Origin of the sequence: Streptomyces sp. CG 926, assembly GCF_003148825.1 — a bacterium.
Taxonomy (GTDB): domain Bacteria; phylum Actinomycetota; class Actinomycetes; order Streptomycetales; family Streptomycetaceae; genus Streptomyces.
The window spans coordinates 572,524-803,209 of the sequence record NZ_QGGZ01000001.1 but is presented as its reverse complement, the minus strand read 5'-3'; the positions used below and the strand labels follow the sequence as shown (position 1 = coordinate 803,209).

182 protein-coding genes, 1 tRNA gene, 2 pseudogenes and 1 riboswitch (2 of these 186 running past the window's edge) are annotated in these 230,686 nt (G+C 72.2%); of the genes and pseudogenes, 111 read left to right on the top strand and 74 right to left on the bottom strand.

What is annotated here, in order from left to right; genetic code table 11:
• Together BCL76_RS03310 and BCL76_RS03305 are read left to right on the top strand one after the other, a co-directional pair.
• Nucleotides 1–1,242 carry the 3' portion of a phosphocholine-specific phospholipase C gene (locus tag BCL76_RS03310; RefSeq protein ID WP_109777948.1) on the top strand. The gene continues 819 nt to the left of window position 1, outside the view, so only the last 1,242 of its 2,061 coding nucleotides appear in the window; the start codon falls outside the window, past its left edge; it ends in the stop codon at nucleotides 1,240–1,242.
• Nucleotides 1,243–1,444: 202 nt separating this feature from the next.
• Nucleotides 1,445–2,200 carry an alpha/beta fold hydrolase gene (locus tag BCL76_RS03305; RefSeq protein ID WP_109777946.1) on the top strand — a complete coding sequence of 252 codons (756 nt, stop codon included), beginning with the start codon at nucleotides 1,445–1,447 and terminating at the stop codon, nucleotides 2,198–2,200.
• Nucleotides 2,201–2,272: 72 nt separating this feature from the next.
• Here the strand turns inward: BCL76_RS03305 and BCL76_RS03300 are convergent.
• Nucleotides 2,273–2,345: transfer RNA gene (locus BCL76_RS03300), tRNA-His, on the bottom strand.
• A gap of 449 nt (nucleotides 2,346–2,794) precedes the next feature.
• Between BCL76_RS03300 and BCL76_RS03295 the strand changes: the two genes are divergently transcribed.
• Nucleotides 2,795–3,919 (top strand): aminopeptidase P family protein, encoded by a 1,125-nt coding sequence (locus BCL76_RS03295; protein WP_109777945.1) that lies wholly within the window; start codon nucleotides 2,795–2,797, stop codon nucleotides 3,917–3,919.
• 3 nt (nucleotides 3,920–3,922) lie between these two features.
• Here BCL76_RS03295 and treZ read toward each other — a convergent pair whose 3' ends face one another.
• The gene (gene treZ, locus BCL76_RS03290) at nucleotides 3,923–5,680 is read right to left on the bottom strand and encodes a malto-oligosyltrehalose trehalohydrolase (RefSeq protein WP_109777942.1); all 1,758 of its coding nucleotides are present in this window, start codon (nucleotides 5,678–5,680) and stop codon (nucleotides 3,923–3,925) included.
• A gap of 110 nt (nucleotides 5,681–5,790) precedes the next feature.
• Here treZ and BCL76_RS03285 point away from each other — a divergent pair, with 110 nt between their 5' ends.
• Complete coding sequence (locus BCL76_RS03285; RefSeq protein ID WP_109777940.1) at nucleotides 5,791–6,354, top strand: DUF1707 and FHA domain-containing protein; 564 nt, start codon at nucleotides 5,791–5,793, stop codon at nucleotides 6,352–6,354.
• 81 nt (nucleotides 6,355–6,435) lie between these two features.
• Nucleotides 6,436–6,933 carry a GNAT family N-acetyltransferase gene (locus BCL76_RS03280; RefSeq protein ID WP_109778322.1) on the top strand — a complete coding sequence of 166 codons (498 nt, stop codon included), beginning with the start codon at nucleotides 6,436–6,438 and terminating at the stop codon, nucleotides 6,931–6,933.
• Here BCL76_RS03280 and BCL76_RS03275 read toward each other — a convergent pair.
• The gene (locus BCL76_RS03275) at nucleotides 6,923–8,038 is read right to left on the bottom strand and encodes a MerR family transcriptional regulator (protein ID WP_181382415.1); all 1,116 of its coding nucleotides are present in this window, start codon (nucleotides 8,036–8,038) and stop codon (nucleotides 6,923–6,925) included. The genes BCL76_RS03280 and BCL76_RS03275 overlap by 11 nt on opposite strands.
• Nucleotides 8,039–8,271: 233 nt before the next feature.
• Here BCL76_RS03275 and BCL76_RS03270 point away from each other — a divergent pair, with 233 nt between their 5' ends.
• A complete protein-coding gene (locus BCL76_RS03270; RefSeq protein ID WP_109777936.1) occupies nucleotides 8,272–9,123 on the top strand; it encodes a 2OG-Fe(II) oxygenase in 852 nt (283 codons plus the stop codon).
• Nucleotides 9,124–9,130: 7 nt separating this feature from the next.
• On the opposite strand, the gene BCL76_RS03265 is transcribed toward BCL76_RS03270, so the two are convergent.
• Together BCL76_RS03265 and lpdA are read right to left on the bottom strand one after the other, a co-directional pair.
• Nucleotides 9,131–10,426 carry a M14 family zinc carboxypeptidase gene (locus tag BCL76_RS03265; RefSeq protein ID WP_109778321.1) on the bottom strand — a complete coding sequence of 432 codons (1,296 nt, stop codon included), beginning with the start codon at nucleotides 10,424–10,426 and terminating at the stop codon, nucleotides 9,131–9,133.
• Between the two features lie 139 nt (nucleotides 10,427–10,565).
• On the bottom strand, nucleotides 10,566–11,978 hold the full coding sequence (gene lpdA, locus BCL76_RS03260) for a dihydrolipoyl dehydrogenase (protein ID WP_109777934.1): 1,413 nt from the start codon (nucleotides 11,976–11,978) through the stop codon (nucleotides 10,566–10,568).
• Between the two features lie 83 nt (nucleotides 11,979–12,061).
• Between lpdA and BCL76_RS03255 the strand changes: the two genes are divergently transcribed.
• Nucleotides 12,062–12,970 (top strand): LysR family transcriptional regulator, encoded by a 909-nt coding sequence (locus BCL76_RS03255; RefSeq protein ID WP_109777932.1) that lies wholly within the window; start codon nucleotides 12,062–12,064, stop codon nucleotides 12,968–12,970.
• A gap of 25 nt (nucleotides 12,971–12,995) precedes the next feature.
• On the opposite strand, the gene treY is transcribed toward BCL76_RS03255, so the two are convergent.
• Complete coding sequence (gene treY / locus BCL76_RS03250; protein WP_109777930.1) at nucleotides 12,996–15,275, bottom strand: malto-oligosyltrehalose synthase; 2,280 nt, start codon at nucleotides 15,273–15,275, stop codon at nucleotides 12,996–12,998.
• Between the two features lie 145 nt (nucleotides 15,276–15,420).
• Between treY and BCL76_RS03245 the strand changes: the two genes are divergently transcribed.
• Nucleotides 15,421–16,671, top strand: coding sequence for an MFS transporter (locus tag BCL76_RS03245; RefSeq protein ID WP_258309261.1), 1,251 nt, complete (start codon nucleotides 15,421–15,423; stop codon nucleotides 16,669–16,671).
• On the opposite strand, the gene glgX is transcribed toward BCL76_RS03245, so the two are convergent.
• Nucleotides 16,656–18,770, bottom strand: coding sequence for a glycogen debranching protein GlgX (glgX, locus tag BCL76_RS03240; RefSeq protein WP_109777927.1), 2,115 nt, complete (start codon nucleotides 18,768–18,770; stop codon nucleotides 16,656–16,658). The two genes, BCL76_RS03245 and glgX, sit on opposite strands and share 16 nt — an antisense overlap.
• Before the next feature lie 286 nt (nucleotides 18,771–19,056).
• Here glgX and BCL76_RS03235 point away from each other — a divergent pair, with 286 nt between their 5' ends.
• On the top strand, nucleotides 19,057–20,334 hold the full coding sequence (locus tag BCL76_RS03235) for an SAV2148 family HEPN domain-containing protein (RefSeq protein ID WP_109777925.1): 1,278 nt from the start codon (nucleotides 19,057–19,059) through the stop codon (nucleotides 20,332–20,334).
• A gap of 120 nt (nucleotides 20,335–20,454) precedes the next feature.
• Nucleotides 20,455–21,210 (top strand): 3'-5' exonuclease, encoded by a 756-nt coding sequence (locus tag BCL76_RS03230; RefSeq protein WP_109777923.1) that lies wholly within the window; start codon nucleotides 20,455–20,457, stop codon nucleotides 21,208–21,210.
• 25 nt (nucleotides 21,211–21,235) lie between these two features.
• On the opposite strand, the gene BCL76_RS03225 is transcribed toward BCL76_RS03230, so the two are convergent.
• A complete protein-coding gene (locus BCL76_RS03225) occupies nucleotides 21,236–22,099 on the bottom strand; it encodes a phosphotransferase enzyme family protein (protein ID WP_109777921.1) in 864 nt (287 codons plus the stop codon).
• Between the two features lie 84 nt (nucleotides 22,100–22,183).
• Between BCL76_RS03225 and BCL76_RS03220 the strand changes: the two genes are divergently transcribed.
• The 8 genes from BCL76_RS03220 to BCL76_RS03185 all read left to right on the top strand — a co-directional run bounded on the left by BCL76_RS03220 (nucleotide 22,184) and on the right by BCL76_RS03185 (nucleotide 33,593).
• Nucleotides 22,184–24,424 carry an FUSC family protein gene (locus BCL76_RS03220; RefSeq protein WP_109777920.1) on the top strand — a complete coding sequence of 747 codons (2,241 nt, stop codon included), beginning with the start codon at nucleotides 22,184–22,186 and terminating at the stop codon, nucleotides 24,422–24,424.
• A 50-nt stretch (nucleotides 24,425–24,474) separates the two neighbouring features.
• Nucleotides 24,475–25,677, top strand: a complete 1,203-nt coding sequence (gene mgt, locus BCL76_RS03215; protein WP_109777919.1) for a macrolide-inactivating glycosyltransferase — start codon at nucleotides 24,475–24,477, stop codon at nucleotides 25,675–25,677.
• A 20-nt stretch (nucleotides 25,678–25,697) separates the two neighbouring features.
• Nucleotides 25,698–26,288, top strand: a complete 591-nt coding sequence (locus BCL76_RS03210; RefSeq protein WP_109777918.1) for a DUF1697 domain-containing protein — start codon at nucleotides 25,698–25,700, stop codon at nucleotides 26,286–26,288.
• A gap of 122 nt (nucleotides 26,289–26,410) precedes the next feature.
• Entirely contained in the window at nucleotides 26,411–27,412 is a 1,002-nt protein-coding gene (locus BCL76_RS03205; RefSeq protein WP_109777917.1) for a ketopantoate reductase family protein, read from the top strand.
• Nucleotides 27,413–27,776: 364 nt separating this feature from the next.
• Complete coding sequence (locus tag BCL76_RS03200) at nucleotides 27,777–28,604, top strand: FAD binding domain-containing protein (protein WP_109777916.1); 828 nt, start codon at nucleotides 27,777–27,779, stop codon at nucleotides 28,602–28,604.
• Complete coding sequence (locus tag BCL76_RS03195; protein WP_109777914.1) at nucleotides 28,601–31,330, top strand: molybdopterin-dependent oxidoreductase; 2,730 nt, start codon at nucleotides 28,601–28,603, stop codon at nucleotides 31,328–31,330. The genes BCL76_RS03200 and BCL76_RS03195 overlap by 4 nt, the downstream gene beginning before the upstream one ends.
• On the top strand, nucleotides 31,327–32,301 hold the full coding sequence (locus BCL76_RS03190) for an antibiotic biosynthesis monooxygenase (RefSeq protein ID WP_109777912.1): 975 nt from the start codon (nucleotides 31,327–31,329) through the stop codon (nucleotides 32,299–32,301). The genes BCL76_RS03195 and BCL76_RS03190 overlap by 4 nt, the downstream gene beginning before the upstream one ends.
• Nucleotides 32,302–32,426: 125 nt before the next feature.
• Complete coding sequence (locus BCL76_RS03185) at nucleotides 32,427–33,593, top strand: low temperature requirement protein A (RefSeq protein ID WP_109777910.1); 1,167 nt, start codon at nucleotides 32,427–32,429, stop codon at nucleotides 33,591–33,593.
• On the opposite strand, the gene BCL76_RS03180 is transcribed toward BCL76_RS03185, so the two are convergent.
• From BCL76_RS03180 to BCL76_RS03120, 14 genes are all read right to left on the bottom strand, one after another.
• Nucleotides 33,590–34,345, bottom strand: coding sequence for a sirohydrochlorin chelatase (locus BCL76_RS03180; protein WP_109777908.1), 756 nt, complete (start codon nucleotides 34,343–34,345; stop codon nucleotides 33,590–33,592). The genes BCL76_RS03185 and BCL76_RS03180 overlap by 4 nt on opposite strands.
• Nucleotides 34,346–34,350: 5 nt before the next feature.
• Nucleotides 34,351–35,247, bottom strand: a complete 897-nt coding sequence (locus BCL76_RS03175) for an ABC transporter permease (RefSeq protein ID WP_109777907.1) — start codon at nucleotides 35,245–35,247, stop codon at nucleotides 34,351–34,353.
• Nucleotides 35,234–36,028, bottom strand: a complete 795-nt coding sequence (locus BCL76_RS03170; protein ID WP_109777904.1) for an ABC transporter ATP-binding protein — start codon at nucleotides 36,026–36,028, stop codon at nucleotides 35,234–35,236. The genes BCL76_RS03175 and BCL76_RS03170 overlap by 14 nt, the downstream gene beginning before the upstream one ends.
• A gap of 34 nt (nucleotides 36,029–36,062) precedes the next feature.
• On the bottom strand, nucleotides 36,063–37,196 hold the full coding sequence (locus tag BCL76_RS03165; protein ID WP_109777902.1) for an ABC transporter substrate-binding protein: 1,134 nt from the start codon (nucleotides 37,194–37,196) through the stop codon (nucleotides 36,063–36,065).
• Between the two features lie 215 nt (nucleotides 37,197–37,411).
• Nucleotides 37,412–38,761, bottom strand: coding sequence for a sulfate adenylyltransferase subunit 1 (locus BCL76_RS03160; RefSeq protein WP_109777900.1), 1,350 nt, complete (start codon nucleotides 38,759–38,761; stop codon nucleotides 37,412–37,414).
• A gap of 2 nt (nucleotides 38,762–38,763) precedes the next feature.
• The gene (gene cysD / locus BCL76_RS03155; RefSeq protein ID WP_109777897.1) at nucleotides 38,764–39,702 is read right to left on the bottom strand and encodes a sulfate adenylyltransferase subunit CysD; all 939 of its coding nucleotides are present in this window, start codon (nucleotides 39,700–39,702) and stop codon (nucleotides 38,764–38,766) included.
• Nucleotides 39,699–40,244: an adenylyl-sulfate kinase gene (cysC, locus tag BCL76_RS03150; protein WP_109777894.1), complete on the bottom strand. Its 546-nt coding sequence runs from the start codon at nucleotides 40,242–40,244 to the stop codon at nucleotides 39,699–39,701. The genes cysD and cysC overlap by 4 nt, the downstream gene beginning before the upstream one ends.
• A gap of 35 nt (nucleotides 40,245–40,279) precedes the next feature.
• Nucleotides 40,280–40,993 (bottom strand): phosphoadenylyl-sulfate reductase, encoded by a 714-nt coding sequence (locus BCL76_RS03145; protein WP_109777893.1) that lies wholly within the window; start codon nucleotides 40,991–40,993, stop codon nucleotides 40,280–40,282.
• Nucleotides 40,990–41,178 (bottom strand): hypothetical protein, encoded by a 189-nt coding sequence (locus BCL76_RS39575; RefSeq protein ID WP_109777892.1) that lies wholly within the window; start codon nucleotides 41,176–41,178, stop codon nucleotides 40,990–40,992. Before BCL76_RS39575 ends, BCL76_RS03145 begins: the two co-directional genes overlap by 4 nt.
• Complete coding sequence (locus BCL76_RS03135) at nucleotides 41,175–42,881, bottom strand: nitrite/sulfite reductase (RefSeq protein ID WP_109777891.1); 1,707 nt, start codon at nucleotides 42,879–42,881, stop codon at nucleotides 41,175–41,177. The genes BCL76_RS39575 and BCL76_RS03135 overlap by 4 nt, the downstream gene beginning before the upstream one ends.
• Nucleotides 42,882–43,097: 216 nt before the next feature.
• Nucleotides 43,098–43,181 (bottom strand): putative leader peptide, encoded by an 84-nt coding sequence (locus tag BCL76_RS40460; protein WP_312847410.1) that lies wholly within the window; start codon nucleotides 43,179–43,181, stop codon nucleotides 43,098–43,100.
• Between the two features lie 300 nt (nucleotides 43,182–43,481).
• A complete protein-coding gene (locus BCL76_RS03130; protein ID WP_109777889.1) occupies nucleotides 43,482–44,045 on the bottom strand; it encodes a GNAT family N-acetyltransferase in 564 nt (187 codons plus the stop codon).
• Nucleotides 44,046–44,050: 5 nt separating this feature from the next.
• Nucleotides 44,051–45,319 (bottom strand): GAF domain-containing protein, encoded by a 1,269-nt coding sequence (locus BCL76_RS03125; protein ID WP_109778320.1) that lies wholly within the window; start codon nucleotides 45,317–45,319, stop codon nucleotides 44,051–44,053.
• A 359-nt stretch (nucleotides 45,320–45,678) separates the two neighbouring features.
• Nucleotides 45,679–47,322, bottom strand: a complete 1,644-nt coding sequence (locus BCL76_RS03120) for an acyl-CoA dehydrogenase family protein (protein ID WP_109777887.1) — start codon at nucleotides 47,320–47,322, stop codon at nucleotides 45,679–45,681.
• Between the two features lie 17 nt (nucleotides 47,323–47,339).
• Here BCL76_RS03120 and BCL76_RS03115 point away from each other — a divergent pair, with 17 nt between their 5' ends.
• Entirely contained in the window at nucleotides 47,340–48,455 is a 1,116-nt protein-coding gene (locus tag BCL76_RS03115; protein ID WP_030766626.1) for a YihY/virulence factor BrkB family protein, read from the top strand.
• 85 nt (nucleotides 48,456–48,540) lie between these two features.
• Here the strand turns inward: BCL76_RS03115 and BCL76_RS03110 are convergent, their stop codons facing one another.
• Nucleotides 48,541–49,371 carry a class I SAM-dependent methyltransferase gene (locus BCL76_RS03110; RefSeq protein WP_109777884.1) on the bottom strand — a complete coding sequence of 277 codons (831 nt, stop codon included), beginning with the start codon at nucleotides 49,369–49,371 and terminating at the stop codon, nucleotides 48,541–48,543.
• Between the two features lie 184 nt (nucleotides 49,372–49,555).
• On the opposite strand from BCL76_RS03110, the gene BCL76_RS03105 reads away from it, so the two are divergent.
• On the top strand, nucleotides 49,556–50,305 hold the full coding sequence (locus BCL76_RS03105; protein WP_109777882.1) for a helix-turn-helix domain-containing protein: 750 nt from the start codon (nucleotides 49,556–49,558) through the stop codon (nucleotides 50,303–50,305).
• Here the strand turns inward: BCL76_RS03105 and BCL76_RS03100 are convergent.
• Nucleotides 50,236–50,637, bottom strand: coding sequence for a VOC family protein (locus BCL76_RS03100; RefSeq protein WP_109777880.1), 402 nt, complete (start codon nucleotides 50,635–50,637; stop codon nucleotides 50,236–50,238). The two genes, BCL76_RS03105 and BCL76_RS03100, sit on opposite strands and share 70 nt — an antisense overlap.
• 121 nt (nucleotides 50,638–50,758) lie before the next feature.
• Between BCL76_RS03100 and BCL76_RS38435 the strand changes: the two genes are divergently transcribed.
• A complete protein-coding gene (locus tag BCL76_RS38435; RefSeq protein WP_146228307.1) occupies nucleotides 50,759–51,220 on the top strand; it encodes a hypothetical protein in 462 nt (153 codons plus the stop codon).
• Here the strand turns inward: BCL76_RS38435 and BCL76_RS03095 are convergent.
• Nucleotides 51,133–51,582 carry a hypothetical protein gene (locus BCL76_RS03095; RefSeq protein WP_258309259.1) on the bottom strand — a complete coding sequence of 150 codons (450 nt, stop codon included), beginning with the start codon at nucleotides 51,580–51,582 and terminating at the stop codon, nucleotides 51,133–51,135. The genes BCL76_RS38435 and BCL76_RS03095 overlap by 88 nt on opposite strands.
• A 176-nt stretch (nucleotides 51,583–51,758) precedes the next feature.
• Here BCL76_RS03095 and BCL76_RS03090 point away from each other — a divergent pair, with 176 nt between their 5' ends.
• The 4 genes from BCL76_RS03090 (at nucleotide 51,759) to rsgA (ending at nucleotide 55,900) form a co-directional block, all read left to right on the top strand.
• Nucleotides 51,759–53,036, top strand: coding sequence for a sensor histidine kinase (locus tag BCL76_RS03090; protein WP_109777878.1), 1,278 nt, complete (start codon nucleotides 51,759–51,761; stop codon nucleotides 53,034–53,036).
• Nucleotides 53,024–53,680 carry a response regulator transcription factor gene (locus BCL76_RS03085; protein WP_258309258.1) on the top strand — a complete coding sequence of 219 codons (657 nt, stop codon included), beginning with the start codon at nucleotides 53,024–53,026 and terminating at the stop codon, nucleotides 53,678–53,680. Before BCL76_RS03090 ends, BCL76_RS03085 begins: the two co-directional genes overlap by 13 nt.
• Complete coding sequence (locus BCL76_RS03080; protein WP_109777874.1) at nucleotides 53,677–54,531, top strand: hypothetical protein; 855 nt, start codon at nucleotides 53,677–53,679, stop codon at nucleotides 54,529–54,531. The genes BCL76_RS03085 and BCL76_RS03080 overlap by 4 nt, the downstream gene beginning before the upstream one ends.
• Before the next feature lie 253 nt (nucleotides 54,532–54,784).
• A complete protein-coding gene (gene rsgA / locus BCL76_RS03075) occupies nucleotides 54,785–55,900 on the top strand; it encodes a ribosome small subunit-dependent GTPase A (RefSeq protein ID WP_258309257.1) in 1,116 nt (371 codons plus the stop codon).
• A 437-nt stretch (nucleotides 55,901–56,337) separates the two neighbouring features.
• Here rsgA and BCL76_RS03070 read toward each other — a convergent pair whose 3' ends face one another.
• Nucleotides 56,338–56,709, bottom strand: coding sequence for a PPOX class F420-dependent oxidoreductase (locus BCL76_RS03070; protein ID WP_030766598.1), 372 nt, complete (start codon nucleotides 56,707–56,709; stop codon nucleotides 56,338–56,340).
• An 82-nt stretch (nucleotides 56,710–56,791) separates the two neighbouring features.
• A complete protein-coding gene (locus BCL76_RS03065) occupies nucleotides 56,792–58,195 on the bottom strand; it encodes a hypothetical protein (RefSeq protein WP_109777869.1) in 1,404 nt (467 codons plus the stop codon).
• 178 nt (nucleotides 58,196–58,373) lie between these two features.
• On the opposite strand from BCL76_RS03065, the gene BCL76_RS38430 reads away from it, so the two are divergent.
• Nucleotides 58,374–58,571 (top strand): hypothetical protein, encoded by a 198-nt coding sequence (locus tag BCL76_RS38430; protein ID WP_146228306.1) that lies wholly within the window; start codon nucleotides 58,374–58,376, stop codon nucleotides 58,569–58,571.
• 5 nt (nucleotides 58,572–58,576) lie between these two features.
• Here the strand turns inward: BCL76_RS38430 and BCL76_RS03060 are convergent, their stop codons facing one another.
• From BCL76_RS03060 to BCL76_RS03050, 3 genes are all read right to left on the bottom strand, one after another.
• Nucleotides 58,577–59,083, bottom strand: coding sequence for an AraC family ligand binding domain-containing protein (locus tag BCL76_RS03060; RefSeq protein WP_109777867.1), 507 nt, complete (start codon nucleotides 59,081–59,083; stop codon nucleotides 58,577–58,579).
• 84 nt (nucleotides 59,084–59,167) lie between these two features.
• Nucleotides 59,168–59,650 carry a DUF456 domain-containing protein gene (locus BCL76_RS03055; RefSeq protein WP_109777865.1) on the bottom strand — a complete coding sequence of 161 codons (483 nt, stop codon included), beginning with the start codon at nucleotides 59,648–59,650 and terminating at the stop codon, nucleotides 59,168–59,170.
• A 24-nt stretch (nucleotides 59,651–59,674) separates the two neighbouring features.
• Nucleotides 59,675–60,652, bottom strand: a complete 978-nt coding sequence (locus tag BCL76_RS03050) for a helix-turn-helix domain-containing protein (protein ID WP_109777863.1) — start codon at nucleotides 60,650–60,652, stop codon at nucleotides 59,675–59,677.
• Between the two features lie 198 nt (nucleotides 60,653–60,850).
• Here BCL76_RS03050 and BCL76_RS03045 point away from each other — a divergent pair, with 198 nt between their 5' ends.
• Complete coding sequence (locus tag BCL76_RS03045; RefSeq protein ID WP_109777862.1) at nucleotides 60,851–64,621, top strand: S8 family peptidase; 3,771 nt, start codon at nucleotides 60,851–60,853, stop codon at nucleotides 64,619–64,621.
• A gap of 102 nt (nucleotides 64,622–64,723) precedes the next feature.
• Nucleotides 64,724–66,199: a protein phosphatase 2C domain-containing protein gene (locus tag BCL76_RS03040; RefSeq protein ID WP_109777860.1), complete on the top strand. Its 1,476-nt coding sequence runs from the start codon at nucleotides 64,724–64,726 to the stop codon at nucleotides 66,197–66,199.
• 179 nt (nucleotides 66,200–66,378) lie between these two features.
• On the opposite strand, the gene BCL76_RS03035 is transcribed toward BCL76_RS03040, so the two are convergent.
• On the bottom strand, nucleotides 66,379–66,588 hold the full coding sequence (locus BCL76_RS03035; protein WP_375137873.1) for a hypothetical protein: 210 nt from the start codon (nucleotides 66,586–66,588) through the stop codon (nucleotides 66,379–66,381).
• Nucleotides 66,589–67,384: 796 nt separating this feature from the next.
• On the opposite strand from BCL76_RS03035, the gene BCL76_RS03030 reads away from it, so the two are divergent.
• On the top strand, nucleotides 67,385–67,828 hold the full coding sequence (locus tag BCL76_RS03030) for an ATP-binding protein (protein WP_258309256.1): 444 nt from the start codon (nucleotides 67,385–67,387) through the stop codon (nucleotides 67,826–67,828).
• A gap of 43 nt (nucleotides 67,829–67,871) precedes the next feature.
• Here BCL76_RS03030 and BCL76_RS03025 read toward each other — a convergent pair whose 3' ends face one another.
• Together BCL76_RS03025 and BCL76_RS03020 are read right to left on the bottom strand one after the other, a co-directional pair.
• Complete coding sequence (locus BCL76_RS03025; protein WP_030766569.1) at nucleotides 67,872–68,930, bottom strand: DUF2637 domain-containing protein; 1,059 nt, start codon at nucleotides 68,928–68,930, stop codon at nucleotides 67,872–67,874.
• A 207-nt stretch (nucleotides 68,931–69,137) separates the two neighbouring features.
• Nucleotides 69,138–69,998: a (2Fe-2S)-binding protein gene (locus tag BCL76_RS03020; protein WP_109777855.1), complete on the bottom strand. Its 861-nt coding sequence runs from the start codon at nucleotides 69,996–69,998 to the stop codon at nucleotides 69,138–69,140.
• Between the two features lie 137 nt (nucleotides 69,999–70,135).
• Between BCL76_RS03020 and BCL76_RS03015 the strand changes: the two genes are divergently transcribed.
• Nucleotides 70,136–70,801, top strand: a complete 666-nt coding sequence (locus tag BCL76_RS03015; RefSeq protein ID WP_258309255.1) for a GntR family transcriptional regulator — start codon at nucleotides 70,136–70,138, stop codon at nucleotides 70,799–70,801.
• A 66-nt stretch (nucleotides 70,802–70,867) separates the two neighbouring features.
• On the opposite strand, the gene BCL76_RS03010 is transcribed toward BCL76_RS03015, so the two are convergent.
• Nucleotides 70,868–71,653 (bottom strand): hypothetical protein, encoded by a 786-nt coding sequence (locus BCL76_RS03010; protein ID WP_181382436.1) that lies wholly within the window; start codon nucleotides 71,651–71,653, stop codon nucleotides 70,868–70,870.
• 180 nt (nucleotides 71,654–71,833) lie between these two features.
• Nucleotides 71,834–73,513, bottom strand: a complete 1,680-nt coding sequence (locus BCL76_RS03005) for a helix-turn-helix domain-containing protein (RefSeq protein WP_109777846.1) — start codon at nucleotides 73,511–73,513, stop codon at nucleotides 71,834–71,836.
• Between the two features lie 253 nt (nucleotides 73,514–73,766).
• Here BCL76_RS03005 and BCL76_RS03000 point away from each other — a divergent pair, with 253 nt between their 5' ends.
• The 6 genes from BCL76_RS03000 (at nucleotide 73,767) to BCL76_RS02975 (ending at nucleotide 82,129) form a co-directional block, all read left to right on the top strand.
• Entirely contained in the window at nucleotides 73,767–74,663 is an 897-nt protein-coding gene (locus tag BCL76_RS03000; protein ID WP_109777844.1) for an FAD binding domain-containing protein, read from the top strand.
• Nucleotides 74,664–74,665: 2 nt separating this feature from the next.
• The gene (locus BCL76_RS02995; protein ID WP_109777842.1) at nucleotides 74,666–75,271 is read left to right on the top strand and encodes a (2Fe-2S)-binding protein; all 606 of its coding nucleotides are present in this window, start codon (nucleotides 74,666–74,668) and stop codon (nucleotides 75,269–75,271) included.
• 2 nt (nucleotides 75,272–75,273) lie between these two features.
• A complete protein-coding gene (pucD, locus tag BCL76_RS02990) occupies nucleotides 75,274–77,676 on the top strand; it encodes a xanthine dehydrogenase subunit D (protein ID WP_109777839.1) in 2,403 nt (800 codons plus the stop codon).
• A 320-nt stretch (nucleotides 77,677–77,996) separates the two neighbouring features.
• Complete coding sequence (locus tag BCL76_RS02985) at nucleotides 77,997–79,460, top strand: NCS2 family permease (protein ID WP_109777837.1); 1,464 nt, start codon at nucleotides 77,997–77,999, stop codon at nucleotides 79,458–79,460.
• Nucleotides 79,461–79,562: 102 nt separating this feature from the next.
• Nucleotides 79,563–80,714 (top strand): XdhC family protein, encoded by a 1,152-nt coding sequence (locus tag BCL76_RS02980; protein WP_109777835.1) that lies wholly within the window; start codon nucleotides 79,563–79,565, stop codon nucleotides 80,712–80,714.
• 158 nt (nucleotides 80,715–80,872) lie between these two features.
• A complete protein-coding gene (locus BCL76_RS02975) occupies nucleotides 80,873–82,129 on the top strand; it encodes a YncE family protein (protein WP_109777833.1) in 1,257 nt (418 codons plus the stop codon).
• A 72-nt stretch (nucleotides 82,130–82,201) separates the two neighbouring features.
• Here BCL76_RS02975 and BCL76_RS02970 read toward each other — a convergent pair whose 3' ends face one another.
• The gene (locus BCL76_RS02970) at nucleotides 82,202–82,669 is read right to left on the bottom strand and encodes an OsmC family protein (protein ID WP_109777831.1); all 468 of its coding nucleotides are present in this window, start codon (nucleotides 82,667–82,669) and stop codon (nucleotides 82,202–82,204) included.
• Nucleotides 82,670–82,939: 270 nt separating this feature from the next.
• Between BCL76_RS02970 and BCL76_RS02965 the strand changes: the two genes are divergently transcribed.
• On the top strand, nucleotides 82,940–84,172 hold the full coding sequence (locus BCL76_RS02965; RefSeq protein ID WP_109777829.1) for a GNAT family N-acetyltransferase: 1,233 nt from the start codon (nucleotides 82,940–82,942) through the stop codon (nucleotides 84,170–84,172).
• 55 nt (nucleotides 84,173–84,227) lie between these two features.
• Here the strand turns inward: BCL76_RS02965 and BCL76_RS02960 are convergent, their stop codons facing one another.
• The 3 genes from BCL76_RS02960 to BCL76_RS02950 all read right to left on the bottom strand — a co-directional run bounded on the left by BCL76_RS02960 (nucleotide 84,228) and on the right by BCL76_RS02950 (nucleotide 93,240).
• Nucleotides 84,228–86,444 carry a terpene synthase family protein gene (locus BCL76_RS02960; protein ID WP_109777827.1) on the bottom strand — a complete coding sequence of 739 codons (2,217 nt, stop codon included), beginning with the start codon at nucleotides 86,442–86,444 and terminating at the stop codon, nucleotides 84,228–84,230.
• 185 nt (nucleotides 86,445–86,629) lie between these two features.
• Nucleotides 86,630–88,639, bottom strand: a complete 2,010-nt coding sequence (locus BCL76_RS02955; protein ID WP_109777825.1) for an ABC transporter ATP-binding protein — start codon at nucleotides 88,637–88,639, stop codon at nucleotides 86,630–86,632.
• Between the two features lie 332 nt (nucleotides 88,640–88,971).
• Nucleotides 88,972–93,240 (bottom strand): ricin-type beta-trefoil lectin domain protein, encoded by a 4,269-nt coding sequence (locus tag BCL76_RS02950; RefSeq protein WP_109777823.1) that lies wholly within the window; start codon nucleotides 93,238–93,240, stop codon nucleotides 88,972–88,974.
• A 473-nt stretch (nucleotides 93,241–93,713) separates the two neighbouring features.
• Between BCL76_RS02950 and BCL76_RS02945 the strand changes: the two genes are divergently transcribed.
• From BCL76_RS02945 to BCL76_RS02930, 4 genes are all read left to right on the top strand, one after another.
• On the top strand, nucleotides 93,714–100,949 hold the full coding sequence (locus BCL76_RS02945; protein ID WP_109777821.1) for a polymorphic toxin-type HINT domain-containing protein: 7,236 nt from the start codon (nucleotides 93,714–93,716) through the stop codon (nucleotides 100,947–100,949).
• Nucleotides 100,946–101,422, top strand: a complete 477-nt coding sequence (locus BCL76_RS02940; protein ID WP_109777819.1) for a hypothetical protein — start codon at nucleotides 100,946–100,948, stop codon at nucleotides 101,420–101,422. The genes BCL76_RS02945 and BCL76_RS02940 overlap by 4 nt, the downstream gene beginning before the upstream one ends.
• Nucleotides 101,423–101,784: 362 nt before the next feature.
• Nucleotides 101,785–102,816 carry a DUF3710 domain-containing protein gene (locus BCL76_RS02935; protein ID WP_146228304.1) on the top strand — a complete coding sequence of 344 codons (1,032 nt, stop codon included), beginning with the start codon at nucleotides 101,785–101,787 and terminating at the stop codon, nucleotides 102,814–102,816.
• Nucleotides 102,817–102,942: 126 nt separating this feature from the next.
• Nucleotides 102,943–103,164, top strand: a complete 222-nt coding sequence (locus BCL76_RS02930) for a hypothetical protein (RefSeq protein ID WP_030390548.1) — start codon at nucleotides 102,943–102,945, stop codon at nucleotides 103,162–103,164.
• Nucleotides 103,165–103,273: 109 nt separating this feature from the next.
• Here the strand turns inward: BCL76_RS02930 and cobN are convergent, their stop codons facing one another.
• Entirely contained in the window at nucleotides 103,274–106,891 is a 3,618-nt protein-coding gene (gene cobN, locus BCL76_RS02925) for a cobaltochelatase subunit CobN (protein WP_109777814.1), read from the bottom strand.
• Between the two features lie 55 nt (nucleotides 106,892–106,946).
• Nucleotides 106,947–107,051, bottom strand: a riboswitch (cobalamin riboswitch).
• 570 nt (nucleotides 107,052–107,621) lie between these two features.
• Between cobN and BCL76_RS02915 the strand changes: the two genes are divergently transcribed.
• Genes BCL76_RS02915 through BCL76_RS02905 form a run of 3 tightly spaced genes read left to right on the top strand, consistent with a single transcriptional unit; the run spans nucleotide 107,622 to nucleotide 111,117 of the window.
• Nucleotides 107,622–108,971 (top strand): cobalamin biosynthesis protein CobG, encoded by a 1,350-nt coding sequence (locus BCL76_RS02915; protein WP_109778317.1) that lies wholly within the window; start codon nucleotides 107,622–107,624, stop codon nucleotides 108,969–108,971.
• Nucleotides 108,968–109,615 (top strand): precorrin-8X methylmutase, encoded by a 648-nt coding sequence (locus tag BCL76_RS02910; RefSeq protein ID WP_109777808.1) that lies wholly within the window; start codon nucleotides 108,968–108,970, stop codon nucleotides 109,613–109,615. Before BCL76_RS02915 ends, BCL76_RS02910 begins: the two co-directional genes overlap by 4 nt.
• Nucleotides 109,612–111,117 (top strand): precorrin-2 C(20)-methyltransferase, encoded by a 1,506-nt coding sequence (locus tag BCL76_RS02905; protein ID WP_109777805.1) that lies wholly within the window; start codon nucleotides 109,612–109,614, stop codon nucleotides 111,115–111,117. The genes BCL76_RS02910 and BCL76_RS02905 overlap by 4 nt, the downstream gene beginning before the upstream one ends.
• A gap of 193 nt (nucleotides 111,118–111,310) precedes the next feature.
• Here the strand turns inward: BCL76_RS02905 and BCL76_RS02900 are convergent.
• The 4 genes and pseudogenes from BCL76_RS02900 to cbiE form a co-directional block, all read right to left on the bottom strand.
• Nucleotides 111,311–111,835: pseudogene (locus BCL76_RS02900) on the bottom strand (GNAT family N-acetyltransferase); the annotation flags it as partial.
• A 67-nt stretch (nucleotides 111,836–111,902) separates the two neighbouring features.
• The gene (locus BCL76_RS02895) at nucleotides 111,903–112,682 is read right to left on the bottom strand and encodes a cobalt-precorrin-6A reductase (protein WP_109777803.1); all 780 of its coding nucleotides are present in this window, start codon (nucleotides 112,680–112,682) and stop codon (nucleotides 111,903–111,905) included.
• Nucleotides 112,672–113,421 carry a precorrin-4 C(11)-methyltransferase gene (gene cobM, locus BCL76_RS02890; protein WP_109777801.1) on the bottom strand — a complete coding sequence of 250 codons (750 nt, stop codon included), beginning with the start codon at nucleotides 113,419–113,421 and terminating at the stop codon, nucleotides 112,672–112,674. Before cobM ends, BCL76_RS02895 begins: the two co-directional genes overlap by 11 nt.
• The gene (gene cbiE / locus BCL76_RS02885) at nucleotides 113,418–114,674 is read right to left on the bottom strand and encodes a precorrin-6y C5,15-methyltransferase (decarboxylating) subunit CbiE (protein ID WP_109777798.1); all 1,257 of its coding nucleotides are present in this window, start codon (nucleotides 114,672–114,674) and stop codon (nucleotides 113,418–113,420) included. Before cbiE ends, cobM begins: the two co-directional genes overlap by 4 nt.
• 189 nt (nucleotides 114,675–114,863) lie before the next feature.
• Here cbiE and BCL76_RS02880 point away from each other — a divergent pair, with 189 nt between their 5' ends.
• Nucleotides 114,864–115,811, top strand: a complete 948-nt coding sequence (locus BCL76_RS02880) for an oxidoreductase (RefSeq protein ID WP_109777796.1) — start codon at nucleotides 114,864–114,866, stop codon at nucleotides 115,809–115,811.
• A gap of 290 nt (nucleotides 115,812–116,101) precedes the next feature.
• Here BCL76_RS02880 and BCL76_RS02875 read toward each other — a convergent pair whose 3' ends face one another.
• Nucleotides 116,102–117,073: a trypsin-like serine peptidase gene (locus BCL76_RS02875; protein ID WP_109777793.1), complete on the bottom strand. Its 972-nt coding sequence runs from the start codon at nucleotides 117,071–117,073 to the stop codon at nucleotides 116,102–116,104.
• A gap of 228 nt (nucleotides 117,074–117,301) precedes the next feature.
• On the opposite strand from BCL76_RS02875, the gene BCL76_RS38775 reads away from it, so the two are divergent.
• Genes BCL76_RS38775 through BCL76_RS02855 form a run of 4 tightly spaced genes read left to right on the top strand, consistent with a single transcriptional unit; the run spans nucleotide 117,302 to nucleotide 125,448 of the window.
• Nucleotides 117,302–118,588, top strand: coding sequence for a hypothetical protein (locus BCL76_RS38775; protein ID WP_181382414.1), 1,287 nt, complete (start codon nucleotides 117,302–117,304; stop codon nucleotides 118,586–118,588).
• A complete protein-coding gene (locus tag BCL76_RS02865; protein ID WP_109777788.1) occupies nucleotides 118,585–120,669 on the top strand; it encodes a VMAP-C domain-containing protein in 2,085 nt (694 codons plus the stop codon). The genes BCL76_RS38775 and BCL76_RS02865 overlap by 4 nt, the downstream gene beginning before the upstream one ends.
• A gap of 31 nt (nucleotides 120,670–120,700) precedes the next feature.
• Nucleotides 120,701–121,861, top strand: coding sequence for an AAA family ATPase (locus BCL76_RS02860; RefSeq protein ID WP_109777786.1), 1,161 nt, complete (start codon nucleotides 120,701–120,703; stop codon nucleotides 121,859–121,861).
• Entirely contained in the window at nucleotides 121,858–125,448 is a 3,591-nt protein-coding gene (locus BCL76_RS02855; protein WP_109777784.1) for a pentapeptide repeat-containing protein, read from the top strand. Before BCL76_RS02860 ends, BCL76_RS02855 begins: the two co-directional genes overlap by 4 nt.
• Nucleotides 125,449–125,475: 27 nt before the next feature.
• Here the strand turns inward: BCL76_RS02855 and BCL76_RS02850 are convergent, their stop codons facing one another.
• A complete protein-coding gene (locus tag BCL76_RS02850; protein WP_258309254.1) occupies nucleotides 125,476–126,330 on the bottom strand; it encodes an ion transporter in 855 nt (284 codons plus the stop codon).
• A 569-nt stretch (nucleotides 126,331–126,899) separates the two neighbouring features.
• Here BCL76_RS02850 and BCL76_RS02845 point away from each other — a divergent pair.
• The 15 genes from BCL76_RS02845 to BCL76_RS02775 all read left to right on the top strand — a co-directional run bounded on the left by BCL76_RS02845 (nucleotide 126,900) and on the right by BCL76_RS02775 (nucleotide 145,336).
• Nucleotides 126,900–128,720, top strand: coding sequence for a DEAD/DEAH box helicase (locus tag BCL76_RS02845; RefSeq protein WP_258309253.1), 1,821 nt, complete (start codon nucleotides 126,900–126,902; stop codon nucleotides 128,718–128,720).
• Between the two features lie 2 nt (nucleotides 128,721–128,722).
• Nucleotides 128,723–129,283 (top strand): hypothetical protein, encoded by a 561-nt coding sequence (locus tag BCL76_RS02840; RefSeq protein WP_109777780.1) that lies wholly within the window; start codon nucleotides 128,723–128,725, stop codon nucleotides 129,281–129,283.
• Nucleotides 129,284–129,449: 166 nt separating this feature from the next.
• Complete coding sequence (locus BCL76_RS02835) at nucleotides 129,450–130,049, top strand: acyltransferase (RefSeq protein ID WP_030009433.1); 600 nt, start codon at nucleotides 129,450–129,452, stop codon at nucleotides 130,047–130,049.
• 433 nt (nucleotides 130,050–130,482) lie between these two features.
• Nucleotides 130,483–131,652, top strand: a complete 1,170-nt coding sequence (locus tag BCL76_RS02830) for a hypothetical protein (protein ID WP_109777778.1) — start codon at nucleotides 130,483–130,485, stop codon at nucleotides 131,650–131,652.
• Nucleotides 131,649–132,419 (top strand): WecB/TagA/CpsF family glycosyltransferase, encoded by a 771-nt coding sequence (locus BCL76_RS02825; protein WP_109777775.1) that lies wholly within the window; start codon nucleotides 131,649–131,651, stop codon nucleotides 132,417–132,419. The genes BCL76_RS02830 and BCL76_RS02825 overlap by 4 nt, the downstream gene beginning before the upstream one ends.
• A complete protein-coding gene (locus tag BCL76_RS02820) occupies nucleotides 132,419–133,675 on the top strand; it encodes a nucleotide sugar dehydrogenase (protein ID WP_109777772.1) in 1,257 nt (418 codons plus the stop codon). The genes BCL76_RS02825 and BCL76_RS02820 overlap by 1 nt, the downstream gene beginning before the upstream one ends.
• 4 nt (nucleotides 133,676–133,679) lie before the next feature.
• Entirely contained in the window at nucleotides 133,680–134,822 is a 1,143-nt protein-coding gene (wecB, locus tag BCL76_RS02815; protein WP_109777769.1) for a non-hydrolyzing UDP-N-acetylglucosamine 2-epimerase, read from the top strand.
• Between the two features lie 22 nt (nucleotides 134,823–134,844).
• Nucleotides 134,845–135,621 (top strand): chain length determinant protein, encoded by a 777-nt coding sequence (locus tag BCL76_RS02810; RefSeq protein ID WP_181382413.1) that lies wholly within the window; start codon nucleotides 134,845–134,847, stop codon nucleotides 135,619–135,621.
• Nucleotides 135,618–137,075, top strand: a complete 1,458-nt coding sequence (locus BCL76_RS02805) for an oligosaccharide flippase family protein (protein ID WP_258309251.1) — start codon at nucleotides 135,618–135,620, stop codon at nucleotides 137,073–137,075. Before BCL76_RS02810 ends, BCL76_RS02805 begins: the two co-directional genes overlap by 4 nt.
• A gap of 6 nt (nucleotides 137,076–137,081) precedes the next feature.
• A complete protein-coding gene (locus tag BCL76_RS02800) occupies nucleotides 137,082–138,152 on the top strand; it encodes a hypothetical protein (protein ID WP_109777767.1) in 1,071 nt (356 codons plus the stop codon).
• A 22-nt stretch (nucleotides 138,153–138,174) separates the two neighbouring features.
• The gene (locus tag BCL76_RS02795; protein ID WP_258309250.1) at nucleotides 138,175–138,984 is read left to right on the top strand and encodes a glycosyltransferase family 2 protein; all 810 of its coding nucleotides are present in this window, start codon (nucleotides 138,175–138,177) and stop codon (nucleotides 138,982–138,984) included.
• Between the two features lie 79 nt (nucleotides 138,985–139,063).
• On the top strand, nucleotides 139,064–140,254 hold the full coding sequence (locus BCL76_RS02790) for an AAA family ATPase (RefSeq protein ID WP_258309249.1): 1,191 nt from the start codon (nucleotides 139,064–139,066) through the stop codon (nucleotides 140,252–140,254).
• Nucleotides 140,251–140,745: a bpX5 domain-containing protein gene (locus BCL76_RS02785; RefSeq protein WP_109777764.1), complete on the top strand. Its 495-nt coding sequence runs from the start codon at nucleotides 140,251–140,253 to the stop codon at nucleotides 140,743–140,745. Before BCL76_RS02790 ends, BCL76_RS02785 begins: the two co-directional genes overlap by 4 nt.
• On the top strand, nucleotides 140,742–142,445 hold the full coding sequence (locus tag BCL76_RS02780) for a hypothetical protein (protein WP_109777761.1): 1,704 nt from the start codon (nucleotides 140,742–140,744) through the stop codon (nucleotides 142,443–142,445). Before BCL76_RS02785 ends, BCL76_RS02780 begins: the two co-directional genes overlap by 4 nt.
• Entirely contained in the window at nucleotides 142,442–145,336 is a 2,895-nt protein-coding gene (locus BCL76_RS02775) for a bpX6 domain-containing protein (protein WP_109777759.1), read from the top strand. Before BCL76_RS02780 ends, BCL76_RS02775 begins: the two co-directional genes overlap by 4 nt.
• 54 nt (nucleotides 145,337–145,390) lie before the next feature.
• Here BCL76_RS02775 and BCL76_RS02770 read toward each other — a convergent pair whose 3' ends face one another.
• Entirely contained in the window at nucleotides 145,391–146,365 is a 975-nt protein-coding gene (locus tag BCL76_RS02770; RefSeq protein ID WP_109777757.1) for a glycosyltransferase, read from the bottom strand.
• Complete coding sequence (locus tag BCL76_RS02765) at nucleotides 146,308–148,326, bottom strand: O-antigen ligase family protein (RefSeq protein ID WP_109778311.1); 2,019 nt, start codon at nucleotides 148,324–148,326, stop codon at nucleotides 146,308–146,310. Before BCL76_RS02765 ends, BCL76_RS02770 begins: the two co-directional genes overlap by 58 nt.
• An 80-nt stretch (nucleotides 148,327–148,406) precedes the next feature.
• Between BCL76_RS02765 and BCL76_RS02760 the strand changes: the two genes are divergently transcribed.
• Nucleotides 148,407–149,111: a Wzz/FepE/Etk N-terminal domain-containing protein gene (locus BCL76_RS02760; RefSeq protein WP_181382412.1), complete on the top strand. Its 705-nt coding sequence runs from the start codon at nucleotides 148,407–148,409 to the stop codon at nucleotides 149,109–149,111.
• Nucleotides 149,112–149,128: 17 nt separating this feature from the next.
• On the opposite strand, the gene BCL76_RS02755 is transcribed toward BCL76_RS02760, so the two are convergent.
• From BCL76_RS02755 to BCL76_RS02725, 7 genes are read right to left on the bottom strand one after another with little or no spacing between them, the layout of a single operon-like run.
• Nucleotides 149,129–150,178, bottom strand: coding sequence for a glycosyltransferase (locus BCL76_RS02755; RefSeq protein WP_109777754.1), 1,050 nt, complete (start codon nucleotides 150,176–150,178; stop codon nucleotides 149,129–149,131).
• Nucleotides 150,175–153,474 (bottom strand): DUF4082 domain-containing protein, encoded by a 3,300-nt coding sequence (locus BCL76_RS02750; protein ID WP_109777753.1) that lies wholly within the window; start codon nucleotides 153,472–153,474, stop codon nucleotides 150,175–150,177. Before BCL76_RS02750 ends, BCL76_RS02755 begins: the two co-directional genes overlap by 4 nt.
• A 32-nt stretch (nucleotides 153,475–153,506) precedes the next feature.
• Complete coding sequence (locus BCL76_RS02745) at nucleotides 153,507–154,622, bottom strand: DegT/DnrJ/EryC1/StrS family aminotransferase (protein WP_109777751.1); 1,116 nt, start codon at nucleotides 154,620–154,622, stop codon at nucleotides 153,507–153,509.
• The gene (locus BCL76_RS02740; RefSeq protein WP_109777750.1) at nucleotides 154,619–155,392 is read right to left on the bottom strand and encodes a NeuD/PglB/VioB family sugar acetyltransferase; all 774 of its coding nucleotides are present in this window, start codon (nucleotides 155,390–155,392) and stop codon (nucleotides 154,619–154,621) included. Before BCL76_RS02740 ends, BCL76_RS02745 begins: the two co-directional genes overlap by 4 nt.
• Nucleotides 155,389–156,567, bottom strand: a complete 1,179-nt coding sequence (locus BCL76_RS02735) for a DegT/DnrJ/EryC1/StrS family aminotransferase (protein WP_219933923.1) — start codon at nucleotides 156,565–156,567, stop codon at nucleotides 155,389–155,391. The genes BCL76_RS02740 and BCL76_RS02735 overlap by 4 nt, the downstream gene beginning before the upstream one ends.
• A complete protein-coding gene (locus BCL76_RS02730; RefSeq protein ID WP_109777747.1) occupies nucleotides 156,564–157,568 on the bottom strand; it encodes an NAD-dependent epimerase/dehydratase family protein in 1,005 nt (334 codons plus the stop codon). The genes BCL76_RS02735 and BCL76_RS02730 overlap by 4 nt, the downstream gene beginning before the upstream one ends.
• Before the next feature lie 59 nt (nucleotides 157,569–157,627).
• Complete coding sequence (locus BCL76_RS02725; protein ID WP_109777745.1) at nucleotides 157,628–158,737, bottom strand: Gfo/Idh/MocA family protein; 1,110 nt, start codon at nucleotides 158,735–158,737, stop codon at nucleotides 157,628–157,630.
• 371 nt (nucleotides 158,738–159,108) lie between these two features.
• Here BCL76_RS02725 and BCL76_RS02720 point away from each other — a divergent pair, with 371 nt between their 5' ends.
• The 3 genes from BCL76_RS02720 to BCL76_RS02710 all read left to right on the top strand — a co-directional run bounded on the left by BCL76_RS02720 (nucleotide 159,109) and on the right by BCL76_RS02710 (nucleotide 162,602).
• Nucleotides 159,109–160,044 (top strand): glycosyltransferase, encoded by a 936-nt coding sequence (locus BCL76_RS02720; RefSeq protein WP_109777742.1) that lies wholly within the window; start codon nucleotides 159,109–159,111, stop codon nucleotides 160,042–160,044.
• Nucleotides 160,045–160,173: 129 nt separating this feature from the next.
• A complete protein-coding gene (locus BCL76_RS02715) occupies nucleotides 160,174–161,586 on the top strand; it encodes an MFS transporter (protein ID WP_109777740.1) in 1,413 nt (470 codons plus the stop codon).
• Entirely contained in the window at nucleotides 161,583–162,602 is a 1,020-nt protein-coding gene (locus tag BCL76_RS02710; RefSeq protein WP_109777737.1) for a TolB family protein, read from the top strand. Before BCL76_RS02715 ends, BCL76_RS02710 begins: the two co-directional genes overlap by 4 nt.
• Before the next feature lie 21 nt (nucleotides 162,603–162,623).
• On the opposite strand, the gene BCL76_RS02705 is transcribed toward BCL76_RS02710, so the two are convergent.
• Nucleotides 162,624–163,484, bottom strand: a complete 861-nt coding sequence (locus tag BCL76_RS02705) for an alpha/beta hydrolase family protein (protein WP_109777735.1) — start codon at nucleotides 163,482–163,484, stop codon at nucleotides 162,624–162,626.
• Between the two features lie 171 nt (nucleotides 163,485–163,655).
• Between BCL76_RS02705 and BCL76_RS02700 the strand changes: the two genes are divergently transcribed.
• From BCL76_RS02700 to BCL76_RS02590, 24 genes are all read left to right on the top strand, one after another.
• Nucleotides 163,656–164,081: a hypothetical protein gene (locus BCL76_RS02700; RefSeq protein ID WP_109777733.1), complete on the top strand. Its 426-nt coding sequence runs from the start codon at nucleotides 163,656–163,658 to the stop codon at nucleotides 164,079–164,081.
• 63 nt (nucleotides 164,082–164,144) lie between these two features.
• On the top strand, nucleotides 164,145–164,678 hold the full coding sequence (locus BCL76_RS02695; RefSeq protein WP_109777731.1) for a hypothetical protein: 534 nt from the start codon (nucleotides 164,145–164,147) through the stop codon (nucleotides 164,676–164,678).
• A 188-nt stretch (nucleotides 164,679–164,866) separates the two neighbouring features.
• Entirely contained in the window at nucleotides 164,867–165,301 is a 435-nt protein-coding gene (locus BCL76_RS02690; RefSeq protein WP_258309248.1) for a hypothetical protein, read from the top strand.
• A 201-nt stretch (nucleotides 165,302–165,502) separates the two neighbouring features.
• The gene (locus BCL76_RS02685; protein WP_109777729.1) at nucleotides 165,503–167,245 is read left to right on the top strand and encodes a hydrogenase maturation protein; all 1,743 of its coding nucleotides are present in this window, start codon (nucleotides 165,503–165,505) and stop codon (nucleotides 167,243–167,245) included.
• A gap of 71 nt (nucleotides 167,246–167,316) precedes the next feature.
• Nucleotides 167,317–168,372: a hydrogenase expression protein HypE gene (locus BCL76_RS02680; protein WP_109777727.1), complete on the top strand. Its 1,056-nt coding sequence runs from the start codon at nucleotides 167,317–167,319 to the stop codon at nucleotides 168,370–168,372.
• Between the two features lie 91 nt (nucleotides 168,373–168,463).
• Entirely contained in the window at nucleotides 168,464–170,248 is a 1,785-nt protein-coding gene (locus tag BCL76_RS02675; RefSeq protein ID WP_030765281.1) for a nickel-dependent hydrogenase large subunit, read from the top strand.
• Nucleotides 170,245–170,781: a hypothetical protein gene (locus tag BCL76_RS02670; protein WP_109777725.1), complete on the top strand. Its 537-nt coding sequence runs from the start codon at nucleotides 170,245–170,247 to the stop codon at nucleotides 170,779–170,781. The genes BCL76_RS02675 and BCL76_RS02670 overlap by 4 nt, the downstream gene beginning before the upstream one ends.
• On the top strand, nucleotides 170,778–171,449 hold the full coding sequence (locus BCL76_RS02665; protein ID WP_258309246.1) for a DUF5947 family protein: 672 nt from the start codon (nucleotides 170,778–170,780) through the stop codon (nucleotides 171,447–171,449). The genes BCL76_RS02670 and BCL76_RS02665 overlap by 4 nt, the downstream gene beginning before the upstream one ends.
• Nucleotides 171,446–172,150: a DUF6084 family protein gene (locus tag BCL76_RS02660; RefSeq protein WP_109777722.1), complete on the top strand. Its 705-nt coding sequence runs from the start codon at nucleotides 171,446–171,448 to the stop codon at nucleotides 172,148–172,150. The genes BCL76_RS02665 and BCL76_RS02660 overlap by 4 nt, the downstream gene beginning before the upstream one ends.
• Entirely contained in the window at nucleotides 172,147–173,601 is a 1,455-nt protein-coding gene (locus BCL76_RS02655; RefSeq protein ID WP_109777720.1) for a hypothetical protein, read from the top strand. Before BCL76_RS02660 ends, BCL76_RS02655 begins: the two co-directional genes overlap by 4 nt.
• The gene (locus tag BCL76_RS02650) at nucleotides 173,598–174,167 is read left to right on the top strand and encodes a hydrogenase maturation protease (protein WP_109777718.1); all 570 of its coding nucleotides are present in this window, start codon (nucleotides 173,598–173,600) and stop codon (nucleotides 174,165–174,167) included. Before BCL76_RS02655 ends, BCL76_RS02650 begins: the two co-directional genes overlap by 4 nt.
• A 10-nt stretch (nucleotides 174,168–174,177) precedes the next feature.
• Entirely contained in the window at nucleotides 174,178–174,282 is a 105-nt protein-coding gene (locus BCL76_RS40455; RefSeq protein WP_375137872.1) for a DUF6893 family small protein, read from the top strand.
• Nucleotides 174,283–174,420: 138 nt separating this feature from the next.
• Entirely contained in the window at nucleotides 174,421–174,816 is a 396-nt protein-coding gene (locus BCL76_RS02645) for a hydrogenase maturation nickel metallochaperone HypA/HybF (RefSeq protein WP_109777715.1), read from the top strand.
• 3 nt (nucleotides 174,817–174,819) lie between these two features.
• Nucleotides 174,820–175,665, top strand: a complete 846-nt coding sequence (gene hypB, locus BCL76_RS02640; protein ID WP_109777713.1) for a hydrogenase nickel incorporation protein HypB — start codon at nucleotides 174,820–174,822, stop codon at nucleotides 175,663–175,665.
• Complete coding sequence (gene hypF, locus BCL76_RS02635) at nucleotides 175,665–177,989, top strand: carbamoyltransferase HypF (protein ID WP_109777710.1); 2,325 nt, start codon at nucleotides 175,665–175,667, stop codon at nucleotides 177,987–177,989. Before hypB ends, hypF begins: the two co-directional genes overlap by 1 nt.
• A gap of 78 nt (nucleotides 177,990–178,067) precedes the next feature.
• Nucleotides 178,068–178,451, top strand: coding sequence for a HypC/HybG/HupF family hydrogenase formation chaperone (locus BCL76_RS02630; RefSeq protein ID WP_258309245.1), 384 nt, complete (start codon nucleotides 178,068–178,070; stop codon nucleotides 178,449–178,451).
• The gene (gene hypD, locus BCL76_RS02625; RefSeq protein ID WP_109777708.1) at nucleotides 178,448–179,641 is read left to right on the top strand and encodes a hydrogenase formation protein HypD; all 1,194 of its coding nucleotides are present in this window, start codon (nucleotides 178,448–178,450) and stop codon (nucleotides 179,639–179,641) included. The genes BCL76_RS02630 and hypD overlap by 4 nt, the downstream gene beginning before the upstream one ends.
• Complete coding sequence (hypE, locus tag BCL76_RS02620; protein WP_109777705.1) at nucleotides 179,634–180,695, top strand: hydrogenase expression/formation protein HypE; 1,062 nt, start codon at nucleotides 179,634–179,636, stop codon at nucleotides 180,693–180,695. Before hypD ends, hypE begins: the two co-directional genes overlap by 8 nt.
• Nucleotides 180,696–180,979: 284 nt before the next feature.
• Nucleotides 180,980–181,222, top strand: a complete 243-nt coding sequence (locus tag BCL76_RS02615) for a hypothetical protein (protein ID WP_109777703.1) — start codon at nucleotides 180,980–180,982, stop codon at nucleotides 181,220–181,222.
• Between the two features lie 162 nt (nucleotides 181,223–181,384).
• Nucleotides 181,385–182,359, top strand: coding sequence for a sensor histidine kinase (locus tag BCL76_RS02610; protein WP_109777700.1), 975 nt, complete (start codon nucleotides 181,385–181,387; stop codon nucleotides 182,357–182,359).
• On the top strand, nucleotides 182,356–183,021 hold the full coding sequence (locus BCL76_RS02605) for a response regulator (RefSeq protein ID WP_030714905.1): 666 nt from the start codon (nucleotides 182,356–182,358) through the stop codon (nucleotides 183,019–183,021). The genes BCL76_RS02610 and BCL76_RS02605 overlap by 4 nt, the downstream gene beginning before the upstream one ends.
• 150 nt (nucleotides 183,022–183,171) lie before the next feature.
• Nucleotides 183,172–184,044, top strand: a complete 873-nt coding sequence (locus tag BCL76_RS02600; protein WP_109777698.1) for a peptidoglycan DD-metalloendopeptidase family protein — start codon at nucleotides 183,172–183,174, stop codon at nucleotides 184,042–184,044.
• 74 nt (nucleotides 184,045–184,118) lie between these two features.
• On the top strand, nucleotides 184,119–184,892 hold the full coding sequence (locus BCL76_RS02595) for an FHA domain-containing protein (protein ID WP_181382411.1): 774 nt from the start codon (nucleotides 184,119–184,121) through the stop codon (nucleotides 184,890–184,892).
• 62 nt (nucleotides 184,893–184,954) lie between these two features.
• Nucleotides 184,955–186,265: a serine/threonine-protein kinase gene (locus BCL76_RS02590; RefSeq protein WP_258309244.1), complete on the top strand. Its 1,311-nt coding sequence runs from the start codon at nucleotides 184,955–184,957 to the stop codon at nucleotides 186,263–186,265.
• Nucleotides 186,266–186,336: 71 nt separating this feature from the next.
• On the opposite strand, the gene BCL76_RS02585 is transcribed toward BCL76_RS02590, so the two are convergent.
• Nucleotides 186,337–188,169: a TerD family protein gene (locus tag BCL76_RS02585; RefSeq protein WP_109777697.1), complete on the bottom strand. Its 1,833-nt coding sequence runs from the start codon at nucleotides 188,167–188,169 to the stop codon at nucleotides 186,337–186,339.
• Nucleotides 188,170–188,697: 528 nt separating this feature from the next.
• On the opposite strand from BCL76_RS02585, the gene BCL76_RS02580 reads away from it, so the two are divergent.
• From BCL76_RS02580 to BCL76_RS02545, 8 genes are all read left to right on the top strand, one after another.
• The gene (locus tag BCL76_RS02580; RefSeq protein WP_109777695.1) at nucleotides 188,698–193,317 is read left to right on the top strand and encodes a HEAT repeat domain-containing protein; all 4,620 of its coding nucleotides are present in this window, start codon (nucleotides 188,698–188,700) and stop codon (nucleotides 193,315–193,317) included.
• A gap of 179 nt (nucleotides 193,318–193,496) precedes the next feature.
• Entirely contained in the window at nucleotides 193,497–193,898 is a 402-nt protein-coding gene (locus tag BCL76_RS02575) for a WXG100 family type VII secretion target (protein WP_109777693.1), read from the top strand.
• Nucleotides 193,899–193,908: 10 nt separating this feature from the next.
• Nucleotides 193,909–194,214 (top strand): WXG100 family type VII secretion target, encoded by a 306-nt coding sequence (locus BCL76_RS02570; RefSeq protein WP_109777691.1) that lies wholly within the window; start codon nucleotides 193,909–193,911, stop codon nucleotides 194,212–194,214.
• On the top strand, nucleotides 194,214–195,890 hold the full coding sequence (locus BCL76_RS02565) for an RNase A-like domain-containing protein (RefSeq protein ID WP_146228303.1): 1,677 nt from the start codon (nucleotides 194,214–194,216) through the stop codon (nucleotides 195,888–195,890). Before BCL76_RS02570 ends, BCL76_RS02565 begins: the two co-directional genes overlap by 1 nt.
• 37 nt (nucleotides 195,891–195,927) lie before the next feature.
• Entirely contained in the window at nucleotides 195,928–196,476 is a 549-nt protein-coding gene (locus tag BCL76_RS02560; protein ID WP_109777688.1) for a hypothetical protein, read from the top strand.
• 9 nt (nucleotides 196,477–196,485) lie between these two features.
• Nucleotides 196,486–196,785: an RNase A-like domain-containing protein gene (locus BCL76_RS02555; protein ID WP_030844105.1), complete on the top strand. Its 300-nt coding sequence runs from the start codon at nucleotides 196,486–196,488 to the stop codon at nucleotides 196,783–196,785.
• Nucleotides 196,786–196,795: 10 nt separating this feature from the next.
• Nucleotides 196,796–197,473 carry a contact-dependent growth inhibition system immunity protein gene (locus tag BCL76_RS02550; protein WP_109777686.1) on the top strand — a complete coding sequence of 226 codons (678 nt, stop codon included), beginning with the start codon at nucleotides 196,796–196,798 and terminating at the stop codon, nucleotides 197,471–197,473.
• A gap of 400 nt (nucleotides 197,474–197,873) precedes the next feature.
• Nucleotides 197,874–198,407 carry a hypothetical protein gene (locus BCL76_RS02545; RefSeq protein ID WP_109777684.1) on the top strand — a complete coding sequence of 178 codons (534 nt, stop codon included), beginning with the start codon at nucleotides 197,874–197,876 and terminating at the stop codon, nucleotides 198,405–198,407.
• A 7-nt stretch (nucleotides 198,408–198,414) separates the two neighbouring features.
• Here BCL76_RS02545 and BCL76_RS02540 read toward each other — a convergent pair whose 3' ends face one another.
• The 13 genes from BCL76_RS02540 to BCL76_RS02480 all read right to left on the bottom strand — a co-directional run bounded on the left by BCL76_RS02540 (nucleotide 198,415) and on the right by BCL76_RS02480 (nucleotide 212,960).
• On the bottom strand, nucleotides 198,415–199,656 hold the full coding sequence (locus BCL76_RS02540) for an erythromycin esterase family protein (protein ID WP_109777682.1): 1,242 nt from the start codon (nucleotides 199,654–199,656) through the stop codon (nucleotides 198,415–198,417).
• Nucleotides 199,657–199,715: 59 nt separating this feature from the next.
• Nucleotides 199,716–200,696, bottom strand: a complete 981-nt coding sequence (locus BCL76_RS02535) for an LLM class flavin-dependent oxidoreductase (RefSeq protein ID WP_109777680.1) — start codon at nucleotides 200,694–200,696, stop codon at nucleotides 199,716–199,718.
• Nucleotides 200,697–200,706: 10 nt separating this feature from the next.
• The gene (locus BCL76_RS02530) at nucleotides 200,707–202,491 is read right to left on the bottom strand and encodes an ABC transporter ATP-binding protein (protein WP_109777678.1); all 1,785 of its coding nucleotides are present in this window, start codon (nucleotides 202,489–202,491) and stop codon (nucleotides 200,707–200,709) included.
• Nucleotides 202,488–205,622 carry a lantibiotic dehydratase gene (locus tag BCL76_RS02525; protein ID WP_109777676.1) on the bottom strand — a complete coding sequence of 1,045 codons (3,135 nt, stop codon included), beginning with the start codon at nucleotides 205,620–205,622 and terminating at the stop codon, nucleotides 202,488–202,490. Before BCL76_RS02525 ends, BCL76_RS02530 begins: the two co-directional genes overlap by 4 nt.
• 5 nt (nucleotides 205,623–205,627) lie before the next feature.
• Nucleotides 205,628–206,926 carry a lanthionine synthetase C family protein gene (locus tag BCL76_RS02520; protein WP_258309243.1) on the bottom strand — a complete coding sequence of 433 codons (1,299 nt, stop codon included), beginning with the start codon at nucleotides 206,924–206,926 and terminating at the stop codon, nucleotides 205,628–205,630.
• A 140-nt stretch (nucleotides 206,927–207,066) separates the two neighbouring features.
• Nucleotides 207,067–207,252, bottom strand: a complete 186-nt coding sequence (locus BCL76_RS38770) for an FDLD family class I lanthipeptide (RefSeq protein WP_109777672.1) — start codon at nucleotides 207,250–207,252, stop codon at nucleotides 207,067–207,069.
• 157 nt (nucleotides 207,253–207,409) lie between these two features.
• Nucleotides 207,410–207,739 (bottom strand): response regulator transcription factor, encoded by a 330-nt coding sequence (locus tag BCL76_RS02510; protein ID WP_109777670.1) that lies wholly within the window; start codon nucleotides 207,737–207,739, stop codon nucleotides 207,410–207,412.
• Nucleotides 207,736–209,619 carry an ABC transporter ATP-binding protein gene (locus tag BCL76_RS02505; RefSeq protein WP_109777668.1) on the bottom strand — a complete coding sequence of 628 codons (1,884 nt, stop codon included), beginning with the start codon at nucleotides 209,617–209,619 and terminating at the stop codon, nucleotides 207,736–207,738. Before BCL76_RS02505 ends, BCL76_RS02510 begins: the two co-directional genes overlap by 4 nt.
• Complete coding sequence (locus tag BCL76_RS02500) at nucleotides 209,616–210,056, bottom strand: lasso peptide biosynthesis B2 protein (protein WP_109777665.1); 441 nt, start codon at nucleotides 210,054–210,056, stop codon at nucleotides 209,616–209,618. The genes BCL76_RS02505 and BCL76_RS02500 overlap by 4 nt, the downstream gene beginning before the upstream one ends.
• The gene (locus BCL76_RS02495) at nucleotides 210,053–210,304 is read right to left on the bottom strand and encodes a lasso peptide biosynthesis PqqD family chaperone (RefSeq protein WP_109777662.1); all 252 of its coding nucleotides are present in this window, start codon (nucleotides 210,302–210,304) and stop codon (nucleotides 210,053–210,055) included. The genes BCL76_RS02500 and BCL76_RS02495 overlap by 4 nt, the downstream gene beginning before the upstream one ends.
• A 10-nt stretch (nucleotides 210,305–210,314) precedes the next feature.
• Nucleotides 210,315–211,931 carry an asparagine synthase gene (locus BCL76_RS02490; RefSeq protein WP_181382410.1) on the bottom strand — a complete coding sequence of 539 codons (1,617 nt, stop codon included), beginning with the start codon at nucleotides 211,929–211,931 and terminating at the stop codon, nucleotides 210,315–210,317.
• Between the two features lie 181 nt (nucleotides 211,932–212,112).
• Nucleotides 212,113–212,232, bottom strand: a complete 120-nt coding sequence (locus BCL76_RS02485; RefSeq protein WP_107069644.1) for a keywimysin-related RiPP — start codon at nucleotides 212,230–212,232, stop codon at nucleotides 212,113–212,115.
• 260 nt (nucleotides 212,233–212,492) lie between these two features.
• Nucleotides 212,493–212,960, bottom strand: coding sequence for a GntR family transcriptional regulator (locus BCL76_RS02480; RefSeq protein ID WP_109778306.1), 468 nt, complete (start codon nucleotides 212,958–212,960; stop codon nucleotides 212,493–212,495).
• 319 nt (nucleotides 212,961–213,279) lie between these two features.
• Here BCL76_RS02480 and BCL76_RS02475 point away from each other — a divergent pair, with 319 nt between their 5' ends.
• The 6 genes from BCL76_RS02475 to BCL76_RS02450 all read left to right on the top strand — a co-directional run bounded on the left by BCL76_RS02475 (nucleotide 213,280) and on the right by BCL76_RS02450 (nucleotide 218,492).
• Complete coding sequence (locus tag BCL76_RS02475; protein ID WP_109777654.1) at nucleotides 213,280–213,753, top strand: helix-turn-helix domain-containing protein; 474 nt, start codon at nucleotides 213,280–213,282, stop codon at nucleotides 213,751–213,753.
• 62 nt (nucleotides 213,754–213,815) lie between these two features.
• The gene (locus BCL76_RS02470) at nucleotides 213,816–214,331 is read left to right on the top strand and encodes a hypothetical protein (RefSeq protein WP_109777652.1); all 516 of its coding nucleotides are present in this window, start codon (nucleotides 213,816–213,818) and stop codon (nucleotides 214,329–214,331) included.
• The gene (locus tag BCL76_RS02465; RefSeq protein ID WP_109777651.1) at nucleotides 214,328–215,473 is read left to right on the top strand and encodes an MAB_1171c family putative transporter; all 1,146 of its coding nucleotides are present in this window, start codon (nucleotides 214,328–214,330) and stop codon (nucleotides 215,471–215,473) included. The genes BCL76_RS02470 and BCL76_RS02465 overlap by 4 nt, the downstream gene beginning before the upstream one ends.
• Before the next feature lie 13 nt (nucleotides 215,474–215,486).
• On the top strand, nucleotides 215,487–215,849 hold the full coding sequence (locus BCL76_RS02460) for an imidazolonepropionase-like domain-containing protein (RefSeq protein ID WP_109777650.1): 363 nt from the start codon (nucleotides 215,487–215,489) through the stop codon (nucleotides 215,847–215,849).
• 241 nt (nucleotides 215,850–216,090) lie between these two features.
• On the top strand, nucleotides 216,091–217,515 hold the full coding sequence (locus tag BCL76_RS40285; protein ID WP_181382409.1) for a serine/threonine-protein kinase: 1,425 nt from the start codon (nucleotides 216,091–216,093) through the stop codon (nucleotides 217,513–217,515).
• A gap of 227 nt (nucleotides 217,516–217,742) precedes the next feature.
• Nucleotides 217,743–218,492 (top strand): tyrosine-type recombinase/integrase, encoded by a 750-nt coding sequence (locus tag BCL76_RS02450; RefSeq protein ID WP_258309242.1) that lies wholly within the window; start codon nucleotides 217,743–217,745, stop codon nucleotides 218,490–218,492.
• Here BCL76_RS02450 and BCL76_RS02445 read toward each other — a convergent pair.
• From BCL76_RS02445 to BCL76_RS02435, 3 genes and pseudogenes are all read right to left on the bottom strand, one after another.
• On the bottom strand, nucleotides 218,477–219,061 hold the full coding sequence (locus BCL76_RS02445; RefSeq protein ID WP_109777645.1) for a hypothetical protein: 585 nt from the start codon (nucleotides 219,059–219,061) through the stop codon (nucleotides 218,477–218,479). The two genes, BCL76_RS02450 and BCL76_RS02445, sit on opposite strands and share 16 nt — an antisense overlap.
• Before the next feature lie 81 nt (nucleotides 219,062–219,142).
• Nucleotides 219,143–219,673 carry an SMI1/KNR4 family protein gene (locus tag BCL76_RS02440; protein ID WP_181382408.1) on the bottom strand — a complete coding sequence of 177 codons (531 nt, stop codon included), beginning with the start codon at nucleotides 219,671–219,673 and terminating at the stop codon, nucleotides 219,143–219,145.
• A gap of 327 nt (nucleotides 219,674–220,000) precedes the next feature.
• Nucleotides 220,001–220,186: pseudogene (locus tag BCL76_RS02435) on the bottom strand (CorA family divalent cation transporter); the annotation flags it as partial.
• A 319-nt stretch (nucleotides 220,187–220,505) separates the two neighbouring features.
• Here BCL76_RS02435 and BCL76_RS02430 point away from each other — a divergent pair.
• The 4 genes from BCL76_RS02430 to BCL76_RS38760 all read left to right on the top strand — a co-directional run bounded on the left by BCL76_RS02430 (nucleotide 220,506) and on the right by BCL76_RS38760 (nucleotide 223,738).
• Nucleotides 220,506–221,114 carry a hypothetical protein gene (locus BCL76_RS02430; protein WP_109777643.1) on the top strand — a complete coding sequence of 203 codons (609 nt, stop codon included), beginning with the start codon at nucleotides 220,506–220,508 and terminating at the stop codon, nucleotides 221,112–221,114.
• On the top strand, nucleotides 221,108–222,535 hold the full coding sequence (locus BCL76_RS02425; protein WP_109777641.1) for a hypothetical protein: 1,428 nt from the start codon (nucleotides 221,108–221,110) through the stop codon (nucleotides 222,533–222,535). Before BCL76_RS02430 ends, BCL76_RS02425 begins: the two co-directional genes overlap by 7 nt.
• A gap of 301 nt (nucleotides 222,536–222,836) precedes the next feature.
• A complete protein-coding gene (locus BCL76_RS40450; protein ID WP_109777639.1) occupies nucleotides 222,837–223,046 on the top strand; it encodes a tetratricopeptide repeat protein in 210 nt (69 codons plus the stop codon).
• A 521-nt stretch (nucleotides 223,047–223,567) separates the two neighbouring features.
• Entirely contained in the window at nucleotides 223,568–223,738 is a 171-nt protein-coding gene (locus BCL76_RS38760; protein ID WP_181382406.1) for a hypothetical protein, read from the top strand.
• 91 nt (nucleotides 223,739–223,829) lie between these two features.
• Here the strand turns inward: BCL76_RS38760 and BCL76_RS02415 are convergent, their stop codons facing one another.
• Entirely contained in the window at nucleotides 223,830–229,145 is a 5,316-nt protein-coding gene (locus BCL76_RS02415; protein WP_146228301.1) for a sacsin N-terminal ATP-binding-like domain-containing protein, read from the bottom strand.
• A 982-nt stretch (nucleotides 229,146–230,127) separates the two neighbouring features.
• On the opposite strand from BCL76_RS02415, the gene BCL76_RS02410 reads away from it, so the two are divergent.
• Nucleotides 230,128–230,686: the 5' portion of a DNA-processing protein DprA gene (locus BCL76_RS02410; protein ID WP_258309241.1), read on the top strand. 335 nt of this gene lie beyond the right edge of the window; the window shows 559 of its 894 coding nt (coding positions 1–559); the start codon lies at nucleotides 230,128–230,130; its stop codon lies off the right edge, out of view.

The following is a 230,686-nucleotide window of genomic DNA, read 5'->3' as shown; positions in this document are numbered from 1 at the left end:
AACGTCAAGGCCGGCGACGGCTACTTCGACCGGCTGCGCGCGGACGTCGTGGGCGCCACCCTGCCCCAGGTCTCCTGGATCGCCGCGCCCGAGGCGTTCAGCGAGCACTCGAACTGGCCCACGAACTTCGGCGCCTGGTACATCTCGCAGGTCCTGGACGCGCTGACCGCGAACCCGGCGGTCTGGGCCAAGACCGCCCTGTTCATCACCTACGACGAGAACGACGGCTTCTTCGACCACGTGGTCCCGCCGTACCCGCCGACCTCCTCCGCCTGGGGCCTGTCCACGGCCGACGTGTCGAAGGACCTCTACGCCGGTGGCGGCGGCTACGCGGCCGGACCGTACGGGCTCGGCCCGCGCGTCCCGATGATCGTGGTCTCCCCCTGGAGCAAGGGCGGCTACGTCTGCTCCGAGACCTTCGACCACACCTCGGTCATCCGCTTCATGGAGAAGCGCTTCGGCGTGCAGGAGCCCAACATCTCCCCGTGGCGCCGCGCCGTCTGCGGCGACCTGACCTCGGCCTTCGACTTCACCCGGGCCGATGCCGCGCCCGCCGCGCTCCCGTCCACGGCCGGGTACGTCCCGCCGGACAAGGACCGCCACCCCTCCTACCACCCGACCCCGCCGGCCACCGGCACCCTGCCCCGGCAGGAGGCGGGCGCGAAGCCGACCCGCGCGCTCGGTTACAGCCCTTACGTGGACGGTGCCCGCACCACCTCCACCGGCAAGTTCACCCTCACCTTCGCCTCCGGACCGAGCCTGGGCGCCCACTTCCACAGCACCTCGGGCAACCGGACGGACGGCCCCTGGCCCTACACGGTCGAGGCGGGCAAGACCCTTGTCGACACCTGGTCCACCAGCAGCTCCACCGGCAACCAGATCAACCTCACGGTCTGGGGCCCGAACGGCTTCCTGCGCACTTGGAAGGGCCCGACGAAGAAGGCCGGCCCCGAGGTCACGGCCCGCCACCTGGCGGCCACCGGCAACCTGACCCTGACCCTGACCAACTCGGGGACGGCGGCCGTCAACCTCACGGTGACCAACACCTACGGAGGCGCGCCCCGGACCTTCCGGGTGGCGGCCGGCGGGACGGTCTCCCACACGGTGGACCTCGCCGCGAGCGCCCGCTGGTACGACGTGTCGGTCGTCTCCGACGCCGACACCACCTTCCTGCGCCGCTTCGCCGGACATGTGGAGACCGGCGCCCCGGGCGTCTCGGACCCGGCGATCAAGACCGTCTGATCCGGTCCTCCGGTGCGCGCAGCAGCCGCCGTTCCAGGACCGGGAGGTCCGCGGGACGGTGGCTGCGGGCGGTCGGCGGCGATCGGGGAGGCCGTGATGGCGATGCGCGCCGTGCGCGATGCCGGCTGCACGGTGTGATCGTAGATCCGGTGGGAAGAACGTACGGGTCCGTTTTCGTCGCCCCGTCACCGAGGGAGAACGCATGGCCATCGCCCACCGCAGGATCGGCACCGGACCCGTCCGCGTCATCGTGCTGCACGACTGGTTCGGCACCTCCGCGAACTGGGGTTCCGTACTGGACCACCTGGACCCCGAGGGCTTCAGCTACGTCTTCCTCGACTACCGCGGCTACGGCGACCGCCGCGACGTCCCCGGCCGCCACACCCTGGCCGAGATCGCCGACGACGTCCTGGAGCTGGCGGACCAGCTCGGCTGGGACACCTTCTCCCTCCTCGGCCACTCCATGGGCGGCAAGGCGGTCCAGCAGGTCCTCGTCCGCGCCCCCGAGCGGGTGGAGAAGCTGATCGGGCTCGCCCCGGTCCCGGCCGGGCCCTACGCCATGGACGACCCCACCCACGCCCTCTTCCACGGCGCCGCCACCGACCCCGAGAAGCGCCGCGCCATCCTCGACCTGGTCACGGGCAACCGGGTGAGCCGCCACTGGCTCGACCGGATGGTCGCGCACTCCCTCGCCGTCTGTCGCCCCGAGGCCTTCGCCGGCTACTTCGCGAGCTGGCAGCCGCTGGACCTGTCCGCCGCGGTGAAGGGCAACACCGTGCCGGTGCTCGTCCTCGTCGGGGAGTACGACCTCGCGATCACCCCGGATGTGATGCGGGACACCTGGCAGGCCTCGTACCCGGACTGCAGGGTCGTGACGGTCCCGGGCTCCGGCCACTACCCGCCGCACGAGACCCCCGTGGCCTTCGTCACCGAGGTGGAGGCCTTCCTGCGGATCTAGGCGGGCACCGGACCGGGCATACGAAAAATCCCGTGGGGCACGAGGAAACCTCGCGCCCCACGGGATCGACAGGGTGAGTGACGGGACTTGAACCCGCGGCCACCTGGACCACAACCAGGTGCTCTACCAACTGAGCTACACCCACCACGAAGGGCGGCGGACCACCCGTTCGATGTGCAAGCACAGCATAGCCGATCAGAAGGGTGGTCCCGCGACGCGATATCGGCCTCCGGCCCGGACGACAGGGTGTGTGCCGCGCCGACGCCGCAGGCTCGCGCGCCGCACGGACCCGCGGTCCGCCGGGCCCCGGACCTGCGCGCCCGCGTGGCAGTAGGTCGCGGCCGCACCCTCGTCGCGCCGGGCCGACGCGCCCCGCTCGCCGGGCCCCGGCGATGCCCCGGGGCGGGGGCCCGACGGACCGAGCGGCCTGCCGCGGATGCCTTCGGCGCGGGCGGACGGTGGCACCGCCGCGCGCGCCGTACGGCACGGCCCCCGCCGGGAGGTGGGCCGCCGCACGGTACGAGGCTTCCCTCGCCGGCAGGCGACCGGCGTGGCCACTGCCTTCGCCGCGCGGCTCACGGCAGGATCACCCGTATGACACGTGAACCCGCACCCTTCACGGCCGATGACTATGCCGCCCGGATGACCGCCGCCGCCCGGACCGCAGCCGACGCGGGCCTCGCCGGGCTGCTGATCTCCCCCGGCCCCGACCTCACGCACCTCACGGGGTACCGGCCCACCGCCGAGACCGAGCGGCTGACCCTGCTCGTGCTGGCCGCCGGGCAGGATCCGGTGCTCATCGTGCCCGCGCTGGAGGCCCCCGACGCGGAGCGGGCCCCGGGCGCCACCGCGCTGACCCTGCGGGACTGGGCCGACGGTAAGGACCCGTACGCCGTCACCGCCCCGCTGCTGGACTTCCGCGGCCGCTTCGGGGTGAGCGACAACACCTGGGCGCTGCACCTCCTGGGCCTCCAGCGGGAGCTGCCGAACAGCTCCTACGCGCCGCTCACCGACTGCCTGCCCATGCTCCGCGCCGTCAAGGACGAGCGGGAGCTGGAGCGCCTCGCCGCGGCGGGGGCCGCCGCCGACGCCGCCTACGCGCAGATCCTCCACCTCCCCTTCGCCGACCGCCGCGAGCTCGACGTCGCCGAGGACCTGGCCGGTCTGCTGCGCGCGCACGGCCACTCCCAGGTCGACTTCACGGTCGTCGGCTCCGGCCCCAACGGCGCCAACCCGCACCACGAGGCGGGCGACCGCGTCATCCGCCGCGGCGACATGGTGGTCCTCGACTTCGGCGGCCTGCGCTTCGGCTACGGCTCCGACATCTCCCGCACCGTGCACGTCGGTGAGCCCACCGCCGAGGAGCAGCGGGTCCACGACATCGTCCGCGAGGCCCAGCAGGCCGGGGTCGCCGCGGTGCGGCCGGGAGTCTCCTGCCAGGAGATCGACCGGGCCGCCCGCGCGGTGATCACCGAGTTCGGCTACGGGGACCGCTTCATCCACCGCACCGGCCACGGCATCGGCGTCACCACCCACGAGCCCCCGTACATGGTCGAGGGCGAGGAGCGACGCCTGGTCCCCGGCATGTGCTTCTCCGTGGAGCCGGGCGTCTACCTGCCGGGCCGTTTCGGGGTCCGCATCGAGGACATCGTGACCGTCACCGAGGACGGCGGACGCCGCCTCAACAACGCCCCGCGCGAGCTGGCCGTCGTGGAGTGAGCCTCACGGGGCCAGGACGACCGCCGTCTCGCCCGGTACGTGGATCCGCCCGTCGCGGCCCGGGTGTGCGACCGGCTCCCAGGCGGCCAGCACCCGCACCCCGTTGCGGCCCAGCGCGATGGTCACCGGGTCCGGGGAGAGGTTCACGGCCACCCGGACGTCGCCGCGTCGGAAGGTGAGCCAGCGCCGTTCCTCGTCATGGGCGACCCGCACCGCGGCCAGGTCCGGGTCACGCAGGTCGTGATGGGTGCGGCGCAGGGAGATCAGGGTGCGGTACCAGTCCAGCAGGCGGGCGTGGACCCCCTGTTCGGGCTCCGACCAGTCCAGGCGGGAGCGGTCCCGGGTGGCCGGGTCCTGCGGGTCCGGGATCTCCTCGGCCTTCCAGCCGTGCGCCGCGAACTCCCGACGGCGGCCGGACCGTACCGCCTCGGCGAGCTCCGGGTCGCGATGGTCGGTGAAGTACTGCCAGGGCGTCCTGGCGCCCCACTCCTCGCCCATGAACAGCATCGGCACGAACGGCCCGGTCAGGGCCACGGTCGCGGCGCACGCCAGCAGCCCGGGGGAGAGCGAGGCCGACAGCCGGTCGCCGAGCGCCCGGTTGCCGATCTGGTCGTGGGTCTGGGTGTAGCCGAGGAAGCGGTGGGCCGGGGTGCGGCGGTGGTCCACCGGGCGGCCGTGGGTGCGGCCGCGGAAGGCGGACCAGGTTCCGTCGTGGAAGAAGACCCGGGTCATGGTCTTGGCGAGGGCGGCGAGCGGTGCCACGGCGAAGTCGGCGTAGTACGCCTGGGATTCGCCCGTCAGCGCACAGTGCAGGGCGTGGTGGAAGTCGTCGTTCCACTGGGCGTGCAGGCCCAGGCCACCGGCGGCGCGCGGGGTGGTGGTGCGAGGGTCGCAGCGGTCGGACTCGGCGATCAGGAACAGCGGGCGGCCGGTGTCGGCGGCCAGTGCGTCGACGGCCGCGGACAGTTCCTCCAGGAAGGTCAGCGCCCGGTCGTCCGCCAGCGCGTGCACGGCGTCGAGCCGCAGTCCGTCGATCCCGTAGTCGCGCAGCCAGGCCAGCGCGCTGCCGAGCAGGTAGGCGCGTACCTCGTCGGAGCCGGCCGCGTCCAGGTTCACCGCGGAGCCCCACGGGGTGTGGTGGGTGTCGGTGAAGTACGGGCCGAAGGCGGGCAGGTGGTTGCCGGACGGGCCGAGGTGGTTGTGGACCACGTCCAGCACCACGCCCAGCCCCGCCTCGTGCGCGGCGGCCGTGAAGCGGGCCAGGCCCGCCGGGCCGCCGTACGGTTCGTGCACCGACCAGGGCGCGACCCCGTCGTACCCCCACCCGTGCCGGCCGGAGAACGAGCAGACCGGCATCAGCTCCACGTGCGTGACGCCGAGTGCGGTGAGGTGTCCGAGCCGGGCGGCGGCCGCGTCGAAGGTGCCCTCGGGGGTGAAGGTGCCGATGTGCAGCTCGTACAGGACCGCGTCCTGGAGGCGGGTCTGCGGCGCCGGCGCCGGCCGGGGGGCGAGGGCCTCCAGGTCGACCACCGCGGACAGGCCGTCGGGTCCGTCGGGCAGCCGCCGCCCGCGCGGGTCCGGCCGCGGGCCGGCGCTGTCGCCGTCGCCGTCGAGCAGGAATCCGTAGCGGCTCCCGTCGGCGGCCGGGGCTTCGACGGTCCACCAACCGTCCCGGTCCCGATCGCGTGCCATGTCGTACGTCGCCCCGTCGAGCAGCATGGCGACGTGCCCTGTCAGTGGTGCCCACACCTCGAACTGCACGGACGGTCCCCTCGTCGGCGGCGGTGCCCAGCATGCGTATCGTGCCCATCATTCCGGGCGTGGCGGGGGAGTTCTGGACACTCCGCCCCCGACGGGCCGACAATCACCCTGTGACGTCCAGTTTCGAGATTCCCGCCTTCCCCGCGCCGCGGCTGTCCGACGCCGAGCGTGACCGGGCGCTGGGCCAGCTCAGGGAGGGCGCGGCCCTCGGCAAGCTGTCCCACGACACCTTCCTGCGTCGGATGGAACTCGCCCTGGTCGCGCGCCGCTCCGAGGACCTGGCGGTGCTCACGGCCGACCTGCAGTCCCGGGACGCCGCCGAAAGCCCGTGGACCCGTCGGCTGTTCGGCTGGGTCGGCCGGGCCTCGGCCGTCTCGCTCGGCGTCCGGCGCGCCTGGAACGCGGAGCGCCTGCCCAAGCTGCTGCTGCCGCACCCGAGCGCGGCCGCCCTGCGGATCGGCCGCGACCCCGGCAACGGGCTGCGGCTCAGCCACGAGACGGTCTCCCGCGCCCATGCGGAGCTCAGCCTGCGCGGCGGGGCCTGGGTGCTCACGGACCTCGGCTCCACCAACGGGACCACGGTCAACGGGCGCCGGGTGACCGGCTCGGCCGTGGTCCGCGACGGGGACCAGGTCAGCTTCGGGAACATGACCTTCCGGCTCTCGTCGAGCTGAGGACGTCCACCGCCCGTCCACCCGTCCCCGGACGCGGCCCCGCCGGTCCGCCGTCGGGAGCCGACCCGCAGGATGGCGGTCATGGAACACACCGCCGTCACCACCGGCACCTCCGTCATCCGCCGCGCGCGCGTCGGGGATCTGCCCCGCCTGGTCGAACTCGTCCACGAGCACGTGGCGTACGAGAAGTCGACCCCGCGCCCGGACGACCTCGCCGAGCGCCTCGGCCCGCAACTGTTCGCCGAGGACGCCCGGCTGTGGGTACTGCTCGCCGAGACCCCGGACGGCGCGGTCGCCGGATACGCCGCCTGCTCGGCCGAGTTCGCCTTCTGGGACGCCCGGCACCACCTGCACATGGACTGCCTCTACCTGGCCGAGGGGGCGCGCGGTCACGGCCTCGGCGCCGCCCTGATGGACGGGGTGACGAGCCTGGCCCGCGCGCTCGGCCTCGACCAGGTCCAGTGGCAGACCCCCGACTGGAACGAGGGCGCGATCCGCTTCTACGACCGCCTCGGTGCCACCGGCAGGCCGAAACTGCGCTACGCCCTCGCGGTGGAGGCGACGCCGTTCACGCCGTGAGCAGACGAAGGCCCAGATCCGCCGCGTCGAGGTCGGTGAGGTCGCCGTTGCGTTCGGCCCACCGGCCGGAGGCGAGGTCGTCCCCCAGGCTTCGCACCGCCCGCCGCTCGGCCTGCGGCCCGACCCTCGTCCACACCGACATCGCACGGCGCACGTGATCCTCCAGATACGCCTCCGGCCGGCGCCAGTACGCCTCGAACAGGCCGTCGGCGCAGTCCCACGGGACGGGCACCGGTTCGGCGCGGGCGCCGATCGCGTCGGTCATCGCGGCGAGCGAGGGGAACCGCGCGAGGACACCGGCGAACTCGGGCAGGTAGTCGCGGGTGAGCCAGAAACGGTCCTGCCATCCGGGCTCGTCGGTGTCGAAGGTGAGCACCACCACGCGGCGGGCCACGCGCCGCATCTCGCGCAACCCCGCCATCGGGTCCCCCCAGTGGTGCACGGTGGAGACGGCCATCGCGACGTCGAAGGCCCCGTCCTCGAACGGCAGGCTCTCCGCCGCGGCGGCCACGCACGGCGCCGCACCGGCGGGCCGCTGCTCCCGCATGACCGCCGACGGCTCCACCGCGGTCACCTCCAGGTCGGCGGGCTCGTAGGAGCCGGTGCCGGCCCCCACGTTCAGCACCGTCCGGGCGTCCCCGAGCGCGCACCGGATCTGTGCGGCGATCCGCGGCTCGGTACGCCGTGTCGCCGGGTAGGCGCCGCCGATCGCGTCGTACAGCCGTGCGCCGAACACCTCCAGTTGCTCCTCCGGTGTCACCTTCAGTCCCTTCGCCCGTGCTTCCAGTTCCCTGTCGATGGCCGCCACCATGGCGTCGGCCCGGTCCCGCCGCTCCAGCAGCAGGCCGCGCAGTCGGCGCAGGTGCGCCGCCGCGTCGGTGGACGGGTCGCCGACCAGTTCCGCGACCTCCCGCAGTCCGAAGCCCAACCGCCGGTAGGCCAGTACCTCCCGTAGCCGCTCCATGTCGTCGGCCGAGTAGGCCCGGTAACCGGCCGCGGTCCGTGCCGAAGGCCGGACGAGCCCGATGTCGTCGTAGTGATGCAGCGTGCGGACGCTCACGTCGGCCAGTTCGGCCACGCGTCCCACGGTCCAGTGATCGTCCATGGCACCGACTGTGCGGCCTGACGCCACGTGAGGGTCAAGGCCGCACCCTCGGATCGGCGGTGGTGCCCTTCCGGGTCCGGTCCGGGTCCGGGTCCCGATGCCGGTCCGGGGCAGATTCCGCTTCCCGCCGGGCACGCCGCGTCGGACGGTCGGCGAAGGCGTGCACCGCGCACTTCCGTGCGCCCCCTTGTGCTCCTTCGGCGCGGGCGGCCGCCGTCGTACGGTTCCGGGCTATGAGCGGATACACGATGGAACCGGCCACGCCGATGGAAATCGGCCCCCGCGTACTGCCGCCCTCCGACCGATGGTCCCCCGCGCTCGCGCTGCCGGCCCCGGTCTGCCGTTTCGAGAACTTCCTGGGGGCGGAGCGTGCCGCCGCCCTGCTGGAATACGCGATAGCCCGGGAGGAGGACTTCAGGGCGGGGACCGTCCTGGACCCGCTGACCGGACAGGTGTCCCGCAAGGGGCGGGACTCGCTGGTCCTTCCCGTGACCAGCGAGGTGTTCAGCGCGCACCTGGCCGACTGCCTCCCGCTCGTCCAGGAGGTCCTCGGTCACCGGGCCGTGCTCGCCCAGTCGTTGACCGTCCTGACGGCGCACGGCGAGGGCGGCCACTTCGGCATCCACACGGACGCCTCACGGGTCCGGGACGTGAGTACGGCGCTGTCCGCCGTGTACTACCTGCACCGCACGCCGCGCGGCTTCGGCGGTGGCCAACTCCGCTTGTACGACACCGTGGTGGACGACGGGAGGGCGCGGCCGGGGGAGTCCTACCGCACGATCGAGCCCGAGCACGACACCATCGTCTTCTTCCCCGCCGGCGCCTTTCACGAGGTCGTGCCCTCCACCTGCCCGAGCGGGTGGTTCTCGGACCACCGGTTCACCCTCACGACGTGGATCTCCGGCGGGGAGCCCGTCATGGCCCCGGACGCCCACCGCCCCGACGTCTGGCGGTGGCTGGCGGACGCGGCCGAGGGCACCCGCCCCCTCCACGACGCCGCTCAGGACCACGACGGAGCCAGGCCGGTGGCCCTGCCGCCGCCCGGCCCCGACACCCGCCTGGGCCCGTCCGGGCACCGGACCTGAACCCCGCTCAGCCCGGTCGACCCGCCGCCACGAGACGGGCGTAGGCGGCCAGGACGATCCGGGACTGGTGCTCCACCTGGGTGGCCACCGGGACCCAGCGGGCCCCGAAACGGGACGCGAAGTCCTCGCACCACCCGGTCACCAGCCGGTCCAGCCCGGGCGCCGCCGGATGCCCCTGGGCGTGCAGCACCCGCAGCAGCATCGCGGCGGCACGCAGCGACAGCCGCCGCCCGAAGGCGTCGATGCTGACGACGTACGCCGCCGTGGCCTCGGCCGGAGCCCCGGCCGTCCACCCGGCCGCGACCTGGGGGATCAGCGCGAGCGTCCAGTCCACCGCGCGCAGCAGGGGAGCCGCGGCCGGGTCCTCGTACGGGCGCGGCTCCTGCGGTACGCGGGCCCTGCCCCGGACCCCGGCGACGAGCGCGGCGTCCGCGGTCAGCCGCTCGGCCAGCATCCGCAGGGCGCCGCGCGGGTCCGGGTGCGGGGTCGGATCGTCCACCAGGTCGGAGGCCCACATGGGGACTTCGACGATGGCGGTCGTGCCGGCGTAGCGGTGGGCGTGGTACCAGGTGCTCAGCCGGGTGTCCTCCGGGTGGAAGGCCCCGGCGGCCTCGCTGCCCGGCTGCGGGATCACGAAGATCCCCGGCCCGGGGGAGGGCCAGCCGGCCGCGTCCGAAGCCCCGTTCTCCACCGGGATGCGCAGGTCGGCGGCCGATTTCGCGAAGGGCTCGGCGAGACCGGGTATGTCCCGGGTGAGCTGCACCCAGGAACCGCCGAGGTCGGTGGCGTGCAGGGAGACCTGGAGGACGGGCCGTAGTTCGTCGATGAGCGCCAGCAGCGCCAGGGTCTCGGGCGGCAGCCGGTCCGGGGGCAGTAAGGACGGCGCCCACTCGGGCTGTTCGGGGCCGGGAGGCCGGAAGAAGTTCCGGTGGTAGTCCAGCAGCGAGTAGGGCCGGGGGGTGCGGTGCAGGTTCGCGCCGTCGGGGTCGGCGCAGAGCAGGAAGTGCCAGCCGCAGCCGGCCCGCGGGGCCGGGTCGTCGAGGAGGCGCCGGGCGAGCGAGAGGGCGGTGGCGCCGCCGACGGGCTCGTTGGCGTGTGCCCCGGCGACGACGAGGACGCTGCGTTCGGCGTCGCGCGGGGCGTCGCCGATCGCGGCGACGGACAGCACCCAGAGCGGCTGCCCGGCCCGGGAGGTGCCGGCTTGGCGGAGCCGGACCTCGTCGGGGTGTTCGTCCGTCAGAGCGCGGGCGGCGAGCCCGAGTTCCCGCGGTGTGGGGTAGCACATGTCACGGAGGAGAGTCACAAGGGATGCCATGCCCGCAGGGCCCGCCGCCTACTGCTCCCAGGGCTCCGCAGTTCCCCCGATCCGCGAGAAAACCCCTGGCCAAGGCCTGCCTCCCCGATCCGGTCGGGGCCCGCGCCGCCGACCGGATCGCCCCGGGCTACCGCTGGTGCAGGCCGCGGCCCGCCAGGCTGAGGAAGGCCTCCCCGACCGCCTCCGACAGCGTCGGGTGGGCGTGGATGTGCCGCGCCACATCGGCCGGCTCCGCGTCCCAGCCCACGATGAGCTGGCTCTCCGCGATCATCTCCGACACGTGCGGCCCCACCAGGTGCACGCCGAGCACCCGCCCGGCCCGCTCCGCGACCACCTTCACCATGCCGCCCTGCCCGTGCACCATGCCCTTGGCCACGGCGGTCAGCGGCATCGTGTTCACCACCACGTCGTACCCGGCCTCGCGCGCCTGCGCCTCGGTCGGTCCGACGGCGGCGGTCTGCGGCGCCGAGTAGGTCACCCGGGGCACCGCCGCGTAGTCCACCGGCGCGCTCGCCACCCCGGCCAGCGTCTCCGCCACCAGCAGGCCCTCCGCGAAGGAGGCGTGCGCCAGCCCGAGCGAGGGCGGCGGCAGCAGGTCGCCCACCACGTGGATCCCCGGGACGGCGGTCTCCAGCCGGGACCAATCGGCCGGAGCCACGAACCCCCGCTCGTCGGTGGCCGGACCGGCCGCCGCGAGGTCCAGGCCGTCGGTCACCGGGACCCGCCCGACCGCGACCAGCAGCCGCTCCGCCCCGATCTCCCGCAACTCCCCGCGCGCGGTGCGCACGGTGGCCCGCACGCCCCCGAAGGCGAGCCGCTCGGCCCCCTCCAGCCGGGCCCCGGTCAGCACGTCGATCCCGCGCCTGCGCAGCCCGCGCGCCAGATGCCGGGACACGTCCACGTCCTCCGACGGGACCAGCCGGTCCGCTGCCTCGACCAGGGTCACCTCGGCGCCCATGGAACGGTGGAACGACGCGTACTCCACCCCGATCGCCCCGCCGCCCAGTACCAGGACCGAAGCCGGCAGGCCGGGCGCGAACAGGGCGTCGTCACTGGTGACCACCGTGTGGCCGTCGGGCTCCAGGCCGGGCAGCGTACGCGGCCGGGACCCGGTGGCCAGCACGATGCCCCGGCCGGCGGTGAACTCCCGTCCGTCCTCGGTCCGTACCGAGCGCGGACCGGTCAACCGGGCTCCGCTGCGCACCACCCGTACCCCGGCGTGCTCCAAGTGGGCTTCCACACCCTTGTGGTTGCGGGCGACGATGTCGTCCCGGGTGGCGGTCAGGGCCGACCAGTCGATCGACTCCACGCGCGCCCGGACCCCCCAGCGCTCGCGCGCCTCGGCCACGCCGTCGACGAGTTCCGCCGCGTGCAGCATGGCCTTGCTGGGGATGCAGCCCCGGTGCAGGCAGGTCCCGCCGACCTTGTCGCGCTCCGCGAGCAGGACGCTCAGGCCCAGGGCCGAGGCGCGCAGGGCGGTGCTGTAGCCGCCCGTTCCGCCGCCGATCACGATCACATCCACTGTGCTGTCGTCGGTCATGTGGTCAGCCTGTCCCTCCCGTCGGGTCAAGTCCAAGGAAATGATCTTCTGAAGGTCATGAAGGATCTTTATGCTTCCCGGTCATGAGCCTGCGCCAGATGGAGTACTTCCTGGCCGTCGTGGAGGAGTCATCCTTCACCCGCGCCGCGGACGGTCTGCACGTCACGCAGCCCGCCCTGTCCCACCAGGTCAAGGCCCTGGAACGGTCCGTGGGCGGCGCGCTGTTGGAGCGGATGCCCCGCGGGGTCCGACTGACCCCGATGGGCCGCGCCTTCCTTCCGCACGCGCAACTCGCCGTCCGTAGCGCCCGGCAGGCCGAACGGGCCGCCCGCGCCGCCGCCGGGGTGGCGGGCGGTGAACTGCACATCGCCACCATGCACGCGCTGGCCGTCGGCCTGCTGCCCGACGTCGCCGCCCGCTGGCGGTCCCTGCACCCGGGGGTGTCCCTGGTGCTGCGGGAGTACGGCAGCACCGAGGCGCTGGAGGAGCAGCTGGAACGGGGCGTGGCCGATCTCGCGGTGGGCCCGGAGCCCGTGGGTTGGGCGGGGCCGCTGCTGCGCATCGACCGGGAGGAGCTGGTCGTCGTCGTCCCCTTCGGCGATCCGCTGGCCGGCCGCACGGCCGTCACCCTCACCGAACTGGCCCACCGCGACTGGATCCGCTGCGCGATGGAACCGCTGGTGGACGGAGTCCTCGTCCTCGACCGGGCGTGCGGGGCGCTCGGTTTCACCCCGCGCACGGTGCTGCGTACGGAACACACCTCGACGGCGGTACGGATGGCGGCCGCCGGGGTGGGCGTCGTCATGGCCCCGGCCCACATGGTCCGTGGCGCCGTCGGCGAGGACTGCGTACTGCTCTCCCTCGACCCGCCGTGGCACCGGCCGCTGGCCGTCTTCTCGCGGGTCCCGCTGACCGGCGCCGCGGCCGCCTTCGCGGAGCTGATCGGCGACCGGACCGCGCCGGGTCCGGGCCCGGGCCGACCGCCGCACTGAGCGGCGGTGGCCCGGCCCGGCCGGATCACCCGCGCAGCCAGACCCCCACCGGGTGGCCGTCGAGCAGGGCCGCCACCTCGGCCGAACCGCTGTGCGCCACGGTGCGGTCCCCGGACGGGGGGAGGGGGCCGGAGGACGCGAGGCGGGTCCAGGTGCCGGGAGGTAGGTGCAGGCGGGTGTCCCGCCAGCCGCCCGACGCGGCCAGCCGGTGGGACAGCCGGGTGGCCGCCACCAGCAGCCCGGGGCCCCGGGTGAAGGCCAGCAGATGATCGGCGGCCGGGCCCCGGGCCGGGATCGGCGCGTAGCCCCGGAACAGCTCCGGCCGGTCCCGGCGCAGCCGCAGCAGGGTGGCCGTGAGCCCGAGCTTCTCCTCGGCCGGGTCCTCGGGGGCGGACCCGTCGTCCAGCCGGGCCAGGGCCCGGCGGGGGAAGTGGGCCGGACGCCGGTTGTCGGGGTCCACCAGCGCCCGGTACTCCGTCTCCGCGCCCTGGTAGACCTCCGGGACCCCCGGCATCGCCAGGTGCAGCAGGGTCATGCCCAGCAGGTTCGCCCGAGCCGCCCCGGCCAGCTCCGCCGGGAGGTCGAGCGGGTCCCGGACGTACCCGGCCACGCCCGCCTCGTACGCCTCGTCCGGCTCGGTCCAGCTGGTGTGCAGGGCCGCCTCGCGGACCGCCTTCAGCAGGGCGTCGGCCAGCCGGGGCCCGGCCTCGGGGACCCGGCCGAGCCCCAGCGCGGTCTGCCGGGCCACCCAGGCCAGCTGGGGGTCGGGCCCCTCGGGGCACCCCATCAGCTCCGGCGCCTGGGACAGGGCCGCGATCCGGGCCCGGACGTCCGCGCTGCGTTTGGTGTCGTGCGTGGACAGGACGGTCCCGGCCGCGGGCCACTCCTTCGCCAGGGCGGCGCAGTACGCGTGGAACTCCGCGACCGACACGGCAGGCCGGCCCGGCTCCCCGCCGACCTCGGTGGCGGACAGGAGCGGGGCGTACCGGTAGAAGGCCCGGTCCTCCAGGGACTTGGCGCGCAGGGCCGCCGAGGTCTGGGCGAAGCGGGCGGCGAAGGCCGGATCCCGCAGCAGCAGCTCCCGTACGGCGGCCACCGCGCCGGGGCCGGCCGTCGCGGCCGCCTGTTCCAGGGCCTGTGGCGGCAGCTCCGGCTCGCCGGGGTACGGTCGGTAGACCGGAAAGGCGATCAGCAACTCCCGCACAGCGGGCGCCAGTTGCTGTCCGGCCAGCCGTTCCAGGGCGGTCAGCTCGGCGGCCAGGTCGCCGGTCAGCACCTCCCGCGCGGCCGCCCGGGCCGCCTCCGGCCAGTGCGGCAGCCCGGTGGTCTCCCCGTACCGGGCCGCCAGTTCCGCGGCGCCCTCGGGGTCGGTGAACACCCCGTCCACCCGGTGCAGGGCGTCGTAGCCGGTGGTCCCCGCCACCGGCCAGGCGGACGGCAGTCGCTCCTCGCGCGCCAGGATCTTCTCGACCACCACCCAGCAGTCCTCGCCCGCCGCCGCCCGCAGCCGTCGCAGGTACCCCTCCGGGTCCGCCAGCCCGTCCACGTGGTCGATCCGCAAGCCCTCCGCGACCCCGTCCCGGACCAGCTCCAGCACCTTCGCATGGGTGGCCGTGAACACGTCCGGGTCCTCCACCCGGACCCCGATCAGATCCGAAATGGTGAAGAAACGGCGGTAGTTGAGCGCGGTGCGGGCCTCGCGCCACCAAGCCGGCCGGTACCACTGCGCGGCGAGCAGCTCGGGCAGCGCCAGCCCCGAGGTCCCCTCCCGCAGCGGGAACTCCTGCTCCCCGTAGCGGAGCACGTCGCCGTCGGCCGTCAGCTCGCAGGTCTCCACCGGCCCGGCCAGCACCGGCAGCAGCACCTGACCGCCGCCCGCCTCCCAGTCGATGTCGAACCAGCGGGCGTACGGCGAGGCGGGGCCGTCCCGCAGCACCTCCCACAGGGGCCGGTTCAGTCGCAGCGGGGTCGGCACCGCCATGTGGTTGGGCACGATGTCGAGGACCAGGCCGAGGCCGTGCGCCCGGGCCGCCCCGGCCAGGGACCGCAGGCCCGGCTCGCCGCCGAGCTCGGCCCGCACGCGGGAGTGGTCGGTGACGTCGTAGCCGTGCGTCGAGCCGGGCGCCGCCTCCAGGACCGGGGAGAGGTGCAGGTGCGACACGCCGAGCGAGGCGATGTACGGCAGGGCCGCCTCGGCCGCTGCGAAGGGGAACTCGGGGCGCAGCTGGAGGCGGTAGGTCGACGTCGGGGTGACTGATGTCGGAACATCAGATTCCGATTCAGGGGTCGCGCGCGGCTGGCTCATGAGAACGTACGTACCCAACCTGACGGATTCCGTGCCATTACCCAATGCATCCGAGTGACTGCGTCGGGTTAGTGTCGATCAAGTGGTTGGAACCGTCAGCACCTATCGAAACGTCATCGCCCTGACCGGGCCCCTACTTCCCCTCGTGTCTTTCCTCGCCCGACTGCCCGTCGCGATGTCCCAGTTCGGCAGCTTCCTGCTGGTCGCCCGGACCAGCGATTCCCTCGCCGTCGCCGGCACGGTCGGCGGCGCGCTCTCCCTCGGACAGGTCCTCTTCGGCCCCGTACTCGGCCGACTCGCCGACCGGCACGGGCAGCGCCCCGTCGTCCTGGCCGCGGCCGCCGTCAACGCCGTGGCCACCGCCGCCCTCGTCGCCGGGGCGCTCACCCACCTGGCCACCGTCCCGCTCGCCGCGATCGGCGCCCTCACCGGCGCCTCCGTACCGCTGATCGGACCGCTCGCCCGCACCCGCTCGGTGGCCCTGGCCCACCGGGCGAAGTCCGACGAGAGCGTCGTCGGCGCCGTCCACGCGCTCGAAGGCACCCTGGACGAGGTCTCCTTCGTCTTCGGCCCCGCCCTCGTCGGACTCGCCGCGCTCCTCGCGCACCCGGCCGTCGCCCTCGTCGGCGCGGCCGGCCTCGTCGCCGTCTTCGGCACGATCTACGCCCTGCACCCGACCGCCGCCGTCACGGCCGGGTCCCCCGCACCCGACCGGGTCCCGGGGAGCCGGGTCCGCTCACCCGGCGTGGTCCACGCCGTACGGGGCTCCCTCGCCCTCCAGGGCGCCATGTTCGGCGCCTGCCAGGCGGGCATCACCGCGCTCACCATCCGCCTCGGCGTCCCGGACCAGGCCGCCGTCGTCTACTCCGCCATGGGCGTCGTCAGCGCGGTCGTCGGCATCTCGCTCGGCGCGCTGCCCGCCCGCTTCGGGCTGCGGCTGCGCTGGCGGGTGGCGACCGCGGCGGCGCTGGTGCTCTCCGTGCCGCTGCTGTTCACCGACAGCCTGTGGCCGCTGTACGTCGTCGTCACCGTGCTGGGTGCCGCCTACGCACCCCACCTGATCACCGCGTTCGCACTCACCGAGCGGGCGGTGGAGCCGGCCCGGCTCTCCACCGCGATGGCCGTCGCCGCCAGCTGCCTGGTGGCCGGGCAGGCCACGGCGCTCGTCGTCTGCGGGCGCCTCGCCGAGGCCCACGGGCCCGCCGGGGCCTTCGCCGTGGCCGTCGGGGCGGCCGCGCTCTGCCTGCTCCTCGCCCTCGTCACCGAGGTACCCGCCGCCCGGACGCACCCCACCGAGGTGCGCGTCCCGGGCCCGCGGACCGACGTGCGCCCGGCGCCGGACGGGAGCGGCGCCGCGACGCAGGACGCCGAAGCGGGCGCCTACGCAGGACGCTGAAGCACCACCAGGCACCGCCCCGTCAGCGCCACCCGGTCACCGGCCGCATACTGCGGCCCGGTGCCGGGTGGCAGTACGTCCGCCCGCGCCGTGTCCACCACCAGCCGCCACTGCGCGCCGTGCCCCGCGGGAACGGTGAAGTCCTGCGACTCCGCGCCCGCGTTGAACATCAACAGGAACGAGTCGTCGGTGATCCGCTCCCCACGGGTGCCCGGCTCGGAGATCGCCTCCCCGTTCAGGAAGACGGTCAGCGCCTTCGCGTGCTGCGCCTGCCAGTCCCGCGCCCGCATCTCCTCCCCGTGCGGGGTGAACCAGGCGATGTCGGACAGTTCGTCGTGCGTGCCTTCCACCGGCCGTCCGTGGAAGAACCGGCGCCGCCGGAAGACCGGATGGTCGCGGCGCAGCCACACCATCCGACGGGTGAACTCCAGCAGCGCCGGCGCCGGTTTGCCGGGCTCCGGCCAGCCCACCCACGCCAGCTCGTTGTCCTGGCAGTAGGCGTTGTTGTTGCCCTGCTGGGTACGCCCGAACTCGTCGCCGTGGCTGAGCATCGGCACCCCCTGCGACAGCATCAGGGTGGCCGTGAAGTTACGCATCTGGCGTTCGCGCAGCTCCAGGATCTCCGGATCCTCGGTCGGCCCCTCCACACCGCAGTTCCAGGAGCGGTTGTGGGTCTCGCCGTCCCGATTGCCCTCCCGATTGGCCTCGTTGTGCTTCTCGTCGTAGGAGACCAGGTCGTTCAGGGTGAAACCGTCGTGGCAGGTGGTGAAGTTGATCGACGCCAGCGGGCGCCGACCGTCGTCCTGGTACAGGTCCGAGGAGCCCGTCAGTCGCCCCGCGAACTCCGCGAGCGTGCGCGGTTGCCCGCGCCACAGGTCCCGCACGGTGTCCCGGTACTTGCCGTTCCACTCGGTCCACAGCGGCGGGAAGTTGCCCACCTGGTAGCCGCCCTCGCCCAGGTCCCAGGGCTCCGCGATCAACTTCACCTGGCTGACCACCGGATCCTGCTGGACCAGGTCGAAGAACGACGACAGCCGGTCCACCTCGTGGAACTGGCGGGCCAGGGTCGCCGCCAGGTCGAAGCGGAAGCCGTCCACATGCATCTCGGTGACCCAGTAGCGCAGCGAGTCCATGATCAGCTGGAGCACGTGCGGGGAACGCATCAGCAGCGAGTTGCCGGTGCCGGTGGTGTCCATGTAGTGGCGCGGATCGTCCGCCAGCCGGTAGTACGAGGCGTTGTCCAGCCCCCGGAAGGACAGCGTCGGGCCCAGATGGTTCCCCTCCGCGGTGTGGTTGTAGACCACGTCGAGGATCACCTCGATCCCGGCCTCGTGCAGGGCCCGGACCGCCGACTTGAACTCCAGCACCTGCTGACCGCGGTCACCCGAGGCGTAACCGTTGTGCGGGGCGAAGAAACCGATGGTGTTGTAGCCCCAGTAGTTGCTCAGCCCGTCGTTGACCAGCCGGTGGTCGTTGACGAACTGGTGGACCGGCATCAGCTCCAGCGCCGTCACCCCGAGCTTGGTGAGGTGGCCGATGACCGCCGGGTGCGCCAGCGCCCCGTAGGTGCCGCGCAGCTCCTCGGGGAGGTCCGGATGGTGCATGGTCAGCCCCTTGACGTGGGCCTCGTACAGCACGGTGTGGTGGTACTCGTGACGCGGCGGCCGGTCGTTGGCCCAGTCGAAGTACGGGTTCACCACCACCGAGCTCATCGTGTGCGGGGCGGAGTCCAGGTCGTTGCGCGAGTCCGGCCGGCCGAAGTGGTAGCCGTACACCGCCTCGTTCCAGCTGACCCGGCCGCTGATGGCCCGCGCGTACGGGTCCAGCAGCAGCTTCGCCGCGTTGCAGCGCCGCCCGCGCTCGGGCTCGTACGGCCCGTGCACACGGAATCCGTAGCGCTGGCCCGGCATGACGCCGGGCAGGTACGCGTGACGGACGAAGGCGTCCGTCTCGCGCAGCTCCACGGCGGATTCCGACCCGTCGTCGTGGAGGAGGCACAGCTCGATGCGTCGCGCCGCCTCCGAGTAGACCGCGAAATTGGTGCCGGCGCCGTCGTACGTGGCACCCAGCGGATACGCCTGTCCCGGCCAGACCTGCATAGATAACGACTCTTCCCTCATTGCCCGAAGATGTCCCGGCCGACCCGGCATGGACCACGTCCCTGCCAGATCTTCCCCGAAAGAGGGGCCGCAAGCGCGGACTTGGCAGGGGTCCTATTGGGTGACCCGCAGAGCTGATATGCGGGTCAACGGACTGTGTGCGCATCGGATAATGGGTCAACGGACGGTCGCGGTAAGGGCCGTCGGGCTGCACCGGGCCGCGCGCGCGGAGTACTCTTCCGTGATCACTGGAGACGGGCGTCCAGACGCAGAAGGCGGTGCACGGGTGAGCTCGGGAGGTCTGGAGCTGCCCCCTGGTGACAGCAGTCACGAGGGTGGCCCGGCGGACGCCCCAGGGGGTGTCCCCGGCGGGACACCCGCGGGGCTCCCGGCCGGGGCGGTCTCCCTGGCGGGCGGACCGGCCGAGGCCGGGGACGCGGGGACCGGCGTGGAGCTGGACTGGGGCACGGAGGCCTGGAGCGAGGTCCGGACCCGGGCACAGCGGGCCGGCCGTGCGTACATCTGGCTGAATCTCATCGAACAGCGCTTGCGCGCGGTGGTCGGGGCGGTGCTCCGGCCGATCTACGAACCGGTGCACGGCACCGACGACTGGGTCGTCGCGGCGGCCGGGCCGGCCGGGCAGGAATGGGTGCAGCGGGCCGTCGCCGTGCGCGAGGTCAGCCGGCGCAAGGGCTATCTGCTCGACCCGACCGACGACAACGTGCTGAGCTTCCTGACCTTGCCCCAGCTGCGCGAGCTGATGGTCCAGCACTGGCCGTGCTTCGAGCCGTACTTCGACGACCGGCGCGAGATCGAGCTGGCCCTGGACGAGCTGGAGGTCACCCGCAACGTCGTCTCCCGCAACCGGGCCCTGTCCCGGCCGGTGCTGGAGCAGGCCGAGCGGGCCTCGGCGCGCCTGCTGGAGGTGCTGGGCGGGGTCTCCGGCAGTCCCTCGGCGGAGCGGCTGCCGATCGACGCCGTCGAGGACCTGGTGGGCGACCGGTACGCGGACGTCATCTCGGTCCACCCCGACCGGGTACGGCTGCAGCGCCAGCTCCCGGCCGAGGACCTCTTCGGCGGCGCGCGGCGACTCGACGCCATCGGCATAGGGCTCAACCTGCTGGTCCAGAACTTCTCGGGCCGAAGACTCGTCCGGCTCACCGAGGCCGGTTGCCGGGTGCGGCTGCTGTTCCTGAACCCGGCGAGCAGCGCCGTGAAGCGGCGCGAGCGGGAACTGGGACTGCGCAAGGGCGAGCTGAGCCGCTCGGTCGAGATGAACATCCTGCACGTCCGCCGGGTCCGGGCGGGACTGCGGGACCCCTCCCGATTCGAGATCCACGTCTTCGACGAGACCCCGCGGTTCACCGCCTACCTGGTGGAGGGGCAGTCCTCGGGCATCGCGGTGGTCCAGTCCTACCTGCGGCGCGCACGCGGCATGGAGTCCCCGGTCCTGGTGTTGCGGGGCGGCGGGCGCGGGGTGCCGAAGGACGCGGACCACGGGCTGTTCACGACGTACCGGGAAGAGTTCGAGTCGATGTGGGAAGACTCCCGGCCGGTGTCCTGACACCGGGCCCGACGGCGCCGGCGCGCCCCGGCGGCCTGGCTGTCAGTGTCCCGTGGCAGGCTGAAACCCGTTGACCGAAGGTGTACGGGGGAGGGGCACGGGGTGGAGGACAGGCGCGGCATGGGGGACTGGCACGGCGGTGTGCTGATCGGATTCGACCTGGAGACGACCGGCACGGAGCCGGGGGAGTCGCGGATCGTGACGGCGGCCCTGGTCGAGGTGCGCGACGGTGCGGTGCGGGAGCGGCGCGGCTGGCTCGCGGATCCGGGGATACCGATCCCGGAAGGGGCGTCGGCGATCCACGGGATCAGCACGGAGCGCGCGGTCGCCGAGGGACGCCCGGTGCGGGAGGTCGCCGACGAGGTCGCCGAGGCTCTGGTCGGACACTGGCGCACGGGCGCGGTGGTGGTCGCGTACAACGCGGCTTTCGACCTGACCCTGCTGAGCGCCGAGCTGGCCCGGCACGGGCTGCCGTCGCTGGCCGACCGGCTGGGCGGGGCACAGACCGGCCCGGTGGTGGACCCGCTCACCATCGACCGAGCCGTGGACCGTTACCGGCGGGGCAAGCGGACCCTGGAGGCCGTCTGCGGGGTGTACGGGGTCACCCTCGACGATGCGCACGACGCCGGGGCGGACGCGCTGGCCGCGGTCCAGGTGGCACGCGCGATAGCCCAGCGGCACCCGGAGGTGGCCGGGCTCAGCCCGGCCGACCTGCACGAGCGACAGAGCACCTGGCACGCCCGCTGGGCCCGCGACTTCCAGTCGTACCTGCGCCGCCAGGGCACCCCGGACGCGGTGATCGACGAGGCCTGGCCGCTGCGCGGCCTGATCCCGGCCCAGGCCGGAGCGGTCCGCGGGATGTCCCCCCGACCCTGATCCGGCCCGATCCGAGGGGCACGCCCTAGAAGGAGTGCCACCGGGATTCCCGGTCGCCGTCCCTGAGGGAGGCCACGCGGCGGCGGAATTCGGCCTGTGCCTTCGGGTCGGCGGGGGCGTGTTGGGCGACCCAGGCGCAGGCGGCCGTCTCCCGGGCGCCGCGCAGGACCGCGCAGCCCTCCCAGTCGCGGACGTCCCACCCGTACGCCGCCACGAAGGCCTCGTACGCGTCGGCCGGCATGCCGTACCGGTCGCGGGAGAGCGCCATCACCACCAGGTCGTGCTCGCGCAGATCGGCCGAGACGGTCTCCAGGTCGACCAGGATCGGGCCGTCCGGGCCCACGTGGACATTGCGGGGGAGGGCGTCGCCGTGGATCGGGCCCGGGGGCAGCCGGGGGGACAGGGCCGCCAGCTCACCGGCGTAGGCGTCGCGGCGGGCCCGTAGATAGCCCGCGTCGGCCGGATCCACGGCGTCCCCCGCCAGCCGCAGCCAGCGTTCGACCCCGGACAGCAGGTCCCGCGCGGGCAGGACGAAGGGCGGCTCGGGCAGCGCGTGCACGAGACGCAGCAGCGCCGCGAGGTCCTTCGGCCCGGCGGGCCGCACCGCGTCCGGCAGCCGGTGCCACAGGGTCAGCGGATACCCGTCCACCAGCCGGGGCTTCGGCTCGGCCGCCCGGACCGCCGGGATCCCGGACGCGGCGAACCAGCCGGACACCGCGAGTTCCCGCTCGGCCCGCTCCAGCAGCGCCGCCTCCCGGCCCACCTTCACCACCAGGTCGCCGATGGCGAAGACCGCGTTCTCGCCGAGCGCGAGGAGCACGGCTCCGCCCGGTGTGCCCCTGGTCAGGCCCGCTGTCGCCAGTACCTCGCGTGCCCGCGCCTCGTCCATGCCGCCGATCCCGCCCCTCGTCGTGGTTCCGCTCCCGCCCGTCAGTATGTGGTGGCTTCCGGCAGGTGGCCTGATCCTGGAGTCATGTGCGCCGAACACGACGGACGCGCCGACCGGGGACCCTCGGTCGTGACGCGGCGCGCCCTGCGCACCACCCTCTCCGCGTGCACCTCGTTCTTCGTGTGCCTGTACGCGCTGGACCGGCCGGTGGCGGCGACGTACGCGCTGTTCGCCGCGGTGTCGATGGCGGCCCTCTCCCACATCCCCGGCACCGGACGCCAGCGGGCGGCGGTCATGGTCAGGGCGACGCCCACCGCATGGGTGCTGCTGACCATCGGCACCTATCTCGCGATCCGTACCTGGAGCGCCGTCGTCGGCATGCTCCTGATCGGCTTCTTCCTCGCCTTCGTGGCGGCCGCCGGGCCCCGCGCCGCGGGCGCCGCGCCCGGCCTGCAACTGCTCTACATCCTGCCGTGCTTCCCGCCCTACGCCCCCGACACCCTGCTGGAACGCCTCGGGGGAGCCACCCTCGGCCTTCTGCTCCTGGTCCTCGCCGAGATCTTCGTCCTGCCCGAGGCGCGCGGGCCGACCTACCGGCACCTGGCCGCCGGCGCGGCCGACACCGCCGCCCGCTGCGTCGCCGAGCTGGGCCGGGCTCCGTACACGCTGTCCGCCGCCTCCGCGGAGACGGCCACGGCGGCCGGCGGGTCGCTGCGGCCCTTCCGGGTCGGCGAGGCCGACCGTCCCGCCGGTCCGGGCCTGCGCGACCGGGCCCTGTCCCACATGGGCCTGGCCGCCCGCACGCTCCTCGCCCGCCTGGTGAACCTGCCCCCGCCACCCCCGCCCCCGAGCCCGGTGCCGATGGAGCAGGAGACCGAGGTGCTGACCGCCGTCGGCCGGGCCGTCACCGAGACCGCGGACCTGCTGGACGGCAGGGCCACCACCACCGAAGCGGCCGATGTCCTGCGGACCGTACGGGAGCGGGCCACCGCCTCGGCGGCGCGGGAGGCACCCACGACCGCCGCGCGGGGCCGTCGGCGGGCGGCGGTGCTGGAGGTGGCGGACGCGGCCGTGGCCCTGGCGACGGCCGCCGAGCTGGCGGTACGGGGTCGGCACGCGCGGCTGCCCGAAGACGTCGACTCGGGCCGGTTCTGGTACGCGGGCAAGCGCGCGCCGCGCCTGTGGTGGCACCGGCTGGCCGGACACGCCGGGCCACGCTCCGTGTACTTCCAGAACGCCGTCCGGATCAGCCTCGCGCTGGCGGCCGCCCGTACGGTCGCGGGGTTGGACTCGTTGCCCCACGGCTTCTGGGCGATGCTGGCCGTCCTCAGCCTGACCCGGACCACCGCCGCCCAGACCCGGGAGACGGTACGCGTGGCGATCACCGGCACCATGCTCGGCGCCTTGGCGACGGGATTGCTGCTGGCCCTGATCGGCGGCCACACCACCGTCTACGCGATCGCCCTGCCGTTCGTGATGCTCACCGCGTTCCGGGTGGGGCCGGTCCGGGGCGTGGGCTGGGCCCAGGGCATGTTCACCCTCGTGGTGGCCTTCGTCTTCGCCCAGCTGACGCCCGTGACCTGGCAGCTGGCCGAGGTCAGGATCCTGGACGTGATCATCGGCAGCCTGATCGGGGTGGTGTTCGGCGTGCTCGCCTGGCCGCGCGGGGCGCAGCGGGAGCTGCACCGGGCGGTCGCCCTGCTGCTGACGACGGAGGCCGAGACGGTCGAGCGCACCACGGCCGCCGTGCTGGAGGGAGGGCCGGGGCACGTCCCCGACGACCGACCGCTCCAGCACGCGCTGACCATGGCGGAGTCCGCGTTCGCGCAGCACCAGAGCGAGCCACGGACGACCGAGGAGCCGACCACGGACTGGCAGGCGGCCATGATGTCGGGCCACCACGTGCTGTGGGGCTCGCGGCGGCTGTTCGTCCGCGGCGGTCCGGCCGTCGGGCCGGCGAACAGTGTCCGGCTGGACCACCGGGCGGCCGGGGTGGTCACGCGGATGCGGGAGGCGGCCGAGTGGGCGGGAGCGGGGGCCGGAGAGGCTGCGGAGGCCGGGGATCCGCGGAGCGCGCCGCCCGGGCCCGCCGGACCCGCCGTGGACGGTCCGCCGGGGCTCTCCTCGCCGCGGTTCTTCGCCACGCTCGCCTGGCTCAACTCCCTCGACGTCGACGTCGACCGGATGACGGCCGCGGACCACCCGTCCGGCCCATCGGGTCCGAACGGCTCGTCGGGTGCCTCGGGGGCGGACGGCTCGGGTCCGTCGGCTGCGGACGGTTCAGCGGGTCCGTCGGGTCGGCCCGGCCCGTCGGGTCCTCCCTGAGCCGCCGAAATAAGTTGCACGAGACGTATCGTCTCGTTTACCGTTCGATCATGACCACAGCGAAGCCCGCCCACATCGCCATGTTCTCCATCGCCGCCCACGGGCACGTGAACCCGAGCATCGAGGTGATCCGCGAGCTCGTGGCCCGCGGTCACCGCGTCAGCTACGCCATCCCCGCCTCCTTCGCCGAGAAGGTCGCGGAGACCGGCGCCACGCCCGTGATCTACACCTCCACCCTTCCCACCGACGACGATCCTGAGGCCTGGGGAACCGAACTCATCGAGAACCTGGAACCGTTCCTGAGGGACGCCGTCCAGGCGCTCCCGCAGCTCGCCGCCGCCTTCGAGGGCGACGAGCCCGACCTCGTCCTGCACGACATCACCTCCTACCCCGCGCCCGTGCTCGCCCACCGATGGGGGATCCCCGCCGTCTCCTTCTCCCCGAACCTGGTCGCGTGGGAGGGGTACGAGGAGGAGGTCGCCGAGCCGTTGTTCGCCGAGCTGAAGGCCTCCGAGCGGGGACGGGCGTACTACGCCGCCTTCGCCGCCTGGCTCACGGAGAACGGCCTCGGCGACGACGTCGACCGCTTCCAGGGCCGCCCGCGGCGCAGCGTCGTCCTCATCCCCCGGGCGCTCCAGCCGCACGCCGACCGCGTCGACCGGTCCGTGTACACCTTCGTCGGTGCCTGCCAGGGCGATCGCAGCGCCACCCAGGGGACCTGGCGGCGGCCCGCGTCGGCCGAGGGCAAGAAGGTCGTACTCGTCTCGCTCGGCTCCACCTTCACCAACCAGCCGGCCTTCTACCGCGCCTGTATCGAGGCTTTCGCGGACCTGCCCGACTGGCATCTCGTCCTCCAGATCGGCACGTTCACCGACGAGGCGGACCTGGGTCCGGTCCCCGCCGGGGTGGAGGTCCACCGCTGGGTCCCGCAGCTGGACATCCTGCGCCAGGCCGATGCCTTCATCACCCACGCGGGCGCCGGCGGCAGCCAGGAGGGGCTCGCCACCGCCACCCCGATGGTCGCCGTCCCGCAGGCCGTCGACCAGTTCGGCAACGCCGACATGCTCGTCTCCCTCGGCGTGGCCCGACATGTCCCGATGGCGGACGCCGACGCCACCACCCTGCGCGAGGCGGTCCTCGAACTGGTCGCCGACCCCGAGGTCGCCGCCCGCGCCGAAGCCGTCCGCGCCGCGATGGCCTCCGAGGGCGGCACACGTCAGGCGGCCGACCTCGTCGAGGCCGAATTGTCGTAGGCGGGTTCTAGGGTGCGCCCATGACGAAGACGGTGACGAAGACGACGAAGACGACGAAGTCGACGACGCGCAGGTACGCGGCCCTGCTGCGCGGGATCAATGTCGGCGGGAACAAGAAGGTCCCGATGGCGGAGCTGCGTACGCTGCTGGACGGGCTCGGCCACGGCGACGTGCAGACGTACCTGCAGAGCGGCAACGCCGTCTTCAGCAGCGCGCGGCAGGATCCGAGCGCCCTCGCCCGGGAGCTGGAGGCGGCCATCGAGGGGCACTTCGGCTTCCCCGTGGCGTGCCTGGTGCTGGACGGCGCGTACCTGCGCGCCGTCGCCGAGGCCTGCCCGTTCCCGGCGGCGGAGCTTCAGGGCAAGCAACTGCACGTCACCTTCTGCTCCGCGCAGCCCGGGCCGGAACGCTTCGCCGCGCTCGACGAGGCGGCGTACCTCCCCGAGGAGTACCGGATCGGCGAGCGCGTCATCTACCTCCACGTCCCCGAGGGCCTGGGCCGCTCCAAGCTCGCCGAGGCCCTCGCCAAGCCCGCCGTGGTCAAGGGCCTCGACGTGACCACCCGCAACTGGAACACCGTGGCCAAGCTCGTGGAGCTGACCTCGGCCTGAGCTCGGCCGGACGAACCCGACCGGCCGGCGGAAGTACCCCGGGCAACGCGCGCCCCCGTCCGCACGGCAGTTCGTCTTGCCCCGACGCAGACCCCGGCGGCCGGATGTGCCAGGCTCGTGGCATGCGTTACATCATCATCGGCGCGGGCGCGGTCGGCGCCACCATCGGCGGACGGCTCGCGGAGGCGGGCGGCGAGGTGGTCCTCGTCGCCCGCGGCGCGCACGCGCAGGCCCTGCGGGCCGAGGGGCTGCGGCTCACGACGGCCGACGGGACCCGGGTCCACCGGCTGCCCGTGGTCACCGAACCGGACGAACTGGGTGAACTGCGCCCCGACGACGTGCTGTTGCTGTCGGTGAAGACCCAGGACGCCATCGCGGCGCTCGACGCGTGGGGCGACGCGGAGGTCGTGGGCGGCGGTACGGCCGCACAGCGCCTGCCGGTGCTGTGCGCGCAGAACGGCGTCGAGAGCGAGCGGCTGGCGCTACGGCGCTTCGCGCGCGTGTACGGGGTGTGCGTATGGCTGCCCGCCACCTTCCTGGAGCCGGGCGTGGTCTCGGCGCTGTGCGCGCCGCTGACCGGCATCCTGCACGTGGGCCGGGCGGCGGGCGGCACGGACGACCTGGCCCGGGCGGTCGCGGCGGACCTCGCCAAGGCCGGCTTCGGGGCGCCGGCGGCCCCGGACGTGATGCGCTGGAAGTACGCGAAGCTGCTGGGGAACCTGGGCAACGCGATCCAGGCGACCACCGGACCGGAGCCGGACCCGGCGAAGGCGGCGCTGTTGCTGCGGGCCGTCCGCGAGGGCAAGGCCGCCTTCCGGGCCGCGGGTGTCCCGTACGCCTCGGACGCCGAGCAGGCGCTGGCCCGCGACGGCAAGGTGGAGCAGCCGGCCGGCCTGCGGGGCGGCTCGTCCTGGCAGAGCCTGGCCCGCGGCACGGGCTCGGTGGAGGCGGACTATCTCAACGGGGAGATCTCCCTGCTGGGCCGGCTGCACGGGGTGCCGACACCGGTCAACGACGTGCTGCGGCACGCGGCGAACATCTTCGCCCGGGAGGGCCTGCCGCCGGGCGCGATGTCGATCGAGGACCTGACGGCCCTCGCGGACGAGGCGACGGCCCGCCTCTGACGGTTCCACCGCAGAACGCCCCCGCTGAGGCGTCGGCCGAGCGCCCCGGCCGAAGGCGCCCGCCGAGCGCCCCCATCGAGCGCGTCCGCCGAGCGCCCCTGCAGAACGCGCCCCCGCCAGACCCGGTGAGGCCCGCTGCCGGAGCGCGTCGCCGTTCGGCGGGCGGGGCAGGGACGGCCGGGGATACGCTGAAGAGGAGTCTCTCCGTCCGCCGGTCCTCGCCGCAGTGCTTCGACCGCAGCGGCCGTGTCCGGCCCGGACATCGACCCGGGCCCGGACCCGGGCTTCGCCCCGGGCCCCGAGCACACCGGTCGCCGGCGGGCGGTCCGTGACACGACCGCCGTCGTGAGGGGGATCGATCCCCGTGGACCTCAACACGATCACCGAAGTCGTCCGACGCCCGCCGGACCGGCCCGGCGCGGACTGGCGCGAGGGCGACGCCTGGCTCGCCGGCGGGACCTGGCTGTTCTCCGCGGAGCAACCGGACCTGCGCCGCCTCGTCGACCTGACCTCCTTGCGCTGGGCCCCCCTCGTGCCGGGCGACAAGGGCTTGGAGATCGGCGCGACCTGCACCGTCCGTGACCTCTACGCCTTCGCGCCCCCGGCCGACTGGACCGCGGCCCCGCTCATCGCGACGAGCTGCGAGGCGTTCCTCTCCTCGTTCAAGGTCTGGAACGCGGCGACCGTCGGAGGCAACATCTGCATGTCGCTGCCGGCCGGACCCATGATCACGTTGACGGTCGCGCTGGAGGCCCGGTACGAGCTGTGGGCCCCGAACGGGACGACACGCACCGTCGACGCCCTCGACTTCGTGACCGGAGACCACCGCAACGTCCTCACGCCCGGGGAGCTCCTGCGGCGCGTCGAGATTCCCGCGCACGCCCTGCGCAAACACGCCACGCACCGCCGGTTCACGCTCACCCGCCTCGGCCGCTCGACGGTGTTCCTCATCGGCACGCGCACCCCCGGGCGCGGCGACCTGAGGCTCACCGTCACCGCCGGCACCACCCGGCCCGTGCACATGGTGTTCGACACCATGCCCGACGCCCCGACCCTCCAGCAGAGCATCGACGTCATCCCCGCCGACCTCTGGTTCGACGATCCGAACGGTACTCCCGGCCACCGGCGCCATCTCACGAAGTACTACGCCGAAGAGATCCGCCGTGAACTCTCCGCAGGGGGTGCGTCATGACGTACCGGGTGAACGGCAACACCTTCGACGAGGAGCCGGCCCCCGGCCAGTGCCTGCGTACCTTCCTGCGCTCGCTCGGCCACCACGGTGTCAAGAAGGGCTGTGACGCCGGAGACTGCGGCGCCTGCACGGTATGGCTGGACGGCGCTCCCGTGCACAGCTGCATCACCCCCGCCTTCCGCGCGAACGGCCACGAGGTCACCACCATCGAGGGGCTGGGATCACCCGGCGGCCTGCACCCCGTGCAGCGGCAGTTCCGTGACGCCCCGGGATTCCAGTGCGGCTTCTGCACGGCAGGGATGATCATGACCTCGGCGACCTTCACCGAGGCCCAGAAGGCCGATCTGCCCCGGGCGCTGAAGGGCAACCTCTGTCGCTGCACCGGCTACCGGGCGATCGAGGACGCCGTGCGAGGCCTCGTCGGCGTGGAGAGCGCGGAGCCGGGGAAGGCGGTGGGAAGGAGCGTCGGCGCACCCGCGGCCGACGACGTGGTGACCGGTCGCGCCGAGTTCACGATGGACACCCGGATGGACGGCATGCTGCACCTCAAGGTGCTGCACTCGCCGCACGCCCACGCCCGGATCCTCTCGATCGACAAGAGCGCCGCCCTCGCGGTGCCCGGCGTGCAACGGGTCTACACCTGGAAGGACGTGCCGCGCAGGGCCTTCACCACGGCGATCCACACCGACCACCTCGTCGACCCCGACGACACCTACATCCTCGACGACACGGTGCGCTTCGCGGGCCAGCGCGTCGTCGCGGTCCTCGCCGACACGCCAGGGGCCGCCGAGGAGGGCTGCCGAAGGGTCGCCGTCGAGTACGAGGTGCTGCCCGCGGTGTTCGACCCCGAGGCGGCCATGGCCGACGGGGCCCCGCAGATCCACGGCGCGGACGACCCCTTCGTCCGCGACCCCGTCCGCAACATCCTCCTCGAAATCCATTCGCACATCGGCGACGTCGACGCCGGGTTCGCCGAGGCCGACGTCATCCACGAAGCCACGTACTCCTCACCGCGCGTGCAGCACGCGCACCTGGAGACCCATGGCTCGATCGCCTGGATGGAGGACGGACGCCTCAACGTCCGCACCAGCTCGCAGTCACCCTCCATCGCCAAGGTCAAGCTCGCCCACCTGTTCGCGCTGCGTCCCGACCAGCTCCGGGTGTTCTGCAAACGCGTGGGCGGCGGGTTCGGCGGCAAACAGGAGGTCATCTCGGAGGATCTGGCCGCGCTCGGCGCGCTGGACACCGGCCGGCCCGTGTGCTTCGAGTACACGCGCGAGGAGGAGTTCACCACGGCCTCGCCGCGGCACCCGATGACGCTCACCGTCAAGCTGGGCGCGAAGGCGGACGGCACCCTCACGGCATTCCAGGTCCGCAACGTGTCCGACACGGGCGCCTACGGGAACCACGGCGGCGAAACGCTGTTCGCGGGCGGCGCGGCCGTCATGATCTACCGCTGCCCCAACAAGAAGTACGACGCGTACTCCGTCTACACCAACACCGTGCCGAGCGGGGCACTGCGCGGCTACGGGATGACGCAGCCGGCCTTCGCCGTGGAATCGGCCATGCACGAACTGGCCCTCGCCCTGCACATGGACCCGTTCGAACTGCGCCGCCGCAACATCGTGCGGCCGGGCGACCCGCTCGTGGCCATGCACGACGGTCCCGACGACGTGATGTTCACCGAGGACGGCCTCGCGAAGTGCGTCGACCTGGTGGACCGAGCCCTGGCCCGGACGGCGGACCAGGACCCGCACCTCGGCCCCGACTGGCTCGTCGGGGCGGGCGTCGCGGCCTCCCTGCACGAGACCGCGCCCCCGACCGAACACATCTCCGAGGCCTGGGTGACGCTGGGCGACGACCTCATGTACGAGGTCGCCGTCGGCACGGTCGAGTTCGGCGAGGGCACCTCGACCGCCCACGTCCAGATCGCGGCCCAGCAGTTGGGCACCACCACGTCGAGGATCCGCCTGGTGCAGTCCGACACCGACCGCACGGGATTCGACACCGGGGCCTTCGCCAGCGCGGGCCTGTTCGTGTCCGGCAACGCGGTCCTGCGGGCGGCGGGCGCCGTGCGCGACCGCATCGTGGAGTTCGCCGCCGCCCGGACGGGCATCCACCCCGTCATGTGCTCGATGGACGACGACGGCGTCGTCTGCGGGGACCACCGCGTCTCGCTGGCCGAACTCGTCGCGTCGGCGCGGGCGCGCGGCATCCGCTTCACCGCCGCCCGCAAGGCCTACGGATCGCCGCGCAGTGCCGTCTCCAACGCGCACGGGTTCCGGATCGCGGTCCACCGGGTGACCGGTGAGATCCGTGTCCTGCACAGCGTCCAGGCGGTCGACGCCGGTGTCCTGATCAACCCCGCCCAGGTCCGCGGACAGGTGGAGGGCGCCGTCGCCCAGGGAATCGGTTTCGTGCTGACCGAGAACTTCCGGATCGACGAGAACGGGGTCATGGTCAATCCGAACCTCCGCAACTACCGCATCCCCACCTACGCAGACGTCCCGCGCACCGAGGTCCTCCTGGTGGACTCGGCCGACTCCGTCGGCCCGATGCGCTCGAAGGGCATGGCCGAATGCAGCATCAACCCGGTGGCCCCCGCCCTCGCCAACGCCCTGCAGGACGCGACGGGGATCCGCTACCGGTCGTTGCCGCTGACACCCGACCGGATCTACAGCCGGCTCGGCGAGAAGCAGCCGCTCCCGAAGGCCTCAAGCACATGAACACCGAGAACAGCCACGCAGCGGACGCCGAGGCCACGGCGATCATCGCGCAGAAGGTGCTGCCGGGCCGGGAGCGGGAGTACGAGGAGTGGCAGCAGGGCGTCAACACCGCCGCCTCCGCCTACGACGGGTACCTCGGCGTCGAGGTCGCCCCGCCCACCTCCCTCCAGCCCGAGTGGGTCATCGTCTACCGCTTCGACTCGGTACCCCACCTGCAGGCGTGGATCAACAGCTCCACCCGGCAGCAGCTCCTGGAGGTAGGGGACCGCTACCTCGACGGACCCGGAACCCAACAGGTGGTGAGCGGCCACACCCCCTCGCAGGACGCGTCGGTGACCGTCGTCATCACCCACCGCGTGCACCCGGAGCACGTCGAGGACTTCCTCGCGTGGCAGCGCCGCATGGCCGAGGAGGAGAGCAGGTTCGAGGGCTTCCGCGGCAGCGAGTTCTTCCCGCCCGTCGACGGCCTCCAGGACGAGTGGACCACCTTGTACCGCTTCGACAACGCCCAGCATCTCGACGCCTGGCTGACGTCGGACCGCAGGCGCAAGGTCCTCGCCGAGGGGAAGGACTACGACTTCGACCTGCGCACCGTCGACAACTCCTTCGGCAGCTGGTTCGCCTTCGAGGAGAACGGCCGGGAAGGACCCCCACCGTCGGTCACCAAGACCGCCGTCGCCGTCTGGGTCGGTCTCTATCCGACCGTCGTCCTGCTGGCGCTCGCCACGTCCCCGCTGGGGATGCCCCTGTGGCTCGGACTGCTCGTGGGCAACCTGCTGTCGAGCTTCGTCATGAGCTTCGTGACCATGCCCTACTACGTGAACCCGCTGCTCGGAAGGTGGTTGCGCCCGACGCCGGACGAACCGGCGACCAAGGCCAACCTCATCGGCGTCGGCATCGTCGTCGCCCTGCTCGCCTTCTGGGTGCTGGTCTTCTACCTGGTGACCACCCAGATCTGGCACCTGCCCTGACTCCGGCGCCGCTTGGCCCATCCGGATGACCCGGCGGTGCGCCGGTGCCGGCAGGAGCGGGGGCACGGGCAGGCTCGGGGCTCGTACCCGAACACCTCGGCCCAGAGCCCGGACGGACGGCCCCGATGAGCGCGATGGACGCGGCGGCGGCGCCGCGCGAGCGGGAGAGCCGCCACGCCGCCTGGCTGGAGCTGTTCTTCGACCTCGTCTTCGTGGCCTTCGCCGCCCAGCTCTCGCACGAGCTGCACGGCGACCCGGGGCTACGGGACTTCGCCGTGTTCCTCGGGCTCTTCTTCCCGCCGTGGTGGATGTGGATCAACCTCACGGTCTCGGCGAACCTCTTCGAGGACGACGGGGCCCACCGCCGGCTCCTGATGCTCTTCGCCATGCTCTGCCTGGCCGCCATGGCCGCCGCCGTCCCCGAGGCCGACAGCACCCGCGGCGCCGTGTATGCCCTCGGGTACGCGGGCACCCGGCTGGTCCTCCTCGGACTGTGGTGGCCCGCCACCCGCTTCCCCGCGCCGGACCGGGTCCCCCGCTGGCGGCCACTGAGTTACTGCCTGCTGTCCGGGCTGCTGTGGGCGGCCTCCGCGGCCGTCCCCTCGCCCTGGCGGTACGCGATGTGGGCGGTCCTGATCGCCGCCGAGATGGTCCTGCTGCTCACCGCCCGGGGTCGTGGTGTCCCCGGACGGCTCGACACCGGGCACCTCGTGGAGCGGGTCGGGCTGTTCGTCATCATCGTGCTCGGCGAGTCCGTGCTGGGCCTGGTGACCTCGATGGACGACGCGTGGACCGTCCGGGCCGCGGTGGTCGCGGTGCTCGGGTTCGTCCTGCTGGCCGCGCTGTGGTGGTCGTACTTCGACTTCGGCTCGACGACGGCGGAGCTGATGCTCGGCTCGGCCGAAGGCATGCGGGCGTACCTGCTGGCCCGTGACGTCGGCGGGTTCCTGCACTACTTCGTGACCGCGGGGATCCTCTGCATGGCGGCCGGACTGGCCACCGCGGTCGAGGAATCGGGCCACGCCCACCTCGCCCGGGGCGCGGTATGGGCGCTGGCCGGCGGCCTGGCCCTCTACCACGCGGCCCATGCCGTCATCGCCCTGCGCTTCGGCCGGAGCCCCGCGGCCGTCGCGGTCTGGGCCGTGCCCGGCATCGCGATCCCGGTCCTGGTGGCGATGGCCTCGGACGCCCTCGCGCCCTGGCTGGTGGTGCTGCTGCTCGCCGCCGAGGCGATCGCCCACCTGCTCTACGCCCGCACCCTGTCGGCCCGCCGCCGCAAGGCGACCGCCTAGGCCGACAGGGCCGGCAGGCGGGCGGGCGTCGTCGCGGCCGCGTCGAAGCGGCGCAGTATCAGGCGGGCCAGTTCCGGGGCCGCGCCCAGGACGTCGGCGACGACGTCCGCGCCCGCGGCCTCGGCGCCGGCCGTGATCCGGTCCGGGAGACGGCCCGGGGCGATGACGTACGGGGCCACCGCCACCCGTTCGAAGCCCTCGGCGCGCAGGGCCCGTACGGCATCCTCCGTACGGGGCAGAGCGGCGGAGGCGAACGCAGGCCGCACGGCACACCAACCGGTGCGCCGCCACTCCCGCGCGGTTTCAGCGATCACTGCGATCGCCTCCGGGTCCGTGGAGCCGGCGGCCGCGAGCACCACGGCGGTGGTGGCGCGGTCCGCCGGGGTGAGGCCGGCTTCGCGGAGCCGGCGTTCGAGGGCGGTCAGCAGGAGCGGGGACGGCCCGAGGACGTCCGCCACCCGCACCGACAGCCCCGGCAGGCGCGAGGTCGACTCGGCGAGCGCCGCCGGGATGTCGGACTTCGCGTGGAAGGCGCGGGTCAGCAGCAGCGGGAGCGCCACGACCTCCCGTACGCCGGACAGGTAGAGCGAGGACAGGGCCTGCCCCACCGTCGGGGTGTTGAAGTCGAGGAAGGCCGTCTCCACGCGCAGCCCCGACCGCAGCGCCCGCACCCGCTCGGTGAGGGCGTGCACGGTCGCCGCGTGCCGCGGGTCGCGGCTGCCGTGGGCGATGACCACAAGGGCGCGGGACATGGCGATCAGCTCTTCGCCAGCAGACCGCGGCTGCGCAGCACCCACCGCTCGACCGGGCTGAAGATCAGCAGGTCGATGGCGATGCCGACCACCAGGATCAGGATGATCGCGAGGAACACGCCCGGCAGGTCGATGTTGTTGCGGCCGTTCTCCAGCAACTGGCCCAGGCCCAGGCCCAGGTCCGGCGAGGAGGCGATGATCTCCGCGGCCATCAGCGAGCGCCAGGAGAAGGCCCAGCCCTGCTTCAGACCGGCCAGGTAGCCGGGCAGCGCGGCCGGCATGACGATGTGCCGGGCCCCGGCGAGACCGGTGGCACCCAGGGTGCGGCCGGCCCGCAGGTACAGCGGCGGGATCTGGTCGATGCCGGAGACGAGGCCGTTGGCGATGGACGGGACGGCGCCCAACAGGATCACCGTGAACATCATCGCGTCGTTCAGGCCGAACCACAGGACGGCCGGCGGCACCCAGGCCACCGACGGCAGCGACTGCAGGCCCTGCAGGATCGGGCCGATCGCGGCGCGGACGAACTTCACCCGGGCGACGAGCAGACCGAGCGGGGTACCGATGGCCAGAGCCAGCAGGAAGCCGAGCAGACCGCGGGAGACGCTGGTCCAGATGACCTCCAGCAGCGTGCCCTTGAGCCACATGTCGGACAGGCTGTCCCACACCGCGGACAGCGCGGGGAGCTTGGTCTCCTCGGTGACGTGCGTCGCGACGAGGACCTGCCAGACCAGGAGCACCAGGCTCACGGCCAGGACCGGCGGGAAGACCTTCTTGACGAGGATCTCGCGGATCGGGGTGCGGTGCGTCTGGACCGCGTCGAGGGCGTCGAGGCCCGCCTCCAGGCCGGCCAGGTCGTCGCTCTTGCCCGTGGCCTTCGAAGTGATGTCAGTGCTGGCCATGGCGGCGGATCTCCCCACGCAGGTGTTCAGTGATCTCCAGGGACAGTTCCGCGACGTCCGCGTCCTCGATGCGGCGCGGCTGAGGGATGTCCACGGTCCATTCCTTCGCGACCCGGCCGGGCCGGGAGGAGAGCAGGACCACGCGCTGGGCGAGACGGACGGCCTCGCGCACGTTGTGGGTGACGAAGAGGACGGACAGGCCGGTCTCTTCCCAGATGCGGGTGAGTTCGCCGTGCAGGACGTCCCGGGTGATGGCGTCGAGGGCCGCGAACGGCTCGTCCATCAGCAGCAGTCGGCTGTCCTGGGCGAGCGCCCGGGCCAGCGCCACGCGCTGGCGCATACCGCCCGACAGCTCGTGCACGCGCTTGCCGTACGAGCCGCCGAGTCGGACCAGCTCCAGCAGCCGCTCGGCCTCCGGGCGGCGCTCGGCCTTGGCCACCCCGCGCAGGCGCAGGGCGAGTTCGATGTTCTTGCCCGCGGTCAGCCACGGGAAGAGGGCGTGCTCCTGGAACATCAGCGCCGGACGGCCGCCGGGGGTCTCCATGGACCCCGCGGACGGCTTGTCCAGACCCGCGACCAGGTTCAGCAGCGTGGACTTCCCACACCCCGAGGCACCCAGGATGGTGACGAACTCGCCGGGAGCGACATCGAGACTGATGTCGTCCAGGACGAGCTGCGATCCGGCCGGGCCGGAGAAGGACTTCGAGACGTGCTCGATGCGGGCAGCGTGCGACTGCTCCCGGGTGGAGCCCTCGGCAGCCTTGGCGAACGTGGTGGCCATGGTCGTCACCTCCTGGGTTTGCTGGATTGCGGGATTACTTGGCGCCGAGACCGGCGTCGGAGACCTCGGGCTTGCCGGCGGCCTTCAGCACCTTGTTCAGGAGCGTGAGGTCATAGATGCCGGCCAGCTCGGGCTGCTCGATGAGCTTGGCCTTGACCGCCCACTCCGACTGCGTCTTCAGCGTCGAGGCCAGCGGGTCGTCGGTGATGGCGATGCTGGGCCATGCCGGGTCGATGATCTTCGCGTCGAGCGCCTTGCCGCTGTCCGCCTCCAGCTTGGCGTTGGCGGAGGCCTTCGCCTTGTCCTGGTTGGCGTGGATCCAGTCGTTGGTCTTCACCGTGCCGCGCAGTACGGCCTCGACCACGTCGGGGTGCTCCTTCAGGAACTTCTGCGACACGATGATGTTCGTGATGACGAACTTCTTGTCGGGCCACAGGGCGGTCTCGTCGAGGAGGACGGAGCCGCCGTCGGAGACGAGCTTGGAGGCCGTGGGCTCCGGCACCCAGGCGCCGTCGATCGAGCCCTGCTTGAAGGCGTCCGGGGTCACCTTGTTGTCCGTGCGGACGACGGAGACGTCACCCTTGCCGGACTCGGGGTCGACCTTCCAGCCCTTCTCCGCGATCCAGTTGAGGAACGCGACGTCCTGCGTGTTCCCCTTCTGCGGAGTGGCGATCTTCTTGCCCTTGAGGTCGTCCAGGGTCTTGATCTTGTCCGGGTTCACGACGAGCTTGACGCCGCCGGAGGCGGAACCGGAGATGATGCGGAGGTTCGAGCCCTTGGACTTCACGTAGGCGTTGATCGACGGCGAGGGGCCGATGAAGCCGATGTCGAGAGAGCCGCCGTTGAGGGCTTCGATCTCGGACGGGCCGGCGTTGAAGGACTGTGGCTTGATCTTGGTGCCGTTCAGTTCCTTCTCGATCAGGCCTTCCTGGAGGCCGACCAGCGCGGTGGCGTGCGTCAGGTTGGGGAAGTACCCGATACGGACCTCGGAGGCGGAGAGCTTCTTGCCGGAGTCGGCCGCGTCGGCGGCCTTCGGCTCGTCCTTCTTGGCCTCGGAGCCGTAGCCGCAGGAGGCGAGCGCACCGATCAGGAGCGGCAGAGCGGCAGCGGCGACGACACTGCGGCGGAGCGTGGTACGGGGCTTACGGGTGCTGGCGGTGGCAGGCACGGGAGGACTTCCTCTCGTGACGGCGTCATCTCATGACGCACGTCTTCGTTTGTGGAACGAGGTCGGGTACGGCTCGTGGGGGGTGTGGGCGCGCATGCGGTGCGCGTACGTCATCGCGCACATCGCGCCACCCCTCCCTGGCCGCTGCCGAGGACGCCGCTGCCTACGCGGCCGCCCTCCTTCGCGAAGGTCGAGTAGATGTCGGGAAGCATGAGTTAGAAGTCCCAACCTTCCTCGTCGGCCCGGACGGTCGTCTCGGCGCGGGAGGCGAAGGACTCGCCCGCCATGCCGGCCGCCAGGGTGGTTCCGTCGGCCGGGTCGATCAGGAGGAAGGACCCGGTGCGGCGCGAGTCGGCGTACGCGTCGAGCGCGAGCGGCTCGGCGGTACGGACGACGACACGGCCGATGTCGTTCGCCACCAGCTGTCCGGGGTTCGGGTGCTGGGACAGGTCGTCCAGGGTCAGCCGCGAGGGGATCTCCTTGACGATCGCCTTGACCGTGCGCGTCGTGTGCTTGATCAGCACCCGGGCGCCCACGGCCAGCGGCTGGTCGGCCACGTGGCAGACCGTCGCCTCGACGTCCTGCGTGGTGGCCGGGGCGCTCGCGGACGGCGCGATCAGGTCGCCGCGCGAGATGTCGATGTCGTCCTTCAGCCGCAGGGTCACCGACTGCGGGGCCCAGGCGATGTCCACGCTCTCGCCGAGCGCGTCGATGCCCTCGATGACCGAGGTCCGGCCGGACGGCAGGACGGTCACGGCCTCGCCGACGCGCAGCACGCCGGAGGCGATCTGGCCCGCGTAGCCGCGGTAGTCGGGGTGCTCGGCGGACTGCGGACGGATCACGTACTGCACCGGGAAACGCGCCGGGCAGGCCGTCAGGTCGTGGCTGACCGGGACGGTCTCCAGGTGCTCCAGGACCGTCGGGCCGCCGTACCAGTCCATGTTCGCGGACGGCTCCACCACGTTGTCGCCGGCCAGGGCCGAGATCGGGATCGCGGTGATCTCCGGGACGCCCAGGTCCGAGGCGTACGCGGTGAACTCCTCGGCGATGGCCGCGAAGACGGACTCCTGGTAGCCCACCAGGTCCATCTTGTTCACGGCCAGGACCACGTGCGGGACGCGCAGCAGCGCGGCGACCGCCGCGTGCCGGCGGGTCTGCTCGATCACACCGTTGCGGGCGTCGACCAGGACCACGGCCAGGTCGGCGGTGGAGGCTCCGGTGACCATGTTCCGGGTGTACTGCACGTGCCCCGGGGTGTCCGCGAGGATGAACCGGCGGCGCGCGGTGGCGAAGTACCGGTACGCGACGTCGATGGTGATGCCCTGCTCACGCTCGGCCCGCAGGCCGTCGGTCAGCAGCGCGAGGTCGGGGGCGTCCTGGCCGCGCTGGGCCGAGACGGCCTCGACGGCCTCCATCTGGTCGGTCAGGACCGACTTGGAGTCGTGCAGCAGCCGGCCCACCAGGGTGGACTTGCCGTCGTCGACGGAGCCGGCGGTCGCGAAGCGCAGCAGTGTGGTCGCCGCGAGGTCGTCGAGTCCGACGACCTGATCGGTGGTGCTGGTCATGTCTAGAAGTACCCTTCGCGCTTGCGGTCTTCCATCGCGGCCTCGGACATCTTGTCGTCGGCGCGGGTGGCGCCCCGCTCGGTGAGGCGGGAGACGGCGATCTCGGCGATCACGGCGTCCAGCGTGACGGCGTCGGAGTCGACGGCGCCGGTGCAGGACATGTCACCGACGGTCCGGTAGCGGATGAGCCGCGTCTCGGGCGTCTCGCTCTCCTTCGGGCCGCCCCACTCGCCGGCCGTCAGCCACATGCCGTTGCGCAGGAACACCTCGCGCTCGTGGGCGAAGTAGATCTCCGGCAGCTCGATGCCCTCGCGGGCGATGTACTGCCAGACGTCCAGCTCGGTCCAGTTCGAGAGCGGGAAGACCCGCACGTGCTCGCCCGGGGCGTGGCGGCCGTTGTAGAGCTGCCACAGCTCGGGGCGCTGGCGGCGCGGGTCCCACTGGGAGAACTCGTCGCGCAGGCTGAACACCCGCTCCTTGGCGCGGGCCTTCTCCTCGTCGCGGCGGCCGCCGCCGAAGACGGCGTCGAACTTCAGGCTCTGGATCGCCTCGGTCAACGGCACGGTCTGCAGCGGGTTGCGGGTGCCGTCCGGGCGCTCGCGCAGCTTGCCTGCGTCGATGTAGTCCTGGACGGACGCCACGTGCAGGCGCAGGCCGTGCTTCTCGACCGTACGGTCGCGGTACTCCAGCACCTCGGGGAAGTTGTGACCCGTGTCGACGTGCAGCAGCGTGAACGGCACCGGCGCCGGCGCGAACGCCTTCAGCGCCAGGTGCAGCATGACGATGGAGTCCTTGCCGCCGGAGAACAGGATCACCGGCTTCTCGAACTCGCCGGCCACCTCACGGAAGATGTGCACGGCCTCGGACTCGAGGGCGTCGAGGTGCGACAGCGCGTAGGGCGCATCCGTCTCGTCGTGGACGTGTGCGACGGTCGTCGTCATGCCAGACCCCTCTCGGTGAGCAGCGCGTGCAGGGCCGAAGCCGACTCCAGCACGGTCTGCGTGTGCGACTCGATCCGCAGGTCCGGGGAGTCCGGCGCCTCGTACGGGTCGTCGACCCCGGTCAGACCGGAGATCTCGCCCGCCGCCTGCTTGGCGTACAGGCCCTTGACGTCACGCTCCGAGCAGACCTCGACCGGGGTGGCCACGTGGACCTCCAGGTACGAGGTGCCCTCGGCGGCGTGCCGCTTGCGGACGGCCTCACGGCTGTCCGCGAACGGCGCGATCACCGGCACCAGGGCCTTGACCCCGTTGCTCGCGAGGAGCTCGGCGACGAAGCCGATCCGCTGCACGTTGGTGTGGCGGTCCTCGCGGGTGAAGCCCAGCCCCGCGGAGAGGAACTCGCGGATCTCGTCCCCGTCGAGCACCTCCACCCGGTGGCCCTCGCCGCGCAGCCGCTCGGCCAGCGCGTAGGCGATCGTGGTCTTGCCCGCGCTCGGCAGCCCGGTCAGCCACACGGTGGCGCCCTGGTCGCTCACGCTCATCTGCTCTGTCTCCGTAAGTTCTTCGCCGGTCGTCATCAGCCGTGCAGTCCGCACTCGGTCTTGCCCCGCCCGGCCCACCGGCCGGCCCGCGCGTCCTCGCCCTCGGCGACGCGCCGGGTGCAGGGGGCGCAGCCGACGGAGGCGTAACCGTCCATCAGCAGCGGGTTGGTGAGCACGCCGTGCTCGGCGACGTACGCGTCCACGTCGTCCTGGGTCCAGCGGGCGATCGGGGAGACCTTGACCTTCTGCCGCTTCTCGTCCCAGCCGACCACCGGGGTGTTCGCCCGGGTCGGGGACTCGTCGCGGCGCAGGCCCGTCGCCCACGCGGTGTACGCCGTCAGGCCCTCTTCCAGCGGCTTGACCTTGCGCAGCGCGCAGCACAGGTCGGGGTCCCGGTCGTGCAGCTTCGGCCCGTACTCGGCGTCCTGCTCGGCGACGCTCTGACGCGGGGTCAGCGTGATGACGTTGACGTCCATCACGGCCTCGACCGCGTCACGGGTGCCGATGGTCTCCTCGAAGTGGTAGCCCGTGTCGAGGAAGACCACGTCCACACCGGGGAGGACCCGCGAGGCCAGGTGGGCGACGACCGCGTCCTCCATGGAGGAGGTCACGGCGAAGGTCTTGCCGAAGGTGTCGACCGCCCAGCGCAGGATGTCCGACGCCGAGGCGTCCTCCAGGTCCCGGCCGGCCTGCTCGGCCAGCGCCTTGAGCTCCCCGGCCGTGAGACGTACGTCTTGAGTGGTGGTCATATCCCGTCCCCTCCCGCTGATCCCGCTGATTCCGACCGAACGCCCCGGGCCAGCAGCCCGAGGTACTTCAGCTGGAAGGCTCGGTTGCAGGCCCTGCATTCCCACGCGCCGTGGCCCGTCTCGTTGGGAAACAGGTCCTCGTCGCCGCAGTAGGGGCAGTGGAACGGTGCGGCGCGCTCGCTCACGAGAGGCTCTTCTCGTCCGCGCGGGCGACCCATGCCGCGAAGCGCTCGCCGTCCTCGCGCTGCTCCTCGTAGTGCTTGACGACCCGCTCGACGTAGTCGGGCAGACCCGCCGAGGTGACCTTGAGGCCGCGGACCTTGCGGCCGAAGCCGGCCTCCAGGCCGAGGGCGCCGCCCAGGTGGACCTGGTAGCCCTCCACCTGGTTGCCGTCGTTGTCCAGGACCAGCTGGCCCTTGAGACCGATGTCCGCCACCTGGATACGGGCGCAGGCGTTCGGGCAGCCGTTGATGTTGATGGTGATCGGCTCGGCGAAGTCCGGCAGGCGGCGCTCCAGCTCGTCGATCAGCGAGGCGCCGCGCGCCTTGGTCTCGACGATGGCCAGCTTGCAGAACTCGATGCCGGTGCAGGCCATCGTGCCGCGGCGGAACGGGGACGGCTTGACCCGCAGGTCGAGCGCCTCCAGCGCCCCGACCACCGAGTCGACCTGGTCGGCCTCGATGTCGAGCACGATCATCTTCTGCTCGGCGGTGGTGCGCAGCCGGCCGGAGCCGTGCTGGGCCGCCACGTCCGCGATCTTGGTCAGGGTGGCGCCGTCCACGCGGCCCACGCGGGGCGCGAAGCCGACGTAGAACTTGCCGTCCTGCTGCTGGTGGACGCCCACGTGATCGCGCCACTGGCCGCTCGGCTGCGCGGGCGCCGGGCCGTCGGTCAGCTTGCGCTGCAGGTACTCGTCCTCCAGGACCTGGCGGAACTTGGCCGGGCCCCAGTCGGCGACGAGGAACTTCAGGCGGGCGCGGTTGCGCAGCCGGCGGTAGCCGTAGTCGCGGAAGATCGAGATGACGCCCTCGTAGACGTCCGGGACCTCGTCGAGCGAGACCCAGGTGCCCAGGCGCACACCCAGCTTCGGGTTGGTGGACAGACCGCCGCCGACCCAGACGTCGAAGCCGGGACCGTGCTCGGGGTGGTTCACGCCCACGAACGCGATGTCGTTGATCTCGTGCGCCACGTCGAGCAGCGGCGAGCCGGAGATCGCGGACTTGAACTTGCGGGGCAGGTTGGAGAAGTCCTTGTTGCCGACGATGCGGCGGTAGATCTCGTCGATGGCGGGGGTGCCGTCGATGATCTCGTCCCGGGCGATGCCGGCGACGGGGGAACCGAGGATGACGCGGGGCGTGTCACCGCAGGCCTCGGTGGTCGAGAGGCCGACGGCCTCCAGTCGGCGCCAGATCTCCGGGACGTCCTCGATCCGGATCCAGTGGTACTGCACGTTCTGCCGGTCGGTGAGGTCGGCGGTGCCGCGCGCGAACTCCTCCGAGATCTCGCCGATCACGCGGAGCTGCTCGGTGGTCAGCCGACCGCCGTCGATGCGCACGCGCAGCATGAAGTACTCGTCGTCCAGCTCCTCCGGCTCCAGGATCGCGGTCTTGCCGCCGTCGATCCCGGGCTTGCGCTGGGTGTAGAGCCCCCACCAGCGCATACGGCCGCGCAGGTCGTTGGGGTCGATCGAGTCGAAGCCGCGCTTGGAGTAGATCGTCTCGATGCGTGTCCGCACATTGAGACCGTCGTCGTCCTTCTTGAACTGCTCGTTGCCGTTGAGGGGCGTGTGGTGACCGACGGCCCACTGGCCCTCGCCGCGGTGACGGCCGGTCTTGCGGCGCGCGGCGGCTGCGGGTGCGGCTGCGGGCGTTTCGGGGGTGGCGGCCATGGCGGTACGTCCTTCTTCGGCGGCTCGAGGCAAGGGCAGGGGGAGGCGGCGGCGCTCCCCTGCGGGCTCGGCGACTCCGAGCGGGTGTGGCTGATTCCCGCTCCGCGCCGGGGTTGCCGGCGGGCAGGGCGGTACTACGGCCTCAGGGGGCTGGGCGGGTGATCGGCGCGTCCGCGGCGGCGGGGACGACGGCGATGTGCGGCGTGGCTGGTTCGGTCAGCGGGCCGGACAGATGGCGCTGGACATGCGGCCGAGGTCGACGTGCCGCCGACTCACCAAGGCAATTCCAGCTCCATTCATGGCGGAAGCGTGTCATGTGCCGATTGGAGGAGTCCACTACTGTCCACGATTCGGACGAACTCGTCTCGAATGATGGGATGGCGTGACGGGGGTCACGCAGGGAAGCCGGCCTCGGCCGGTCCAGGGGGCTCCGCCGGTCCAGGGGGCTCCGCCGGTCCAGGGGATCCACCCCTGGACCCCGCGCCTCGAACGCCGGCGAGGCTTGATCTCAGCCTCGCCGGCGTTCGAGGCGTGGAGGTGCGGGGGCGGGGCCCCGGCAGCGGCACCCCCGGTGGGCTCGGTCGACCGACCCCGGAGGGGTTACGCGCCGGGCCAGGGGCCCGGGGTCGGGGTCTCCACCTTGGACTCCGTCTCCGTCTTGAAGATCTTGAAGCCGCGCCGCTGGTAGTTGCTCATCGCCGTCGGCCCGTCCTGGCTGCACGTGTGCACCCATACCCGCCGGGTCGGCTCCAGCTCCGGCCAGCGCTCCGCCAGGGACCACGCCCGGGCGATGCCCACCGACAGCAGGTGCCCGCCGATGCGGCGGCCGCGGAAGTCGGGGAGGAGACCGAAGTACATGATCTCCACCACGCCGTCGTCCTGCGGGTCGAGTTCCACGTACCCGGCCGGCGTGCCCCGGTCGTACGCCACCCAGGTCTCCACGCCCGGCCGGGCCAGCTGCTCCACCCACTGCGCGCGGGTCAGGGCCAGCCGGTCCGTCCAGTGGATGTCGCCGCCCACCGACGCGTACAGGAAGCGGCTGAACTCGGGGGAGGGGACCTCGGCCCGCGCGATGGATATCTCCGGGCCCGCCGGAGCCGCCGGGACGAGGTCCGCGGGAGAGGTCATCTCCAGCGACCAGGTGGTGAGAGTGATGGTGCTCATGCAGCTCAGGGAATCATGCCGGGCCCCGTCCGGCCCAGGCGGGCCCGGACCACCGCGGGTGCGGTGGAGTGCGGGAGCAGCGCGGCGGGATCCTCGGGGCGGATCAGCTCCACCTCCACGTCCTGCGCGAACCGGTACGGCCGGTGGGTGAGGACGCCCGCCAGGTGCCGGCGTACGCGGGACAGCTCCGCGCGGACCGTCACCGTGCGCGTCGGGTCCCCGAACAGCTCCCCGGCCAGCTCCGCCGCCGAGCGCCCCCGCGGGCTCTCCGCCAGCAGGAACAGCAGCTCCGCGTGGCGCGGGCTCAGCTCCTGCGACCAGCTTCCGGAGGGGCCGTACACCGTCGCCGACCAGCACCCCGCCCGGCTGAGGTCCAGGACGATCCGGGTCACCGCCGCCGCTGTGTCGCGACCGCCCTGGTCGACCCGCAGCAGCCAGCCGCCGGGCAGCGGCTCCACCACGCACTCCCCGAGCCGCGGCACCCACACCCGGCCCGGCCCGAACGTCTTCGGCAGCGGGATCCGCTCGGCGGGCGCCAGGCCCGTCACCGCAGCCGTCCAGCCGTTCGGGTCCACGGCCAGCGCCCGCCCCGGCAGCCGGGCCAGCAAGGGCGCCGCGACCGTCCGCAGCCGTTCCAGCGACTCCAGGTGCCGCAGCCGCAGCTCCCGCTCCGCGAGCCGGGCCACCGAGCTCACCCACGCCAGCGTCGCCGGGTGCATGGTGGCCAGCGGGCCGCTGACGTCGACCACGCCCAGCAGCCGGCCGTCGCGCGGGTCCCGTAGCGGCGCCCCGGCGCAGGTCCAGTCGTGATGGCTGGAGACGAAGTGCTCGGCGGAGAACACCTGCACCGGGCGCCGGGCCACCAGGGCGGTGCCCACCCCGTTCGTGCCGACGACCGCCTCGTCCCAGTCGGCCCCGACCGCGAAGCCGAGCCGGTCCGCCTTGCGCAGGATGGACGAGTGGCCCTCGCGCCACAGCAGCCGCCCGTCGGCGTCCGCGACGACCATGATGTGCAGGGCCTCGTCCAGGGCGGGCAACAAGCCCTCGCGCAGCACCGGCAGGATCTCCCGGAGCGGCGACACGTGCCGCCGCTCCTCCGTCTCGGCGGCCGACAGCATCCGCGAGCGCGCGTCCCGGTCGGGGTGCACCCCGACGGCCAGCATCCGGCGCCAGGACTCCGCGATCTCCGGCCGGGGCGCGGCCGGTGGGCGGTCCCCGGCCAGCGCCGCCGCCCGTACGCCCTTGAGCAGACGCGCCGCCGCCCGCGCGTCCATGGCCGAGATGCGTGCCGCATCGACCGTGCTGCCTGTGGTGTCGGCCACCGGAACCTCCCCGTGCGAACAGGACGTACGACGCGAGCCGGCCGGGAGGTCCGCGCGCGTGGCGCTTCCCCGAGCACCCCGACGGACGGCTGCCGACTCACAGGTTGCAACGGTATGCAACTCTCGCCAAGTCCCGGTCGGGCGACCGAAACTGTCCGGACGCCGCAGAGCGGCGTGCCGGCTCCTCCTCGGGGCTTCGGATCAGGGGTGGCGCCGAGTCGGCGCGGCGCCACCTTCTGTACCGGTGATGGGCCCGGATCCCGGCTGGGAGCGGTTTGGGGACCGCCGTGGAGCCCGACGGGGGCTCTTTCCTAGCCCGTGATCCGCGCCCGTTCCACCACCGCGCGCAGATCCAGGCTGTGCGGCAGCGTGCCGAAGGCCGTGCCCCAGTCGCCGCCCAGCCGCGAGGCGCAGAAGGCGTCGGCGACCTCCGACGGGGCCCATCGCACCAGCAGCGATCCCTGGAGCACCAGGGCCATCCGCTCCACCACCCGACGGGCCCGCGCCTCGATGCCCTCCAGATCGGCGAGATCCGTCAACAGGTCCTTGATGGCCGAATCCAGCCGGTGGTCCGCGCCCCGGGCCAGACCGACCTCCTGGAGGAAGGCGTTCAGCGCCTGCGGCTCGCGCTGCAGGGCGCGCAGTACGTCCAGCGCCTGCACGTTGCCCGAGCCCTCCCAGATGGAGTTCAGCGGCGACTCGCGCAGCAGTCTGGGCAGTCCCGACTCCTCTACGTAGCCGTTGCCCCCCAGACACTCCAGAGCCTCCGCCACCATCGGCGTACAGCGCTTGGTCACCCAGTACTTGGCGGCGGGCACGGCGAGGCGCAGGAAGGCCTTCTCCTGCTCGGTCCCGGCGTCGTTGGCGGCGGCCAGGCGCAGGGTCAAGGTGGTCGCGGCCTCCGACTCCAGGGCGAGGTCGGCGAGCACGTTGCGCATCAGCGGCTGGTCGATGAGCGGTGCTCCGAAAGCGGAGCGGTGCTCCGCGTGGTGCACGGCCTGCGTCAGGGCCTGCCGCATCAGCGAGGCCGAGCCGATGACACAGTCCAGCCGGGTCGCCGCGACCATCTCGATGATGGTCCGCACCCCGCGGCCCTCCTCACCGACCCGGCGCGCCCAGGTCCCGTCGAACTCCACCTCGCTCGACGCGTTCGACTTGTTGCCCAGCTTGTCCTTCAGTCGCTGGATCGCGAAGACGTTGCGCGTACCGTCCGGCAGCACCCGCGGCACCAGGAAGCACGTCAGCCCGCCCGGAGCCTGCGCCAGTACCAGGAAGCCGTCGCACATCGGCGCCGAGCAGAACCACTTGTGCCCGGTCAGCAGGTACTCGCCGGACGCGTCCAGCGGCACCGCGGCCGTCGTGTTCGCCCGTACGTCGCTGCCGCCCTGCTTCTCGGTCATCCCCATGCCGAAGAGCACACCGCCCTTCTCGGCGGCCGGCCGCAGCCCCTGCTCGTACACGTGCGAGGTCAGCCGCGGCTCCCATTCGGCGGCGAGCGCCGGATCGGTGCGCAGCGCCGGGACGGCCGCATGGGTCATGGAGATCGGGCAGCCGTGCCCCGCCTCGGCCTGGGACCAGATGAAGAACCCGGCGGCCCGGCGCAGGTGCCCGGCCGGGCGCCCCCAGGCGTCCGTGAGCCCGGAGGTCACCGCGTGCCCGAGCAGCCGATGCCAGGCCGGGTGGAAATCGACCTCGTCGATCCGGTTCCCGTACCGGTCGTGCGTCCGCAGCGTGGGCGGATTCTCGTTCGACTGCACACCCCATTCCTGGGCCTGCGCGGAACCGGCCGCACGCCCGAGGTCGGTGAGTTCCTGCCTTACCTCGCCGAGGAGTTCGGGTTCCGCGGCCGCGAGGTGACGCTCGACGCCCTCGGTGAGGGCCCGATCGCCGCCGTAGACGTCGTACCCCACCAGGGGCGGGGCCTGGTTGCTGACTGTGTGGGTGGTGGCTGCCATGCGGATACCGTAAGGACGTGCAGCCAGCAAAAGAAACACCCGAGCGGACCCCAGGACGGCTCCACCGGGCCCGCGCCCTCTACCGCAACGTCTCCATGCGGAAGATGGGCTGGCTGCTGCTGAAGGACACCGTCAACTCGTGCATCGAGTACCGGATCCTCGGGCTCGCGGCCGAGGCGGCGTTCTTCACGCTGCTCTCGCTGCCCCCGCTCTTCCTCGGCCTGCTGGGTCTGCTCGGCTACGTGGACGGCTGGACCGACACCCGCACGGTCGGAAGCATCGAGGAGAACATCCTGGCGGCGGTCGGCACGGTCCTGTCCGACCGGGGCGTCAACGACATCGCCAGACCCCTCTTGGACGACGTCACCCGCAGCGGCCGCCCCGACCTGATCTCCCTCGGATTCGCCTTCGCCCTGTGGTCGGGATCGCGCGCCGTCAACGTCTTCATCGACACCATCACCGTGATGTACGGGCTCGACGGCCATCGCGGCATCGTCAAGACCCGGCTGCTGGCCTTCCTGCTCTACATCATCGCCCTGCTGATCGGCGCGATCGTGCTCCCGCTGATGGTGGTGGGGCCCGACGCGGTCGTCCGGCTGGTGCCCTGGGGCACCGAAGTGATCGCGGTGCTCTACTGGCCGACCGTGACGCTGCTGTCCATCGCCTTCCTCACGACGCTCTACCACGTGTCCGTGCCCGTGCGCTCGCCGTGGATCGAGGACGTGCCCGGGGCGCTGGTGGCCCTCGCCATGTGGGTGCTGGGCTCGTTCCTGCTGCGGATCTACCTCACCAACACGGTCGAGGGGCCGACGATCTACGGATCACTGGCCGCGCCCGTGGCCGTACTGCTGTGGATCGGCATCTCGGCCTTCGCCGTGCTGGTCGGGGCCGCCGTCAACGCCGCGATCGACCGCGTCTGGCCCTCGGTGGCCACGGCGGCTGCGCGCGAGGCGAACGAACGGGCCCGCGAGGCCGAGGCCGCCCAGCTGATCGCGCGGGCCGCGGCGTGGCGGGCGATGGCGGAGGGCGAGTCGGAGGACGACGAGGACGACGGGATGCCGTCGGAGTTCCCGGAGCGGTGGTCGAAGTTCCTGCCGCCCGAGGACTACCACGGCCGGCTGCGCAAGCACTGAAGGCCGGCGGGCCGGGGTGCCCGGCCCGCCGGCCGCGCGCCTCACGTGCCTCGCCGCGCCCTCCCGCGTCTCCCGCCCGGTGTCGTTACGGGGCCTTCCTGCCCCAGGCGGTGAGCAGGCCGGGGGAGAGCGCGGCGCAGTCCGGCGAGTCCAGGTAGGCGATCGCCGCGTCGATCGTCGCGTCGTCGACCAGCCCGGTGGCCGTCATAGGCTCCCGCGCGCGCTCCCAGGTACCGGCCCAGAACCGGCTGATCGGGCTGCCCGGCAGCAGCGGCGGCACGAGGATCTCGGCCCCCACGGACAGCAGACCGGCCTCCCGCAGGTGCGCGGGATACTCCGGCACCCAGGAGACATCGGTGCCCAGGCTGTCCCCCAGCCCCTGCCACATGGCCCGCATCACCCGGCCGTACGTGGTCGTCGGCGCGGCGGGGGTGGTCAGGTCGACCGCGTCGCCGAGGACCAGGACACCGCCCGGGGCGACCAGGGAGGCGAGCTTGCCGATCATCCGCGGCCAGTTCCGCAGGTGCATCAGCACGAACCGGGCGTGCACCAGCTGGAAGCGTCCCGGAGCGAAGTCCAGGGCGGTGATGTCCGCCTCCAGCGGGGTGAGCCCGGGCGCCGGGTGCGCCGTGAGGAAGGTCGTGTCCCGGTCGACGGCCACCACCTCAGCGACCCCGGCCCGGTCCAGGAGGAGCCGGGCGACCGTGCCCGTTCCCGCGCCCACGTCGAGGCAGCGCCAGCCCGGTCCGGCGCCCAGCGCGCGCAGCCGGGCCAGGGTGAAGTCGTCATAGGCGAGCGCACCGAGGTCGATGCGGTCGTCCTCGCCCGGCAGCTCGGGCCGGAAGACCGCCTCGCCGTAGCGTCCGCCTGCCTCGCCGTCGGGACGCGGCGCCGGGTCGTCGTCGGGGAGATTCACGTCCGGACCTCTTCACGGGGCGGGAAACGGGCTGCGGCGGGCACGAAGGGCACGAAGGGCACGGCGGATGCGGCCCGCATCGGCCGCATCCGCCGCCCCCCCGATCCTCCACCGGCGCCCTCCCGCTCCACCGAGGCGCGCCGGGCCTGATCCGAAAGAGACGCCCGGTCCTTAACCTGGAGTCGTGTACGAGGAAGCGGTGTCCACGGCCGTCCCCGGAGCCGTGCTGTGGCGCGCGGCCGCCCGCACCGGCGCGGTGGTGCTGCCCGACGGCTGCATGGACCTGATGTGGGCCGACGGGCGGCTGCTGGTGGCCGGACCCGACACCGGGCCGCATCCGGCCGGGGAGGTCCCCGGCGGGGCCTTCGCGGGAATCCGGCTCGCACCCGGTACCGCGCCCGCGCTGATCGGCGTACCGGCGCACGCGCTACGGGACCGGCGCGTCGAGCTCGCCGACCTGTGGCCCGCCCGTGCGGCGCGCCGGGCGTCCGGGCTGGTCGAGGGGTACGTCGAGGCGTACGGGGACGCGCGCGCGGGACTTGAGGCGCTGGCCCGCACCCGCGCCGCCGCCGCCGGCGCGCCCGACCCGCTGGCCGCCGAGGTCGCGGCCCGGGTCCGCGCGGGCGAGGCGGTCGCCGAGATCGCCCGCGCCGTCGGCCTCGGCGAGCGACAGCTGCACCGGCGCTCGCTCGACGCCTTCGGATACGGCCCCCGGACGCTCGGCCGCATCCTGCGGCTGCGCCGCGCCCTGGCCCTGGCCCGTACGGGCCTGCCCTTCGCCGAGGTCGCCTGCGTCGCGGGGTACGCCGATCAGGCGCATCTCTCCCGTGAGGTGCGGGCGCTGGCCGGGACGACCCTGCGGGCCTACGCCGCCGGAGCCGACGGGGCGAACAGCGAGACGCCGGCGCCGTCCGGATCGAGCACTACGGCGTAGCGCTGGCCCCAGAAGGCGTCCCAGGGCTTCAGGTGCCCGGTGTGCCCGGCGGCGGTCAGTTCGGCGTAGAGCGCGTCCACCTCGGCGGGGGAGTCGCACAGGAAGGCCAGGTCCCGGCGGCCGTCGCCGGTGGGCGCGGTCCACGACGGGTCGAAGGAACGGATGGTGTCCTCCGTGTCCCACGCGATCCGTAGGCCTCCGGGCAGGACGGCCTCCACGTGCGGCGCGCCGTCGGCCTCGGCCGGGATGTCCAGGCCGAGACGGCGGTAGAAGGCGAGCGAGGCGGCCATGTCGGAGACCACCATGCCGATCAGGTCGAGTCGAGGAGTCATGGCAGCAGGCTAGGCGCGCACCGGGCGCCCGTCTTGAACGAATCGGACACCGGCCGCGCCGTGTCCCGCGTTGCGCGCAGAGGTCGGGACGCCCGGCCGCCGGCGTGCGAGATGCGGCCACGTGGGCAAGTCGCGGGCGTACCCCGTCGACCGCACCACCGACCCCTTCGACGCGTACCGCCGGGCACGGGCACGGGCGCTGTGCGCGCCGCCGGCCCGGCAGGACGAGGAGATCCGCCTCGGCGCGGAGCTGCGCACGGTCCAGGACGTCCGTAGGACGGCCGCGGTGTTGCCCGGTCTGCGCCACCAGCACCCCGACGCACGGGTGGACCCCGCGACGGGGGAGTACCGCCGGTTCGAGCCGGACGTTTCGACGGCGGACGACGCCGAGCCCGCGTACGACGGCGTGCAGGTGGTGTTCAACAGCGACCGCGACCGGCGGGCGGGTGCTGGGCGGACCGGAGATCGGTGGGTGAGGTGCCGGCGAGTCCGACATCAGCGCGGGCGCCGCGCCGCCACCACCGCGCAGGCCACGGCCAGCGGCAGTTCCGCGCCGGCCGCCAGCAGCAGCGCCATCCCCTGACCGTCCGTCCCGGCCGAGGTCGCGACGTCGAACCAGGCGTCCATCACCAGCAGCGCGGCCGTCGCCGCGGCGACCGGGGACGCCCGGGGATCTCGCCTGCGCAGCAGCGTTCCGGTCCCGGTCAGCCCGGCGGCCAGCATCAGGTCCAGGCCGATCCACGCCGTGGACCAGTGGGAGACCTCGGTGGTCTGCGGCATCGTCTTCGCCAGCACCACCACCCAAGGCAGTAACACCAGCCCGGCTCCGGTGAGTACGGTGGCGGTCCGGGACGTGCGGACCGTCCGGGCGTTGCCGGTACGGGTACGGGTACGGGGCGTGCGGGCGGTGCGCCAGGCGCGGGCCTGCGGGGCGACGAAAGCCATGACGAGGGTCTCCTTCCGGCCCGGTGGTCCGTCCCCCGAGCGCACCACCAGCCTCGTCGACCGGGCCCGCCGGATCAGTAGCCCCATGATCCGGATCGGGGGTGGCGCCAGGTACACCCCCGGGCGGGTACCCGCATGATGGCAGGCCTCTGATCAGTGCGATTACCGTATGGGGCATGGCAATTCGCGGGGGCGCGCCGAGGCGTACGTACACCTGGATCACGGCGCACGCGCCCTGGTCGGCCTGGGCCTGGCGCAACACGGCCTTCACCGCGGCCGCGATCCCGGCCGCCCTGCCCGTACTCCTCGGCCTCACCGCCGCCGTCATGGCACCCGGGCCCGGCATGCTCCCACCGCTCCTGATCCTGCTGTGCGGACCGCTCCTGACCCGGCTCCAACGCAGCCGGTTCCGGACCTTGCTCGACCTCGACGTGCCCGAGGTCGAACGGGAGGGCGCCCGGTTCACCCCGCTCGCGGTGGTGCGGCGGCTGCGCTCCGAGGCGACCTGGCGGCAGTACGGCTATCACGTGCTGGTCAGCCCGCTCGCCGCCGTCGCCGGCGCGCTGGTGGTGCTCGCCTGGGCCTTCGGCGTCGCCGCCGCCGGCGTCTACGGCTGGTTCTGGATCCTGCCCGCCGACAACCGAACCCCCGGCTGGACCGAGCGGTACGACGCCATCACCGTCGGCGGCGTCCTGCTGATGCTCGCCGCACCCTGGCTCGCCGCCCTCGTCGCCCGGCTGGACTCCGTTGCCGCCGCCTCGCTCCTCGGCCCCAACCGGGCCCGCGAACTGGAGCGACGGGTCGAGGACCTCGCGGAGAGCCGGGCCGGGGTGCTGGACGCCGCCGACCTCGAACGCCGCCGGATCGAACGGGACCTGCACGACGGAGCCCAGCAACGGTTGGTCGCCCTCGCCATGAACCTCGGCATCGCCCGCGCGACCCTCACCGACCTGCCGGCCGAGGCCAAGGCCGTCATCGACGAGGCGCACCGCGAGGCGAAGGAAGCCATCGAGGAGCTGAACAACCTGGTACGGGGCCTGCACCCGGCCGTACTGGAGGACCGCGGCCTCGATGCGGCGCTCTCCGGGATCGCCGCCCGGGCCCCGTTCCCCGTCGAGCTGACCGTGGACATCGGGCAGCGGCCGGGGGCCACCGTGGAGGCCGTCGCCTACTTCGTGGTCTCCGAGACGCTGGCCAACGTCGCCAAGCACGCCCGGGCGGACGGCTGTCGGGTGCACGTCGTGCGCGCTCCGGCCCGCGGCGGCTCCGCCCGCGGCGGCGACCTGCTGCGGATCACCGTCACCGACGACGGGGTGGGCGGAGCCGACCCTGCCCGCGGTACCGGCCTGGTGGGCCTGCGCAAACGCGTAGGGTCCGTCGACGGAACCATCATGATCGATAGCCCCCTCGGGGGTCCGACCGTCATCAACGTGGAGCTGCCGTGCGGGCTGTGATCGCCGAGGACTCCGTCCTGCTGCGCATAGGACTCGTCAAAGTCCTCGAAATGGCCGGATTCGAGGTGGTCGCCGAGACCGGCGACGCCGAGGGTCTGCTCGCCGCGGTCGAGGAACACCGGCCCGAACTGGCCCTGGTGGACGTGCGGATGCCGCCCGGCTTCACCGACGAGGGCGTCCGGGCCGCCCTGATGATCCGCCAGGAGCACCCCGGCACGGCCGTGCTGCTGCTCTCGCAGTTCGTGGAGGAGCGCTACGCCGCCGATCTGCTGGCGACCCAGACCCGCGCCGGGATCGGCTATCTGCTCAAGCAACGGGTCGCCGACGTGGAGGAGTTCATCGACGCCCTGCGCCGGGTGGCCGCGGGCGGCACCGCGCTGGACCCGCAGGTCGTCGCCCAGCTCCTGCTGCGCCGAGGCGGCGGCCCGGACCCCCTGGCCCGGCTCACCCCGCGCGAGCGCGAGGTGCTGGCGCTGATGGCCGAGGGCCGCTCCAACGCCGGGATCGCCGCCGAACTCGTCGTGAGCGAGAGCGCGGTGGCCAAACACATCAACAGCATCTTCACCAAGCTCGACCTGCCGCCGGCCGACGGAGCCCACCGCCGGGTCCTCGCGGTCCTGCGTTTCCTGGACGGCACGTCGTGACCCCGACCGACGGGCCCCGCCGCGCGCACCGCCTGGCCTGGATCACCGCCGCCCTGCTCGGCGCGGTGCTCGTGGTGGTGCCCGCCACCTGGCAGGTCTGGTCCTGGGGGAACACCCGCAGCGACACCCTGAGCGGTGGCAGCGACGGCCGCCCGGTGGCCGCGGTGGAGATCGTGGGCGCGGACGCGGACATCACCGTCACCCCGCGCGCGGACCGGCAGGTCGGCTATCGGGCCACGGTCAGCTGGTCCCTCAGGACGCCCACCATCGAACAGAGCCGGCTCGGCGACACCCTGAGGCTGACCCCGCACTGCCCCGGCGAGCCCTTCTGGCCGGGCGCCGGCGTGGGCTGTTCGATCCAGCTGGCGGTGACCGTACCCGTGGACGTCCCCGTGAAGGTGACGACCCGCTCCGGCCGGATCGCGCTCAGCGGACTGGGCGGCACCGTCGACACGGAGGTCGACTCCGGCCAGGTCGAGATCGTCGGGCTGCGCGGCGCCCTGCGCGCGAAGGTCGGCTCGGGCCGTCTGCACGCCACCGGACTCGCCTCGGACCGGGCCGAGATCCGGGTCGGCTCGGGCCGGGCCGTCGCCACCTTCGTCACCCCGCCCGACGACGTCACCGCTCGCGTCGGCTCCGGGCGCCTGGCCCTCACCGTGCCCGCGGCCACCCGTTTCAAGGTCCGCTGCGTGGCCGGAGCCGGCCGCTGCGACGTGCCGGACGCCCTGCGCGACGCCGCGTCCCCGCGCAGCCTGGACATCGAGGCGGGCGTCGGCCGCGCCCAGGCTGCGTACCCCGACGGCCCGTGGGCGGCCGCCGGCGCGGGCGACGTCGAAACCCCACAGAGATAGGCCCGAAAAAAGAAGTGGCTCCGGCGGGAGCGGTCTTGTTACGGTGGATCAGTTCCCGCCGACCGGTGCGGAACGATCAGCATGTGCATGGACCCGGAGGTGAGTTCGTTGATGACTGTCATCGCGCAGGGCGTTGCCCGCACTCAGAAGACCATCAATGTCACTTCTGTGGTCCCCGGCTGACCTCACACCTCTTCGCGCGCCGCCACCGAGCGAGCGCACGCGGCCGGGGCCACCCTGTGAAGGGTTTCCCTTGTCTTTCTCCGCTCTCCCGTCCCTCACCCACACCTCGCTCCCGCACGCCCTCGCCGCCCTCGGCTGGGACGACGCGTGGGAGGCCGAGTTCGCCCCGTACGCCGAGCAGGGCCTCCTGGCCGGCCGTGTCGTACGCGTCGACCGCGGCCAGTGCGACGTCATGACCGCGGACGGCATCGTCCGCGCCGACACCGCCTTCGTCACCCCGCACGACCCGCTCCGGGTCATCTGCACCGGGGACTGGGCCGCCGTCGAGGCGACCGGCAACCCCCGCTACGTGAAGGCGTACCTGCCGCGCCGGACCGCCTTCGTACGGTCCACCTCCTCGCAGCGGTCCGAGGGGCAGATCCTCGCCGCCAACGTCGACCACGCCATCATCGCGGTCTCCCTCGCCGTCGAGCTGGACCTCGGGCGCATCGAGCGCTTCCTGGCCCTGGCCTGGGAGTCCGGGGCGCAGCCGTTGGTCGTCCTCACCAAGGCCGACCTGGTCCCGGACGTGGCGACCCTCGGCCACCTGGTCCAGGACGTGGAGGCCACCGCTCCGGGCGTCCAGGTGCTGACCGTCTCCTCCGTCACCGGGGAGGGTACGGACGTGCTGGCCGCGATCGTCGGCGACGGCACCAGCGTGCTGCTGGGCGTTTCGGGTGCCGGCAAGTCCACCTTGGCCAACGCGCTGCTCGGCGCCGAGGTCATGGAGGTGCAGGCGGCCCGCGAGGTCGACGGCAAGGGCCGGCACACCACCACCACCCGCAACCTGCTCGCCCTGCCGGGCGGCGGAGTCCTGATCGACACCCCCGGACTGCGCGGCGTCGGGCTGTGGGACGCCGAGGCCGGCGTCGGCCAGGTCTTCTCGGAGATCGAGGAGTACGCCGCGAACTGCCGCTTCCACGACTGCGCGCACGAGGCGGAGCCGGGGTGCGCGGTGCTGGCCGCGCTGGACTCCGGTGAGCTCACGGACCGCCGTCTGGAGAGCTACCGCAAGCTCCTGCGGGAGAACCAGCGGATCGTCGCCAAGACGGACGCCCGGCTGCGGTCGGAGATCCGCCGTGACTGGCGCCTGAAGTCGGCGGAGGGCCGGGCCAACTACGCCGCGAAGCGGAGCGGCCGGGTCTGAGTACGGCCGGGGGCGGGGTGCCGCGAGCCGGGACCCCGACCCCGCCGAGGAATTCCCTCAGGGGGACTGCCGACAGGCCCGTCGGGTGCTGCGGGTGATCCGCCGGAGCGGCGACAGGGCGTACCCGGCCGTCATGTATCCCGCGGCGAGTGACAGGGGGACCAAGCGCGGCCAGGACCAGCGCGGTGGCCTGCACCAGCGAGTCCTGGGACCGTTCCCGCAAGGCGGCCGGACAGGGCGCCGGCCCGCTGTCCCGCGTGCCCGGACAGTCGGCGGGCACCAGGACCGTCGCGGATTCCGAAGGGACCTTCATGACCGGATCGCTCGAGCTCTCACCCCCCACTGTCGCCCTTCCACCCTTGAGCGGAGCGTGAGCACCGGTCACCGTGCGGGGGTACGCGGCCGCCGGCGCACCGCGGAGCGTCCGCCGGAGGCGGTCAGAGCCCCCACGCGTGGACGCGTTCCGGGTGGATCCGGATCACCTCCGGGCCGAAATGGGCGCCCAGCTCGTGCGGGCCGGTCTCCAGCGTGGCCCGGCCCCGGATCTCGATGCCACGCACCCGCCACGGTCGGGTGCTCACCAGGTCGTCCACGACCAGGGACAGCCGCGGGTTCCCGTGCAGGTTGCGCCACTTCTTCGTCGTGCCCATCGCCATCCCGCCGACCAGGATCGTGCCGTCCTCCTGCGGGAAGAAGCCCACCGGGTTCGCCTGCGGCTGCCCGGCGGCGTCCACCGTGGCCAACCGGCCCAGGTGCTGGGAACGCAGATATGCCAGCTCGGCCTCGCTGAAACCCTTGAAATCCGTCATACCACCCAGCCTCGCAGCCGCTGCCGGCCCCCGCATCGGGCTGCGGACCTAGGTCATGGTGCGGTCGGCCGCGGTGGGGTGCTCACGTCGGGCGGTGGGCCTGAGCCTCCTTCAGGAGTTCCGTGTACGGCATCTGAGCCATCGAGCCGCGCACGAACGCGAGCCCGTACCGGTCGACGGCCCGCCTCTGTTCCTTGGGGTCGATGAGGTTGAAGGGCTTCCGATCGTCCGGACTCGCCACGTCCACGTAGACGACAGGCCGGCGGCGGTACAACCACCAGACCGTCACGCGCTCCTTGCCCCGGGTCAGATTCAGGAGCTCACTGCTCTGGGAAATCGCCGACTGATACCTGAAGTACTCCTTGTCGACCGGCGGGGGCCCCGGAGGGTCGTCGTCCTTTCCTTCCCTCTTGAGCTTTCCGCGCCACTCCCCGGAATCCTTGTAGGCGGCGTCTATGGTCATCCGGTCCTGCCGGAACGCGTAGGCCTCGACCTGGGCGGTGACCGCTTCGTAGGCGGACTTTCCGGGGTCATCGATCTCGACGACCACGTCTTCCGAGATCTCCTCCTGAGGACTCAGCTCCCGCCCCGGTGGCTTGACCAGCTCGCCGGGTTTGAGCAACTTGTACCTGTCTTTCGGGTCGCTCACGAGCTTGAGTTGGATCCAGTAGATGCTGCCGAGAATATGGACCGGAACCTGGCCGGAGTTCTTGAGGTGCAGGCGGACGCGCAGGTACATCTTCGTCCCTTCCCTGTTCAGGCTCGGCATTCCGATTTCGGACGAACCCTGCACCAGCGGACGCGACATGGAAGGAAGGTAGACCTGTGTGTACGCCAGGTTGGTGATGACCAGGAGGGTGGAGACGATCGCCCCGACCGCTATGCGCCCCGGATAGCGGAGCACCTTCCACACCCGGCGGCGGCAGAGCACCCACAAGGACCATGCGGCGCAGATCACCATGCCGATCCAGAGCAGCAGGCACAGCGCGACCGACGGTCTGTCCCGGTTGGCGACGTACATCAGGAGCAGCACCGAACCGACGAAGAGTTCGACCAGGGCTCCGAAGAGCAGGGCCGGACCCGAATACGCCTTCTTGTGGCTGCGCCAGAAGTCGAAACCCGCAACGACGGCGATCAGTTCCACCACGGCCATGAAGAGGAAGAGGAATCCGGTCACGCGACCGGCGAACGTGAGGGCGTCGAGGGCGTCGTTCATGCCGATCCAGGTGCACATGGCCGCAGTCGCCAGGAAGCCGAGCGCCATGACGGTGCCGGTCATGCGACGCCCCCAGCTGTGCGCCGGCCACACGGTCCGGTTTCCGCCGTGCCATTCGATGTCGGCATCAGCTGCCACGTGGGCACGCTCCAGGACCTTTTGCAGTTCGTGTCGGCTCCACACCTTGCCTGCGGGCTTGCCGTCGATCACGACCTTCCGCAAGCCGTTGTCATCCGGTGGTTCCACGACCACGACGGGCTTGGTCTCCATGGAATCAGCCTGCTCCCGCACCGGGGCGAACGCCCCTGGTGTGCGACGTCGCGGCGCGCCTCCTGTGCAATGGCGGGGGTGCGGGCATCACCCGAATGGAGCAACAGGGTGCGCGCCTGGACGCGGCGCGGGGCGAGGCTGGTGGCGACCGTGCCGCTCGCTCCTGTTGGAGGCCCTGATGCGTACACGACTTCTCGGGTTCATTGCCGCCGTGATATTGGCCGGGCTCGGCGCCGCGGCTCCCGTCGTTCAAGCCGCCGTGCCCGCCATCGACGGGCAGAGGTGCATGGACGGCGGCGGATCGGTGGAGTACGAATCGGCCAAGGGCTCGTGGATCTGCGTCGACGGCAGTTACAACGGCAAACCGATCGACTGAACGGACTAACGGGCCGCCGGGTTCCCGTCGTCGCCGAGCAGGGCGCCGCACCGGGTGCAGTACCGGGCGTCGCGTTCGGCGGCCAGGCGTCCGCACGCGTCGCAGACGAGGTGGAGGAGGCAGGCCGGTTCACCGGCGTCCGACCCGAGCCGCGGGGCGATGTCCAGGGGCGGGCGGCGGCGGTGGGCCTGCGTGTACGTCAGGCCGTCGTCACCCGCCCGGACGGAGTGCGGGGTGCCGGTCGGCAGCCAGGCCGCGGAGCCGGGGGCGAGCGCCACCGCGCGGCCGGGCGTGCGGACCTCGCCCGAACCCGCGACCACCACGAGCAGCAGGCCCACGGTCGTCCCGCCGCCCTCGCCGGTGACGGCCCCCGCGCCCAGCCGGACCACCTTCGCATCCAGGTCACGGCCCGGGTCCCCCAGCGTCCACACGACCGCGACGCGTGCGTCCTCGACCGGGTCGGCGGACGGCGGGGCGAAGAAGACCGGCTCGACGGGAACGGGCTTGTCCATGACGGCTCCACGACCGATCGACTCAGGGGCTGAGAGCGTAGCCCCCGATCGACGCGAGAGCCTCTGTCGGCCTTGCGGCCGCGGCTACTGCGCCACCACCGCTCCCACCCACGCCCCCACCACCATCAGGCACGCGAACAGCTCCACCAGCACGCTCGTCCCCACCGCCCGCATCACCGCCCGCACCGACGCCCAGGCCTCGCCGTGGGTGCCCAGGCGGAGCCGCTCGCACAGGTAGATGCCGCCCACGAAGCCCGGTACCGCCCCCACCACCGGAACCAGGACGAAGCCCAGGACCGCCCCGACCCCCGCGAACACCGCCATCCGGGGGGTGACGCCCACCCCCCGCACCTTCCGGGGCGGCAGCAGCCACTTCACCACCTGGACCACCAGCAGCAGGGCCGTCGCCGCGACCAGCAGCGACCAGGCGAGCGACGAGCGCACGTGCAACGCCCACCACATCAGCCCCGCCCACACCAGCCAGGTGCCCGGCACACCCGGGATCAGTACTCCGACCACCCCGAGCAGCAGCACCAGCCCCACCAGCAGCAGCTGAGGCAGATCCATGCGCTCAGCCTGACCGACCTGGGGCTATCGGGCCACCCAGCCCCGCTCGTACGCGTGCCAGCCCAGCTGCAGCCGGGTCGTCACCCCGGACAGTTCCATCAGGCCCTTGACCCGTCGCTGCACCGTCCGCAGCCCCAGCTCCAGGTGCTTGGCCACGCTCGCGTCCGTCATGCCCGCCAGGAGCAGCGAGAGGATCTCCAGGTCCGTGGCGTCGGGGCTGCCGCCGGCCTCCTCCGCCGAACCGGCCGCCCCCAGCCTCAGCGGCAGCGACTCCCGCCACACCGCCTCGAACAGGCCGGTCAGGGACTCCAGCAGCCCCGAGGCGTGCACCACCAGTGCCGCCGGCTCCGCCCCGCGGGCCGTCAGCGGGACCAGGGCCAGCGTCCGGTCCGCGATCACCAGTTTCGTCGGGACCCGCTCCGTCACCCGGACCTGCTCGCCGCGCGCCAGCGCCGTCGACGCCTCCCGGATCCCGCGCGGCAGGGTCAGCACCTCCCGCTCGATGACCACCCGGTAGTCGACCCCGCGCACGCAGGCCCGGTCCTCCGCGTCGTTGTCGGTCCCCGTCACCACCTGCGGCCGGCCGGTGACCAGCGCGCAGACCTCCTTCTCCGCGCCCAGCTGGATCTGGTGGAAGCGGTGCGCCACCGCGCTCGCGCCCTGCACCACCTCCACGAGGTCGTGCACCGCCGGCTCCGTCGCCTCCGCCCGGTACTCCTCGGCCAGCAGCGCCGCCGCCAGCTCCGCCTGCTCCAGTTCGTGCCGCTGCTGGGTCAGCAGGGCCCCGAGGGCGACGCCGGGCGGTGCGGCCACCCAGCGCCCGGGCCGGGCCGAGGACTGCGCCGCCAGACCCTGCCGCTCCAGGTGGCGCAGGGCCCGCTCGGTGTGCGGCACCGGCAGCGTCAGCCGGTGCGCGAGGTCGGGTACCTCCGCGGCACCCAGCGCGACCAACGCGCGGTACGCCGACTCCTGGCCCTCGTCCAGGCCTATGGCACCCAGCAACCCGTCCACCCACCTTTCGACACGCGCCTGGCGGGAAGCGGCCACGGCGCAAACCCGCCGCGGCCATCATCGCCGCACCTGCCGCCACTCTGCCAAGGTGACGCCACCGCAGCACCAACAACCGCCGGCCAGAAGCCATTTACGCGGCGCTTTCGCCGTGCAACGCAGCAGTTGGCCGGAATTCACCTGGGGAGAGCGATGCGTCCGATATCGCGTACGGCACTCGGGGCGGCCGCAGCGGCCGTCCTGGCCGTCACCGCCGTCGCCCCGACGGCGGCGCAGCCGGCCGACGGAGCGCCCGGAGCGGGGCACAGACCGCTCGTCGGAAGTGAGGCTGCCGGGCAGCAGCCCACCGCCCCGGTCACGGTGACCCTGGTCACCGGCGACCGGATCCTGGTGTCCACCGACGCGGCCGGCCGCACCGCCGCCACCGCGATGCCCCGCGCCGACGGCGCGCAGCCACTCGTACAGACCCGGCAGTCGGGCAAGGACCTGTACGTCTACCCCGAGGGCGCGGTGGGAGCCCTCGCCGCCGGCAAGGTCGACCCCGAGCTCTTCAACGTCACCGGCCTCGTCCGGCAGGGCTACGACGACGCGCACACCGGGAAGCTCCCGCTCATCGCGGTCTACGACGGCTCCGTGAACGTCGCGCGCAACGCCCCGCCCGCGCCCCGCGGCGCCGAGCGCTCCCTCGTCCTCGGCTCCATCGGCGCCGTCGCCCTCGCCGCCGACAAGGAGCAGGCCGCCGCCTTCTGGTCCGACGTCACCGGTACGGACGCCCGCTCACGCTCCGTCTCGGGCGGACTGAAGAAGCTGTGGCTGGACGGCAAGGTCCGGGCGAACCTGGAGCGTTCCACCCGCCAGGTCGCCGCCACCGCCGCCTGGGCCGCCGGGTACGACGGCAAGGGCACCAAGGTCGCCGTCCTCGACACCGGCACCGATCCGGACCACCCCGACCTCCGGGGCCGGGTCGCCGCCTCGAAGAACTTCACCGACTCCGACACCGACGCGGACCGGCAGGGCCACGGCACCCACACCATCTCCACCGTCGGCGGCTCCGGCGCCGAGAGCGGCGGCGCCAAGAAGGGCGTGGCCCCCGGCGCCGAACTGCTCAGCGGCAAGGTCCTGAACGACGGAGGCTACGGCCTCGATTCGTGGATCATCGCGGGCATGGAATGGGCCGTGGAGTCCAAGGCCGACGTGGTCTCCATGAGCCTCGGCGACCCCTCGCAGACCGCCTGCGACGACCCGCTGGCCGCCGCCGCCGAACGGCTCTCCCAGCAGGGCCCGCTGTTCGTCGTCGCCGCCGGCAACTCCGGCCCCGGCAACAACACGGTCTCCTCGCCCGGTTGCGCGCCCTCCGTCCTGACCGTGGGCGCCGTCGACCGCGACGACACGACGGCCCCGTTCTCCAGCCGGGGCCCGGCCGGACTCCAGCACACCCTCAAGCCCGAGATCGCCGCCCCCGGCGTCGGGATCTCCGCCGCCGCCGCGGGCGGCCGCGGGGTGTACGCCTACCGGTCCATGTCCGGCACCTCGATGGCCACCCCGCACGTCGCGGGCGCCGCCGCCGTCGTCAAGCAGCGCCACCCCGACTGGAGCGGGCAGCAGATCAAGGCCGCCCTCGTCGGTTCCGCCGACACCAGGGTCCCCGGCGACGTACGGGAGACCGGCGGCGGCCGCCTCGACGTGAAGGCCGCGATCGACACCACCGTGACCGGTGCCCCCGCCGTCCAGGGCGGCGCGTACAACTGGCCGCAGGACCGCAGCGACCGCACCACCGTCGAGGTCCCGTACACCAACACGGGCAAGAGCCCCGTCACCCTGAACCTGGCCGTCGAGAAGGTCACCGGCAACGACGGCTCGCCCGTCCGAGGGCAGGTGGCCCGCCTGGAGCGGCGTACCGTCACGGTCCCGGCCGGCGCCACCACCCGGGTGCCGCTCGCCCTCGACCCGACGGCGAAGCTGGAGCGTTCCCAGTACGGGGACGTCACCGGCCGCGTCGTCGCCACCGCCAACGGCGTGCGCGTCTCCACCCCCTTCTCGCTCTACGTCGAGCCCGAGACGGTGACCCTGCGCGTCAAGCTCGTCGACCGCGCGGGCAAGCCGGCCGCCGGTCCCTCCTCGCTGGACGTGATCGGCACCGACGACGCCACCGGCGAGCGCCGCTTCAACGAGGGCGCCGCCGACCAGGTCTACCGGGTGCGCCCCGGCGCGTACTTCCTCTCCGCCTTCGTCGCTACCCCCGACGCCGGCGAGGGCGCCGAACTGATCGACTCCCTCACCTATCTCGGCCGCCCCCAGGTCGAGTTGAGGAAGGACACCACCGTCGTCCTGGACGCCCGTAAGGCCGGGCGTCTGGACATCGCCGCCGACAAGCCGGTCGAAGCCCGCAACACCACCCTCGGATTCGCCCGAAGCTGGGACGACGTCTGGCTGCACGCGGGCACCGCCATGGGCGGCCGCACCATCCGCGGTTTCTACGCCTCTGTCGAAGGACGCGCGAAGGACGGCGACTTCGAGTTCGCCTCGTACTGGCGGGCCGCCGCGCCGCTCGTCTCCGAGCTGAAGGTCGTCGGCGGCCCGGTCCTGCACCCGATCACCGCCTCCACCGGCAGCGACAACCTCGACGGAGTCGGCGCCGCGCCGCTGGTCGACGCCGGTTCCGGCACCCCCGAGGAACTCGCCGCGGCGGGCGCGAAGGACGCGGTCGTCCTGGTGAAGGCGGTCGACGGCGCCCTGTACGAGGTCGCGCGGAACGCGCGGGCCGCCGGCGCCAGGGCGGTCCTCGCCCACCGTGACGCCCCCGGCCGCTGGACCGGGTTCACCGGCTACACCGGCGGCGCCTTGCCCGCGCTGACCATCGAGGCGGCCGAGGCGAAGGCTCTGTCGGCCCGGCTCGCGACCGGCAAGGTCGACCTGTCCTGGAAGGCCGAGGCGAACAGTCCGTACGTCTACTCCCTCGCCCACCCCGAGAAGGGAGAGGTCAAGGGCGGCCACACCTACCGGGTGCGCGACCGCGACCTCGGCCGGACCGAATCCACCTACAACTCCATGGGCGTGGCGGCCGACTTCATCGACATGGCAGGCGCCTACCGGCCGATCGGCACCGCCGTGTACTTCGGCGGCATCGAGACCGTCGCGGCACCGGGCACGCGCACCGAGTACCACTCCGCCGGGGACACGGCCTGGGACCAGCTGCTCTCCAGCAGCTTCCCCTGGGGCGAGTTCATGGTCGGCGAGCAGCGTACCTACACCCAGGGACAGCGGACCACGGCCACCTGGTACGACGGGGTCACCGGCCCGGTGGCGCCGCGCGACCTCGCGGGCCGGGAGACCCTGGCCGCCGAGCGGCAGGGCAACCTGATCGGCTTCGCCCCCGCCATGTGGGGCGACAGCGCCCACGCCGCCCAGCCGGGCTCCTTCGGTGACATCGGCTCTCTGGAACTCAAGCGGGGCGGCGAGGTCGTCGGCGAGAGCTGGTACCCCTTCGGGGTCTTCGAGGTGCCCGCCGAGGAGGGCCGCTACGAACTGACCCAGTCCATCGAGAAGATCGGCGCGCCCGCCCGGGTCTGGCAGCGCTCCACGGCGGTGCGGACCACTTGGGGCTTCACCTCGAAGCTCGACGCGTCGGCGTACTCGCAGGGGCTCGGGATCCTCTTCCCCCGGTACACGGCCCCGCTGGACGGGACGAAGACGGTAGCGGCGGCGGACGGCCTGCGCATCGGGCTCGGCGTCACCGGCCACGTGGGCTACACGCCCGGTGCGCTGAAGTCGGCGAAGCTGTCGTACTCCTACGACGGCGAGCACTGGACCGAGGCGAAGGTGGGCGAGCACGCCGGCCGGTGGGACGCGGTCGTCGACCACGCCGGAGCCTCCGGCAAGCCGGTGTCGCTGAAGGTCGAACTGACCGACGCGAAGGGCGCCACGGTCACCCAGACGGTCGTGCGCGCGTACGACGTGCGCTGATCCGTACGACTGACAGGGGAGGGGTCCACCGGACGACGGTCCGGTGGACCCTTTTCCCGCATTCGGCGTTTTCCGCCCCCATGGGGGGCCGAGAATGAAGCCATGAGTCAGCAGGGCGCGGACGACTGGTGGCAGAAGCTCTACGAGGGCCCGGACGCGGGAGCGGAACCCGACCCGGGGGACACCCTGGACAACCGGTTCCGCTCGGCGGCGGGCGTGACGACGGACCCGGCGGCGGCCCCGGCACCGCCCGCGGCGCCGGCCCCGGCTGCGGCGCCGAGCACGGCCCCGGGCCCGACCAGGGCGCCTGCCACGGGCCTGGCACCGGCACCGGACCTCGCACCGGACCCGGGCCCGCCGGAACCTCCGCGCGCCCCGGAGCCGCTGCTGCCCGGACCCCGGCAGGGGGAGCCGGTGGCGACCCCGACCCTGCCCAGCCTCCCGCCGCCGCGCGATCCCCGGGCGGGCGACGCCACCGGGTACGCGCTCGGGGGCGTGGCCGTACCACCGGTGCGCGGGCCCGAGCTGCCGGTGCGGCACCCCGAGGCGCCGAGCCCGGAGGCCTGGTTCGATCCGGCACCGCAGCCCGCGTCCGTCGCCGAGCCCGAGCAGGGGCCCGAGCGGGGGCCGGAGCGGGGGGCCGAGCCCGAGGCCGGGCCCGAGCAGCGGCCCGAGCCTGTGGCGGCCCGCCCGGGGGCCGTCCGGCCCGCGGTTTCCCACCTGGGCGATCGCGCCCCCACCTACGCCCCCGAACCGGGAGCCCTCCCGCCCGCCGACCCGGCCGCCCTCGACGGGCTGACCCCGGACACCGTCCTGGAGGGGGCCCGCTACGGCACCTACACCCTGCGCGCCGCCTCCCTGCGCGGGGACTCCGCCCGCTACCGCGGCGAGGCCCGCCGCGACTTCCTGCTCACCGCCCGCTTCGGCAGCGGCGACGACGCGCTGATCCTGGTGGCCCTCGCGGGCGGGGACCGGGCCGCCCCCGGCGCAGCCGAGGCCGCCGCCGAACTGTGCCGCACGGTCGCGTCCGCCGTCGGGCGCAGCCAGGACAGGCTGGCCGAGGACATCCGCGGCGGGCACCGCGACGCCCTACGGTCGGGACTCCAGCGCCTCACCGACCGCGGCTACGGACGGCTGCGGGCGAGCGCCGCCGAGCGCGGGCTCGCGGAGTCGGCGTACACCGCCGGCCTGCGCGGGCTGCTGCTCCCGGTGGACCCCCGGTGCCGCACCCGGGTGTGCTTCGGCGCCGGCGCGGGCGGACTGTTCCGGCTCCGCTCCGGGCAGTGGCAGGACCTGGAACCCGCCGGGTCGGCCGAGGACAAGGAGAGCCCCGACGGCACCGAGGGCGGTTTCCGCTTCCGCTTCCGTGCCGCCGTGGCCCGGCCGGGGGACACCCTCCTGCTGTGCTCCGGGGGCCTGGCGGAGCCCATGCGTGAGGAGGCCGCCCTGCCGGCGGAGCTCGCCGCGCGCTGGGCCGATCCGGAGCCGCCGGGGCTCGCGGCCTTCCTCGCGGACACCCAGCTCCGCCTCAAGGGCTACGCCGACGACCGCACGGCCGCCGCGATCTGGGAGGCGTGAGCGGCGCGCCCCTGGCCGGCGGGAAGGCACGCGCGGCGGCTCGTCGACAAGCTCGCCGCTTGCGGCCCGGATCCACCACCGTGATCCTTGGGGGTGTACGTGCCCGGTGCCACCGGGTTGCGCAGCATGCCCGCGCCAGTGCGCCCCGCGGCGCGTGGCCGCGGGGCGCACTGTGGGATTCAGTCGACATACTCCCCGTTGCGCGTGCCACCGATACAGATGTTGCCCGCCCCGATCTTTCCGCCTCCGTCGATGCACTCACCAGGGGTGGGGTTCTCGGTGACGGTGACGGTGGGGGTGGCAGGGGCGGCGGACGCGGTGGCGGCACCTGTGAGGCCGAGTCCGGCGAGGGCTGCCGTCGCCATGACGGCGGGCAGAATTCGTCGCATGCGCATGTGGTTTCCCTTTCACGATTAACTCGGTTGGGGCACTACTCAGCTTGATCTTCACCCATGTGGGTGGCGCGTTGGATTACTCCATTCGGGTGACCACCGGGCCCCGCCGGTGCGGGTGCGGGGGAAGCGGACACCGGCATGGGCAATGTGCGGGCGGCGCGCTATCTTTCCCGAACGGCGAAGGGCGCACAGCCGGCCGGCCGCAAGCGTCAAGGGGTGTCGACGTCGAGTGACGGTGTTCCTCGATGCCGGTGGGAAATTTCCTCACCCTGGTGCAGTACGCCACGCCCGTCAAAGTGATCCTCTCCGACAACTCACCGTTCGGAACGGTCGAGTTGGAGACGTCGGTTTCCGGCCTGCCCTCCTACGGGACGACGAACGAGAACGTGAACGTCGCCGCCATCGCGCCCGGCCGGTTCGCACGGGGTCCGCGTGGAGCGGTCCCAGCAGCTCACAGGGGCTTTGCGGAACCCTTTCCGGCACGGGGACCCGCTCCGGCGGACGTGATCACGGAGCCGGCGGCCTGTCGATTCCTCCGAAGGTCGGCGCCGGGACGGTGACCGGATTCGCACGGTCCGCCGACAGGGCCGTGGGGGGCGCCGGGGCGGGCCATGTGATCGGGATGGCCTGTTCCGGCCTCCGTGCCGTGCCCCGGCCGTAAGCCCGCAGGAGTGCGGGACCGCCCGGGGGGCATGCATCCCGTAGACCTGTTCGAGAGCAAGGACACGGGAGGGACATCGCCGTGCGGGTGGGGGCGAAGACCGGGAAGCTGTGGGGGAGAGGGTGGCCGGTGCCGCGTGAGCCGTCCGCCGACGAGGACGGGGAAGCGGTGGACGCGCTGCGGATCACCCGGAGCGTACGCCGGGCCGACCTGAAGGCGGTCGGCGAAGTCCGCCGGGCACTGCGCGAGTTGATGCGCCACCGGTGCCGGACCGACGCCGCCGAGGTGGCCGAACTGTTGATCACCGAGCTCGTCACCAACGCGCTCGTCCATACCGACCGGGGTGCGGAGGTGCACGCCAGCCTCGCCGCCACCCGCTTACGGGTGGAGGTCCGGGACTACGCCTCACGCCGTCCCCGGCCGTACGTACCGACCGCCGACGGTACGCACGGCCGGGGACTCGTGTTGGTACAGGCACTCGCCGACGACTGGGGCGTGGACGCGCTCGCCCTGGGCAGCGGCAAGGTGGTGTGGTTCGAGCTCGACGCGCGACACGACGCAGGGCCCGCCTGAGCAGGCGGGCCCCACGGGGCTTCCCCGGATCTCACGGACCGGGTCAGCCGAACTGCTGCTCCAGGTCCTTCAGTTTGCGCTCCAGCGAGTCCAGTCGGGGAATGGTCTGGGTGTCGTCCTCGGCGGTGAGGTCCACCGTCCGGGGGCCGGTCACATCAGTGGATTCGGTTCGGTTGACGGCTTGCAGGGAGGGCCGGCGTCGTAGGGGCAGTTGTCCTGATTCCGGTATGGCCGGCTCCGCGCCGACCGGCGCGGAGCCCGCTCCCTGCGTCAGTTCCGGGAGCTCGACCTGGCGGCCGCGCGACCGCCCGAACGCCCGGTTCTGCCGGCCCAGCGCCTTGATGCGCGCCCGGTCCAGCCGGTTCTGATCGCGCCTGCGGTGCCGGTCCTGCTCCCGCTCCTTCTTGTCCTCGCGCACCTCGTCCACGGCCTCGTCGAGGGTGCGCACCCCTTCCAGCAGCATGAGCGACCAGGCGCCGAAGGTCTCCCGGGGGGCCCGCAGCCAGCGGACCATCCGGATCTGGGGCAACGGCCTCGGGATCAGGCCCTGTTCGCGCAGCGCCGCCCGGCGGGTCTGCTTGAGGGCACGGTCGAACAGGACGGCCGCCGAGAGCGACATCCCCGCGAAGAACTGCGGAGCACCGTCGTGGCCCATGCCCCGTGGGGCGTGCACCCAGTTGAACCAGGCGGCCGCCCCCGCGAACAGCCAGACGAGCATGCGCGAGCCGAGGGCCGCGTCGCCGTGGCTGGCCTCGCGCACGGCCAGCACCGAGCAGAACATCGCGGCGCCGTCGAGGCCGAAGGGGACCAGGTACTCCCAACCTCCGGAGAGGTTGAGGTTCTGCCGACCGAAGCCGACGAGTCCGTGGAAGGAGAGTGCGGCGGCGACCGCCGCGCAGCAGAACAGCAGGACGTACGAAGCGGTGCCGTAGACGGCCTCCTTGCGTCGCCGCCGTTCCTCGCTGCGCTCCCAGCTGTCGTCGGCCGCAGCCTTCTCGCTCTCGCGCTTGCCACGGGCCAGTACCGCAACTGCCGCAAGTACGCCCAGGATCAGCAGGCTGCCGGGCAGCAGCCAGTCCAGCGATATGTCGGTCAGTCTCATGCGGATGTCCCTTGCCTCGCGTATGCGGCTGTGCGGCCGTGCGGCTTTCGGGCGCCATAGTGGCGTAGCCGGTGAGCCGCGCACGCGGGTTTCGGGGCAAGTGGACGCCATCGGGGGGCGGGGCCCGCCGGATAGGGTGTTGTGACTCGAACTGGAGCCCGCATGGGCCCAGTTGTGTTCGATTGCGGTCAGTCGTACGGGGTGGGTTCAGGCGGCGGTCGCCGCGAGGCGGGCGACGCGGTCGGCGTCGCAGGTCCGGGGACAGGTGACACAGGTGTCCTCGGGGCGGATGGTGTAGAAGAAGCAGCAACCGGCCCGGTCCCGGGTGGGCAGCTCCTCGCCGGCGGGTCCGGTGAGCGTACGGAAGCCCGCGCCCCCGGTGTAGGGGGCCGTCGAGCCGGGCAGCAGCGCCTCCAGCTCGGCCATGGCGCGCTGTTCCTCGCCGAGCAGGTTGCCGAGGTACCAGAGGCTCTCGACGACCTCGTCGGTCACCATGCCCCACAGGGCGCGGCGACCGCGCCGCATGCGCGGGCCGAAGCCCTCCAACAGCGGTCCGAGGTGCTGGGCCACCGCAGCCCGCACCTCCTCGCGCAGCGCCTCCTCGTCGGGCACGACACGGGCCCCCGGGAGTGCGGCCGCCGGATCGTCCGGCAGGCAGGCGAATTCCCCGACGCGCACGCTGAGGCGCCCGAGGGTCCGGTGGAAGGCCACCTCGGTGACCGGGAACCGCGGGACCCGCCGGTGCAGGAACCACGGGAGGGTGATCAACAGGCAGGCCGGCCACGCGTACCGGTGCAGCCCGAAGCCCGCGATCACATCGGGCCGGGCCTGGGTCCCGTAGTCCCTCAGGACCTGGGCGTCGTCCCAGGCGAGGAAGGCGTCCAGGGCCGGTCCGCCGGCGGCGAGCTCGTCCGCGCCGACCCATCCCACACCGCGAGGGACGGGTTCGTCGGCGGTTCGCTCGATCACCCGCAGCCCGCTGTACGCCTCGGCCAGCCTGGCGAACGCATCCGTCACCGCAGAGCCGGGCGGGGCGGATGTGACAGCCGGAAAGGTCGTGACGGTCATGACGGGCCACCGAATCACAGAATCACACGATCGTTAACAGGTAAGCCTTACCTTACCTGATTCGGATCGATCCGCACCCCTCCCCGCGCGGGCCGTCACTTATTCTCAGGACAGGTCGAGACCCGGAGGAGGACCGAGTGCACGAAACGGCCCACGCCCGGGTACCGGCACAAAGGCAGAAGGTGTTGCGCCATTCGGTGCGCGGTCAGGTGCTGGACGCGCTGCGCGCGGCGCTGATCGACGGAGAGCTGGTGCCCGGGGAGATCTACTCGGGTCCGGCCCTGGGGGAGCGGTTCGGGGTCTCGGCGACCCCGGTGCGCGAGGCGATGCAGCAGCTGGCCGTGGAGGGGGCGGTGGAATGCCTCCCGAACCGGGGCTTCCGCGTGCTCTCCCGTACCCCGAGGGAACTCGCAGAGCTGGCCGAGGTGCGGGCGCTGCTCGAAGTCCCCGTCATGCTCCGGCTGGCCCGCACGGTGCCCGCGGCCGACTGGGAGGCCCTGCGTCCGGCCGCCGCGGCCACGGCCGAGGCGGCGGCGGCCGGTGACCTGCCCGGGTACGCGGAGGCGGACCGGGACTTCCACCGGGCGGTGCTGCGGCTGGCCGGCAACGACCAGCTGGTGCAGGTGGCGGAGGAGCTCCACCGCCGGGCCCAGTGGCCCCTGCCGGGCGCTCCGCGGGTCCGGCGGGCCGATCTCGTCGCGGACGCGGCGGAGCACTCGGCGCTGCTGGAGGCGCTGATCGCACGGGACCTCCCGGTGGTGGAGTCCCTGGTCCGCGAACACTTCGCGGGCTCCCCGGCCTGACCCACCACCGGGGCTCCGCCCCGGACCCCGCGCCTCAAACGCCGGCGAGGCTGGAACGGCCGGAGGCTACGCCGCGGGCGACGGGGCCGGGTCCGGGTGGTGGAGCTGGTCCGCCAGCCAGGTGGGGATGCCGCCCAGCAGATGGAACAGCCGGCGGGCCTCCGCGCGCAGTCGAGAGGCCTCCGGCTCCGGTTCGGCCTCGGCCAGCGCCGCCAGCGCGGGCGCCGTGCCGATGAGGAAGCCCAGGTCCTCCCGGATGCGCAGGGACTCCGCGAAGCCCTTGCGGGCCTCGGCAACCTCCCCGTCCCGCAGGGCCAGCGCGGCCAGGTGCCGCAAGGTGAAGGACTGCAGCAGGGTGTCTCCGTGCGCCTCCGCCCCCGCGTGGGCCCGGTGGTAGGCCGGCCGGGCCGACTGCGGGGCGTCCGCCAGGTGCTCGGCGACGAGCCCCCGCCGGAAGTCCAGCAGCGGGCGGGTCCGGGAGTCCGGGGACAGCAGGGCCGCGGCCCGGCCCAGTGCGGAGCGGGCCTCGTCGGCCCGGTCGCGTACACCGAGCACGGTGGCGGCGTACGCCAGCTGGCCCCGTTCGCAGGCGGCCGCGCCCCGGTCGTCGTCGTCCTGGGAGACCGCCTCGGCGACGCGCAGCGCGTCCTCGGCCTCCGCCCAGCCCTGCCCGGTGAACAGGCAGCGCTCCACCAGCAGCGCGGTCCGCTGCACGGCCGCCCCGGCTCCGCCGGCCTTGCCGATGTGCGGCGTCAGCAGCGCCGCCGCATCGGTCCAACAGCCGCGCGAGCGCAGCCGCCATATCGCCCGCTGGAGGGGGTCGTCCCCTCCGGTTGTTCCGGCACCCGACATGGCGGTGTCCGCCACATTGCCCTCCCCAAAGCAAGCAAGCAGCACATCGTTGAGCCCTGGGGCGAAATGAGAGCACGGATTCACGGCATCGGCCAAGGGGTTGGGTGAACTCTTTCACAAAGTCCGGACGGATCATCAGCCGCCCCGCGGCCGAACCCGGCGGCCCCGGGGCGGATCTCCTCAGCTCATCCGCAGTGCCAGGAAGAAGTCGAGCTTGTCCTCCAGCCGGGACAGGTCCCGCGCCGTCAACTGCTCGATTCGCCCGACGCGGTAGCGCAGCGTGTTGACGTGCAGGTGCAACCGCGTCGCACAGCGGGTCCAGGAACCGTCGCAGTCGAGGAACGCCTCCAGCGTCGGGATCAGCTCCGCGCGGTGGCGCCGGTCGTAGTCCCGCAGCGGGTCCAGCAGTCGCGCCGTGAAGGCGCGCCGGACGTCGTCCGGGACGAAGGGCAGCAGCAGCACGTGCGAGGCCAGCTCGTGGTGGCCCGCCGCGCAGACCCGGCCGGGGCGCGCCGCGGCCACCCGGCGGGCGTGCCGGGCCTCCTCCAGTGCCCCGCGCAGCCCCTCCGCGGAGTGCACGGCCGCGCTGACGCCCAGCGTGAGCCGGCCGTCGTCGGCGAGACCGGCGGCGAGCGGGTCCCGTACGACCGCGAGCAGCTCGTCGGCGTGCAGGGCGGAGTCCGGGCCCTTGTCCTCCCCGGCGTCCCCGGAGAGCGAGGGCAGCGGCACCAGGGCGATGGCCTCGTCACCCGCATGGGCGACCGCGATCCGGTCCGAGGGCTCGGGCCCCGAGAGGGACGGGTCGACGAGGATCTCCTCCAGCAGCGACTGGGCCACCGGGCCGCCGGGGATGTCCCCGTTCTCCCAGTCCACCCGGGCCACGACGACCTGCCAGTGCGGGGCGGCGCCCAGTCCGGGCAGCAGCACCGGGGCCGCCACGCGCAGTCGGGCGGCGATCTCGGCGGGCGGGGCACCCGTCTGGACCAGTTCGAGCACCTCTTGTGCGAGGCGGCGGCGCACGGTGCGGGCCGCGTCGCGCCGGTCCCGCTCCACGGCGATCAGTTGGGTGACGCCCTGCAGCAGGTCCAGGCGCTCCGCGGGCCAGTCGCCGGCGTCCGCCTCGACCGCCAGCAGCCAGTCCGAGAGCACGGTCTCGCGCACGTCCCGGGCCCCCGGACCGGCGGCTCCGCGCCCGTGTCCCCTGATCGGGAAGAGCGAGTAGGTAATACCCTGGATGGAGATCCGATGCGGCCCCCTACGGCCCGTCCGGACCGCCGCAAGGTGCTCGCCCGCCAGTGCTGCGCAGACGCCCGGCGCCAGCGGCTCACCGGCCCCGGCGATCTGTCGGCCGGTGGGGGACAGCACCCAGGCCCGGAGATCGAGGTCGGTGGTGAGCAGATCGAGCACCACGTCGGGGCCGCCGCCGGCCGGACCCGAGGTCATCAGTCGGCGGTGTCGGTCCACGACGGCCGCGAGGTCCCCGGCGCGCTCGCCCGAGACCTGTCGGACGACGTATTCCGTGATCGTGGCGAATGCAACGTCCTCGTTCACGGCGAACAGCGGCAGCCGATTGCGCACACAGGCCGAAACAAGATCATCGGGAATGGCCTGGAGCTCCGCCTCGCCCGCGGCGAGCCCGGCGACGCCCGCGCCCGCCAGGATTCGTACGAATGGCTCGGAGTCGGCTGAATTTCGTCTCCAGGCCAGGCCGGTCAGGACGAGTTCGCCCCCCGACAGATATCGGCTGGGATCGCGTAGGTCGGTCGTCATGACCCCACGGACCGTCCGGTCGAGTTCACCCTCGCCGCCGAGCAGCCGCAGCCCCAGCGCCTCGGTTTCCAGCAGTGCGCGCAGCCGCATGATGTCGCCGCCGATCTGTCTCGAATGTTGCCGTTGGAAATCGGGCAGGTCGTCGCATCCTGCCTTTCATACGAATCTACAAGACGAGGGAGGTCGTCAGCCAACTCCTTCATGGTTTCAGTGACTGCACCCCGGGGCGAGTGGCTTGTGTACTGGGTCCACACCGCGTTAACAGCACATGAACGACCAGTCGAGGACTCTCAGGCCTCCTGGCTTGAAGTAAACGACACGATGAAGAAGAAGAGAGCCGCTCATGGACTTCCTTCGCCCCGCCAGCTGGGAGGAGGCGCTCGCCGCCAAGGCCGAGTTCCCCTCAGCTGTGCCGATTGCGGGTGGCACCGACGTGATGGTCGAGATCAACTTCGACCACCGCCGGCCGGAGTACCTCCTGGACCTGAACCGCATCGGTCTGCTGCGGGAATGGGAGGTCGGCGAGGATGTGGTTCGCCTGGGCGCCTCCGTCCCGTACACGCAGATCATGGAGAACCTCCGCACGGAACTTCCGGGACTCGCGCTCGCCTCGCACACGGTCGCGTCCCCGCAGATCCGCAACCGCGGCGGTGTCGGCGGCAACCTCGGTTGCGCCTCTCCGGCCGGCGACTCCCACCCCGCGCTGCTCGCGGCGGGTGCCGAGGTCGAGGTGGAATCCGTACGCGGCTCCCGCCTCATCCCGATCGACGAGTTCTACACAGGTGTGAAGCGCAACGCGCTCGCCGCCGACGAGCTCATCAAGACCGTTCACGTCAAGAAGGCGGACGGCCCCCAGCAGTACTCCAAGGTCGGCTCCCGCAACGCGATGGTCATCGCGGTCTGCGCGTTCGGCCTGGCGCTGCACCCGCAGACCCGCACGGTCCGCACCGGAATCGGTTCGGCCGCGCCGACCCCGATCCGGGCGAAGGTCGCCGAGGAGTTCCTGAACGCCGCGCTCGAAGAGGGTGGCTTCTGGGAGTCCGGCAAGGTCATCACCCCGTCGATCGCCAAGCAGTTCGGTGACCTCGCCTCCGGCGCGGCCAACCCGATCGACGACGTCCGTGGCACGGCGAAGTACCGCCGTCACGCGGTCGGCATCATGGCTCGCCGCCAGCTCGTCTGGACCTGGGAGCAGTACCGCGGTACCGGCAACGGCCGCTCGCTTGAAGGGGCTGCGTAATCATGCGCGTCAATTTCACGGTCAACGGCCGTCAGCAGGAAGCCGACGATGTGTGGGAGGGCGAGTCCCTTCTCTACGTCCTGCGTGAGCGCCTGGGTCTGCCGGGCTCCAAGAACGCCTGTGAGCAGGGCGAGTGCGGTTCCTGCACCGTCCGTCTCGACGGCGTGCCGGTCTGTTCGTGTCTGGTGGCCGCCGGTCAGGTCGAGGGTCGCGACGTCGTGACCGTCGAGGGCCTGGCGGAGTTCTCCAAGCAGCGTGACGAGCACGGCCACGGCGGTGCCTGCGGCACCGGCGGCGGCTGCGGCGGCAAGGGCGTGTCCCTGGACGCGGCCAAGCAGTGGCAGGCCCGGCCCGCCGACTCGCAGACCGGCGAGGGCGTGGAGCTCTCCACCATCCAGCAGGCGTTCATCGACGCCGGCGCCGTCCAGTGCGGCTTCTGCACCCCGGGTCTGCTGATCCAGGCGGACGCGCTCCTGGAGGAGAACTCCTCCCCGTCCGACCAGGACATCCGTGAGGCCCTGTCCGGCAACCTCTGCCGCTGCACGGGTTACGAGAAGATCCTCGACGCGGTCCGCCTCGCGGCCGCCCGTCAGGGAGAGGCGGTCTGACCATGGCGCAGAACACCCGCACCGTGCCCGCCGGTACGCCGACGAACGTCACCCAGAAGCACAACAAGGGCGGCATCGGCGAATCGATTCTCCGCCCGGACGGCACCCTCAAGGTCACCGGCGAGTTCGCGTACTCCTCGGACATGTGGCACGAGGACATGCTCTGGGGCCAGACGCTGCGCAGCACCGTCGCCCACGCCGAGATCGTCTCCATCGACGTCTCCGAGGCGCTCGCCATGCCCGGCGTGTACTCGGTGCTGACGTACGACGACCTGCCGGCCGAGATGAAGAACTACGGCCTGGAGATCCAGGACACCCCGGTGCTCGCCAACGGCCGGGTGCGTCACCACGGTGAGCCGGTCGCCCTCGTGGCCGCCGACCACCCGGAGACCGCCCGCCGCGCGGCCGCCAAGATCAAGATCGACTACCGCGAGCTGCCGCTCGTCACGGACGAGGCCTCCGCCCTCGCCGCCGACGCGCCGCTCATCCACGAGGGCCGCGACGACCACCACATCGGTCACGTCCCGCACCCGAACATCGTGCACCGCCAGCCGATCATCCGCGGCAACGTGGAAGAGGCCCGCAAGCGCGCCGACGTGATCGTCGAGGGCGAGTACACCTTCGGCATGCAGGACCAGGCCTTCCTCGGTCCGGAGTCCGGTCTGGCCGTGCCGTCCGAGGACGGCGGTGTCGAGCTCTACGTCGCCACCCAGTGGCTGCACTCGGACCTCCAGCAGATCGCCCCGGTCCTGGGCCTGCCGCCGGAGAAGGTCCGTATGACGCTCTCGGGCGTCGGCGGGGCCTTCGGTGGCCGCGAGGACATCTCGATGCAGATCCACGCCTGCCTGCTGGCCCTCGCCACGAACAAGCCGGTCAAGATCGTCTACAACCGCTTCGAGTCCTTCTTCGGCCACGTCCACCGCCACCCGGCGAAGCTCTACTACGAGCACGGCGCCACCAAGGACGGCAAGCTCACGCACATGAAGTGCAAGATCGTCCTGGACGGCGGGGCGTACGCGTCCGCCTCCCCGGCGGTCGTGGGCAACGCCTCCTCCCTCTCGGTGGGTCCCTACGTCCTGGAGGACGTGGACATCGAGGCGATCGCGCTCTACACGAACAACCCGCCCTGTGGCGCGATGCGCGGCTTCGGCGCCGTCCAGGCCTGCTTCGCCTACGAGGCCCAGATGGACAAGCTCGCGGCGAAGCTGGGTATGGACCCGGTCGAGTTCCGTCAGCTGAACGCCATGGAGCAGGGCACGATCATGCCCACCGGCCAGGTCGTGGACGCCCCGGCGCCGGTCGCCGAGCTGCTGCGCCGGGTCAAGGCCCGCCCGCTGCCGCCGGAGCGCCAGTGGGAGTCCGCCGGCGAGAGCGCGGACGTCCGCGCGCTGCCCGGTGGCCTCTCGAACACCACCCACGGTGAGGGCGTCGTCCGCGGCGTCGGCTACGCGGTCGGCATCAAGAACGTCGGCTTCTCCGAGGGCTTCGACGACTACTCGACCGCCCGCGTGCGCCTCGAGGTCATCAACGGCGAGCCCGTCGCGATGGTCCACACGGCCATGGCGGAGGTCGGCCAGGGCGGTATCACCGTCCACACGCAGATCGCCCGTACCGAGCTGGGTGTCACGCAGGTGACCATCCACCCGGCCGACACGCAGGTCGGCTCCGCCGGTTCCACTTCCGCCTCCCGGCAGACGTACATGACCGGTGGCGCGGTGAAGAACACCTGTGAGGCCGTCCGCGAGGCCCTCCTGGAGATCGGCCGCCGCAAGAACGGCTCGTACCACCCGGCGTGGGCCACGGCCGAGCTGCTCCTCGAAGGCGGCAAGGTCGTCACCGACGGCGGCGAGGTCCTCGCGGACATCGCCGACATCCTGGAGGGCGAGGCCATCGACCTCGAACTCGAGTTCCGCCACGCGCCGACCGAGCCCTTCGACCTGGTCACCGGCCAAGGCAACGGCCACGTCCAGTACACCTTCGCCGCGCACCGCGCGGTCGTCGAGGTGGACACCGAGCTCGGCCTGGTCAAGGTCGTCGAGCTGGCGACCGCGCAGGACGTCGGCAAGGCGCTCAACATGCTTTCCGTGGTCGGCCAGATCCAGGGTGGTACCACCCAGGGGCTCGGCGTCGCGATCATGGAAGAGATCATCGTGGACCCGAAGACCGCGAAGGTGCGCAACCCCTCCTTCACGGACTACCTGATCCCGACCATCCTCGACACCCCGACCATTCCGGTCGACGTCCTGGAGCTCGCCGACCCGAAGGCCCCCTACGGCCTGCGCGGTATGGGCGAGGCCCCGACCCTCTCGTCCACACCGGCCGTCATCGCGGCGATCCGGCAGGCGACGGGTCTGGAGATCAACAAGACGCCGATCCGTCCGGAAGCCCTTACCGGGACCCTCTAGGACGGCGTGGTCCGGGGGCCGCGAGGCCCCCGGACCCCTCAGACTCTCCGGGCGGTGTGCATGGGAACGTCACACTTCACCGCATACCGCCCGGAGGATGTACGAAGTACCGCACCGCTCGCGGTCCCTTCACCTGGCAGTACCCCTGCAAGAACCCCCGTAGTACCAGCGGTCACCCCCGCACTACCCGCAGTACACGCAGTGAACATTCGCGTCGCCTCGGGCCGTCACCCCGGGTCGTGCAGCCAAACGCAGCATCCCAAATCCCGCGTCTCCAATCTCCAAGCGGGTGCCCCTTTGAACCTTGGGAGTTAGGCACCATGACCCAATCGTCAGTAGAGCCCAAGACCACCGCGGAGGAGGCCGGCGACGGCTCTCAGCCGCCCGCCGGACGGTCCTGGCTCGACCGCTATTTCCATATAACGCACAGAGGCTCGAACGTCGGCAACGAGGTCCGTGGCGGTATCACGACCTTCATGGCGATGGCGTACATCCTCCTGCTCAACCCCCTGCTCCTGTCGGGCAAGGACGTCGCCGGCACGGTGATGGACGGATCGGCGATCATCACCGCCACCGCGTTCGCCGCCGCCGTCACGACGCTCCTCATGGGCTTCGTCGGCAAGGTGCCGCTCGCCCTCGCCGCCGGTCTCTCCGTCTCCGGCGTGCTGGCCTCGCAGGTCGCCCCCCAGATGACCTGGCCCCAGGCCATGGGCATGTGTGTGATCTACGGTGTCGTGATCTGTCTCCTGGTCGTCACCGGCCTCCGAGAGATGATCATGAACGCGATCCCGCTCGCGCTCAAGCACGCCATCACCATGGGCATCGGCCTCTTCGTCGCCCTGATCGGCTTCGTCAAGGCCGGTTTCGTCGGCAAGGGTCCGGAGTTCGGTCCCCCCGTCCAGCTCGGTGCGGTCGGTGAGCTGTCCGGCTGGCCCGTGCTGCTCTTCTGCATCACCCTGGTCGCCATCTTCATGCTCCAGGCCCGCAAGGTGCCCGGCGCGATCCTGATCGGCATCGTCGGCGGTACCGTGCTGGCCGCGATCCTCAACGCCATCGTGGACATCGACCCGAAGGCCTGGAAGAACGGCCCGCCGGAGCTGGACGGCTCCGCGGTCTCGATGCCGAACTTCTCGCTCTTCGGTGACGTCTCCTTCGGCGGCTGGGGCGACGTCGGCTACATGACGGTCGGCATGATCGTCTTCACGCTGGTGCTCGCCGGCTTCTTCGACGCCATGGCCACCATCATCGGTGTCGGTACCGAGGCCAAGCTGGCCGACGACAAGGGCCGCATGCCGGGCCTGTCCAAGGCGCTCTTCATCGACGGCGCCGGTGGCGCCATCGGTGGCGTCGCGGGCGGCTCCGGCCAGACCGTCTTCGTCGAGTCCGCGACCGGCGTCGGCGAGGGTGCCCGTACGGGCCTCGCCTCCGTCGTCACCGGCCTGTTCTTCGCCGCCTGCCTCTTCTTCACCCCGCTCACGCAGATCGTCCCGGGTGAGGTCGCCTCCGCGGCCCTGGTCGTCATCGGCGCCATGATGATGCAGAACGCCCGCCACGTGGACTGGGCCGACAGCGCGACCGCGATCCCGGTCTTCCTGACCGTCGTGATCATGCCGTTCACGTACTCGATCACGGCCGGCGTCGCCGCCGGTGTGATCTCCTACGTCGCCATCAAGATCGCTCAGGGCAAGGCCCGGGAGATCGGCGGCTTCATGTGGGCGCTGACCGCGATCTTCCTGGTGTTCTTCGCCCTGAACCCGATCGAGCACTGGCTCGGGGTCGGCTGACCCGGAACCATCCGATCATCACGTACCCGCACCTCCACGTAGCCGATCCGCGCAACCGACGCGCGTATCCGATACTGGAACCGAACCTCCGAGGAGGCCCCCATGCTGGACATCGCCGAAGAGCTGAACCGGTGGGTCGAGCAGGGGCGTGACTTCGCGGTCGCCACCGTGGTGGCGGTCGGCGGAAGCGCACCCCGGCAGCCCGGGGCCGCGCTCGCCGTCGACAGCGAGGGCACGGCCATCGGCTCGGTCTCCGGTGGCTGCGTGGAAGGTGCGGTGTACGAGCTGTGTCGCCAGGCGCTGGAGGACGGCGAGACCGTCCACGAGCGCTTCGGGTACAGCGACGACGATGCCTTCGCCGTGGGCCTGACCTGCGGCGGAATCATCGACATCCTGGTCACCCCGGTCCGCGTGGGCTCTCCCGCACGGGAGGTCTTCGCGGCCGGGCTGGCCGCCGCCGCCCGCGGTGAGGCCGCGGCGGTGGCCCGGATCGCGCAGGGGCCGGCCGAGCTCATGGGCCGCGCCGTGTTCGTCCGCAGCGAAGGCGGCCACCAGGGCGGCCTCGGCGGACACCCCGAGCTGGACCGCACCGTCGCCGAGGAGGCCCGCGCCATGCTCGACGCCGGGCGCACCGGCGTGCTGGAGATCGGCGCCGACGGCAGGCTCTGCGGCGAGCCGCTGAAGGTCCTCGTCGAATCCAGCGTCCCGCCCCCGCGGATGATCGTCTTCGGTGCCATCGACTTCGCCTCCGCCCTCGTACGGATCGGCAAGTTCCTCGGCTACCGGGTGACCGTGTGCGACGCGCGGCCCGTCTTCGCGACGAAGACCCGCTTCCCCGACGCGGACGAGATCGTGGTCGACTGGCCCCACCGCTACCTGCAGAGCACCGCCGTGGACGGCCGGACCGTCCTGTGCGTGCTCACCCACGACGCCAAGTTCGACGTCCCGCTCCTCGAACTGGCCCTCAAGCTGCCCGTCGCCTATGTGGGCGCCATGGGATCCCGCCGTACCCACGAGGACCGCAACGAGCGGCTGCGTCAGGTCGGGGTGACCGAGCTGGAACTGGCCCGGCTGCGCTCCCCGATCGGCCTGGACCTCGGCGCCCGCTCGCCGGAGGAGACCGCGCTGTCCATCGCCGCCGAGATCGTCGCGAACCGCCGCGGCGGCACCGGCGCGGCCCTGACCGGCGCGCACATCCCGATCCACCCGGACGTCTCGCACGCGATGCTCGACCGGATCGGTTCCGTCGCTTGAAGGCATGACGGCCGAACGTGAGAATCCGAACCTGAGCAACCGAACGTGAGAAAAGGGCGCACCCCGTGGGGGTTGCGCCCTTTCGACGTTCCCCCTATCTTACCCGCCGGTAATAGGAGGCACCCTCTCCATCCCTTCCCCGTACCGGAGTTGAGCGGATGTTGCGTACCGTGCGAAACCTGGGCCTGCTGGCCGCGGCCACCCTGCTCACCGCCTTCACGCCGGCCCCGGCGGCGACCGCTCCGGCGGCGACCGCCCCGGGCGACGGCCTGCGCGAGGTGCTCTTCGTCGGGAACAACTGGGAGGGGACCGCCGACGTCCTCGCCTCCACCGGCGATCTCGCCAAGGTCGGTCGGATCGACGTGGTCCCCGACAAGGCGGAGCGGTTGCGCGAGATCTACCTCAACCCCGTGAAGCTCGCCTTCTTCCTCGGCATCCGGGAGAGCGCGGGCGAGGGGCACGACCAGTTCGTCGACGACATGTTCACCACCCCGGACGGCTCCGCCGTCGTCGTCTCCCGCCCCAGCTTCGCCGACGTCGTGTCCATCGACGTGACCACCGGACGCGTCAACTGGCGCTTCCCCGTGTCCGGGTACCGCTCCGACCACATGGCGGTCTCGCCGGACGGGACCCGCGTCGCCGTCTCGGCCTCCACCTCCAACACCGTGCACGTCCTGGACATCACCACCGGGCGGCAGGTCGGCTCCTTCGGTACCGGGGACAAGCCGCACGAGAACACCTTCACCCGCGACGGCCGGTTCCTGTGGAACAGCTCCATCGGCGAGGTGAACACCGCCCTCGACGCGCCCTGGTTGGACTGGACGAAGGGCGACCGCAAGATCACCGTGGTCGACGCGCAGACCTTCCGCACCGTCCGGGTGATCGACATGCGGGAGCGGCTGGACGCCTTCGGCCGCCGCGACCTGTCCGACGCCGTCCGCCCGGTGTCCTTCAGCCCCGACGAGTCGAAGCTCTACTTCCAGGTGTCCTTCTTCAACGGCTTCCTGGAGTACGACGTCCCCTCCGACCGGATCACCCGCCTCAAGACCCTCCCGATGAACCCCGCCACCAGCACCGACCGCACCACCTGGGTCAACGACTCCCGCCACCACGGCATGTCCATGAGCCCCGACGGGGCGAAGCTCTGCATCGCGGGCACCATGGACGACTACGCGACCGTCGTGGACCGCGCCACCCTCGCCGAGGGACCGCTCGTGCCCGCCGCCAAGCCGTACTGGGCCACGGTCTCCGGCGACGGCAGCGCCTGCGTGATCTCCGAGAGCGGCGCCGACCGGGTCACGGCCATCGACTTCGCCACCGGAGCCAAGCGGGTCTCCGTACCCGTCGGGGACCACCCGCAGCGCGTCCGGCTCGGCCACGTCCCGACCGGCTGGACCGGGCCCGCCGGCCGCTAGTACCGGGTGCCCTGCCCTGCCCTGCCCGGCGGGCCGGGTCAGGGAGCGGTGTGACCGGGCCGGCCCGGATGCTCAGCCCACCGTCACGGTCGGCTCGTGCCGGACGGGGAAGTTCACCGAATTGGCGATGAAGCAGGCCCGGTTGGCCTCCTCGTGCAGTGCGATCGCCGCGTCCACCATCGACTCGTCGCTGACGGTGATCCGGGGGTGGACCACGGCCTCGGTGAACTGCCCGCTGTCCCCGGCCGTGGCCATCGTCCCGGTCGCCTCGTCGACGTACGAGGTCACCACCACGCCGTTGACCGTACAGAAGTGCAGGTAGGAGAGCATGTGGCACTGGGACAGGGCGGCGAGCAGCAGTTGCTCGGGGTTCCAGCGGGAGGCGTCGCCGCGGAAGGTCGGGTCGGAGCTGCCGAGGATCGCCGGCAGCTCTCCGGCGGCCACCTCGTGGGCCCGCGAGTAGGCGCGGTAATGACTGGTTCCGGTGCCGAGGTTTCCGGTCCAGGTCACGCGGGTGGTGTAGGAGTGCAGTCGGGCCATGGCGGCTGCTCCCTTCTCTCTGCACGGGGCGGGGTGGACGCCCGGGGCGCGGAGCCGGCGTGGTCGGACCGCGACGGGCGTCGACCTGGATCGTACGGCCACGCCACGGCCGCGTCGGCCCGCTCGTGCCCGGTCCAGGTGTCCAGCACGCCCGTGTGACCGGCTCGATGCACGGGTACCGGGCGGCCGACCGCCGGAGCGACTGAAAACCCATCACCTCCGGCCCTTATCGGATGACCGGTCCCACGATGACCGATTAGTCTCGCGATCATGGTGGATATCCGCGAGGTACCCGAGTCCGACATCGACCGTGCTCTGGAGCTCGCCTACCTGGTCTTCCACGACCGACCCGAGAAGGAGGTCCGGGAGAAACACCACGCGCTGCTCGCGAGTTGCGACCGGATCGGCGCCTACGACGGCACGGCCTTGGCCGGCTTCATGGCCGCGCACGACTTCCGGCTCTCGGTGCCCGGGGCGGATCTGCCCTGCCCCGGGCTCACCTTCGTCGGCGTCGCCCCCACCCACCGCAGGCGCGGCGTGCTCACCGCGCTGATGAACGAGATGCTGCGGCGGACCGCCGCCGCGGGCAGCCCGCTCGCCGCCCTCTGGGCCTCCGAGGCCGCGATCTACGGGCGCTTCGGTTACGGCAGCGCCACCACCGGCGTCACCATCGAGATCGACTCCACCCGTCCGCTGGCCCTGCGCATCGACCCGGACCGGCGCCCGCTGCGCCTGGTCGACCCGGAGGAGGCCGTCGCCGTGGTCGGGCCCTTCCACGAGGCCGCCCGCGCCCGCCGGGCCGGCCGTCCCACCCGCAGCGCGGAGCGCTGGTCCCAGGAGTGGCTGGCCGAACAGGACGAGGAGGACGAGGAACTGAGCCCGCCGCGAATCATCGTCCTGGGCGAAGCGGACCAACCCGTCGCCGGATACGTGCTCTACCGCACCAAGCCGGAGGACGGCGCCGGATCCGCCCGGGTGCCCGGCCTGGTCCGGGTCGACGAGTTGGAGGCCGACACCCCGGCGGTCGCCGCCGCGCTCTGGGAGTGCGTGGCCTCCCTCGACCTCACCGGGACGGTCCGCGCGTGGGGTCGTCCGGTCGACGACCCGCTGCTGCACTTCGCCGCGGACCGGGACCAGGTGCGGGTCACCGCCCAGTTCCCCGCGCTCTGGCTGCGCCTGGTCGACGTGGGCGCCGCGCTGACGGAGCGGTCCTGGGCGGCGCCGGTGGACGTGGTGCTGGAGGTGCACGACGTACGGATGCCCGCCAACGCCGGGCGGTTCCGGCTGACGGCCGGGCCGGCCGGGGCCACGTACGAGCCCGCGGACTCCGCCCCCGACCTGGCTCTGAACGTACGGGAACTGGCCGCCTGCTACCTCGGTGGGACCCGCGTCGAGGAACTCGTGGCCGCCGGGTTGGTACGGGAGCACACGCCGGGCGCGGCGGCGGCGCTGGACGCGGCCCTGCGTACGGCCGTACTGCCGCACACGGGGGACGAGTTCTGACGGTCGGCCACGTCGGGGGCGGGCGGGCCGTCCGCCCCCGACCCGGCCGCCCGGATCAGGAGGGCAGCGAGATTCGGGCGGCGGCCATGCCGAAGCCGGCGCCCAGGACGGCGGTGGCGAGCCGGTCGGGCCGCGCGCGCAGGTCCTGCGGCCGGTAACGGCTGATCTTCTGGTGCCAGTTGAGAATGCCGGCGTGCCAGTCCTGCAGCTCGCCCACGTACGCGTCCAAGGCCTGCCGCGCCTGCCGGTCGAGCTTCCAGTCGTCGTAGAGCAACGGCAGCTGGTTCGCCACGATGTGCTCGAACTCCTCGGTCCGCCGGGTCATCAGCTCATGGCAGATGTGCAGGGCCTGCGGGTAGTCGATGTCGAAGAAGTTCCGGGTGACCAGGATGTAGTTGTGGACCTCCCCCTCGACCTCCACCTCCTTCTGGTAGGAGTAGATGTCGTTGATCATGCAGGCGGCGTCCGCGACCGCGTTCTCCAGGGAGCGGATGGTCCCGGAGGCGTAGATCTCCTCGGGGATGCCCCGGCCCCGGTGTCCGAGCCGGCACAGGTACATCGTCAGGTGGCTGCCGAAGGTGTGGCGGCGCATCTCCGCGTAGTCCACCGGGTCCGGGATGCGGTTGCGGATCTGGTTGTCCACCTCCCACAGCCAGCTCTCCAGCATCCTGACCAGGGTCGCCCGGAACTCCGTGCGGTGCTCGGTGGCCATGGCGGCGCTGGTGCGCACCCACAGGTCGCCGAGCGCGCGCTCCATCGCGGTCACCGGCTCCGGCTGTTCGGCGTGGTCGACCGGGATCATGGCGATCAGGCGGGCGGTGGTCGCCTTGGCCGCCGGAAGGTTCCTGCCCTGGCCGAAGACCACCGGGTAGTAGTCGTCCCCGTACGTACCCCAGGTCAGCCAGCAGGCGTTGAGGGCCAGCTCCTCAGGCGTCGCGTCGGGGTCGATACCGGCCGAGCAGAGCGCGAAGTCGAAGCCCCGCAGCCGCTCCTCGGTCCAGATCGCCGAACCGGGGTCTCCGGGCTGCGGGTCCAACAGGCCGATCCGCCGGGACCAGGCGACGGACTCCTCGCGCGCGTGCGCCAGGTGCGGGCTGACGGTGAGCCGGTGCGGCATGTAGATGTCGGGGATGACGGAGGGGCCGGTGCGCTCGAAGGGGACGTGCGTGAAGGAGCGGTGGCGCAGCTCCATCGAGCGCCGTGTGAACACGGAGCGCAGGTCGAGCGCGGTGGCGCCGAGCCCGGACGGCTGGAAGGGCAGGGCCGCCGGGGCGGTGGGCCTGGCCTCCTTGTTCATGTAGCGGCTGGAGACCATGTGCCACTCGTGGCCTCCGGACTGCCAGTCCTGCAGGCCCTTGGTGTAGGCGAGGACGGCCGCGATCTCCGTCGGGTCCAGTGCGTGATCGGCGAAGAGCTGCGGGAGCTCGCCGATCGCGGTCTGCTCGAACTGCTGGAGGCGGGAGGTGAGCAGGTCGTTGGAGGCCTCGGCGGCCTCCTGGGTGGTGCAGCCCAGGAAGGTCTCCAACACCAGGATCGCGTTGGAGAGTTCGCCTTCGTCGGCGACCTCGCGCTGGTAGGAGAAGATGTCGTTCCTGATGTGCACGGCGTCGGCGAAGGCGTCGCGCAGCACGGCGAGCGGGCGCGAGTGCGCGACGCGTGCGGGCACCTCGGCGCCGACGTACTCGATCAGGCCGGCCGACCAGGGCGCGCCGCCCACCTTGCGGCGCATCTCGATGTATTCGAGCGGGTTCGCCACGCGCCCGATGTCGATGTTGGCGAGCTCCCACATGGACTCGTCGAGGAGGTTCTTGGTGGACAAGGAGAACCGTTCCCGCCAGTCGGCGGACATCGCCGGGACCGTCCGGGCCCAGAGGTCCGCGAGCCCGGCCTCCACCGGGTTGGTGGGCTCGGGGAACCCGTCGGACAGGTCCATGGGCATGAAGGCGGCGAGCCGGTCGAGGTACCGCTTGGCGCCGTCACGGTCCTGCGAGCGCTTGAACATCTCCAGGAAGTGGTCGTCGAAGAAGAAGACCCACACGTACCAGTCGGTGACGAGCGCCAGCGCGTCGCGATCGCAGTCGGGATGGGTGTACGCGCAGAGCAGCGCGTAGTCGTGCGAGTCGAGGTCGCTCTCCTCCCAGACGCCGGAACCCTCCAGCATCCCGAAGCCGCGCGCCCATCGCTTGGTGTGGGTCCGCGCGTCCTCCAGGTGGGGGTTCAGTCGTGCCGGATAGGGCACATAGAAATCCGGCAGTTGAAACGGCTGCGTCACGTCGGGGTCGGCCTTTCGCTCATGGGTACGGGGGCCCGGTTGCGGCCCGGCCCCCCGCACGAGATCAGCAGTGCCCTACCCGTGGTGCCCGTGGGACAAGGGTGATTTCACTGCTTCAGGTGACGGACGGGGCGTTCCGCGGTGCCGCGGCCCGCCGGCGGTTAGAGAGTGTTCCGTGGATCAGGTCAGGACACCGGACTGTCCTGGTCCGGGGCGGGAGACTGGCGGGGGATCGAAGGCGGCCGGCGCTGCGGATCGTGGCCGAACTGCGCCGCCTGCATCGCGTACATGGAGGCGTACCGGCCGCCCAGTGCCAACAGCTCCTCATGACCGCCCTGTTCGACGAGCCGCCCCTCGTGCAGTACGTAGATGACATCGGCGAACCGGACCCCGGACATCCGGTGCGTGACGAGGACGACCGCGCGCTCGGGGCCGGCGAGGCCCCGGATGCTGTCGAAGGCGGCGATCTCCGCCTCCGGGTCGAGGGCCGAGGTGGGCTCGTCCACGACCAGGACGTGGGCGTCGCGGAAGCGGGTACGGGCGAGACCGAACTTCTGCCACTGCCCGCCGGACAGCTCCGAGGCCCCCCTGAACACCCGGGCGAGCAGGGTCTCGTAGCCGTGCGGCAGCTTCTCGACGATCCGGTCGGCCCCCGCGTACCGGGCGGCGGCCACCACCTGGGCGTCCGCGTCGACGGCGGGGCCCCGGTCCTCGGTGGCGGGCCGGCCGATGGCGATGTTGGTACGGGCGGTCACCGGCCAGCGCTCGAAGTCCTGGGTGAGGAGCGCGACCCGGTCGAAGACCTGCTCCCGGTCGGCGTCCCGTACGTCCACCCCGTCCCAGGTGACCGAACCGGCGTCGGGCAGGTGCAGCCCGGCCAGCAGCTTGACCAGCGTGCTCTTGCCGGAGCCGTTCTCGCCGACCAGCGCGACCACCTGGCCGGCCTCGATGGTGAGGGACACCCCGGTGAGGGCGGGCTCGTCCCGGTCCGGATAGCTGAAGTCCACGTCCCGCAGCCGGACCGCGGCGAGCCGCTCCGGCAGCGCGGCCCCGCCGGACGGAATGGCACGGTGGGCCGCCTCGGCGACGAACCGTTCCAGGTCCCTCACGTACAGGGACTCCTCGTGCAGGGTGTTGGTGGTGGCCACCAGCGCCCCCAGGCTCGCCGAGCCGGTGCGCACCGCGATCACGGCGGTGCCGGCGACGGCGAGGTCCATCCGGCCGGAGACGACGAGGGCGCCCATCGCCCCGTAGGTGACCAGGGCCGCGACGCCGGAGAGCGCGGCGGCCAGCAGTTCGGTGGAGGCCTTGTCCTTGGCGAGGCGGGTGGCCTCGCTCTCGGCGACCTCGGCCATGTTGCGGTAGTGGCCCAGCAGATAGCGGCCGACGCCGTGCACCCGTACCTCGGGGGCCGACGTACGGGAGATCAGCAGCTGGCCGATGAGCCGGGCGGCCCGTACGTGCTCCACCCAGGTGATCATCGACAGGTAGCGGCGCTGGGCCACCCGCATCGCGCCCCAGCCGCGCGGGGCGGCGATCAGCAGCAGCATGGGCAGGAGCAACGGGTGCAGTACGGTCAGCACCCCGGCGGTGGCGATCAGGGAGATGAGCCCGCCGAGGGTGGCCACGCAGGCGCCGACCGTGCGGCGGGCCGACGGCGGACCCCACTGGGCGCTGTCCAGCAGCCGCCGGAACTCCCCGTCCTCGATGGCCTCCAGCTTCACCTCGACGGCGGCGCTCAGGTACTGCTCGTACGCGGCCCGCTCGACCTTGGGCTCCAGCCGTCCGGCGGCCGCCGTGGACCGGGAGGCGAATACGGCCCCCAGCACGGCGACCAGCGCCCCGGCGGCCAGGGCGGGCAGGGCCGCGTGCAGCCGGTCGGCGGCGCTGCCTTCGCGCAGCAGCGTACGGAGCACATCGCTGATGACGAGCAGGCCGACGGCGGAGGTGACCCCCTGCCCGGCCTCGGCGGCGGCGACGGTGAGCAGGGCCGGTCGGTCGGTGTCCCAGGCGAGGCGCAGGGTCCCGCCGACCATGCGGGGCATGGAGCGCAGGGTGGTCAGCAACCGCCCTTCGAGGCGGGCGTACTCGTGGTGGGACCAGCCGGCGTCGTAGCGCAGGGGACCGCCGAAGAGCCGCCGTTCGCTCTCGGAGACGGCGGGTTCGGTGGCTTCGGGCCGCTTGAGGAGCCTCATGCGCGGCCACCCCCGCCCGGTGTCGGGTCGAACACCACATGAACGTGCACGGATCGCAAAATTCCTCCCGAGGGGCCGCGGCTGCGACTGACGCCGCAAGAACGTGGCTGCTCAGAGCGGCGTCACGGGGCCGGGGGAACGAATGCCCGCACGCAGTTACGACCACACGCCGGACCCCATGGGCAGCACGCGGCCCCGCCGTTCGAACCACCCGGAGGTGGCGATACCCCCGTTCGAGGGATTGCGCCGCACCCCTGCCGGAAATGGCGGAGGCCGCCACCCCGTGGACGGGACGGCGGCCTCCTTGCGGCGCGGCGCGGTGCGCTGCGCCGCTACGGCGTGGGGACGGGGAGCGGCGCCGTACCGAGGACGGGCACGGTCCAGCGCTGGGCGGGGCTGGGATTGCAGTCCCAGAGCCCGAGCCGGGTGCCGGGGGTGGTGTCGAAGCGACCGAGATCCAGGCAGCGGCCGGAGGCGGGGTGGTAGATGCCGCCGTCGGCGCGCGGCAGGAATTGCTGGCTGCCGACACCGGTACAGGTACGGAGCTCGATCGGGGTGCCGTTGTCGACACCGCTGTTCGCGGCGTTGAGGCACATGCCCTGGTTGCGGATCGTGCCGTCGTTGTGGACCTGGAACTGCTGGGCGGCGGTGCCGTTGCAGGCGGCGATCTGGATCTTGTTGCCGTCCTCCAGGCGGTTGAAGTCGTTGTCCACGCAGTTGCCTGCGGCCTGGGTCAGGTGGATCGGCCCGGTCGCCTGCGGAGCGGTCATGGGGGCGGCGTACGGGTAGACGGCGAGGTTGCTGATGCCGCCCCGGAAAGGAACGTCGAGGTAGGCGCCGGAGTCCTTGAACCGGCCGAGGTGGAAGGGACCGACGGGGGCCGGGCTGGTGGACGCCTTGTGGTGCCCGGTGCCGGCGAGGGTGCCGTCGACGTACAGGCGCATCAGGCCGGTGGTCTCGTCGTAGACGGCGGTCAGCTGCTGCCAGGTGTTCAGGGTGATGGCGCCCGCGCTGTTGACCTGCTGGGTCTCGTCGTACGGCCAGGGGTTCGTGTCGCCGTTGGCGAGGGAGAACTGCCAGGTCTTCTTCTCGGTGTTGTGGAAGAGCAGGAGCGAGCTGTTGCGGGCCAGGTCCTGGCTCAGGACGACTCCACCGAGCTTCGAGGTCTTGACCCACGTGCTGATGGTGAAGCTCTTACGGGTGTCGATCACGGGGCCGGAGGTGTCTGCGTAGGAGGTGCCCGCCTCGTTGAAGGCGGCGTAGCTCGAGATGCGACCACCGATGTTCTCGGCCGCGGGGAAGGTGACGTCGGTCGTCGTGGCGGGGAAGTTGCCGACGGCGCTCGGGGTGGTGTTGCCGGTCTGCCCGGTCAGCTTCCACTGCGCCTTGGGCATGTTGAGGTTGCCCAGGGTCACGGGGGTGGTGCTGACGCCGGTGACGGCCGGGAAGGGCGTCGCGGTGCCGACGCCGTTGAAGGCGACAAGCTGCTGGTTGGCGTCGACCGCCCACAGGTCGGGGATGCCGTCGCCGGTCAGGTCACCGTCGGATCCGACCCGGGGGTAGGCCTTGGGGTCGATCTTGCCGGAGATGAGGCCCGCGGCCGGGTTGGTGAAGCCGGTGAGGTCGGGGGCCTGGGCCGTGCCCTTGACCGAGAAGGCGTGGAGACTGCCGTCGGTCTTGGAGCGGGCCCACAGGGTCGGGAAGTCGGTGCCCTGGGCGCGGCCGGGGGTGAGCAGGTCGTAGCCGGCCCACCTGGTGTCGTTCGCGGAGAGGAGGACGGCCTGCGGGGCGAGCGCGTTGAGTGAACCAGCGGTGCCCAGCCACAACCGTCCGTTCTCGACGAACAGTAGTGACGTGGTGGGCAGCTTGTCCGCCGTGGCCCCCGAGTCACCGGTGGGGGAGCCCAACGCCGCGATCTGGGTCACCTTGGACCAGTTGGTGACGCTGTAGCCCTGGGCCGCGCAGTCGATCGAAGCGCCGGCCGGGGTTACGCAGGTGGCCGGCTTCACGATCGGCGCATTGGCCTGTCCGTCGAGGCGGCCGCTGTTGTCATTGCTGTACAGGTAGAGCTCGGGCTTGCCGGGCTCATGGGCGAAGAGGTCGTCGACGGTCTTGCGCCCCAGGCTGCCCCGGTGGCTGATCTGGACGCCGTTCCAGTTGGGGGTGGCGCCGGGCGCCGCCTGGACGACCGCGTTGGGAGCGCCGTACGGGTCCTGGCCGCCTGCGATCGTGCGAAGGTTCCCGGCGGTGTCGGGGAGCAGGACATCGGGCTTGCGGTCGTTGTTGAGATCACCGAACACAGGCTTGCCCGCGTCGGGGTCGGACGGCGCGTAGTAGCTGTAGACGAAGGGCTGGGACATGTTGCCCGCGTTGTCCTGGGTCTGCAGGTAGACGAAGTTGGTGCCCCACTGCGGCGGTGTGACCTTGACGGTGGCCTTGCCCCCGGTCAGCTTGATCACACCGGGGTCGGTGCACTTCCAGCCGGTGGCGGCCGCCTTCACGGGGTCGGTGGTCCAGCGGGCGCAGGCAAGGCCGGAGGTGCGGGTACCGGTCGCCGGGGCGGGGTCGGTGCCGCTGAGGGTGAAGGTACCCTCCTGGCCGGCGAGCTTCGGGTGTGCCCCGATGGTGCCGGAGGCGGGGAAGTCCGTCGAGGTGACGGTGGCGGTCGGCGGGGTGCGGTCGACGCGGAAGAAGCACATCTCGGTGGCGTTGCTGGTGAGCGTGCCGTCCGTGACGCGGGCCACCCAGCCGTACTGATGGCCGTCGGTCAGGGCGCCGATGTCGACGGTGGCGTCACCGTAGCTGCCGTTCCAGCCCGTGTCGGCGAAGGTGGACTTGCCCCCGTCGTCGTCGTCCCAGTACTGGAAGCCCCCCCAGAGCTGCTGGCCGGTGGCCGAGTAGGTGGCGGTGGTCAGGGTGATGTTGTTGTTGGCGCCGACCCAGCCCGGGTTGTCCCAGGGGTTGGTGGTGCCGGGTGTGCTGCAGTCGGCGGAGGAAGCGGTGTCCGCGAAGCCGGGTGAGGGCCGGGTGCGGGGCCACCAGACGGTGGGCTGGATGTCGTACTCGACCACGATGCGCGGAGTGTTGTCGAACCGCTGGCGGTAGAGCTTTTCGCCCTCGTTGTCAGGCGCCAGGCCCACGGTGATGGTGGGCCAGCGGTACAGGGCCGCCATCTTCACGAGGTTCTTGACGTCGAAGGCGATGCCACCGGACCCCGACATCATGATGCCGGCTTCCTTCGTGCAGCCGCCCATGTGCGAGCTCGTGCCGCACGGCTGCTGGGTCCACTTGGTCGGGTTGCCGATGGCGTTGGTGGAGTACAGACCCATCGGGGTCGGCGTGCTCGGGCTCGAGGAGGAGACCACGTTCGCCTCGAACCGTGCGCTGAGGATCTCGGCGCCGTGGAGCCGCGGGTCCACGCCGATCTGGAAGTAGGCTCGGGTCCTGCCGATGCCTTCGCATCGGGGGTTGCCCTCGAAGTAGCCGCAGTAGCCGGTGGCGGGCCTGTCCTGCCCGTACTGCGTGCCGTTGAACTCGTTGGTGTCCGGGTACGCCTCCTGGACCTGGGACCAGGCCTGGTTGGCGTTGTTGAGGGTCGGGTTCCAGCCCGGATCGATGTACCAGGGACCCGTGCCCCGACCGAGGAGCGCGGTGTCGGGAACGAGCTGGATGCCGCGGGTGTCGGCGGTCGTGACGATCGGCTTCACCGCGGCACCTTCGCCGGGGCCGTCGGAGCTCGACACGGTCGAAGGGGCCAGGGGGGTCGTGGTTTCCGCGGCCGGCGCGGACTGCTTGGCGAAGGCGCCCGGCGACTTGGCACGGGCGCCCGTGGCGGCCGACCCGGAGCGGGCCGAGTCCCACATGACCGGGGTCGGGGCGGTGAAGCGGGCGTTGCCCTGGGCGTCCACCGCCTTCAGGTTGCCGGCTGCGTCGGCACTGACCGTCAGGCCATCGGCCTCGACGGGGAACTGTAGCTTCGCGACGGCGGGACTGGCGGCGGCCTCGGCGGTGCGGACGATCAGCACCTGGCGCCAGCCGCCGGCGGTGGTGGCGGTGAGTTCGAGGTCCACGCCCGGCAGGACGGACGGGTAGAGGGCGCTGTCCCCGTTGAGTGTGGGCTTGGGCAGCGGGAAGGGTGCCTTGAGGGCCAGCTTCTTGCCGTCGGCGGTCGTCATGGTCGCCATCGGACCCGTTCCGCCGCCGGAGAAGCCGAGTTGGGAGGGGACAGCCACCGGGGCCACCGTGCCTTCGGCGGTGGTCCGCAGGGTTGCGTCGACTTTCTGCCATGTACCGGAGGCGTTCTTCACTCGCTCCGGTGCGAGGGCGGTCTCCGTGGTGAGCGTCCCCTGAGGGGTGGCGAAGGTCTGTGAACTGGCCGTCGTCAGCGCGTCGATGACGACCCGCTTGCCGTCGCTCTTGGCCTGTGCTTTCGCGGCGCCGATCACCGACGACGCAGCGGAGGGCGGAGGGGTCTTCGGCGCGGGCCAGGACACATCGGCCGGACCGTGACCGCGTGCCTCCTCGGCGTACGCGGGAGGACCGGTCAGCAGACCGGCCCCGAGAGCGACCACGGCCGCGCCGGCCAAGGGGATCGTGAGCATGCCGGGGGAGCGGCGTCTGCCGGGTACCCCCGGGTCGGAATGGCGTGAAAGGAATGCAGGCCTCAAGGCGGAGGTCCTCGCTGTCAGCGGTAAATGAAGGGAAGTCAGGGGCACAGTTCCTTCCGATCTGCAAACTTGTCAACAGTGTGTGAGGGGCTCGTGACGATGTGATGTCCGGTTCATGTCGCGAAACGCCATGTTGTCCGCGGGTGACATTGCTCATGGGGAGATTCTGAGAATCTCATTAGACTTCCAACTTCCGTTCCATAGAGCGTGGTTGATCCGGATCGGGTCGGTCCGGTCCTTTTCTGTACCGGTTTCCTGGGGGGATCCTGTTGTCTCATCGGAGTCGCTTTGCCATGCGCTCAACGCGTGGCAGAGCACGGGTCGCGGTCGTTGCCGCACTCGCCGTTCTCGTTTCCGGACTGGGGCTTCCCGCAGTCCAGGCGGCTGACAAACCGCCAAAGGTGTGGGTGCCACCGAAGACCGCGCTGCCCGGTACGAAGCCGGTCAAGGGGGCGGACGCCAAGTCCGCGAAGGGCGCGACGCCGACTGCCAAGCCCTGGAAGCCCGCGCCGAAGTCGAAAGCACCGGCCGGCGCCGGCCGGGTCGAGGTCGGATCCCGCCCCGCCTCGAAACCCGGTGCCGACGCAGGGCCCGTCCAAGCGGGCGAGTTGCCCGTCTGGGTCGCACCCGGGAAGGCCGCAAACGGCAAGGCCCTGCCGTCCGGACCCGCGAACTCCACTTCGGCCGGCAGCTCCGGCAGCTCCGGCAGTCTCAGCGTCGAGGTCAAGGACGCGGCCAAGGCGCGCGCAGCCGGAGTGAACGGTGCCCTGATCACCCTCACCGAACCCGCGGGCGTTGCCGCCACGGGCAAGGTCGAGGTGGGCCTGGACGTGTCGGCATGGGCGAAGAGCGCCGGGGCCAACTGGGCCGACCGTGCTCGCCTGGTGCAGCTGCCCGCATGTGCCCTGACCACCCCGGGTGCAGCCGGCTGCACCACCCGCACGCCCGTCGCCTCGCACCGGGACGCCAACGGGCGCCTGGTCGCCGAGGTCGAGGTGGCGAAGAACGCGGCAGCTCCCAGCGTGCTGCTGAAGCCGCAGCCGGGTGCCCAGGCCGGGTCCGCGGCGGCTCCGCAGGTCATGGCCGCCCAGGGCGTGGCACTCGCCGTGGAGCCGGGCCCGTCCGGCAACCTCGGCGACTACTCCGCGACGCCGCTCCTGCCTTCCGCCTCCTGGCAGGCCGGGGCGAACTCGGCGAACTTCACCTACGGCTACACGGCCGAGATCCCGTCGACCATCGCGGGTGCGGCGCCGAGCATGGTGCTCGGCTACGACTCCTCCTCGATCGACGGCCGTACCGCGTCGACCAACGCCCAGTCCGGCCTGATCGGTGAGGGCTGGGACTGGCACCCCGGATCGATCTCCCGCTCCTACAAGGGCTGCAAGGACGCCGGCATCAAGGACTCGGGTGACGAGTGCTGGGCCGGAGACATCCTCTCCCTGTCCATGGCAGGTCACGCCGGGCAGATCGTCCGGGACGACAACACCTGCGTCTACCGCCTGCAGGGTGATGACGGCACCAAGATCGAGCGCCTGACCGGCCGGCGCAACTCCGCCTGGAAGGGCGAGGGCTTCCGCGTCACCACGACCGACGGCACGCAGTACTACTTCGGGTCCAACCGCCTCCCCGGCGGTGACGGCACCGACCCGGAGGCCAAGTCGGTCTCCACCATGCCCGTCTACTTCAACAGCGGCCAGGACAAGTGCCTCGGCGCCGACACTCCGGCCAACGGCACCTACCAGCAGCTGGGCTGGCAGTGGAACCTCGACTACGTCGTGGACCCGCACCAGAACCTGACCTCCTACCGCTACGAGCAGGAGGACAACTACTACGGGCGCGGCGGCGGCCAGAACAACGGCAACGGCACCCCGACCCTCTACCAGCGTGCCTCCTACCCGACCTGGATCGGCTACGGCCAGCGCCTGCCCGACCAGATCACCGCGAAGGGCAAGGCGAACACCGCCGCCCAGATCTGGCTCCGCCCCGGGGACCGCTGCTTCGAAGCGGGCGACGCCTGCGATCCCACCAAGCGGAAGACCAATGCCACGGCCTGGGGCGACACCCCGGTCGACCAGGAGTGCGCGGCCACCGGCCAGTGCCTGAACCTTTCGCCGACCTTCTTCACCACCAAGCGGCTGACGAAGATCGACACCGAGGTCCTGGGCACCGGCGGCTACCGCAACATCGACTCGTACGCGCTGAAGCAGCGCTTCGAGGCACCGGGTGACGGAACCTCCCCGAGCCTGTGGCTCGAGTCCATCCAGCGGACCGCGACCAACGCGCGCACCCCGCTGACCGTGCCGCCCGTACTGTTCGAGCCGCTGGAGATACCCAACCGTGTCGACGGCGTGGTCAAGCGCCCCGACGGCACCGAGGCCAGCACCTCCCGCTACAACCGGCCGCGCATCCAGACGATCACCACCGAGACCGGTGGCCGCATCAACGTGGTCTACAAGGCCCCGGAGTGCTCGCGGGTCAAGGGCACCATGCCCGCGGCCGACGACACCAACACCATGGCTTGCATGCCGGTCAAGTGGTACCTGCCCGGCCAGTCCTACCCGGACCCGGTCAACGACTGGTTCCACAAGGTCGTCGTCCAGTCCGTCACCCAGCAGGACATGGTCGCGGGCCAGGTCAGCACGGTGACCGACTACGAGTACGGCGGCGGCATCGCCTGGCACCGCAACGACTCCGAGTTCGCCGACCCCAAGACCCGTACGTGGGACCAGTTCCGCGGCTTCGCCACGGTCACCACCCGTACCGGTAGCGGCAACGCGGCGGAGGCCCCGCGCACCAAGTCGGTGGCCACCTTCCTGCGCGGCATGGACGGCGACGTCTTGGCCAACGGCACCAAGCGCAGCGTGAACGTCCCCGACGCGCACGGCGGCACCATCAAGGACGAGGAGGTCCTGTCGGGCTTCGTCCGCCAGACCGAGACCTACGACCGCGACGGCGGCACCGTCGTCGGAGACGAGGTCTCCACCCCCTGGCTCGGCGCCGTCACCGCCACCCGTGCCCAGTCCGGCGGCATGCCCGCCATCACGGCCCGCGCGTTGAACACCGGCAAGGTCACCAGCCGCGCCAAGCTCGCGAGCGGTGCCTGGCGCACCAACGAGCGCACCTCGACGTACGACGGCACGCTCTTCTCGCGGCCGCTCCAGGTGGACGACAAGGGCGACGTCTCCCGCACCGACCAGCGCATGTGTACCACCTTCGAGTACGCCACCGGCCCCGGCGGCGCACTCACGCAGCTCGCTTCCCGCACCCTGATTCTCACGGGAGCGTGCGGTCAGACCCCCACGGCGGCCAACACGGTCGGCGACACCCGTACGTACTACGACGGCAAGGCCCTCGGCCAGACCGGGACCACTGCCGACCAGTCCGGCACCGAGGTGCTGGAGAAGTACGACGGAGCGGGCAAGCCGGTCTACCGGCTCAACATGACGGCGACGTATGACGCGTACGGCCGTCTGACCACGAGCACGAACAAGGTGCGCAAGGACGGCACCCACCAGGACGGCGCGGTCACCAAGACCGAGTACAGGGCACTGCCCAACGCGCTGCCCTACGAGGTCACCCACACCAACCCGCTGGGCTGGAAGACCACCACCACGCTCGACACCGGCCGCTCGCTGCCGATGAAGACCACGGACGAGAACGGCCACGTGGCCGAGCGCGGCTATGACTCCCTCGGCCGCGTCACCACCATCTGGCAGCCGGGGCAGGACCGGTCCGTCGACCCGGCGGTCCGCAAGTTCTCGTACTCCATGAACGGGACGAACGCGCCGACCACCGTTCTGAGCCAGGCGCTCATGAACGACGGCAAGTACATCAACAGCTACACGATCTACGACGGCCTCGGCCGCGTCCGCCAGACCCAGGCGCACACCCCGTCGGGCGTGGACGGGCGCATGATCACCGATGCGCTGTTCGACTCGCACGGTCGGCAGGTCAAGACCAGCGCGCCGTACTACAACGACGAGAAGGCTCCCGGCGGGGCGCTCTTCCTGCCCAACGGCGGAGTCAACCCGGACAGCAAGATCCCGTCCCAGACCGTCTCGGTCTTCGACGGACTCGGCCGGACCACTGCCTCCGTCTTCCAGGCCTACGGGACCGAGCAGTGGCGTTCGAAGACGGAGTACCCGGGCGCCGACGAGGTCCGGAACATCCCGCCGGCCGGCGGCTACGCCACGGCGACGGTCACCAACGGCCTGACGTCGGTGGTACGCCAGTACAAGGGCAACACACCCACGGGTGCCTACGACGAGACCACGTACGTCAACAACACCCAGGGCAAGGAGCTCTCCCGCAAGGACTCCGCCGGCAACGAGTGGACCTTCGCCTACGACCTCCTGGGCCGCACGGTGAAGACCACCGACCCGGACTCGGGCACTGCGGAGACCTTCTACGACGACACCAAGAACCTCGTCACGGTCAAGGACGCCCGTGGCAAGACCGCCACGTCCGTCAGCGACCTCCTCGGCCGCACGGTCGCGACCTACGAGGGCGCGGCAGTCGACCCGGCCAAGCAGGTCGGCGGCTTCACCTACGACACCAAGGCGCTCGGCAAGCCGTCGACCAGCACGCGTTTCGTGGGTGGGGCTTCCGGCAGTCCGTACGTCACGGAGGTCACCGGCTACGACGGCGGCTACCGTCCCCTCGGCACCAAGGTCACCATCCCCGCCGTCGAGAAGGAGCTTCAGGGCACCTACGAGACCAAGAACACCTACGACAAGTACGGACAGCTCAAGACCACGGACCTGCCGGGCATCGAGAAGGCGGGCCTCGGCGCGGAGACCCTGACATACGGGATCAACTCCGTCGGCAGCTTCACCTCGCTCGACGGCAAAATCGGCTCCGTGATGACGCCGTATGTCGTGGACATGCGGTACGACCCCTACGGCCGAGCCATCCGCACCACTCTCGGTGACACGGGCCGACAGATCGTCTCGACCGTCGACTACGACGAGGGCACGGGCCGGCCGGTCCGGTCCACCCTCGACAAGCAGACCGCGGCCACGGCGAGCGTCGATGTAATCGACTACACCTACAACCGGGTCGGTCAGCTCACCTCGATCAGCAACACGCAGGACGGCGCGGCCCGTGACCTGCAGTGCTTCACGACCGACTACCTCGGCCGGCTCACCCAAGCGTGGACCGACACCGGCACCACCACGACGGCTCCCCAGCCGAGCGTGCGCGGCATCGGCGGCTGCTCCAACGCCACCGGGCCGAAGGTCGACGGGACGGGCAAGCCCAGTGTGGGCGGGCCGGCCCCGTACTGGCAGCAGTACGAGTACGACAAGATCGGCAACCGCACCAAGCTGGTGAAGAAGGACGTCACCGGCAACACGGCCAAGGACACGACGGTCACCCAGACCTTCGGCTCCGGCCCCAACGCTCCGTCCACCGACCCGAAGACGGGCGGCGGCACCGGCGGCCCGCACGCGCTGATGGCCTCCACCGAGACCACCGGTGCAGGCTCCAAGGTCACTTCGTACACGTACGACGCCACCGGTAACACCGCCTCGATCACCAGCACCCCGGGCACCAAGAGCCTGACCTGGAACGACCAGGGCAAGCTCGACAAGATCACCGGAACCGGCGAGAGCGGTGGCACCAGCTACCTCTACGACACCGGCGGCAACCAGCTCATCCGCCGTGACCCCGGCAAGACCACGCTCAACCTCGGCACCGACCAGATCACCCTGGACACCACCACCAGCAAGGTCTCCAACGTCCGTACCTACGGAGCGCCGGGCGGTCTGTCCGTCACCCGCACCACGACGGCCGGCGTCTCGTCGCTCGCCTACCAGTCCTCGGACCACCACGGCACGAACGGCGTCCAGTTCAACGCGACCGACCTGGCCCAGGTTCGCCGCCCGGCCGACCCGTTCGGCAACGAACGCGGTACCCAGCCGACGCCGGATGCGTGGGCTGGCGACAAGGGATTCGTCGGCGGCACCAAAGAGAAGTCCACCGGCTTCACCCTTTTGGGCGCCCGCGAGTACGACCCGACCACGGGCCGGTTCATCAGCCCCGACCCGATCATCGACGGTGGCGACCCGCAGCAGTGGAACGCGTACGCCTACTCCAACAACGACCCGTTCAACAAGTCCGACGCGACCGGCCTCAAGGTCTACTGCGACAACTTCTCCTCCTGCAGCGTCAACACCAACACCGGCAACACCAACAACTCCAGCGCCACCGTGAGCAGCGGCAGCGGAACCAGCAGCAACCGCGGCGCCAAGGGGGATGCGGACGAGGCCAATCACGAGCTGAACAAGGCCAAGAAGAAGCGCGATGAACTGAAGCACGCCGTAGTCGACCTGGTCCTGGACCTGATCGGTTACAACGACGCCCGTGACTGCTTCACCAAGGGCGACGTCATGGCGTGCATCAACACGGCACTCAACGCCGTCCCTTGGGGCAAGCTGGCCAAGGCCATCAAGATCGGCATCAAGGCCTTCAAAATCTACAAGGAGCTGAACAAGGCCTACGACGCGGTCAATGCCGCCGAGCGCAAGGCCTCCAAGGCCATGGAGGCCTTCACCAAGGCCAAGAAGGCCGAGGGCGAAGCATCCGCTGCCGCGGCTCAAGCACGAAAGGCCGGGGACGAAAAGGCAGCGACGGAGACAGCAACCGACAGCGCCGGCACAGAATCCAAGGCCGGCAGAGGCGATGCCGACGCCGAGACGGGCGGAGGAGGAGCGGAATCCCGCGCAGCCGACTCCGAAGCGGGAGCTTCCTGCCCCATCAAGCGGAACAGCTTTCCCACGGGCGCGCGCGTCGAGATGGCCGATGGTACGAGCAAGGCCATCGAGGACGTCCAGGTGGGCGACAAGGTCTTGGCCACGGACCCGCAGACCGGTGAGACCGAAGCCAAGACGGTCACGGCCACCATCACCACTCCCGACGACAAGGAGTTCACGGATCTCACCCTGACCGACGACGCGAACCCCCGCGGCCCGCCGGTCACCCTCACCTCCACCTCCCACCACCCGCACTGGAGCGAAAGCCGCCGCCAGTGGCTCGACGCCGGCGACTTCGCCGAGGGCGAGCAGCTTCGCAAGCCCGACGGCTCAACCCTTACAGTCCAGGCCACCCGGAATTACCCGCTCGCCGTCACCACGCACAACCTCACGGTCGACGACTTCCACACGTACTATGTGCTCGCGGGCGCAGCCCCCGTGCTCGTCCATAACTGCCCTGCCGGTACCCGAGGTCCCCAGGGCAAGTTCAAGCCCGAACTGGTAGTGGACCGCGCGCAGGGTAACTGGGACCTGGAATCGAGGATCTCTGACGCCAGCGCACTCCGGGATGCAGCTGCTGAAGCTGCGACGGGAGCGGCAAAGTCACGCACCTACACGGCAGCCGTGCACAAGAGGACCGGTGATATTGCAGTTAGTTGCTCGGGTAACGGAAGTTGCGCCGAGCCGAACATCCTGAATGCCACGGGATGGAACGCAGATGACGTCATATTTACCCGCGCTATGCGTAGGGAAGATGTCGGTGATGGCCTGGGGAAGGTTCTGCAGGAAAAAGAGATCTGCACTGTATGTCAGGGGAGCTATGGGCCAGGAAACTTCGTCTCAGGTGTTCTTTTTGACCCTGCGGGGCCATGGATGATTGGGCTGGGGTGAACGTAGTCACTATTGAGCTGCAGCGGCATGACTGGGCCGCGCTGCGGTGCGGATGCGGAAAGTCGGGCGCCCACATTCCCTCCTCGTTCACGGCTCTGCTCGAGGCTCGTACGCTGGGTGAGACCGTCGGGCACACGCTCGATGGGCACCTGGAGCGGGAGTCGATGCTGTTCCAGGTGGCGCCAATTGCAGTGCCGGCCATCCTTGCCGCCTTGACCTGCGACTTGCCGCCGTTTACCAGAGCGCATTTCTTGAATATGCTTTGGTATCTGGTTACGGGGGAGTCCCACTCCACTGAGGTGGCGGCCGGCCTGCCTGAACTGGAAGAAGAGTGCCGATTCGCCGTTCGGGAAGGGATCTGGCTCATCTACAAAGAGGCGACGTCGGGAGACAGTGAAACGTCCTTCGATATTCTCGAATTTGTGGATCTGGATTCCGGGCGATTTGAGCATTTCCGGGCCATGGTGAAGTGAAGGGTTCCGCCGCAAGCTGAGTACGCCTGACAGTCCCTCGCTCGCTGTTCAGCGGCATGCCCGTAGATGAGTGGTCAAGAGCCCCACGCGTGTCTCCGCGTGGGGCTCTTGCGTGCGCCTTGGTCGGCCCCGCCGGATCTTGGTGCGGCGCAGCCGCCCGAACGGCGAGGGGTCCCTTCCGGGGAGGCCTCGATTCTGCCGGCGCCACGGTCCGTATGGTTCCGGGCGCCTGCTCGGTACCAGGCGTGGTGGTGGCACCGCTCGGGCGGGTGCCCGGCGGCGAGCCCTCGATGCGTCCACTGGCGCGGCCGAGGTGGCTCTCATCGGGATACGGGCTTGGCAACTTATGAGGGGATGGTTGAGTGGCCGCCGAGGCTAGTGAAGCACGTGCCGTTCTGCACGAGTTCACGCGTGAAGGTCGACTGTCGCCGGGCTCATCGGAGCGGGCGGAGTGGGGGACATGGGATCGGGTCGCACCGGGATGGGTTCTCCTCCTCGGCCTCAAGTCCCTGGTTCTCTTCCGCTGGGAAGAGGGGCGGACGGGACCGGAGCTGCTTCCCGACGTACCCGCCGGCATGTCGCGTAATGAGGCCGACAACCTGATCGAAATGCTGCGCGGCAGCCTCTCGGCCGCCGAGGTTGCCCGGACCACGGGTGGGCTGACGCTCGAACGGGTGCTTGCTCTGTTGGTCTGCGTCATTGCTGACGAAGCGATGACGCACCAGGAGGTCGACACGCTGCTCGAGTTGGCGGTAGCGATGAATGAAGAAGTCCTGCAGTCCGGTGACCTCTCGCGGCCGCTGTACCGGGGAACCGATATCGGTCCGTGGGACGTGAGCGAGACGGATTGGGAGGCGATGGGCCTGCTCGATCTCGGTGGGCTGAAGGTGCCGCGCAAGGACGTGCGGAAGGTGGAAGTCAATCCTCTGCGGTCCGACACGGAGGAACTGGCGGAGGTGGTTCTGTTTCGCGGCACGACCGCCAGCTTGCAACTCCAAGCCTTCCGGACCTCCGGTGAACCCGAGTGGGGAACGATCTGCGATCGGCTGGAGGTGGACCTGCGGGCTCGCGGCGCCGAGGTCGAGCGGTGGTCCGGGCGGGAGGGCGTCGAGCTCAGGGCTGTGGTTCCGGTCGCGGGTGATACCCGCGGCCGGGACCGGATGACGGTTCGGTTCATCGGATGCGACGGCCCGGGGTGGCTCCTGAGGGGCGTGATCGGCGGCGCCGTGGCCCTTCCCGACAGCAGTGACGACTGGGCCTACGGTTCCTTCGAAGGCGTGGTCGTGGATCCGGCCTTCGTGGTGCCGAGAGCGGTCCCCGCCTGGCCCGCCGTCGGCGATCTCCTGGCATCGACCGAGCAGAGCCGGGTCATCCCGCTGCGTTTTCCTGAGTGAGCGTTCCACCGCCGCTCGACGTGCTTGTGCTCCGTCCAGTGCCCCGGGGTGTCGGAGCATGGGGTGATTGTCGGATTGGGTTAGGTTTGCCCCGATATTCGTTTCGGGATTCCGAGAGGGACGCTCATGGCGATCGATCTGGACAAGGTGCTCGACAAGGCGTGGGCCGACAAGCCGCTCGCCGAGGTGCTCGCGGCACCCGTCGCCGCGCTCAAGGGCGTCAGCGACGAGGACGGCAAGCTGCTGCACGAGGCCTTCGGGGTCAAGACCGTCGCCGACTTCGGGCAGCTGAAGTACGTGCGTTGGGCCCAGGCGCTCGTCGCGCTGAACCAGACCGTCAAGGCGTAGTACGTATTCGGGTGCGCGTGCTCGGGGTGCGCGGGCCTGAACGAGAAAAGCCGTCCCCCTCACCCGGTGGCTGGGTGAGGGGGACGGCCTCTGTGCTGTTCCGGGAGGGCTACTCCGACTCGCCCTCCAGGTTGCCCTCCGTGTCCAGGTAGACCTGGCGCAGGGATTCGAGGATCTGCGGGTCCGGCTTCTCCCACATGCCGCGCGACTCGGCCTCCAGCAGGCGCTCCGCGATGCCGTGCAGGGCCCAGGGGTTGGCCTCCTCCAGGAAGGCTCGGTTGGTCGGGTCCAGGACGTACGTCTCGGTGAGCTTGTCGTACATCCAGTCCGCGACCACGCCCGTCGTGGCGTCGTAGCCGAAGAGGTAGTCCACCGTCGCCGCGAGCTCGAAGGCGCCCTTGTAGCCGTGGCGGCGCATCGCCTCGATCCACTTGGGGTTGACCACACGGGCACGGAAGACGCGCGAGGTCTCCTCGACCAGGGTGCGGGTCTTGACCGTCTCCGGGCGGGTGGAGTCGCCGATGTACGCCTCGGGGGCGGTGCCGCGCAGGGCGCGGACCGTGGCCACCATGCCGCCGTGGTACTGGAAGTAGTCGTCCGAGTCCGCGATGTCGTGCTCGCGGGTGTCCGTGTTCTTCGCCGCGACCGTGATGCGCTTGTAGGCCGTCTCCATCTCGTCCCGGGCGGGGCGTCCTTCGAGGCCCCGGCCGTACGCGTAGCCGCCCCACACCGTGTAGACCTCCGCGAGGTCGGCGTCCGTACGCCAGTCGCGGGAGTCGATCAGCTGGAGGATGCCGGCGCCGTACGTGCCCGGGCGCGAGCCGAAGATACGGGTCGTCGCGCGCCGCTCGTCGCCGTGCTCGGCCAGGTCCGCCTGGGCGTGCGCCCGGACGTAGTTGTCCGCGGCGGGCTCGTCGAGGGACGCGGCCAGGCGTACCGCGTCGTCCAGCAGGCCGATGACGTGCGGGAACGCGTCGCGGAAGAAGCCCGAGATGCGGAGCGTCACGTCGATGCGGGGCCGGCCCAGCTCGTCGAGCGGGATCGGCTCCAGGCCCGTGACGCGGCGCGAGGCCTCGTCCCAGACCGGGCGGACGCCGAGGAGGGAGAGGGCTTCCGCCACGTCGTCGCCCGACGTACGCATCGCGCTCGTGCCCCACAGGGACAGGCCGACCGACGCCGGCCACTCGCCGTTGTCGGTGCGGTAGCGGGTGAGGAGGGACTCGGCCAGCGCCTGGCCCGTCTCCCACGCCAGGCGGGAGGGGACGGCCTTCGGGTCGACCGAGTAGAAGTTGCGGCCCGTCGGCAGGACGTTGACCAGGCCGCGCAGCGGAGAGCCGGACGGACCCGCCGGGACGAAACGGCCGTCCAGGGCCGCGACCACGTGCGTGATCTCGTCCGTGGTGCCGGCCAGCCGCGGGACCACCTCGCGCGCGGCGAAGGACAGGACCGCCGCGACATCCGCCGGGTGGTCCGCCGCGACCGAGTTCACGGCGTCCAGGGACCAGTTCGCGTCCTCCATCGCCTGGACCAAGGCGCGGGCCTGCTCCTCGACCGTGTCCGCCGAGGTGCGGGTGGCCTTGGACTCGTCGAGGCCGAGCGCCTCGCGCAGACCGGGCAGGGCCGTGGTGCCGCCCCAGATCTGCCGGGCGCGCAGGATCGCCAGGACCAGGTTGACCCGCGACTCGCCCGTCGGCGCGCCGCCCAGGACGTGCAGACCGTCGCGGATCTGGGCGTCCTTGACCTCGCACAGCCAGCCGTCGACGTGCAGCAGGAAGTCGTCGAAGCCGTCGTCGTCCGGACGCTCCGCCAGCCCCAGGTCGTGGTCGAGCTTCGCCGCCTGGATCAGGGTCCAGATCTGGGCCCGGATGGCCGGCAGCTTCGCCGGGTCCATCGCGGAGATCTGCGCGTACTCGTCCAGGTGCTGCTCCAGACGCGCGATGTCGCCGTACGACTCCGCGCGCGCCATCGGCGGCACCAGGTGGTCGACCAGGGTGGCGTGCACGCGGCGCTTGGCCTGCGTGCCCTCGCCCGGGTCGTTCACCAGGAACGGGTAGATCAGGGGCAGGTCGCCGAGCGCGGCGTCCGGGGCGCAGGCCGCGGACAGGCCGGCGTTCTTGCCCGGCAGCCACTCCAGGTTGCCGTGCTTGCCCAGGTGGATCATCGCGTCGGCGCCGAAGCCGCCGTCCTCGGCACGCGCCTGGATCCAGCGGTACGCGGCCAGGTAGTGGTGCGACGGCGGCAGGTCCGGGTCGTGGTAGATCGCGATCGGGTTCTCGCCGAAGCCGCGCGGCGGCTGGATGAGGATGAGGAGGTTCCCGCGGCGCAGGGCCGCGAGGACGATGTCGCCCTCCGGGTTGGCGGAGCGGTCCACGAACATGTTGCCCGGGGCCTCGCCCCAGTGCTCGGTGACGCTGTCGCGCAGCTCGGCCGGGAGCTCGGCGAACCACCGCTTGTAGTCGGCGGCCGGGATCCGGACCGGGTTGCGGGCCAACTGCTCCTCGGTCAGCCAGTCCTGGTCGTGGCCGCCGGCCTCGATCAGGGCGCGGATCAGCTCGTCGCCGTCGCCCGAGACCAGACCGGGGATGCCCTCGGTCGGCCCGAAGTCGTAGCCGCCCGCGATCAGGGTGCGCAGCAGCTCCACGGCGCTGGCCGGGGTGTCGAGGCCGACCGCGTTGCCGATGCGCGAGTGCTTGGTCGGGTATGCGGACAGGACCAGCGCGACCTTCTTGTCGCGGCGGTCGATGTGCCGCAGCCGGGCGTGCCGTACGGCGATCCCCGCGACGCGGGCGGCCCGCTCGGGGTCGGCCACGTAGGCGGGCAGGCCGTCCTCGTCGATCTCCTTGAAGGAGAACGGGACGGTGATCAGCCGGCCGTCGAACTCGGGCACCGCGACCTGCGTGGCGGCGTCCAGCGGGGAGAGGCCCTCGTCGTTCTCCTCCCAGGCGGAGCGCGAGCCGGTCAGGCACAGGGCCTGCAGGATCGGCACGCCGAGACCGGCGAGCGCGCCCGCGTCCCAGGACTCGTCGTCGCCGCCCGCCGAGGCGGTGGCGGGCTTGGTGCCGCCGGCCGCGAGGACGGTGGTGACGACCGCGTCGGCCGATTCCAGCGCGGTGATCAGCTCGGGCTCGGGGGTGCGCAGCGAGGAGACGAAGAGGGGGACCGCCTGGGCGTCCTGGGCCTCGATCGCCTCGCACAGGGCGTGCACGAAGGCGGTGTTCCCGCTCATCTGGTGGGCGCGGTAGTAGAGCACCGCGATCCGCGGGCCGGTGGTGGTCCCCGGCGTGCGCTCCAGCGGGCCCCAGGTCGGGGAGGCGGCGGGCGGCTCGAAGCCGTGGCCGGTGAGGAGGACGGTGTCGGAGAGGAACCGGGCGAGCTGCTCCAGGTTCGCCGGACCGCCGTGGGCGAGGTAGCCGTGGGCCTCGGCCGCGATGCCGATGGGGACCGTGGAGGCCTCCATGAGCTGGGCGTCCGGAGCCTGCTCGCCGGTCAGGACGACGACCGGGCGGGTCTGGCCGGGGGCCAGGAGCAGGTCGAGGCCGTCCTGCCAGGCGCGGAGGCCGCCGAGGAGGCGTACGACGACCAGGTCGGCCCCGTCGAGGAGGGCGGGCAGGTCGTCGAGGGGAAGACGGGAGGGGTTCGCGAACCGGTACGGGACGGGGCCGTCCGCCGTGTTCGCTGCGCGGGCGCTGAGCAGATCGGTGTCGGACGTCGACAGCAGCAGGATCATGCGGCGGCAGGCCTTCCTCGGGGTTTCCGCGCCCCGGGCAGTGTGAGGACAGCGGGAGTTCCTGACTCACCCCGGTCGCCGGATCGCTCCGCGGGGTTCACAGTGGCGGGACCGCGCCGGAATCGCACCGGGCTTCCTCCCATGTCGCCGTCCTCGGCGACGGCGGGCCGTGTGGTCCGCCGGAAGGTCATCTTAGGGGTGGGTGGCGGGTGGCTACCGCCGGGGTGGAGGGGGTGGAGGGGGTGGACGGGGTGCGGGTCCGCGGAGATGCCGGTGCGGCGCCGTTGCCGGGGCTCTGCCCCGGGCCCCGCGCCTCAAACGCCGGCGAGGCTGAAATGCCGGGGCTCTGCCCCGGGCCCCGCGCCTCAAACGCCGGCGAGGCTGAAATGGCGGGGCTCTGCCTCGGGCCCCGCGGCTCGGACGCCGGCGGGGTTGAAATGGCGGGGTTCTGCCTCGGGTCCCGCGGCTCGGACGCCGGCGGGGTTGAAATGGCGGGGTTCTGCCTCGGGTCCCGCGGCTCGGACGCCGGTGGGGGTGAAATGGCGGGGTTCTGCCTCGGGTCCCGCGGCTCGGACGCCGGTGGGGGTGAAATGGCGGGGTTCTGCCTCGGGTCCCACGGCTCGGACGCCGGTGGGGGTGGATCGGTCGGGTGGGGGTTGCTTGGTGGTGGGGGCGAATGTGGCTGGTCGGGGTGGTGACGGACACAGGTCGGGGGGACCCGATCGTGGGTATGCTCGCGGCCATGCCCCAGCCCCCTTCCGCCGCATCGTCGCGCGACGAACCCGTCATACGGGAGCGCGGTGACGCCTGCCCCGGTGCGCTGCGGCTGCACGCGGCGGACGACGGGTTCCTGGCGCGGGTCCGGGTGCCGGGCGGGCTGCTCACCGTGGCGCAGGCCGAGGCCTTGGCGCTCGCCGCCGATCGGTTCGGGGACGGGCACCTGGAGCTGACCTCGCGCGGCAACGTGCAGCTGCGCGGCCTGGCCGACGGGTGCGGTGGCGGGCTCGCGGAGTTGCTGGACCGGGTCGGGCTGCTGCCCGCGCCGAGTCATGAGCGGGTACGGAACATCGTGGCCTCGCCCTTGTCCGGCCTGGACGGCCTGGACGGGCAGGACGGGCAGGACGGGCAGGACGGGAAGGGTCGGCCCGACGCCGCCGCCTGGGCCGTGGAGTTCGACCGGCTGCTGTGCGCGAGCCCTTGGGCGGCGGCGCTGTCCGGGCGGTTCCTGTTCGCCTTCGACGACGGCCGCGGCGACGTGGCCGCGCTCGGCCCCGACGTGACCGTCCTCGGCCGCTCCGCAGGCCGGGCGCTCATCCGGCTCGGCCGGGCCGCCGACGCCGTGGAACTCGCCGGGCAGGACGCCCCCCGCGCGGCGCTGCTGGCCGCCCGGTACTTCCTCGACGCCGCCGCCGAAGCCGGTACGCAGGCCTGGCGGGTGGCCGAGTTGCCTGCCGGACATGCTCTGGAAACGGTCGAGTTCGGTCGGCGGCTCGATGCCGTCGGGATCGCCGCCGGGATCGCCCGCGCCGTGGACCGGCCGTACGCGGCCCCGCCCCGGCCGGGGTGGTCGGGCGGGCCCGACGGCCGTGCCGCCCTGTGCGTGCTGCCCCCGCTCGGCCGGCTCGACACCGCCCGGTGGCGGGTCCTGGTGCGGGTCGCGCAGGACGAGGGGAGCGGCCGGTTGCGCGTCACCCCGTGGCGCAGCGTCGTCCTGCCGGCGGTGAGCGGGCACGGGGCCGCCCGCATCGAGGACGCCGGGCTGGTCATCACCCCCGACAGCCCCTGGGAGACCGTCACCGCCTGTACCGGCCGGCCCGGTTGCGCGAAATCCCTCGCCGACGTACGCGCCGACGCGCGGGCCGTCGCCGACCGGGCGCGCGGTCCGCTGCCCGTGCACTGGTCCGGCTGCGAGCGCCGCTGCGGGCACCCGCGCGGCACCGCCTGGGTGGACCTGGTGGCCACCGGTTCCGGATACCGGCTCGGCGTGCCCGGTCGCCCCGTACGCGAGGACGTACGCCCCTTCGAACTTGCCGCGGCACTCGCGGACGCCCGCACCGACCCCGACGTAGTGAAGAAATGAGCGAGTACACCGTGTTTGAGTACGAGAAGGACGGCGCGGCCATCTACCGCCAGTCCTTTGCCACGATCCGCGCCGAGGCGGACCTCTCCGGGCTGCCCGACACGGTCGCCCAGGTCGCGGTGCGCATGATCCACGCCTGCGGAATGACCGACCTCCCGCAGGACCTCGGGTACACCCCCGAGGTCGTGCTGCGCGCCCGTGCGGCGCTGGAGGCGGGCGCGCCGATCCTGTGCGACGTGCAGATGGTCGCCAGCGGTGTCACCCGTAAGCGGCTGCCCGCCGACAACGAGGTGATCTGCACGCTCTCCGACCCGGCCGTACCGGAGCTCGCCGCGAAGATGGGCACCACGCGCAGCGCCGCCGCCCTGGAGGTCTGGCGCGACCGCGGCCTGCTGGAGGGCTCGGTCATCGCCGTCGGCAACGCGCCGACCGCCCTGTTCCGGCTGCTGGAGATGATCGAGGAGGGCGCCCCGCGCCCCGCCGCCGTCATCGGGGTCCCCGTCGGCTTCATCGGCGCCGCCGAGTCCAAGGACGCCCTCGCCGCCCACCCCTCGGGGCTCGACCACCTGATCGTGCGCGGCCGGCGCGGCGGCAGCGCGATGGCCGCCGCCGCCCTCAACGCCATTGCGAGCGTGGCCGAATGAGCGCCGCGAGCGGCATCGCCAAGGGGCGGCTGTACGGGGTCGGGCTCGGCCCCGGGGACCCGTCGCTGATGACCCTGCGCGCCGTCGAGGTGATCGCCGAGGCCGATGTCGTGGCCTATCACAGCGCCCGCCACGGCCGTTCCATCGCCCGCTCGATCGCCGCGAAGCACCTGCGTGCCGACCACGTCGAGGAGCCGCTGGTCTACCCGGTCACCACCGAGACCACCGACCACCCCGGCGGGTACCAGGGGGCGATGGAGGAGTTCTACGAGGCCGCCGCCGCCCGGCTCGCCGCGCACCTGGACGCCGGCCGGACCGTCGCCGTGCTCGCGGAGGGCGACCCGCTCTTCTACGGCTCGTACATGCACATGCACAAGCGGCTCGCCGACCGGTACGAGGCCGAGGTCATCCCCGGCGTCACCTCCGTGAGCGCCGCCGCCGCCCGGCTCGGCACCCCGCTCGTCGAGGGCGAGGAGGTGCTGACCATCCTCCCCGGCACCCTGCCCGAGGAGGAGCTCACCGCCCGCCTCGCCGCCACCGACTCGGCGGTCGTGATGAAGCTCGGCCGGACCTTCCCCGCCGTGCGTGGCGCGATGGAGAGCAGCGGCCGGCTCGCCGAGGCCCGCTACGTCGAGCGCGCCACCATGGCCGGTGAGCGCACCGGACTCCTCGCCGACATCGAGCCCGACAGCGTGCCGTACTTCGCCGTCGCCGTGCTGCCCAGCCGCATCGGCAACCCGGGCAGCGTCCCGTCCGGCCCCGGCGAGGTCGTCGTCGTGGGCACCGGCCCGGCCGGCCCGCTGTGGCTCACCCCGCAGACCCGACGCGCGCTGGCCGACGCCGAGGTGCTGGTCGGCTACACCACCTACCTGGACCGGGTGCCCGTCAAGCCGGGCCAGATCCGGCACGGCTCCGACAACAAGGTGGAGTCGGAGCGGGCGGAGTTCGCCCTCGACCTCGCCCGGCGCGGCAAGCGGGTGGCCGTGGTCTCCGGCGGCGACCCCGGTGTCTTCGCGATGGCCACGGCGGTCCTGGAGGTGGCCGGGCAGGCGGAGTACAAGGACGTGCCGGTACGGGTCCTGCCGGGGGTGACCGCGGCCAACGCGGCGGCCGCCGCGGCCGGTGCCCCGCTCGGCCACGACTACGCCACCATCTCGCTCTCGGACCGGCTCAAGCCCTGGGAGGTCATCGCGGAGCGGCTGCGCGCGGCCGCCGCGGCCGACCTGGTGCTGGCCCTCTACAACCCCGGCTCGCGCAGCCGGACCTGGCAGGTGGCCCAGGCCCGGGAGCTGCTCCTGGAACTGCGGGCGCCCGAGACCCCGGTGGTCGTGGCGCGCGACGTGGGTGGCCCCGAGCAGTCGGTGCGGATCGTCACGCTCGCCGAACTGGAGCCGGCCGAGGTGGACATGCGCACGATCCTGCTGATCGGCTCCTCGCAGACGCAGGTCACCGAGCGGGCCGACGGGTCGAGGATCACCTGGACGCCGCGCCGCTACCCGTGACCGGGTGAGGTGAGCGCGGAGCGGTACACGGCGAAGGCCCGGTGCGACGAGCGCACCGGGCCTTCGCCCGTCCGGCGGCGCCTCAGCCGGATCCGGCCGCCCCACCCGCCGTCTCCGTCTCCGTCTTCGTCGCCGTGGCCGTCGTCGCCTCCGCTGCCGCCACCGCGGGCGTCTGCGCTGCTGTCGCCGCGCCGCGCTCCAGCCGGAACAGCACGTTCGGGCGCAGCGGTCCCTCGGGCGCGTCGGGGTCGTCGAAGTCGTCGGCCGGGTTCCGGGTCATCCCGATCTTCCGCATCACCGCCTGGGAGCGGTGGTTGCCGGCCGTGGTCACGGCCAGGAGCTCGGGGAGCCCGAGCGTGTCGAAGCCGTGCGCCACCACCGCCCGCGCGGCCTCGGTCGCGTAGCCCACTCCCCAGGAGGCCCGGGCGAGCCGCCAGCCGATCTCCACCCCGGTGAACGGCATGCCCTCCTCCACGTCGTCCATGCCCGCGAAGCCGATGAACTCACCGGTGTCCCTGACCTCCACGGCCCACCAGCCGTAGCCCCGCCGGTCGAAGGCGGCCCGGAACCGCACCATCGAAGCCTCGCTCTGCGCACGGGTGAGCGGGTCGCCCAGGTGCTCCCGTACCTCGGGATCGGCGTTCATCGCCGCCCAGGGATCGAGGTCGGAGTCCCGCCAGGGGCGCAGGACGAGGCGTTCGGTGTGCAGTACGGTCATGCCGTCCACCCAACGCGAGCCGTCCCCGGCGGGCAATGCCTTTTCCCGAGGGCGGAACCGGACCCGGCTACCGGCTCGCCCCGAGCCAGTCCTGGACGGCCTCGACCGAGCCCGTCTCCGGGACGCCCCGCGGCACCGCAGGGCGGCGTACGACGAGTACCGGGATGCCGGCCTCGCGGGCCGCGGTGAGTTTGGGGGCGGTGGCCGAGCCGCCGCTGTCCTTGGTGACCAGGACGTCGATCCGGTGCCGGGCGATCAACTCCCGTTCGTCGTCCAGGCTGAACGGGCCCCGGTCCAGCAGCACTTCGAGGCGAGGCGGGACCGGCGCCGCCGGCGGATCCACCGAACGCACCAGGAACCAGGTGTCGGTGAGGTGCGCGAAGGTGTGCAGGCCCATCCGGCCGGTCGTCAGGAACGCGCGGGAGCCGAGGCCCGGCAGCCGCTCGGCCGCCTCTTCGAGGGACTCCACGAAGATCCAGTCGTCGCCCGGCTCCGGCGTCCAGCCCGGGCGTCGCAGCGCCAGCAGTGGGACGCCCGTGAGGGCCGCCGCCTCGGCCGCGTGGAAGCTCATCCGCTCGGCGAAGGGGTGGGTGGCGTCCACGACGTGCGTCACGTCGTGGACGACGATCCACGCCGCGAGGCCCTCGACCCCGCCGAACCCGCCGACGCGGGTCTCGCCGGGAGGCAGCACGGGCGAGGCCACCCGGCCCGCGAGCGAGGTGGTCACACGGCACGCGGGGTCGCCGGCCAGCGCCTCCGCGAGGCGGCGGGCCTCCGTCGTGCCGCCCAGGATCAGGACGTGGAGGGCCGGGCGGGGGCCCGGTGCGGCGGACGACTCAGCAGACATGCCGGTCGCGCTCGGGCGAGTACAGGTGGCTGTCGCGGAACTGCTCCGCGCCGAGCGTGCGGCCCACCACGATGACGGCGGTGCGCACCAGCCCGTGCTCCTTCACCTGCGGGGCGATGTCGGCCAGGGTGCCGCGCAGGATCAGCTCGTCGGGGCGGGAGGCCATCGCCACCACCGCCACCGGGCACTCGGCCCCGTAGTGCGGCAGCAGCTCCTCGACGACCCGGTCCACGTAGCGGGTGGCCAGGTGCAGCACCAACAGCGCGCCGCTGCGGCCCAGCGTGGCCAGGTCCTCGCCGGGCGGCATCGGGGTGGCCTGCTGGGCGATCCGGGTCAGGATCACCGTCTGCCCGACCGTGGGGACGGTCAGCTCCCGCTTGAGGGCGGCGGCCGCCGCGGCGAAGGCCGGGACGCCCGGGACGACCTCGTAGGGGATGCCGGCCGCGTCGAGCCGCCGCATCTGCTCGGCGACCGCGCTGAAGATCGACGGGTCGCCGGAGTGCAGCCGCGCCACGTCCTGGCCCGCCGCGTGGGCCCGTACGCACTCGGCGACGATCTCGTCCAGGTTCAGCTGCGAGGTGTCGACCAGGCGGGCGTCCGCCGGGCACTCGGCCAGCAGTTCGCGCGGCACGAGGCTGCCCGCGTACAGACAGACGGGGGCGGCGGCCAGGGTGCGGGCGCCGCGCACCGTGATCAGGTCGGCGGCGCCGGGGCCCGCGCCGATGAAGTACACGGTCATGTTCGATCCTTCTCCTCGGTCGACCCGGCGGTCGAGCCCTCCGACTTCGTCACTGACCACTGGGTGACCGGCATCGCCTGCCGCCAGCCCGTGAAACCGCCGACCGGCACGGCGTGCGCGACGGCGAGCTTCACCAGTTCGCCGCCGTGGCGCCGGTAGCGCTCGGCGAGCACCGCCTCCGACTCCAGGGTGACGGTGTTGACCACGAGCCGGCCGCCGGGGGCCAGCGCCTCCCAGACCGCGTCCAGCAGGCCGGGGGCGGTCAGCCCGCCCCCTATGAACACGGCGTCGGGGGCCGGCAGCCCCACCAGGGCCTGCGGTGCGGCGCCGACGACCACGCGCAGGCCGGGGACGCCGAGCGCCGCCGCGTTACGGGCGATCCGCCCGGCCCGCTCCGGGACGCGCTCCACGGCCACCGCCCGGCACGAGGGGTGCGTACGCATCCACTCGATGCCGATGGAGCCGGAGCCGCCGCCGATGTCCCACAACAGCTCGCCGGGGGCCGGGGCCAGCGCGCACAGGGTCGCGGCCCGGACATGGCGCTTGGTGAGCTGCCCGTCGTGTTCGTACGCGGCGTCCGGGAGGCCCGGGGTCGCGCCCAGGCGCGGCGCGCCGTGGGCCGGATCGCGGCGGCAGTCGAGCGCGACCACGTTCAGGGGGTCGCCGGGCGCGTGGTCCCAGCCGTCGGCCCGGCCCTCGTACATGTCCTCGCGCTCGGACCCGAGCTGTTCCAGCACCCGCATCCGGCTCGGGCCGAAGCCCCGCTCCCGCAGCAGGGCGGCGATCTCGCCCGGGGACGCCGCTCCGGCACTGAGCACCAGCACCCGGCGCCCCTCGTGGAGCGCGGCCGCCAGCCGGGCCACCGGGCGGCCTACCACCGTGACCACCTCGGTGTCCTCCACCGGCCAGCCCAGGCGGGCGCAGGCGTAGGACACCGACGAGGGGTGCGGGTGGACCCGCAGGGAGCGCGGCCCGAGCTCCTCGGCGAGGGCGCGGCCGATCCCGTAGAACATCGGGTCGCCGCTGGCCAGCACCGCGATCCGGCGGCCGGCGTGCTCGGCCATCAGCTTCGGCACGGCGGGCCGCAGCGGGCTCGGCCACGCGACCCGCTCACCGGCGCACTCGGTGGCCGGCAGCAGGTCCAGCTGGCGCGGCCCGCCGATCAGCACCTCGGCCGAGGTGAGTGCGCGGCGGCCGGCGGCGGACAGCCCGGCCCAGCCGTCCGCGCCGAGGCCGACGACCGTCACGGGCATGGGGGGCGGCGGGGAGCTCACTGCGCGGTTCCTCGGGGACGGGGGCGGGAGGGGGTGAAGCGGGTGGACCCGCCGCAGCCTACTGGCCTGCGGATCCGCGGCCCGCGCCGGCCTGGGCCCGGCCCGGTGGCACCTGCGGGACTCCATGGAGCTACCCTCGGTAACCCACTGCCTCGCGAGGGAGCCGCCATGCCGGGTCGCAGCGCCACGCACATTCCCGACCAGAGCGGCCGCAGCGCCGTGGTGACCGGGGCCAACAGCGGGATCGGGTACGTCACCGCCCGCGAACTCGCCCGGCGCGGCGCCTCGGTGACGCTGGCCTGTCGGAGCGCGGCCCGCGGTCGGGCCGCCGTGATCCGGCTGCGCGCGGAAGTGCCGGGGGCCTGGGTGGAGTTCCTTCCGCTGGACCTCGCCGACCTGGCTTCCGTACGGGAGTTCGCCGCCGCCTACGGGCAGCGGCACACCGCGCTGGACCTGCTGATCAACAACGCCGGCGTGATGGCCCTGCCGTACGGGCGGACCGCCGACGGGTTCGAGACCCAGCTCGGGGTCAACCACCTCGGTCACTTCGCCCTGACCGGACTGCTGCTGCCGCGGCTGCGCGCCGCCGCCCCCGGGGCCCGGATCGTCAACGTCTCCAGCGGCTTCCACGTGCTGGGGCGGATCGACCCCGACGACGCGGACCTCGCCGACGTCGGAGGCGAGCACGGCTACCGGCGCTGGATCGCCTACGGCCGCTCCAAGACCGCCAACCTGCTCTTCACCCACGAGCTGTCCCGCCGTTTCACGGCCGCCGGCTCCCCGATCATCGCCGTCGCCGCCCACCCCGGCTACGCCTCCAGCAACCTCCACTCCGGGGCGTCGAAGCTGGAGGGCCCCACCTTCATCTCGCGCCTGGCGGCGCTCGGCGACGCGGTCCTCGCCCAGCCCACCTCCTCCGGCGCGCTGCCCACCCTCCACGCGGCGACCGCGCCCGGGGTCCGGCCGGACGCGTTCATCGGCCCGCGGTTCGGCTGGCGCGGCGCGCCCGCACGGTCCTGGCGAGCCGGATGGACCCTCGACGACACGACCGGCGAGCTGCTGTGGGCGGCCTCGGAGAGGCTGACGGGCGTCTCGTACGCCGCCCTGCCGCGCTGAGCGGATCGCGCGGGCGCCCCGAAGTGAGTCCGCCCGCCCCCGGGTCGCCTCCGGGCGCCCCGGCTCGGGACTCCCGCGCGCGCCCCCCTGCACAGCAGAATCTGCGGCATGAACGACGACGAGCCGGACAACCACCCAGCAACGCGCGGCCGTCACGACCGCATCGACCGTCCCGGCCGGGGACCGGGCCGGACCGGGCGGGTTCTCGGACAGGTTCTCGGACGGGTTCTCGGACGGGTTCGGGGCGCAGGGAGCGCCGGATGTGATCGGGGAGGTGCGCCCCGGACCGCTCAGGACGTGGTGGAGCGCTCGTACAGGGCGCGGACCGCGTCGCCGAAGCGGACGCTGTACGAGGTCTCCTCGTCCCCGCCCCCGTCACGGCCGCCGATCACCCCGATCAGGGTGCCGCGGCCGGTCAGTACCGGACCGCCGCTGGTCCCGTTGGGTACGTCCGCGCAGTCCAGCCGCACCTGCGTCGGCCCGGCCGGGACGGCCGTGTTCCGGCACTCCAGCGGCTGCTCGGCGTAGTTCGGATAGCCCATGAGCCGGGCGGGCGCCGGCAGTTCGGCCGTGAAGTCCATGGTCAGGGCTCCTGTGACGTCCTCCAGCCGCTGCCCGGGATAGCCGGGTCGGCGCAGCCGGAGCAGGGCGACGTCGTGGTCGGGGTCCTGGTCCCGGGTCCAGCGCGGGTCCACATCGATCCGGGTCGGCACCCAGATGCCGAACGGAGCCACGCCGTCGTGATAGCCGGGCGCGAAGGCCAGGTTGGTCCGGAAGCCGCCGCCGTACACGCAGTGCGCGGCGGTGGCGACGAGGTCGCCGCGCGGGGAGTGGACCACGACGGCCGAGCAGTGGTGGTCGGGGTCGCCGTCGCCGCCCGGGGAGAACAGCGCGCCCACGGCGGGCTCGGCCGCGGCGGGTCCGGCCTCCAGGGGGTCGGAGGGCTGCCACCCCGCGTACCGCCAGTCCGCCGCGCCGCCGTCGGCGGTGAAGGCCTTGCCGTCCTTCGGCGGCTCCGGGTCCTCCCGCACGATCCCGTCCAGCACCGCGGCCGCCGTCCTGTCGGCGCGCTCGGGGTCCTGCTGGTAGACGCCTTGCGCCGGATCGCCGTCCGTGCGGGTGGCGGCGATGCCGCGCAGCTCCCAGGCGACGTAGCCGACGCCCGCGAGGACCACGGTGCACAGCAGGCCGACGACCACGGACCCTCGCGGGGCGGACCGGCGACCCCGCTCCCGTCCCCGCCCGTCAACCTTGCCGACCATGTGGTACTCCCGCCCCAGACGCTTTCGGACTCTTCGTTCGATGGGCCGGTGGCGTCCCGGGTTCCGCAGGGAGGACGTGTCCGTGCTCACAGCCCCCACCGCCGATGTGCCGGCCGGGGCCCCCGGATCCACCCGTGCACGCCGAACTCGACGTTCCATGGCCGCTGTTACCCCCGTCGGGCTATGGTGCCGGGCGGGGGACGACTGCGCGAGGGGGGCCGGGCTGCGATGCGTTTTCTCTTTGTCCACGGTACGGGGGTACGGCGCGAGCGGCACGATCGGTTGTTCGCCCTGGTCCGGGAACGGCTGACGGCCAGATTCCACGGAGCGGCCGTCGACTCCTGCTACTGGGGCGACCGGTTCGGCGCGACCCTCGGCGCGGGCGGCCGCTCGGTACCGGGACTGCGCCCCGGCCCGCACGGCGCCCCCGACCCGGGGGACGCGGAGACGGCCGAGTGGGCGCTGCTGCTCGCCGACCCGCTGTGCGAACTACGGGTCCTGGCCGAGGCGGTGGGCGGGCCGGACGCCTACGAGGCCGACGCCGACTCCGGCGCCGGCGCCCACGAAGCCGACGCCTACGACGACCGCTTCGCCATGCCCGGCGTACAGGCCGCCGGTGCCCGGGTACTCGCCCTGCTGGAAGCCTTACCGCCCGCACCGCCCCGGACCGGGGACGAGCTCGGAGCCCTGCTGCACGGCACCGGCCTCGCCGCGGGCTTCCCCGCCGCCCTGGACTCCACCGCCGACTCCGCCGAAGCGGCCCGGGCCGCGGCCCGCGCCGCCGACGAGCAGCAGGCCCGCGAGCTGGCCACCGCCCTGGCCCGGGCCGTGACCGCCACCGTGCTCGCCGCCGCCACCGACGAGGCCGACTGCACCGCCACCGAACGCGACCGCCTCGTCGAGCTGCTCACCACCCGCCTCGGCGGCGACGGCCGGGTGCCCGGCGCCCGCGTGGCCGCCGTCCTCGGCCGACTCGCCCTACGGGTCACCACCCAGCCGCTCCTCGACGCCCGCCGCGGCTCCCTCACCGTCGGGGCCACCCCCGTGCTCGGCGACATCCTGCGCTACCAGTCCCGCGGCCACGAGCTCCGCGACTTCCTGCACGCGCGGATCACCGCCGATCCGGGGCCGACCGTACTCATCGGCCACAGCCTCGGCGGGATCGCCCTGGTGGACCTGCTCACCCTCGCCGCCGCCCGCGGCGAGGCCGTCCCGGGGGCCGAACTGCTGGTCACCGTCGGCTCCCAGGCCCCCTTCCTCCACGAACTGGGCGCGCTGGCCGCACTCGAACCCGGCGCGAAGCTCCCGTACGGCTTCCCGCGCTGGCTCAACGTCTACGACCGGCACGACGTGCTCTCCTACCTCGCCGAACCCGTCTTTCCCGGTGACGCGCGCGTCACCGACCACGAGGTCCGCAGCCGCCAGCCCTTCCCGGCCTGCCACAGCGCCTACTGGAAACAGGACTCCCTCTACGAGCGGATCGAACAGGCGGTGACCGAGGCGGAGATCGGGTGACTCCCGCCGACTTCCTGCCCCCGGCCCTCGGACCGCAGCGCACCTTCGCGCTCGTCGCCGGGGTCGAGCGCTACGACATCAGCCACCGCTGGAACCTGCGCGGTCCGGCCCGCGACGCCCTGCGCTTCGCCCGGTGGTTGACCGGCCCCGCCGAGGTGCCGCCCGGCAACGTCCGGCTGCTGCTCTCCCCGCTCGACGAACCGGACGACCTCGACTGGACGGACGCCCCGGCGATGACCGCCCTGCGCACCGCCTACCGACCGGCGACCGAGGAGAACGTGAAATCGGCCCTTCTCGACGAACTCCCGCAGTGCGACGGCGACCTGCTGTGGATCTTCTGGGCCGGACACGGCTACCTCGGGCCGCGCGAGGAGCTGATGCTGCCCTGCGCCGACGCCCGCCCCAGCCAGATCAGGCACCTCAACCTCGACTCGGCGCTGCGCTGGTGGCGGACCGACCTCGTCAAACAGCGTCGCTTCCCGCTCCAGGCCGCGCTCGTGGACTCCTGCCGGGTCGACGCGCCCCGCGACACCCGCTGGAACTTCGGCAACACCGACTACGGGGGCGGGAGTTCGGTGCCGGGCCGCAGGCAGTTCCGGCTCTACGCCTCCCGCGAGGGCGAGGTCGCGCAGAACGACGCCGAGCGCGGCGCCGGCCGGTTCACCGAGGCCCTGCTCGGCGAACTGGGCGGGCGGTCCGTACGGGAGAGCGTCAGCGGGCTGCCCGGCGCCGCCCTCAGCATCCACCGCACCTTCCAGGAGCTGCGCGAGCGCGGCGAGGGCTGGCAGCTGCCGCAGTTCATCGTCGACCGGGACTGGGACGCCTGTTCCTTCCTCGACGACGAGCTGTCCCGGGCCGCGCTGTCCCGGGCCGCCAAGCTCGACCAGGCGGCCTGGGACGGCCTCGGCGAGCTCTTCGAGGGCCGCGAGCTGCCCCGCTGCGCCCACGAGGCCTACGCCTGGGCGTTCAAGGCGGCCGGCTGCACCACCCCGGCGCACGGCGGCCTGCCGGGGGACAACCTGCTGGAGGTGGTCCAGGACCTCGACGAGCGCCAAGGCGGTCGTGGCGGGATGCCGCTGGCCGTGCCCTTCGTACGGTTCCTCGCGGACCGGGCCGCCGCCGGGGACGACGCGCCATGGGCGGACCGGCTCGGGGACTGGGTGCGCGCCACCCGCGAGCGCCTCGCCCTACCGGTGCTGCCCCCACCCCCGCCGCCCGCCCGGCGTACGGTCGTGCACGTCCGGCTGGAGACGCCACCGGGAGGGGAGACCGGATTCCTGGCGCGGATGTGGCTCCGGGGTGAACGGATGCGACACATATGGGAGTCGGAAGGAGCGCCGGTCGCACTGGAGCAGGTACGCGAGGAACTCGTACGCCAACTCGCCCTCATCGGCGGCGCGCCCGCGAGCGACGGCGGGACCGGGCGGCAGGCCTACACCGCGGTGGACCGCATCGAGTTCCATGTGCCGTACGAACTGCTCGACGCCGACTTCGACCAGTGGCCGGTGCCCCGCGGCCCGGCCGGCCGGCGCCGCGCCCTCGGCCTGCTCCACCAGGTGGTGGTGCGCTGCCCCCAGGAACGGGCGGACACCCGCGCCGAGTGGCACGGCACCTGGCGCTGGCTGCACGCCCAGGGCGGCCGGCACCCCGACGCAGTCCGGGTCGTCACGGACGACGAGGTCACCGACGCGCTCGGCATGGAACTGGCCGCGCAGCCGCCGCCCGCCTGCGTCCTCGCGCACACCACGGCCACCCCGCATGCCGGGCTGCTGGAAGCCGTGCTCGAAGGCGGGCTCCCGGTCGCCGTATGGGCGCGCGGCGGCGGACCGCCCGCGCCCGCCCTCCTCGACCTGCTGGCTCCGGCCGGGCCGGACGGTCGCCCCGACCCCGGCGCGTTGGACGTTCTGGCCCTGCCCGCGCGCGTGCGGGAGGTGCGCCGGGCGGCCGCCGGCGCCGCGGCGGGAGCCGCACGCGCCGCCGGGGGAGCCGCACACGCTCACCAACCCCCCGCAGGGGCAGACCGGTTGGTGCTCCTGTGGGACGATCCCGACGACATCCCGGGCCTCCGGTCCCTGGCCTGACCCCGACCACCGACCGACGGCGGAACCGAAGATGGAGGCAGAGGCAGTGGTGAAGGACTGGTGGCTGTACCACGGGACCGGCGAGGGCACGGACCGGCGTGCCCGCCTGGAGGCCGGATTCCCCCCACCCTGGAGGGACTTCACGGGCGCCCCCGACCCCGGATACGCGCCGCCCGGGTGCGCGGGCGCGGCCTGGGAGCGGACCTGGCGGCGCGGCGAGGGCTACGTACCCGACGAACCGGAGAAGGACGTGGTCAACACGGCCCTGCACCTGCGCAGGCCGCTGCTCGTCACCGGGAAACCGGGCGTCGGCAAGTCCACGCTCGCCTACAGCATCGCCTCCGACCTGAACCTGGGGCCCGTACTGCACTGGCCGATCACCAGCCGGACCGTGCTGCGGGACGGGCTCTACCTGTACGACGCGATCGGCCGCCTCCAGGAGGCCGGGCTGGAGCAGCTGCGCACGCCGGGCGCACATCCCGCGGCCACGGCGGCCGGGACCGCGGTCGGGACCGAGCCCGTGTCCGCGCCCGTGTCCGCGCCCGGCGCCGCGTCCTCGGCCGATCCCGCGGCCACGTACCCGCAGGGCGTCCCCTCCGCGCCGTCGATCTCCCGCTATCTGCGCCTCGGCCCCCTCGGCACCGCCCTGCTCCCGCAGGACCGCCCCCGCGTGCTGCTCGTCGACGAGATCGACAAGAGCGACATCGACCTCCCCGGCGACCTCCTCACCGTCTTCGAGGACGGCGGCTTCCTCATCCCCGAACTCGCCCGCCTCGCCCAGGAGGACCCCACCGTCGCCATCGGCACCGACGACGACCCCGACGCGGTCGTACGGATCACCCAGGGCCGCGTCCAGTGCCGCTACTTCCCCATCGTCGTCCTCACCAGCAACGGCGAACGGGACTTCCCGCCCGCCTTCCTGCGCCGCTGCGTCCGCCTCCACCTCGAGCCGCCCGGGCCGGACAAGCTCGCCCGCATCGTGCGCCGCCGGCTCGGTGTCGACATCGACTCCGGCGAGGAGTACCAGGACCTCGTCCAGGCTTTCCTCGAACGCGGCGAGGACGGCGACCTGGCCACCGACCAGCTCCTCAACGCCATCCAACTCCGCCTCGCAGGTGCCTGGTCCGCGCCCGCCGACCGCGAACGCTTCCTCGCCACCGTCATGCAGCACCTGACCGGGCCCACGGCGTGATCGAGAAGCTGCTCGCGGCCCTCGCCGACGGCGCCGACGGCAGCGTCCCGAGCACCGGCATCGGGGCGGAGGAGATCGCCGACATCCTGTGGCTGGCGGCCCGGGTGGACCCCGCCGGGGCCCACCCGCCCGAGGAGCCCGGCGCCGACCCACCGGGCGGGCGACCACCACCGGCCGACCCCCCTGTACCCGAGCCCGGCCCGGCCCCCGCGCTGGTCGCCCCGGCCGGCGGCGAGCCGGCCGTCCAGCTCTTCCCGGCCGCCCGGCGCGACCCCGCCGGGAAACCCGCCGACGACGCCATGGAACGCCGGGGCTCCCCGCTGCGACTGCCCCGCGCCGCCTCCCTCGACGACCCGCTCGCCCTGATGCGCTCCCTGCGGCCCGTGGGCCGCCGCTCCATCGGCGGCCCCGGAGAGGAACTGGACGAGCAGCTCACCGTGGAACGCAGCATCGAGCGGATGGTGACGACCCCGGTCCTGCGCCCCGCCGAGAGCCGCTGGCTGGACCTGGCCCTGGTCGTCGACACCCACCACTCCATGCTGCTCTGGGCGGACCACGTGGACGAGCTCCGCCGCGTCCTGACCCGCAGCGGGGTCTTCCGGGACGTGCGCACCTGGCAACTGACCGGAACCGGCCCCGGCGCCACCCCGATGGTCACCCGCGGCCACGGCGGCCCGCCCCGCAACCCCCTGGAACTGGCCGACCCGGCGGGCCGCCGGCTGATCCTCGTCCTCTCCGACACCGTGGCGGGCGGCTGGCGGGAGGCCCCGATGCGGAGCATGCTCCGGCACTGGTGCGCGCACAACGCCGTGGCCGTACTGAACGTCCTGCCCGAACGGCTCTGGACGCGCGGCGCCGTCCGGCCCGTCCCCTTCGCCGTCCGAGCCGACCGACCGGCCGCCGCCACCCGCTCCTGGCAGCGCGTCCCGGCCGCCCGCCGCGCCCGCGCCGGACGCCGCCGCACCGCAGGCTCGCCCGTCGTCCCCGTGGTGCCCCTGGTGCCGGTGGTCGGGGTCGCCTCCGGCAGCCTGGCCCGCCTGGTGCGGGTGGTCTCCGGGGACGGCCGGTGGCGGCGCCTGGCCTGTCTGCGCCTCGATGGGGAACCCGCCGCCGCGAGCGCCCCGGAGGATCCCGCCCCCGCCGGCGGCCGCAGCGCCCTGGACGTGCTGGAACGCTTCCGGGCGAGCGCCTCGCCGACGGCCCAGCAGCTCGCCGCCCACCTGGCCGCCGTACCGCTGACCCTGCCCGTGATGACCCTCGTCCGACGCTCCCTGCTGCGCGACTCGGAGCACGGCCACCTCGCCGAGGTCGCCCTCGGCGGGCTCTTCGAGCCCTGGGAGGACGAACGGGACGCCGCGGAGGTGGAGTTCGAGTTCCTGCCCGGCGTACGGGAGGCGCTGCTCGGCTCGCAACTACGCGGCGACGTGGCCGCCGTACGGGAGCTGGTCCGGCGCCGGGTCTGGGAGTTCATGTCCCGCAACCGGAGCACCGGCCCGGACTTCTCCGCGACCCGGGTCACCACGGGCCGGGAGGGCGTGCGCCGGGTGGCCGAGGGCGCGCTGCCGTTCGCGGCCAGGCCCCCGGGGGAGCCGGGCCTGGCCGACCGGGTCGTCCGGGTCCGCCACGACGCCATGCCCGAGCCGCAGGAGGTCGGCACCCTGCTGACGCCGAGGCTGGTCCTGACGGTCGGCGACGCGCAGCCCGCGCCGGGCGCGGTGGCCTGGGTACGGCCCGCCGACCGGGAGATCCCCTGCCGCGTGGTGTGGTCGGACGACGCGGCGCCCCGGATGCTGCTGCTCCAGGCCGACGAGGACCTGGTGGACCCGGCCGTCCGCGCGGAGCCGCTGCCCTGGCTGACGGCGGCGGACCATCACCGCGTGGACCGGCTACGGATCGACGGCCGCACCGACCAGGGGGACCCGCTCGCGCTGACGGGTGAGGCGGCCCCGCACGACGGCGGCCGCAACGGCGAACTCGTCCGCCTCTCCGGGGAGCCGGAGGGCTGGACGCACTTCCGGGGCGGCCCGGTCTCCGTGGACGGCGCGCTGGTCGGCGTCGTCCACACGGTCTGGCGCAACCGCATGGTCTTCCTGCTGGCCGACGCCCTGCTGGAACAGCCGGGATTCCGGGCGGCGTTGGAGGGCTCCGGGCGGGACGAGGCAGACACGGACACCGGGGTGTGCCTGGCGGTACGGCCCGGTGACGACGGCCTGATCCCGATCGGGAGTTCGCCGGTCGCGGAGACCAGGGACATGCTGGTCGAGCTCGTCTCGCGCGCCGGCGTCGGCGGACGATCGGTCGGCGGCCAGGGGGAGGAGCCGCTCCTCCTCGTCGTGGACGCGCCCGGCGCCCATGCCAAGGCGGGCCGTCTGCTGTCCGTACTGCGCGCGGTCGCGCTGGGGTACGGAGGGCGGTGGATGGAGGGGATGCCCCCTTCCCTGGCCGTGGCCGTGGGCATCGGGACGCGGGAGACCGGCCGACTGGTCCGGGATCCCGCGGTCCTCGACCGGCTGGGGCGGACGGCTGTCCCCGGGACGATCGTCCTCGCCGTGTCCCACCGCCTGCACCGGGATCTCGACGGGCTGTTCGGGTTTCCCGTGCGGGTCGACCTGGAGCGGGTGGGCCGCGACGACGGGGGCTGGGTGTGCGGCGGCCCGGAATCCGCCGCCGAACTGCTCGGGCAGGTACTGATGGACGCCGACCCGCTCCTGGACGCGGCCGTCGACTGGCCGACCTGCGGAGCCGAGGTGGCCGGGTCCGCGGCCTGCGGCGGTGTCCGACTGCCCGGGTACGGGCGGTGCCTGGCGCATCTGGAGGCGCAGGAGGAGCGGGCCTACCTGGCGGCCCTGCGGCCGGGAGCCCCGCTGGACCTCCGGGGCACGACCTTCGCGCACGGTCTGCTCCCGCGACTGCTCACGGCCCTGGAGCCCCGTACGTCGGGACCCGTCCGGCTGGGGCCCGCCGCCTTCGACCGGGCGCGTTTCGTGGACGGCTGGAACCGGGTGGACGTCGAGTTCACCGACCGTGCCTCCTTCACGCGGGCCGTGTTCGACAGCCGGGCCGCGTTCGTGGGTGCGACCTTCGGCGGCCCGGTCTCCTTCGACGGCGCGGTGTTCCAGGACGGCGGCGCCTTCGACCGGAGCCGCTTCCACGGGGCGAGCGGGTTCCGTCGTACGGTCTTCCGCGGTCCGGCGGCCTGCACGAACGCCGTGTTCCTCGGCGAGGTGTCCTTCGCGCGGGCCGTGCTGGAGGACGCGGCGGACCTGAGCGCCATGCACGTGACCGGCGCGGCCGACTTCTCCGGCACCGTCTTCCGCGGTCGGGTCAGGCTGAGCGGGACCAGGTTCGTCAGCCCCGTCTCCTTCGCGTCCGCGACCTGGGAACGCGAACTGACGAGTTCCGACACCACGTTCGAACAACCGGCGGACTTCCGGAACGCCCTGTTCGGAGGCGGGGCCCACTTCCAGGGCGTGCGCTTCAAGAGCGACCCGGAGCCCCCGCTCCCCGGCTGGCCGCAACACTGGAGCGCCGAGGAGCGCCCGTACGGGGGCCGGGACCTCCGGCTGATCGTCCGCGGCGACACCTGACCGGGCCGCCTGGCCGCCGGGCCGGTATCAGGCCCCGGTGTGCGAGGCCTCCAGCTGCCGCTCCGGCCGGTCGGCCGTGGGTGGCAGGCTCGCCTCGATCTCGTCCAGGGCCCGGCGGGCCGTGGCGATCCGCGCCCGGACGTCGGGCTCCGCGCCCGGCTCCGGGGCGCGCTTCGCCTCGTCCTCCATCTCGCGTGCCTCGTCCAGGGAGTTGAGGACCACACCGATCAGTACGTTCACCAGCACGAAGGAGGCGAGCAGCGCGTAGGAGGCGTAGTAGATGATGCTCAGCCGGGAGATCTGCAGACCCGCGCGGACGGCGTCCGTCAGGCCGTCGAGCGTGGTCAGCAGGAAGAGCGTGAGCATCGCGCGACCCACCGAGCCGTAGTGCCCGGGGTCCGACCGCGCGAAGCAGACCCAGCCGATCATGGCGTACACGTACAGCACCAGCGCGCCGACGAACAGGAAGCTGGCGGTGCCCGGCAGACTGCGGCCCACCGCGATCAGCAGGATGCGCAGGTGCGGCAGGAAGCGGGCGGTGCGCAGGACCCGGGCGAGGCGCAGCAGCCGCAGCAGGGTGGTGTTCTCGCGGACGAGCGGGACGAAGGCGGAGGCGACGACCGCGAGGTCGAAGAGGTTCCACGGGTCGCGGAAGAATGCTTTCGGCCGGTCCGCACAGGCGCCCACGCGCAGCAGCATCTCCAGGGTGAACAGGGCCAGGCAGCAGTTCTCCGCGCCCTGGAGCACGAGCCGGTACTCCGCGGCGAGGCCGCTGTAGGTCTCCACCCCCATCAACGCGGCGTTGAAGAGGATCGCGCAGAAGACGACCATCCCGAAGGCGGGGGCCTCCGTGGCCACCCGGCATCGGGCTGCCAGCTTCATCCGACCACGTCCGGCCGGCCTCGGGTCTCTCATCGTGCTCCTCGTACTCGCGTCTGCGCCGCGGGCGAAACGGCGGCCCACCCCTCTAACGCCGCACCGTCGATCGGGTTTCACCTCTTTCCGCCCCCATTGCGCCGCACCGTGAGCGGGAACGGCCGAACCCGGACCGGGTCCGGTGCCTGATATCGCGTGACCGCGCCGATGGAGAACCGGGCGCCCGAGGATTGACTCCGCGGACTTTTCCGTTCCTCTCCGTGGAAATCCCGAAGCTTCCCGGTCGGCTTCTTCGGGAGAATTCCGATCCTCTCGTTCGGAAGATATGCGGGAAAGGGATTTCTGTCCGCCGGATCGGCAGGCAGAAGCGGTCGACTTCCTCCGGAACGCCAGGTGGGGCACGGAATTCTCGCCAGGTCAAGCCTCAGGTTCAGCAATTGACAGAAGGTCCACGGCATGCCCTCGGGTACGCCGGAAAGTCGCCGACCACTATCCGTCGTCCGGGAATTGACACCCGTCCGATCATTGCTTACGGTCCGCTGGTCGGCTTTTCCGGACCGCACCCGAAGGCGTTCATGACCGCACCCACCTTGTCGAATTCCGAGCAGCGCTCGATTCAGGCCACCTACCTGCCCGACCGACACATGTTCGCCCTGTGGACCTGGGCCGACGGCGCCGTGGGGGCGGCCCCGCCGGTCGGCGACGACGAGACCGTCTCCCTGGCCGTGCCGACGCCGGACCTCGGCGGCCTCGAGGTGACCGACGTCGACTGCGTACTGGTCGAGCCGGACCGGCTCGCGGCCGTTCCCCTCGACTCGCCCGGCCCGTCGGTGAAGGCCTGGAGGTCGTGGATCGAGGGCGGCGGCGATTCGATCGGGTCGGCCGGGCCGGCTCTGCCGATCGCCGCGCACGCGGTCCCCGACGCCACAGGCGTCGCCGTGACGACGGCGGAGCACGCGGGGGGCGTCTTCCGCCGCACCACCTCGGTGGGGGCCGAGATGCGCACCGTGCTCACCGCCGACCTGCGGCCCTACCAGGCGCGTGGGGTGAGCTGGCTGCGCGAGAGCATCGAGGCGCACGGCGGCGCGGTACTGGCCGACGAGATGGGACTCGGCAAGACCCTGCAGACCATCGGTTGGCTCGCCGGACGCGCCGCGCGGGCTCCACAACTGGTCGTCTGCCCGACCTCGTTGGTGGGGAACTGGGCGCACGAGATCGCGCGGTTCGCCCCCGGACTGCGGACCGTGATCTGGCGCGGCGGGCCGCCGCCCGAGGTGGCCGGCGGCACGGTGGTGCTCACCGGGTACCCCACGCTCCGCTCGCACGGCCCGACCCTGGCGGGGATCCGGTGGAGCACCGCGGTCTTCGACGAGGCGCAGGTCCTGAAGAACCCCCGTACGCAGGTGTCGAAGGCCGCGCGCACCCTCGCGGCCGACGCCCGGATCGCCCTGACCGGCACGCCCGTGGAGAACCACCTCGACGAGCTGTGGGCCCTGCTCGATCTGGTCGCGCCGCACCTGTTCGCGAACCGGGCGCAGTTCCGCCGTCGCTTCGTGCGGCCGATCGCGGACGGCTCCCGGGCCGCCTCGGCCCGGTTGCGCGGGGCCATCGAGCCGGTCGTGCTGATGCGGAAGAAGTCCCAGGTCGCGGGGTCGCTCCCGGCCAAGATCCACGCCGATCTCATCTGCGACCTCAGCGAGGAGCAGGAGCAGCTGTACGACCGGCTGCTGGACCAGGTCGTCGACGACGGCTTCGGCACCGGCGCCCGGCGACAGAGCAAGGTGCTCGCGGTCCTGACGTCGCTCAAGCAGGTCTGCAACCATCCGGGCCTGATCACGGACGACCTCGGCGAGCTGGCGGGCAGGTCGGGCAAGCTCGACCTGTGCACCGACATCGTGGCCGCCAATCTGGAGAACGACGCCCCGACCCTGGTCTTCACCCAATACCGGCAGACCGGTGAACTGCTGGTCCGGCACTTCGCCGAACAGTTCGGGGTGGATGCGCCGTTCTTCCACGGTGGTCTGAACCAGGAGCAGCGGGCCGACATCGTCCGCCGGTTCCGGTCCGACGACGGTCCGAAGGTGCTCGTCCTCAGCCTGAAGGCGGGGGGCACCGGGCTCACGCTCACGCGCGCGGCCGACGTCATCCACTTCGACCGGTGGTGGAACCCGGCCGTGGAGGCCCAGGCCTCCGACCGGGTCCACCGGATCGGTCAGACCCGCACGGTCACCGTCACGACCCTGACCACCGGTACCACGGTCGAGGAGCACATCGCGGCTATGCACCACCGCAAGTCCGCCCTGTCGGGCATCACCGACGTGTCCGGGGTCGCCGCGCTGACCCGACTGGACGACGACCGTCTCGTCGAGGTCCTGCGCCGGAAGCGGGTGAACTGACCATGGGCGACCGCGACCACGGTTACACGAAGTGGGGCAAGGACTGGGTCCGGTTCGCCGAGTCGTTGCGTCAGACCCGTCCCGATCCCCAGCTGCCGAGCGCACGCCGCGCGGTACGCGAGGGGAAGGTCCGGATCACGTTCGACGACCGGACCGTGCGTGCCGTCGTGCATCGAGGTCGCGGCACCTCGGTGGTCACGATCGAGGTGGCGCCGATGTCGCCGGGGGCGACGGCCGAGATCTCCCGCCGGCTGGGCGGCGGCCGGCCCCTGCTCACCGACGACCTGTACCGCGCGCTCGCCGACGCGGGCCATTCGCCCGCCCCGGCGCTCGCCGGCGTCGCCTGCTCCTGTGCGGCCGCCACCCCGCGGTGCGTCCATGAGCTCGCCGCCTACTACGACATGGCACGGCGCATCGACGACGATCCCCGCATCGCTCTTGACGTGCAGGGCTTCCTCCGCGCCTCGGCGGGCGGCGGCCGGGCGCCCGCCGAGGCGACGACGCAGCGCTGGATCGCGCTCGACTCCCTGTATCCGGCCGCCTACTTCACGGCGGTCGATTGACCCGGCCGCCCGGGCCCGGCTCAAGTGCGTTGCGTGAACAGTCGGTTGATCTGCGGGTGGGCCGACCCGTCGGCGCATATGCTCGGCTCGTACACCCGCACTCCGCACATGCGTACTTCGTGCACCTGTGCTTCCGTATGCCTCGCAGCCGTAAGGGGACCGCGCCGTGAGTGTCCGAATCCAACCCTCCTCCCAGGTCGACGAGAGCGCCGAACTCGGCGAGGGGACCACGATCTGGGATCTGGCACAGATCCGTGAGGAGGCCCGGCTCGGGCGCGGGTGCATCGTGGGGCGCGGGGCGTACGTAGGGCCCGGTGTACGGATCGGTGACCACGTGAAGCTGCAGAACTACGCACTCGTCTACGAACCCGCGGTCCTCGGCGACGGGGTCTTCATCGGCCCCGCGGCCGTGCTCACCAACGACTTCTACCCGCGCGCGGTCGACCCCGAGGGTCGGATCAAGCGGGACGGCGACTGGGAGGCCGCCGGGGTCGTGGTCGCCGAGGGGGCCTCGCTCGGGGCCCGTTCGGTGTGCGTGGCCGGGGTGCGCGTCGGGCGCTGGGCGCTCGTCGCGGCCGGCGCCGTGGTGTCCAAGGACGTGCCGGACTTCGCGCTCGTCGCGGGCGTGCCGGCGCGGCGGATCGGGTGGGTGGGCCGGGCCGGGGTCCGCCTGGTGGAGCGCGAGGGGGAGCCGGGCACCTGGGAGTGCCCGCGCACCGGAGCGCTGCACGACGAGAAGGACGGCACGCTCATCGAGCGAACCTGACGGAATGTCGGCAATTTAGGGCACCGGCATTTCCGCAAAACCGCAATCAACGAACATCCGCGGGCATAACGTGTCCCTGCACACGGGATCTGAGCAGGCAACAGGCCATGCTCAGTGGGGGGTTGTGTACGACGAGGACACCAGGGCTGTGTCATGGCCGAAGCGGGTACACCCGCGACTGCCGGCACCGCCGATCACGTGTGTCCCGGTCCGAGGCATCGCTGGGGGGATCCAGACGCCGGCCTTCGGACGGTTCGTGCCATCGGCGTGACATCGCCGCGGGCGCGGACGCCGTCATGCGCAGTCCCCCTCCACGGAGTGACGACCGCCAGGTCCGTCCGAGGAGAAGATCAGAGGGGGTAGGTGTGTTGGAGCCGTACAGCTCGGACATACGGGGTGCGGGGAGCACCAGGGGCATCGGGGTGGGGACCCGATGAACACCACACGATTAGAAGCACTGGCCGACGAGGACCGGTCGCTGCACGCGCTGGCCGAGCGGCTGCTCGCGCTGGCCGAGGCGGGGCTTCCGGCGATGTACCTGCCGGACGAAGAGACCTTCGTGTTCACCCGGGCCGGGGTCGTCTCACCCGAGGGAACCCCCGTCCTGGAGCAGCGGGGTACGAGCACCCGGTACGCGGCGATCACCGCGCTGGGAGCTCGTTTCCTGCCCGAGGACCGGCAGCGCGCGCTCTTCGGCGGGCGCAGCGCCGAGGAGTTCACGGGTCTGCTCGTGGAACGGCTGCCCGGGGTGGTGAACCTCGGTGACGCGGCGCTCATCGCCTGGGCCGCCGCCGAGACCGGTCATCCCAAACTGGCCGACGCCCTCGACCGGGTGGCCACGCTCGACGTACCCGGACGGCCGCAGTACACGGTCGAGGCGGCCTGGGTGCTCTCCGCGCTCGCGGCCGCGCGCGCCGTGGTGGACGTGGAGGAGCGCCTCACGGCGGCCCGTGTACGGCTGCTCGCGGCCAGGGTCGGCGACAGCCCGCTCTTCCCGCACGCCACCGAGCCCGGGCTGGTCCCCGGCTACCGGTCCCACGTGGCCTGCTTCGCCGACCAGACCTATCCGCTGCAGGCGTTGGCCCGGCTGCACGCGAGCGGTGACGACCCCGAGGCCCTCGCGGCCGCCGACGCCTGCGCCGCCCGTATCTGCGAGCTGCAGGGTGACGGCGGACAGTGGTGGTGGCACTACGACGCCCGCACGGGCGGCGTGGTGGAGGGCTACCCGGTCTACAGCGTGCACCAGCACGCGATGGCCCCGACCGCGCTGTTCGACCTGGCCGAGGCGGGCGGCACCGACTTCGGCGCGGCGATCCGCCGCGGGCTGCGGTGGATGACCGACGTACCCGAACTCGCGGACCCCACCGGGAACCCGCGGGAGTCGATGATCCGCGAGGACTTCGGCGTCACCTGGCGCAAGGTCTACCGCGGCGACCCGAAGAAGGCCGTCCGGGCCGCCCGGGGGCTCACCACCCGGGTGGCACCGCACGCTCGCCTCGCCCCGCTCGACCGGATCTTCCGGCCCGGCGCCGTGGACCGCGAGTGCCGACCGTACGAGTTCGGCTGGATGCTCTTCGCCTGGCTCGGGGGGTCCCAGAGATGACACGACGACAGTCCCTCTTCGGGGTTCCGCTCGACCCGCTCACCATGGACGAGACCGTGCAGCGCTGCCTGGACGCGGTGCGGCGCGGCGAACAGATCGAGATCGGCATGGTCAACGCGGCCAAGCTGGTCAACATGCGCCGCGACCCCCTCCTCGCCGAGGCGGTCGCCGGCTGCGACCTCGTCCTCGCCGACGGCCAGGCCGTGGTCTGGGCCGGCCGGGTGCTGGGCGTGCGACTGCCCGAACGCGTCGCCGGGATCGACCTGTTCATGCGCCTGCTGGCGGCCGCCGAGGTGGCCGACATCCCCGTCTACCTGCTCGGGGCCCAGGAGGACGTCCTGGAGATGATGCTCGGGCAGATCTCCGAGCGCTTCCCGAAGCTCCGGGTGGCCGGCAGCCGCAACGGCTACTTCGGCGACGGTGACCAGGAGGACATCGCCGACGCCATCGCCGACAGCGAGGCCCGGCTGCTGTTCCTCGGCATGACCTCGCCCAAGAAGGAGATCTTCACCGCCGGCTACGGCAAGCGCACCGGCGCGCACGTCGTCCACGGCGTCGGCGGCTCCTTCGACATCCTCGCCGGCATCACCAAGCGGGCCCCCCTGGTCTGGCAGCGGATGGGACTCGAATGGTTCTACCGCACCCTCCAGGAACCGCGCCGCCTCGGCAAGCGCTACCTCACCACCAACGCTGCCTTCCTCCTCATGACGGTCCGGGAACTCATCCACCGCACACCGTCCGCCCCTTCCGCGAACAGGAGTTACTGATGCGCGTCGTCGTCGTGGGACAGGGATACGTCGGACTTCCGCTGGCCATCCGGGCCGCCGAGGTCGGACATCAGGTGATCGGGTACGACGTGGACACCCGGCGGGTCAAGAGCCTCGCCGCCGGTGAGTCGTACGTGGAGGACGTCTCCTCCGAACGGCTGGTCCGCGCGCTGGCGCGCGGCACCTACCGCCCCAGCGAACTGGCCCGGGACTGCGGCGGCTTCGACGTCGCCGTCGTCACGGTCCCGACACCTTTACAGGACGGAGCCCCCGACCTGCGCTACATCGAGGAGTCGGCGCACACCCTGGCCCGCTTCCTGCGCCCGGGTGCCACCGTCATCCTGGAGTCCACCACCTACCCGGGCACCACCGAGGAACTGTTCGCGCCCATACTGGAGGATGGCTCCGGCCTCACCGCGGGCGAGGACTTCCACCTGGGCTACAGCCCCGAACGCATCGACCCGGGCAACACCGTCTGGGGCTTCCAGCAGACGCCCAAGGTGGTGTCCGGCGTCGACGCCCGCTCCCTGAAGGCCGTCGAGTCCTTCTACGGGGACCTCGTCGACACCACCGTGCCGGTGCGCTCCCCCAAGGAGGCCGAGCTGGCCAAACTGCTGGAGAACACCTTCCGCCACGTGAACATCGCCCTCGTCAACGAGATCGCGATGTTCGCCCGCCACCTGGACATCGACGTCTGGCAGGCCATCGAGGCGGCGTCCAGCAAGCCCTTCGGCTTCATGAAGTTCACCCCCGGCCCGGGCGTCGGCGGCCACTGCCTGCCGATCGACCCCTCGTACCTCAACTGGCGGGTGCAGCGCGAACTCGGCCAGAACTTCCGCTTCGTCGAACTCGCCAACGACATCAACAACCACATGCCCGAGTACGTGACGCGCCGCGTGATCGACGCGCTCAACGCCAAGCGCCGCTCGGTCAACGGCTCCAAGATCCTGCTGCTGGGCCTCGCGTACAAGAAGAACACCGGCGACGCCCGGGAATCGCCCGCCGTCCGCATCGCCCAACTGCTCCTCGACATGGGGGCCAAGGTCCGCGCGGCCGACCCCCACGTGGTCGAGAGCATCAAGGTCGACGCCCGACTCGTGCGGGTCGAACCGACCCGCAAGGAGCTGGCCGCCGCCGACGTCGTGGTCCTGCTCACCGACCACGACTCCTTCGACTACCAGATGGTCACCGAGCACGCCACCTACGTCCTCGACTGCCGCAACCGGGTCTCCGGACCCACCGTGGAGGTGCTCTGACCCCGTGACCAGGATCGTCGCCGTGGCCGGGGCCCGGCCCAACTACATGAAGATCAAACCGGTGATGGACTCACTGGAGCGCCGCGGCGCCGAGGTGATCCTCGTCCACACCGGGCAGCACTACGACGAGTCGATGAACGACGTGTTCTTCCGCGACCTCGGCATCCGCCCGCCCGACCGCTACCTGGGCGCCGGATCCGGCAGCCACGCCCAACAGACCGGGCGGGTGATGGCGGCCTTCGAGCCGCTCGTCGACGAACTCGCCCCGGACGCGGTCGTGGTGGTCGGCGACATCAACTCCACCCTGGCCTGCGCCCTGGTCACCGCGAAGGCCGGCCCCCTGCTGGCCCACGTGGAGGCCGGGCTGCGCAGTCGGGACTGGAGCATGCCCGAGGAGGTCAACCGGGTCGCCACCGACCGGCTCAGCGACTACCTGCTGGCCCCCTCGCCCGACGCCGCCGTGAACCTGCGGGCGGAGGGCTACCGGGAGGACCAGATCCACGTCGTCGGCAACGTCATGATCGACACCCTGCTCGCCAACCTGGACCGGGCCAGGGAGTCGGACGTCCTGGACCGGTACGGGCTGACCCGGGGCGGCTACGGCCTGGTCACGCTGCACCGGCCGGCCAACGTGGACGACCCCGGGGCGCTGCGCGGCCTGCTGAAGGCGCTGGGCGAGATCGCCGACCGCTGTCCGCTGCTGCTGCCCGTGCATCCGCGGGCCGCCGAGCGGCTGGCCGAGCTGGGCGTGCCCGACGGCATCCGGTTGGTCCCGGCCGCCGGATACCTCGACTTCATCGCCCTGCAGGACGCCGCCCGCGTGGTGCTCACCGACTCCGGGGGGATCCAGGAGGAGACCACCGCCCTGGGGGTGCCCTGCGTGACCCTGCGGGAGAACACCGAGCGCCCCATCACCGTCGAGGAGGGGACGAACGTACTGGCGGGCACGGACCCGGAGCGCATCACGGCCACCGTGCACCGGGTCCTCGACGATCCGCCCGCGCCGCGCTGCCCCGAACTCTGGGACGGCCGGGCGAGCGAGCGCATCGCCGCGGTCCTGCTCGACGGACCGCCCGCGCACACCAGGCCGCGCCCCACCGACCTCGTCCCGCGCGGGGCGGCCACCGAACAACAGCACGTGCTGTAAACGCAATACGAGGGGGAAGACCATGGATCTCGCGGAGATCTGGCGGGTCATGCGCAGACGCTGGTACGTGCTGCTGCCCGGACTGCTGATCACGGCGGCGCTCACCGCCGCCGTGTACCTGCTGGTCCCGGTGGAGTACCGGTCGCAGAGCACGGTGACCTTGCTGAACTCGAAGAAGGCCACGGTGGCCTTCGACGGCAACCCCTTCCTGAGCACCCAGGCCTCGCTCACCGGGATGGCCGACGGCCTGGCCCGCAACCTCAACTCCGACGACGCCAAGAAGGACCTCAAGTCCCTGGGCCTCACCGGAGTGCACGAGGCGAAGATCGCCGACAACGCGCTCGGCCCCTACATGTGGCTGAGCGTCGTCGGGACCGACCAGGCCGCCGTGCTGAAGTCGGACGAGATCCTCACCAAGTACGCGGAGAAGCGACTGCTGGAGTTCCAGAGCCAGCAGTCGGTGACCCCCGACGCCATGATCCGGATGGCCACGATCGTGCCTCCGCAGAAGCCGGAGGCACAGACCAAGGCCAGGCTCCAGTTCCTGATCATGGCGGGTGCGCTGGGCTTCGTCCTCAGCCTGGTGGCCACCTTCTTCGTGGAGGCCCGCAGGCGCCGGGGGGCCTCGCCCGGCAAGCACCGGCCCGCCCCCGGCGAGGGCGCCGACAGCGGCGAGGGCTCCGACAGCGGCGAGGGCTCCGACGCCGACGCCGGTGACCCGACGGCCACCCTGCGCATGACCGTCGCCCAGCCGGCCGGCTCCGGCGCGGCCGGCTCCCGTACGGCCGGATCCCCGTGACCGGCCCCGCGGCGGACACCGCGAGCGACACCACCCCGGCCCCGGCGCCGTCGCTGAGCCGCAAGGTCGGCTCCGCGGCCAGGTGGAGCCTGATCAACACCGTGGTCATGCGCCTCGGCAACTTCGCGACCGGCATCGTCCTGGCCCGCTTCTTCCTGGGACCCGAGGCCTGGGGCGTGTACGGGATCGCCCAGACCGTCCTGCTGGTCCTGCTCTCCGCGAACGAACTCGGCGTCTCGCTCGCGATCGTCCGCTGGGAGGGCGACCCCCGCCGCTTCGCCCCGACCGTCCTCACCCTCAGCGCCGCCTCCAGCTGCCTGCTGTACGCCGTACTGTTCGCGCTCGCCCCGGCGGTGGCGGGGGTGCTCGGCTCGCCCGAGGCCTCGGGCGTCCTGCGGGTGATGTGTCTGTGCGTGGTCCTCGACGGACTCTCCCAGGTCCCCGCCGGCTTCCTCACCCGGGAGTTCGCGCAGGGCCGGCGGATGGCCGTCGACGGCCTCAACTTCGTCCTCAGCACCGCGGTCACCCTGCTGCTGGCCGTCCAGGGCTGGGGCGCCATGAGCTTCGCCTGGGGGTCCGTGGTCGGCAACGTGGCCGCGCTCATCGGCTGCTGCCTCGCCGCACCCGGCACGCTGAAATTCGGCTGGGACCGGGAACAGGCCCGGGCCCTGCTGAAGTTCGGACTGCCGCTCGCCGGTGCCAGCATGCTCGCCCTCGGCGTGGTCAACGTGGACACCATGGTGGTGGGCTCGGCGCTGGACCCCCTCGCCCTCGGCTTCTACGTACTCGCCTTCAACATCTCCGGCTGGCCCGTCCGCATCATCTCCGAAGCCGCCCGCCGGGTCTCCTTCGCCGGCTTCTCCCGGCTGGCCGACTCCCCACAGGCGCTGGCCGCCGGGTTCGCCCGCGCGCTCGGCGTCGTGATGGCCGGCACCGTACCGATCTGCGTCCTGCTCGCCGCCCTCGCCGCCCCCGTGGTGGAACTGATCTACGGCGAACGATGGCTGCCCGCCGCCCGGGCCCTGCCCTGGCTGATGGCCCTCGGCCTGGTCCGCATCGGCTGCGAACTCGCCTACGACTGCCTGGTGGCCATCGGACACCGCCGCTCGCTCATCGGCGTCCAGGGACTGTGGCTGATCGTCCTGATCCCGGCCCTCGTCATCGGCGCCCGGACCGGCGGGATCGTCGGGGTCGCCCAAGGGCACGTCCTGGTCGCCGGGGCCGTCGTGGTCCCGGTGTTCCTCCTGGCCCTGCACCGCGGCGGCATCCGCCTGGGCACCGTGGCCCGGGCCTGCGCCTGGCCGCTGCTCGGCGGCGCGGTGATGGCCGCCGTACTCCTCCTCCTGGAGCGGTACCTGGGCGGCGGCGTCCTCGCGCTCCTGGCGACCGGAGCCGCCGGCACCCTCTGCTACGTCCTGTGCGTCCTGCCCGGCCGCGCCTTACTCAAAGGCTAGACAGCTGTGACACAGCACCGAAGGCGCCTGACGGCGTGGCTGCTCGCCGGAGTGGTGCTCGCCGTCGTCCTCACCCTCTACCAGGCCGACCGGACCGCGGTGAGCGAAACCACGGCCGCCCCCGGCGCCACCGAACCCGCCACCCCCAGCACCACGGCCCCACCGCAGCCCTCGGCCTCCGCCTCGCCGACCACCTCCGGCCCGCCCTCCCCGACCGTCTCGCCGTCGGGGAGCGAACCGCCGCCCACCACCCCCGCCTGCACCTCGCCCGGCACCTGCGGATTCCCCGACGCGAGCACCACCGGCCCGCGGATCGCACTGGAACGGCACGACACCGGGAACATGTCCGTCAAGCAGGACGGCATGGTCATCAAGGGCTGGGACATTCGCGGCTCCCTCGACATCTACGCGAACGACGTCACCGTCATCGACAGCAGGATCACCTCGACCAACTGGTGGGGGGTCAATCTGCGCCCCGGCTACAGCGGACTGAAGGTCCTGCACACCACGATCACCGCCGTCGTGGGCAAGGGCCCCGACAACGGAGGGGTCAACTACGCGGTCTCCAACATGGGCGGCAGCTCCATCGAGGTCGGCTGGTGCGACATCTCGGTGTTCGGCAACGCCCTGTCCATGGGGCAGGGGGACCTGCACGACAACTACGTCCACGACATCGTCGCCTTCCGCAACCAGGGCGGCGAATGGCAGCACACCGACGCCGTCATCAGCGGCGGCGGCAACAAGGGACGGCTGACGATCCGCCGCAACACCCTGCTCAACTCCACGGCGGTGGACAAGGGCGCCACCGCGGCCGTGGGCCTGTTCGCCGACACCGGAGTGGTCTCCTCCGTGGTCGTCGACGGCAACTGGCTGGCCGGGGGAGCGTACGCCCTCTACGGCGGTGGCCCGGGCGCCACCGGCATCCAGGTCACGAACAACGTCTTCTCCACCCAGTACCACCCGGCCGCCGGTGCCTACGGCGCCGCCACCGCCTGGAACGCGGCCGGCGCCGGGAACGTGTGGAAGGGGAACCGCATGTCCGACGGTCGCCCCGTCGAACCCCCACCCGCCTCCTGACCACCGAGAGGACCGACAGGACATGATGCGCCGGATCGCGCGGGCCCCCTGGGAACTGCTCAAGCAGACCTTCGGCTGGCTGGTGCTCTTCGAAGCCAGGAACAAGGTCCTGCTGGCCCCCACCGCCCTGCGGCTGCGCCGCTTCGAGGACGCCGAGGCCCACCGCCTCGCCGCCGACCTGGGCGAGCCCCCCGCCGCCCTGGTCGCCACCGTCATCCCCACCCACCGGCGCCCCGAGGCACTGCGGGCCGCGGTCCGCTCCGCCCTCGACCAGACCGTCACCGACCAGGTGGTCGTCGTCGTCGACGACGGCGCGGGCCTGCCCGAACTCCCCGACGACCCACGACTCTTCGCGGTCTCCCTGGCCCGCAACACGGCGACCGCCGGCGTCGTGCGCAACGTCGGGATCCGGCTGACCAGGTCGCGCTACGTGGCCTTCCTCGACGACGACAACCTCTGGGAGCCCGACCATCTGGAGCAGGCCCTGGCCACGCTGGAGGCGCCCGAGGGGCCCGACGCCGTCTACACCGCACTGCGCAGGGTGCTGCCCGACGGCACCGACCGGGACGTCCTGTCGGTGTCCTTCGACCGCCGCCGCGCCGCCCACGAGGCCTTCCTGGACACCAACGCCTTCGTGGCGCGGCGCAACCGGTCCCTGTACTTCAGCCGACTGCGCCGCACCCCCGAGGTGCTGCCCCGCGAGGACTGGGAGCTGATACGCCGCTACGGCCGCCGCCACGAGGTACGCCACCTGCCCCGGGCGACCGTCCGCTACCTGGTCAACCCGGACAGCTTCTGGACCGCCTGGGAGAGCCCGGCGCCCCGCGACTGAGCAGGGGCCGGGCGGCACGGCGGGCGGTGTGGAAACCCGCTGGTGGGCGCCGATTCGGCCCCCGTAGACTCCGGTGCTCGTGACCGAGATCAGCATCGCCGCGACCCCCGCCCCCGCCACGCCCGACCCTGCCGCGCTCGCCGCGGACAGCGAGGTGGTCGGCGCTGCCGTGGCCGCCGCCGGCCGGGGCCTGATCGACCGCGAGACGGTCGCCGAGGTGGTCACACTCTGCGCGGTCGCCGGCGAGCACCTCCTGGTCGTCGGCGCACCGGGCACCGCCAAGTCCGAGGCCGTGCGCCGGGTCGCCGGTCAGCTCGGCGGCCGCTACTTCGAGTACCTGCTCGGCCGGTTCACGGAGCCGAACGAGCTGTTCGGGCCCGTCGACCTGCGCGGCCTGCGAGAGGGCCGGGTCGAGTTCGAGACCGCCGGGATGCTGCCCGAGGCCGAGATCGCCTTCCTGGACGAGGTGTTCCTCGGGTCCACGGCCGTGCTCAACACCCTGCTCGGCCTGCTCAACGAACGGGTCTTCCGCCGCGGCCGCACCGTCCTCGACAGCCCGCTGCGGGTTTGCGTCGGCGCCGCCAACCACCTGCCCGACGACCCCGCCCTGGCCGCCTTCGCGGACCGCTTCCTCGCCCGCGTGTTCGTCGAGCCGGTGGCCGACGCCCGGCTGGAGGAGCTGCTGGAGGCCGGCCGCCGCCGGCCTACGGCCGCAACCGCGGGGCCGGGCGGCCCCGGCGGCCTGCTCGCCGCCGTCGACCGGCTCGCCGCCGGCGCCCGCGCCTGCGACCTCGACGAGGTCACCCCGCTGCTCGGTACCGCCCTGCGCCGACTGCGTGCCGCCGGCGTACCGGTCAGCGACCGTCGGGCGGTGCGCTCGCAGAAGCTGGTCGCGGCCGCCGCCGTGCTGGACGGCCGCAGCGCCGCGTCCGCGCGTGACCTGTGGGTGCTGCCGCTGATCGCCCCGACCGCCGACACCCAGGCGCTGGCCCGCGACATCCTCGCCGACCTGGTGGAGAAGGCCGCCAACCGCAGCCTCGTGCACGCCGCGGAAGAGCTGTCGCGCAGCACGGCCGCGCGCGCGGAGCGGCTGGCCCACGCCGGCACCGCCCTGCTCGCGGAGCACCGGACCCTCCCCGAGGGACGTGACTCGCGCCTGCGGCTGGAAGCCGCGCTGCGTGAGATCGACGCGGGCTTCGAGCCGGCCGACCTGCCGGCCGCGCTGGCCGTGATACGCGCCGAGCTGGTCGCGGCGGTCGCCCCCTCGTGAGCGCCGACCGGCCTTCCCCGCCCGCGGCCGCGCGGTCCTTCCCGCTCCGGTGGGAGCGCCGTGAGCCCCCGCTCCCGGCGGTCGCCGTCCTCGCGGTGGGCGACGCGGTGCCCGGCCTGGCCGCGGCGACCCTGGAGCGGATCCGTGCCGGCGCCCGCCTCGGTGTGCTCGCCGACGACGGTCCGAGCCTGCCGGCCGCCGACCGCGCGCTGCTCGTCCTCGGCGCGGAGGCGGACCTGCCGTGGGCCGACGGGGCCCGCTACCTGGGCCGCGACGCCGGCCTGCTGGTCCCCACCACCGCCCGCCCCGAGCCGGCCGCCGCACTCTGGCGCCGGGCCGTCGGCGCGGCCGAGGGACGGCTCTGCGTCCTCGTACCGGGCCGTGCGCTGATCGCCGACCCGCCCACGCCTCTCACCTCCCCGGATGCGCTGGACGCCTTCCTCCGGCCCGAGGGCCCCGGCCGGCACGGAGCCGAGGACGGCGCCCGATGACGACCACCCGCCTGCCCGCCGCCCTCGCCCCCTGGGCCGGCACCCTCTCGGCCATCACCCCCGAACTCGCCGTCGCCTTCGGCCCGTTGCTGCGCCGCCTGGACGCCCTGGTCGGCGAGCGCGAGCCCGTCGCCGGTGTCCTCGGCGACCCCGACGGCCTCGGCGGCCTCACCCGCTCGGGCCGGCCGGACCAGCTGCTGCCCTCCGAATGGCTGCTCGCCGACGCGTACCCGGACGAGTTCCTGCGCCGCTTCGTCGACGGCGAACTGCTGCACCTCGCACCCGAGTTCCGCACCCCTGCGGTCCGTGGCAGGATCGCCGCCCTGGTCGACACCGGCCCCACCCAGGCAGGGGCGGGCCGGCTGGTCCAGCTCGCCGCACTCCTCGTCCTGCACCGCCGGGCGGCCGCGCGCGGCACCGAACTGGTCGTCGCCGTCCTCGGCGACCCGACCGGAAGCCCGCTCACCGGCGAACTCGCCGAGCTGCTGCCGGCCTGGCTGACCGCGCGCCGCCCCACCGACCCGACACCCTCGGACGTACAGCACGCCCTGGCCACCCTGGACGACGCCGACCAGGCCTGGCTGCTGACCTCGCCGCGCCTCGCCGACGGTCTCCCCGCACGCTCCAGGGTCCTGACGAGCGAGCCCGCCCGTTGGTCCGCCGACGGCGCGGGCCACGTCGTCGTCCGGCTCGACGGTACGACGGCCGAACTCCCGCTCCCCGCGAGCGAGATCGCCGTACGGGCACTGCGCGGGGCGGAGTTCCGCCGGGCCGATCCCGTCACCGTCGGACAGCCGGACGCCGACGCCGACGGCGCGGCCGGCTGGGCGCTGCCCGCCTTCACCACCGACGCCCGCACCCTGCTCGCCCGGGGCCGGCAGGCCACCACCCTGTTCGCCGTCAACCTGCCGAACGGCGACGCCCGCGTCACCGCCACCGTCCGGGCGCGCCGCCACGACCTGCCCGGGCCGGTGCTCGCCGCCGGCCGGACCGGCCGGCGCCTGATCGCCCTGTACGTCCGGGGCGGCGAGCTCGTCCCGTACGTCAGCGGCCGGCCGCTCGGCGAACGCGAACGGTACACCGCCGACCTCGCCGCCTTCGGGGTCGACCGCGACGAGGCCGTGCCGCAGGAACTGTTCGCCCGCCCGGTCCTGCCGCTGCTGCGCGCCGGCGGCGACCTGCTGCTGCCGCTGGCCGGCCGCTGGTGGCGGATCGCCCCGGACGGCAGCGTCGCCGAGGACGGGGCGCTCGGCCGGGGAGCGGGCGACCGGCCGTACTTCGACCGGTTCCGCGAGCCGAGGCTGCTCGAGAGCCGACCGCTGCACGAGGCGGCCCGCGACGCCCGCCACTTCCTGCACGGCGGCGGTTCCCAGGCCTGGTCGCAGGACGGCCGGACCTGGCAGGTGCGGACCGGCTCGGGGGAGGAGTGCCGCATCTCCTTCCGCGAGAACGCCGACGTGATCGGCCTCGTCCACGACCAGGGGGCGCCCGCGCTGATCACCGTCAGCCGCAGCGGCCTCGTGGTGCGCGCCGTGCGCGCCGGCGGTGTGCGGACCCTGACCCGCCTTTCCGGAGGATCCGGGCCGCCGGCCGTGCACCCCTCCATGCCGCTGATCGCCACCGAGACCAGGCCGGGCCGGATCGTGGTCGGCGACGCCAACACCGGCGCGATCCACTTCTTGATCGGGGGCACCGAATGAGCGCCACCCAGGGCGCGACGTTCCGCGCCACCGTCACGGCCACCGGGTTCGTCCTCGACGTGCCCGTGATCGGCCCGGCCGAGGCCGCCGAGCGTGTCCTCGCGTCCTGGCAGGAAGGCGCCGAGCTGCGGCTGCTTCCGGACGGAAGATGGCTGTTCACACCGGCCGAACCTGTGGAGATCCGCGCCGACCGGGCTCCCGGGCTGCCCGTCGTACGGACGGCCGGCGGCGCGTCGGCCACCCTCGGAGCCGACGTCGGCGCGGCGGCCGCCGGACACCTCGCGCTGGCCGCAGGGGGCATGACGGTCGTTCATCGGATCGCGGAACTGACGGAACTGGACCCGGCCGGGTGGCTCGACCTGTCCGGGCTCACGCTCCACCGCCCGCGACCGGTCGGCGCCGCCGAGCCCGAGGCCGAACCCGTCGTGGAGGCCCTGCCGCAGCAGCCGAGGACCGACCTGCGCGCTGCCGCCGGCATCGGGCCCCGGTCGGAGCGGGCCCGGCGGCTCACCGAGGACGCCCCGGCCGCCGCCCGTCGCCGGGCGGCGCCGTTCGCGGGGCGGAGGCGGCCGCTCTCCTTCCCCCGGACCGGCCCGTTCGCCGTCGCCGCCGTCGTCCTCCTCGTGGTGCTGCCCCTCCTCGTCGTCGTCGGGTCGCAGGGCAGCGCCCTCCACGTCGGCGTGCTGCTGCTCGCGTTCGCCGTCGGCCCGGCCGCCGCCCACTTCCGTAAGGGCGGCAAGGGCGCCGCGGCGGGCCCGGAAGGTTCCGCCGCCGTGGCCGGTACCGGCGGTTCCCCCTCGGAGCCGGAGCGCGGCCCGGCGCGCGACCGGGCCCGCCGGCCGCTGTTCAACGCACTCCTGGCCCGTCTGACGATGCGTACGGCCGGCGCGCTGGTCCAGGGCCGGCACGCCCGCTACCTGCGTGAGCTGACCGCCGCGTTCGAGCAGCGCCGCTGGGAGGACGCGCTGCGCGACGCGATCCGGCTGACCGGCGGCCGGACGTCCGAGGGGAAACCCTGGCTCGCTCTCGGCCTGCCCCGCCGCTTCGAGGGCGCCCTGCGCCCCACGCCGCAGGTCGGTGGTTCCGGGGCCGTCTCGCCGCTCTCCGGCCTCACCGTGCACCAGCACCTCGCCGCGCTCTACCAGCGGGCCGCCGAGGGGTTGGAGCGCGAGGGGCGGATCGACGAGGCCGCGTTCGTCCTCGCCGACCTGCGGGACGCCCCGGCCGAGGCGGTCGCGTTGCTGGTCCGGCACGGCCGTGCCGTACAGGCGGCCGAGCTGGCGGAGGGCCGTGACCTCGCCGCGGACCTCGTGGTCCGGCTCTGGTGGCAGGCCGGCGAGCGCGAGCGAGCCGTCCGGACGGCCTACCGACGGGCCGCGTTCGCCCCCGCCGTGGAGCGCCTCGTGGCCGACGACCCGGCGTCCGCCCGCGAGCTGCGCGCCGCCTGGGCCGCACACCGCAGGGAGTCCGGCGACCGCCTGGGCGCCGCCGAGGTGCTCTGGGCCGACGCGTCGCTGCGCCCCTCGGCGGTCGCCGACCTGCGTGACGCGGTCGCGCTCGGCGGGCCGACCCGAAGCCGGGCCCTGCCGTACCTGCTGGCGCTCGGCGCCGGAGAGTCGACCAGGGCGCTCGCCCTGGCCGTCCTCGACAGCGACGGGGATCCGGGCGCCACCGGACGGTCGGCGCTGGCCGCCGCACTGGCGGAACTCCCGGCCGCCGACCCGGCGGCGGACCGTGAGCTCGCCACCGCGGCGGCCCGCGCGGTCGTCCGGGACGGCGGCTTCGGCGGCACCCTCGGCGCCCGCGACGCGGGGGCCCGTCACGAGCGGCTGCTGAAGCGGGCCGACCCGCTGGTCGCCGCCGACCTGGCCAGGCCGCACCGCACCGGTCCCGGGGCGCACACCGCCGGGCACACCGCGGCGCACACCTCCGCCGACCGGCCCGGCACGCTGCCGGTGCTGGACGCGGCGCTGCTCGGCTCCGGCGCGGTCCTGGTCGCCTGCGGCCAGGCGGGCGTCCGGCTGCTCACCGCCGACGGCCGCACCAAGGCCCGCTGGGATGTACCCGCCGACCAGTTGGTGCTCGCCGACCACGGCGGCGCCGCGTTGCTCGTGGCCGGCTACGGCCGGGTCCGGGAAGTCTCCCGGCTCGACCTCGCCACCCGCTCGGTCCGGCCGTGGACGACGCTGAGCGCACAGCAGATCGTCCCGTCCTTCGACGGCCGGCACCTGATCACGGCCGACCACGACGGCATCACGGTGCTGGACACCCTCGCACCCCGGCCCACCGTGGTCTGGCGCGAACTCGGCGGCGGCGAAAGGCTGGTCGGACAGCTCGCCCGGACGCCTTCCGGATGTACGGGCGTCGTGGCGTCGGAGCTTCCCGACGGCACGCAGGTCGTCGAGCTCTGGCGCTGGGACCTGCCCGGCTGGGAGCTGCGCTCCCGTACCCGCCCGGAGGCCTTCCACCCCGGCCGCTTCGCCGTGCTCGGCTCCGGAAGCCTGCTCGCCGTCGACCCGCGACCGGCGGACGGGCCCGAGGGCGAGCTGCCGGACCGGACCGACCTGCACTGGATCGGGGAGCGCCCGATCGCCCGGACCGGCGACGGTCCGAGCGTCGAAGGCCTCGCGCCCAAGGCGCCGATCGCCGACGGCGACCACTGGGCGCTGGCGGTGCCCGGCCCGGACGGTACGGGCGTGCTCCTCCACACCGGCGCGGGCGGGGCCTGCGCGCCCACCGCCACCGTGTTCCACCCGCAGGCCGACGCACACCCCCCGGGCATCCGCCGGCACGCCGACGCGGTCACCCACTGGCACCGCTCCAGCCGGGTGCTCGCCACCACCCCCGACGGCGCGACCCTGCTCGCCAACCTGCGCGTCACGGTCGACTGAGGCCGGGGAAGCGGGTGCCCGGGGCGAGTCACCTCGGCCGTACGGAACGCCGTGTCACGGCCCGGGCGTGGCCCGGAGCGCCGACGGGGTGGCCAGGGCCTTCGCGGCCGCCAGGCTCGCGGGCCGGCCGAGCAGCGCGCGGGAGGTCTCCCGCAGCAGCACGGCCGCCCGGAACGCCGTTGTCGCCGCGGTCCCGTGCCGTCGCCCGTAGAGCCGGACCCGGTTGAGCGTCAGCAGGGTCCACAACCGCGGTGACACCTGCGAGTCCCCGCCCAGATGGGTGGCCGTGGCCGCGGGCTCCAGCCGGGTGACGAAGCCGAGGTCGCGGGCGCGCAGGCAGTACTCGGTCTCCTCCGAGTACAGGAAGAAGGACTCGTCCCAGGGCCCGCAGGCCTCCAGGCAATCCCCGGACAGTGCCATCAGCGCGCCCGTCGCCCAGTCCGCGACCGTCGTCCGCTCGTACGCGGCCGGGTCGGTGACCATCTCGCTCCAGCGCGGGAACCGCCCGGCCCGGCGGTTGCCCAGCACCGCCTCGCCGAGCGCCCGGGTCACCCGCGACTCGCGGCGCAGCGAGAGCAGCAGCGTACGGCCGTCCTCCTCGTACAGCAGCGGGACGCTGATGCCGACCCGGCCACCACCGGGCGCGCCGGTGCCCAGCGCGTCCACGAGCACCTTGGCGCAGCCCTGCCTCATTCGCACGTCCGGATTGCAGACCAGGGCCGCGCGGAAGCCGCTCTCCCACGTGGCGGCGGCCCCCAGGGCGGCGTTCACCCCGGCCGCGTAACCGGCGTTACGGCCGGTCCGGACGATCGTCGCGTCCGGGGCCAGGGACCGGACCAGCTCCACGGTGCCGTCGGCCGAGTCGTTGTCGGCGACGACCAGGCGCCAGTCGAGTCCGGCCATGCCCTCGGGCAACGAGGCCAGGAACTCCGGGAGCACGGCGGCGCTGTTCCAGGTGACGACGAGGACCGCTATCGGGCCGGCACCCGGCTCCGGTCGGCGGTCGGCTGCGGGCTGGTCGAACTGCATGGGGACTCCACGGTCGAGGGTTCCGGCGTCGTACGCCGGATGAACCCGAGGTAGCTGCCTCCGGCGGCGATCGTCAGGAAGAACACCCCGGCGAACATCGGGAAGCTGAGGGCGTCGAAGGTGGCGGCGATGACCAGGGAGACCAGGGCGGAGGCGAAGAAGGCCTGCCCCAGCTCCCGGTCGGACTCGGTGCGGGCCAGTCGGCGGATGGCACCGCCCTGGTGGATCCCGGCGAACAACAGGACCAGGAGGGCGAGCAGCCCCACGAGGCCCATCTCCGCCAGGGTGAGCATGTACTGGTTGTCGGTGAAGAAGAACAGCTCGGGCAGGAAGGTCCCGAAACCCCTCCCGAACAAAGGCCGTTCGGTGAGGTAGGGGACGATCGCGCTGTACTTGACGGTACGGGCCTGGGTGCTGCTGTCGGAGTTCGACACGAACGAGGCGAAGAGCGCCGTGATGGTGCCGATCAACCCAGGGATGATCACCTTGAAGCAGGCCACGGAGCCCATCAGCAACCCGATCGCGGCCCACCGTCGTTCCGGCTTCCAGCGCAGCACCATCACCAGGACCACGATGAGTGCCCCGATGATGGAGGTCCGTGACACCGTCAGCGGCAGCGCGCCCCCCATCAGCGCCACCGGCGCCCAGCGGCGCCAGGCGCGCAGGTGCCGCCGTACCGGATCGAAGGCCTGCTGCACGGCGAAGGGCAGCAGGATCGCGAGCATCCCGCCGAACTCCAGGGGCTGCGCCGTCGTGGCCCGCGGCCGGGTGAAGGAACCCCGGTCCAGGGTGGTGATCTGGGCGACGCTCGACTGCAGGCCCGGGATGCTGATGCTGTCGGCGACGTTCGTCGCCGTGAAGAAGTCGTAGAAGCCGATGGCGGCCACCACCGACCCCATCACCACGGCCCGGCGCAACAGCACGTCCAGGCGCTCGCGGTCCTGGATCCCCGCGGAGACCAGCACCACCAGGGACACCCAGACCAGCAGCCCGATCAGCCCGCGGTCCGCCGCCAGGATCTCCTTGTGCGAGCTGCCGCGCATCGCGTTCGCGAGGTAGGAGCCCAGTACGGAGAAGGCCAGCAGGCACATCATTACCCGCGGCAGCCGGGTACCGGGAGCCGGCCGGATCCGGCCGGTGATCCAGGCCGCCAGGTACCAGAACAGGCACAGGAGCGCGAACACGTTGGCCGGGGTCCCCACGCCGCCCATCCCCGGCAGGGTCAGGTTCGAGGGGATGAAGAAGGCCAACGCCAGATAGCCGCTCAGCAGGGCGGTCGCGTCCAGCTGCCGCCCCCACGGCTTACGGCGCCCGCGCCCCCGGGCCGGGGCGGCCCCGGCCGCGCGCCTGCGCCGTAGCGCCGCGAGCAGGCTGTCCGTCAGGAAGGACAGGACGAAGGCGGCGGTGGTGCCCAGGATGACGACGCCCAGCACCTGCTGGTAGCGGCTCTTCATCTGCGGCACCGGGGTCTGCGGCAGCACCACCGGAGCCGTCTGCACCATGTAGGCAGGCTTGACCTTGGCCGCCGCCTGGAGCGCGTTGAGCGTCTCCCCGGCGAAGGCCGTCAGCTTGTTGGTCTCCTCCAGCACGTTCGCCCGGTCGGTCCCCGTGACGGTCAGGGTGAGCATCGGCCCCGAGGTGTTCGCGGCGAAGCCGACCGTGTAGGGATCGGTCACGCCGATGCCCTGCAGGTCCCGCGCCGCGTCCGTCCCCGACAGCGTCCTGATCAGCACGTCCGCGGTCACCACCAGCGAACCGCCGGCGTTCGCGATGGGATTGCCGAAGGCGGGGGCCAGTTCGGCCACCGCCGTGGAGTCGAGCAGCGCCACCGAGCTCTGCGACTGGTAGGCCACCGGCACCGAACGGTACAGGTGCGCCCCCGCGAGCAGGCTGATCAGCGTCAGCGGCACCATCACGTACCAGCGGCGCCGGAGCACCGCGAGGATCTCACCGATGCTCATGAACACCCCCCGAGGAAGCCGCAATTGATGGCGGACCTACCCGTGTCCTGGAAAGATCGGTCACAACGGAAGGAATCCCTGTGTCGCCTGGTGAGTTGATCCGTGCGCTGCGTCGGCGCTGGTACGTCCTGATCGTGGCGGCGGTGCTCGCGGCCGCCGGAGCCGTGCAAGTGCTGCACCCCACCCAGACGTACCTGAGCACGGCGATCGTCGTGCTCAAGCCGCCGGTCACTGACAACCAGCCCAACCAACTGGCCAATCTGCAACCGCCGCTCGCCGCCGTCTCCTACGCGGCCGTGCAGCAGCTGGATTCGCCCGAGGGGGCCGAGGAGCTCCGCGCCGCCGGCGTGCACGGCACGTACCGGTTGATCCCGCGGAACAGCGGGACCAGCGTCACCCCGCGCTATCTGATCCCCTCGCTCCAGATCCAGGCGGAGCAGGCCGACCCGGCCACCGCCGACGCGGCCGTCCGGAAGATCATCGAGATCTACACGAAGCACCTGACGGACATGCAGACGCAGCAGGGCGTCCCGGACTCCGCGCGGATGAGCGTGACCCTGCTGGTGCCGCCCACCTCGGTGGCGCAGTCCGGCAACAAGGGCCGGGGCCTCGCCGGGGCGGCCCTGCTGGGCGGGGTCGGCGGCGTGGTGGTGGCCCTGTGGACCGACCGGCTCCTGACACGCCGGAGCCGGCGCCGGCAGCCGCACGAGGCAGCCACCGACGCCGGTCCGGTGGTCCGGGCCGAGGAGCCCGAGCGGGCCGCCCTCGCCGGGGCGACCCGCTGAACACGACGTTCGCGTCATCAAATCCCTCGACGCTTCCACGACCGCCACCACAGCCACTCGCGCCCCCGGTCGACCACGGCCGAGAGCACGAGCGGCTGGAGGTACGGCATGGCGCGCGCCCCGATGCGCCGACGCCTGAGCAGCGCCCGGTACTCGGCCAGCTTCGAGTACTCCCCGGGCAGGCACTCGGCGGCGAACTCCACGAGCTCGTCGACCGGTACCACCGCCGTGCGACCCCGGTCGTACGCCCGGTAGGCACGCCGCAGCGCGTACCGGGCGAGCCGGGTCCGCGCCGACAGCGCCAGCCGGTCGGAGCCGGGCAGCAGCCCACCGCACTTGGCGAGCACCGAGTCGAAGGCGACAAGGCGCTGGCGCAGGTCGTCGAGCTGCCCGCCGAAGTCCGTGGTGGACATGTTCTCGCCGTGGACCCGGTAGAAGGCCTGGTCGGCCCCCTGGACGTAGCCCACGTCGGCGTGCGCCGCGAGCCGCATCCACATCTCGATGTCGCCGGCGTGCGGCAGCTGCGGATCGTAGCCCCCGACCTTGCGCTGGAGGGCGGTGCGGACCACCACCTCGGGTGAGGTGATGCACCCGGTGCCCTCCCGGAACCGCCGGTCCAACCACCACCGACCGGGGTAGACGACCGACCCGGTGCTACGGGTACGGGCCGCGGGCAGCGGCCCGCCGTGCTGGAAGCGCAGCGGCCTGCCGTACGCGAAACCCGCCTCCGGGTGGGCGTCGAGCAGGGCCGCGGCGCGCACCAGGGCCCCCGGGACCAGCCGGTCGTCCGCCGACAGCAGGGCCACGTAGTCCCCGTCGGCCCACTCCAGCAGGCCCTCGTTGTAGGTGGCGATGTGGCCCTTGTTGGTCTCGTGGACCCGTACCTCGATCCGCGGGTCGGCGGCCGCCAGCGCGCGGGCGACCTCCGCGGAGTCGTCGGGCGAGGCGTCGTCGATGATCAGTACCCGTACGTCGACGCCCTCCTGCTCGTCCAGCACGCTCTTGACGCAGTCCGCCAGGAAATGGCCGTACTTGTAGCAGGGGATCACCACGCTGACCGTGCTCACTGCCCGCTCACCTCCGTCGACAGCCCCTCCTGCAGGGCGGGCGGCGCGGTGGTGGTGAAGATCGGGCCGACCCAGTAGTTCACCGAGCCGAAGGTGTTCGTCGGGAAGGCGGTGGCCGCCCCGTACTTGTAGAGCCCGTTGGCGCTGCCGGCCGTGTCGGCCGGTGCCACCAGCGGATAGGAGCGGTGCGCGCCGGTGAAGTAGCCGCCGTCCACCGAGTAGTTGCCGTTCGGTGCGTGGTAGGAGGCCACGTAGGTGGTGCCCGCCGTGATCTGTACCGGTGTGGCGAACTGCAGCTGCTGCCAGCCGGTCAGGGTCTCGCTGCCGAAGGTGCCGGTGGCGAGCAGGGTGCCGGAGGCGGACCACAGGCTGCCGGTGTGCGTACCGGTGTTGCCGGGGCCCTTGTAGAAGGTGACGCCGGTGATGTAGCCGTTCGCCGCCGACTGGAACCGGGTGCCCAGCTCCACGGAGTTGGCGTCGTCACCCACGTTGGCGGTGCTCGGCGTCGCGGCGCCGTTCCACAGGGTGCACGGGCAGTTCACGGTCGGCGGGCTCGCGCTCGTGGTGAAGTTCCACGTGACCGGGGCGGCCATCGCGTTGCCCCACAGGTCGGAGGCCTGGACGGACGCCGTGTAGGTGGAGTTCAGCGCCAGTTCGGAGGACGGGGTGAAGGTCGCGCTGTTGGACGCGCCCAGCACCTTGGTGCCCGGGACGGCGCCGCCGCCGGAGTCCTTCACGGAGAACACCAGCGTGTCCAGGTCGACGGCGTTGCTGAAGGTGGCCGACATGGCCGCCGTGATCTGCGTGCCGGTCGCCGCGGACTGCGGCGAGGTGGCGGTGACGGTGGGCGGGGTGGTGCTGGCGGTCGCGGTGTCCAGGACGGCGTCCACCCAGTAGTTGCTGCCGGACGCGGCGGTGGACGGGAACCCGCCCGTGCCGCTGTAGCGGTAGACGCCGTTGCCGCCGTCGGTACCGCTCTTCAGCGCGGTGAGCGGGGCCAGGCCCGCATCGCTCGCGGCGAAGGTGTTGTCGAAGGAGTAGCCGCCGTTCGGGGCGAAGTAGGAGGCCACATAGGTGGTGTTCGCCTTGACCGGGACCGGCGTGGCGAAGTTCAGCTGCTGCCAGCCGGAGGCCGTCTCGTTGGTGAAGGTGCCGGTGGCCAGGCGCTGGCCGGTGCTGCTCCAGAGGCTGCCGGTGTGGGTGCCGGTGTTGGCGGGGGACTTGTAGAAGCGGACGCCGGTGATCGAACCGGCCACCGAGGAACGGATCTTCACGCCGAGCTCGACGGCGCTGCCGTCACCGGCGTTGACGGTGCCCGGCACGGCCGCGGCGGGCCACACCGTGCAGGGGCACTGCTGCGGCCCCACCGTCAGCGGCACCGTGGTGGTGGCGCCGATGTTGACGCTGTCGTCCACGGCGCGCACCTTGATCTGCACGGCACCCGGGACGGTCGGGGTCCACTTGTAGCTCCAGGAGCCGAGGCCCGTGGTCGCCTTCCAGGTGGTGCCGCCGTCGGTGGAGACCTCCGTACGGGCGACCACACCGCCGCCGGTGTCGGCTGCCGTACCCGTGATGGTCACGGGCCGCAGCGCCGGTACGGTCGCGTTCGCCGCCGGGCTGGTCACCGTGACGCCCGGGCCCACGGCGTCCGTGGAGGCGGCGGAGGCGACCAGGTCGCTCTGCAGGGACCTGGGCTGGACGCCCATGTCGGCGAAGACGTTCACCGTGGCCTGCTGCATCCGCTTGTCCGCGGTGACCACCGTGTCGTCGGGGTTGCCGGTCGGCATGTTGGTCAGGCCCCAGGACCACTGCACCGTACCCGCGCCGAACACCAGCGCGTGCGAGGTCTGGTCGCGGAAGGCCACCAGGCTGTGCGTGGCGGTGCCGTTGCCGTAGGTGTTGCCGTAGTCCTTGAGGAGCTTGCCGTCCTCGATGTCCACCGTGGTGGAGGACATCGTGATCTGCCCGGCAGGCCGGCTGGCGTTCTCCACGTCGCTGTCCCACTCGTAGCCGAGCGTGCCGGTGGGGAACGTGGCGGTCTGCGACGGGGTGAGGTTCGCGACCGTGGTGTTGCGCCACAGCCGCTGCTTGGCGAAGGTGCCGGGCACGGTGATCGCGTCGCTGCGGTAGCCGTTGACGCTGAACATCGAGCCGGTCAGCTGGTTCTGCGGCTGGAAGGGGCGGCCGTTCGTGGCACTGGCCGGGTCCATGAAGGTGCCCGTCCAGATCCCGCTCGGGTCGGGGATGCCGTTCGGCTGCGGGAAGGACAGCTTGGTCTCCTTGTACGAGACCAGCGTCCGGTTGGCGGTGTTGGCACCGTCGATGCTCGGCGCCAGACGGGTCTTCCAGAAGACCTCGTTGCCGCTGAAGTACGTCTGGTGGACCCCGGCCTTGCGCGCGTTCAGCGCGTTCGTGAACTGCTCCTGGGTCCAGTACTCGTCGTGCCCGGAGGAGAGGAAGACCTTGTGGTTGCGCAGCAGGGTCCCGCCCCGGACCGACATGTCGATCCCGGACATGTAGCTCACGTCGTAGCCGTTGCGCTCCAGCCAGGCGACCATCTGGAACTCGGACCCGTAGATCCCGTTGTCCCCACCGATGTCCATCGGCCGGTTGTAGCTGACCTCGTACGCCCGCCCGTCCGGGGCGGGGCCGCCGCCGTCGTACAGGTCCTGGCCGCCGTAGTTGTTGTACGCCTGCCAGGTCTCGTCACTGGTCTGCACGACGATGTCGGAGTGGCTCGCGTCGTTGCGGACGACGAAGGGGTACGGCATCACACCGTTGCCGTCCGCCTGGTCGAAGTTGACCACGTAGAGCCCGGAGACGGCGTCGGCCGGCACGGTCCACGTCGCGGTGACGGGCCAGTTGCCGCAGTCGACCAGGCCGGTTGCGGCCTTCTTGGCGCAGTTCGCCGGGTTGCCGCCCGGCGCGAAGTTCGCCGGGTAGGTCTGGGCCGCCTGGGCCGCGGTCGACATCAGGCGTGCCCCGCTGCCGCCGTAGTGGCCGAGGCGGTAGACCGAGACCTTGTAGGACGTCGGCGACTGGATCTTGAACTGCACGGTTTCGCCGGCCTGGACGCTCGTCTGGGCCGGGAAACCCTTGATGTCGCCGTACGCGCTGGGTGCGAACCACTCCTCCATCGGCGTACCGGGCTTGGAGTTCTCGCACACGATGGCGTTCGTGGTGGGACCGCAGGGATCGACCGCACCGGCCACCGCCGCCGGCGGCAGGACCGTGGCCATCAAGGCCGCGATCACGGTGAAGAGACCGTAACGGAGCAACCTTGTCCGTCTGTTCATCTGGACCTCATTGTTTGCGTGAGCGCGCGGGGTCAGCGCAGGGCGTTGCGGAGCGTTTCCGCGACCCGCTGCTGCTGGGCGGCGGTGATCTGCGGGAAGAGGGGGAGCGAGAGCATCCGGTCCGCCGCCTGTTCGGCGTGCGGGAAGTCGCCACGGGTGTGGTCGAGATGGGCGAAGGCCGGGGTCAGGTGGACCGGCGCCGGGTAGTGCACGCCCGCGCCGATGCCCTCCGCGTTGAGCTTCCCGACGACGGCGTCGCGGTCGGCTCCGGCCACCCGGACCACGTACAGGTGCCACACGTGGACATTGCCCTCGGCCGTCACCGGCAGGGTGACCTGCCCGGCGGCGGCGAGGTCGCCCAGCAGCTCGTCGTAGCGGGCGGCGGCGGCCCGGCGGGCCGCGTTCCCCTCGGCCAGCCGGGCCAGTTTCGCCCGCAGCACCACGGCCTGCAGACCGTCGAGGCGACTGTTGAACCCGGCCACGTCGTGGCGGTACTTGGCGATGCCGCCGTGGTTGGCGAGGGCCCGGACCAGGTCCGCGCGCTCCTCGTCGTCGGTCACCACCGCGCCCGCGTCCCCGTACGCGCCGAGGTTCTTGCCCGGGTAGAAGCTGGTCGCGGCGATGCCCCCGCTGCCGGGGGAGCGGCCGTCCCGGGTCGCGCCCTGGCTCTGCGCGGCGTCCTCGACGATCCGCACGTGCGACGGCAGCCCCGCCGCCAGCGCCTCGGTGTCCGCGCACTGCCCGTAGAGGTGGACGGGGACCACCGCGCGGGTGGCCGCTCCCACGGCCTCCAGGGCGGCCCGCGGATCCATCAGCAAGGTGTCGGGGAGGCAGTCCACCAGCACCGGCCGGGCGCCGATACGGGCGACGGCGCCCGCGGTGGCGATGAAGGTGTTCGCGGGCAGCACCACCTCGTCGCCGACGCCCACCCCGCTCGCCCGCAGGGCGAGTTCGAGGGCGTCGGTGCCGTTGGCGACCCCCACGCAGTGCCCGACCCCCGCGAAGTCGGCGTACTCACGCTCGAACGCGCGGACCTCCGCACCGCCGATGAAAGCGGTGTCGGCGAGCACACGGTCGAAGCCTGCCCGTAATTCCTCGGCGACCTCGGCGTGCGCCGCCTTCAGGTCGACGAGCGGTATCTGGTTCATGCGACTGTGCTCCCCATCCGTGTGTCCGGCCACCGGCCGGCCGTCTCCTCGCCATCGGCCCGCAGCTCGTCGAGCGCCGGGCCGCCCGCCGCGCGCAGCCGGCGGGCGGGGCTTCCGGCCCACACCTCACCGGGCGGCACATCGGCCAGGACCGTGCTTCCCATACCGGTCAGCGACCAGGCGCCGACCGACGTGCCCTCGCGCACCAGCGCTCCCGCGCCCACGTACGCCCCGCGCCCCAGCCGCACCCCGCCGCCGAGACGGACGCCCGAGGCGAGCGTGGCGAAGTCCCCGACCCGGTCGTCGTGGGTGAGCACCACGTGCGGCATCACCGCGACGTGGGACCCGAGCCGGACGGCGGCCGTCAGCACGCAGTGCGCGAGCAGGACCGAGCCCGCGCCGAGCAGCGAGGACCCCGAGACCACCGCCGTGGGGTGGACCACCGTCGCGTAACGGCTCCCGGGCAGCCCCAGGCGCCGGACCAGCCGGGCCCGTACGGCGTAGTCGCGCGGACTGCCCACGCAGACCACCACCCGGGCCGCCGGCAGTTCGTGCACGAGGTGGCCGCCGCCCAGCACCGGCACCCCGTCGACCTCCCGGCCGTGCAGGCCCGGATCGTCGTCGAGGTGTCCGAGCAGCCGCCACCGCGGGGCCCGGCCGGACGCGGCCGCCGAGGCGGCCGCGTCCCGTACCGCCTGGGCGGTCTCGCGGGCGAACCCGCCCGCGCCGACGATCAGCAGATCCTCGGTCCGCGGCGGCGGGCCGCTCATCCGCCCGCCTGTTCGCGCAGCACCGCGACCACCCGGTCCTGCTGCTCCCGCGTCATCGTGTGGAACAGCGGCAGGATCAGGGAGTCGCGGCTGATCCGCTCGGTGACCGGCAGCGGCGCCGCGCCGTGGCCGGCGTACGCGGGCTCCAGGTGCGAGGCCATGATCCCGCGCCGGGCCGAGATGCCCGCCTCGGAGAGCGCCGCGAGCAGCGCGTCCCGGCCGACGGGGAAGTCCTCGGCCGGCAGCACCCAGTACGACTGGAAGTTGCCCTGGCCGTGACCGGGGTCCCGGACCGGTCGCAGCCCCGGGATCTCGCTCAGCAGCTCGGTGTACCGGGCCGCGAGCGAGCGCCGGCGGGCCACGATCTCGTCCAGCTTGCCGAGCTGTACCAGGCCGACCGCGGCCTGGATGTCGGTCATCCGGTAGTTGTAGCCGACCTCCAGGTAGCTCTCGACGACCGGTTTGCTGCTCGCGTGGCGCTGCGCGGCGGACACGTTCATGCCGTGCTCGCGCAGCCGGCGCAGCCGCTCCGCCCACCGGGCGTCGTCCGTGGTCAGCATGCCGCCCTCGCCGGTGGTGATCACCTTGCGGGGGTGGAAGGACCAGGCGGCGAGGAGCGCGCCGTGGCCCACCGACTTGCCGCCCACCGTCGCGCCGATGCCGCAGGCCGCGTCCTCCACCAGGGCCACGTCCCAGTCGGCGCACGCCGCGCGCAGCGCGTGCACGTCCGCGGGCACCCCGCCCTGGTGGACGGCGAGCACCGCCTTGGTCCGCGGGGTGCGGACCGCGTCCACGGTGGCCGGGGTGAGGTTGCCGGTGGCCTCCTCGACGTCCGCGAACACCGGCCGGGCGCCCACGTAACGCACCGCGTTGGCCGTGGCGATGAAGGACAGCGAGGGGACGATCACCTCGTCGCCGGGCCCGAGGTCCAGCGCGATCAGGGCCAGGTGCAGGGCGGTGGTGCACGAGCTCACCGCGATGCCGTGCTCGGCGCCCACCCGCTCGGCGAAGGCCCGCTCGAACTCGGCGACCCGCGGGCCCTGGGCCACCCAGCCGGAGAGCACCGCGTCGGCCGCCGCCTTCGCCTCCTCCTCGCCCAGCCACGGCACCATCACCGGGATCCGGGCGGGGGCGGCGTCCGGGGCGGTGACCGCAGCGGCGTCCGGGGCGCTCATCGGCCGGTCTCCGCGGCCGCGGCCGCCGCCGCGTCGGCGGCGCGCTCGGCCCGCCACCAATCCACCAGGTCCCGAAGGCCGGTGCGCAGGTCGATCTCGGCGGTGAAGCCGAGCCGCTCCGTCGCCCGCGAGGTGTCCGCGAGCCGCCGGGTGACGCCGTTCACCGCGCGGGCCGGCCCGTGCTCGGGCACCATGCCCTCGGCGCCCATCGCCTCCAGCAGGCCGTTCGCGAGCTGGAGCAGGCTGGTCTCGGTGCCGCTCGCGACGTTGAACACCTCGTCGGTCAGGTCCGACTCGGCGGCCAACAGGTTGGCGCGGGCGATGTCCCGGACGTCGACGAAGTCCATGGTCTGCAGGCCGTCGCCGAGGATCAGCGGCGGCTCGCCCGAGGCGATCCGCTCCATCCAGCGGATCAGCACCTCGGTGTAGAGGCCGTGGATGTCCATCCGGGGGCCGTACACGTTGAAGTAGCGCAGTGCCACGTAGTCCAGCCCGTACATGGAGTGGAAGCTGCGCAGCACCCCCTCGTTGAAGGCCTTCGCCGCACCGTAGAAGGTGTCGTTGTTGTACGGGTGGTGGCGCTCGGTGGTCGGGAACTGTTCGGCCAGGCCGTAGACCGAGGCCGAGGACGAGGCGATCACCTTGCCCACCCCTGCGGCCGCGGCCGCCTCCAGCACGTTGAAGGTGCCGTCCACCATGACCTCGTTCGCCAGCCGCGGGTCCTCCGCGCACTGGGTGATCCGGATGGCGGCGAGATGGAAGACCAGCTCGGCGCCCTCGGTCGCCTTCCGTACCGTGGCGACGTCGCGGATGTCGCCCTCGACGACCTGCACCACCCCGCTCGGCAGGGCGCGCGCCAGGTTGGCGGTCCGCCCCCGCACGAAGTTGTCGAGCACGACGACCTCGCGTGCCCCGTTGTCCACCAGCAGGTCCACCAGGTGCGAGCCGATCGTGCCCGACCCTCCGGTGACCAGAATCCTCTTGCCTCGTACGCTGCTCAACGTCCTGCCCCCCACTGAATGTTCGGTCGTGGTCTTGCGAGTGATCGGACCGCGCAGGGTCAACGCCCGGTGCGCAGTCCGACGACCGCTCCGCGGAACTCCAGGCTCCGGGAGGCGGCTTCCAGGATGTCCAGCACCTTGAGCCCCGCCCGGCCGTCCGTCAGCGGCGGCCGTCCGGTCCTGATGGACGCGGCGAACTCCTCGACCATGCTGCGCAGGGCCTCCTTCTCACCGATCGCGGGCGCCACCATGTCGCCGGTCCGGTAGGAGACGAGCATGTCCCGGCGCTCGTCCGCGCCGATCTCCTGCGGGGCGCTCAGGTCCACCCCGCGGTCGAACACCGCGACGCGCTGGGTGGGGTTGAGGTCGTCCCACACCAGGGTGCGCTTGGACCCGCCGACCATGGTGGTGCGTACCTTGGTCGGGGAGAGCCAGTTGACGTGCACGTGGGCGATGGCGCCGGTGCTCAGCTGGAGCGTCAGATAGGCCACGCAGGACTGGCCGGCCCCGATGGGATCGGCTCCGTGCGCGGCGACGGCGACCGGCTGCACGTGGTCCGGGAGGATGAAGTCCAGGACGGACAGGTCGTGGGGGGCCAGGTCCCACAGGACGTCGATGTCCTTCTGGACGAGCCCGAGGTTGATCCGTACCGAGTCCACGTAGTGGATCTCGCCGAGTTCGCCCGAGCGGACCATCTCGCGGATCCGGCCCACCGCCGGGGTGTAGCAGTAGGTGTGGTCGCACATCAGCGTGAGACCGCGTTCCTCGGCCTCGTTCACCAGCCGCAGCCCGTCCTCGTACGTGGCGGCCAAGGGCTTCTCCACGAGGACGTGCTTACCGGCGCGCAGCGCGGCCAGCGCCACGTCGAGATGGGTGCCCGCCGGGGTGGCCACCGCGACCGCGTCGACCTCCGGGTCGGCGAGGACCGCCTGGTAGTCGCCGGTGGCCTGGACCGTGGAGTACGCGCCGAGCACCTGCCGGGCCCGGTCCACGTTCAGATCGCAGAGCCAGCGCAACCGGAACCGGTCGCTGGACTGGAAGTTGCGGACGAGATTGGGGCCCCAGTAGCCCGCGCCGACCACGGCGACACCTAAGGGGGCGGACCCCTTTCCGGTGGCGCCCGTGTCCTGACCCGCGCCCTGCCCCGCGTCCTTCGCGGTGTCCTTCACGGCGTTTCCCTTCCTTCCGCGCACGCCGGACGGCGTGTCGCCAACTCATGGCCGGGACGCGTGTGATGGAGGGAAATGCCGTCGACGGCAGCCCGGACGCCTACGCGTCCCGTGCGTGACCTGCTCAACGGTGATGGCCCCCCACAACCGATGCCCTACGTGATCCGCGTGCTTCGCCCCCCGGCCCGACCGCCTGTTCCCCACAAGCAGCCGAACCCGTACCGCCTACCCCTTCGCCCGATGCCGGACACCGGCGTCGCCGAAGCGTGCCGAATCCGGTCGGCGCCGCTCAATCTAGTCCACCGGGCCTACCCCCGGGCAGAGTTGACGTAATCGCCTGGCGCGGGTGTTCGACCGTGCATACTGCCCGGGTGACCAGCATCGTGATACCGGCGCACAACGAAGGTCGGGTCATCGGCCGGCTCCTCGACGCGCTCCTGGCCGACACCTCGGTGTCCGGGCCCGACATCGTCGTGGTGTGCAACGGCTGTACGGACGACACGGCCCGCGTGGCCGGCGGGCGCGGCGACCGCGTACGCGTGATCGAGATCCCGACTCCCTCCAAACATCAGGCACTTCGGGTCGGCGACGAGCACGCGCGGGGCTTCCCCCGGCTGTACGTGGACGCCGACGTCGTCGTCGGGGCCGCCGATGTACGAGCCCTCGTGGGCGCCCTCGAACGGAACCGGGAGCTGCTCGCCGCCGCTCCCGGCCGGGACATCCCGCTGGGCGGCTGTGCCTGGCCGGTGCGGGCGTACTACCGGGTGTGGCAACGGCTGCCCGCCGTCCGCGAGGGGTTGTTCGGCCGCGGAGTCATCGCCGTGACCGAAGCGGGGCACGCGCGGCTCGCCGCGCTGCCCCCGCTGATGGCCGACGACCTGGCCGCCTCCCTCGCCTTCGGGCCGGGGGAGCGGCGCGTGGTCGAGGGGGCCCGGGTGGTCGTCCGCCCGCCGCGCACCTGGTCCGACCTGATCAGGCGGCGGGTCCGGGCGGCGACCTCCTCGGCCGAGTTCGAGCGCTTCCAGGCGGCGCGGCGGGCCGAGGTGCCGGAGGAGGCGCGGGCGGCCGAGGTCCCGGAGCGGGCGCCGGGACCTCGGCCGGACCGGGCGCCGGAGCCGGTGTCGGAGCAGAGCGCGCGGACGGGCACGGCGGATCTACGCGCCCTGCTGTGGGCCCGGCCGGCGCTGCTGCCGGGGGTGGTGGTGTTCGTGGTGGCCGCGCTCGTCGCCCGTCGAGGCTCCCGCAAGGCCATCCGCGACCAGGACTTCTCCACCTGGCTGCGGGACGAGAGCAGCCGCCAGGGCTGACCTCCACCAACGCCTGGGGGCGAACGGCCGGAACCGGTCGAACGCCCCACCGTTGGCCCGTACAACCATTAGGGTTCCACTCGCACGTTCGAGTGCGCTCACGTCCGTCGGCATGGGGAGCTCCAGAGCATGTACCTCGCGGACCGCTCCGCGCCCGCGTCCGAAGGGGCGAACACCGCTCCGGGCCGGGGACCCGCCCGGGCACCCGCGGTCGCCTCGACCGTCCTCGCCCTGGGCACGGTCAGCATGATCACCGACATCTCCTCGGAGATGGTCACCGCCGTGCTGCCCCTGTACCTGATCGCCGGGCTGGGCCTGAGCCCCCTCGGCTTCGGCGCGCTCGACGGTGTCTACAACGGGGTCAGCGCCCTCGTGCAGCTGACCGGCGGACATCTCGCCGACCGGGTCCGCAACCACAAGCTGATCGCCGGCATCGGCTACGGCCTGTCGGCCCTGTGCAAACCGCTGCTCCTGTTCGCCCACAGCCTGGGCCCGATCAGCGTGATCCTCACCCTGGAACGCACCGGCAAGGGACTGCGCACCGCCCCGCGCGACGCGCTGATCTCCCTTTCCACACCACCCGAGTTACAAGGGCGCGCCTTCGGTGTGCACCGGGCCATGGACACCACCGGGGCGCTGCTCGGCCCGCTCGCCGCCTTCCTCATCCTGAGCGTGACGGTCGACGGCTACGACGCCGTCTTCGGCGTCAGCGCCTGCGTCGCCGTACTCGGTGTCGTGGTGCTCATGCTGTTCGTCCCGTCCGGCGGCGGCGGCATCCCGAGGCCCGGACCGGCCACCGGAGTCCCGGCCCGGGCCACCGCCGCCCCGGCCCGCGACGCGGACCGGCCGGCCCCCGTACGGCTGCGCGACGCGCTCGGCCTGCTGCGCCTGCCCCGGCTGCGCAACCTGGCCCTCTGCGCCGTCCTGTTGGGCCTGACCACCGTCAGCGACGCCTTCGTCTATCTGCTCCTGCAACGTCGCACCGGCATCGGCGACCAGTGGTTCCCGCTCATGCCGCTCGGCACCGCCGCCGTGTTCCTGCTGCTCGCCGTGCCCGCCGGGGCCCTCGCCGACCGGATCGGCCGGCGCACCGTCTTCCTCACCGGTCACGCGCTCCTGCTGGCCGGCTACGGACTGCTGCTCTGGGCCCCCGCCTGGCCCGCCCTGCCCTACCTCGTCCTCGCCCTGCACGGCATGTTCTACGCCGCCACCGACGGCGTGCTGCCCGCCGCCGTCGCCGCCACCGTCCCCGGGGAACTGCGTGCCACCGGTATGGCCCTGGTCGGTACCGGCCAGGCGCTGGCCCGCTTCGGCTGCTCGCTGGCCTTCGGCGCGGCCTGGACCGTCTGGGGCACCGGCCCGGCCCTGGCCGCCGCCGCGGCCGGGCTGCTGTGTTGCGCGGCCGTCGCCGGCTTCGTCCTGCGTCCTTCGGCGCCGCAGGACGACCGCCCCGAGCCGCAGCCGGACCCGCAGCCGAATCCGCCGTCGAACCCGTCGTCGAATCCGTCGTCGAACCCGAAGTCCGTGAGGCCCCCGAGATGACGCTGTCCACGCCCCGCCGCCTGCTCGTCCTCGCGGTGGCGGTGCTGCTGCTCGGCGGCCTCGCCGCCACGCTGGTGCTGCGCTCCGCCGGCCGCGACGACAAGCCGTCGGCGGGCGGCCCGACGGTCTCCGCCGGAACCGTCACCCTCGACCGGCCCGGCTCCCTGACCTTCCTCAACGGCGGGCAGGGTCCGCACCGCGGGGCCCTCGCCTCCGTCCCGGCCGACGCCCCGGACTCCGAGCGCACCGCCTCCGAACTGGGCTGTCGCCGCTTCTACGCCGCCGCGGGCACCGGCGTGTGCCTGCGCTCCACACCGGGCGCGCTCGCCCAGGACAACACGGCCCTGATCGTCGACTCCGAACTGCGCACGCTGCGCAGCTTCCCCCTCGCGGGTACCCCGAGCCGGGCTCGGGTCTCGCCCAGCGGTCGGTTCGCCGCCTGGACCGTCTTCGTCTCCGGTGAGTCCTACGGCGCCGCCTTCTTCTCCACCCGTACCGCGATCGTGGACACCCGCACCTGGAAACTGGAGGCGAACCTGGAGGAGTTCGCCATCGACATGGACGGCCGGGACCACCGCGCGCAGGACGTGAACTTCTGGGGGGTCACCTTCTCCAAGGACGACGACACCTTCTACGCCACCGTCTCCACCGGCGGCGAGACCCATCTGGTCAAGGGCTCGATCTCGGGGCGCAGCGTCAAGACCCTCGCCAAGAACGTCGAATGTCCCTCCCTGTCCCCGGACGAGACACGCATCGCGTACAAGAAGCGGGTGCGGGCCGGGGCCTCGCTCTGGCGCGAGCACGTGATGGACCTCGGGACCTTGCGCGACCACGCGCTCGCCGAGAAGCGCAGCGTGGACGACCAGGCCGCCTGGCTCGACGACCGTACGCTGGCCTACGGCCTGCCCACCGACGGCGCCGCCGACAGCACGGACCTGTGGACCGTGCCCGCCGACGGCAGCGGCGCCCCGCGGCTGCTGGCCCCCGGAGCTTCCTCCCCGGCCCTCCTGCGCTGACGCCCCTCGGCCGAGGGGGCGTCAGGCCCGGTCCACGAAGGCCCGTACCCGCTCGACGAGTGCGGCGTTGTCACGGATCCAGCCGTAGTGCCGGCCGCCCGGCGCGCCGTCGCCGAGCGCGAGCTCCTCGTACGTCACCCGCGCGCTCGTGAGCTTGTCGCAGAGCCCGCGCACCCCGCCGGCCGGCGCCATGGGATCGCCCTCGATGGCCACCGCCAGCACCGGGAGGTCCATCCGGGCCAGCCAGGGCTCGAAGTCCACCGGCGAGGACGGCACGTCGTAGCGGCCGGTCCGGACCTGGGTGGCCATGTCCCGCAGGACCTGCGCGGAGTCGTTGCCCAGCACCCCCAGCCGGCGGCCGGGGAAGTACCCGTACACCGCGGCGAAGGCGGCCGCGAACTGGAACCCGGCGAGCATTCCCAGACTCTGCGGGAAGGGCCAGCCACGCCAGTGGCAGGACGGGACACCGACCAGGATCGCGCCCGCGGCCATGTGCGGCTCCTGACTGAGGTAGAGCGTGCCGAGCTGCCCGCCGAGGCTGTGTCCGAGCAGGTGGCGCGGCGCCCCGGGGAAGGCGGCCGCGACCGCCCGGAACAGAGCGGGGTAGTCGTACGCCACCATCTCGTGGTAGCCGTACCGCACTCCGCGCCGCACCTGGACCGAACTCGTGCCCTGCCCCCGCAGCTCCCCGAGCACCACCTGGAAGCCCGCCTCGACGAGGTCCTCCGCCAGAGGTGTGTAGGAGAGGGCCCTGGTTCCCATGGCCGGCATGCACACCAACACCGGCGCCGACGGATCCTCGGGCCGCCGGTGGAACCGGACCCGGACCGTGGCCCCGTCCTCGGCGCGCACCGTCTGCGTGGTCACTTCGGCGGACGCCATGACGGACCTCCCTCGCTCGTCGCCATCCTGCTCGGTGTCCCGGACCGGGTTCAACGGTTTCCGGCCCGGCCTGTCGCCCGCCTGCCGTGGCAGGATGGGCACGGCCGAGCGGGGCCGGGCTCGGCGACCTCGGGGTCGGGGCGTACCTCCGGCCGTGCCGAAACGGAAATGATGCGCACCTTCACGTACCGGTTCAGGAGCCCGCTCGGCGGGCTGGCGGCGGACCTCTCGGCGCGGACCGTGCCACCGGGCGAAGCGGCGGCTCCCTCCGTGGGGATCCACCGAGGAGTCCGTCTGCTGCTTCCCCGGGCGGGCCTGCACCGGGAGGACCTGGCATGGCTCTCCTTCGCCGTCGCGCTCCGTGCGGAGGAGTTGTGCGCCAGGTGTCCGAAGGGCGTGCACCTCGAGATCGTCTCTCTCGACTTCCCGCTGACCGACTACCGGCCCGAGGTGGCCGCCCTCGCCATGGACGGGTGGCTGCGAGGGGAATTCGACCTGCCCGACATCGGAGTCACCTGCTCGTACACGGGCGGCGCGGACCCCTACGCCTTCGCCTGGGGCGGCGCGGAGCAGCCACTGAGGAGCCCGCGGCTCTAGCAGATGTCCTGCCGATCGGGCCGGGCTCGCGGTGGCCCGCCCCTGATCCGGTCTGATCGACCCATGGGAGAACCCGCCGTGACCGGCATCGAATTCCTCGCCTCGTTCCTCAGGACCGGCCGCTTGCACGGCATCGGCATCGGCTCCACGCTCGCCGAGGTCGACCGGGCCTTCCGCCACCGCTTCGTCGACGTGGTCGACGAGGCAGGGAAGTCGCTGCGCCGCGACTACGGATTCGTCGAGTTCTACTTCAACCCCGGTGACGAGTGGGTGATGTCCGGCTGCTCCGTCGAGCTGCACCGGCTCGCTTCCGGCCCGGACATGGCGGAGGGCTGGGCACGGACCATGGGGGTCGAGTTCCCCCGCTACGTCGCCTGGGAGGCCGTGCGGGAGGAACTCGCGCGCGTCCCCGGAGCCCCGGAACTGACGGTCGCCGACCAGGGCGGCTTCTTGGAGTACCGGGCGGCGGCGGCCCACGTTTCGGTGATCGTCGTGGACGACGAGGAGGAGGAGCGGGGCTACCACGCGGGGCACGGGGACGTGTGGAGCGTCAGTCTCTGGGCGCCGGTCCAGGCCGTCTCCTCCGGTTCGGGCTGAGCCCGGCACGTCCGAGTACGTCCGGTACCCGCGCCCCCTCCGCCTTGCGGGCACCGCACCGGACGACCCCGGCCCGGCCGACAAGATCCGAAAGGGACGACCTGGGCGCACTGACCGCCCCTGGGCCGGCCGGGTGCTCGAACGGCCCGGAGGGGATGGGGTGGGGCAAGAGAGGGCAGGTGCAGACCATGGCCTTCGAACATCCCGCGAAGAAGAACGGCCAGGGGCGACTCGGCCGCTTCGAGAAGCTGGCGGAGCTGGCCTCGAACTTCACCAGCTCGCCGGCCTTCTCCGTGTTCTGCGTCCTGCTGGTGGCCGGCTTCCTCGTGGTCCACTTCGCCCACCTGGACACGAGCTGGCAGCACCTGTTCGGCGACGCGATGGGCGCGGTCGCCCTGTTGCTCCTGGCCCTGCTGAAGAACTCCGAACGCCGGGCCGAACACGCGATCCAGCGCAAGCTCGACGCCATCGCCGCGGCCCTCCTGGAGCAGTACGAGGGCGAGCCGGGCCGCGCGCAGCGGGAGCTGGCCAAAGCCATCGCGATCGAGGAGGGCGAGGACGGCGACCGAGGCGAGGGGGGCCGGGATAGCCGGGATGGCCGGGAGGGTCGCGACGGCCGGTAGCGCGGATCCCCGGCCCCTGCCCCCCCTTGGGCCGAGCGGACCCCGGAACGGGTGCTTTCGAGTGACCCGCCGCGCGGGGCTCGGCCGTGGGCGCCCGGATCTCCCCGACCATCTCAGGCGGCCGGTCATCTTCCGGCCACGGGCCGCCGACCAGGCCGGGCACCGCGCACGCGCGGCTCCGGGCCGCCGCTGGGAGATCCCTTGTACGTCCTGCTCCTCGCGAGCGCGTTCAACAGCCTCACGCAGCGCGTCCACGCCGAGCTGCGCGACCACGGCCACCGCGTCGCCGTCGAACTCGCCCTGCCCGGCTCCTCCCTGGCCGACGTCGTACGCGGTCACCGTCCCGACCTCGTCCTCGCCCCGATGCTGCGCACGGCCATCCCCGAGGAGGTCTGGGCCGCCCACACGTGCCTGGTCGTCCACCCAGGACCGGTCGGCGACCGCGGCCCCTCCTCCCTCGACCGGGCCGTCCAGGACGGCGAGCCCCGCTGGGGGGTGACCGTCCTGCAGGCCAACGCCGAGATGGACGCGGGCGACGTGTGGGCGAGCGCCGAGTGCCCGGTGCCGCCGGTCGGCAAGAGCGACCTCTACCGCGGCGAGATCGCCGACGCCGCGCTGGAGGCCGTCCTGCTCGCGGTGGAACGGTTCGCCTCCGGTACCTACACCCCCCGGCCCCAGGCGAGCGGCCACGCCCGGCCGCTCCTGCGCCAGGAGGACCGTCGGATCGACTGGGGGAGCGACACCACCGAGGACGCCCTGCGCGCGCTGCGCGCCGCCGACTCGCAGCCCGGCGTACGCGACCACCTGCTCGGCGGCGAGTGGTACCTGCACGGCGGGCACCGCGAGGAGCACCTGTGCGGCCGTCCCGGCGAGCTGCTGGCCACCCGGGCCGGGGCGCTCTGCCGGGCCACGGCGGACGGGGCGGTCTGGATCCCGGAGCTGCGCGCCCGCCGCCTGCCCGGGGGACCGGCCACCCTCAAGCTGCCCGCCACGCTCGCGCTCGCGGACCGGCTGCCCGCGCTGCCCGAGGTCCCCGCGCCGGCGGAGGCCGGCCCCCACCACGGCACCTGGTCCGACATCGGTTACCACGAGGAGGGCCAGGTCGGGTTCCTGTCGTTCTCCTTCCCGGGCGGCGCGATGAGCACCGCGCACTGCCGCCGCCTGCTGGACGCGTACCGGACCGCCCTCACCCGCCCCACCACCGCCTTGGTCCTCGGCGGCGGCCGCGACTTCTTCTCCAACGGCATCCACCTCGGCGTCATCGAGGCCGCGGACGACCCGGCCGAGGAGTCCTGGGCCAACATCAACGCCATGAACGACCTGGTCGAGGCGGTGCTGACCACCACCGACCGGCTCGTGGTCAGCGCGCTGGGCGGCAACGCCGCCGCCGGCGGCGCCATGCTCGCCCTCGCCGCCGACGAGGTCTGGTGCCGCTCGGGCGTCGTCCTGAACCCGCACTACCGCCTGATGGGCCTGCACGGCTCCGAGTACTGGACGTACACCCTGCCCCGCCGCGTCGGCCCCGCACTCGCGGACCGCCTCACCACCGAGGCCCTCCCGCTGAGCGCCGCCACCGCCCACGGGCTCGGGCTCGTCGACCGTACGGTCCCCTGCTCGCCCGGGGACTTCGCCCGCGAGACGGAGCGCCTCGCGGCCCGCCTCGCCGCTCTCCCCGCCACCGCCTCCCGGATCGCCGGGAAGAAGGCCGCGCGCGAACGCGACGAGGCGCGGCGGCCGCTGGCCGACCACCGCCGGGCCGAGCTGGCCCTGATGCACGGGACCTTCTTCGACCCCGACGCCCCCTTCCACGCCCTGCGGCGCGCCTTCGTCCGCAAGGAGCGCCCGACCGCCACTCCGCTCCATCTGAGCGGGTCGGCCGGCAGGCCGCGCGGTGTCACTGGACTGGCCGTACCTGACGCGGCGCCCGGCCCGGACTGCTGTTAGCAAGAAAGGTGTGGGTGAGGCAGGCCGCCTCCTCCCACCCCTTCCCGATCACCTCCCCGAGGAGCCGTCCCATGGCCACTGCGACTAAGGAATCGGTCGAGGACCCGCTGATCCACATCCTCTGGATCAACGCGGGTCTGAGCTGCGACGGCGACTCCGTGTCCCTGACGGCGGCGATGCAGCCGAGCATCGAGGAGATCGTCACCGGTGTACTGCCCGGTCTGCCGAAGATCGCCGTGCACTGGCCGCTGATCGACTTCGAATGCGGTCCGGTCGGCGGCGCCGACACCTTCATCGAGTGGTTCTTCAAGGGCGAGCGGGGCGAGATCGATCCGTTCGTCCTGGTGGTCGAGGGATCGATCCCGAACGAGAAGATCAAGCCCGAGGGCTACTGGTGCGGCTTCGGCGACGACCCCGAGACCGGGCAGCCCATCACCACCAGCGAGTGGATCGACCGCCTGGCCCCCAAGGCCCTCGCCGTCGTGGCCATCGGCACCTGCGCCACGTACGGCGGTATCCACGCGATGGAGGGCAACCCGACGGGTGCCATGGGCGTGCCCGACTACCTGGGCTGGGACTGGACCTCGAAGGCCGGTATCCCGATCGTGTGCGTGCCGGGCTGCCCGATCCAGCCGGACAACTTCTCGGAGACCCTGACCTACCTGCTCTACCAGGCGGCCGGCTCCGCCCCGATGATCCCCCTCGACGACAAGCTCCGCCCGACCTGGCTCTTCGGAGCCACCGTCCACGAGGGCTGCGACCGCGCCGGCTACTACGAGCAGGGCCAGTTCGCCGAGACCTACGATTCGCCGCAGTGCCTGGTCAAACTCGGCTGCTGGGGCCCCGTCGTCAAGTGCAACGTCCCCAAGCGCGGCTGGATGAACGGCATCGGCGGCTGTCCCAACGTCGGCGGCATCTGCATCGCCTGCACGATGCCCGGCTTCCCCGACAAGTTCATGCCCTTCATGGACGAACCCCCCGGCGCCAAGGTCTCCACGAAGGCGAGCGGCGCGTACGGCGCGCTGATCCGCCGCCTCCGGTCGGTGACCGCCCACACCGTGGACGAGGAACCGAAGTGGCGGCAGACCGGCCGCAGCCTCACCACGGGCTACCGCCCGCCCTGGTGACGGCCCCAGGTCCCCTCCCGGACCCCCGGGTCCCACGGACGCACCCCCCAACTCCCGCTCTCCGCACCGAAGAAGGGTCACGGCAGAAACGATGACACCGAAGACGAAGGCGGCCGCAGACGGCAGCGGCCTGGTGGAGATGGCCTGGGATCCGATCACCCGGATCGTGGGCAGTCTCGGCATCCACACGAAGATCGACTTCAAGCAGAAGCGGGTCGCGGAGTGCTACAGCACCTCGTCGGTCTTCCGCGGCTACAGCGTCTTCATGCGCGGCAAGGACCCCCGCGACGCGCACTTCATCACCAGCCGCATCTGCGGCATCTGCGGTGACAACCACGCCACCTGCTCGGTGTACGCGCAGAACATGGCCTACGGGGTGAAGCCGCCCCACCTCGCCGAGTGGATCATCAACCTGGGCGAGTCCGCGGAGTACATGTTCGACCACAACATCTTCCAGGAGAACCTGGTCGGGGTCGACTACTGCGAGAAGATGGTCCGCGAGACCAACCCGGGCGTCCTGGAACTCGCCGAGCGCACCCCCGCCCCGCACGCCGGCGAGCACGGCTACAAGACCATCGCCGACATCATGCGCTCCCTCAACCCCATCGAGGGCGAGTTCTACCGCGAGGCGCTGCAGGTCTCCCGCTACACGCGCGAGATGTTCTGCCTGATGGAGGGCCGCCACGTGCACCCCTCCACCCTCTACCCGGGCGGCGTCGGCACCATCGCCTCCGTCCAGCTCTTCACGGACTACATGAGCCGCCTCATGCGGTACTGCGAGTTCATGAAGAAGGTCGTCCCGCTCCACGACGACCTGTTCGACTTCTTCTACGAGGCCCTGCCCGGCTACGAGGAGGTCGGCCGCCGTCGCGTCCTCCTCGGCTGCTGGGGCGCCCTCAACGACCCCGAGTACTGCGACTTCACGTACGCCAACATGACCGACTGGGGACGGAAGATGTTCGTCACCCCGGGCGTGGTGGTGGACGGCAAGCTGGTCACCAACGACCTGACCGAGATCAACCTCGGCATCCGCATCCTGCTCGGCAGCTCGTACTACGACGACTGGCAGGGCCAGGAGCAGTTCGTCACCCACGACCCGCTCGGCAACCCGGTCGACCCGCGCCACCCGTGGAACCAGCACACCATCCCGGCCCCGCAGAAGCGCAACTTCGACGACAAGTACAGCTGGGTCATGTCGCCCCGCTGGTTCGACGGCAAGGACCACCTGGCCCTGGACACCGGCGGCGGCCCCATCGCCCGCCTGTGGTCCACCGCCCTGTCGGGCCTGGTCCACACGGATTACGTGCAGGCCACCGGTCACAGCGTCGTGATCACCCTGCCGCGCACGATGACCAAGCCCGAGACCCGCTTCGAGTGGAAGATCCCGAAGTGGAGCAACGCGCTGGAACGCAACCGCGCGCGCACCTACTTCCAGGCCTACGCGGCCGCCATCGCCCTGCACTGCGCCGAGAAGGGCCTCGCCGAGGTCCGCGCCGGACGCACCCAGACCTGGGAGAAGTTCGAGGTCCCGGACGAGGGACTCGGCGTCGGCTTCACCGAGGCCGTGCGCGGCGTGCTCTCGCACCACATGGTGATCCGCGACGGGAAGATCGCCAACTACCACCCGTACCCGCCCACCCCGTGGAACGCCAGCACCCGCGACACCTTCGGCACGCCCGGGCCGTACGAGGACGCGGTGCAGAACACCCCGATCTTCGAGGAGAACACCCCGGAGAACTTCAAGGGCATCGACATCATGCGCGCGGTCCGCAGCTTCGACCCCTGTCTGCCCTGCGGCGTCCACATGTACGTCGGCGGCGGCAAGACCGTCAAGACGATGCACGTGCCCACCGGTCTGAGCGGACTGGGCGGATGAGGGCGGCGATCGACGGCCCCCAGGCCGGGCGCCGGGTCGAGGAGGTCCTCGACCGGCTCGCCGCCACCGGCGACCCGGCGGCCTGCGCGGCGGCCGAGGAACTGGTGCGCGTCCTCATGGACTTCTACGGCGCCGGGCTCGCCCGGATCGTCGAGAAGGTCGGCGACGGCCCGCTCGCGCCGGTCTACGGCGACGAACTCGTGGCGAGCCTGCTCTCCCTGCACGGCCTGCACCCCGAGGACGTGCACACCCGCATCGGCCGCGCCCTGGCCGCCCACGGCGAACCGCTGGAACTGCTCGGCTTCGACGCGGACACCGGCGTCCTGCGCCTGCGCCCCGCCGCCGCCTCGTCCTCCGGCTGCGGCTGCGGTTCGGGCTCCGGCGGCGGACCCGATGCCGGTCGGACGCTGGAGGACACCCTGGCCTGCTTCGCCCCCGAGGTGACGAGCGTGGAGCAGGAGCCCGCCGCGGCCCCCGCACCCGCCCTCCTGCAGATCGGCACCCGGCCCCCGAGCCCGGCGCGGGTGCCGTGAGCGGGCCCGGGCTCCTGCACGACGGCCCGCGCGCCCCGCGCGGGCTGCGCCGGTTCGCGGGCCCGCGCCCGCCCCGGCCCGAGACCTGCGAACTGTGCGGGGTCGCCGTGCCCCAGGACGGCCACCGCCACCTGGTGCAGACCGAACAGCGCGCCCTGCTCTGCGCCTGCACCGCCTGCGCCCTGCTGTTCGACCGGCCGGGCGCGGGCACCGGCCGGCTGCGGGCCGTACCGGACCGCTACCTCACCGACCCCGCCCACCGGCTCGACGACGGCGCGTGGGAACTCCTGCAGATCCCGGTCGGCGTCGCGTTCTTCTTCCGCAACGCCGCCCTCGACCGGCTGGTCGCCCTCTACCCGAGCCCGGCCGGAGCCACCGAGAGCGAACTCGACCCCGAGACCTGGCAGACCGTACTCGGCGGCGGCCGGCTGTCCATGCTCCTCGAACCCGACGTCGAGGCGCTGCTGTTGCGCCGCTCGGAGGGCCGCACCGAGTGCTACCTGGTGCCGATCGACATCTGCTACGAGCTGGTGGGGCGGATGCGGCTGCTGTGGCAGGGCTTCGACGGCGGGGCGGAGGCCCGGGCCGCGCTGAACACCTTCTTCGAGCAGGTGGAACGGCGGTCCAGGGCCCTGCCCCCGACGCCGGACGAGGACGGGACCCGATGACGGAATTCGCCTTCACCTGCACCGGGGTACGCGCCGACCCGTACGCCGCCGGACCCACCCTCGTCTTCCGGCTGCGGATCACCGCGGCCGGCGGCGCCCCGGTGCACGCCATCGCCCTGCGCTGCCAGATCCGCATCGAACCGGCCCGGCGCGGCTACGGCCCCGCCGAGGCGGAAGGGCTCGCGGACCTGTTCGGCGAGCGCTCCCGCTGGGGCAACACCCTCCAGCCCGTGCAGTTCGCCCAGGTCTCCGTCATGGTCCCGAGCTTCACCGGGGAGACCGAGACCGACCTGGTGGTGCCCTGCACCTACGACATGGACATCGCCGCCACCCGGTACTTCGAAGCCCTGACGGAGGGAGAGGTACCACTGCTGATGCTGTTCTCCGGCACCGCCTTCACCGGTGACGCCGGATTCCGCGTCGAACCGGTGCCCTGGGACCGCGAGGCCACGTACCGGATGCCCGTGGCCGTGTGGCGCGAGATGATCGAACAGCACTTCCCCGGCTGCGGCTGGCTCCGGCTGCCCCGCGACACCATGGACGAGCTGCTCGCCTTCCGCTCCCGCCACGCCCTCGCCTCCTGGGAGGCGACCGTACGGGCCCTGCTGGACGCGGCCGGACCGCCGCAGCCGCAGGACCCACCGGGTCCCGTCCGGCTGGGCGCGATCCTGCCGCGCCTCACCGAGAGGGCGGCGCCGTGACCACGACGACCACCCCCCACCCCGGCTCCCACTCCGGCTCCGACTCCCACTCCCGCTTCGCGGTCGCCCGGCAGGTGGCCGACGCGGTCCTGCTGGAGGGGTACGTGCTCTACCCCTACCGGGCCTCGGCCGCGAAGAACCGGCTGCGCTGGCAGTTCGGCGTCCTCGTGCCACCGGCCTGGGGCCGCGCGCACGAGGAGCACGTCCTCCAGCAGACCGAGATCCTGATGGAACCGCGGGGCGCGGCGACCCTCGCCCTGGAGCTGCGCTTCCTGCACGCGCAACGGCGTACGGTCCAACAGGCCTCGGACGACGGTGGTTTCACCGAGGTCGCCGAACTGCACCTGGCCGACCGGGTCCTCGTGCCCTGGGACGAGGGCACCGAGGAACGCGTCGAGGTGAGCGTCCCCGTCGCCGAGCTGCTGGGCGACGAGGACGTCACCTTCCCCTTCCACCGCCCCGCCCGCGTCGACACCGAGCCCGTCCACGACGCCGACGGGCGCACCGTGGGCCGCCTGGTGCGCCGTACCGAGGAGATCGAGGGCGTACTGCGGCTGCGCGCCACCGAACTTCCCGGCGCCTACCGGGTGCTGCGGCTGCGGGCGGTGGTGGAGAACACCAGCCCGTGGACCCCGCCCCCCGGAGCGGGCCCCGTCGACCGCGAGGCCGCCCTGCCCCACTCGCTGGTCGCCGCCCACCTGCTGCTGGGCCTGGACGCCGGGTCCTTCCTCTCGATGACCGACCCGCCCGAATGGGCCAGGCAGGCCGTGGCCGCCTGCGAGAACCGGCACACCTGGCCGGTGCTCGCGGGCGAACCCGGCCGCGCCGACGTGGTCCTGTCCTCCCCGATCATTCTGGAGGACCATCCGGCCATCGCCCCCGAGAGCGCGGGCGCCATGTACGACGCCCTGGAGATCGACGAGATCCTCGCCCTGCGCACGGCCGCGCTGACCGAGCAGGAGAAGCGCGAGGCCCGCGGCACCGACGCCCGGGCGGCCGCCGTGATCGACCTCGCCGACTCCATGCCGCCCGAGGTGCTGGAGCGGCTGCACGGCGCCGTCCGCGCCCTGCGGGAGGTCGCCGGCCCCGAGCAGCCGCCGCTGATCGCCGAACTCCCCTCCGAGGACGTGGTGTTCCGGCCCGACACCCCCTGGTGGGACCCGGCGCGGGCGGACACCGCGGACCCGGCCCGCGACCGGATCACGATCGACGGAGCCTCGGTGGGCCCCGGCAGCCGCGTCCGGCTGCGCCCCGGGCTGCGGCGCACCGACGCCCAGGACCTCTTCCTCCAGGGCCGTACCGCGCTGGTCGAGGCCGTACTGCACGACGTCGACGGGGGAGTGCACCTCGCCGTCACCGTGGAGGACGACCCGGGCGCGGACATCCGTCGGGAACAGGGGAGGTTCCTCTACTTCCAGCCCGACGAGGTCACCCCCCTGGAGGACGCGTGAACGACCGGGACGAACAGGACGAACGGGTCCTGGTCGCGGGCATCGGCAACGTCTTCCTCGGCGACGACGGCTTCGGCGTCGAGACCGTACGGGCACTGGCCGAGCACCCGTTGCCCGACGGGGTCGAGGTGGTGGACTTCGGGGTGCGCGGCGTCCACCTCGCCTACCAGCTCCTCGACGGCTACGACACGCTCCTGCTGGTCGACGCCACCGCACGCGGCGGCGAGCCGGGCACGCTCTACCTCATCGAGGTCGACGGCGGCGCGAGCACGGACCCGGCCCGCGGCGCGGCGTCGCCGCCCGTCCTCGACGGCCACCACATGTCACCCGACGCCGTCCTGGCCCTGCTGGACACCCTGTGCGCCGGTACGGGCGCCACCCCGCCCCGGCGCACCCTCGTCCTCGGCTGCGAACCGGCCGGTGTCGAGGAGGGCATCGGGCTGAGCGCACCCGTGGCCGCCGCGGTACCGGAGGCCGTACGCACGGCCTTGGAGCTGATCCACGGCCGGTCCCCTGACGAAACCGACCGGCCGCGGACGCAACCGTCCGGACTCGCCGCGAACTGAGGAGAACTCCATGAAGAAGGCCGTCATCTGCGGGGCCGCGGCCGCCGCCGTCACCGCCGTCCTGCTGCAGGTCCTTCCCGACCTCCGCCGCTACCTGCGGATGCGCCGGATGTGACACCGCCGCGGGCGCGGCCGTGGACGCCGGTGCGGACGCGGGCGCCCGAATGGCGTACGGGGCGTGCCGCGCACCGGCGTGCCCGACCGCACGGACCCCGTCCCGCCGGTTCAATGAGCCCCGGCAGGACGGAGTCCGATGCACGAGATGTCGATCGCCATGGCCGTCGTGGGCCAGGTGGAAGAAGCGGCCCGGTCGGGCGGCGCACAGGCCGTCACCTCCGTACGGCTGCGGGTCGGTGAGCTGGCGGGCGTGGTACCCGACGCACTGGCCTTCTGTTTCGAACTGGCCTGCGCCGGAACGGTCCTCGAAGGCGCCGAACTCCTCACGGAGTCGGTGCGGGCCCGCGCCCGCTGCGGCTCCTGCCCCGACACCTGGGCGGTGGGCATGCCCCCGGAGCTGTGCTGTCCCGGATGCGGCAGGGCCACCGACGTGGAACTGCTGTCGGGCCGTGAGCTGGAGATCCTCAGCGTGCGCTGGGAAGACGGCCCCGCCGGTGCCCGTACCCGCGAACCGATTCCCGAGGAGGCCTGAATCATGTGCCGAGTGGTCGATCTACGGCAGGCGGTGCTCGCCAAGAACGACGTCGCCGCCCAGGTCCTGCGCACCGAACTCACCGCCCGCGGTACGACGGTGGTCAATCTGCTCTCCAGCCCCGGCAGCGGCAAGACGGCGCTGCTGGAACGTGAGTTGCTCCTGGCGCGGGAGCGGGGCGTGGCCGTGGCCGCGCTGACGGCCGATCTGGCCACCGAGAACGACGCGCTACGGCTGGCCCGTTCGGGCGTACCGGTCAAGCAGGTGCTCACCGACGGGCTGTGCCACCTGGAGGCGGCGATGCTCGGCCGGCACCTGGACGGTTGGCTGCCCGAGGACACCCGGCTGCTCTTCGTGGAGAACGTCGGCAACCTGGTCTGCCCGGCCGGCTACGACCTGGGGGAGTCCCTGCGGGTGGTGCTGGCCTCGGTGACCGAGGGCGAGGACAAGCCGCTGAAGTACCCGACCGCCTTCGGGCTGGCCCAGCTGGTGGTGGTCACCAAGACCGACATCGCGCGGGCGGTCGAGTTCGACGAGGCCGCCTTCCGCGCCAACGTCGATCAGGTCAATCCCGGCGTGGAGGTGGTGCTCACCTCGGCGCGCGCGGGTGAGGGCCTGGGCGTCCTGCTCGACCGGGCACTGGCGGCGGGGGCGGGTGCGGTGACGCACACCCCGGTGATGGCCCGTCAACAGCACGATCACGGCCACGAGCACGATCACAGCCACGGCCACGAGCACGGCCACGGCCACGCACTCGATCACGGCCACGATCACGATCACGATCACGACGGTGACCTCGACCACGAGCACCCGCACCCGCACGTCCACACGGCCGCGCAGACCCGCTGATGGAGGCGGTGCAGCGGCGCCGGATCACCGTCCGGGGCGTGGTCCAGGGCGTCGGCTTCCGGCCCTACGTCTACACCCGCGCGACCGGGCTGGGTCTGGCCGGGCACGTCACCAACACCCCCGAGGGCGTCGTCGCGGAGGTCGAGGGCGCCCCGGCGGCGGTGGTGCTGTTCTGCGAACGGCTCGCGGCGGACGCGCCCCCACTGGCCGTCGTCGACGCCGTCGACCACTGGGAGGTCCCCGTCGCGGGCGGCACCGGATTCACCATCATCGCCTCCCGGACCGGCGGCCCCGCCCGCACGCTCGTCTCCCCGGACGTCGCCACCTGCGCCGACTGCCTGACCGAACTGGCCGACCCGACCGACCGACGCCACCGGCACCCCTTCATCACCTGCACCCACTGCGGGCCGCGCTTCACCATCGTCACCGGTCTGCCGTACGACCGCGCCCACACCACCATGGCCCCGTTCCCCATGTGCCCCGACTGCGCACGCGAGTACGGCGACCCGGCCGACCGCCGCTTCCACGCCCAGCCGGTCGCCTGCCCTGCCTGCGGTCCCCGCCTCAGCCTGCTCACCGGGCGACCGCCCCGCGAGAGCGCCGAGGTCGACCCGGTCGCCGAGGCCCGCCGGCTCCTGGCGGCCGGCGCGATCCTCGCCGTCAAGGGCCTGGGCGGCTACCACCTCGCCTGCGACGCCACCCGGCCGGACGCCGTCGCCGAGCTGCGCCGGCGCAAGGCGCGCGGGGACAAACCCTTCGCCCTGATGGCCCGGAACCTCACCGACGTCGAGCGGTTCGCCCACCTGGGCCCCGAGGAACGCGCGCTGCTGACGGGCGGCGCCCGGCCCATCGTGCTGCTGCGCCGCCGCGCCGGCGCGGACGGCCCGGACGGGGTCGCCCCCGGCTGCCCCGACCTCGGGGTGATGCTCCCGTACACCCCCGTCCACCACCTGCTGCTCGGCCTGCCCGGGGACCCTCCGGGGCCCCGGCTGCTCGTCATGACCAGCGGGAACCTGTCGGGGGAGCCCATCGTCACCGACGACGCCGAGGCCCTGGACCGGCTCGCCGCCCTCGCCGACGCCTGGCTCACGCACGACCGGCCCATCCACGTGCCGTGCGACGACTCCGTGGTGCGGGTGTGCGACGGCGAGCCGCTGACCGTACGCCGCTCCCGCGGGTACGCCCCGCTGCCGCTGACCCTGCCGGTGCCCGTCCCCGCGACCCTCGCCGCGGGCGGGGACCTCAAGAACACCTTCTGCCTCGGCGAAGGACGCCAGGCCTGGCTGTCCGCCCACATCGGCGACATGGACGACCTCGCCACCCGGTACGCCCTCGAAGGCGCCGAGCGGCAGCTGGAGTCCATCACCGGCGTCGCCCCCGTACTCCTCGCCGCCGACCGGCACCCCGGCTACCGCTCCACCCGGTGGGCCGAGCGCGCCGCGGGCGCCCGGCCGCTCGTCCGCGTCCAGCACCACCACGCGCACATCGCCTCCACCCTGGCGGAGCACGGCGTGGAAGGTGACCGTCCGGTCATCGGGGTCGCCTTCGACGGCACCGGCTACGGCGACGACGGCGCCGTGTGGGGCGGCGAGGTCCTCCTCGCCGACTACGCCGGGTTCACCCGGTTCGCCCACCTCGCCTACGTTCCGCTGCCGGGCGGCGACGCGGCCGTGCAGCGCCCGTACCGCATGGCGCTGTCCCATCTGCGGGCCGCGGGCATCGACCGGAGCCCGGACCTGCCCTGCGTCGCCGCCTGTCCGCCCGGAGAGATCCAGCTGCTGGAACGCCAGTTGGAGCGCGGGCTGAACTGTGTCCCGACCTCCAGCATGGGCCGCCTCTTCGACGCCGTCTCCTCCCTGGTCGGTATCTGCCACCTGGCCGGCTACGAGGCGCAGGCCGCCATTGAGCTGGAGGGCGCCGCCTTGGGCGCGCACCCGGCCGATCCCGGGCCCGGCTACGCCTTCGGCCTCCGCGCGGCGCCCGACCCCGACGCCGGTCCGGTCACCGCCGATCCGGCGCCCGTACTCGCCGCCGTGGTGGCCGACGTACGCGCCGGCACGGGCCCGGCGCTGATCGCCGCCCGCTTCCACAGCTCCGTCGCCGCCCTCGTCGCCACGCTCTGCGCGGACGCGCGCGAGCGGCACGGCCTGGACACCGTCGCCCTGACCGGCGGGGTCTTCGCCAACACCCTGCTCTCCGCGGAGTGCGCCCGGCGGCTGCGCGCGGCCGGATTCACCGTCCTGCGGCACGGCCGGGTCCCTCCGAACGACGGCGGGTTGTCGCTGGGCCAGCTCATGGTGGCCGCCGCGCGGCACGCGCCCTGACCCGCCGCCCCGCCCCTGACACACCTCTGACACAGCCCCTGACACAGCCCCTGAGACACCCACAGCAAGGAGAAGCCCATGTGCCTGGCGGTGCCCGGCAGAGTGCTCGACATCGGGGAGAAGGACGGCACCCGCATGGCCACCGTCGACTTCGGCGGTGTGCAGAAGGAGGTGTGCCTGGAGTACCTGCCCGACCTCCAGGTGGGCGAGTACGCCATCGTCCACGTGGGCTTCGCCCTCCAGCGCCTCGACGAGGGGTCGGCCAAGCAGACCCTCGAGCTCTTCGCGCAGCTCGGCATGCTCCAGGAGGAGTTCGGAGACCCGTGGGAGCAGGCCGCGGCGGTCGGCGGCGACCCGTGGCCCTTCACCGACGATCCCGACCCCGCATCCGACCTCGTACCCGGGCCCGCGTCCGCGCCGGCGCCCGCTCTCGCCGCCCCGCAGGAGGACGTCCAGCCGTGAAGTACATCGAGGAGTTCCAGGATCCCGACCTCGCCCGCCGGCTGCTGGACGACATCCACGCCACCGTGACCCGGCCCTGGGCGCTGATGGAGGTCTGCGGCGGCCAGACCCACACCATCATCCGACACGGCATCGATCAACTACTGCCTGAACAGGTCGAGTTGATCCACGGCCCGGGCTGCCCGGTGTGCGTCACCCCGCTGGAGGTCATCGACAAGGCGCTGGAGATCGCCTCCCGCCCCGACGTGATCTTCTGTTCCTTCGGGGACATGCTCCGGGTGCCCGGGACCGGCCGCGACCTGTTCCAGGTGCGCAGCGAGGGCGGCGACGTACGCGTCGTCTACTCCCCGCTCGACGCCCTGCGGATCGCCCAGGAGAACCCGAAGCGCCAAGTGGTCTTCTTCGGCATCGGCTTCGAGACCACCGCGCCGCCCAACGCCATGACGGTCCACCAGGCGAAGAAGCTGGGCATCCCCAACTTCAGCCTCCTGGTCTCCCATGTGCGGGTGCCCCCGGCGATCGAGGCGATCATGCGGTCGCCGAGCTGCCGGGTCCAGGGCTTCCTCGCCGCCGGGCACGTGTGCAGCGTGATGGGCGTGCGCGAATACCCCGAACTGGCCGCGCGCCACCGGGTCCCGATCGTGGTGACCGGCTTCGAACCGCTGGACATCCTGGAAGGCGTACGCCGGGCCGTCCGACAGCTGGAGCGCGGCGAGCACACCGTGGACAACGCCTACGCACGCGCCGTCCGCCCCGAGGGCAACCCCGCCGCCCTCGCCATGCTGGAGGACGTCTTCGAGGTCACCGACCGGGCCTGGCGGGGCATCGGCGTCATCCCCGACAGCGGCTGGCGGCTGTCCGAGCGCTACCGGGACTTCGACGCCGAACACCGCTTCTCCGTCACCGGGATCAACACCCGGGAACCGGCCGAGTGCCGCAGCGGCGAGGTACTCCAAGGGCTGCTGAAACCGCACGAGTGCGAGGCCTTCGGCACGCTGTGCACCCCGCGCAACCCGCTCGGCGCCACCATGGTCTCCAGCGAGGGCGCCTGCGCCGCGTACTACCTCTACCGACGACTGGAGTTGGGGACGGTGCCCGCCGCGAAGGCCGAGGCCGCCCAGGCCTCGAAGACCGCCGTGACCGCCCCGACCGCAGCGAGCGCCCCGCTGGAGGCGAGCCCCGTTGTCTGACACCGCACTCGACATCACGGGCTGGACCTGCCCGGCCCCGCTGCGCGACCGTCCCCGTGTGGTGATGGGCCACGGCGGCGGCGGCGCACTCTCCGCCGAGCTGGTCCAGCACCTCTTCGCCCCCGCCTTCGGCGGTGACGTGCTCGCCCAGCTCGGGGACTCCGCGGCCGTCTCCCTGGGCGGCGTCCGCCTGGCCTTCTCCACCGACTCGTACGTGGTGCGGCCGCTGTTCTTCCCCGGCGGCTGCATCGGCGACCTCGCGGTCAACGGCACCGTCAACGACCTCGCCATGAGCGGCGCCGAAGCGGCCTACCTGTCCTGCGGGTTCATCCTGGAGGAGGGCGTCGAGATGTCGGTGGTGGCGCGCGTGGCCGAGGCCATGGGCGCGGCGGCGCGAGCGGCCGGCGTGGAGGTGGCCACCGGCGACACCAAGGTCGTGGAAGCGGGCCACGGCGACGGCATCTACCTCAACACCGCCGGCATCGGGATCATCCCCGAGGGGGTGGATCTGCGCCCGCAGCGCGTCGTCCCCGGCGACGTCGTCATCGTCAGCGGCGAGATCGGCCTGCACGGCGTGGCGATCATGAGCGTCCGCGAAGGCCTGGAATTCGGCGTGGACATCCAGAGCGACTGCGCGGACCTGGGCGGCCTCGTACGGAGCATGCTCGCCGTCACCCCCGACCTGCACGTCCTGCGCGACCCCACCCGGGGCGGCCTGGCCGCCTCCCTGAACGAGATCGCGGCCGCTTCGGGCACCGGCGTCGTGATCCACGAGGGCCGTGTCCCTGTCCCGGCGGCGGTCGCGAACGCCTGCGCGATCCTCGGACTCGACCCGCTCTACGTGGCCAACGAGGGCAAGCTGGTCGCCTTCGTGCCCCGCGAGCACGCCGAGGCCGTCCTCGACGCCATGCGCGCCCATCCCCTGGGCCGCCACGCGGCCGTGATCGGCGAGGCCGTGGACGCCCACCCGGGGCTGGTCGTGGCCCGCACCGGCCTCGGCGGCACCCGCGTGGTCGACCTGCCGATCGGGGAGCAGCTGCCGCGCATCTGCTGACCGGTGCGCACGTTGGGTGCCGGCCCCGATGCGCGGGGCCGGTCGGGCGGGCGATGCTGGGGGTGGCCGCGAAGCCCCTTCCGGGCGGTGGCCGCGCCCGCCGCCCGCGAGGTCCGGCCCCGCGGCCGACCGGACGCGGCCGCACGTGACCGGCCGGACGCGGCCGACCGGGCGTGACCGGCCGCGACCGACGCCGCGCGCCACCCCCGGCGCGGAGCGGCTCGTGCCCCCGGCGGTGGATCCGCTCCCGCGCCCCCGCCCGGCCCACCGAAAGGAGCGGGGCCATGCCGACAGCCCACGACGACGCGAGGACCACCCCTCCCGGAGCCCCCGCCGGGCCCCGGCCCCGCCGGCGGCCGTACCGACGGGCCGGCGCCTGGCTGGCCATCGCGCTGGGGGTCTGGGCCGCGGTGGCCGGGGCCACCCTGCCCAACGGGCTCGTCCTGGCGGCAGGTCTGGTCGTGGCCGCGCTGGCGGTGAACCGGCTGGGCGCGGAGCCCCGTACGCGCCGCCGGGCGAGCCGATGATGGGTGCCGGCACGGATGGACAAGACTCCCGGCACCCGACAGGCTGAACCGGGGACACCGGTCCCACCGCAGGTCACCGCAGGTGCGAGAGCACATCGGCGGGGACCGCGGAAGCGAGCGGTCCGCCGGAGCGGCGGACCCGGAACCAGGGGAGGGACGCCCGTGTCGCTGTACTGGCGGATCTTCCTGCTCAACGCGGCCGTCCTCGTCACCGCCGTCCTGCTGCTGTTCGGACCGGTCACCGTCTCCACCCCGGTGCTCTTCGGCGAGGCCGTGGTGCTGCTCGCCGGGTTGGCCGCCATGCTCGTCGCCAACGCCGCCCTGCTCCGGATCGGCCTGGCACCGCTCGGCCGGCTGACCCGCGCGATGAGCGCGGTCGACCTGCTGCGCCCCGGCGGCCGGGCACGGGTGGAGGGCCCCGCCGAAGTGGTCGAGCTGACCACCTCCTTCAACGCCATGCTGGGCCGCCTGGAGGCCGAGCGGGCCGGCAGCAGCTCCCGCGCCCTCTCCGCGCAGGAAGCCGAACGGCGCCGCATCGCCCAGGAACTGCACGACGAGGTCGGCCAGACCCTCACCGCGGTCCTGCTCCAGCTCAAGCACGTCGCCGACCGCGCCCCGACCCCCTTGCGGGAGGAGCTCCGCCAGGTGCAGGAGACGACCCGCACGAGCCTGGACGAGATCCGCCGCATCGCCCGCAGACTGCGCCCGGGAGTCCTGGAGGAGCTCGGGCTGCACAGTGCCGTGCGCGCGCTGACGGCCGAGTTCACCAGCGGCTCGCTGACCGTTCGGCACGTCATCGGCCCCCACGTGCCCCCACTGGACGAAGCGGCCGAGCTCGTCGTCTACCGCGTCGCCCAGGAGGCCCTGACCAACGCCGCCCGGCACGCGGGCGCGAGCGAGGTCGAGGTGCGCCTGTCGGGCCGACCCGACGGGGCGGTCCTGCTGCTGGTCCGCGACAACGGGCGGGGCATCGGCGCCGCCGGCGAGGGCGCCGGGATCCAGGGCATGCGGGAACGGGCCCTGCTGATCGGCGCCGACCTCGCCATCGGGAGCGGCCCGACGGGCGGCACCGACGTACAGCTGGACGTACCGGCCGTGACCACGGCCGCCGCGGCGACCACGGAGGAACCCCGTTGACCGATCCTGAACGGCCGCCGACCCGTGTGCTGCTCGCCGACGACCACGCCCTCGTACGGCGCGGGGTCCGGCTCATCCTCGACGCCGAGCCGGACCTGACGGTGGTCGCCGAGGCCGGGGACGGAGCGGAGGCCGTCGCCCTGGCCCGTACCGGGGAGGTGGACCTCGCCGTGCTCGACGTGGCGATGCCCCGGATGACCGGACTGCAGGCCGCGCGGGAACTCTCCCGGCTGCGTCCGGAGCTGCGCATCCTCATCCTGACCATGTACGACAACGAGCAGTACTTCTTCGAGGCGCTCAAGGCCGGGGCGGCCGGCTACGTCCCCAAGTCGGTCGCCGACCGCGACCTGGTCGAGGCGTGCCGGGCGGCGATCCGGGACGAGCCGTTCATCTATCCCGGGGCCGAGACCACCCTCATCCGCAACTACCTGGACCGGGCCCGCCAGGGCGACCCGCTGCCCGCCCGGGCGATCACCGAGCGCGAGGAGGAGATCCTCAAGCTCGTCGCGGAGGGCCATTCCTCGAAGGAGATCGGCGACCTCCTGGTCATCAGCGCCAAGACCGTGGAGCGCCACCGGGCCAACCTGCTCCAGAAGCTCGGGATGCGCGACCGGCTGGAACTGACCCGGTACGCGATCCGGGTCGGGCTCATCGAGCCCTAGAGGACGGCTCCTTCGGCCCGGCGGCGGTAGCAGAGCGCCGCCCGCACCCCACCCTCGTAGCTACGAGGTGGCGCGGCCCGGGCGCCGACCCCAACATGACGCGGGAGACCGCCCGTCCGGGCGCGTCCACAGGCGCCGGGAGGGGAAGACGTGCTGCGGTATCCGAGCAGGCTGTGGGCGGTGGTGCTGATGTGTCTGGCGGGCCTGGTGGGGGCAGGTACGCCCGCCTCGGCCGCCGCCGCCCCCGCCCCTGCCTCCGTCGCGGCGAAGCCGCCGTTCCAACTACCGTTCCCCTGCGGGACCACCTGGCAGCTGAACACCTGGGGCCACGACCCCGCGCTGGACATGGTGGTGGAGGGCAACACCGGCTCCGACGCCCTGCCCGTCCTGGCGTCCGCCGCCGGCACCGTGTCCGCCACGTACTGGACGAACGGCTCGGGCAACACCATCCAGATCAGCCACGGCAACGGCTGGTTCACGGCGTACTACCACCTCAAGGACGACCCGGCGACCTACGTCAAGAAGGGCGACCCCGTCCAGCCGTCCACGCGGATCGGCCGGATCGGCACCACGGGTGCCTCGCAGTGGTCCCACCTGCACTACGAGCAGCGCTATCTGGCCTCCGGCGACTTCACCGACGAGAGCCACCGCGTCCCGGCCCACTTCGACGGGATCGAGTACTCGGGCGCCGCGAAGGAGTGGCCGAGCGTCACCAGCCGCAACTGCGCCGGCACCCCGCCCCCGGCCTGGCAGGACTGCCCGCCCGGCTACGTCTGCTTCTACTCGGGGGCCGACGGCACCGGCACCGTCTGCCGTTCCGCCGTCGACGAGCCCCGGAGCACGTGCGGGCCGCGCCGGTCCTACTTCAACAACGGCACGCCGCAGCCGGGTTACGACCACGTACAGGTGTACTTCCGGGAGGGCGGCAGCGCCTGCCTGCACCGAGGTTGGGACGAGGGACGCGGGAACCTTCCCGCCGGCGGCCGGACCATCGAGCGCTTCCAGTGGCGCGGGGAGTGCTGAAGACAAGCCATTGTTGTGGGAAAGATTGATTCCGCCGGCTAGCCTTCCCCTGCACCTCCGGGGAAGGAAGCAGTGTGAACAGCATCATCGTGGTTCCGGGGCCCACCATGTCCCCGAACGCACAGATCCGCCTGGCACCGGGGCAGACCCTCCGGTTCGGCCGTGAACCCGTCGGTCACCCGTACGGCGCCTTAGGGGGAGGCCCGCACACCTTACGGGTCCCGCACGCCGGCGTCTCGCGTTCGGCGGGAGAGATCACCGCCACCGCCACGTACTGGTCGATCGGCAACTTCTCCCGCTCGGCGACGTACGTGGTCGAGAACCCCGAAGGCGCCGGCGAGCACATCAAGATAGCCCCCGGCCGGCTGGACGCACCGGTCCCCTTCGAATTCGCCCGGCTCGTCCTGCCCGCCGGCTCCGAACTGCTCACCCTGGACGTCTGGGCGCCACGTCACGACTACGCCGACCGGGACGCCCCCGGCGAGCCCGACGGGGAGCCGACCGTGGTCCCCTTCCCGCTCGACCGCTCCAGCCGGTACTTCCTGGTGCTCACCGCCCTCTGCGAACCGAGGCTGCGCGGCGAACCGCACGCGCCCCTGCCCACCGTCGAGCAGGTGGTCGAACGGCTGAAACCGTCCTGGCCCGCGGCCAACCGCGCCGCCGTGCAGTGGAACATCGACTACCTCGCGGTCAAACTCCGCCTCAAGCCCGGCCCCGACACCGTGGATCCGGGGCCGCGGCTGGTCGGCAAGAAGGAGACCCTGGTCTCGCTGGCCCTGCGCTTCGACCTCGTCCGCGAGCAGGACCTGGCGGCCCTGCCGGCCGCCCCGACCGGTACCGCCCGCTGACCGGGAGAGCCGGGCACCCCGGCGCACTCACCGTCCCGGCCGGCTACCGGGTCGGCCCCTGGGTGGTCGGACACCTGCTGGGGGCCGGCGCCTTCGGCAGCGTGTACGCGGCCGCGCGAGCCGTACCCGAGCCGGGGCTGCCCGGCCGGGCCGCGCTCAAGGTCCTGCCGACCGGTACCCGTACCCCGCGCCAGCTACGGCACCTGAGCGAGCTCGCCGAGCGCGAGACCGAAGTACTGCGCCGGGTGCGCACACCCCGGCTGATCCGGCTGTACGAGGTGCTCACCATCGACGACCCCGGCCGTCCCGAACTCGACGGCGCCACCGTCCTCGTACTGGAGGAGGCGACGGGCTCCCTGGACACCCTGCTGGCCGACGGAGTGCCGCGGACCGGGCCCGCCCTGCTCGCCCAAGTCTGCGAGGGGCTCGACCAACTGCACAGGGCCGGCTGGGTGCACGGCGACCTCAAGCCGGGCAACGTCCTGCTGATGGCCGACGGCACGGCGCGGCTGGGCGACTTCAACATGGCCGCCGAGCTGGAGGGCACCCACGCCTACTCCCCGGCCTTCGCCACCCCCGACTACACCCCGCCCGACCTGCTCTGGTCGGAGGTCGGCGAACGCGGTACGAAGATCCGCCCGACGGCCGACATCTGGGCCTTCGGGGTCCTGGCCCACGTCGTCCTGACCGGCGCGCTCCCGCTGCCCGGCGGGACCCCGGCCGCCCGCCGGGACGCCGCGCTGCGCTACGCCAGGGGCGCGGAGGAGCTGCGCCTGTCCCCGGAACTGCCGGAGCCCTGGCGGGAGATCGTCCGCGACTGCCTGGCCCGAAGACACGAGGACCGGGCCGCGCACACCGCCGCCTCGCTGCTCCAGCGGGTGGTGGCGGCAGCCCAGCAGACCCCCGAAGCCCCGTCGCCCGCCCCGCCGGTCCCAGGTGTTCCCCCACCACCGCGGCGGCGCCGCACGCTGATCGCGGCCGGCACGGCGGCGCTCGCGGGGCTGGGCGCCCTCTGGGTCTCGGGCCTGTTCCACCTCGGGGACACGGCCGGGGCTTCCGGGTACGACCGGTGCTGGCGGGGAGCGGTCTGCTTCTTCTCGGAGGAGGACGGCCGCGGCGAGATGTGCTCCTGGGTCGACGGCGGCGCCGACTGGATCGAGGGCCCGGCCCCCTGCCCGTGGACGGCCCGCACCGCGCCCCGCTCGGTCTTCAACAACGGGTTCGACCTCACCGAAGGGGCGTCCAAGGTCGACGTCGTCTACTTCGGCCAGGCCGCTCAACACGAGCTGCTGGGCTGCGTGAAGGTACGGACGAGGACCAACCTGAACGGCACCGCCCGCCCGCGCTCCCACGCCTGGGTCCCCCACTGCTGAGGGCGCCCGCCCACCTCCCCACCGCCTCACCGAGCAGTTCGAGCCAATCGCGTCGCCGGCCGCTCCCCGGCCTAGGCGACCTCGATGCCGTACCCGCGCACGAGTGCCTCGAGACCGTGGTCGTAGCCCTGCCCGACGGCGCGGAAGCGCCACAGGGGGCCCCGACGGTAGATCTCGGCGAGGAGGAGGGTCCGTTCGCTGGTGGTGCCGTCGAGGGTGGCCTGCGCGGTCGCCTGCGCGTCGCTCCCCGGCGTGACGCTGATCTGGAGGGCTCCGACGTCTCCGAACGTGGCGCTGCCGTCGATGGCGGCGGCGATGGCGATCCGGTGGGCGGCGGGGGGAAGCGAGGCGAGATCGAGGGTGATGGTCTGCTCGGTCGGGCCGTCGCACAGGAGCCGGACGGCTCCGTCCGGGCTTTCGGGCGCGCCGTAGAAGACGAAGTCCTCGTCGCAGGAGACCTGCTCGTCCTCGTCGAGGACGAAGGCGACCACATCGATCTCGCAGTCCGTCCGCCGTGCCCAGGAGGCACCGACGTACCAGCGGCCGGCCGTGGCGAGCACAGGGAGATCGAGGACGCCGCCGCGGGGGAGGACCTCGGTCGACGCACCGCCGCCGAGCCGGTCGCCGATCCGGTCGCCGACCGACTCGGCGGCCGGCGCGCCGAGCCATGCGGGGTCGTGGACCGGTAGCCCCAAGGAGGTGATCCGCTCCATGCGGCGATCGCCCTCGCCGCCGGGCAGGAGCACGATGTCGGTGACGCTCGCCGAGAGGTTGATCGCGGCGGCCCCGCCCATCTCCACGACACGGGCTCGGGAGGCGGCCGCCTCCTCGTGGGTACCGCCCAGCACCAGGACCCTGCGCCGCCCGAACGGCTTCGCGGCGGGCCTGGTCTCGGCCTGCCGGGGTACCGCGACCGGAGGCTGCGTGGCGGCGACGGGAGGCCGGCCGGCGGCGACGGGCGCCTGCGGCGGAGCCTGCTTCTCGTGGGGCGTTCCGGGACGCACGTCCGCCAGCAGCGTGAGGAAGGCGTGCTCGTCGAGGACGGTGACCCCTTCGGTGACCGCCCGTCGGGCCTTCGCCGAGAGCGCGTCCGCGTCGTTGGTGACGAGGACGCTGGTGTGACGGCTGACCGAGGTCATCACGTTCAGGCCGCTCGCGACCGACCGGGCGACCAGTTCGATCCGGGCGATCTCCGTCTCGCCCGTCACGGCGATCTTCATCCCTTGGACGAGCGGTTCGCCGGGCTTCAGCGGGCCCGGGTTCCGGTAGGCGCACGGGGCCTTCGGGAGTTTCGGTGCGAACCGCGGGTCCTGCCGGGGCGGGCAGGACACCAAGGGGAGCGGGAGGTCCAGCCGTACGGCTTCGGCGAGCGAGGCGCGGAAGATCCCCGCGAGGACACGGGTGTCGTCGAGGGCGTCGTGGGCCTTGGTCTGGGGTACGCCGTAGTGCGCGGCCAGGGAGGCCAGCCGGAGGTCGGCGGTGGGCGGCTCCACCCGGCGGTTCAAGGCCAGGGTGCACAGGCGCCGGGCGACGGGCAGGTGGAGCCCGGCGCGGGCGAACTCGTGGGCCAGGAAGTCGTAGTCGAACTGTGCGTTGTGGGCCACCAGCACCCGGTCCTCCAGGAGCGCGCCGATCCGCCCCGCGACCTGGTCGAAGGTGGGAGCGCCCCGCAGCCGCTCCGCGGTGAGCCCGTGGACGTGCACGGGGCCGGGATCGCAGCCGGGGTTCACCAGGGTGGTGAAGTCCCCGGTCGGCGCACCGTCCTGCCCGAAGGTCAGTACCGCGATCGAGAGGATCCGGTCGCGCCGGGCGACCAGTCCGGACGTCTCGACATCCACCAGGGCCCAGTTGTGCGCGTAGTCGGGCAGGCGTGAGACGTCGAGCGCCGCGGATACGGTAGTCATGCGGGCAATGATCAGCCGGACGCCGGCACCGATTCAACCCGAACGGCCATTTGTCCTCTTCGCTCAGGGAGGGCCCTGGAGCGGGCATCGCGTCCACCCGGCCCGCGACCGTGGTCCCCGTACGACGGTGGGCGCGTTGATCGTCCCGGTCCGGGCGGCCAGGCCGTCCTGTCGACCTCACACCCGTCGCCGAGGGTCGATGCCCGACGCGGCGGCTTCCCGCTGCCGGTCGGCCCGCTCGTGCCGGATCTCCTGCGTGTGCGGGGAGGTCTCGCGCACCGCTTCGACGCTGCGGCGGAGGCCCACCCGTGGTGGTCATCGGCTGCCGTGGCACCTGGACCGAGGGACGGTCGAAGGTTCTCCGGCGCCGTTCCGGCGGCCGAGCGGACCCCTTCGTCGAAGCGGCAGCGGTCGGTCGTCGTCGCTGCCGTACCCACGAACAAACCTCCCCGCGAGCATCGACGGGGTGGGAGACACCCCAGGTGAATCCGCTCGTGGAGCGGGGAGTGTCCCCGTTAGCATCCGACGATGACGACCCAGGCAGACAAGACGTTCCGTGATGCCTTGCGTCGAGCCGACGTAGGCCGGCTGGCCAGCCATCTCGACGCGAGGCTCTGCCCGCCGACCGTCTTCGAAAGCCTCGTCCGGCACGACGATCCCCGCGTGCGGCATCTGGGGTTGGTCCTGCTGACCGAGCGCGTCACCTCGGGGCGGACGGGCGACGAGCCGGAGCCGGCCGAGCTCGCCCGGCTGCTGCCGGTATCGCCGGCGGGACCGCCGGAGGCGGACCTCGCCTTGGCGCGGCTCCACGAACGACTGGGGCCGTACGTCAAGGGCCTGCGCCGGCCTTCGTGGCGTACGGCTGAGCTGCCGGAACGGGTACGGATCGCCTGGCTGCGAGCCGAGCTCCTCAACGAGCCGACGGTGATCCGGACAGAACCCCCGGGCGAACCGCTGTACCAGGCCGTGCGCGAACTGACCCTCGACCACGCCCACCGGCCCGAGCAACTGGTGGAGGAGCTGGTGGGCAGCGGTGACCCGGTGCTGCAGGCCGCGGCGCTGCAGCTGGCCCAACAGGGGCTGCAGGCCGGCCTGCTCGCTCCCGCGCTGGTTCGCGAGTATCTGATCAGCCTGCTCGGTGTCGACAGCGCAGACGTCGTCGCCGCCGTACTCGGCGAACTCGGCCGGCCATGGGCGGCGTTGGATCCCCTCCCGCCGCGATGCCTGTTCCCCTTCCTCACCGCCGATGCGGTGATCGCGAGGCCCGAGGTGGCCGATGCCGCGATCACGGCCGCCTCCCACCACGGGCACCGTGGCCTGCTGCGGCAGGTCATCGACGATGCGGACCTGCCGCCCGGTCTACGTCGGCGCGCAATGCAACTGCTCGGTGACCTGGCGGACCGGGGTGACATCGGCGCACTGTCGGCCGTGGCCGCGCGGGACCCCTTGCTGTTCGGCGGGCCGGCGGTGACCTGCCTGCGCGGACTCCACCGGCGCGGGCACTTCCCGGACGATCCACACGTCCCGACCATCATCGGTCTGGCGCTGGCCGATCACTCGATTCCGGCCCACGAGGTCGCGACGATCCTGTTCACCTGCCGACAGGTGATGTTCCGCGTGCTGGTCGACGTGGCCGCCGACGATCCGAGCTGGCCGCGGCGGCTCGCGCTGCTGGTCGCCCTGGCCGGACAAGGGGCGGGGGAGCTGCCGATCGGGGAAGCGATCACACGGGTTCTTCCCTCCGCGCCCGCGCCGGGGCCGTTTCTCGAAGCGATCCGCGCATTGCGCCACGCGGATGCCGAAGACGCCGTGATCGCTCTCCTGCCGTCCGCTCCCGCAGCGGCCCTCGACGCTCTGGAGGCCATCGGCGGGCACCGCACGGTGACAGCGTTGCGGGAAGGGCTCGGCCTCGCCACGGCGGAGGGCACGGGCACGATCGCGCCGCATCTGCGCGCGGTCCGCCACCGCGCCCTCGAGCTCCTGTGGCATCTGACGCACGATCCGTCACAGCGACGTGCCGTCCTCGTCCGTCTCGATCCCGCCGATCTGCCGACGCGCATCGCGACAGATCTCGGTGGCCCGGACGAGCAGGAACTGGCTCTCCTGACTTCCCGTCCGGACCAGGAGGAACCGGTGGCGGCACTGCGCAGATTGGCCGGCTACGGCGCCGCCGGCACGCTGCCGGCCATCGCGGACCTGCTCCTGCGCATCGTGGCCGAACTGGCGGCCTCCTGGGAACGGGGCGGAGCCGCCCCGAGACTCGAAGGCGGCCGACCGGGCGGGGAGCCCGTGGTACCCCAGGAGGTCCTGGATGCCGTACACGGCCTGGGCCACCGTCTCCACGGGCGGGGGCGGATCAGGCCTTCCTGCCTGCTCGACGCGGCGACCGCGCGCGAGGCCGGAGACGCACTCGTCGCGACCATGGGTCTGGATCTGCTGGACCGGCCCGGTCTGTCGAACGCCGAGCAGGCGATCCTGCTCGAACTCCTGCGCCGGGTCCCCTACGCGCGCACCCGTGCGCGAGCGCACCGTCTGCTGCGGAACCGCGGCCCGCACGTGCGCAAACATGTGATCGCGTTGCTCGCCCGCGACGCCACGGGGGACGACGCGCAGGCATTGTCGGCGACCTTGATCGCGCTGACGGCGGCCCAGGACATCCAGACCGTCAGGCAGGCGCTGCTCGCCCTCGGTCACGCGCGGGCCCGCTGGGCCTCCGGCGCGGTCGCCACATGCCTCAGCCATCCGAACATGAACGTCAAGAAGACCGCCGCCGGGGTGCTGGTCCGCGCGGGCACGTCCACCGCGGTACCGGCACTGCTGCTCGGGCTAGGGCGTCACGACAATCCAGGCCTGCGCGGTTCGCTCGTCGAGGCGCTGCGCGTCATCCTCGGCGACGCGTACCTGGCGACCGTCCTCGCCGCCGCCGAACACAGCGAGGACCGCCGCTCCCGCGAACTGCTGCTGGAAGGCCTCGACCGCACGCTGTCGGCGCGCGCGGTCCTCGCACTGGACGCCCAGGCGTCACGGGTCGCGCCCACCCTGCTCGCCCTGGTGGCCACCGGCCGGATCGGCCTCGCCTCCGGAACGGTCGAGGAGCTGTCGGCGGCCCTGGCCGAGCGCGGGATCACCCCGCCCGCCGCGCGGCGGGCGGAGACGGACACCGGAGCGGATCGCGACGTCAGGGCACTGACGGCCGAGGGCTGGGATCCGTCGGTCGCGCTGCGCCTCGCCACGAGCGCGGAGCAGCCGACCCCCGCTCAACTGCGTTCGCTGCGGCCCATGCTGGCGGATTGGCTCCGCCTGGCCGGCTCCGAACCCGCTGTCCGAGGTCGCGTACTGGGGCTCGCCCTCCGGCTCTGCCCCGCACCGTGGACGGCCGGGGAACTGACGGCCTTCGCCCGATCCACCGGAGTCCTGCTCGACGGGCTCGCCGAAGCCGCGGCGGAAGACCGGGACGACCTCGTCGCGGTCCTCGAAGCCGTCGTGCCGACCCTGCCGGCGGTCGAGAAGCCGACTGTCACCGACGCCGTACGCGCGCTGCCCGCCGCGCCCGGGAGCCGGTCCGTACTGACGCTGCTCCGCGGCCTCGGCGCCGTGCTCGTCCGCGCCGACCTCGAGCAGGCGCTTGCTTCGGCCCGGCTCGGCGCCAACCCCTGGCAGGCGGAGGCCGCTGTGCTGCGGGACGCGTTCGCCGCCCCACAGTCACCTTCGGCCACCAGGCCGGTCGAGGCATGGCGCACCGCGTTGGACATCGCGGTGCGCGCGCCGAGCGCCGTGGAACAAGTACGCCGTCTCCGCAGGCAGCACGACGGCGTCCCGGGCTCCCGGGACCGCCTGGGCGCACTGATCGATGTCTACGCCTCTGCCGGCCCCGACGTCCGTGCCGCCCTCATCGACTGGATGGCGGACCTCCAGCCGCTCGACGCACCCCTCTGGACCATCACCGAGACCACCCACGCGCAGGCGCCGCGGCCGCGGACCGTGCACATCGACGATCTCGACCAGCCCCGTTCGACGGCACTGCGGGAGCGCCTGCTGGCCATGCTTCGGTCCTCCGCTCCGGATCACCGACACACCGCGGCACTGGCACTCCTGGAGTGGCCCGAGCCCGAGGCCCGGCTTCCCGTGCTCCGGGCCTTCCTGCAGGGCCGGATCGACGTACCCGTCGGTGTCGACCTGGCCCGCACACTGAACACCCTCGGGGAGGCGGAGCTGCGCGCGGACGGCATCCTGCACGACAGGGTCGGGCTCGTGGCGGCCCAGCTCGACCCGTGGGACCTGGAACCGTTGGTCCCGCTCCTGCTGGAATGGTGGGAGCACGACCCGCCGCCCGGCAGCTCCGCGGCTGGGCGGGCGCTGCTCCGGGTCCCCGCCGACGCGCTGGCGGAGCGCCTCGGTGGCCGGCTCGACGCCGGCGCCTGGGGTTTCCTCGCCCTGCTCCGCGGGCGTTCCGTGCTGCGCACCCCTGCGCTGACGCAGACCTGCCGGCGGCTGCGCGCCGAAGGACGCGACGACCTCGCGGACGGGCTGCTCCTCGTGGAAGGCCCGCTGCGCCACCCGGACGATGTACCGCTGGACGCCGCCCTGCCGGAGCTCCGTACCCCGGCCGCGTTGCCGGGTGCGGCACAACCCCTGTCTCGGCAGGAGCTGTTGAAACAGGCCCGTACCGGCGACCTGATCCAGGTACGCCACGCTCTCGCGCGACTGGCGGAGGGACACAGCGGTCCGCAGCCGGATCGGGACCCCCGTCTGCGGGACCTGATCGGCGAGTTGCTGCATCACCCCAAACCCAAGGTCCGCCTGCACGCCCACCGGACCTCACGGGCCATGCTGGACCGGCAGACCTACCTGCACCACACCTCGATCCTGCTGGACGACCCGCAGCCGGATCTGGTGCGTACGGCGATCCGGATCCTCAGCCACGCGAAGTGGGCACCCGCGATACCCGCTCTGACCGGAATGCTGGAACACCCCCATCCCGTCGTCCGTAGGACTGCCGCCAAGGGGCTCATCGACATCGGCAAGCAGGCGATCCCTGCCCTCAGGCATGCTGCCGGCCACGTCCGTCCCGACAGACGGTCCCGCTACACGGAGGTTTCCGAACGGATCACGGCCGCCGAAGCCCAGGAGCCCCCTCCCCGTCGCTGATCGGTCACTCGACACCGTCCTCGCGGCGTGGCCGGGCGGAGGAAGCGGGGGAGGTACGGGCGGCGCTGCCTATGTTTTCCCGCTGGCTAGAGTGCACGAGTTGAACGTTTTGTTGAGCAAAGCAAGTGATCAACTGAGCAGTTGAGCGGTCATCGGGGTACGGGTACGGGGGCGAACAGGTGGCGACAGATCCCAACTTGCAAGTCGACAGCGCGCACTTGACCAAGCTGGCCGACGACCTCGACGAAATGCAGCGCTACCTGGACCGGCAGGTCAAGCGTATGGACACGGTTGTCGACACGATCGAAGCGCGCTGGCAGGGGCCCGCGGCCAAGGCCTACCGACGGCGGCATCGTGAAGCCGCCAAGGAAGCGGTACGCATTCGTGAGCTCATGAAGCTGATCGAAGCGGCCGTTCGCATGAGCCGAGACGGGTTCACCGAGCAGGAGCTCGACATGCTGGCCGCCTTCAGGCGCATCCAGATGTCCGTGGACGTGGACAGCGAGGCGGCCGAACTGTCGACCCCCAACACCGGCAGCCCGCCCCCCGCGCCGCGCACGAGCCGCTTGCAGGATCTGTGACGAGGGACGCATGACTGACAGTGACGGCAACATAGCGGTCGACTTCGCCACCCTGCGGCTGCTCTCCGGCCAGCTGGAGGAGATCCTCAAGGATCTCAACGAGAACGTCCAGACCATGCACGACCGTGTCGAGAAGGTCGTTCTCGCCTGGGAGGGCGAGGCACGCGAGGCGTTCATCGACAGGCTGGACGAGTGGGATCGGTCCGCACGGGACCTTCAGGCGACACAGGCCTGGCTTCACAGCATCGTGACGACCGGTCAGAGCAACTACGCGGCGGCACATGCCGCGGTGCTGCGCGGATGGGGAGCGGCCTGATGGGCATGCCTGTTCCTCCGCCGCCCATGAAGGACGGAGTCATCGACGTCACCCCCAGGGCGCTGCACGCGCTGGCGGGCTTCGTCGCTCATCTCCAGGACGGACTGCACAAGGGGGCCAATCAGCTCCTCGACGAGCTCGGCCGATATCCGGACTGCGGGGGCTACGGAACCGCCGCATGGGAGTTCTCCACCGCGTACAAAAAGGTCGGCAACCGTTTCATCGAGGTGTGGGCCAAATCGGTGGCGAGCGTCGGAGGCGCTGCTGTCGGCTTCGCCGTGACCGCGAACAACTACGCGACGGCGGACGCCGCCACGGACCCCTCCGGCGCCCCGGCGCAGACCCAGCCACCGCCCACCGTGATCGACACGCCGCCCAACTACGGGTCCGTGACGGACCTCAAGTGGGCGGATGTGGACCAGAGTCAGGACATCTTCCAGTTGGCACTGGAAGCGCTGGAGGCCGGAGTCCTGGCGATCATCAGGCCCCTCCTGGAGGATGCCTACCGCATGGGCAAGGCGGCCGAGATCATGCCGTTGCCCGACTATGAGGGCCTGGACAACATGTCCATCGCCTGGGTGTACGCGAGCATGTCCGTCACCGCCACGGACGGAAACCTCAGCAGTGCCGTGCACAACTACACCGATCGGTCCAACGGCGAGTGGAACGCCGCGATGCGGCAGTTCTGCAGCGCTGTCTGGGGTACGAGCGCGTGGGGCCAGAGTCGCGAGGGCCACGAGTGGAAACATGACTCCGCGCAGCCCGGTCAGGGCAGCAGCCACCCGGTCATGGACGTGATGGTCAAGACCTGTGACGTCATGAGTGACGCTCTGCGTGCCGTGGCGGCCGCCGCGAAGGATGTGCGGGACGACCTTCGCAGGCTCTACTACGAAGCCGTGATGAAGGCTCTGCCGCACATCGACAGAAGCGACGGCCTGGACATGAAGGACGTCAAGAGCTTCGGCAAGGGACTCCTCAAGATGGGGAGAAGTTTCGCGGTCGGCTTCGCCCTCGAGGTGGACGAGGAGGCGATGAACGCGGCGGTCGAGGCGTACAACAACCGCGTGCACCGACAGGTCGCGGAGCTCAACAAACTGCACGAAGCCCTGGATGAGGCGTATCTCAGTGCTCCCACGTTCCGGGCCGAGTCGGCGCGGGCGGAGTCCTTCGGCGCCCGAGCTCTGACCGATTTCAAGAACGATCCGCTGTACACGGTGGCGGGGGACGACGAAAGCAATCACAAATATGCGATCGACCTCGCGAACCAGGAGGGCATTCTCGGGTCCCATGTGGTGGACAAACATGTGGGCAAGACGGATGAGCAACTGGAACAAAGGCTGAGGGACCAGCAGATCGTCAGGCCTTCCGGAATTCGTCCCGAGGCCGTTTCGGCGTTCGGGAGCCTTACGGACGCGCAGCGGTATACTCAGGCGGCCCTGGACGAACCGGGCAACCAGCGAAAGATCGACAATTGGCTCGCAAATAACCCTGGGCCCAACTCGTCGCGCTCACTGCTCCTGACGACGAACGACGTCGTGGGAAGATCGTGGGACCGGGGCGACACCGCCGCCCGTGACGTGACCAATGTATGGGTCGTTCTGAGACCCAATCCGGGGGGCCATCCGCCGTTCGTCGTTCTCACTTCCATGCCCACCGACAAGACCCAGCACCCGTAGTGCGCACGTGGAGAACTGAGGTAAAGCCGTGACTCGGATGGACGCCACCTCGTGGAGCCGTTCCCTGCGGGCTCTTTTCGGGGAGGAGATGTTCGCGGCGGTGGGGGCGCGGCGGTGCGATGACTGGCGCCTGGACGCCCTCGACGTCATGCAGCTGCGGACGGACGATCCGCGCGGCTGGTCGAAGGTTGCGGCGGCATCGACCGGGGGCGATCGCGACACCGGCCCGGACAGCCCGTTCGGCGCTGTCACGCCAGGAGACTTCAGCACGGCCTTCCCCGTGTCCAGGAGGGGCGCCGAACAAATCCTGGTCACGCTCCAGGGTGAGTGGTTCCAAGCAGAGGACATTCCGGATTTTGATGCGAGAGAGGCCGAGCTCACCTCGCATGCGAGAACGATCCTGGAAAGATTCGGAGAAGACGCGCTGTTCTTCACCAATGCGGCGACGGCGCGAGAGAATCCCCATGCCGATATGTTCCGTCGCGAGGGTACCTATGAGGGCTTCACCAGCCACGTGATGGATTGTGGTGTAATCGCTGTCTCCGCCACGGAAGTCGGCATCTTCTGGGGCTTCACCATCGACTGAGGATCTCCCGTGCGTACCCGTTCTGCCACTTATCCCGACCGCGCGACCGCACAGTGGTGTACCCAGCAGGTCGTCACGCGCAACGAGCAGGCCGTACATCGCTGGCTGGCCCAGGGCACGCGACCGAGGCTCACCATCGAGGCCGCTTGGCCGTCCCGTGAGGAGGCCGTCGGGCGCGTGCTGCTGCAGGCGATGATGCTCGCCGGTCGTGAGCCCGTCGACGTGCGGGCCGCGCGGGTGACGCTGAGGCGTGAAGCGTCGAGTCCGCACGGCTTCGTCGTGCACGCCACTTACCCGATCTACCTCTGAAGGTGCCGCAGTGCCCATGAAGCCGCTTGAGTTCGACCGCCGGTACGGCGAACTCGACGTCGTCGTCGCAGCCTTCGTCGGACAGGAACCCGACAGTCCGGAAGCAGGCACAGCGCCTCCGGCCCTTCGGGCGTACCTCCGGCACACCTGGCACACCCGGCCCTGGGCCCTCTCCGTCGCCGAACAACAACTCCGGGAGTACGCACGGAATCCGCCGGGAAGTTTGCGGTTGCGCCTTGGCGAGTTCTATTCGATACCTGACATCGGATTGTCCGAGTCCCGGACGCAGAGCTGGCTGTCCGAGATGGCCGACCACATCAAGCACAGCATCGAGTCCGGAGACGTGCCTCCACCGGTCGCGCCCGGGACCCACTGGGAATGGCACGCCCGCTTCGGGGAGCTGGGACAGTTCCTCGGCGGTTGGTTCTCGCAGGACATGCCCGACGAGTTCGGCGACCACGATGCGGCGGTCCGTGACTACCGGGCGACGGTTGACCCCCAGCTGACCGCCCGGCTGGTCGGTGAGATCCACGAACTGCTGGCTCTGGGGCTGGAGGAGCACGACTACGCCGTCGGCGTCGCCGAGCTCGGCATGGAAGTCGAGCCGCCGGCCCCGTTCTCGGTCGAAGTCTGGCTCCGGACGGTGGCGGAGCATCTCGGGACGGCCAGGCCCGACTACGCGAACTGAGCAGCTCTTTCGCTGTGCTGCCCGTTCATGCGGCCGATCCTCCCCAGCCGCTCCCCGACGCGGCTTCGTTCTCCCCGGATTCTCCCCGGTCGCGGCTGCCTCTGAAGACGGATCGCCGCTGGTCGGGACCGCGATCCCTGCCGTGACCGGCTGTGCGACGTAGTGGCAGCGAGGCAGGAGCAGGTGGCCGTCGTTCGCCTGGCGGTACCTGGTGGCTGGGTACGGCTGCTCGTTCACAGAGAAACAACCGTCGGCCCCGACCCCTGCGCTCCCGACGCTCAGGCCGTGGCGCCGCTCCTGCCCGCCGGCCCGCCTCTGGCCGGAAAAAGAACCGGCCCTCGGCGTCCGGACGAGACTGGCGGAAGACGATCACCAGGATGAACAGGAGGCGAGGGTCCCGATGAATCCGTACGCGTACGTGCCCGCCGACGATCCGCTCTTCGGCGCGGTCAGGATCGAACTCGACCACGAGGCCGGGACACTGGTCGTGAGCGGGGACGGTCTGCCGCCGGTCGACATCCGGCGGGCTCCGAACACAGTGCCGCAGAGCCACGTGCCGATCGGGACGCGCGACCCCGAGCACCTCACTCTGCTCGTCGACGGTGCAGAGGAGACCCTGCGGCCGTCCAAGGGATTCCTGACCCGGCGCTCGTACCGGGTCGAGGTCGTCTCAGCGGCGCGGGAGTGCAGCTATCTTCTGGTTCCGGACACCCTCGGTACCAGCAGGCTGCTGCGGGACGAGCGGCTGCTCGGCGTCTTCACATCGAGCGGCGACGGGCGCGTGTCGGCCGACTGGGAGGCGGAGGGCGAGTCCGAGCGTGCCAGGGACCCGTACGACACGTCCGTGGGGTACGGGCTCGCTGCGGCATTCGGCACCGGTGCCGAACCGATGTGGCAGCTCACTCTGAACGCCGCGCTCGACCTGTGGCCGTGAGAGAACCTCAGTCCTCCGCCGGGGGCAGCAGGTGGGAGCAGGTCGAGCGTGCTACGAACGCGATGCCGTCGTAGTCCTCGGCCGGGATGAGCGGGGCGGTGTTCAAGCGGTAGAGGAAGCGTTGGACGTTGGCGCCGAAGCTGCGCTGCGCGTGCGGGGCGTGCAGCCAGGGCTCGGCGTCGGCGGAGGAACCCGCGGCGCGGAGGTCCGCGTAGTAGTCGCCGGGTACGGCGTGCGTGAGTCTGGCCTCCAGGGAGCGGAGGCCGGTGCCGATGCGGTGGCGCGCCGGCGGGCGCTGAAGGTCGTTGCCACGGCGGGCGAGGAAGGAGCCCTTGCCGAAGAGGAGGGCCAGCGCGTAGTAGGCGTTGCCGTACCGTTCGCGCAGACGGCTGCCGAGGGCCGGCACTCCTTCCCCGTACGTGCCCTTCGCGATGTGCCCGTTGTGCGCCCAGACCATGACGCGCGCCTCGGGATCGTCGTCCACGAGCCGTGCGACGGCCGCGGCCATGTAACGGTCCCGCGCGGCCAACACGCCCTCCTCGCCGACCGAGGCGGCGAAGGGCCGGGTCACCAGGTCGGCGGCGCGGACCAGGATCCGCGCGTGTTCCAGAGCCTCGTCGGCGTCGTCGCGGGTATCCGACCGCCCGGCGTGGTCCGCGACGAGGCCGGCGATCTCCTCGGCGCGCCGCATCAGGGCCTTGTCCGGGTCCGGAAGCGAGCCCGGGCGGGCCCGGGCCAGTACGTCCAGGGCGCCCATGCGCCCGGCCTGATCGGGCGCCGTCCGGCGCAGAAACGCGGCGACGGCCTCAACCGAGTCGGTGCAGAGCTGGGGGTCCGTTCCCACGAAGCGGACCCGGCGCTCTTCGGGCAGGTCGTGGTTGTGGGCGCGCAGCCACTCGACGAGGTCGACCATCTCTCGGGTGCGCCAGGTCCAGAAACCCAGCCGGGCGACGAGCCGTTCGGGGGCGCCCGTGCCGTACCGGACGTACGCGTCGAGCGCGCGGGCGGCGGACTGGCTGGCCTCCATGGCGAGGGTGGTGAACCCCTCCTCACGGACCAGGAACTCCACGATGCGGTGCTTCAGCCGGAAGAACTCGCCCGTGCCGTGGGTGGATTCCCCCAGCCCGACGATCCGTGTCCCCCGCAGTGCCTCGCCCAGGGGTTTCAGGTCCTCCGCCGGCGCGCCGGGGGTCAGGGTGCTCAACGGGTTGGCGTGCTCGTTCAGCCATCGGGCGATGTCGTCGGGCACCGTCCTGCCTCTCTTCACCGCGTGCGGGAGGACGGCACGCGGTCGTGCCCCGGCCTCTCTCACCCGTTCATGGGTCGGTTCGTCGCTTCCCGGCAGGCCGCGAGGATCTCCTGGAGGTCCCGTACGGCGTCCGGTCGGCCATGCTCGGAATACACGCCCGCGACGTTGACGACAACTTCGTCCACCCCCGCCCGATCGTATTCGGCCAGCTGTGCGGCGATGCTCCCGGGCGTGCCGTAGAGGAACACTCCGGAGTCGACGAGGGCGCGGGCGCCGAGGCCCGGGCGGCTGTGGTGGACGCGCAGGCCGGCGCGGCGCAGCATGTCGCAGTAGTGCGGCCCGGCGAGGTGGACGTGGGCCGCCGCGAAGGCGAGCCGGTAGGCGTGGCGCCCGGGGCGGTCGACGCCGGCGTGCACGACGGTGACCATGCGGGGCACCGGGCGGCCCGACTCGGCCGCGCCCTTCGCCATGGCGGGCAACAGGGTGTCGCGGACGTAGCCGGGCGGGGTCATCCAGCTGATCGCCGCGTCCGCCACCCGGCCCGCGGCCCGCGCGAGCGTCGGCCGGAGCACAGCGAGTCCGGTCTCCACCCCCGGATGTGACAGGCCCGGCAGAGCGATGGAGGCGCCGATGCCGGGCCCGGCGACCCCGTCCTCGGCCCCGATCAGGCGCTGCACCTCGGTCAGGTATTCCACACAGGCATCACGTTGGCTGTCGTACGGCTTTCCGTGCAGTCCGGCGACGACGTCGGGGGTCGCGGGACCGAGTCCGAAAGTCGTGCGGTGGCCGGTGAGGACGGACAGGGAGCGGGCCTGGATCGCCGCGTCCAGCGGATGTCGCAGCGGCATGAGGGCGACACTGGTCCCGACCGGGATGCGGTAGCCCATGCCGGCCAGGTAGGCGAAGACCTGCTGGGTGTCGGCGCTGAGGGACTGGCCCTGCCAGAGGCGGTCCGCGCCTTCGTCGCGGACGAGCGCGGCGAAGGGGGCGACGTGCCGGGGGTCCGTCGGCATGGCGGGATACAGGACGGATACGCGCATCACTCGGCCTTCAGGGGGACGCGGCTTCGGTCAGGTAGCCCGAAGCCTGGATACGGAAGAGCCGGGCGTAGACGCCGTCGGCCCTCAGGAGGTCTTGGTGCACACCGTTCTCGATGACCTTGCCGTCCTCCAGGACGACGATCCGGTCGGCCATCCGGACCGTGGCGAAGCGGTGGGCGATGACCAGGGAAGTGGCGCCGCGGGCGACGTCCTTGAGCCGGCCGAAGATCTCCGCCTCCGCCTCCGCGTCGATGGAGGCCGTCGGCTCGTCGAGGACGACGACGGGAGCGCGGCGCATGAAGGCCCGGCTCAGGGCGATCTTCTGCCACTGGCCGCCGGACAGCTGGTGGCCGTCCTCGAAGTGGCGGCCGAGTGTCGTGTCGTAGCCACGGGGCAGCGCCTCGACGAACCCGTCGGCGCCGGCGGCCCGTGCCGCCTCGGCGACGCGCCCGGTGTCCTCGCGGTCCTGGACACTGCCGAAGCCGATGTTGTCGCGGACGGGCAGCTCGTAGCGGATGAAGTCCTGGAAGATGACGCCGATGTGGCGTTGCAGGTCGTCGAGGTCGTACTCCTCGATCGGGACGTCGTCGACGAAGATCTGGCCGCTCGTCGGCTCGTAGAGCCGGGTGAGCAGCTTGACCAGCGTCGTCTTGCCGGAGCCGTTCTGTCCCACCAGCGCGATGCATTCGCCCGCGGGCAGGGTGAAGCTGACGCCGTCCAGGACGACGCGGCCGGTGCCGGGGTAGACGAAGCGGACGTCGCGGAACTCGATGCCTTTGCGGAGCGTCTGCGGGAACCGGCGGGTGCCGCCCTTGATCCGGCGCTCGGGCAGGGCGAAGAAGTCGAAGAGATTGCCGAGGAACAGGCTGTCCTTGTAGAGAGCGGCGACGCCGAGCAGCATGCCGTGGGCGGAGACCTGGACCGAACCGACGGCCTGGAGGTAGCCGGCGAGCTGGCCGACCTGCCCGGCGTGGGTGGTGGTGTGGATCGCCCAGAGCACCGCGCCGGAGGAGGCGGCGACGCTGAGGAGACCGAGGACGCCGCCGAGCACGGACTGCTTGCGGGCGAGGCGGCGGTCGACGTCGAAGAAGGTGCGGATGAGCCGGGTGTAGAGGTCCACCAGGTGCGGGCCGAGCTGGAAGAGACGGACCTCCTTGTAGGAGTGGTCGGTGGTGGCGAGGTGTTGGTAGTAGTACGCGCGTCGCCGGTCGGCCGTCCGGTCGTACTCGATCTCGTACGCCCTGTGGCTGAAGAGCATGTACGAGACGACCGACGGCATGGGCGAGAGCAGGATCACCAGGGCGATCCAGGGGCTCCAGGAGAACAGCACCACGCTGACGGTCACCAGGGTGACCAACTCCCTCGCGACCTCCAGGAGCTGGGTGAAGACCTGGTAGACGCGGCCTCCGCTGCTCTCCTGGAAGGCGCGCTGCATCTGGTCGTAGACCTCGGCGTCCTCGTACTGCTGGAGGTCGAGCATGGTGCCCTTGCGCATCACCCACTCGCCGATGCGAGCGGTGAGTTCGAGCCGCAGGAGGGTGTCGAGGTACTGCAGGAAGGTGCCCAGGACATGGCTGGCGAGGCTCACCCCGAGAAGGGCGGCGCCCGCCATGAGCGCGGCCCGTCCGGCGTCCCGGTCGCCGGTGACGGCGTCGGCCACACCCTGCACGGCGGCGGCGACCAGCCCGATCTGCGCGGCCGGTATGAGGGCGAGGAGGAGGGAGACGCCGGTGAAGGCGGACACCCGCAGCGGGCTGAGCCGCCAGAACAGCGTGCTGACGCGCAGCCAGATCATCGGCCCTCCCTGGCCTTCGCGGCCGTGCGGCCCCGGACGGCGCGCAGGACATGGGCCCACAGAGCGTGGCTGCGGGCCTCCCGCTGGAGGTCGATGGGGAGGAGCCGGTTGATCTGCATGTGCACGAGGCTGGCGAGGATGGCGTCCTCGGAGCCGACCAGGAGGCCACGGCGGGCCGCCTCGCGGACGGCTGCGGCCGTCTCGGCGACGGCTGGTGCCTGCGCGGCGAACGTCTCCTGGAGGAGGAGCCGGTGGGCCCGCCCTTCCTCGTGGGGGTCGCGCTCCCACGGGCTGAGGAGTTCGCACAGGTAGGCGCGGTGTTCGCGGAACAGCGTCCGGGTGTCCCGGACAGGGGCCTCGTCGTGGCCGCCGGCGTGGTGAATGCGCCCGCCGCCCGGCGGCATGCCCCACTGGGTGTGGAGGGTGTCCAGAGCGGCGACGGCGAGGAACTCGGGCCTGATGTCGGGCTGTCGCGACAGCAGCAGGGCGGTGGCTTCGCTGTTGGCGGTGAAGAGCAGCTCGGCCGTGTCGAAGACCTCCGGGCCGCCGTAGCGGGCCGTCTCCGGTGCGTAGCCGGCGAGTTCGATGTCCAGGGCCAGTCCGCGGGTGACGAGATCGCGCCCCCACGCGGTGACCTCGGTGAGGATACGGTCGGCGTCGGTGCCGCGGACCCGCAGGCGCAGGTGCGGGAACGGGTCTGCGTAGCGGATGTAGAACCAGCGGTCCAGGAGCCCTTCGCGGCCCAGTCCCGCGACGAGGTCGAGCAGCGGGCCGGCGATGATCTCGTCCTGTCGCTCGGGGGCCGCGTAGACCTTGAGGAACGTCCAGGCACTGCCCGGCAGATGGCGCTCCACGGGCACCTCGCGGCCTTGTCGCGGCACGGGAGCGCGGGTGGCGCGGACCGCGTCGCGGGCGAGGACGGGGACGACGACCTCGGCGGCGTAGCGCTCGCCGTCGGCATCCTGGAGCCACATGCCGTCGAAGGACGGCAGCATCTCGTGGAGGACGAGGGTACCGCGCTCGTCCAGCTCCGCACGGAGTTCGGCGCGGCAGGCGGGGTGGTCGAGGTCCAGCAGCAGCCGTTGGTCGGACTCGACGAGATAGACGTGGCGGGGCACGTTCCAGCGCCGGCGCCAGCCGTCGAGGTCGTCGAGCGGGTGCGCGGACGGTGTGCCGGCTGCGGGCGCCGCGAGACCGGTCCTGCCGTGCGCGCCCGTGGGGTCCGTGGCCGCGGGACTACTGGTGAGCCGCCACTGCGCGGGGCGCAGGACGATCCGCCCGCGGGTGACGCGCGGCAGGAAAGGGGCCGCCTCGGCGGGGCCCCAGTGGAAGCCGGAGGGCATGACGCAGCCGTCCTGGGAGGCCTCCAGCAGGAACCGGGCCACGTTCGGCGCCATCGCCGGGCTGAGCATGTGGTGCTGGGCGACCACGACCTCACGGTCGAGTTTCCGGGACCACAGGTGGAACCGATCCCCGCTGACGCCGACGAGGATGTCGTCGAGGGGGAGGACCTGGTCCGGGCCGACGGACGGCGTGGTGTTGACGGGGATCTCGTACGGCCGGACGGCGGGGCGGAGGGTGATGTTGGCCGCACGGCCGTACGGGGGCAGGAACGCGAGCTCCGCGTAGGCGACGTCGGGGAAGAGCGCCTCCTCGGCGCGGGCGTACCCGCGCAGCCGCTTGGCGGTGGGCTCGCCCAGCAGCTCGCTGAAGCGCCCGAAGGTGCGGCCGCCGTAGGTGAGGCTGTCGTAGCGCAGGACGGCCTGCCACTCCCCCCGGTCGAGGGCGGCGCGGTCGGCGGCGTGCAGCTGGAGGTAGACCTCCATGGCGGGCGGCGGGTCGGGCACCGGGCCGCGCGGGGCGAGGCGCTCCAGCCAGGCGTCGGTCAGCTCGACCTCGAAGGACTTGTCCCACCAGGCCTGCTGGGCGAACTCGACGAGCAGGGCGTCCAGCCGGGCGGTGTGCTCGGGTGTCGCCCCCGGCAGTTCGATGCTGCGCGGCGGATTGGTGTAGGTCGGCGGGGCGTCGAGCCCGGTGTCGGGGCTGAGCAGACCGAGCACCGGGACGCGGGTCCCTTCGCCGTAGCGTTCGGTGAATTCCTCGCGGTAGCGCGTCAGGTGGTTGCGCGTGCCGTGGGAGGCGCTCAGGCGGACCAGGACGCCGACGGCCTCGGCCGCCGCCTCGCCGATCGAGGCGTTCAGGACGGGTTCGTCCAGGTGCAGTGCCATGTCGGCCTGGTAGGAGCGGCCGTGGTGTCCGGGTACGAGGTCCTGCTGTGCGGCGGCGAGCCGGCGCAGGGAGGCGGTGTCGTCGGCCCGGTCGGCGAGGTCGGCTACGGCGCTGAGCCGGTCGGCCGTCTCCTGCGCGGCGGGGATGCCGGTGAGCCTCTTCAGGACGTGGTGTTCGGGCCGTTCCGCGGTCTGCGGGGGCCTCAGGTCGCTGATGAGGAAACCGAGGTCCCACATCTGCCGGACCAGGCCCTCGACGGTCTCGGCCGTGACCTCGGTGAAGGCGGCCGCGAGTTCGGCGGTGATCCGCTCGTACGGGACGGGGGTGGCGGCTGTCCGCATGACGAGCTCGACGGCGGGTGTGGCCCGGATGCGCACGCTGCGGGCGTCGTGTCGGCCGTACTTGTCGGCCTGCGGCAGGACCACGCGGTCGCCGGCCGTGTCCGCCATCGGGTTGAGGACGAGCCGGAGCCGGCGGAGCAGGTCGTCGGACTCGTCGAGGCGTTTGATCAGCCCGAGCAGCCAGCCCATGTCGGCGCGCACGCGCAGCCGGTGCTCCTCGGGCCGGCCGAGCCTGGCGGTGGTGGCGGGGCCGAACTCGCCCATCGCCACACCGGAGAAGGCCCCGAAGGGCGTGGGCCGGGTCGCCATGCGCGTGACGTAGCGCAGCAGCCCGGAGTGCAGTCGGCGCAGGCGCTTCTCGCTGAGGTCGCCGATCCGGTCGAGGCTGTCCGTCATGTCCTCGCTGGCGATGAGCAGGGCGCGCGTGACGTCGGGACGGCGGGCGAGGTCGACGAGGGCCCGCGGGGTGTCGTCGGGGTCCGCGGTCACGTCGAGCCAGGTGCGGGCGGGCAGGGCGGGGGAGCGCAGGAGGAAGAAGCCGGCGGGCTCGTACGGGGTCATGGACGTCACCGGCCGAGGAAGGCGCGGAACCAGTCGGGCCGCCGGTCGCCGGTGGCAGCGAGCAGCGCGAGCGCGACGCCGGCGGCACCGGTGAGCAGTCCCGGGTCGTCGACGGGTTTGCCGGGCTCCTCCAGGTCGGCGAAGCCCAGCGGGCGGTCCGGCTCGTGACGGTCGAGGAGGTCCCCGACCAGTTCCGGCAGCCGCTCGCGGGCGGCGGCGCTCCAGGGGGCGAACTCCAGTGTCAGCATGACCAGTCCGGCGAGGCCGTGGCAGAGGGTCGGCGACAGTGGCCGGAGGTCCCCGAGGCGGGCGAGCGCGCCCTCGAAGGCGCCGACGGCTTCGGCGCGCAGTTCGCCGTCGAGGGTGGCCTCGGCGACCGTGAGGAGGGCGCCCGCGACGCCGAAGGTGCCGTAGCACCAGGCGATCCGGTCGTGCACGCATCCGGCGGAGACCTCGTGGCCGTGTTCGTCGACGGGCGTGCCGTCGCTCCACAGGGGGCCGTGCGCGTCGGTGTCAGCCTGTGCGCGGATCCAGCTGCTGAGGGTGGTGACGGCCTCCAGGTGGCCTGGGCGGCGGTTGCCCGCCGCCCAGGCGGCGGCGAGGGCCGCGGCGATGCCGGGGACGCCGTGCGAGAGACCGAGGTTGAGATACCCGTGCGGGTAATTGGCGAGGTAGTCGCCGATGGGCGGGTAGTACGGGGGCGTGATGAGCCAGCGGTGAGGGGTGCCCGCGGTCTCGGCGGGTCCGGCCAGCCAGATGAGGTAGTCGGCGAGGACTGCGGCGGCCTCGGCGGCCCGCTCGGAGGGCTCGGGGACGGAGCTCAGCTGGGCGAGGGTACCGGCCGCGCCGGTGACGAGGTCGTAGTCGAGGTCGCTGACGGCCCGTTCGGTGCGGTGCGGTGGCGCGGCGAGGACCTGCTCGGCCAGCTGGTCCGTCAGCCGGTCGAGGCTGGGGCGGAAGCGGGGCTCGTCACGTGTGACGTCCGTGAGGGCGAGGAGGAGGCCGCTGGTGCCGGCGAACAGACCGTGATGCTGCAGAGGTTCGGTCCGGGTCGAGAGGACCGCCTCGCGTATGTGACCGGAGGCCGTGTCCAGGTCGCCGAGCCCGGCCCGGGCGGCGTACAGGTGGAGCAGCGCGGTACCTGCCTGGCCGTGGGTCAGACTGGGCGGGTACCAGGCGCCTGTGGTGTCGCTCTGCTCGGCGGCGCGGAGCGCGAGGTCCTCGACCTGAGCGGTGGTCGCGGTCTCCCTCAGAACCTGCCGGACGGCTGTCCGCGCGCGGCTCACGAGGTCGTCGTCTGCCACGCGGGCCCAGGCTTCGGTACCGTGGTGGGTGAGGTGCATGGTGGTCGGCCCCTGTCTGTTCGGCGTGCTTCTCTCGCTCTGCGACGACGGGTGCTGCCGTGTCTCGACCACGGCAGCACCCGTCGGGAACTAGCCCGTGGCTACTTGCCGCCCACGCAGAAGACCGTGCAGATCGAGGTGCAGACACAGGTCTTGCTGGCCTGGCAGGTCACCCGGGTGCAGACGGTGCGGGTGGCGATCCCGGAGATGGACGGCGGGGGCGCCTGCTCGCCGGTGGGGCCGGCGGGAGCGGAGATCCGGGCGTCCAGGTCGAATGCGTCAGACATGACTTTCCTTTCGTCATTCTTCCCGGCGAATCGCTTCGTCGGGGGCTCCGGAGGTTTTTTCCGGCGCCGGACAAATCATTTCGAACACCGTGCGTCCGTTCCATTGGCCGTGGCGACAGTATTCGCCGTGGATCCGGATCCCGAACGGTCAGCCTTTTCAGGACTCTTTACGGACCGAGCCGGTTCCGGCATCCGCGTGTTCCGTGGAGAACACGTACGAAGCCAGGCAGACGGTCAGGCGTGAGGAGAGTTCGAGCTTTTCCATGACCGCGGCGACGTGTGCGCGCACGGTCCGTTCGGTCACGTGCAGCCGCTGGGCCATCGTCGCGTTCGAGAGCCCTTCGGCGAGCAGGAGGAAGGTCTCCTGCTCGCGCGGCGTGAGTCGGCCGACCCGTTCGAGGGCCGGTGTCCAGTGCGGTGCGCCCGGTACGCGGGCGCCGGCGGTCGCGTGGGGTGCGGTGGCGGTGCGGGCAAGGGTGGGGCTCACGGTGCTGCGACACTCCTGTCTGGGGCGGGCCGGCCGAGGGGCGGCGTGAGGTGGTCGGTGGTCAGCCTGCGATAGAACGGGTCCTCGGCGAGCAGCTGTTCGTGCGTGCCCTCGGCGCCGACACGGCCCTCGTCGAGGACGACGATCCGGTCGGCCGCCCGGACGGTGGACATGCGGTGGGCGACGACGAGCAGGGCGCGTTCTTGGGAGATGTCCCGCAGGACGTCGGTGAGTTCCCGTTCGTTGATGGGGTCGAGTTGCGACGTGGGTTCGTCGAGGAGTACGAGTTCGGGCCGGGCGATCAGCGCGCGGGCAATGGCGACGCGCTGGCGTTCGCCCCCGGAGAGATTGAATCCCCGGTCGCCGACTTCCGTCTCCAGTCCGTTCGCCAGGCGCTCCACGAGTTCTTCGAGATTTACCATCCGGAGCACTTCCCGGATTTCTCTCTCATTCGCCTCGGGTTTCGCGTAGACGAGATTGTCCCGCAGGGTTCCGTACAGAAGGGGCGCGTGCTGCTCGACCAGGCCGATACGGGCCCGGAGGTCGCGCGGATCGACGCCCCTGACGTCGGCGCCGTCGAAGAGGACGTGTCCGCCGTCCGGTTCGTGGAACTTCTCGGCCAGGGAGACGATCGTCGTCTTGCCCGCGCCGGACCGGCCGACCAGGGCGATGAGTCCGGTGCGCGGCACGGAGAACGAGACGTCGCGCAGTACCGGGCGGTCGTCGTACGCGAAGGAGACCCGGCGCAGTTCGAGGAGCGGGGACGGGGGCGATGCCGCGGGCGATGCGGCGGGGGCAGGGAGCGGTACGGGCGTACCGTCCTCCTGGTCCCGCTCGACGGGCAGGCGCAGGACGTCCTCGATCCGGCGAAGCGAGCCGAGGCCGCGCTGGATCAGGCTGAGCGCGTTGAAGAGGCCTGCGAGCGGCATCACCAGGTAGGTGGCGAACAGCAGGAAAGCGACGAGTTCGCTGACGGACATGGAGCCGTCGGAAACCCGGACCGCGCCGACGAGCAGGACGAGGAGGAACGAGCCGTTGACCGCGATCTCCATGGCGGGCCCCACGACGGAACCGAGCTTCGCGGAGCGGACGCCGGCGGTGAAGGCGGCGTCGATGTCCGCGCCGATGCGCTCGGCCTCCCGGTGTTCGGCGCGGGCCGCCCGTACGGTCCTGATGCCGCCGAGGGCGCGTTCGAGGTCGGCGGTCATGGCACCGACACCGGCGAGGGCCTGTTCGGTGCTGGCCCGGATGCCGGCCATCACGCCCGCGACGAGGACGGCGGCGACCAGCAGCGTCCCGGCGACCACGAGGAACATGACGGGGTCGATCCAGAGCATCAGTCCCGCGGCGCCGACTCCGGTGATGGTGACGGTCACGAGCTGGACGAAGCTGCCCGCGACCATGTCCCGCAGCATGGTCGTGTCGGTGCCGACTCGAGAGAGCAGGTCGCCGGCGCGCCGGCCGTCGAGTTCTCGGAGGCGGACGAACAACAGCCGTTCGACGAGCCCGCGGCGCAGGCGCCGGACCACGCTCTCGCCGGTCACGTCCAACAGGTACTGGCCGGCCGCCTCCAGGGCGGCCTGGACGAGGAAGAGAGCGGCCAGCGTCACGACGAGCGCGGTGACGGCCCGGTCGGCTGAGACCCGGTCGATCAGACGCATCGTCAGCAGTGGCTGGAGCAGTCCGAGGGCGGTGCCGGCGACGGTCAGCGCCAGCGCGGCCCCCACGGTCCGGCCGCTGCCGCGCAGCAGGCGCAGCAGATCACGGGTGCCGGGGCGGGCGCCGTCGGCGGGGTTCTCCCCGGGGTGCGCCACGGTCCCGCCCCCGGCTCCCCGGCCGGTTCCGGTCGCGGTGCCGGACGGATTCGCGTGGTCGGTCATGAAGGGCTCCTCTCCTCGCTCCCGGAGCCCACGGTGATCAACCTCCGGAAGTAGCTCTCGGGCAGTTCCTCGCCCACCAGCCGGCCCTCCGCCTCGACCCAGGCGTGGGCGCCGAAGGGCGGCGCGGCGCGGACGCCGACGCACCACGTGGGCCATTCCCCGCGGGCGCGGCAGAGCAGGGCCGTGGCGACCGAGCGCGGCAGGCAGCCCTCACGGCCCGCGCAGACCGCGCTGACCGTGGTAACGGCGCGCCGGGCCCGGTAGGTCCGGTCATGGCCGGCCGGCCGGGCCCCGCGGGACACCACGCCCAGCACCTGTGCCAGCCGGGCCGGCGGCAGGCGCAGCAGGGGCCGGCCCACGGCCACGGCGAGGCGGGCTCCGGCGCGCTGGGCGAACGACGTCCCGGTGTGGGTCTCCGGGACCGGATGGAAGCTCACGGGCCGACCAGCCGGGCGTCGCGCAGGGCGGAGAGCAGGGCGCTCACGTCGGCCTGCGCCCGGTCCGCGTCGACGTCGAACTCGGCGCACAGGGCGTCGGCGACGTCCTTCGCCGGGGTGCCGTCGAGCAGGCCGGCCAGGACCGAGCTGCCGGTCGGATTGAGCTCCCAGTACTCACCCGTACTGCCGTCGAGCAGGACTTTGCCGTAGTCGGTGTCCACCACGGACACGTCCTCACGCAGTTGCATGGGTTCCCCTTCAGATGGTGCGGAGCCAGATCTCGCAGGCGAGAGTGGCGTCGAGGCCGCCGTGCCGGAGTTCGGGCGACGAGGGCCGCAGGGTGATGTCCAGGAGCTTGTCGGCGTCGACCAGTCCGGCCTTGGCGAGCAGCGAGTCCCGCCACAGCTCGGCGAGGCGTTCGCGGTTCTCCCGCAGCCCGTTGGCGGCGTCGGCCGAGGCCTCGCCCTTGGTGGTGCGGCGCAGCAGCGCGTCGGGCATTCGGCCGCGCATGGCGCGCTTGAGTAGCGGTTTGAACTCCCAGGGCGTGGCGCGTTCCTCGGAGCGGACCGACCAGCACGCCTCGACGACACGGTCGTCGAGGAAGGGGCTAGCCAGCGGCAGCCCGCTGTGCTCCGCGACCTGGTGCAGGATTCGGGTGGCCCGCGTGCCGTGGTGCAGGGTGTGGATCTCGTTGTGGAGGGCGCGGGTGGTACCGCGCGGTTGCGCTGTGCGGGCGGCCTCCCGCAGGCTCCGGCGTACGGAGGCGGCGGCGTCGGCGGTGGCCCAGACGGGCAGACGGGGCGGGATGTCCCAGCCGAAGACGTCCGGGCTGTGCGGGGCGGGTCGCGGGGCGGTGACGTCGTCGGCGACGTCCGCGAGCCACTGGCCGTAGGGGCGGCTGTCGGCGAGGACGGCCAAGGTCTCGCGCAGCGACCAGCGGTTCTGGGCGCGGTAGCCGCGGATGCTCCGCAGTGCCGTGAGGGGACGGGTGGTCAGCAGGTCACGGTGGTGGGCGGGATGCCCCCACAGAACGTGGTCGCCGCCCATGCCGGTGAGGTGGAGGCGCGACCCGCGGGCGAGGAGCCGGTCGTGGCCGACCAGCTGGCGCGGCTGGTCGAGGATGGTGGGGAGGGGTTCGTCGACGGGTCCGCGCACGTCCAGCAGACGGCTGTAGAAGAGCGGGATCTCGTCGATGTCGAGCAGGATGTGCTCCAGGCCGTCGATCTCGGCGGCGGCGAGCCGGGCCCACTGCACGTCGTCGTCGCCCGGGTCCCTGCTGGGCATGGTGAGCACGGGTAACGGAGCGGTGCTCACGCCTGCGGCGAGGGCGCAGACGGTGGTGGAGTCGAGGCCGCCGGAGAGATCGGCACTGACGCTTCCGGCGGCGTCCACCCGCAGGCGCACGGCCTCGTCCAGCGCCGTGCGGAGCGCCTCCGCCCCCTCGGCGAGCGGGACTTGTGTCCGCGGGGGCTGCCACCAGCGGACCGTCCGGGGGGCGGAGCGGCCGAAGCGCAGGAGTTCGCCGGGGACGACGGAGTGCACGCCGCGCCACAGGGGGACGTCACCCAGCGGGTGCGGGACGGAGTCCAGCAGCCGCAGGGCGAGGACGTCCTCGTCGATCGGTGCATCGACCAGCCGGGCCAGCACGTCGGCGCGGTTGGCGGCGACGGTGACGCCGTCCTCGATGGCGTGGAAGAGCCGGCGCATCCCCGAGGCGGTGCCGTAGGCGTGGATCTCGCCGTGTGCCTCGGCGATGACGTGGAAGTCGCCGGGGAGGCGCGCGGTGACTCGGTGGATTGCGCCGGGATCGCGCATCCCGGCGATGTGCGCGCTGAGTTCGGGTGCGCCGACGGGGGTGTGCCCGATGAGCGCCACAAAGATTCCCCGGTCGTTGCGGGCCTGGACGGATCTGGCCCAGCTGCCCCGCACGAACGGTCGTCCTGACGGGTGTGTGAGGGTGCGTTCGGCTCGTGCCCCGAGCCGGGAGGCCACGGCGAGGGCGGCCTCACAGTCCGGAAACAGCGCGAACCATCCCTCGCCGTGGCGTGTCATCGGACTACCAGCCCAGGGGCAGACGGACCTTGGGCTCGTGCGGTCCGCGCTTCAGGAATCCGGTGTCCTTGCGGAAGTCACCGGCCTTGGACAGCGCCGGAACCTCGTAGACCTTCTTGGCCATGGTTCTCATCCCTTCTCGCATGGGTTTCTGACGGGACGACCCCCTATTACCCGGGATTTCGGTGGCCGCCTGGAAAGATCCTCGGCCGGTGGGCACCCTCCGCTCAAGGAGCAGCCGGTGGACGACACGGTCCGCGACCGGGGTGGCCGGGCCGCCCGGGCACCACTCGTCAGGGCCGCCACCTGGCACAAGAGGGACCGGGACGAGAAGGATCCGCCGGTCCGGGGCGCGGGATCAGCCTGGTCTTCTTGGGCTGTTGGTCACTCTCCGCATGAGCTTCCTTGGCTCCATCCCGGCCTGCGGCCGCGCACCGCCCCGCGCCGCGCCGCCCTCCCGTGGCGGGCGGCCATCCTGGGCATCCGTTCGATGGCGGAGATGATGGCGGCGCGCGGGATGCCCGAGACGTCCGCGAGGTTGACGACCCGCTGGAGCTGGTCGGAGATGTCGTCGAGGCCCACCGGGCCCGAAGCCGGCAGGACGACGGCGCCGCGACCGCGCCCGAAGTCCACGACCCCTTCGCTGCGCAGCATCCGCAGCGCGCGGAGGATCGTGTTCTTGTTGGCTCCGTACTCCTTGCCGAGCTGGTCGGCGGGCGGAAGGTACTCCCCCTGGGGGTAGAGGCCCGACGCGATGTCCATCCTGAGCTTCGCCCGGATCTGGGCGTAGAGCGGTATTTCGGCGGCACTGCTGTGGAGGTGGATGTTCCCCGTTCCGGACGCAGTTGACATGTGTTGCTCCCCCTTCTGGCTCACGTTGTGCTCCAGCACTCGCGCCATGCCGTCGGCTCGCCGTGCAGGGGACGGGGCAGCCGTGGGACGGCTCCCGCGTGGTCGGTGCGGAGCCGATGGCTGCCTTCGTCGTTCCCCGGGTCCGGTATCGACCCATGTCGATCCTTGGGTAGATCGTGCTTTCACGTCGGTTGACGGCCGGTGCAGCCGTACCGTAGTCCGCACCTTGACGCTCTTCAACCAGAGTGGCGATAGTGGACGTTGTGCCGATTCATCCGAGTGGAAGAACAGAGCTGGCCGGACCAGGGAGGTGGACGTCATGCCAGAGGAACCGGAACACGGCTTCGCCGACAAGCTGAACCGGCTCTTCGAGACCGTCAGACCGGATCCCGACCACGAGTACAGCAACGAGCAGGTGGCCTCCGCCATCCGGGGCACCGGTGTGTCGATCTCCCAGAGCTACATCTGGCAGCTGCGCAAGAGCAGGAAGACCAACCCGACGCTGCGTCATCTGCAGGCGCTGGCAGGCTTCTTCGGAGTTCCTGCGGCCTATTTCGTGGACGACTCGGCCACCGCACGCATCGAGGAGCAGCTCTTGGCCCTCGCCGCCGCGCAGGCGCGGCTGCACGAGGCATCGCAGGGCAGTGACGTGAGGCTGATGGCCATGCGGGCGGGGCAGTTGTCGCAGAAGCACCGCGAACAGGTCATGGATCTGCTGGACGTGGTCTACCGCCTGGAGCAGGCCGAGGGCGGTCCCGGCCAGGACGATGGCCTGAATCGTCCTGGATCGTGATGGTGTGACGCCGTTGGATGGAATTTCCAGGCCTCAGGGAGATTCACCAGCGGAGTTGGCTCGTGAACGAACGTACGTTGCGCAAACGATGTCGGAGCATCCTCAGGGAACTCGGCGTCACCGCCCCCTTGCGGGTCCCCGAGCTGTGCCGGCTCCTCGGTGAGCACCGCGGACGGCCGATCCGACTGGTCCCGTACTCGCTGCCTGTACCGGGCCCGTACGGTCTGTGGATCGCCGGCGCGCACGCGGACTTCATCTTCTACCAGAAGGAGACCAGCCGGGCGCACCAGGACCACATCGTGCTCCACGAGGTCGGGCACATCCTGGCGGACCACGGGAGCGACGAGTCCGAGGACGTCGTCTGGCAGGAGGTGCTGCCGGACCTCTCGATCGAAGTGATCAACCGCGCGCTCCGGCGCACCTCCTACGCCGAGGAAAGAGAGCGGGAGGCGGAACTCGTCGCCACGATCATCCTCGAGTGGGCGTCGGTGCTGGACCGGGTCACGCCCCGCGCGCCGGGTGACGTCTCGGCCCGACGGGTGCACACGGCGCTCGCGGACCGGCAGGGGTGGTTGTGACCGTGCTGTCCCTGGTGCTCGCCGTCGTTCTGTACGGATCGCTGCTCTGGACGGGGCGGCAGGTGGCACGCGATCCCTCCGACCGGCTGCTGCGCGCGGTCTTCCTTTGCATGTTCAGCGCGGGTCTGTCCTTCCCGTTCGGCCTGCCCGTGGTCATCCGCCTCGCCGACGGGTTCGCCGGGGACGGCGCCGCGAAGCTGCTGCAGAACCTCTGCCTGCTCGGAGCCGTGTACTTCCTGGGGTGCTTCTTCATCCACTCGGCGTCCGACCCGGCCGTGGCCCGGACGCGGGTGCGGTGGCATGCGGTGCCGTTCGCCGCGACTGCGGTGATCGCCTCGGCAGCCATGGCTGTGACGCCGCACGCCGAGCGGGGCCACACGTACGCGACGGCCGACATGAGGGTCCCCGGTGTCGCGGTCTTCTACCTCTCGGCCGGCGCCTACCTCACGTATGCCCTGGCGGCGGCGCTGTTCTGGACGGTGCGGTACGCGCGGCTGGCGAGCCGGCCCTTGACGACCGGGCTGCGGATGGTGGCCGCCGCGCTGGCCGGCATGGTGCTGGCCTCGGCGGTACGGGAGTGCGTGACGCTCCTGCGCCTGCTCGGCGGCGGTGTGCCCCACCCAGTGATCACCGGGGCGAAGCTCCTCCTCGACCTCGCGATCCCCCTCTTCGTAGCGGGCGTGGTCTACCCGGGGCTGGTCACGCGCTGGGCCACTATCCGTCTGTGGTGGCACCACGGCCGCGTCTACCGCAGGCTGGCCCCTCTCTGGGAGGCTCTGCACCTGGCGTTCCCTGAGGACGCACTCGAACGCACCGGGGGCGGTCGCCGCTGGGACGTGCTGAGTCCGCGGAGCGTGCACCGGCGCTACTACCGGCGTGTCATCGAGTGCAGGGACGGGCTCGTCCGGATCAGTCCCTATCTGGCGCTGGAGGCGGCCACGGCCGACGTCGAGGCACCACTCACGCCCGAGGTCGCGGCGCGCCATCTGAGGACCGCGCTGCTGGCTTACGCCTCCGGAGAGGACGCGCCCTCCCAGGCCGTCCCGGTCGCGCTGCCCGGCGAGGGCGAGCGCGACGGCAGTCTGGAGAGTGACGTACGGCAACTGATCCGGCTGTCCGAAGCCCTGACAGCACAATCCTGAACGAGGAGTGGCGATGGACACCTTGATCTCGGCCCGGCGCGTGGTGATCGGACCGCATGGCCAGGTCCTGACGGACGGCGCCGTGCTGGTGCGAAACGGCGTCATCGCGGACACCGGACCGCGCCACGATGTGGAGTCCCGTGCCCCCGCGAGCATCCTCCGTCACGACTACCCCGAGGGCACGCTGCTGCCGGGGCTCGTGGACGCGCATGTCCACCTCGTTCTGGACGCGGGTCCCGATCCGGTCGCGGCGCTGAGGGAGGCGGACGACGCGACGGTGGCCGAAGGCATCGCCGAGCATGCGCTCGGTCTGCTGAACGCAGGGCCCTGGGGTCCTGGGCTGCTGCCCTTGAAGGGCTGGAGCGTGTCTCTTTGATGGGTTGATCAGTTGATCGGATGCACCTGTCGGATTGGTGATCACTGAGTAGTACACGCGGACCGCACAGTCGGCATCGACGGTGTTCCCCACTCGGGCAGGGACGGCCCGGTCTGGTCGGCAGCCGCACCGGTCCTGGCACCAGGGTTGCCGGGCCGGCCGCGGGAGGTGGCGCGGCGGCGGGTTCGGATGTTTCCTGATCAATCGCGGGCGGGATACCGTGACCTGCATGCATAGGGGGATGGAGTTAGCCGGCCGCTACCAGCTCGACAGCCGGTTGGGGCAGGGTGGGATGGGAGAGGTATGGGCGGCTTTCGATCTGCGGCTGCGTCGTACCGTCGCGATCAAGATGGCGCTGGCCACGCATTTGCGTGATGACCGGCTTGCCGCCCGGGTCCTGGCCCGCTTCCACCGTGAAGGCGAGGCAGCCGCCCGGCTGAACCACCGCAACATCGCCGTCGTCCACGACCTCGGCGAGCACCGGGAGACGAGAGACGACGGGCAGGAGGAAGTCTCTCCGTTCCTCGTCATGGAGTTTCTGGAAGGGCGTGATCTCGCGACGGTCCTACTCGAGGACCACCCCGGCGGGCTTCCCCTGGAGAAGGTGCTGGAGTACGGCGCTCAGGTGTGCGACGGGCTGGCCGCCGCCCACGCGCGGAACATTGTCCACCGCGACATCAAACCGTCCAACCTCATGCTGCTCGACGACGGCACCGTCAAGATCTGTGACTTCGGGATCGCCCAGATCCAGGACGGCACGCTCGGCCTGACCACGACCGGAGCCTTGCTCGGCAGCCCTCTCTACATGGCTCCCGAGCAACTTCGTGGACGGACAGCGACGCACTCGGCCGACCTGTACGCCCTTGGTGTCAGTCTGTACGAGCTCCTCACGGGGCGCGCCCTGTTCACAGCGGACTCCGCGTACGCCGTCATCGCCATGCACCTGTCCACCGTTCCCGAACCGCCCAGCACCCGCCGGCCCGCCATCCCGCCCGGCATCGACACCCTCGTCACCTCTCTCCTTGCCAAAGAACCCGCCAGCCGTCCCTTCACTGCCAAAGACGTCGCCGCACTCCTGCGCTCCGCCCGCCTTGCCCCCGGGACACCCCTCGATCCGACAGCGGAGGTCTCGGAAACCGAGGAGCATCACCACCTGCAGGCCGCCGAAGCCGGAGATACCGAGGCCATGTTCAGCCTCGCGCTGCTGCTGGAGGACACCGGGCGCACCGCTGAGGCGGAAGCCTGGTACCGGAAAGCCGCCGACACGAGAAACGCCGACGCCATGAACAACCTCGGACTACTGCTGGAGGGCACGGGGCGCGGGGACGAGGCTGAAACCTGGTACCGGAAGGCCGCAAATGCTGGGAACGTCAACGCCATGCAGAATCTCGGACTGCTGTTGCTGAATTCCGGGCGCAGCGGCCAGGCGGAAGCTTGGTACCGGCAGGCCGCCGATGCCGGCAACGCCGTCTGCATGAACAACCTCGGAGTCCTGCTGCACAACAGCGGACGCAGCGGCCCGGCGGAACGCTGGTACCGGAGAGCCGCCGACACCGGCTTCATCGACGCGATGTTCAACCTTGTAGTCCTGCTGCAGGACACCGGGCGCCCCGCCCAGGCGGAAGCCTGGCACCGGAAGGCCGCTGCGGCCTCTGACGGCGCATAGCCTGCGAGGGTTCCCAACCTTGCCGCCGCGAGAGTGGGAGCACGGGACACCGGCGACGCCGAGGGTCATCCCCGCCTACCGGAGACGGGTCACCGGCCCCGAACGCAATGGCTGAAGCCCGCACAGACCGCGCTCCGAGAATCGTCGTATCCCCATCGGGGTCTTCCGGCCGCATACGCGGGTCGAGGGACCCCGCTGGTCCCTCTATCCTTCCGCACCTCGGTGCGGTGGCGCTGCGCGACGTGTCGGCGACCGTCCTGCGCGGCTACGTAGCCACGCTCGAAGGTGAGTGCTCTCCGCGGTACGCCCGGCAGATCCTCACCTCGCTGTCGAACATCTTCGAGACCGCGATCGACGACAAGCGCCTCGTCCGCAACCCGATGCGGGCCAAGACGGTGCGTTGGCCGAAGGCTCCCGACGAAGATCGTGACGCCTGGCCGCTGGCAACGGCGCAGAGGGTGCGGGACGTGATCAATCCCCGGTACCGGATCGCGGTCGTCGTCGCGCTGGGGTGTGGGCTGCGCCAGGGAGAGCTGTTCGGGCTGTCGCCGAGGGACATCGACTTCGAACGCGGTGTCATCCGGGTACGCAGGCAGGTGCAACTTCTCCCCGGGCGGCTCTATTTCGCCCTGTCCAAGGGAGGCAAGACGCGCATCGTCGACATGCCCCGGTCTGTGGCCGTGGAACTGGCCGCGTACTTCCTCGACCATCCGGCGGTCGACGTCGAGCTCCCCTGGGGCGGACCGGAGCCCGACCGGCTCCGGCACACCTACGCCTCGGTCCTCCTCGAAGCGGGCGAGTCCATCGTGACGCTCGCCCGGTGGCTCGGTCACTCAAGTCCGACCATCACCCTCGACCACTACGCCCACTTCATGCCGGAGGCCGGCGGAAAGGGACGCGCGGCCATCGACGCACTACTCGGCACGGTGCCCGAGTACGTACCCGAGGGCCTCGTCCCCGCTCAGGGCGGCACCTGACGTCCCGCACCGAAGGAGCTTGCTTGTGCCCGGCAGTGCTCCAGCCCCGCTGTCACCTCCGCCTGGTCGGGGCCGTCCCCGGTCGCCAGTAGTTCCCCGGCCGCAATCATGGCCGCCCAGAAATCGGGGGGCGAGCCCCGTCCGTCCCGGAACCGCGTTTTCGCGAAGTACAGGAAGATCTTCGTGAGTTCCCCGCTACGGAAGCACGCGAGAAGGCTGCCGGGGTAGCCCCCGCGGGCGCCGGCCGCGGTCCCCAGTAGGTCGCGGATCCGTTCCTGGTGAGCGTCCAGCACCCGGTCCACGACGAACACGTCCACGAAGGCCAGAACCGAGGCGACGAGGTCGTCCTCGCCCACCGTGAACTCCTCGAAGAGGGGGCGAGCCTCGTGGATTCGGGCTTCGGCGTCAGTCCTGGGGACTCCGAGGGCCAGACACACGACCAAGGCGGAGGCCTCCCAGTCGCTGTTGCGCGCGGCCAGTGCGACGAAGACCTCTTCGGCGTTCCGTCCGACGGCCAGCATCGCGCGGGCCTCCAGGATCAGTTCGTCCTCGTCTTCCTCATGACTCATGGCCAGAGGTTACAGAGGTTCTCGAATGCGGCGGGCACGGCCAGGGGCGCAGGCGAATGTCCGCAAACGACCGCACCGGGTTCAGCGGCAGAGTTCCATGATGGTGTCGTCGAAGTCGGGGAACTCCTGGGCTGCCAGCTCGATCACGGCTGCCGCCGACCGGCGCCGGTGCGGTGCGAATCCTTCGGCGATGGCTGCCAGTTCCGGGTTGGGGTGCGCCTTCCAGCCGGGCTCGTAGGAGGTGGCGGCTTCCCAGGGGCCGAAGCCGTCGGCCAGGAGCCACAGGAAGTCGCCCAGGTCGCGGGCGACGACGCCGGTCTCGCCCTCCGAGCCGAGGAAGACGATGGGCTGCTCGGCCAGAGGGCGGCTTGGGCGGACAAGCCAGATCGCCGCGTACCCGCCCGTGCCGTCCTGTCCGAACACGCGGAAGTCGTCGCCGTCCAGTTCGCTGTTCCCGGTCCATGCCTGGAACCAGTCGGTGGTGTCGGCGGCGGACAGGAAGGCCGGGAAGGCTTCGAAGTCGACCCCGGTCTTCCCGTCGGCGTAGTCGAATCGAACGGCCATCGCGGTGGCGAGCGCGGCGGGGAACTGGCGGTCATCGGTGGGCTTCACGGAGACAGGCTAGACAGGGGGTCGGACATCGACGTCCCACGGGCAAGGTCGTTGGACGACTGCCGGCTCTCAGTCGTCGGGGGAGACAGGCCAGGCCTGGTCGCGACAACGGGTGGCACAGCATCTGCTGTGCCACCCGTTGTCGTTACCCTCCGCAATCGCGCGCCGTCGAAGGTGGTCGGCGGTGCGGGAGGGCTGGCCCCAAGGTGCGGCGGAACGACCGGCATGGTCGGGCTGCGGATTCTCCCCAGATTCTCCCCAGGGGTCCTACGGACCACTTCTCGACGTTCGCAGGAGCTAAGTTGATCAATGGTTCTGCTATGTGATCTACAGCCAGTCGCGCTTCTTGAAGATGACGTACAGGCTGACGCAGACCACCGCCATGAGGAGGATGGCGAAGGGGTAGCCGCCGGCCCACTTGAGCTCCGGCATGTCTTCGAAGTTCATGCCGTAGATGGTGCCGACCAGGGTGGGGGCGAAGAGGATCGCGGCCCAGGCGGAGATCTTCTTGAAGTCATCACCCTCACACCGCTGACCTGCGGAAACCAGCAGTGCAGGCGGTCCGACCTGCGGCGATCCGCCTTTCCGGCCCTTTCGCCGTGCTGCCCGTGTGTACGGCCGATCCTCCCCAGCTGCTCCCCAATGGGGCTTCATTCTCCCCAGATTCTCCCCGGCCGAGGACACCGCAGCGAACAGATCGTGGCTGGTCAAGGCATGGTTCGGATACACGGCCCCGCTACGTGTAGTGCGTGCAGGTGCCGACCGGTGGCCGACAGAGGGTGGCCGGTTTCAACCACTTGAAGCGGAAACGTAGCTGAGGCACCCTTTCCCGGTGCCGGGTGAAGAAGCGCACCTCATAGGTGCAGAGGCCGTCCAGCGGGCGAAGAGATGGCTCGAGGGCACCATGCGCGTGGCCCAGTCGTACACCAACACGGACGGTGCCTGGGCGAAGAAGCTTACCCTCCACTGGCCGCACGGTAATGAGAAGCAGTTCTCATACGACCTCGGTGGGGTCATGCGTGGCGGGGACTGGGATGGCCAGATGTTCTGCGCCGAGGTCAAGTGGCGCCGGAACTCAAGTGATCAAGGTACGGAGTACAAGAGCTTTCTGGCCAAGTGCTACGTCGCGCTCAGCAAGGACTACATGCTCGGCGATCACTACATGTGGATCAGCTGGGCGCCGTTCCGTGCACGCGATTGGGACGTGCTCACAGCACCGGACGCGATCCGGGAAGCCGTCCTGGCCGAAGCGGTTCGCGCTTTGGGCACGGAAGATCTCGACGAAGCCCGGGAACTGATCAAGGACGAGATCGTCAATGAGCTGTCGGCGCGGCTCTGGATCGTGGTCATGTCGGAGAAGCAGGAGAAGCTCGTTCCACTCGACGACTGGCGTGGAGTCGTCGCCCGCTTCTACAACAGCCAGGGGAAGACGTCATGGTGACTCCCGTCGAACCTGAGATCGATCGCGCGCTCGACCACCCCGACCCCCGTGAGGCGGTCGAACGGGTGAAGGACGTGGTGCAGCGTCGGCTGCTTGCGGTGTATCCCTCGGCCAAGATCGTCCGTACCACCTTCTTCAACCACACCTACGTTCCTGACCTGCTGATGACATGGAAGAGCGGCAGCCGGGCGGCTGAACGGCGGGTCTATCTGCGGGCTTCCTCCGATCCGGTTCTCCTCGCCAACGACGTGATGTTGCTCGAACGAGAGCAGCAACCGCTCGTCGTGCCGCTGGGGCAGGTCGGAGAAGGTCCTGCGTGGACTCGACTGGACAACATCGCGGGGGAGCGGCAGACGCTCGTTCTGGATCCCTTCGGGCTTGGGGCCCTGCCTTCCCACTCGGCGACCCGCTCGCCGGTTGCACTCGCTTCCGACGCGATCGTCGAAGGCGGTCGCGGGATCATGGGACAGGACCAGGTGGAGCAGTTCCTCGCCTCGGTGGACCTGGGAGTGGGTGCGGCCCGTGAGGGCCGGGAGGCCCCGACTCGTGCCGCTCTGACCACGCTTGGCCGGCGCACGACCCCGGGTGTGGCGCACCGGCTTTCCAGTTTCATGGCCGCAATGTGGCAAGGCAGCGGCCGGTCGATGACAGACTTCCCTGGCGAGGTGCCGCTGCGCTCGTCCCTCGACGCGACCTCTTTGAGCCTGCTGTTGTCCTCGGAGGAGATCGGCGACGAAGACTTCTGGCGGCGTATCCAGCCGCTTGTGGACATCAAACCGCTGCTCGACAGCGGCATTACAAGCACCGAGAATCTGCAACACCTCATGCGCAGCGCCGTCGGCGCATGGAAGGCCCATGTCTGCATGGTCGTCGAAGGGCGCAGCGCGGGCACCGGTGCGGGTGGCAGTTGGCGGTGGATGGTGGACCGAGGGCGACTGGCTTTGCAGGGGCCCGATTTCATTGCGTACATCGCTGGCAGTCGCAAGGATCTGGAGTTCCCCGAGGAGCACGAGGTTCCGTTGCTGGCCGAGGTACGTGAGCGGGCGAACAGACACGGCATCACGCTCACGTCGATTCGCATGATGACGCCGAACCGGAGTATCGGATACGACTCGCCTGGCGAAGATGTCACCAACGACCCGCAACTGGACGGGATCAGCGCGGCACTGGGGCAGGAGGAGGGGGTCGTCGAGGCTCTGGCTATGACGCCCGGGGGGTACGCCTTGAGGTGTAACTTTTCCACACAGACGGCTGGCCCGCCCGGCGCTCGGGCGTTGCTCGTCTACGCCGATCTTTTGGGGACCGCTCTCCGCCTTCTGCGGCCATTCGGTGAGGAGAACGCGGCCGTGCTGCGCGACCTGCTGGGTGGAGGGCCTGTGCCGTCGGCACAGTGGTCGCAGCCGCCCCTGCCAGAGGCGTAAGCAGAGGACAGAGGGAAGGCCGAGTTCCGTTGTCGGGGGGCCGTGTTCCCAATCACCTCCTGGCGCCGCCGATGGACTTGCCGTCTGTATTGCGAGCTACGCCGAGCTCTGGACCTGCGAGGCAGGACTGAGCCACAAAGGGCGTGGAGCACACCCCAACGGAGCGCTTCGCTCGGACGAGGCGCGCTTCTGCGGGTCGTGCATTTCAGCTTGTCGGCAGCCGCACCGATCCTGGCACCAGCATTGCCGGATTGCCGGATTGCCGGGCCAGCCGCGGGAGGTGGCGCGGCGGCGGGTTCGGATGTTTCCTGATCAATCGCGGACGGGCCTCGGAGTCCTGCTGCACAACAGCGGGCGCATCGGCCCGGCGGAACGCTGGTACCGGAGAGCCGCTGCCACTGGCTACATTGACGCGATGCACAATCTCGTAGTTCTGCTGCAGGACACTGGGCGCGCCGCCCAGGCGGAGGCCTGGCACCGGAAGGCCTCTGACGCCTCTGACGGCGCATAGCCTGCGAGGGTTCCCTACCCTACAGACATAGAGTGGGAGCACGGGACACCGGCGACGCCGAGGGGCATCGCCGCTCACCGGCGACGGGTCTCCAGCCCCGAAGGCAATGGCCAATGCCCGCGCAGCCCGCGCTCTGAGAATCGCCTTGCCCGATCGGGGTCTTCTGGCCGCATACGCGGGCCGGGAAACCCCGCCGGTCCCGCTATGGGGCCGAGGCGAATCCAACCTCGGCGCCGCCACAGCTGACCGCGATGACCAGCAGGCTGACTGGTGGCCTACCCGGCGACACCACGCGTCAGTGAAGTCGTCTCCCTCACGCAGCTGACCTGCGGAAATCGGGTGTGCAGGCGGTCTGGCCTGTAGCAATCGGCCCTCCGGCTCTTTCTTCCTGCTGCCCGTCTATGCAGTCGACTCCCCCAGCGGCCCCCCACGAAGCCTCATTCCTCCCCAGCTTCCCCCAGGGCAGGTAGCTTCTGGCGGTGGATTGCCGCTGAGTGGGACTGTGGGACGAGGAGGTTGTTGTGGCCGATGAGTCTGAGCGGCCTGTTGCCGCCACCGTTGTGGTGGACAAGGGGCGGTTTCTATTGGTGCGGCGTCGCATCGCGGAAGCGCAACTGATCTGCCGACCCGACGACTCCCCGTCGGGCGTGCCCCCTGGCGAAGCCGGGCTGCAGGTCGCCAAGCGTTTCTGATGAGGAGGCACACTGGTCGTCTCTGATGTGGTGCAGGGCCTCGATCTACCAGTGCTCGCACATGAGTTCGGCGAGCATCATCAGGGAACCTCTACCGTGAGAGGGTGAAGCGGAGCCGCATCCTCGTACTGACGAGTTCGTAACCAGCCAGGCCTGGTGCGCCGAAGGGATTAGGTAGCGGGGTGATGCGGCGGCGGGTGCGGTCCAGGACGTCAGAGATGTACACGATGATGTACGTCTCGTCCGGGCCCAGGTGAGAGGCCCGTTCCACCTCGGAGTCTCCGAGGATGAACTCACCGCTGTTGCCGACCGAGGCCTTGACCTCGTACAGGTACGTCCGGTCTCCGTCGTGGATGAGGAAGTCGTAGCCCAGCCTGTCGTCCCCCAGGCCGCCGGCGATGACATGGGAACGCAGGCTGGATTTCCAGGAGGTCTCCTCGGGGACACCGAACTGCTGACGTAGCCATGCACCCGCGACCGTCTCACCGGCGAGGCCGATGGCTGTGGTCTTGTCCTGGTCGGTGGTGGGGGCGCGGTAGCCGCCGGATCCGCCGCCTGACCCCAATGCTCGACGGGGTTTGCCAACGACCGGGGCCAGGAACCCTGTCGGCTGGGCGGGCGTGGCCAGTTGCTCGGGGGTCAGATCGCCGGCGACCGCCTGGGCAAGTTCCCTTAGTTCGTCCGGCTGGGTAGGCAGGGGCATCCCGTTGAGCAGGATGTGCGGTCCGGGTTTCCCCGCCACGGGGTTGGACCCGGACGGTGAGCTGTTACCGGAACGCTGCCCGGGCAGTGGCACGTGAGACGTATCCAGGCCCAGTTCGGCTCGTCGGTCCGTCGCGGGCATCCCGTCGGGCCAGTAGCCGTGGCCCTTCAGCCAGCCGATGAGGACCGCAGAGGTGAGTGCCTCGAAATCGAGCGAGCCCTCTTCGTCCAGCTTCTGGACGAGGTCGGCGGCACCCGGCAGGGAGGGAGCCGATGCGGTACCTGCGCGTCGTGTCCACTCCTCGATGAGGCCTCGTAGCCTAGGCAACGATCGGTGGACCGCGCCGATGGACGTCTCGCGGACCTCCTCCAGGGGGCGCAGGGTGATCTGTCGATGGAGCGGAGCCGGAAGTCGGGCCGCGGCCCAGGCGTCCGCGTGGAACTGGAGCAGCTCGGGTGACAGGTCCCACAGGGTCGTGTGCCACAGGGGGTCGGGCTCGAATCCCGGCAGCGAGCGCAGCCTCAGGTATCCGGCGAGGGAGCGACCCGACCGGTGCACGCCGGCGTGGGCGTCGCGGACCCGCGCGGCGAGGGCCGGCTGGTTCCGTTGCAGCCACGCCTCAAACTGCTGTCGGTGCCTGGCCTGGTGGTCGAGCGTGGGCAGCCCCAGGGTCCGCCACGCCTGGTTCGCGTCGGCCAGCGAGACTGACAGCTCCGCCAGTTGTCGCTGCCGGTCGTCATCGTCGAGCAGCCGCAGCAGCACGTCCGCACGGTGGATATCGAGCCTGCCCGCAAGCCAGTCACGCAGTTCGGCACGACCGTGGAAGGTCTCCAGGATCCGCTGCAGCTCCTCCGCGAGGTCGATGTCGACGCAGGCGAGGAGAGGGACGAGCAGGGCGCTTCCGGAGCGCCGCGAGGCCCGGTCCGCGAGGACGAGTTCCAGCCTGCGCAGGGGCACGTCGAGTGCGGCCGCGATCTGCTCGTCGTCGATCTCCTCCGTCTGCGGGCAGCGCTCCTGTAGCTCGATGAGCGCCGCGCGCAGGCCCTTGGCTAGGTAGGGCGCGCCGACGAGACCGGCGAGCCCCGCCGCCGCGTTCCGCAGCAGCCGCCACTTCGTGGGCTCTCCCGTGTGCAGGATGACGAGGCACGGTTGCGTAGGGTCCTGGTGCAGGAGCGAGTGATCGGCGGCCTCTTCGATCCTGTGCCCGGCGACCCAGACGACGGCCTCGCGCGCCACGCTGAACTCGCACGCCTGCAAGCGCCGGAGTACTTCCGGCAGCGCTACGGGGTCCGGGCGCGAGGACCTTTCCTCATCGAGCTCCACCGCCGCTGCCACGAACGTGCGGAGCCATGGACCCGCGTATGCCAGCAGCGATTCGCGCGGTGCCTGGCCCAGGGGCAGGACCCCTGCGCGGATGTCGGTGTCGGCTTTGCTTGCGAGGCGGACCGCGAATCTCCCTCGCGTCTTCAGGTACCTGTGGATCCGCAGGCCGAGCATTCTGTCCTCGACCGGCAGGAGGGGAACCGGGACGCGTTCGAGTAGTTTCTGGTTCTGTGCCCCCTGCGGGTCGGGTACGTAGACGGTCTCGCCCTCCGTCACGCTCCGATGGGCCTCCAGTGCACCAGCCCGTGCGACGAGCAGGAGGTCCGGCGCTGCCAGGGAGGTTGCTGCGCCCTCGGGTGCGGAGAGCATTTCCGACCACGCCTGCTCGTATGCCCGGCTCAGCGCGTACCGGTGCATCCCTTGGCGAAGGTACCCGTGCTCCTCCACGAGGGCGGGGAGATGACGGAGCCGGTCGGATGCGCTCCGCGGATCGTCCCAGGCGCGGATGCCCAGCAGACGCAGCCGGTCGGGCACCCCCGCGGACTGCCGCCGACGCAGCGCAGGGGGAACCACGGTCAGGTAGTCGGGTGGAGTCTCGTGGGAGTACCACCACCATGCCGTCGCGGCCGGGGCGAAGGTGACCCCGCCTCCCTGAGCGGGCATCTGGGGGATCCAGGGTGCCTGGGCGAGGAAGGCCGACAGCGGGGTCGGCCACGGAGTGCCGTAGCTGTCTGACACGGGACGGACGAACCTCGTCTCGAGATCGCTGTCCTGCCAGGTCCCAAGACCATGCACGATAAGTTCCGCGTACAACCGGCGGCTCTGCTCATCGAACTCGGCGTAGTCGTACTGGCCGGGGAGTACGGCCAGCGCCTTGCGGGACGGGTGGTATTCGACAGTGGCGTGGGCGACAGGCCGTCGATTGGGCCAGTGTGCGGCGGTGTCACGCCACTGCTTGGGGAAGTCGCCGCCCGCGTCCCTGTGCCACATGCCGGAGAACCACCATTCCGGCCTGTTGAGTCCCTCCCCCCTGACGCCGCCCGAGAACGCCTCGTAGTGGGGCCGCAGGCCATGGTGTACGCCGTTGCGTTCCAGGAACCGCAGCATGGTCTGGGGAGTCAGGCCCGATTCCCCGCAGATCTCCTCGGGTTTCAGCAGGAGCCAGCCGGCAGTCGTCGCCAGTACGGGGATGCCTGGTACACCATCCAGGAAGCGGGTCAGGGTCTCGTCCACTGAACGGTGGTCCCCGGGCCAGCCGGGTCCGAACATGGCCCGGTTCGCCTCCAGCCACCCACCACGGGTCGGTACGGTCAGTCCCTGCAGCGTGGGTGCCCTACGGCCGGCTCCCTCTAGCGCGGTCGATACCGAGCAGAGGTACCGCAGGCACTGGAACCGCAGGCTCTCGTCGTGGCCGTCGGCTCCCATGGCCGCCGTGACCACACGGAGAACGGCCTCGGCCCCGTACTCCTGGACCAGGCGCTCGGACTGCAGCCAGCGCCGCCCCGAGGCCCGGCGCTTGGCGCGCTTTCCGGACCAGTCGAGCGACTCGTGGACGAAGAAGAGGTGATCGGCAAGCCCTGCGGGCAGGGCCGGGAGGCCGGACGCGGAGTCGGTGCCTCGTTCGAGGAAGACGCTCTCGGCGCCGGCGGGGGCGAGGGTCATCGCGGAACTGAGGATGATCTCCTTGCCGTTCAGCGCCGAGGCATTCGGGAAGTCGACGGACAGGTCGTAGTAGAAGTCGGCCCACCAGCCCGGGTCGAGGGGATCCTTGAGGGTCCTCTGCGCCAGCCTTTCGGCCCACTCGGCAACCTGAGTCTGTCCCGGGGTGAGACCAAGCCGGCGTGCGTTGGCCAGCACGGCGAGGCGACGCAGCCGGGCAGGGTGGAGCCTGGGGTCGATGAGGTGTTCCAGGCCCGTGGCGGCGAGGGCGCCCGGGGTGAACACCTTCGCGGTGTCCTGGCCGGTCCACAGGTATCCGTACCGGAAGGAGGTACGCCCACCGGCCGGGGCGAGCACCGACATGAACGGCACATGGTCCAGGTCGTGGCCGAGCGTGTCGAACGCCGCTTCCAGCCGCTCCACCTGGTCCGGGCTCCAGCACATCATGTCGGTCAGTGCCCCGGCCGGCAGCGGGAGACGCCCCTGGCCGCCGAGCAGGACCGCACGGGCGCAGGCCGTCGCGAGGGTGTCCAGCAGAAGGTCGTTCCAGGGCATGGCCTCGTTGAAGGACCGCCGGTTCAGTTCGGCGAAGAACGGCGCGTTGACGAAGCCGTTGAGCGGCGAGGAGATCTGCTCCCCCATGGGGAGGAACGTATAGAGCCGGCCGCGGTCCAGGGGATCTCCGACCGGAACGGCCACGCTGACCTCGGCCTTCTTCTCCCACACCGCCCAGTCGGGGCGCATGGTCCCCTCATCAACGGAGGTTGCGATGGCCGTCCGGGCCAGCTGCTCGTCGACCCTCGCCCGCACCAGGATCAGGCGCATCCCCCTGCGCAGCGTGACCTCTTGGACGGTGAGGCCCTGGTAGCGGTAGAGCTGGCGCACCGTGCGGTCGTAGCTCTTGCGCTGGGTCCTGCCTGCCGTCCTGCGGCCGAGGGTCACCCGTTCCAAACGGTCCAGGAAGAGCTCGAAGGGGGCCGCACCGTCCATCAGTTCACCGAGCTGATCCCGGGCGGCCTTGGCCGCTTCCGGCGAGCGCAGCGGAAGCCGGACGACGGTGACGAAACCCCGCCGCCCGAAGCGCTGGGTGGCCTCCGGCACTTCGTCCAAGGGGATCGGCACTTTGAGCCGGAAGAGGTTGTCCTCCAGGTGGGCAGCCAGGCCTTCCTGGTTGGGGTCGACTTGACGGGCCAGCCAGGTGAAGTCGCCCGGCAGGGCGAAGCGGAAGCAGAAGCCGTCGAACGTCTTCGAACCGGCCCGTGACACGCTGTACAGCTCGGGCGACTCGGTGAGTTGGAGAACGCTCTTGAAGCCGACGCCCTTGTGCCCGATGCCCTCGTCGGGGCGCTTGCTGGAGAGCCCGATGTTGCACAGGTCGACGAAGTCCCCCGCACCCAAGGGCCTTCCGCCGTTGGCGACGTACAGGGTGCCGTGTTCGCCCTCGTCCTCGTCGAGGAGGATCTCGAGGCGCCCGTCTAGGGCACGTGAGGGGTGTGCGTCGTGGGCGTTCTGCAACAGCTCGATCAGAACTCGCCCCTGGTACTCGGGCGCGATGATCCTCTCAGCGACGGATTTGAGTTCCTGGGCCGACTGCCGGCCGTCTTGCCAGTCCCGCAGGCAGCCACGGGCCTCCATGAGTGCCCGGTCCGTGACCGTCTTGCGCCAGGTGGCGGACTTGCGAGACCGCGCCTGCGCGGACCGACTACGTTCAGCACCCGTCACGTCGTACCCCCCCCCGAGACAACCGCAAGATGATCTTATCAGCGGGTAAGGGACTCGGCGGGGCCATCCTGCCTGAGTGACCACGGAGGAGACTTCGACGCCTCCTCACCGCGCAAATCCATAGAATCCATGCAGGTGATTCCCGGGCCGCGCTGGCGCCGATTGCGCGGTCTCACTGAAGGCGCTACCCGGCGTCGAGCGAAGCTCCCGCGCCCACCTCGCCGCAGAGCTGCGCCCAGCGGGGCTTTGTTCTCCCCAAAATCTCCCCAGCGGAGAGCATTCGGAGACGATCGGCTGCTGCTTAGCGAGGCATCTGTGCACGATGGGCTACGCCACATTGACTCCGTGCGCCCTGGCCGAGCCGTCGATCCCGCCTACCCACTTCTGCCCGACTGCTCGGAGCTTCCAGATCGGCTCCGGCCCTCGGGGGACCTGTAGTCGGTACGGCTCCGCGATGACCATTGCTCTGGCGGCAGGCTCGGCGGCTGGCTGGAAGGCTCAGGCGAGGGCAGCGTATTCCCCAGCCCCGGCGGCACCAGCGAAGCGGAAAGGATGGTTGCGTCACTTTATGACCAAGATCTTTATGGCCTCCCCGGCAACACGTTGAACTTGGGAGGAGCGGATGGTCTCCTTGATATGCGCGACTCAAGGTCAGCGGGCCAGCAGGTATGGGACCAGGCCGTCGCCCTTCTTTCGCCGCCAAACCGAGGCCGAGGCTTCGTCTGGCTGGCCGTCCCCTGAGCATGCGCGGAGACAGGTCAGGTCGGTGTGCTGGCTGGAGCCTTGTGGGTGGGGTGGGCCATGATGGCAGTAGGCCCAAGTAGTAGCGCACCGCCCTTCGAACAGTTTCGGGCCGCGAGTAGAAGGAATGATCATGGCGCCTTCTGTATCCGACGCCCTCCAAAGCGGGCTGCCCGGCGAACTCCCTCAGACCCATCGAGACCTACTTGCTCTGTGTGCGCTTCGCGTCAATGACAAGTCCGTGGACTGGAGCCTGCTGGCCCGCACATGCGATAGCCCCGCGGGCATCGCGGCAACGCTCGAGGGGAACATCCGGGAGCAGTCCGAAACGGCCCGTGACAGCCTGCCGATCCTGCGTACTGGCCTACCCCACCTTGCGGAGGCCCGCGCTCGCGTCGCCGTCGAGCTGGAGGCTGCGGAGCTGGCCGGTGCGCGGATCGTCACCGTGCTGGACGCCGGCTACCCCGCGAACCTGCGGCTTGTGCCGGACAGGCCCCCATTCCTCTTCCATCTAGGAGACCTGTCGGACGCTGACCGCCGTTCGGTGGCCGTAGTCGGAACGCGAGGCGCGAGTGAGGACGGAATCAGCCGCGCGATGCGGATGTCGAAGGGGCTGGTCGCGGCAGATGTCGCCGTGTACTCCGGCTTGGCGCTGGGCATCGACTCCGCCGCGCACGTAGCGGCGCTGAACGCCGGGGGTCGGACGGTGGCAGTCCTGGGCCACGGCATCGCGTCGAAGGTCTACCCCGCGGCGAATGAGGGACTGGCCAAGCGAATCGTGCACGAGGGCGGGGCGCTGT

Excerpts from the sequence above, each read along its gene's own strand:
- BCL76_RS02445 (WP_109777645.1), bottom strand. The coding sequence starts at position 219,061 with ATGAGTCATGAGGAAGACGAGGACGAACTGATCCTGGAGGCCCGCGCG.
- BCL76_RS02860 (WP_109777786.1), top strand. The coding sequence starts at position 120,701 with ATGGAGGCAGAGGCAGTGGTGAAGGACTGGTGGCTGTACCACGGGACC.
- BCL76_RS02775 (WP_109777759.1), top strand. The coding sequence starts at position 142,442 with ATGAGCGCCACCCAGGGCGCGACGTTCCGCGCCACCGTCACGGCCACC.
- BCL76_RS02910 (WP_109777808.1), top strand. The coding sequence starts at position 108,968 with ATGAGCGAGTACACCGTGTTTGAGTACGAGAAGGACGGCGCGGCCATC.
- BCL76_RS03175 (WP_109777907.1), bottom strand. The coding sequence starts at position 35,247 with ATGGCCAGCACTGACATCACTTCGAAGGCCACGGGCAAGAGCGACGAC.
- BCL76_RS02975 (WP_109777833.1), top strand. The coding sequence starts at position 80,873 with ATGTTGCGTACCGTGCGAAACCTGGGCCTGCTGGCCGCGGCCACCCTG.
- BCL76_RS03295 (WP_109777945.1), top strand. The coding sequence starts at position 2,795 with ATGACACGTGAACCCGCACCCTTCACGGCCGATGACTATGCCGCCCGG.
- BCL76_RS02710 (WP_109777737.1), top strand. The coding sequence starts at position 161,583 with ATGACGCTGTCCACGCCCCGCCGCCTGCTCGTCCTCGCGGTGGCGGTG.
- BCL76_RS02825 (WP_109777775.1), top strand. The coding sequence starts at position 131,649 with ATGACACGACGACAGTCCCTCTTCGGGGTTCCGCTCGACCCGCTCACC.
- cobN (WP_109777814.1), bottom strand. The coding sequence starts at position 106,891 with ATGATCCTGCTGCTGTCGACGTCCGACACCGATCTGCTCAGCGCCCGC.
- BCL76_RS02660 (WP_109777722.1), top strand. The coding sequence starts at position 171,446 with ATGACGGAATTCGCCTTCACCTGCACCGGGGTACGCGCCGACCCGTAC.
- BCL76_RS40460 (WP_312847410.1), bottom strand. The coding sequence starts at position 43,181 with ATGAATGGAGCTGGAATTGCCTTGGTGAGTCGGCGGCACGTCGACCTC.
- BCL76_RS02485 (WP_107069644.1), bottom strand. The coding sequence starts at position 212,232 with ATGGCCAAGAAGGTCTACGAGGTTCCGGCGCTGTCCAAGGCCGGTGAC.
- BCL76_RS03255 (WP_109777932.1), top strand. The coding sequence starts at position 12,062 with ATGAGCCTGCGCCAGATGGAGTACTTCCTGGCCGTCGTGGAGGAGTCA.
- BCL76_RS38430 (WP_146228306.1), top strand. The coding sequence starts at position 58,374 with ATGCGTACACGACTTCTCGGGTTCATTGCCGCCGTGATATTGGCCGGG.
- BCL76_RS02880 (WP_109777796.1), top strand. The coding sequence starts at position 114,864 with ATGCCGGGTCGCAGCGCCACGCACATTCCCGACCAGAGCGGCCGCAGC.
- BCL76_RS03170 (WP_109777904.1), bottom strand. The coding sequence starts at position 36,028 with ATGGCCACCACGTTCGCCAAGGCTGCCGAGGGCTCCACCCGGGAGCAG.
- BCL76_RS02495 (WP_109777662.1), bottom strand. The coding sequence starts at position 210,304 with ATGCAACTGCGTGAGGACGTGTCCGTGGTGGACACCGACTACGGCAAA.
- BCL76_RS02965 (WP_109777829.1), top strand. The coding sequence starts at position 82,940 with ATGGTGGATATCCGCGAGGTACCCGAGTCCGACATCGACCGTGCTCTG.
- BCL76_RS03000 (WP_109777844.1), top strand. The coding sequence starts at position 73,767 with ATGGACTTCCTTCGCCCCGCCAGCTGGGAGGAGGCGCTCGCCGCCAAG.
- BCL76_RS02875 (WP_109777793.1), bottom strand. The coding sequence starts at position 117,073 with ATGGTCGGCAAGGTTGACGGGCGGGGACGGGAGCGGGGTCGCCGGTCC.
- BCL76_RS03020 (WP_109777855.1), bottom strand. The coding sequence starts at position 69,998 with ATGACCGTCACGACCTTTCCGGCTGTCACATCCGCCCCGCCCGGCTCT.
- BCL76_RS03185 (WP_109777910.1), top strand. The coding sequence starts at position 32,427 with ATGAGCGCGATGGACGCGGCGGCGGCGCCGCGCGAGCGGGAGAGCCGC.
- BCL76_RS02995 (WP_109777842.1), top strand. The coding sequence starts at position 74,666 with ATGCGCGTCAATTTCACGGTCAACGGCCGTCAGCAGGAAGCCGACGAT.
- BCL76_RS02780 (WP_109777761.1), top strand. The coding sequence starts at position 140,742 with ATGACGACCACCCGCCTGCCCGCCGCCCTCGCCCCCTGGGCCGGCACC.
- BCL76_RS38775 (WP_181382414.1), top strand. The coding sequence starts at position 117,302 with ATGCGTTTTCTCTTTGTCCACGGTACGGGGGTACGGCGCGAGCGGCAC.
- BCL76_RS02630 (WP_258309245.1), top strand. The coding sequence starts at position 178,068 with ATGTGCCTGGCGGTGCCCGGCAGAGTGCTCGACATCGGGGAGAAGGAC.
- BCL76_RS02830 (WP_109777778.1), top strand. The coding sequence starts at position 130,483 with ATGAACACCACACGATTAGAAGCACTGGCCGACGAGGACCGGTCGCTG.
- BCL76_RS02505 (WP_109777668.1), bottom strand. The coding sequence starts at position 209,619 with ATGACCGACCACGCGAATCCGTCCGGCACCGCGACCGGAACCGGCCGG.
- cysD (WP_109777897.1), bottom strand. The coding sequence starts at position 39,702 with ATGACGACGACCGTCGCACACGTCCACGACGAGACGGATGCGCCCTAC.
- BCL76_RS02750 (WP_109777753.1), bottom strand. The coding sequence starts at position 153,474 with ATGAACAGACGGACAAGGTTGCTCCGTTACGGTCTCTTCACCGTGATC.
- cbiE (WP_109777798.1), bottom strand. The coding sequence starts at position 114,674 with ATGCCCGTGACGGTCGTCGGCCTCGGCGCGGACGGCTGGGCCGGGCTG.
- BCL76_RS38770 (WP_109777672.1), bottom strand. The coding sequence starts at position 207,252 with ATGTCTGACGCATTCGACCTGGACGCCCGGATCTCCGCTCCCGCCGGC.
- BCL76_RS02475 (WP_109777654.1), top strand. The coding sequence starts at position 213,280 with ATGCCAGAGGAACCGGAACACGGCTTCGCCGACAAGCTGAACCGGCTC.
- BCL76_RS02585 (WP_109777697.1), bottom strand. The coding sequence starts at position 188,169 with ATGACTACCGTATCCGCGGCGCTCGACGTCTCACGCCTGCCCGACTAC.
- BCL76_RS03040 (WP_109777860.1), top strand. The coding sequence starts at position 64,724 with ATGAGTCAGCAGGGCGCGGACGACTGGTGGCAGAAGCTCTACGAGGGC.
- BCL76_RS03065 (WP_109777869.1), bottom strand. The coding sequence starts at position 58,195 with ATGGAGACCAAGCCCGTCGTGGTCGTGGAACCACCGGATGACAACGGC.
- BCL76_RS02615 (WP_109777703.1), top strand. The coding sequence starts at position 180,980 with ATGCCGACAGCCCACGACGACGCGAGGACCACCCCTCCCGGAGCCCCC.
- BCL76_RS02820 (WP_109777772.1), top strand. The coding sequence starts at position 132,419 with ATGCGCGTCGTCGTCGTGGGACAGGGATACGTCGGACTTCCGCTGGCC.
- BCL76_RS02840 (WP_109777780.1), top strand. The coding sequence starts at position 128,723 with ATGGGCGACCGCGACCACGGTTACACGAAGTGGGGCAAGGACTGGGTC.
- BCL76_RS03190 (WP_109777912.1), top strand. The coding sequence starts at position 31,327 with ATGAACACCGAGAACAGCCACGCAGCGGACGCCGAGGCCACGGCGATC.
- BCL76_RS03280 (WP_109778322.1), top strand. The coding sequence starts at position 6,436 with ATGGAACACACCGCCGTCACCACCGGCACCTCCGTCATCCGCCGCGCG.
- BCL76_RS02530 (WP_109777678.1), bottom strand. The coding sequence starts at position 202,491 with ATGATCTGGCTGCGCGTCAGCACGCTGTTCTGGCGGCTCAGCCCGCTG.
- BCL76_RS03205 (WP_109777917.1), top strand. The coding sequence starts at position 26,411 with ATGCGTTACATCATCATCGGCGCGGGCGCGGTCGGCGCCACCATCGGC.
- BCL76_RS03160 (WP_109777900.1), bottom strand. The coding sequence starts at position 38,761 with ATGACCAGCACCACCGATCAGGTCGTCGGACTCGACGACCTCGCGGCG.
- BCL76_RS03305 (WP_109777946.1), top strand. The coding sequence starts at position 1,445 with ATGGCCATCGCCCACCGCAGGATCGGCACCGGACCCGTCCGCGTCATC.
- BCL76_RS40455 (WP_375137872.1), top strand. The coding sequence starts at position 174,178 with ATGAAGAAGGCCGTCATCTGCGGGGCCGCGGCCGCCGCCGTCACCGCC.
- BCL76_RS03005 (WP_109777846.1), bottom strand. The coding sequence starts at position 73,513 with ATGCGGCTGCGCGCACTGCTGGAAACCGAGGCGCTGGGGCTGCGGCTG.
- BCL76_RS02460 (WP_109777650.1), top strand. The coding sequence starts at position 215,487 with ATGGACACCTTGATCTCGGCCCGGCGCGTGGTGATCGGACCGCATGGC.
- BCL76_RS02735 (WP_219933923.1), bottom strand. The coding sequence starts at position 156,567 with ATGAGCGCCCCGGACGCCGCTGCGGTCACCGCCCCGGACGCCGCCCCC.
- BCL76_RS03135 (WP_109777891.1), bottom strand. The coding sequence starts at position 42,881 with ATGGCCGCCACCCCCGAAACGCCCGCAGCCGCACCCGCAGCCGCCGCG.
- cysC (WP_109777894.1), bottom strand. The coding sequence starts at position 40,244 with ATGAGCGTGAGCGACCAGGGCGCCACCGTGTGGCTGACCGGGCTGCCG.
- BCL76_RS02670 (WP_109777725.1), top strand. The coding sequence starts at position 170,245 with ATGAGGGCGGCGATCGACGGCCCCCAGGCCGGGCGCCGGGTCGAGGAG.
- BCL76_RS02570 (WP_109777691.1), top strand. The coding sequence starts at position 193,909 with ATGACTGACAGTGACGGCAACATAGCGGTCGACTTCGCCACCCTGCGG.
- glgX (WP_109777927.1), bottom strand. The coding sequence starts at position 18,770 with ATGCAGGTCTGGCCGGGACAGGCGTATCCGCTGGGTGCCACGTACGAC.
- BCL76_RS03090 (WP_109777878.1), top strand. The coding sequence starts at position 51,759 with ATGGCAATTCGCGGGGGCGCGCCGAGGCGTACGTACACCTGGATCACG.
- BCL76_RS03095 (WP_258309259.1), bottom strand. The coding sequence starts at position 51,582 with ATGGCTTTCGTCGCCCCGCAGGCCCGCGCCTGGCGCACCGCCCGCACG.
- BCL76_RS03035 (WP_375137873.1), bottom strand. The coding sequence starts at position 66,588 with ATGCGACGAATTCTGCCCGCCGTCATGGCGACGGCAGCCCTCGCCGGA.
- BCL76_RS03060 (WP_109777867.1), bottom strand. The coding sequence starts at position 59,083 with ATGGACAAGCCCGTTCCCGTCGAGCCGGTCTTCTTCGCCCCGCCGTCC.
- treY (WP_109777930.1), bottom strand. The coding sequence starts at position 15,275 with ATGAGCCAGCCGCGCGCGACCCCTGAATCGGAATCTGATGTTCCGACA.
- pucD (WP_109777839.1), top strand. The coding sequence starts at position 75,274 with ATGGCGCAGAACACCCGCACCGTGCCCGCCGGTACGCCGACGAACGTC.
- BCL76_RS03070 (WP_030766598.1), bottom strand. The coding sequence starts at position 56,709 with ATGACGGATTTCAAGGGTTTCAGCGAGGCCGAGCTGGCATATCTGCGT.
- BCL76_RS02850 (WP_258309254.1), bottom strand. The coding sequence starts at position 126,330 with ATGAAGCTGGCAGCCCGATGCCGGGTGGCCACGGAGGCCCCCGCCTTC.
- BCL76_RS02525 (WP_109777676.1), bottom strand. The coding sequence starts at position 205,622 with ATGACCCCGTACGAGCCCGCCGGCTTCTTCCTCCTGCGCTCCCCCGCC.
- BCL76_RS02680 (WP_109777727.1), top strand. The coding sequence starts at position 167,317 with ATGGCCACTGCGACTAAGGAATCGGTCGAGGACCCGCTGATCCACATC.
- hypF (WP_109777710.1), top strand. The coding sequence starts at position 175,665 with ATGGAGGCGGTGCAGCGGCGCCGGATCACCGTCCGGGGCGTGGTCCAG.
- BCL76_RS03055 (WP_109777865.1), bottom strand. The coding sequence starts at position 59,650 with ATGGATCTGCCTCAGCTGCTGCTGGTGGGGCTGGTGCTGCTGCTCGGG.
- BCL76_RS02645 (WP_109777715.1), top strand. The coding sequence starts at position 174,421 with ATGCACGAGATGTCGATCGCCATGGCCGTCGTGGGCCAGGTGGAAGAA.
- BCL76_RS02980 (WP_109777835.1), top strand. The coding sequence starts at position 79,563 with ATGCTGGACATCGCCGAAGAGCTGAACCGGTGGGTCGAGCAGGGGCGT.
- BCL76_RS02565 (WP_146228303.1), top strand. The coding sequence starts at position 194,214 with ATGGGCATGCCTGTTCCTCCGCCGCCCATGAAGGACGGAGTCATCGAC.
- BCL76_RS02765 (WP_109778311.1), bottom strand. The coding sequence starts at position 148,326 with ATGAGCATCGGTGAGATCCTCGCGGTGCTCCGGCGCCGCTGGTACGTG.
- BCL76_RS02770 (WP_109777757.1), bottom strand. The coding sequence starts at position 146,365 with ATGCAGTTCGACCAGCCCGCAGCCGACCGCCGACCGGAGCCGGGTGCC.
- BCL76_RS03120 (WP_109777887.1), bottom strand. The coding sequence starts at position 47,322 with ATGGCAGCCACCACCCACACAGTCAGCAACCAGGCCCCGCCCCTGGTG.
- cobM (WP_109777801.1), bottom strand. The coding sequence starts at position 113,421 with ATGACCGTGTACTTCATCGGCGCGGGCCCCGGCGCCGCCGACCTGATC.
- BCL76_RS03270 (WP_109777936.1), top strand. The coding sequence starts at position 8,272 with ATGAGCGGATACACGATGGAACCGGCCACGCCGATGGAAATCGGCCCC.
- BCL76_RS02740 (WP_109777750.1), bottom strand. The coding sequence starts at position 155,392 with ATGAGCGGCCCGCCGCCGCGGACCGAGGATCTGCTGATCGTCGGCGCG.
- BCL76_RS02425 (WP_109777641.1), top strand. The coding sequence starts at position 221,108 with ATGGTGACTCCCGTCGAACCTGAGATCGATCGCGCGCTCGACCACCCC.
- BCL76_RS40450 (WP_109777639.1), top strand. The coding sequence starts at position 222,837 with ATGTTTCCTGATCAATCGCGGACGGGCCTCGGAGTCCTGCTGCACAAC.
- lpdA (WP_109777934.1), bottom strand. The coding sequence starts at position 11,978 with ATGACCGACGACAGCACAGTGGATGTGATCGTGATCGGCGGCGGAACG.
- BCL76_RS02795 (WP_258309250.1), top strand. The coding sequence starts at position 138,175 with ATGATGCGCCGGATCGCGCGGGCCCCCTGGGAACTGCTCAAGCAGACC.
- BCL76_RS02690 (WP_258309248.1), top strand. The coding sequence starts at position 164,867 with ATGGCCTTCGAACATCCCGCGAAGAAGAACGGCCAGGGGCGACTCGGC.
- BCL76_RS02560 (WP_109777688.1), top strand. The coding sequence starts at position 195,928 with ATGGACGCCACCTCGTGGAGCCGTTCCCTGCGGGCTCTTTTCGGGGAG.
- hypB (WP_109777713.1), top strand. The coding sequence starts at position 174,820 with ATGTGCCGAGTGGTCGATCTACGGCAGGCGGTGCTCGCCAAGAACGAC.
- BCL76_RS02695 (WP_109777731.1), top strand. The coding sequence starts at position 164,145 with ATGGGAGAACCCGCCGTGACCGGCATCGAATTCCTCGCCTCGTTCCTC.
- BCL76_RS03125 (WP_109778320.1), bottom strand. The coding sequence starts at position 45,319 with ATGGACGCGCGGGCGGCGGCGCGTCTGCTCAAGGGCGTACGGGCGGCG.
- BCL76_RS02715 (WP_109777740.1), top strand. The coding sequence starts at position 160,174 with ATGTACCTCGCGGACCGCTCCGCGCCCGCGTCCGAAGGGGCGAACACC.
- mgt (WP_109777919.1), top strand. The coding sequence starts at position 24,475 with ATGACCACAGCGAAGCCCGCCCACATCGCCATGTTCTCCATCGCCGCC.
- BCL76_RS02915 (WP_109778317.1), top strand. The coding sequence starts at position 107,622 with ATGCTCGCGGCCATGCCCCAGCCCCCTTCCGCCGCATCGTCGCGCGAC.
- BCL76_RS02745 (WP_109777751.1), bottom strand. The coding sequence starts at position 154,622 with ATGAACCAGATACCGCTCGTCGACCTGAAGGCGGCGCACGCCGAGGTC.
- BCL76_RS02810 (WP_181382413.1), top strand. The coding sequence starts at position 134,845 with ATGGATCTCGCGGAGATCTGGCGGGTCATGCGCAGACGCTGGTACGTG.
- BCL76_RS03195 (WP_109777914.1), top strand. The coding sequence starts at position 28,601 with ATGACGTACCGGGTGAACGGCAACACCTTCGACGAGGAGCCGGCCCCC.
- BCL76_RS02535 (WP_109777680.1), bottom strand. The coding sequence starts at position 200,696 with ATGCGCGTATCCGTCCTGTATCCCGCCATGCCGACGGACCCCCGGCAC.
- BCL76_RS02955 (WP_109777825.1), bottom strand. The coding sequence starts at position 88,639 with ATGAGGCTCCTCAAGCGGCCCGAAGCCACCGAACCCGCCGTCTCCGAG.
- BCL76_RS02675 (WP_030765281.1), top strand. The coding sequence starts at position 168,464 with ATGACACCGAAGACGAAGGCGGCCGCAGACGGCAGCGGCCTGGTGGAG.
- BCL76_RS03220 (WP_109777920.1), top strand. The coding sequence starts at position 22,184 with ATGTGCGCCGAACACGACGGACGCGCCGACCGGGGACCCTCGGTCGTG.
- BCL76_RS02845 (WP_258309253.1), top strand. The coding sequence starts at position 126,900 with ATGACCGCACCCACCTTGTCGAATTCCGAGCAGCGCTCGATTCAGGCC.
- BCL76_RS03225 (WP_109777921.1), bottom strand. The coding sequence starts at position 22,099 with ATGGACGAGGCGCGGGCACGCGAGGTACTGGCGACAGCGGGCCTGACC.
- BCL76_RS03210 (WP_109777918.1), top strand. The coding sequence starts at position 25,698 with ATGACGAAGACGGTGACGAAGACGACGAAGACGACGAAGTCGACGACG.
- BCL76_RS03025 (WP_030766569.1), bottom strand. The coding sequence starts at position 68,930 with ATGAGACTGACCGACATATCGCTGGACTGGCTGCTGCCCGGCAGCCTG.
- BCL76_RS02580 (WP_109777695.1), top strand. The coding sequence starts at position 188,698 with ATGACGACCCAGGCAGACAAGACGTTCCGTGATGCCTTGCGTCGAGCC.
- BCL76_RS02705 (WP_109777735.1), bottom strand. The coding sequence starts at position 163,484 with ATGGCGTCCGCCGAAGTGACCACGCAGACGGTGCGCGCCGAGGACGGG.
- BCL76_RS02950 (WP_109777823.1), bottom strand. The coding sequence starts at position 93,240 with ATGCTCACGATCCCCTTGGCCGGCGCGGCCGTGGTCGCTCTCGGGGCC.
- BCL76_RS03230 (WP_109777923.1), top strand. The coding sequence starts at position 20,455 with ATGGGGGACTGGCACGGCGGTGTGCTGATCGGATTCGACCTGGAGACG.
- BCL76_RS02480 (WP_109778306.1), bottom strand. The coding sequence starts at position 212,960 with ATGTCAACTGCGTCCGGAACGGGGAACATCCACCTCCACAGCAGTGCC.
- BCL76_RS02930 (WP_030390548.1), top strand. The coding sequence starts at position 102,943 with ATGGCGATCGATCTGGACAAGGTGCTCGACAAGGCGTGGGCCGACAAG.
- BCL76_RS03275 (WP_181382415.1), bottom strand. The coding sequence starts at position 8,038 with ATGGACGATCACTGGACCGTGGGACGCGTGGCCGAACTGGCCGACGTG.
- BCL76_RS02700 (WP_109777733.1), top strand. The coding sequence starts at position 163,656 with ATGCGCACCTTCACGTACCGGTTCAGGAGCCCGCTCGGCGGGCTGGCG.
- BCL76_RS03130 (WP_109777889.1), bottom strand. The coding sequence starts at position 44,045 with ATGAGCACCATCACTCTCACCACCTGGTCGCTGGAGATGACCTCTCCC.
- BCL76_RS02970 (WP_109777831.1), bottom strand. The coding sequence starts at position 82,669 with ATGGCCCGACTGCACTCCTACACCACCCGCGTGACCTGGACCGGAAAC.
- BCL76_RS03045 (WP_109777862.1), top strand. The coding sequence starts at position 60,851 with ATGCGTCCGATATCGCGTACGGCACTCGGGGCGGCCGCAGCGGCCGTC.
- BCL76_RS40285 (WP_181382409.1), top strand. The coding sequence starts at position 216,091 with ATGGAGTTAGCCGGCCGCTACCAGCTCGACAGCCGGTTGGGGCAGGGT.
- BCL76_RS02895 (WP_109777803.1), bottom strand. The coding sequence starts at position 112,682 with ATGTCTGCTGAGTCGTCCGCCGCACCGGGCCCCCGCCCGGCCCTCCAC.
- BCL76_RS03145 (WP_109777893.1), bottom strand. The coding sequence starts at position 40,993 with ATGACCACCACTCAAGACGTACGTCTCACGGCCGGGGAGCTCAAGGCG.
- BCL76_RS02905 (WP_109777805.1), top strand. The coding sequence starts at position 109,612 with ATGAGCGCCGCGAGCGGCATCGCCAAGGGGCGGCTGTACGGGGTCGGG.
- BCL76_RS03010 (WP_181382436.1), bottom strand. The coding sequence starts at position 71,653 with ATGTCGGGTGCCGGAACAACCGGAGGGGACGACCCCCTCCAGCGGGCG.
- BCL76_RS03100 (WP_109777880.1), bottom strand. The coding sequence starts at position 50,637 with ATGACTCCTCGACTCGACCTGATCGGCATGGTGGTCTCCGACATGGCC.
- BCL76_RS02985 (WP_109777837.1), top strand. The coding sequence starts at position 77,997 with ATGACCCAATCGTCAGTAGAGCCCAAGACCACCGCGGAGGAGGCCGGC.
- BCL76_RS02545 (WP_109777684.1), top strand. The coding sequence starts at position 197,874 with ATGAATCCGTACGCGTACGTGCCCGCCGACGATCCGCTCTTCGGCGCG.
- BCL76_RS03180 (WP_109777908.1), bottom strand. The coding sequence starts at position 34,345 with ATGTCCCGCGCCCTTGTGGTCATCGCCCACGGCAGCCGCGACCCGCGG.